The sequence below is a fragment of the Shewanella sp. SP2S2-4 genome (assembly GCF_031932025.1).
Lineage (GTDB): Bacteria > Pseudomonadota > Gammaproteobacteria > Enterobacterales > Shewanellaceae > Shewanella > Shewanella baltica.
On the sequence record NZ_JAUOER010000008.1, the window covers coordinates 1 to 171,759 of the forward strand.

The 171,759-nt window shown below is 45.3% G+C and carries 140 protein-coding genes, 9 tRNA genes and 2 pseudogenes; 61 read left to right on the plus strand and 90 right to left on the minus strand.

Going from position 1 to position 171,759, the window contains the following annotated elements; all coding sequences use genetic code 11:
- Positions 1–244, minus strand: a pseudogene (locus tag Q4Q54_RS08200) (hypothetical protein); the annotation flags it as partial.
- A 193-nt stretch (positions 245–437) separates the two neighbouring features.
- On the opposite strand from Q4Q54_RS08200, the gene Q4Q54_RS08205 reads away from it, so the two are divergent.
- The gene (locus tag Q4Q54_RS08205; protein ID WP_259540976.1) at positions 438–1,301 is read left to right on the plus strand and encodes a helix-turn-helix transcriptional regulator; all 864 of its coding nucleotides are present in this window, start codon (positions 438–440) and stop codon (positions 1,299–1,301) included.
- Between the two features lie 298 nt (positions 1,302–1,599).
- Entirely contained in the window at positions 1,600–2,073 is a 474-nt protein-coding gene (locus Q4Q54_RS08210) for an NYN domain-containing protein (protein WP_006082658.1), read from the plus strand.
- Positions 2,074–2,152: 79 nt separating this feature from the next.
- Here the strand turns inward: Q4Q54_RS08210 and Q4Q54_RS08215 are convergent, their stop codons facing one another.
- The 6 genes from Q4Q54_RS08215 to Q4Q54_RS08240 all read right to left on the minus strand — a co-directional run bounded on the left by Q4Q54_RS08215 (position 2,153) and on the right by Q4Q54_RS08240 (position 11,547).
- The gene (locus Q4Q54_RS08215) at positions 2,153–2,629 is read right to left on the minus strand and encodes a group 1 truncated hemoglobin (protein ID WP_311988181.1); all 477 of its coding nucleotides are present in this window, start codon (positions 2,627–2,629) and stop codon (positions 2,153–2,155) included.
- Positions 2,626–3,495 carry a DUF3034 family protein gene (locus Q4Q54_RS08220; protein ID WP_226059654.1) on the minus strand — a complete coding sequence of 290 codons (870 nt, stop codon included), beginning with the start codon at positions 3,493–3,495 and terminating at the stop codon, positions 2,626–2,628. The genes Q4Q54_RS08215 and Q4Q54_RS08220 overlap by 4 nt, the downstream gene beginning before the upstream one ends.
- Before the next feature lie 85 nt (positions 3,496–3,580).
- Positions 3,581–5,887 (minus strand): EAL domain-containing protein, encoded by a 2,307-nt coding sequence (locus Q4Q54_RS08225; RefSeq protein ID WP_311988182.1) that lies wholly within the window; start codon positions 5,885–5,887, stop codon positions 3,581–3,583.
- Complete coding sequence (locus Q4Q54_RS08230) at positions 5,877–6,554, minus strand: methylamine utilization protein (RefSeq protein WP_311988183.1); 678 nt, start codon at positions 6,552–6,554, stop codon at positions 5,877–5,879. Before Q4Q54_RS08230 ends, Q4Q54_RS08225 begins: the two co-directional genes overlap by 11 nt.
- Before the next feature lie 582 nt (positions 6,555–7,136).
- Complete coding sequence (locus tag Q4Q54_RS08235; protein WP_311988185.1) at positions 7,137–10,295, minus strand: multidrug efflux RND transporter permease subunit; 3,159 nt, start codon at positions 10,293–10,295, stop codon at positions 7,137–7,139.
- Between the two features lie 13 nt (positions 10,296–10,308).
- Positions 10,309–11,547, minus strand: coding sequence for an efflux RND transporter periplasmic adaptor subunit (locus Q4Q54_RS08240; RefSeq protein WP_106651265.1), 1,239 nt, complete (start codon positions 11,545–11,547; stop codon positions 10,309–10,311).
- A 413-nt stretch (positions 11,548–11,960) separates the two neighbouring features.
- On the opposite strand from Q4Q54_RS08240, the gene Q4Q54_RS08245 reads away from it, so the two are divergent.
- Positions 11,961–12,584, plus strand: a complete 624-nt coding sequence (locus Q4Q54_RS08245; RefSeq protein WP_259526967.1) for a TetR/AcrR family transcriptional regulator — start codon at positions 11,961–11,963, stop codon at positions 12,582–12,584.
- A 107-nt stretch (positions 12,585–12,691) separates the two neighbouring features.
- Here Q4Q54_RS08245 and Q4Q54_RS08250 read toward each other — a convergent pair whose 3' ends face one another.
- Positions 12,692–13,579, minus strand: coding sequence for a LysR family transcriptional regulator (locus tag Q4Q54_RS08250; RefSeq protein ID WP_311988186.1), 888 nt, complete (start codon positions 13,577–13,579; stop codon positions 12,692–12,694).
- Positions 13,580–13,669: 90 nt separating this feature from the next.
- Between Q4Q54_RS08250 and Q4Q54_RS08255 the strand changes: the two genes are divergently transcribed.
- Together Q4Q54_RS08255 and Q4Q54_RS08260 are read left to right on the plus strand one after the other, a co-directional pair.
- Positions 13,670–14,104 carry a PACE efflux transporter gene (locus Q4Q54_RS08255; RefSeq protein ID WP_220590881.1) on the plus strand — a complete coding sequence of 145 codons (435 nt, stop codon included), beginning with the start codon at positions 13,670–13,672 and terminating at the stop codon, positions 14,102–14,104.
- A 303-nt stretch (positions 14,105–14,407) separates the two neighbouring features.
- A complete protein-coding gene (locus tag Q4Q54_RS08260; RefSeq protein WP_311988187.1) occupies positions 14,408–15,232 on the plus strand; it encodes a transporter substrate-binding domain-containing protein in 825 nt (274 codons plus the stop codon).
- Positions 15,233–15,235: 3 nt separating this feature from the next.
- Here Q4Q54_RS08260 and Q4Q54_RS08265 read toward each other — a convergent pair whose 3' ends face one another.
- Positions 15,236–16,126 carry a LysR family transcriptional regulator gene (locus Q4Q54_RS08265; RefSeq protein WP_220777574.1) on the minus strand — a complete coding sequence of 297 codons (891 nt, stop codon included), beginning with the start codon at positions 16,124–16,126 and terminating at the stop codon, positions 15,236–15,238.
- Positions 16,127–16,266: 140 nt separating this feature from the next.
- Here Q4Q54_RS08265 and Q4Q54_RS08270 point away from each other — a divergent pair, with 140 nt between their 5' ends.
- Entirely contained in the window at positions 16,267–17,523 is a 1,257-nt protein-coding gene (locus tag Q4Q54_RS08270; RefSeq protein WP_106651270.1) for an adenylosuccinate synthase, read from the plus strand.
- 165 nt (positions 17,524–17,688) lie between these two features.
- On the opposite strand, the gene Q4Q54_RS08275 is transcribed toward Q4Q54_RS08270, so the two are convergent.
- Positions 17,689–18,669 carry a chemotaxis protein gene (locus Q4Q54_RS08275; RefSeq protein WP_311988188.1) on the minus strand — a complete coding sequence of 327 codons (981 nt, stop codon included), beginning with the start codon at positions 18,667–18,669 and terminating at the stop codon, positions 17,689–17,691.
- A gap of 222 nt (positions 18,670–18,891) precedes the next feature.
- Between Q4Q54_RS08275 and Q4Q54_RS08280 the strand changes: the two genes are divergently transcribed.
- Positions 18,892–19,323 (plus strand): thioesterase family protein, encoded by a 432-nt coding sequence (locus tag Q4Q54_RS08280; protein WP_106651272.1) that lies wholly within the window; start codon positions 18,892–18,894, stop codon positions 19,321–19,323.
- Positions 19,324–19,489: 166 nt separating this feature from the next.
- Here the strand turns inward: Q4Q54_RS08280 and Q4Q54_RS08285 are convergent, their stop codons facing one another.
- Both Q4Q54_RS08285 and Q4Q54_RS08290 read right to left on the minus strand, forming a co-directional pair.
- Positions 19,490–20,980 (minus strand): bifunctional diguanylate cyclase/phosphodiesterase, encoded by a 1,491-nt coding sequence (locus Q4Q54_RS08285; protein ID WP_311898014.1) that lies wholly within the window; start codon positions 20,978–20,980, stop codon positions 19,490–19,492.
- 93 nt (positions 20,981–21,073) lie between these two features.
- The gene (locus Q4Q54_RS08290; protein WP_006082674.1) at positions 21,074–21,916 is read right to left on the minus strand and encodes an HDOD domain-containing protein; all 843 of its coding nucleotides are present in this window, start codon (positions 21,914–21,916) and stop codon (positions 21,074–21,076) included.
- 340 nt (positions 21,917–22,256) lie between these two features.
- Here Q4Q54_RS08290 and yegQ point away from each other — a divergent pair, with 340 nt between their 5' ends.
- The 3 genes from yegQ (at position 22,257) to Q4Q54_RS08305 (ending at position 26,267) form a co-directional block, all read left to right on the plus strand.
- Positions 22,257–23,624: a tRNA 5-hydroxyuridine modification protein YegQ gene (gene yegQ / locus Q4Q54_RS08295; protein WP_311988189.1), complete on the plus strand. Its 1,368-nt coding sequence runs from the start codon at positions 22,257–22,259 to the stop codon at positions 23,622–23,624.
- 3 nt (positions 23,625–23,627) lie between these two features.
- Entirely contained in the window at positions 23,628–23,879 is a 252-nt protein-coding gene (locus tag Q4Q54_RS08300) for a YfhL family 4Fe-4S dicluster ferredoxin (RefSeq protein WP_006082676.1), read from the plus strand.
- A gap of 498 nt (positions 23,880–24,377) precedes the next feature.
- Positions 24,378–26,267, plus strand: a complete 1,890-nt coding sequence (locus Q4Q54_RS08305) for a S8 family peptidase (RefSeq protein WP_311988190.1) — start codon at positions 24,378–24,380, stop codon at positions 26,265–26,267.
- A 118-nt stretch (positions 26,268–26,385) separates the two neighbouring features.
- Here the strand turns inward: Q4Q54_RS08305 and Q4Q54_RS08310 are convergent, their stop codons facing one another.
- Positions 26,386–26,919, minus strand: coding sequence for an SCP2 sterol-binding domain-containing protein (locus tag Q4Q54_RS08310; RefSeq protein WP_311988191.1), 534 nt, complete (start codon positions 26,917–26,919; stop codon positions 26,386–26,388).
- Positions 26,920–27,056: 137 nt separating this feature from the next.
- Here Q4Q54_RS08310 and Q4Q54_RS08315 point away from each other — a divergent pair, with 137 nt between their 5' ends.
- Both Q4Q54_RS08315 and Q4Q54_RS08320 read left to right on the plus strand, forming a co-directional pair.
- The gene (locus Q4Q54_RS08315; protein WP_311988192.1) at positions 27,057–28,067 is read left to right on the plus strand and encodes a peptidase U32 family protein; all 1,011 of its coding nucleotides are present in this window, start codon (positions 27,057–27,059) and stop codon (positions 28,065–28,067) included.
- Positions 28,068–28,107: 40 nt separating this feature from the next.
- Positions 28,108–29,001, plus strand: coding sequence for a U32 family peptidase (locus Q4Q54_RS08320; RefSeq protein WP_311988193.1), 894 nt, complete (start codon positions 28,108–28,110; stop codon positions 28,999–29,001).
- A 119-nt stretch (positions 29,002–29,120) separates the two neighbouring features.
- On the opposite strand, the gene Q4Q54_RS08325 is transcribed toward Q4Q54_RS08320, so the two are convergent.
- On the minus strand, positions 29,121–29,849 hold the full coding sequence (locus Q4Q54_RS08325; protein WP_311988194.1) for a hypothetical protein: 729 nt from the start codon (positions 29,847–29,849) through the stop codon (positions 29,121–29,123).
- A gap of 694 nt (positions 29,850–30,543) precedes the next feature.
- Here Q4Q54_RS08325 and Q4Q54_RS08330 point away from each other — a divergent pair.
- From Q4Q54_RS08330 to Q4Q54_RS08340, 3 genes are all read left to right on the plus strand, one after another.
- Complete coding sequence (locus Q4Q54_RS08330; protein ID WP_311988195.1) at positions 30,544–31,902, plus strand: YjiH family protein; 1,359 nt, start codon at positions 30,544–30,546, stop codon at positions 31,900–31,902.
- 714 nt (positions 31,903–32,616) lie between these two features.
- Positions 32,617–32,754 carry a hypothetical protein gene (locus Q4Q54_RS08335; RefSeq protein ID WP_237709435.1) on the plus strand — a complete coding sequence of 46 codons (138 nt, stop codon included), beginning with the start codon at positions 32,617–32,619 and terminating at the stop codon, positions 32,752–32,754.
- A 269-nt stretch (positions 32,755–33,023) separates the two neighbouring features.
- Entirely contained in the window at positions 33,024–33,461 is a 438-nt protein-coding gene (locus tag Q4Q54_RS08340) for a hypothetical protein (RefSeq protein WP_006083674.1), read from the plus strand.
- Here the strand turns inward: Q4Q54_RS08340 and Q4Q54_RS08345 are convergent.
- The 12 genes from Q4Q54_RS08345 to Q4Q54_RS08400 form a co-directional block, all read right to left on the minus strand.
- On the minus strand, positions 33,454–34,701 hold the full coding sequence (locus Q4Q54_RS08345; protein WP_006083675.1) for a CDP-glycerol--glycerophosphate glycerophosphotransferase: 1,248 nt from the start codon (positions 34,699–34,701) through the stop codon (positions 33,454–33,456). The genes Q4Q54_RS08340 and Q4Q54_RS08345 overlap by 8 nt on opposite strands.
- 8 nt (positions 34,702–34,709) lie before the next feature.
- A complete protein-coding gene (locus Q4Q54_RS08350; protein WP_006083676.1) occupies positions 34,710–35,141 on the minus strand; it encodes an adenylyltransferase/cytidyltransferase family protein in 432 nt (143 codons plus the stop codon).
- Positions 35,142–35,143: 2 nt separating this feature from the next.
- Positions 35,144–36,589, minus strand: coding sequence for a sugar phosphate nucleotidyltransferase (locus Q4Q54_RS08355; protein WP_006083677.1), 1,446 nt, complete (start codon positions 36,587–36,589; stop codon positions 35,144–35,146).
- Positions 36,590–36,599: 10 nt separating this feature from the next.
- Complete coding sequence (locus tag Q4Q54_RS08360; protein WP_311988196.1) at positions 36,600–38,540, minus strand: WecB/TagA/CpsF family glycosyltransferase; 1,941 nt, start codon at positions 38,538–38,540, stop codon at positions 36,600–36,602.
- Positions 38,541–38,814: 274 nt separating this feature from the next.
- Positions 38,815–39,870 (minus strand): glycosyltransferase family 2 protein, encoded by a 1,056-nt coding sequence (locus tag Q4Q54_RS08365; RefSeq protein WP_063883077.1) that lies wholly within the window; start codon positions 39,868–39,870, stop codon positions 38,815–38,817.
- Positions 39,867–41,207, minus strand: coding sequence for an oligosaccharide flippase family protein (locus Q4Q54_RS08370; RefSeq protein WP_063883078.1), 1,341 nt, complete (start codon positions 41,205–41,207; stop codon positions 39,867–39,869). The genes Q4Q54_RS08365 and Q4Q54_RS08370 overlap by 4 nt, the downstream gene beginning before the upstream one ends.
- 211 nt (positions 41,208–41,418) lie before the next feature.
- Positions 41,419–42,672, minus strand: a complete 1,254-nt coding sequence (locus Q4Q54_RS08375; RefSeq protein ID WP_006083680.1) for an O-antigen ligase family protein — start codon at positions 42,670–42,672, stop codon at positions 41,419–41,421.
- Entirely contained in the window at positions 42,627–44,042 is a 1,416-nt protein-coding gene (locus Q4Q54_RS08380) for an exopolysaccharide biosynthesis protein (RefSeq protein ID WP_311988197.1), read from the minus strand. Before Q4Q54_RS08380 ends, Q4Q54_RS08375 begins: the two co-directional genes overlap by 46 nt.
- Before the next feature lie 13 nt (positions 44,043–44,055).
- Positions 44,056–45,297: a polysaccharide biosynthesis/export family protein gene (locus Q4Q54_RS08385; RefSeq protein ID WP_006083682.1), complete on the minus strand. Its 1,242-nt coding sequence runs from the start codon at positions 45,295–45,297 to the stop codon at positions 44,056–44,058.
- 23 nt (positions 45,298–45,320) lie between these two features.
- Positions 45,321–45,677, minus strand: a complete 357-nt coding sequence (locus Q4Q54_RS08390) for an STAS domain-containing protein (protein WP_006083683.1) — start codon at positions 45,675–45,677, stop codon at positions 45,321–45,323.
- Positions 45,678–45,972: 295 nt separating this feature from the next.
- Positions 45,973–46,368: an ATP-binding protein gene (locus Q4Q54_RS08395; RefSeq protein ID WP_006083684.1), complete on the minus strand. Its 396-nt coding sequence runs from the start codon at positions 46,366–46,368 to the stop codon at positions 45,973–45,975.
- Positions 46,361–47,599: a SpoIIE family protein phosphatase gene (locus tag Q4Q54_RS08400; RefSeq protein ID WP_311988198.1), complete on the minus strand. Its 1,239-nt coding sequence runs from the start codon at positions 47,597–47,599 to the stop codon at positions 46,361–46,363. The genes Q4Q54_RS08395 and Q4Q54_RS08400 overlap by 8 nt, the downstream gene beginning before the upstream one ends.
- Positions 47,600–47,920: 321 nt before the next feature.
- Here Q4Q54_RS08400 and Q4Q54_RS08405 point away from each other — a divergent pair, with 321 nt between their 5' ends.
- The 3 genes from Q4Q54_RS08405 to Q4Q54_RS08415 are packed head-to-tail and all read left to right on the plus strand — an operon-like array spanning position 47,921 to position 53,635.
- Positions 47,921–48,823 (plus strand): phosphate/phosphite/phosphonate ABC transporter substrate-binding protein, encoded by a 903-nt coding sequence (locus Q4Q54_RS08405; protein ID WP_006083686.1) that lies wholly within the window; start codon positions 47,921–47,923, stop codon positions 48,821–48,823.
- Positions 48,768–52,187 (plus strand): PAS domain S-box protein, encoded by a 3,420-nt coding sequence (locus tag Q4Q54_RS08410; RefSeq protein WP_311988199.1) that lies wholly within the window; start codon positions 48,768–48,770, stop codon positions 52,185–52,187. The genes Q4Q54_RS08405 and Q4Q54_RS08410 overlap by 56 nt, the downstream gene beginning before the upstream one ends.
- An 8-nt stretch (positions 52,188–52,195) precedes the next feature.
- Complete coding sequence (locus Q4Q54_RS08415) at positions 52,196–53,635, plus strand: sigma-54-dependent transcriptional regulator (RefSeq protein ID WP_006083689.1); 1,440 nt, start codon at positions 52,196–52,198, stop codon at positions 53,633–53,635.
- Positions 53,636–53,838: 203 nt separating this feature from the next.
- Here the strand turns inward: Q4Q54_RS08415 and Q4Q54_RS08420 are convergent.
- Positions 53,839–54,912 (minus strand): annotated as a pseudogene (locus Q4Q54_RS08420) (IS3 family transposase).
- Between the two features lie 111 nt (positions 54,913–55,023).
- On the opposite strand from Q4Q54_RS08420, the gene Q4Q54_RS08425 reads away from it, so the two are divergent.
- Together Q4Q54_RS08425 and Q4Q54_RS08430 are read left to right on the plus strand one after the other, a co-directional pair.
- Positions 55,024–59,913: a PAS domain S-box protein gene (locus Q4Q54_RS08425; protein WP_311899990.1), complete on the plus strand. Its 4,890-nt coding sequence runs from the start codon at positions 55,024–55,026 to the stop codon at positions 59,911–59,913.
- Positions 59,913–60,851: a diguanylate cyclase gene (locus Q4Q54_RS08430; protein WP_311899988.1), complete on the plus strand. Its 939-nt coding sequence runs from the start codon at positions 59,913–59,915 to the stop codon at positions 60,849–60,851. The genes Q4Q54_RS08425 and Q4Q54_RS08430 overlap by 1 nt, the downstream gene beginning before the upstream one ends.
- A gap of 288 nt (positions 60,852–61,139) precedes the next feature.
- On the opposite strand, the gene Q4Q54_RS08435 is transcribed toward Q4Q54_RS08430, so the two are convergent.
- A complete protein-coding gene (locus tag Q4Q54_RS08435; RefSeq protein ID WP_006083692.1) occupies positions 61,140–61,736 on the minus strand; it encodes a tyrosine-type recombinase/integrase in 597 nt (198 codons plus the stop codon).
- A 451-nt stretch (positions 61,737–62,187) separates the two neighbouring features.
- Between Q4Q54_RS08435 and Q4Q54_RS08440 the strand changes: the two genes are divergently transcribed.
- The 3 genes from Q4Q54_RS08440 (at position 62,188) to Q4Q54_RS08450 (ending at position 65,780) form a co-directional block, all read left to right on the plus strand.
- Positions 62,188–63,327, plus strand: coding sequence for a UDP-2,3-diacylglucosamine diphosphatase (locus Q4Q54_RS08440; protein ID WP_311988200.1), 1,140 nt, complete (start codon positions 62,188–62,190; stop codon positions 63,325–63,327).
- Between the two features lie 4 nt (positions 63,328–63,331).
- Positions 63,332–65,224: a lysophospholipid acyltransferase family protein gene (locus Q4Q54_RS08445; protein WP_311988201.1), complete on the plus strand. Its 1,893-nt coding sequence runs from the start codon at positions 63,332–63,334 to the stop codon at positions 65,222–65,224.
- Positions 65,225–65,348: 124 nt separating this feature from the next.
- Complete coding sequence (locus tag Q4Q54_RS08450) at positions 65,349–65,780, plus strand: CBS domain-containing protein (RefSeq protein WP_006082686.1); 432 nt, start codon at positions 65,349–65,351, stop codon at positions 65,778–65,780.
- Between the two features lie 62 nt (positions 65,781–65,842).
- Here the strand turns inward: Q4Q54_RS08450 and Q4Q54_RS08455 are convergent, their stop codons facing one another.
- Positions 65,843–67,195 (minus strand): NCS2 family permease, encoded by a 1,353-nt coding sequence (locus Q4Q54_RS08455; protein ID WP_012089865.1) that lies wholly within the window; start codon positions 67,193–67,195, stop codon positions 65,843–65,845.
- Between the two features lie 526 nt (positions 67,196–67,721).
- Between Q4Q54_RS08455 and torE the strand changes: the two genes are divergently transcribed.
- The 4 genes from torE to torD all read left to right on the plus strand — a co-directional run bounded on the left by torE (position 67,722) and on the right by torD (position 72,345).
- Positions 67,722–67,898, plus strand: coding sequence for a trimethylamine N-oxide reductase system protein TorE (torE, locus tag Q4Q54_RS08460; protein ID WP_012089866.1), 177 nt, complete (start codon positions 67,722–67,724; stop codon positions 67,896–67,898).
- 43 nt (positions 67,899–67,941) lie between these two features.
- On the plus strand, positions 67,942–69,120 hold the full coding sequence (gene torC / locus Q4Q54_RS08465; RefSeq protein ID WP_311988202.1) for a pentaheme c-type cytochrome TorC: 1,179 nt from the start codon (positions 67,942–67,944) through the stop codon (positions 69,118–69,120).
- A 15-nt stretch (positions 69,121–69,135) separates the two neighbouring features.
- Positions 69,136–71,625: a trimethylamine-N-oxide reductase TorA gene (torA, locus tag Q4Q54_RS08470; protein WP_311988203.1), complete on the plus strand. Its 2,490-nt coding sequence runs from the start codon at positions 69,136–69,138 to the stop codon at positions 71,623–71,625.
- Between the two features lie 90 nt (positions 71,626–71,715).
- Positions 71,716–72,345: a molecular chaperone TorD gene (gene torD, locus Q4Q54_RS08475; RefSeq protein WP_311988204.1), complete on the plus strand. Its 630-nt coding sequence runs from the start codon at positions 71,716–71,718 to the stop codon at positions 72,343–72,345.
- 61 nt (positions 72,346–72,406) lie between these two features.
- Here torD and torS read toward each other — a convergent pair whose 3' ends face one another.
- Positions 72,407–75,469: a TMAO reductase system sensor histidine kinase/response regulator TorS gene (gene torS / locus Q4Q54_RS08480; RefSeq protein WP_311988205.1), complete on the minus strand. Its 3,063-nt coding sequence runs from the start codon at positions 75,467–75,469 to the stop codon at positions 72,407–72,409.
- Positions 75,470–75,530: 61 nt separating this feature from the next.
- Between torS and torT the strand changes: the two genes are divergently transcribed.
- Positions 75,531–76,607: a TMAO reductase system periplasmic protein TorT gene (gene torT / locus Q4Q54_RS08485; RefSeq protein WP_409438285.1), complete on the plus strand. Its 1,077-nt coding sequence runs from the start codon at positions 75,531–75,533 to the stop codon at positions 76,605–76,607.
- Here torT and torR read toward each other — a convergent pair.
- Complete coding sequence (gene torR / locus Q4Q54_RS08490; protein ID WP_106651293.1) at positions 76,604–77,314, minus strand: two-component system response regulator TorR; 711 nt, start codon at positions 77,312–77,314, stop codon at positions 76,604–76,606. The two genes, torT and torR, sit on opposite strands and share 4 nt — an antisense overlap.
- Positions 77,315–77,513: 199 nt before the next feature.
- On the opposite strand from torR, the gene Q4Q54_RS08495 reads away from it, so the two are divergent.
- A complete protein-coding gene (locus Q4Q54_RS08495) occupies positions 77,514–77,885 on the plus strand; it encodes a PilZ domain-containing protein (protein ID WP_006082695.1) in 372 nt (123 codons plus the stop codon).
- A gap of 81 nt (positions 77,886–77,966) precedes the next feature.
- On the opposite strand, the gene radA is transcribed toward Q4Q54_RS08495, so the two are convergent.
- Entirely contained in the window at positions 77,967–79,331 is a 1,365-nt protein-coding gene (radA, locus tag Q4Q54_RS08500) for a DNA repair protein RadA (protein ID WP_311988207.1), read from the minus strand.
- 103 nt (positions 79,332–79,434) lie between these two features.
- Here radA and Q4Q54_RS08505 point away from each other — a divergent pair, with 103 nt between their 5' ends.
- Positions 79,435–81,816 carry a PilZ domain-containing protein gene (locus Q4Q54_RS08505; protein ID WP_311988208.1) on the plus strand — a complete coding sequence of 794 codons (2,382 nt, stop codon included), beginning with the start codon at positions 79,435–79,437 and terminating at the stop codon, positions 81,814–81,816.
- Here the strand turns inward: Q4Q54_RS08505 and Q4Q54_RS08510 are convergent.
- Together Q4Q54_RS08510 and serB are read right to left on the minus strand one after the other, a co-directional pair.
- On the minus strand, positions 81,813–82,808 hold the full coding sequence (locus tag Q4Q54_RS08510) for an alpha/beta fold hydrolase (RefSeq protein WP_283627973.1): 996 nt from the start codon (positions 82,806–82,808) through the stop codon (positions 81,813–81,815). The genes Q4Q54_RS08505 and Q4Q54_RS08510 overlap by 4 nt on opposite strands.
- Before the next feature lie 128 nt (positions 82,809–82,936).
- Positions 82,937–83,917: a phosphoserine phosphatase SerB gene (gene serB / locus Q4Q54_RS08515; RefSeq protein WP_283627972.1), complete on the minus strand. Its 981-nt coding sequence runs from the start codon at positions 83,915–83,917 to the stop codon at positions 82,937–82,939.
- Positions 83,918–83,996: 79 nt separating this feature from the next.
- Between serB and Q4Q54_RS08520 the strand changes: the two genes are divergently transcribed.
- Positions 83,997–85,031, plus strand: a complete 1,035-nt coding sequence (locus Q4Q54_RS08520; RefSeq protein ID WP_409438286.1) for a YtjB family periplasmic protein — start codon at positions 83,997–83,999, stop codon at positions 85,029–85,031.
- A 187-nt stretch (positions 85,032–85,218) separates the two neighbouring features.
- Here Q4Q54_RS08520 and deoD read toward each other — a convergent pair whose 3' ends face one another.
- The 11 genes from deoD to pnp form a co-directional block, all read right to left on the minus strand.
- Positions 85,219–85,929, minus strand: a complete 711-nt coding sequence (gene deoD / locus Q4Q54_RS08525) for a purine-nucleoside phosphorylase (protein ID WP_006086929.1) — start codon at positions 85,927–85,929, stop codon at positions 85,219–85,221.
- A 91-nt stretch (positions 85,930–86,020) separates the two neighbouring features.
- On the minus strand, positions 86,021–87,235 hold the full coding sequence (locus Q4Q54_RS08530; RefSeq protein ID WP_311988209.1) for a phosphopentomutase: 1,215 nt from the start codon (positions 87,233–87,235) through the stop codon (positions 86,021–86,023).
- 9 nt (positions 87,236–87,244) lie between these two features.
- A complete protein-coding gene (gene deoA, locus Q4Q54_RS08535) occupies positions 87,245–88,576 on the minus strand; it encodes a thymidine phosphorylase (RefSeq protein WP_107948717.1) in 1,332 nt (443 codons plus the stop codon).
- A gap of 184 nt (positions 88,577–88,760) precedes the next feature.
- Positions 88,761–89,531 carry a deoxyribose-phosphate aldolase gene (deoC, locus tag Q4Q54_RS08540; RefSeq protein ID WP_311891582.1) on the minus strand — a complete coding sequence of 257 codons (771 nt, stop codon included), beginning with the start codon at positions 89,529–89,531 and terminating at the stop codon, positions 88,761–88,763.
- A 420-nt stretch (positions 89,532–89,951) separates the two neighbouring features.
- Complete coding sequence (locus Q4Q54_RS08545) at positions 89,952–90,860, minus strand: outer membrane protein OmpK (protein WP_311891581.1); 909 nt, start codon at positions 90,858–90,860, stop codon at positions 89,952–89,954.
- A gap of 361 nt (positions 90,861–91,221) precedes the next feature.
- Positions 91,222–92,481, minus strand: coding sequence for a NupC/NupG family nucleoside CNT transporter (locus tag Q4Q54_RS08550; RefSeq protein ID WP_220590910.1), 1,260 nt, complete (start codon positions 92,479–92,481; stop codon positions 91,222–91,224).
- Between the two features lie 176 nt (positions 92,482–92,657).
- Positions 92,658–93,422 carry a TatD family hydrolase gene (locus Q4Q54_RS08555; protein ID WP_311899852.1) on the minus strand — a complete coding sequence of 255 codons (765 nt, stop codon included), beginning with the start codon at positions 93,420–93,422 and terminating at the stop codon, positions 92,658–92,660.
- 10 nt (positions 93,423–93,432) lie between these two features.
- Positions 93,433–93,636: a hypothetical protein gene (locus Q4Q54_RS08560; RefSeq protein WP_311988210.1), complete on the minus strand. Its 204-nt coding sequence runs from the start codon at positions 93,634–93,636 to the stop codon at positions 93,433–93,435.
- A gap of 90 nt (positions 93,637–93,726) precedes the next feature.
- Positions 93,727–95,307 carry a peptide chain release factor 3 gene (prfC, locus tag Q4Q54_RS08565; RefSeq protein ID WP_311988212.1) on the minus strand — a complete coding sequence of 527 codons (1,581 nt, stop codon included), beginning with the start codon at positions 95,305–95,307 and terminating at the stop codon, positions 93,727–93,729.
- A 99-nt stretch (positions 95,308–95,406) separates the two neighbouring features.
- Positions 95,407–96,309 carry a lipoprotein NlpI gene (gene nlpI / locus Q4Q54_RS08570; protein ID WP_006086937.1) on the minus strand — a complete coding sequence of 301 codons (903 nt, stop codon included), beginning with the start codon at positions 96,307–96,309 and terminating at the stop codon, positions 95,407–95,409.
- Positions 96,310–96,501: 192 nt separating this feature from the next.
- Entirely contained in the window at positions 96,502–98,604 is a 2,103-nt protein-coding gene (pnp, locus tag Q4Q54_RS08575; RefSeq protein WP_300482598.1) for a polyribonucleotide nucleotidyltransferase, read from the minus strand.
- A gap of 195 nt (positions 98,605–98,799) precedes the next feature.
- Between pnp and Q4Q54_RS08580 the strand changes: the two genes are divergently transcribed.
- Positions 98,800–100,854, plus strand: coding sequence for an EAL domain-containing protein (locus tag Q4Q54_RS08580; RefSeq protein WP_311988213.1), 2,055 nt, complete (start codon positions 98,800–98,802; stop codon positions 100,852–100,854).
- A gap of 167 nt (positions 100,855–101,021) precedes the next feature.
- On the opposite strand, the gene rpsO is transcribed toward Q4Q54_RS08580, so the two are convergent.
- The 14 genes from rpsO to rlmE form a co-directional block, all read right to left on the minus strand.
- Complete coding sequence (gene rpsO / locus Q4Q54_RS08585) at positions 101,022–101,291, minus strand: 30S ribosomal protein S15 (RefSeq protein WP_106651344.1); 270 nt, start codon at positions 101,289–101,291, stop codon at positions 101,022–101,024.
- A gap of 149 nt (positions 101,292–101,440) precedes the next feature.
- Entirely contained in the window at positions 101,441–102,406 is a 966-nt protein-coding gene (truB, locus tag Q4Q54_RS08590) for a tRNA pseudouridine(55) synthase TruB (protein ID WP_311988214.1), read from the minus strand.
- Positions 102,406–102,864 carry a 30S ribosome-binding factor RbfA gene (gene rbfA / locus Q4Q54_RS08595; RefSeq protein ID WP_105251700.1) on the minus strand — a complete coding sequence of 153 codons (459 nt, stop codon included), beginning with the start codon at positions 102,862–102,864 and terminating at the stop codon, positions 102,406–102,408. The genes truB and rbfA overlap by 1 nt, the downstream gene beginning before the upstream one ends.
- A gap of 57 nt (positions 102,865–102,921) precedes the next feature.
- A complete protein-coding gene (gene infB, locus Q4Q54_RS08600) occupies positions 102,922–105,561 on the minus strand; it encodes a translation initiation factor IF-2 (RefSeq protein WP_311906393.1) in 2,640 nt (879 codons plus the stop codon).
- A gap of 25 nt (positions 105,562–105,586) precedes the next feature.
- Positions 105,587–107,086, minus strand: coding sequence for a transcription termination factor NusA (gene nusA / locus Q4Q54_RS08605; RefSeq protein WP_220590918.1), 1,500 nt, complete (start codon positions 107,084–107,086; stop codon positions 105,587–105,589).
- A 29-nt stretch (positions 107,087–107,115) separates the two neighbouring features.
- Complete coding sequence (gene rimP, locus Q4Q54_RS08610) at positions 107,116–107,571, minus strand: ribosome maturation factor RimP (RefSeq protein ID WP_006082718.1); 456 nt, start codon at positions 107,569–107,571, stop codon at positions 107,116–107,118.
- A gap of 173 nt (positions 107,572–107,744) precedes the next feature.
- A tRNA-Met gene (locus Q4Q54_RS08615) sits at positions 107,745–107,821 on the minus strand.
- An 82-nt stretch (positions 107,822–107,903) separates the two neighbouring features.
- Positions 107,904–107,990 (minus strand) — tRNA-Leu (locus Q4Q54_RS08620).
- A gap of 11 nt (positions 107,991–108,001) precedes the next feature.
- Positions 108,002–108,337, minus strand: a complete 336-nt coding sequence (gene secG, locus Q4Q54_RS08625) for a preprotein translocase subunit SecG (protein WP_006082719.1) — start codon at positions 108,335–108,337, stop codon at positions 108,002–108,004.
- Between the two features lies 1 nt (position 108,338).
- Positions 108,339–109,121 carry a triose-phosphate isomerase gene (tpiA, locus tag Q4Q54_RS08630; protein ID WP_006082720.1) on the minus strand — a complete coding sequence of 261 codons (783 nt, stop codon included), beginning with the start codon at positions 109,119–109,121 and terminating at the stop codon, positions 108,339–108,341.
- Positions 109,122–109,315: 194 nt separating this feature from the next.
- A complete protein-coding gene (gene glmM / locus Q4Q54_RS08635) occupies positions 109,316–110,653 on the minus strand; it encodes a phosphoglucosamine mutase (protein ID WP_106651350.1) in 1,338 nt (445 codons plus the stop codon).
- 80 nt (positions 110,654–110,733) lie between these two features.
- On the minus strand, positions 110,734–111,567 hold the full coding sequence (gene folP / locus Q4Q54_RS08640; protein WP_107948736.1) for a dihydropteroate synthase: 834 nt from the start codon (positions 111,565–111,567) through the stop codon (positions 110,734–110,736).
- A gap of 209 nt (positions 111,568–111,776) precedes the next feature.
- Entirely contained in the window at positions 111,777–113,750 is a 1,974-nt protein-coding gene (ftsH, locus tag Q4Q54_RS08645; RefSeq protein ID WP_311988215.1) for an ATP-dependent zinc metalloprotease FtsH, read from the minus strand.
- A 29-nt stretch (positions 113,751–113,779) separates the two neighbouring features.
- Positions 113,780–114,409: a 23S rRNA (uridine(2552)-2'-O)-methyltransferase RlmE gene (rlmE, locus tag Q4Q54_RS08650; RefSeq protein ID WP_106651353.1), complete on the minus strand. Its 630-nt coding sequence runs from the start codon at positions 114,407–114,409 to the stop codon at positions 113,780–113,782.
- A 90-nt stretch (positions 114,410–114,499) separates the two neighbouring features.
- Between rlmE and yhbY the strand changes: the two genes are divergently transcribed.
- Positions 114,500–114,799: a ribosome assembly RNA-binding protein YhbY gene (gene yhbY, locus Q4Q54_RS08655; RefSeq protein WP_006082725.1), complete on the plus strand. Its 300-nt coding sequence runs from the start codon at positions 114,500–114,502 to the stop codon at positions 114,797–114,799.
- Between the two features lie 83 nt (positions 114,800–114,882).
- On the opposite strand, the gene secF is transcribed toward yhbY, so the two are convergent.
- The 7 genes from secF to Q4Q54_RS08690 form a co-directional block, all read right to left on the minus strand.
- Positions 114,883–115,785: a protein translocase subunit SecF gene (gene secF / locus Q4Q54_RS08660; RefSeq protein WP_311988216.1), complete on the minus strand. Its 903-nt coding sequence runs from the start codon at positions 115,783–115,785 to the stop codon at positions 114,883–114,885.
- Between the two features lie 2 nt (positions 115,786–115,787).
- Positions 115,788–117,602: a protein translocase subunit SecD gene (gene secD, locus Q4Q54_RS08665; RefSeq protein ID WP_311988217.1), complete on the minus strand. Its 1,815-nt coding sequence runs from the start codon at positions 117,600–117,602 to the stop codon at positions 115,788–115,790.
- Positions 117,603–117,828: 226 nt separating this feature from the next.
- Positions 117,829–118,437 carry a hypothetical protein gene (locus tag Q4Q54_RS08670; protein WP_311988244.1) on the minus strand — a complete coding sequence of 203 codons (609 nt, stop codon included), beginning with the start codon at positions 118,435–118,437 and terminating at the stop codon, positions 117,829–117,831.
- A gap of 455 nt (positions 118,438–118,892) precedes the next feature.
- On the minus strand, positions 118,893–119,369 hold the full coding sequence (gene greA, locus Q4Q54_RS08675; RefSeq protein WP_028761461.1) for a transcription elongation factor GreA: 477 nt from the start codon (positions 119,367–119,369) through the stop codon (positions 118,893–118,895).
- 370 nt (positions 119,370–119,739) lie between these two features.
- Positions 119,740–120,558, minus strand: coding sequence for a DUF4198 domain-containing protein (locus Q4Q54_RS08680; RefSeq protein ID WP_063883390.1), 819 nt, complete (start codon positions 120,556–120,558; stop codon positions 119,740–119,742).
- Positions 120,559–120,612: 54 nt separating this feature from the next.
- Positions 120,613–121,125: a DUF2271 domain-containing protein gene (locus Q4Q54_RS08685; protein WP_311988218.1), complete on the minus strand. Its 513-nt coding sequence runs from the start codon at positions 121,123–121,125 to the stop codon at positions 120,613–120,615.
- A 16-nt stretch (positions 121,126–121,141) separates the two neighbouring features.
- Positions 121,142–121,738: a PepSY-associated TM helix domain-containing protein gene (locus tag Q4Q54_RS08690; RefSeq protein ID WP_311988220.1), complete on the minus strand. Its 597-nt coding sequence runs from the start codon at positions 121,736–121,738 to the stop codon at positions 121,142–121,144.
- 472 nt (positions 121,739–122,210) lie between these two features.
- Here Q4Q54_RS08690 and Q4Q54_RS08695 point away from each other — a divergent pair, with 472 nt between their 5' ends.
- On the plus strand, positions 122,211–122,909 hold the full coding sequence (locus tag Q4Q54_RS08695; RefSeq protein WP_311988245.1) for a hypothetical protein: 699 nt from the start codon (positions 122,211–122,213) through the stop codon (positions 122,907–122,909).
- Between the two features lie 483 nt (positions 122,910–123,392).
- Here the strand turns inward: Q4Q54_RS08695 and Q4Q54_RS08700 are convergent.
- The 10 genes from Q4Q54_RS08700 to Q4Q54_RS08745 form a co-directional block, all read right to left on the minus strand.
- A tRNA-Gln gene (locus tag Q4Q54_RS08700) sits at positions 123,393–123,467 on the minus strand.
- A gap of 41 nt (positions 123,468–123,508) precedes the next feature.
- Positions 123,509–123,593 (minus strand) — tRNA-Leu (locus Q4Q54_RS08705).
- A gap of 75 nt (positions 123,594–123,668) precedes the next feature.
- Positions 123,669–123,745 (minus strand) — tRNA-Met (locus Q4Q54_RS08710).
- A 1-nt stretch (position 123,746) separates the two neighbouring features.
- A tRNA-Gln gene (locus Q4Q54_RS08715) sits at positions 123,747–123,821 on the minus strand.
- A 24-nt stretch (positions 123,822–123,845) separates the two neighbouring features.
- A tRNA-Gln gene (locus tag Q4Q54_RS08720) sits at positions 123,846–123,920 on the minus strand.
- Between the two features lie 45 nt (positions 123,921–123,965).
- A tRNA-Leu gene (locus Q4Q54_RS08725) sits at positions 123,966–124,050 on the minus strand.
- Positions 124,051–124,145: 95 nt separating this feature from the next.
- Positions 124,146–124,222, minus strand: a tRNA-Met gene (locus Q4Q54_RS08730).
- A gap of 208 nt (positions 124,223–124,430) precedes the next feature.
- On the minus strand, positions 124,431–125,522 hold the full coding sequence (gene ychF / locus Q4Q54_RS08735) for a redox-regulated ATPase YchF (RefSeq protein ID WP_106651360.1): 1,092 nt from the start codon (positions 125,520–125,522) through the stop codon (positions 124,431–124,433).
- Between the two features lie 129 nt (positions 125,523–125,651).
- Positions 125,652–126,239, minus strand: coding sequence for an aminoacyl-tRNA hydrolase (pth, locus tag Q4Q54_RS08740; RefSeq protein ID WP_006082736.1), 588 nt, complete (start codon positions 126,237–126,239; stop codon positions 125,652–125,654).
- Positions 126,240–126,391: 152 nt separating this feature from the next.
- Positions 126,392–127,639 (minus strand): FAD-dependent monooxygenase, encoded by a 1,248-nt coding sequence (locus tag Q4Q54_RS08745; protein WP_311988221.1) that lies wholly within the window; start codon positions 127,637–127,639, stop codon positions 126,392–126,394.
- A 407-nt stretch (positions 127,640–128,046) separates the two neighbouring features.
- Here Q4Q54_RS08745 and Q4Q54_RS08750 point away from each other — a divergent pair, with 407 nt between their 5' ends.
- The 8 genes from Q4Q54_RS08750 to Q4Q54_RS08785 all read left to right on the plus strand — a co-directional run bounded on the left by Q4Q54_RS08750 (position 128,047) and on the right by Q4Q54_RS08785 (position 135,551).
- Positions 128,047–128,472 (plus strand): hypothetical protein, encoded by a 426-nt coding sequence (locus tag Q4Q54_RS08750; RefSeq protein ID WP_311988222.1) that lies wholly within the window; start codon positions 128,047–128,049, stop codon positions 128,470–128,472.
- Between the two features lie 85 nt (positions 128,473–128,557).
- Positions 128,558–129,982, plus strand: coding sequence for a tRNA (N6-isopentenyl adenosine(37)-C2)-methylthiotransferase MiaB (gene miaB, locus Q4Q54_RS08755; protein WP_006082739.1), 1,425 nt, complete (start codon positions 128,558–128,560; stop codon positions 129,980–129,982).
- A gap of 202 nt (positions 129,983–130,184) precedes the next feature.
- Positions 130,185–131,231 (plus strand): PhoH family protein, encoded by a 1,047-nt coding sequence (locus tag Q4Q54_RS08760; protein ID WP_006082740.1) that lies wholly within the window; start codon positions 130,185–130,187, stop codon positions 131,229–131,231.
- Complete coding sequence (gene ybeY, locus Q4Q54_RS08765) at positions 131,221–131,682, plus strand: rRNA maturation RNase YbeY (protein ID WP_311988223.1); 462 nt, start codon at positions 131,221–131,223, stop codon at positions 131,680–131,682. Before Q4Q54_RS08760 ends, ybeY begins: the two co-directional genes overlap by 11 nt.
- Before the next feature lie 40 nt (positions 131,683–131,722).
- Positions 131,723–132,598: a CNNM family magnesium/cobalt transport protein CorC gene (gene corC, locus Q4Q54_RS08770; RefSeq protein ID WP_006082742.1), complete on the plus strand. Its 876-nt coding sequence runs from the start codon at positions 131,723–131,725 to the stop codon at positions 132,596–132,598.
- 6 nt (positions 132,599–132,604) lie between these two features.
- Positions 132,605–134,179: an apolipoprotein N-acyltransferase gene (gene lnt, locus Q4Q54_RS08775; protein WP_311988224.1), complete on the plus strand. Its 1,575-nt coding sequence runs from the start codon at positions 132,605–132,607 to the stop codon at positions 134,177–134,179.
- Positions 134,180–134,189: 10 nt separating this feature from the next.
- Positions 134,190–134,693, plus strand: a complete 504-nt coding sequence (locus Q4Q54_RS08780) for a prepilin-type N-terminal cleavage/methylation domain-containing protein (protein WP_311988225.1) — start codon at positions 134,190–134,192, stop codon at positions 134,691–134,693.
- Between the two features lie 198 nt (positions 134,694–134,891).
- On the plus strand, positions 134,892–135,551 hold the full coding sequence (locus tag Q4Q54_RS08785) for a methyltransferase domain-containing protein (protein ID WP_311988226.1): 660 nt from the start codon (positions 134,892–134,894) through the stop codon (positions 135,549–135,551).
- A gap of 99 nt (positions 135,552–135,650) precedes the next feature.
- On the opposite strand, the gene Q4Q54_RS08790 is transcribed toward Q4Q54_RS08785, so the two are convergent.
- Positions 135,651–136,151, minus strand: coding sequence for a zinc ribbon-containing protein (locus Q4Q54_RS08790; protein WP_311988227.1), 501 nt, complete (start codon positions 136,149–136,151; stop codon positions 135,651–135,653).
- A 121-nt stretch (positions 136,152–136,272) separates the two neighbouring features.
- On the opposite strand from Q4Q54_RS08790, the gene leuS reads away from it, so the two are divergent.
- The 14 genes from leuS (at position 136,273) to lipA (ending at position 150,449) form a co-directional block, all read left to right on the plus strand.
- Positions 136,273–138,852, plus strand: coding sequence for a leucine--tRNA ligase (gene leuS / locus Q4Q54_RS08795; RefSeq protein WP_311988228.1), 2,580 nt, complete (start codon positions 136,273–136,275; stop codon positions 138,850–138,852).
- Positions 138,853–138,952: 100 nt separating this feature from the next.
- Positions 138,953–139,447 (plus strand): LPS assembly lipoprotein LptE, encoded by a 495-nt coding sequence (lptE, locus tag Q4Q54_RS08800; RefSeq protein ID WP_006086960.1) that lies wholly within the window; start codon positions 138,953–138,955, stop codon positions 139,445–139,447.
- A 53-nt stretch (positions 139,448–139,500) separates the two neighbouring features.
- Positions 139,501–140,532 (plus strand): DNA polymerase III subunit delta, encoded by a 1,032-nt coding sequence (gene holA / locus Q4Q54_RS08805; RefSeq protein ID WP_311988229.1) that lies wholly within the window; start codon positions 139,501–139,503, stop codon positions 140,530–140,532.
- 24 nt (positions 140,533–140,556) lie between these two features.
- Positions 140,557–141,204, plus strand: coding sequence for a nicotinate-nucleotide adenylyltransferase (nadD, locus tag Q4Q54_RS08810; RefSeq protein WP_311988230.1), 648 nt, complete (start codon positions 140,557–140,559; stop codon positions 141,202–141,204).
- 107 nt (positions 141,205–141,311) lie between these two features.
- On the plus strand, positions 141,312–141,641 hold the full coding sequence (gene rsfS / locus Q4Q54_RS08815; RefSeq protein WP_106651371.1) for a ribosome silencing factor: 330 nt from the start codon (positions 141,312–141,314) through the stop codon (positions 141,639–141,641).
- Entirely contained in the window at positions 141,641–142,111 is a 471-nt protein-coding gene (gene rlmH / locus Q4Q54_RS08820) for a 23S rRNA (pseudouridine(1915)-N(3))-methyltransferase RlmH (protein WP_006082752.1), read from the plus strand. Before rsfS ends, rlmH begins: the two co-directional genes overlap by 1 nt.
- 61 nt (positions 142,112–142,172) lie before the next feature.
- Positions 142,173–144,029 (plus strand): penicillin-binding protein 2, encoded by a 1,857-nt coding sequence (mrdA, locus tag Q4Q54_RS08825; RefSeq protein WP_106651372.1) that lies wholly within the window; start codon positions 142,173–142,175, stop codon positions 144,027–144,029.
- Positions 144,026–145,132 (plus strand): rod shape-determining protein RodA, encoded by a 1,107-nt coding sequence (gene rodA, locus Q4Q54_RS08830; RefSeq protein ID WP_106651373.1) that lies wholly within the window; start codon positions 144,026–144,028, stop codon positions 145,130–145,132. The genes mrdA and rodA overlap by 4 nt, the downstream gene beginning before the upstream one ends.
- Before the next feature lie 16 nt (positions 145,133–145,148).
- Entirely contained in the window at positions 145,149–146,219 is a 1,071-nt protein-coding gene (mltB, locus tag Q4Q54_RS08835) for a lytic murein transglycosylase B (protein WP_311988231.1), read from the plus strand.
- Positions 146,203–147,036, plus strand: a complete 834-nt coding sequence (locus Q4Q54_RS08840) for a septal ring lytic transglycosylase RlpA family protein (protein WP_220590935.1) — start codon at positions 146,203–146,205, stop codon at positions 147,034–147,036. Before mltB ends, Q4Q54_RS08840 begins: the two co-directional genes overlap by 17 nt.
- A 141-nt stretch (positions 147,037–147,177) precedes the next feature.
- Complete coding sequence (locus Q4Q54_RS08845) at positions 147,178–148,353, plus strand: serine hydrolase (RefSeq protein ID WP_300481192.1); 1,176 nt, start codon at positions 147,178–147,180, stop codon at positions 148,351–148,353.
- A gap of 121 nt (positions 148,354–148,474) precedes the next feature.
- Positions 148,475–148,741, plus strand: coding sequence for a DUF493 family protein YbeD (gene ybeD, locus Q4Q54_RS08850; protein WP_006082758.1), 267 nt, complete (start codon positions 148,475–148,477; stop codon positions 148,739–148,741).
- Positions 148,742–148,833: 92 nt separating this feature from the next.
- A complete protein-coding gene (gene lipB, locus Q4Q54_RS08855; RefSeq protein ID WP_063883405.1) occupies positions 148,834–149,487 on the plus strand; it encodes a lipoyl(octanoyl) transferase LipB in 654 nt (217 codons plus the stop codon).
- Entirely contained in the window at positions 149,484–150,449 is a 966-nt protein-coding gene (gene lipA, locus Q4Q54_RS08860; protein WP_311988232.1) for a lipoyl synthase, read from the plus strand. The genes lipB and lipA overlap by 4 nt, the downstream gene beginning before the upstream one ends.
- A gap of 163 nt (positions 150,450–150,612) precedes the next feature.
- On the opposite strand, the gene rimI is transcribed toward lipA, so the two are convergent.
- Positions 150,613–151,161, minus strand: coding sequence for a ribosomal protein S18-alanine N-acetyltransferase (rimI, locus tag Q4Q54_RS08865; protein ID WP_371830300.1), 549 nt, complete (start codon positions 151,159–151,161; stop codon positions 150,613–150,615).
- Positions 151,162–151,209: 48 nt separating this feature from the next.
- Positions 151,210–151,575 (minus strand): hypothetical protein, encoded by a 366-nt coding sequence (locus Q4Q54_RS08870; RefSeq protein ID WP_311906380.1) that lies wholly within the window; start codon positions 151,573–151,575, stop codon positions 151,210–151,212.
- A gap of 253 nt (positions 151,576–151,828) precedes the next feature.
- Here Q4Q54_RS08870 and dpsA point away from each other — a divergent pair, with 253 nt between their 5' ends.
- Positions 151,829–152,296 carry a DNA starvation/stationary phase protection protein DpsA gene (gene dpsA, locus Q4Q54_RS08875; protein ID WP_006086968.1) on the plus strand — a complete coding sequence of 156 codons (468 nt, stop codon included), beginning with the start codon at positions 151,829–151,831 and terminating at the stop codon, positions 152,294–152,296.
- A gap of 154 nt (positions 152,297–152,450) precedes the next feature.
- On the opposite strand, the gene Q4Q54_RS08880 is transcribed toward dpsA, so the two are convergent.
- The 9 genes from Q4Q54_RS08880 to Q4Q54_RS08920 form a co-directional block, all read right to left on the minus strand.
- Positions 152,451–153,722 carry a heparan-alpha-glucosaminide N-acetyltransferase domain-containing protein gene (locus Q4Q54_RS08880; protein WP_311988233.1) on the minus strand — a complete coding sequence of 424 codons (1,272 nt, stop codon included), beginning with the start codon at positions 153,720–153,722 and terminating at the stop codon, positions 152,451–152,453.
- Entirely contained in the window at positions 153,712–155,874 is a 2,163-nt protein-coding gene (locus Q4Q54_RS08885) for a TonB-dependent siderophore receptor (protein ID WP_311988234.1), read from the minus strand. Before Q4Q54_RS08885 ends, Q4Q54_RS08880 begins: the two co-directional genes overlap by 11 nt.
- Before the next feature lie 85 nt (positions 155,875–155,959).
- Entirely contained in the window at positions 155,960–156,250 is a 291-nt protein-coding gene (locus tag Q4Q54_RS08890) for a DUF2946 domain-containing protein (RefSeq protein ID WP_311988235.1), read from the minus strand.
- Between the two features lie 464 nt (positions 156,251–156,714).
- Positions 156,715–157,701 carry a siderophore ABC transporter substrate-binding protein gene (locus tag Q4Q54_RS08895; protein ID WP_311988236.1) on the minus strand — a complete coding sequence of 329 codons (987 nt, stop codon included), beginning with the start codon at positions 157,699–157,701 and terminating at the stop codon, positions 156,715–156,717.
- 29 nt (positions 157,702–157,730) lie between these two features.
- Positions 157,731–158,513, minus strand: coding sequence for an ABC transporter ATP-binding protein (locus tag Q4Q54_RS08900; protein WP_012089961.1), 783 nt, complete (start codon positions 158,511–158,513; stop codon positions 157,731–157,733).
- Complete coding sequence (locus Q4Q54_RS08905; RefSeq protein WP_311988237.1) at positions 158,510–159,460, minus strand: iron chelate uptake ABC transporter family permease subunit; 951 nt, start codon at positions 159,458–159,460, stop codon at positions 158,510–158,512. The genes Q4Q54_RS08900 and Q4Q54_RS08905 overlap by 4 nt, the downstream gene beginning before the upstream one ends.
- A complete protein-coding gene (locus Q4Q54_RS08910; RefSeq protein ID WP_063883358.1) occupies positions 159,457–160,398 on the minus strand; it encodes an ABC transporter permease in 942 nt (313 codons plus the stop codon). The genes Q4Q54_RS08905 and Q4Q54_RS08910 overlap by 4 nt, the downstream gene beginning before the upstream one ends.
- A 71-nt stretch (positions 160,399–160,469) precedes the next feature.
- Entirely contained in the window at positions 160,470–161,180 is a 711-nt protein-coding gene (locus tag Q4Q54_RS08915; protein WP_311988238.1) for a TetR/AcrR family transcriptional regulator, read from the minus strand.
- Between the two features lie 92 nt (positions 161,181–161,272).
- On the minus strand, positions 161,273–163,390 hold the full coding sequence (locus Q4Q54_RS08920) for a TonB-dependent receptor domain-containing protein (protein WP_311988239.1): 2,118 nt from the start codon (positions 163,388–163,390) through the stop codon (positions 161,273–161,275).
- A 319-nt stretch (positions 163,391–163,709) separates the two neighbouring features.
- On the opposite strand from Q4Q54_RS08920, the gene Q4Q54_RS08925 reads away from it, so the two are divergent.
- Together Q4Q54_RS08925 and Q4Q54_RS08930 are read left to right on the plus strand one after the other, a co-directional pair.
- Positions 163,710–165,308 carry an ABC transporter ATP-binding protein gene (locus Q4Q54_RS08925; protein ID WP_311988240.1) on the plus strand — a complete coding sequence of 533 codons (1,599 nt, stop codon included), beginning with the start codon at positions 163,710–163,712 and terminating at the stop codon, positions 165,306–165,308.
- Positions 165,305–166,882, plus strand: coding sequence for an ABC transporter ATP-binding protein (locus tag Q4Q54_RS08930; protein WP_311906376.1), 1,578 nt, complete (start codon positions 165,305–165,307; stop codon positions 166,880–166,882). The genes Q4Q54_RS08925 and Q4Q54_RS08930 overlap by 4 nt, the downstream gene beginning before the upstream one ends.
- Positions 166,883–168,916: 2,034 nt before the next feature.
- Here the strand turns inward: Q4Q54_RS08930 and Q4Q54_RS08935 are convergent.
- A complete protein-coding gene (locus Q4Q54_RS08935; protein ID WP_253724266.1) occupies positions 168,917–169,501 on the minus strand; it encodes a DUF6151 family protein in 585 nt (194 codons plus the stop codon).
- Positions 169,502–169,570: 69 nt separating this feature from the next.
- Entirely contained in the window at positions 169,571–170,359 is a 789-nt protein-coding gene (locus Q4Q54_RS08940; protein WP_311988241.1) for a hypothetical protein, read from the minus strand.
- A 253-nt stretch (positions 170,360–170,612) separates the two neighbouring features.
- On the opposite strand from Q4Q54_RS08940, the gene Q4Q54_RS08945 reads away from it, so the two are divergent.
- Both Q4Q54_RS08945 and Q4Q54_RS08950 read left to right on the plus strand, forming a co-directional pair.
- Positions 170,613–171,503: a site-specific integrase gene (locus Q4Q54_RS08945; RefSeq protein ID WP_311988242.1), complete on the plus strand. Its 891-nt coding sequence runs from the start codon at positions 170,613–170,615 to the stop codon at positions 171,501–171,503.
- Positions 171,500–171,759 (plus strand): transposase zinc-binding domain-containing protein (locus Q4Q54_RS08950; RefSeq protein ID WP_311988243.1); only part of this gene is annotated, 260 nt, incomplete at its 3' end. The genes Q4Q54_RS08945 and Q4Q54_RS08950, both read left to right, overlap by 4 nt.

The following is a 171,759-nucleotide window of genomic DNA, read 5'->3' on the forward strand; positions in this document are numbered from 1 at the left end:
GCAATGAACTCTTCTCAAAATCGCTATCGAATGTCTTGCAAACCGGATGGGTCCATATATGCTGCCTAAGCTTTACCGCTTGCAGCTTGTTAAAGGCAAAGCCGATGGCGAACATCAACAGGCTCGCTATCGCGAAGCGATAAAAAATCGAGACTTCCGTCGCCACCTCACCGTGCTGCCACTTAATGGCAATCCACGAAAAACCCCATACAAAAATCATCAGCAAATACATCACAGCAGCCATAATGAGCCCCCCTCACCTTCATAAAATACTTAATTAGGCGAACTATACAGCGATGGCTTTCGTCCTTATGTCACCATCTTGTGGGTCATAACACGATATTGCGGTTTTAATCGCGAGCGAACGTTGAGCCGCATTAATAAGTGCGATAATTTGGACAGACAAAACACTTAGCCAGTGAGATAACAAGGACCCCATGGAGCCCAAATACACCAGTTTTGATAAATCTGCTAAAACCTGTCTTCGCCAACAAGTGATTACGGAGGATTTATCTTGGGCCCATTATCAAAATGCGGGCGAGCGTTTGTATTACCAAAACGATACACAACACACGCTGAGCATGTATCTGGATGGCGGCTACGAAACCCACAGAACCGATATCAAAGCCGACTATGGTGCGCCCAGCAAGTTTTGCCTTATGCCCCAAGGCTGTCAAAGCCATTGGCAACTGGGACAACCGCAGCAGTTTATGCATTTGTATTTTAGCGATGAACATCTGAAGAAACTGGCGGTGCGAGTCTTTGATAAAGATCCACGCCAAGTGCGTTTACCTGAGCTGACCTTTGTCGATAATCCGAGGTTAGAGGCGCTATTTCGGCATCAAGTTGCCGGGCTCAATTGGCAGATCAGTGATAACCATCTAATGATGGAACAGGTAACCGACACTGTGCTGGTGACGTTACTACAAAGTTCCGGCTTTAATTTGTCGGTGGGGCCAATCAAGGGCGGGTTAGCACCTAAAGTGGCGAAAGCGATCAAAGAGTTTATTTATTGCCATTCACATCGGCAGATTTACTTGTCTGAACTGGCCGAGATTGCCCAGCTTAGCGAGTACCATTTTTGCCGCATGTTTAAATGCCAATTTGCGATGACGCCGCAGGAGTATTTGCTGCAAGTGCGCATCGAAAAGGTCAAACAAAGCTTGAGCCATTCAACGCAATCCTTGACCGATATAGCCCTCAATAATGGCTTCGCTAATCAAAGCCACATGGGCCGCTACTTTAAAAAACTCAGCGGCATGTCTCCGGGCGAATATCAAAAACATCATCAAGGCCGCTAAGGTACTCAAGCGATTTCCCTGCTCGATTCGATTCAATCCTGCGTTAATCTTTGCCCACAGCCTGAGTTAAGGCACGCTGGTTAAACTCGGCATTAAAGGGATTATTTTTCAGTGGTATAAGAAGCTGCAATATAGATGAATCAAACGGTTCATTGGCATTATGAGCGTAAAATGTAAGTACAGAGAACATGCTCGCACTGGAAATGACTCAGTAAAGTTCACACTTTCGCGCCTTTCAAAACCGCCACACCAGTCTGTGTTATAGTCATCCCTTAGCCGCTACTGACGTGAGTACTCTGTGAAGAAAATCGCTTTATTTGTGGATGTACAAAACATCTATTACACCTGCCGTGAAGCCTATGGCCGCCAATTTAATTACCGTAAATTATGGCAACACTTAGGTTACGAGGGGGACATAGCGTTGGCCGTAGCTTATGCCATCCACAAGGGGGACGATGGGCAGTTAAAATTCCAGGACGCGTTAAAGCACATAGGCTTTGAAGTGAAGTTAAAACCTTTCATTCAGCGCAGCGATGGCTCGGCCAAAGGCGACTGGGATGTGGGGATCACTATCGATATTATGGAAGCGGCGAGTGAAGTGGATACTGTGATCTTATTGTCTGGTGATGGCGATTTCGATTTATTGCTGCAAAAAATCCATCAAAAATATGGCGTTGAAACCCAAGTCTATGGCGTCCCTACCCTGACGGCTAAATCCTTAAGGGATGCAGCGTCTCAATTTCACCCCATCGATGAAGCGCTCTTGCTCTAGCGCAAATAAAAAATGCTGCTATCCATCACGACAGCAGCATCTGAAGTTCACTATTTTAGCCATCAAAGTTACAACACATCTAATGATAGGTAATGTCCGAATACATAGGTGCGAGACGTTTTAGGAGGGCATTGCGGGTCGATAATGGTATGTGTTGCTCCTTCATCGATTCAATTAAATGGCCCACTAAGGCATCAAAATCCGCCTGAGTAATATTCAACCCTTGATGACTCAGTGCCATATTTTCACCGTGATACACACAACCGCCATCAGCAACCAGACAAAAATGCTCAATGGCGCGCTCACGAAATAACGCAATATCCGTCTCTTGGAAGTGATGCACTATGCGTGGATCGGTTGCTATACGGGCAAGTAAGCCATCGACAATCGCCGATAAACCAGCTTCACCACCTAGCTCTTGGTATAAGGTTTGCTGGCTGGAGGTGTTTCTATTTGAGTTAACCTGTGGCGCCGATGTTTCAGCCGTTTGCACTGCGCAGCCAGTGAAAAAAACCAAAGCGGCGACAGGTAATAGCTTCAGCAATAAACGACTCATAGTGTTCCCTCCACCGACACATACCAACCTTGCTGATCGGCAAAACCCGCAATACTGCCTAAATTCGCATAAGCCGTGACCACGGAAAGATGCTTATTGATAAACCACGCTAAAAACACATCCTGCCAATCATCTTCACGGGCAAAAGCTAACTCATTGGGTTTCTGGCGATATTCGATACCCAGCGCCACATTATCCGTCAACAATACCGCCGCAGACGCTTCGAGCACAAACTGGTAATCATTACTGGCTTGGGTACCAAAACCCAATAAACCCGTTTGATTCGCCTTGGTCGCGCGCACGGTACCATTAAGTAATAAATTGCGCCCCGCCACCGCATCGAAAAAAACTTTGCTGGCCGCAATATACACATCTACCCCCCAATCATCCCGCGCCCCAACCGCCTGAGGAATCGCAAAGTCATCGACTCTTTTATACTGGGCACCTAAGGTGATTTGCGGCATAGCCGTATAAAGTAACTCGCCAGCAAGCTTGTATTTTACCCCAAAGATATCTTGGCCTAACTCGCCGCCCATAGTATCTAAATCAAAGGTTTGCCGCGCAACGCTGAGCTCGAATCGATTATCAAAACTCAAGGAAGCGCCAATCACTTTCAGCGTAAAGTCATCGACATAAACGCCTGTCGCCATCGCCGTAGCGGACCATTCATCGCTACTGCCATAACCGTTGATCACCGCCCACGGCACTATGCCACCGCCAGCACTGCCCTCAATCGTCGTCCCGCCGCCAGTCGCAACCACGCGGCTACCTTCGGCAAACGCAGGAACTGTGCCCAATAGTAAACACAGGCAAGGCAAAGCCTTCACATAATTCCAAGCTAATGAATTCAACTTCAATGCATTCATGGCAATGTTCACTCGCTACTCCGCTTTATTCTTTCGAAGACGTCTAATTTTAACGCCTTTTGTGCGCTTTCTTGGGTAAATTAACTTATGTGTCTGCGGGATTTGCATGGTTAAACGCTTCGAACCACAGATCAAATTCAGCCGCTTTTAAGGGTTTTGAAAACACATAGCCTTGGATGATGTCGCAATTGAGGTTACGCAGGATTTCAACGCCTTCTGGTTCTTCAACCCCTTCAGCCACGACGGTAAACCCTAGGCCGTGGATCAACTGAATGCTCGTGTTTACTATCATCACATCTTGGCTATTCGTGAGCATGTCTTTGATAAAACTACGATCAATTTTCACTTCATTGACGGGCAAAATTTTCAAATAAGCTAAGGATGAATGCCCTGTGCCAAAGTCATCGATGGCGACCGACACGCCCATGTCACGGAATCGCTGCAATACGCTCACCACTGTCTGTGCATCTTTCATCACAGCGCCTTCGGTGACTTCGATGCAGAGTGCGCCGCTTGGCAGATTATTATCTTTTAATAAACTAGCAATTTGATTCGGCAAACGAGTATCGACTAAATCATGGGCCGACAGGTTAATGGCCAGTTTTAGCAGCATACCCCGCTGCTGCCATGCGACTAATTGTTTAATCGCCTGCTGCAACACCCATTGGCTGACGATATCAATGTTGCCAGAGTTTTCAGCGAGTTGAATAAACTCATCGGGCGGAATAAACCCTAAGGTCGGATGCTGCCAGCGGATCAGTGCCTCGGCACCCGTACACTGATTTAAGTGTAAATCCACCTTAGGTTGAAACACGAGATAGAGTTGGTTTTGCGCCAAACCTATAGGCAAATCACGGATAATAGTCAGCTCACGCTGATACTTTTCATCGGCGCCCTGACGATAACTGACAATACGTTGCTCTTCGAGACAGGCTTGATTGAGGGCAATTTCGGCGCGGCGTACTAACACATCGATATCGGCACCATTGCCATCGATTTCAAGTAATCCCGCCCGTACGGTAAGAGAGATATTTGAGCCTTGGATTGGAAATGGCGACTCCAACATATCCAATGATTTCAGCAAGTGCTCGGGACGAATACCTTGGCTATACAGGAGTAAAAATGAGTCGCCGTCTAATCGCGCGAGTAAATCTGGAGTGGGGGCTAATTGCTCTAAACGGCGGGCAAAAAGCACCAATAAGGTATCGGCGTTAGCAAAACCGATAATGTCGTTGATATGGCGAAAATGTTTAATATCCAGCAATACCATAGCGCCTGCTAGCTCATGTTTAAGATCCGCTAAATGCTGTTTTGCCGCAAAACGATTGAGCAATCCCGTCAAACTGTCGTGGCGGGATTGATAGACTAAATCCTTTTCCCGCGCTTCAATATCGTCGCGCATCAAGGACAAACTTTTAGCCAACACCCGCAGTTCTGCTGGCGCACCTTGAATACTGCCAGGCTGCTTACCTTGACCAATTTTACGGGCATAAGTTACCAGTTGATGCACAGGCTCAGTCAAACTGCCCGACAACCAAATCGCAATCACAATCGCCAGCGCTAAGGTCAAGGCAAAAATCAGCAACATATTATTGCGTAGATGCTGATAACTTTGCTGCCACTTGAGGTTTGACTGATGCAGTAGGGCTAATTGGCTGCCGTTATGATCATAAAGTTTGATCGCCATGGACAGATAATCCACGGGAATGTTCTCACTGGGCATTTTCAGTAGGCTGGGGAATAGGCTCGCTTGCTCTACCACACTGCGTTTTTCATCGTCGGATAAGGTTGACGCGATTTCGGTACGACCCGTGGCTTGATTGACAAAGCTCACATCGATACCGGTAATGGCTTTAGCTTGTTGGGCGACTTTCTCATCCAATAGGAACCCCATTCCGACCCAAGCAATCAAGGTCGGCGCCTTCACGGGCTGCAACACAAACTGATAGCTAGCATGATCAAAATTAAGGATAGCTAAAGCATTGTTATTGCTGGTGGTCATATCGAATAAGGATTGAATGTCATCCTGAGTGAGTCCGGGTAGACTCGAGGTCAACAGCTCTCCTTTTGGAGACAACAATACTGCAGCGTCGGCGCCGATACGAGAGCCGTGATTAGATAACACTGACTCAATGGTTTCTTGCTCGCCGGTGGCAATCGCGCGCTTAAAACCAAAATCGGCACTGAGCACGGACAAACTTTGGCTGAGCTGAATACCGCGATTAGAAAGGACTTCGAGAAACACATTGGCACCAATATCGAGGCTTTTCTGTTGCTGTAAAAAGTTGTCCCTTTCGGTCGCCGTCAATACGGAAAATGCCGTGGCAAACTGCACTAGAGTCAGCACAATAAAGAAAACTAAAATCAGCCGTGCGCGAAAACTATTTAGCATGTAATGGCTTGCCTTGAGCATCGTAGTGGCCAAATCCCGACGGAGGGGCTGACGGTTTAGCTTGGCGCTCAATGTCTAAGGACAAACTGAGTTGATTCGCGCCAGTGGTTAGCATTAGCTCAGTCGGCTCGGAGGCCGCCTTCTGCCATGGATGCCAGAGTTTGACTTTATATTGACCGGCCGCAAGATCCTTAAACAGGATCTCACCTTTTTCGTCCGTCACCGCAACAATGGGGCTATCCGCCACATAGATAAATGCCTGCATATAATCGTGAATATTGCAGCCAAGTGCGACTAAGCCGGGTTTATCGAACAGGATCGGCGCTTCGGCTTGACCCACATACAATTTAAGTTCGAAAGGTTTCGCCTCGGAAAAGGAATACACATGGTGACGAGTGCGATCTAGGTTAGGAAAATCCACCTTGGCGCCCTTAGGGACTGCCAACACAAAAGGGATAAAGGTTCGATTTTTTTGTGACATTTCATAATGTCCAACAGGCATAGCCTTATCGGGCATCACTGCTGGGATCAACTCCACGACAGTATCGGCAATCGCCTGCTGCTGTAGATCCACCAGCTTAATATTGAGCTCAGCGGCCATGACTTGAGGCGTCAGAGAGGCAGAAACACTCAGAACTAGAGCAAATAAAGCGCGATTTAAGATCATCAGTTACCTCGGGCATAGTGATGCAAGGTCAACAAGTACCTTAGCTGAGTACGGCGTAAAACAAACTATTTTTATTCGTCTAGCATTGTACATCACTAATATATCGAATATTCCATTGGAACCTATAGAAGAGCGCCAAAACAGTAATCATTCTAATCGTCCAACTGCCATTACGCACGAAAGTGACCACAAATAATGGATAAACAACATCATACACACATTTAAAGCACGGATAACCACAAGCGTTTAAATCGACTATGGCGCTTACTGAGATCAAATATCACTGCGAGCTCATTGGCTGAATAAAACAGTTGAATCTAGTCAACATAGGCCTGCCATGCATAATAAGCAATATAACTAACACACTGATCTGGCAAATGACTTTGTGTTGTTCATCGGCAATTAAAACAAGCCCATATGCTTCTGGCTCTATCCATCTTTGACTGTAACTTTGCCGGCAATCTAATCTCAACTTATCCCAACTAAAGATAGTCAGGTTTCATATTTTTCGCCGTGAACACACAAAAAAGGCCTACTTTATGTAGGCCTTTTGTACACATTTATCCATCGCGGGAAACAAGCTTAACTGACGGTTAGCTCTTTTTGCTCTTCGGCTTTTTTACTGCCTCGCTTTGCCAGTGCGTAGTAGAACAATGGCGTTAGGATAAGACCAAACACAGTCACCCCAATCATACCGGCGAATACTGCTACGCCCATGGCTTGACGCATCTCGGCGCCAGCGCCAGTGGAGAACACCATAGGCACGACTCCCATAATAAAGGCGATAGATGTCATCAAGATAGGACGTAAACGTAATCTTGCGGCCTCTAATATCGCATCCATAGGTGCCATACCGTGATCTTGTTTCTCCTTGGCGAACTCGACAATCAAGATAGCGTTCTTAGTCGCGAGTCCCACCAGCACTATCAGGCCAATTTGGGTGAAGATATTGTTGTCGCCACCGTAAATTAACACTCCACTGAGGGCTGAGAGCAAGGTCATTGGAATGATTAAGATAATCGCCAATGGCAAGCTTAAGCTCTCATACTGGGCTGCGAGCACCATGAACACCAGCAAGATCACCAGCGGGAAGACTAACAAGCCCGTATTGCCTGCTAAGATTTGCTGATAGGTCAACTCAGTCCACTCGTAGGTCATACCATTTGGCAGCGTCTCGGCGAGGATTTTCTCAATCGCTGCCTGCGCTTGGCCGGTACTCACACCTGCTGCTGGGCCACCGTTGATTTCAGCGGTCGTAAAGCCGTTATAGTGCATCACTCTGTCTGGGCCTGAGCTTTGGCTGACGTTGATGAACGACCCTAGCGGGATCATGTCACCATTCAGATTCGGCACCTTCAGCTGACTTATCTGCTGCGGGCTTTGACGGAACGCCTCATCGGCTTGCATATTCACCTGATAGGTTCGACCGAAACGATTGAAATCGTTGACATAGGTCGAGCCCATATAGGTTTGTAATGTCTGGAAGATTTGATCGAGCGACACTGCCTGCTGTTTCGCTTTAGTTCGATCAATATCCAGTTCAAGTTGAGGCACGTTCACCTGATAGCTAGAGAAAATTCCGGCTAATTGAGGATCGGCCCACGCCTTGTACATCACTTGTTGGGTCACCTGATACAAGGCCTCATAACCAAGGTTGGCTCTGTCTTGAATTTGCAGACGGAACCCTCCTATAGTGCCGAGGCCTTGCACAGGTGGCGGCGGGAAGATGGCAATAAATGCGTCTTGAATACCAGCAAACTCTTGATTCAATTGCCCAGCAATGGCATTCGCCGACAGCTCTGGACTCTTACGCAATTCAAAATCATCAAGCGCGACAAACACCACGCCTGAGTTAGGACTATTAGTAAAACCGTTGATGCTAAGGCCTGGGAAGGCAATCGAGTGCGCCACACCCGGGTGATTAAGCGCAATCTCAGACATCTTTTTGATCACGGTATCGGTGCGTTCAAGGGACGCCGCATCGGGCAACTGGGCAAAGGCCACTAAATACTGTTTATCTTGCCCCGGCACATAACCCGTTGGTGTATGAGCAAATTGCACACCCGTTAGCGCGACCATGCCTAAATACACTAGGCCGATAATGCCGCCAAAACGGATAACTTTACGCACTAAGTAACCATAGCCATCGGAGGCACGGCTAAATAAACGGTTAAAAGGCGTGAACAACCAAGCACCGAACAACTTGTCCATTAGACGAGTTAAACCATCCTTTGGCGCATCATGGCTCTTGAGTAATAACGCCGATAACGCTGGGCTCAAAGTCAGTGAGTTAATCGCCGAGATAAAGGTCGAGATTGTAATAGTTAAAGCAAACTGTTTATAAAACTGCCCAGTTAAGCCACTCATAAACGCCGTCGGAATAAACACCGCCGCCAGCACTAAGGTGGTTGCCACAATTGGGCCTGTCACTTCTTTCATCGCCTTTTGCGTTGCCGTAACAGGGTTTAAGCCAGCGGCAATATTACGCTCGACGTTTTCAACCACGACTATGGCATCATCCACCACAATGCCGATGGCGAGTACCAGCCCGAATAACGACAAGGCGTTAAGTGAGAAGCCGAGCAGATGCATAAAGGCAAAGGTACCAACTAACGATACAGGCACAGCCACCAGCGGAATAATCGAGGCGCGCCAGGTTTGCAAAAACAGCACTACCACTAACACCACCAACAACACGGCTTCGAGCAAGGTTTTGATCACAGCCTCAATCGAGCCACGCACGAAGACGGTTGGATCGTATACGATTTCGTATTCGAGTCCTTCAGGGAAAGACTGTGACAATTCCGCCATTTTGGCGCGCACATCATCGGAAATCTGAATCGCATTCGACCCCGATGCTTGGAACACTGGGATCGCCACGGCATCTTTATTATCCAGCAGTGAGCGCAGCGCATAACTGGTCGCACCTAGCTCGATACGAGCCACATCCTTCAGACGATTCACTTCACCGTTTTGGCCAACTTTGACAATGATATCTTCAAATTCAGACAGTTCAGTTAAACGGCCTTTCACGTTAATTAAGAGTTGGAAGTCAGCATTGCCACTGGGCTGAGCACCTAAACTGCCCGCTGCCGCCTGTTGGTTTTGCTCGCGCACGGCGGCAATAATGTCCGCTGGCGATAAACCCAGCGCCGAGACTTTATTCGGGTCAAGCCAAATACGCAGGCTGTATTCCCCCGCGCCAAACAAGCGTACCGCGCCCACACCCTTGATACGTGCTAACTCATCTTTTACGTTGAGCGCCGCATAGTTAGACAAATACAGCATGTCATAACGGTTATCTGGCGACAGCAAATGCACCACCATGGTTAAGTCTGGCGATGATTTCTCAGTCACAATCCCGAGGCGTTGAACCTCCTGTGGCAAACGTGGCATAGCGCGATCGACACGGCTCTGTACTTGGTTTTGCGCCCTGTCTACATCTGTGCCAATCGCAAAGGTGATGGTCAAGGTCATGCGCCCATCTGATGTCGCCTGCGATGACATATACAGCATGTCTTCGACGCCGTTAATTTCCTGCTCCAGCGGCGAGGCCACGGTTTCGGCAATCACTTTAGGATTAGCGCCTGGGTAGTTAGCGGTCACCACGACTGTGGGCGGCACAACTTCAGGGTATTCAGTGATCGGCAACTGCCAAACGGCAATCGCCCCTGTGATAAAAAACAGCAGTGAGAGTACGGCTGCAAATATTGGTCTTTTAATGAAAAACTGCGACAACATGGTGTTCTATTCCTTAACCGCGGCTAGCCGTTTCGACCGCTTGCGCCGTCAAAGTATCTTGGTTTTTATCGAGCAATAACTGGGCTTGGCGTAATGCTTCAAGCTTGTCGCTGTCAACCATTTCAACCATATGCGGATCAATTTGCATCTTAGGCCGCACACGCTGCATACCGTTGACGACAATCTTGTCTTCGGCTTCTAAACCTTGAGTGACTATACGCAGCCCTTGGACTTTCTCGCCTAAGGTCACGCCGCGATATTCGACTAAACCATCGGCACCGACGACCAACACAAACTTATTGTTCAGATCTGTGCCAACGGCTTTATCGTCAATCAAGATACCTTCATAAGCGCCGCTGCCTGCGGTGCGAAGGCGGGCAAATAAGCCAGGCAATAAGCTATTGTCTTCATTGTCAAAGGTGGCTCTCACGCGAATGGTGCCGGTTTGCTTATCCATCGCATTATCCACAAAGTCCACCATGCCGATATGCTGATAATCACGCTCATTGGCTAAGGCCATGTACACAGGATTGTCGCCTGCGCGGGGATCGTTGCGTTTCTTCTCGGCCGTTAATTTCACGTATTTAAGGTAGGTTTGCTCATCCACATCAAAATAGGCATACATGCTGGCGGTAGAGACTAAGCTGGTCAGCACACTCTGCCCTGCGGTGACATAGTTACCCGCAGTGACGTTGGCGTAGGACACGCGGCCATCAATCGGCGCTTGTACTTGGGTATAAGCTAAATCAAGCTCGGCGCGCATCAGCGCCGCTTTCACCGAAGCCACTGCTGCCGCGGTCTGACGTTTGTTCGACTCACGGGTATCGAGTAACTCGGCGGATACCGCTTTTTGGTCAAACAATTTATGGGCTCGTTCGAAGTCATTGGTGGCCAGTTGCTCAGCAGAGAGTGCGCTAGCAAGATCTGCTTTTAACCGGGCCACTTCCGCTTCAAAAACACTGGGATCGATGCGGAATAACACCTCGCCTTTTTTCACTAAGGCGCCTTCTTTAAAATTCACTGAGTCAATATATCCAGATACACGTGGGATAAGGGTGACACTTTCTGGCGCCTGTAAACGGCCGGTAAACTCGTCCCATTCGGTCACTCGCTCATGTAATACTTGGGCGACATCCACCATAGGCGCACTTGGTGCTGGTCCCTGCTGCGCTGTTTGCTCACCACAAGCTGACAGAACGAAAGCGGCCACAGCCGTTAACATCATTATTCGTAAGGGTTTATTGCTCTTCATATTACTATCCTCAAAGTGGCGGGCATGTCACGCTGTTCGAACCACACACATTTAAATACCGACTGGTAAAAAATATTATGTACTGGACGGTAATATATAGCGTAAAATGACTCTGTCAACAAATTTATGTACCGATTGGTATTAAATTAAAAGCGCGCACTGACCTTTACTTTGCAATGCGCCCTTAGGCGGAAAGCCACAAGTTTGATCTTCAAAGCATTTTTATGAATATTGAGGCGAACGCTGACTGACACGGATTGAATGCTGAACTTAGGTGACAGCTTGAATGACTAAGTAACCTGAGCTCGGGATAAGTAGACAAATCCCCTTAGTCGGTCATCAGTCAGCAAGTGTGGCTGGACATGGACTAAACCCATGTCTATCCTAGGGGCAACTGAGAATTGAGGAGCCTAATGATGTCAACCGTCACCCAGACGCCCTGTGTAGGTCGCCCACGTGCCTTCGACACTGACGATGCATTAGCCAAAGCCTTAGAAGTCTTCTGGCGCAAAGGTTTTGAAGGTACATCGTTAACCGATTTAACCCAAGCTATGGGCATTAATAAGCCAAGCCTTTATGCCGCCTTCGGCAATAAAGAGCAGTTATTTCTCAAAGCGATAGAATTATATGAACAACGCCCCTGTGCGTTTTTCTATCCCGCACTTGAGCAGAAAACCGCCTATCTGGTGGTCGAGTCGATGCTGCTCGGGGCCGCGAGCTCTTTTGTGGATAAAAGCCATCCGCAGGGATGTTTGATTGTTCAAGGGGCATTAACCTGCAGTGAAGCAGGGCAAGCGATTAAAGATACCTTGATTAATCGTCGCCGCGACGGTGAAATCGCCCTGTGCGAACGACTGCAACGCGCCAAAGATGAAGGGGATTTGCCCTATGACGCCGATCCCTTGCTGCTTGCCCGTTATGTCGGCACTGTATTGCAAGGCATGGCGGTACAAGCAACCAGTGGGATTTGTCCGGATGAATTGCGCAAAGTGGCCGAGCTAGTGCTGGCTAACTTTCCGCGCAATGATGAGTCCTGAACCATAAATCCTAATGCATAAATCCTGATGTGCACAAACAATAACCCCAGTCGAGTCCTCACTTACTGGGGTTTTATTTATGCTTTGCTTTATTTCTGCCCAGCCATTTACTTCTGCACAACCAAGAGTTCTCTAAACAGTTGTCTGAGTCGTTTCAATAATGGCAGGCTGCTTTTATCTTGATGCTGGATCACATCGACGTTTGCATACCAGCCTATCTGCTCAAATTCTATGGGGACCCGAGTTAAGTTACCCGATGAAACTGAGCTGGATGCCATATGCTCTGGCAACAGACACCAACCATGGCCCTGTAATGCGAGCTCCAATAACACATAATAGTTATCGGCATACCAAACATCAGGACTGAACGCCTGCTGAAAACTGCTGGTTTTAGTATTACGTGAGCGGATGCATAATTGTCGATACAGTCGCAATGAGTCCATGTTCGGTGCAACTGATTTCGCTAAGGGATGCGAACTCGCCACATAAAGATCGAATTTAATCACACCAATACTCTCAAAATCTATACTACTTGGCATAGATAATTCGCTAAAAATCAGTCCTGTAGATGCTCTTCCAGAATGTACCATGTCGATAATATCTATACTTGAGGCACTGAGAAACTCGAGTTCGATGTTAGGGAAATCACTTTCTAACAACTGAATAATTTCCGATATTCTCTGTATAGGAATGCCTTCATCCATCGCAAGGCACACTTCTGAAGATTGACGACTAAAAAGCGATAAGGCGGTATGTTTAAGTCTTCTATGTTGAAGAATCGTCGCTCTTGCGTAGGGCAGTAATTTACTGCCTTCGGCCGTTAATACCGGATAACGACCCGAACGGTCAAATAACTCAACTCCACAGTCAATTTCAAGATTCATCACATGCTGGCTAATCACGGACTGTGCTTTCTTAAGTTGCCTTGCGGCATTCGAAAATGAACCAGATTCTACGGTTTCCATAAAGGCTTCGAGTTGTTCGAGACTAAACATATCGCTTTTACCGATACTATCTAACTATTAGTTATCCCTATACTAGATAAAATTATGGCCATAGTCACATTGAATGAATGGGAAATAGCCATGAAAACGACAGAACGTATCTTTAACGCCTTACTCTTTGAAGCGATTGCACTCGCGATTATTATCCCGGTTTCTGCCCTCATATCAGGCAAGGGAACCAGTGAGCTTGTCATAGTCGGTATCGCTTTGAGTCTTTATACCGTGGTATGGAACTACTTCTACAACCTAGGATTCGACAGAGTATTTGGGGCAAATCGAGAGCAACGCACTTTAAAAACCCGAATACTGCATACCTTTGGATTTGAAGGGGGACTTATTTTCATTAGCATACCGACCATCGCTTGGTTTTTACAGATAGGCTGGTTGGCAGCCATGGGCTTAGAAGCGGTTTTTTTGATCTTTTTCTTCTTCTACAGCACCCTATTCCATTGGTGCTATGACAAGTATCAGCCCTATAAGACTTGGTTTACTATGCCAGCCACTAAGGTCAAATAGCATTGCTAACATCAACACACATCACCATCAAACGAACCTCACTAAGCACGTTAGCGGTTCGTTTGATGACAGTTTTGAGGTTTATCGATTTTATTTTATTCTATTCTATTTAACAGAATCCTAAGTCAATTCATTCGTTACCCAGCGCAAAATCTCACTTAAAAGCGGAGAATGGAGGTTGCTGAAATACCCTATAAACTTCACAAAAGTACTAACTATCTGTAATTAATATTCAAATCATTAGTCTAGATATAATTCTTTATGCTATAAAAGCCATATATTAAGCAGGGAGATGGAAGCAAAATGCGTGTAGGGAACAGAGTGAAGCTCAGGATGCAGCAGGCATTAAATTTGCCATCAGCATTGATACTTAGCATCGTTTTATTACTCGCATCCATGGCTTATAACATGGCATTCGCCCAAGAAAGCAATGCCGTGCCCGCAGAATCCCAACCTCAGACGATAACTTTAGCTGCAGAAGACAGTTGGCCGCCCTTTGCCAATCAGTTTGGCCAAGGTATTTCCCACCGTTTAATTCAAGCCGCCTTTAAGCAGTCGCATATTGAAGTAAATAGCTTAGTCGTGCCCTATTCTCGTGCCTTGATGATGGCAGAAAAAGGCGCAGTAGACGGGGTATTTAATGTCACCCGCGAGATCAGCACCGAGCAACGTTTTATCTTTGGCAAAACCCCACTACTTGTTGCTACCGCATCATTTTATCAAAAGAAACAAAAACCTATATTGGCTGACAACAAATGGGCACTACCAAAAGGCGCGGTTATTGGAGTAATTAAAAGCTATGAGTATGGCGATGAGTTTCCCAAATTAGTCAAACAGCAACAGCTCAATATCGTCACCGTCGCTAATCAGCAGCAATTAATTAATTTATTGTTGATTGGACGCATAGATGCCGCCTTAATGTTCGATTTAGTCGCGAAAGAAAACCTGAAAAAAATGGGCGTAGATGATGACGTCATTCCTGTATTTGCTAACCATAGCAGCGATATTTTTTTAGCCTTCTCGAAGGAAAATCCACAGGCGCAGACCTTAGCGACCCAACTCGATGCGGGCTTATCACAGCTAAAAGCCACAGGCCAATACGAAAAATTACTCTTAGTCGCTGACTAATCCCTATCGCTGCGAGCGAATGATCTCTTGATTCACCCAATATAATAGCTGCTTGATGGCCTTAGACAGGATCTGATTCTGGCGCACAATATAGCCCAAACTGGTTGTGGGGAATTGCGGCAAAGGGGTGACTTTAGTGGTCAAATTAGCCTTAGTATAAACCGAAAACTCCGGCACTATCGCCACCCCAAATCCCGCCTCGGCCCAATCGATTTGCGCGTCAACACTGCCCACCTCCATAATTCTGTAATTCGGCAAGTTCAGCGACGGCAGTGCGGGATCGAGCAATTCGCGAGTTCGCGTATCGTGACCCAGTAGAATTAACGTCGGTTGCTCGGCTAAGGGCGTATCCACAGAAGGCGTTGCCTGTTGCCATTGTTGTAAATTGTCCCCGATTGCACACCATTTAATCTGTTGTAGTTCAGTAAAATGCAGTGGCTGACTCTCCTTTTGCGCGATCACAAACCCTAAATCCGCCTCGGCATTGGTCACTAACTCAGAAGCTTGGGATGAGGTAGTATTGAGCAGCGAGAAATCAATCCCAGGGAACTCCGCCTTAAAGAGCTGAAACGGCTGGATCAACAATAACCGCGAGATAATGTCGCTGGCGGCGATGGTCAAGGTACCCTGACTAAGGTCGTTAATCGCATTGAGATCCGCCTGACAGATTTGTAGCTCCATCAAAGTCTTTTGACTCGTCTCCAACAGACGAAACCCTGCCTGCGTTAATCGAAAGGGATTACGATCAATCAACTTGACCCGAGTGCTTTGCTCTAACTGCTTAATATGCAAGCTAACATTGGGCTGCGTCATGTGCAGCGCCGTGGCCGCTTTGCCAAAATGCTTATGTTCAGCCAAAGTCACAAAAGTCTTTAACCAATTTATATCGAGCATAAAACCCCCTATTGCAGAGTATTAGCGTTAATTATCACCAATGATATATGAAATCCTTATTGAGATGATAACCATAATTAATTTCTCTTATTCAAATGACGGGTCTAGCATAGCGTCTTAATCAATGTGGAGATGATGTTATGCCGTCTATCGTGGTTGTGGGTGCAAATTGGGGTGATGAAGGCAAAGGCCGCATCGTAGATTATTTAGCCGCGGATGCCGCTGCCAGTATTCGCTTTCAAGGCGGTAACAACGCCGGACATACCGTAGTCAACGACTATGGCACCTTTAAATTACATCAATTACCGAGTGGCATTTTCAACCCTAACTGCATTGCAGTATTGGGCCCTGGCATGGTGATCAGCCCAGAAAAGCTCAGCGTTGAAATTGCTGAAGTACAAGCAACAGGTGTTGAAGTCAAATTATGCATTTCTGACCGTGCGACCCTGTGCTTACCTTTGCATGCATTAGAAGATACCTTAGAAGAACAACGTCTTGGCGATTTAGCCTATGGTTCAACCCGTCAAGGGATTGCACCTGCCTATGGTGATCGCGTGATGAAAAAAGGCATTTTAGTCGGTTGGTTAAACCAACCTGAAGTGCTGCAAGAACGTATTCAATTTATGCTCGACTGGAAAATGCCACAATTAAAGGCACTTTATCCAAGCTGTGATTTTAATCAAACTGCCGCTGAAATGACTGCATGGTTATTAGAAGTGACTGCGCCATGGCGTCCATTTATTTGCAATGTGACTGAGCCATTAAAAGCATTACAAAAACAAGATGCAAGCTTACTGTTTGAAGCGCAATTAGGTGCTGGCCGCGACTTAGTGTACGGCGAATACCCTTACACCACCTCATCAAACGTGACTGCGGCTTACGCAGGTATCGGTAGTGGTTTACCTGCGCTACGCCCAGAGCGCGTAATTGCGGTAGCGAAAGCCTTTAGCTCATCAGTAGGTACAGGCACGTTAGTGACGGCAATGGAAGAGCAAGACGCGTTCCGTGAAAACGCCAACGAGTTTGGTGCAACCACAGGCCGTCCACGTGACATGGGTTACTTTGACGCTGTTGCCACCCGTAATGGTGTTGAGCTGCAAGCGGCAACTGAAATTGCCCTGACTAAGATTGATTGCCTATCAGGCATGAAAGATCTGAAAATATGTGTTGCCTATGAAGGTGAGCACACTGAGAACCCAATTTGGCCACAAACTGCCGCGTTGAGCCCAGTGTATGAGCAAATGCCAAGCTGGAGCGAAGATATTACCGGTTGTCGCACCTTCGAGAGCCTGCCAGTGGCCGCACAACACTATGTTGAACGTATTGAAGCCCTAATGGGTGTGCGCGTTAGCATGGTTTCTGTTGGACCTGAGCGCGATCAAATGATCATCCGCTAGTCGCGAAGTTTACCCTACAAAAAAGCCATATTCGCTTCGGTGAATATGGCTTTTTACTTTTATATCGTTTGTCATTGAAGAATCTCTCAAGACCTTGGTAGCTGCGATTGGCATTTCTAGTACTAAGTATCTGATATTCAAATATCGCAGCGTAATGAAATGGCATTACTCTTCGAATACGTATTTATCTATCATACCGACCATACGGCCAATTTCGGGTTTAGTAATAGTGTCATTCGCCCCCAATGCCATCGCCTTTGTGCGGTTATCCTCGCTCATTAGGGAAGAAAACATCACAATCGGCATTTGTTGGTATGCCTTGGATTCTCTTAATCGTTTAACCAGATGCATCCCATCCATGCGAGGCATTTCAACATCCGTGATAACGGCACTGACAAAATCAGAAATAGAGGCATTATCTTGTTCAGCCAGACTCTCAAATTCCATTAGCATTTCAAGCGCATCACCACCATCTTTAGCAGTAATAATGTTATAACCTGCACTGCGGAGCGTATTTTCAATCATTTTGCGAATAAAAGCGGAGTCATCGACAACCAAAATGGTTTTCGCTTCACGTTTTGCCAGCATTTTGTCATTAATCAGCACGCTCCTGTCGAGGGTGACATCGTACTTATCCATACTCAGCTCGGGATTGATATCGGCAATAATTTTCTCAAAATCCAATATCATAATCAGCATGCCATCACGGCGAACCACGGCAACGACACAATCATTTTCACCCGCTTCTAAAAACTGACTCGGCGATTCAACTTGCTCCCACGACACCCGATGAATGCTGCGAACACTATCAATTAAGAAGCCATTAATCATCTTATTAAAATCAGTGACGATAACGACCTTATGGGTTAAATCCTCCGGTGTCGATATGCCAAGCCAACCGGCAAGATCGACTAAAGGGATCAGCTTTTCTCGCAACGAGAACACCCCCACCATATGCGGTTGTGCATTGGGATAGTCGGAGGTTTCTGGCACCCGAATCACTTCCCGCACTTTGGCGACATTGATCCCGTAATGACAGACTTTATGGCCGCCGTTAGGGAGAATCTTATGCAGATGAAACTCAATAATCTCGAGTTCATTTGTGCCACTTTCGGTCAATATTTCTGATTTTTTTATTTCGCTCATATGAAGCTCTCAACCTAGCAAATCAACATAAGAAAGGTATTCCAGCTATCAGTATAGGAAGGGATTAATGAGTTAGGCACGATAGTGCGATTTTACTGCCTGATTAGCGTGATATTTCTTGAATATGAGTTAATCACAGATTGATCACGGGCTTACTTTTGTTTAAAGAGATAAGCCGCTAAACTAATGCGCCATAATACTCCCTAGAATAACCTTAACCCCATGCCGCAATTTAGCCCGACCTTTTCCTTTCCAGTGCAAATCTACTATGAAGATACTGATTTTTCTGGCGTGGTGTATCACCCCAACTTTTTGAAATACTTCGAGCGTGCCCGTGAGCATGTAATTGGTGCGGAGCGTTTAAGTGCCTTGTGGCAACAAAACCAGCTGGGTTTCGCTGTGTATCGTAGCGATATGCTGTGCCATGAAGGGGTGGAGTTTGCCGATATTATCGATGTGCGCACTCAGTTTTACTTCGAAAGCAAGTACCGCACTGTGTGGCAGCAGGAGATTTGGCGTCCACAAGGTAAAAAGCCTGCCGTCACCGCCACAATTGAGATGGTATGTATGAATCAAGCTCGCCAATTAGCGCCTATGCCAGCGGAGTTAATCGCCGTTTTAAGCCAAGGTTTTGCCTCAAAGGTGCAAAACTAATACGGGCGATTTGACTAAAGCGATAATGAAGATCGTTAGAGCCCCATAGGAATGGGGCGAGCAACGACTCATTAAAGCTGCCCTAACGTTAATTGGTCCTAACGTTAATTGATGTCGGATTTACTGGGTCTAACATTACTCAGAGTTGGTTTAATGAATGGCTGATTTAAATGTGATGCAGCTTAGCCCAATTCATTTCAAGTTCGGCGGCACGCATAGGTTTAGCGTAATACATACCTTGTAGGGTATCGACGCCCATAGCGACCAGCCTATCTCTAATCTCAAGGGTTTCGATCCCTTCGACTGTGACTTCATAACCTAATTTTTTAGCAATATTAATACTGGCTTCGAGGATATATTCCGACGGTTTATCCTGCTCAAGATCCTTTAAAAAGGCTTTATCGATTTTGACTTCATTAACGGGTAGATGCTTCAAATAAGCCAATGAAGAATGACCGGTACCAAAATCATCAATTGCGAGCCTAACCCCTAACGCACGAATTTTATCTAAGGTTTCGACCGCCTTAGTTAAATCCGCCATTAAGGTACTTTCCGTAATTTCAATCATTAAGGATTCTGGCGGAAGTTTGTAATGCGCCAATCTCGCCGCAATTTCTTGGGGCAAGGTTTCACTGTCAAGATCCCGTGTTGATAGGTTGACTGCAACGCACAATTGTATCCCTGCAGCGCGCCATTTTGCCTGCTGCGCTAACACTTGGTCGAGTGCCCATTGGCTCACTAAATCAATCATGCCAGCATATTCGGCTAAGGGGATAAACTCGCCAGGAGAAATAACCCCAAGCTCGTCGTGCTCCCAGCGCATCAAGGCTTCAACCTGAAAACACCGTCCCGTCGCAATATCCTGTTTCGCTTGATACACCATATACACTTGATTGCGTTGTAAACCTTTGGGCAAGCTATCGATAATTCTCAGTTCTCTTAACTGTTGAATATCATCATTCTCGGCATAGTAAGCAATCGCGCTACGAGAGTGGCGGGCTTTCTTCAGCGCCAAATCGACGCGACGTAACATCTGGCTCGTGTCGGCGTGGTGTTCATGTAAATGCACACAACCGATTTGAAGTTTAACGCTGACAGGCGTGTTCTTAATGCTAAAAGGCACCTGCAAACGGCCTCTTAAATGAATGAGTTGCTCTTCAGTCAACGCTTGCTCGTAATATAGGCAGAACTCATCGCCATTGAGCCGTGCGATTAATCTTGGAGATAAACTTAAGCTGTTTAACCGTTCTGCAAATTGCTTTAGCAAGATATCGCCAAATACAAACCCAAAAAGATCATTTACATAGCGAAATCGATAAATATCAATCAGCACTAGCGTCCCTTGAGTCAGCGGCATCATAGAGGCCAGCGCACGTTTCAAGCCAACGCGATTCACCAGCCCGGTCAATTTATCCTTACCCACACTTGCGGGTAAGGCCTTCAATAACTCATCTAAGGTATGGTACAGAGGTGCAAACTCTTGGGGAACAATGCCAATGTCTAAAGCTTGGCGCTCAATCTTTTGTTGTTCTAATTGGGTACAAAGTTGTGCTAAAAACTTTTGCTGTGACCGTAGCGACCTATATTTTGCCTGCAATATATACAATGAAAATATCAATAAAATGAGCGAAGCAACGACTAACCCGATTTCGAACATACCTTGGCCTCTGCTTTACCGCGTAAGCTTATTATCAAATGGCACTGCAATTCAGTGTTCACGTGCCATTTGAGTTCCATTTAGGCCTAACGATTATTGGTAACTTTCTCTAATTGAATGGAATTTTTCCATAAACTCATCACTGGCTAAATCATCGGTTGTCACGGGTAAACCGCGGGCGACAAACACACCAAGACGTTGTTCTAACTCAGTGCCTGCACGTAATTCACCGGTATAGAAGGCCGCTGCACGGATAAAGTCGAGATAGGTGACGTGATCGGGCAGATAAGGTAAATCGGCCCAGCGCTCAACCACTTCCATCACTTCGGTAGAAAAATCCCAACTCTTTAACACAGCACGACCTAATGGCCCCTGCATTTTACGAACGAGCGCGCGTAATTGATCAATGCTCGTAAATAAATGCGGCTGCGCCTCAGCTTCGGTCAACACAGGTAAAGCGCCAATGTTATGTACGAGTCCGGCTAAGGTTAAGGTATCAAAATTTAATCGACTGGTTGAATGGCGTTTATTATACATCTGCAACATGGCACAGGCGGCTGCGGTCACATCGATTGAGGTGCGCCACACTTCATCCATCACTTCCCACACCATTTCATTGGTGGAAATGAATAATTGCTCCATCGCCACCGAAGTTGCGATGCTTTTAATTTGAATTAAACCAATGCGAGAAACCGCACTGTTAATGCTTTCAGCGGGTACGCCTCGGCTGTATAAGGCGCTATTGGCCACCTTAATGATACGGGCAGAAATCGCCGCATCTTGGCCGATCACTTCAGCCACTTGTTTAAGGCTCGCATCGGAGCGTCCGACCACTTCTTGCACCCGCATCGCCACTTCAGGCAACGTCGGTAGCACTAAAGCATCATCTTTTAGTTTTTTTAATAAACTGACTAACAGTAGATGTTCGGTAGACATCTTAGCTCCCATCAATCTGTAAACATGAACATTGGATAGTTGGAGTATATCAGCTGACCGTCATTAGATACGTAGAAAAAAGCAACGGACGTTAATAAATTGTATGATTGCGTTATCAATTTTGGCTTAATTATCGGCTTTAATCTTCTACAGTAATCATCACCAGAGCTGAAATGTTCCTCGCTGCTCGCTCACGCTAAACGCCCTATATTCGCAAAATGTGAAGTACCACTAAAGTTAGTGAAGGCAATTTGCATAACCCTACTTTCATTGTGTAAAATCCCGCCCCCGCGCACCGCGCCATTTATTCATCGATTAATTAACCAATTTGAGAGTGATTATGTTTAAACCTGAGTTGCTGTCTCCAGCTGGAACCCTGAAGAACATGCGCTACGCCTTTGCCTATGGCGCAGATGCTGTGTATGCCGGTCAGCCGAGATATAGCCTAAGGGTACGTAACAATGACTTCAAAATGGAAAACCTTGCCACAGGCATACAAGAAGCCCATGCGTTGGGTAAAAAACTCTATGTTGTGAGCAACATAGCACCCCACAATGCCAAGCTAAAAACCTATATCAAGGACATGGAACCCGTAGTGGCGATGAAGCCAGACGCGCTGATCATGTCCGATCCGGGTTTAATCATGATGGTGCGTGAAGCCTTTCCCGATCAGGTAGTGCATTTATCCGTACAGGCCAATGCCATCAACTGGGCCTCGGTCAAGTTTTGGCAAACCCAAGGGATCAAGCGCGTGATCCTGTCGCGCGAACTATCCTTAGATGAAATCGAAGAAATTCGTCAACGCTGCCCCGATATCGAACTCGAAGTCTTTGTGCATGGCGCCCTGTGTATGGCGTATTCAGGCCGTTGTTTGCTTTCGGGTTATATCAATAAACGCGATCCAAACCAAGGCACCTGCACCAATGCTTGTCGCTGGAAATACGATGTACACGAAGCGCAGCAAAACGACAGCGGCGACATCATTGCCATGCCTAATGCAGTGCAAATCGAAACGCCGACGACTTTAGGTGCAGGTGCACCTACAGATCAAATATTCCTACTGCAGGAAGCCAATCGTCCCGGCGAATACATGCCAGCCTTTGAAGATGAGCATGGTACTTATATCATGAACTCTAAGGACTTACGTGCGATTCAACACGTTGAGCGCCTAACAAAAATGGGCATAGACTCACTTAAAATTGAAGGCCGCACTAAGTCTTTTTATTATGTTGCCCGCACCGCACAGTTGTATCGCCGCGCGATTGAAGATGCTTCATTGGGTAAAGATTTCGACCGCAGCCTAATGAATCAATTAGAGGGACTCGCCCACCGTGGTTATACCGAAGGCTTTTTACGTCGCCATGTGCATGATGAATATCAAAATTATGACTATGGCTACTCAGTTAGTGACACCCAACAATTTGTAGGTGAACTGACGGGCAAACGTAATCTTGCAGGATTGGCCGAAATCGAAGTGAAGAACAAGTTTTCCGTTGGCGACAGTGTCGAGCTGATGACGCCGCAGGGTAATATCAGTCTAACGATCGAACAACTCGAGAATCGCAAGTCAGAAGCGGTTGAAGCGGGCTTAGGTTCGGGGCACACTGTGTATCTGCCCGTGCCGAAAGAGGTCGATTTGAGCCACGGTATTTTGCTGCGTAACCTGCCCCAAGGTCAGGATACGCGCAACCCACATGAACTAGGTTAAGGTATGGCATTACTGATCGACGATAGCTGCATCAACTGCGACATGTGTGAGCCTGAGTGTCCTAATCAGGCCATCACTATGGGCGAAGAGATCTATGAGATCGATCCCGACCGCTGCACCGAATGCGTGGGGCATTACGACAAACCCACTTGCGTGTCTGTCTGCCCTATTGATTGCATCGACCCAGATCCAAACCGCGTCGAATCCAACGACGAGTTGTTAGTGAAATTTGCCGTGCTAACGCAAAAAGCTTAATCACATCCCAGACCGAGTGGTAATCTAACCTCTCGGTCAAATCCGCCCTCATCCCCGCCTAAAACAATGCAACAGACATGCATATAAACAGTATGTAAAACCATTTAAGCGCATAAATCCGATCATTCATTACCTGCTTCATAAAAACACTACTTTAGACTGACACTGGTTTAGTTCTGCCTGTCAAAAAACGAACAGACGGTATTTATCCCTTCTTCACAATTTATAGTTCAAGACATAATGTCGCTTGATAAATCACCATTTTTGCAAGCTGTGTCACTTTAATGGATTGAGAGTTATTATTTTGACGCTTATTTGTTCGGCTCAATCATTATTCCTGTACAAACTCATTCACGCCTCAATTGTAAATCAAGTGTTACATTTTAATTTTATGAATGAGCTAAGCCTTAAGCATTAAACTGGGCAGGTTGAAAATACCTTCTACATTGGATTATGTCTCGAAGTCCGTGGAGACATAAAAAGAAAATGGAGTTCAACATGCATAAGAAACATTTAATAGCAGTCGCGGTCGCAACTGGACTTGCTTACTTCCCTGTTAACGCTAATGAATACCAAGCCACTATGGTCAATGTGCCGCAATCTAAAGCCATCAAAGATACTTACATCGTTGTATTCAATACCCCAAGTGTTCTTAATCTCAGTAATAACAATGCGATATCTGAGTTTGCTACTCAGCAGGCCGAGAGTTTAGTGAATCAATATGATGTCAGAGTGATGAGAAGCTTTGGCAGCGCCCTCAATGGCGTATTAGTCAATGCAAGCCCCCAACAGATTAAAGCCTTGCGTAGCGATCCTAAGGTGAAATACATAGAACAAGATCAAGTGATGTCAGTAACGCCCATGATGGAAGCCAATGCGGACCAACCGAGTCCGACCTGGGGCATAGACAGAATCGATCAACGCAACTTGCCATTGGATAGCAACTATCACACGGATTACGATGGCTCAGGTGTGACCGCCTTTGTTATCGATACTGGGGTGCTAAATACCCACAATGAGTTCGGCGGCCGCGCAAGCAGTGGCTATGACTTTATCGATAATGATTACGACGCGACTGACTGTAACGGCCATGGTACCCATGTGGCGGGGACGATTGGTGGCTCAACCTACGGTGTCGCAAAAAACGTCAATGTGGTGGGTGTCAGAGTGCTCAACTGTTCAGGTTCTGGCAGTAACTCTGGCGTGATTGCTGGGATAAACTGGGTGAAAAACAATGCTTCTGGTCCCGCCGTCGCGAACATGAGTTTAGGGGGCGGCGCCTCCCAAGCCACAGATGATGCCGTCAATGCCGCCGTAGCTGCGGGGATCACCTTCGTCGTCGCGGCCGGCAATGACAATAGTAACGCCTGTAATTATTCTCCAGCCCGCGCGGCGGATGCCATCACAGTTGGTTCAACCACCAGTAACGATTCCCGCTCGAGTTTTTCTAACTACGGGACTTGTTTAGATATTTATGCCCCCGGTTCGAGCATTACTTCCTCTTGGTATACCTCAAATTCGGCGACCAATACCATTAGTGGCACCTCAATGGCATCCCCCCATGTGGCAGGCGTCGCGGCATTATACTTAGATGAAAATCCTAACCTCTCACCCGCACAGGTGACTAACTTACTCGCGACGCGCGCCACTTCGGGCAAAGTCACAGATGCTAAGACAGGCTCACCGAATAAGTTACTGTTTTCACTTGCAAGCGATGATGGTGGCTGTAGTAGTAATTGCCCCGTTGACGAAACTCAGCTGCAAAATAATCTGGGTATCGCGATCAGTGGAGCCACAGGTTCAGCAACTTATTACTACATTGATGTCCCCGCAAATGCGGCCAGTTTAGGCATCAACCTCGCGGGGGGCTCTGGCGATGCGGATATTTATGTCAGCCAAGGACAAAAACCGACGACGACCAGCTATCAATGCCGCCCATATCAAAATGGTAACAATGAGAGCTGTAATTTCACCGCGCCAGCGGCGGGTCGTTGGTATGTGATGGTCCAAGGCTATAACAATTATGCTAACGCCCAGCTTACCGCCAGCTATAACCTTAATGGCGGCGGAAATTGTACCGATGCGAACTGCTTAACCAATGGCGTACCTGTCACGAATTTAAGCGGAGCAACGGGAACTGAAGCCCTGTATAAAATCGTCGTCCCAGCGAATAGCCAACTCAATATTACCACCAGTGGCGGGACTGGAGACGTGGATCTGTATGTCAAAGCAGGGACTGTCCCAACGACCACCAGCTATGATTGTCGTCCCTATAAAAACGGTAACAATGAAAGCTGTTCGATTACCGTCACTCAAGCGGGAACTTACCATGTGATGTTACGTGGTTATGCTAATTACTCGGGCGTTCAACTGAGTGCAAGCTACTAGCGAGTAAATCAGCTCAGTCAGTTTTGACTCACACTTAAGCCCACTAAGGTAACAACTTAGTGAGCTTTTTAGTGGTTTATTCAGAAGCCAATCTCGCGAAATGGCATTAATCACTTGATTAATAACTTGGAGACTTAGCGAGGATAACTGTTGGTTTTGCTTCGATTTGCAGACGCTCAATCACTGCGGCGAGTTTTGCAGTGCTGAGGCGAATTGGAGTCGGCATACTGGCAAATTCGATGCTGAGCAGCAGGTTTTTCACTTCGAGCCCTAATTCTGTATCGCCTTCAATACTCAACTTACGCTGGAAGAATAGCGTATCAGGATCTTCCTTTGCAGCTGCCACGAGTATGAGCTCGGCTGAATTGGCACTAAAGGTCACCTGCGCATCGGTTAATTTTCTGACTTGCCACTTGCCATTAAAACTCACCTCAAAGGCTAGGTTTAAGTCTTCCACTTGAATCGCGACCCATTTATCAGTCAAAAATCCGAGTTCATCGTCTGCCGCTTGTTCGGCGAGTAACAGCCCAAGTAATTGGCTGATGGCTTTCGCTTTGAAACTAAAAGGCATCTTAGCGAGGGGAAAGCCGATGGCTTTTGGGGTGAATTCTAAAAGTTGTTGAGCGATTTTTGCGGAAAAAACAGCGGACATGGCGGGAACCCTACAAGAATAAAACATATATCTCCCAGTTTATCGGGATTTTATGATCTTAAACCTGTTTTAAATCAATTCATCGCCATTCAATCTTACCTACACTCTGCGGCTATCATTTTATCGGGAGCATCACTATGGAGCTGTTGTGTCCAGCAGGAAATCTGGCCTCGCTAAAGTCGGCATTGCATGCCGGAGCCGACGCTGTGTATCTGGGACTAAAAGACGACACCAACGCGCGCTCGTTTGCAGGATTAAACTTCACCCCCGCAAAGTTGCAAGAAGCCACTGAGCTCACGCAAAAATACGGTAAGAAAATCTTCTTAACCTTAAATACCTTTCCAAAACCGGGCGAAGAACACCGTTGGTATCAAGCCATCGATCTCGCCGCTAAGCTGGGAATAGATGCGTTGATTGTCGCCGATCTTTCTTTGCTCAATTATGCCCATCAACATTACCCACACTTGCCGCTGCATTTGTCGGTACAGGCCAGTGCGACCAATCTGGGCGCGCTCAGCTTTTATAAAGAAACTTTTAACATCGCCCGAGTCGTGTTGCCGCGGGTATTATCGATGAAACAAGTGCGTGACCTTGCCAAGGTCAGCCCAGTGGATTTAGAAGTGTTCGCCTTCGGTAGCCTGTGCATTATGGCCGAAGGCCGTTGCCAGCTGTCATCCTATGTAACGGGACAATCGCCCAACACCGGCGGCTCTTGTTCACCGGCAAAACACGTGCGCTGGCAGGAAGAAGGTCAGAACCGATTAACGCTGCTCAATGATGTGTTGATTGATAAGTCGGCCCTCGATGAACAGATGGGTTATCCCGTGGTATGTAAAGGCCGTTACATCACGGAAGATCAAGATTCGCCGCAGTATTTGCTCGAATCACCAACCAGTTTGAATACCTTAAGTCTACTGCCAGAACTCGCCAAGGCGGGCATAGTGTCGCTAAAAATCGAAGGCCGCCAACGCAGCCCGGCCTATGTTGAGCAAGTTACGAGAGTTTGGCGCCAAGCCATAGACACCTATCGAGATAACCCCGAACTGTACTCAACAAGCCAAAACCAACCCCATTGGGAACAAGCCCTTGCAAAAGTTTCCGAGGGTCAAATCACCACACTTGGCGCCTACGAGCGTGATTGGCAATAAAGGTAAATGGACAGAGCGCCAGATTAACAAAGGATAAGTAATGCATATTTCCCTAGGCCCGCTGTTGTATTGCTGGCAAAAACAACAGGTCACAGATTTTTATCAGCAAGTCGCCGCCAGTCAAATTCCCTTAGTGTATTTAGGCGAGGCCGTTTGCAGCCGCAGACGTGAACTCAAGTGGGGCGATTATCTCGAACTGGCACAGATGCTTAAGCAGGCGGGTAAAGAAGTGGTGATTTCAACGCTGGCGTTAATCGAAGCGCCATCGGAATACACTGAGCTGAAACGCCAGGTCAATAACGGCGAATTTATGGTCGAAGCGAACGATATGGCGGCAGTCTATCTCGCCAACGAGCACAAGCTGCCCTTCGTCTGCGGCGCGAGTATCAATAACTACAATCGCGCCAGTTTAGACATTTTGCAGCGATTTGGGATGCAAAGGTTTGTGATGCCAGTGGAGCTATCAAAGGGTTGGCTTAGCCAAGTGATCCAACAAAAGCCGCCATTTGAAGTAGAGGTCCTCGGCCACGGCTATTTGCCCCTCGCCCATTCGGCGCGCTGCTTTACCGCTAGGCACAAACAGCTCACCAAAGATCATTGTGAAACAGTGTGCCGTGAATACAGCAAAGGGCTACTCGCGCAAACCCAAGAGCTGCAGCCTTTGCTCAGGCTCAATGGGATCCAAACTCAATCCGCCAGTTGTTTAGATTTACGCAGTGAAATAACGACAATGGCAAAGATGGGCGTGGATGTGTTTCGGGTATCACCCAGTAGTCTTGACTGCATCACCACAGCCAATACCTTGGTCGATGCGATTAACACGCCTGAAAATGCTCAAGATTTTGCGATAGGCAGCGACGCGAACCTAGAGACTACCCAGTGTAACGGCTATTGGTTTGGAGAAGCAGGCCTTGCTGTGCATGCCAATCCCTAGCCCGATTCAGAGCCTGAGCTTGGACCTAAACATGAGCCAGAGCTTAATCTAGCAAGGAATCTGAGCGGGAACCATAATCTGGATTTAAGCAAACGTCGACGTTAACTTAAGGAATGAGTTTAACCAGTACTATTTCGATCTTGGCTGGTTCGCTCTTGGTTGGAGTGTAACTGACTCAAAAGCAGCACAGTGGTCCAGCACAATAGACTCCCCAGCCCTATCCATTCCAGTAGGGCTGGCCACCACAAACTAGGACGCGGTAGCTGCAATACCATCTCCTGATAAAACGGCCTATCCCCTTCGGTCAAACCTAAATCCAATTGCGGCGCATACAGAAACGTCATCATGCTGCACAGCACAATGAGGGCTAACAACCCAGTCCAGCGACCAAAATGAGACTTGCCGAAAAAAACTAAAGCTAAGTAGAAAATCGCACTTAAACTTCCCAGATAGAAAAACCATTTCAGCCCTAAAACGTGCAAGTGATACACGTTCACCGGAAATAATCCCACGCTCGCTAAAGCTAAAAAAGTGCATGCCAGACTGATAAAAAAGGGATATCCCCAAAAAGATGTCACCTGTTGTAACGAAGACAAACAATAAAAGACGAGACTTAAGCTGCCAAAAAACAATCCCCCGTTGAGGATCACAGCAAAAGGTGAATGACCATAAGTCCCCAATTCGCTTAGGGTATGATTTAAAAAATTAAAGCGATGGGATTCGGCATCGTCGAATCCTAAAACAGTCATCACAATACCGATTAAAAGCCCAAAGATCCCCAGAAAACCAAACTTAATGGCCAGTGTCGAGCCGCCTTTAATCTTAACCTTCTCTACTTTTGCAGTCATGAATACTTGAGTTGGATAGGAATGATACTAACTTACATGGAAATGAGAAGATTTAAAGCGGCGGGTATCCGCTTTATGAATAATATTTTTACTTTCATCGTTATTAGCGACTTTTTAGTCAGCCTCCAAAACATCAAGATGCTGAGGAAGATCACTATTATCTCTAAGCAGATTTAACTGCTTGTCGCATAAAAATGTGCCGAGCAGCGAAATAGACTGAGCATCACAGTGGTATTCGTAAAGCGTGCTCACCCACGCCATATAGAAAGTGTTATCACGACAGTCCGCTTAAATCGCACAAAAAACCAACCAATAGGGCTATAAGGCTAAAGTTGATGATGTTTTTTCGTGCAAAAATAACATCTCAATCGTTTTAACTACATCATCACACAAGCGATTAACCCCTCAGAAACAACAATCCATAACGCCATGTTTATAATAATTTTTTATCTGAAACCATCCAGAAGTATCGACCTAATATCACCGACAACTTAAGTAAAATAACTATGCTGTTTTGCTGCTTATATCAAACTAACTAGCGAATCGTTTTACATAGACAAGCTAAGCGAGTAATCTTCCCCATTCTCGTTTTTGAGTTGAATTTAAATGCACCTTAATTGGCGTCAACAGCGCGTTATGTGCGGCTATTAATTCAAATTTACCATGTACGACTCGTACTTTAAGGTGTACAAAATTGACTACTGAAAATAAAAATCGAAACATTAAGACGATACTCACCTTTATCGTCCCTTCGCTGATCGGTCTGTTGTTATTTATGACCCCTATCAGCTACAACGATGCGATCACTATTCCTATCGCGATTATCTCTAAAGCACTGCAAGGCGCATTGAGCGGCGTGTTAACCCTCATAGTGACCATGATTATCGTGGCTACGGCGCTGGCCTCTTCGCTGTCAAAAGCATTTAAGCCTAAGTTTGTGGCCCAGAATCACTTCCTTAATGCCTTATTAAATGTCAGTCCTTTATGGTTGATCACGCGGATCATAGGTGCGGTGTTTGTCGTGCTGACCTATTTAGGCTTAGGCCCAGAGGCCATTAACTCCTCAAGCACAGGTGCATTAGTCTTAAACGACTTACTGCCCGTGTTGTTCTCCGTTTTTATCTTTGCGGGTATGTTGTTGCCGCTGCTGCTGAACTTCGGTCTACTCGAACTGTTTGGCACGCTGCTAACCAAAATCATGCGCCCCGTGTTCAATCTACCGGGTCGCAGTGCAATTGATTGTATGGCCTCATGGTTAGGTGATGGCAGTGTCGGTATTTTACTGACCAGCAAACAATACGAAGCACGTTTTTATACGCAAAGAGAAGCGGCGGTTATCGGCACCACATTCTCGGCAGTATCGATTACCTTCAGCCTAGTCGTGATCTCGCAAGTTAAGTTAGAGCACATGTTTGTGCCCTTCTATTTGACTGTGTGTCTCGCCGGTTTTGCTGCCGCTGTGATTGTGCCTAAGTTGCCACCGCTGTCGTGGAAGAAAGACAACTACATAGACGATACCCCACGCACGCCAGATGATGAGTTGATCCCTGCGGATCGCAATGCTTTCTCTTGGGGTTTTGATAAAGCCTTAGAAAAAGCTGCCAGTGCTGGTGGTATCAAAGGCGTATTGAATGAAGGCGTTAAAAACGTTGTCGATATGGTGTTTGGCATTCTCCCTGTCGTCATGGCCATTGGTACTTTGGCACTGATTATTGCCGAGCACACACCCATATTTAACTATCTGGGGATGCCGTTTATTCCATTACTCGAATTACTGCATATTCCAGAAGCCACTGAAGCCTCTAAAACAATCGTGGTCGGTTTTGCGGATATGTTTATTCCGTCAATCCTTGCCAGCTCAATTGAATCAGATATGACCCGCTTTGTAATTGCAGCCTTATCTGTGACTCAGTTGATCTATATGAGTGAAGTCGGTGCACTGCTTATCGGCAGTAAAATTCCCGTCAACTTCGTTGAGCTTTTCGTGGTGTTTATTCTACGTACCTTAGTGACTCTGCCTGTTATCGCGGGTGTAGCGCATTTATTGTTCTAACATTACGCTAGTTTGGGCCTAACGTAGGTTTTAATGTAAGTCCAACAAACGTTCTAAAAAAGGGGAGTCAGATTAACTGACTCCCCTTTTTGCACTAACTCATACACGAACTGGCTGTTTTGATTATATAGCGTGACTTAATCGTACAATCTCCACTCGACACCACACAACTCACTTTTGGACAGAAGGTGTAGGCAAATTGTACTGGGTGACCTGCTATTTCAGTCACAGGGATCTAAGTGTTGGCTGGTATTCAATCATATAGGCTTGCCATGGCATTCACTCTCCGACACGCAGCTAGTCCGTCCTTGGATGCTCGACCGCCCCATCCATGGGGCGGACGGTCGTCTCGCTAATCACCATGGCTCACCCTTTGGGCAATAGTGTAACCAGTCTGTATGAAGGAGATACCCAGCAAGCTTTGGGACAAAAACGCGTTAGTTTTTTTACTCTAATCAGTTGGTTTCGGATTAATATTTCTATGGGGTAACGCCGCGTTAAGGGGTGAATGCCGCCTAAATCAACTTTCCGCAGACGACCTTCACCATAAAACTCATCGCTTACAAAAAATGCCACGCGGCATGAATCCCTCTTAAACGCTTTGTTGAACGAAGCCGCTTTGCGGCAGGAACAAGATAAAACCATCCTTTTGCCCCTCATCCTAAATACTTGCTAGACGCGACCTGCTTCGGTCGCAAACCTAGGAGTATCATCATGGACATTCTCGAACAACAACGCTTTGATTTACTTTATGAACAACATCTTACCAACTTAACCTTGCAAGGCAAGCGGCCTGCAATCATTGATGCCTATAGCCGAGCGATACGCCGCATTGCGACTTATTTTAACTGATGCCCCTACACCCTGACTACCGATGATTTGAAGCGCTATTTTGTCGATTTGATTGCCTCCCATTCATGGAACACTGTCGAACTCGACCGCAACGGCTTGAAGTTTTTTCTACTTTCACGTCCTCAACAAATCTTGGCAATGGCTTAATATTGTTAAGCCACCACAGACTGAACCCCATATATGTCCGATGGTGTTAGACCAGAACATTATGTATTTTGTGGCTTTATCGCTTTCGGTCTATAATGTGAGTTACTATTTTCTTAAAAAAAATGGAAAAATTAGAAGAGTTTTACATAGCCGAACTAGCGAATATTCGACAAGATCCCATTATTTCCAAGTTACTTTCAAAGTTGCCGCCGGAGATAAGTGATAGCTATACGAATGAGCAACTAATGGGTATTAGAATTGCCTTAGGTGACCGTACTTGGGGTAAGCATTTTGTTGATAGTCGTGGTACTTTTTCGCTTCCATTTATTAAGTGGCGTTTTTACTATGTGTTTCTCTTAGGTAAAAATAAACGCGCTTATACTCGCCGTGAAAAGCGGTTTTCATTGCTGGCCTTCTCTACATTAGTGCTCGGTTTTATGCTACTGAGCGTACTGTTTGGACTGCTGCTCTTATATCTACTGAAATCATCCCTAGGTATTAATATTTTCCCCGAGATATCATTAGGAATTTGGGATTGGTTTAAAGACCTATTTAACTAATTTGTGTATTTAATGGAGACTTTAGTAAATTGCGGCGACAGATATAACGTTCAAGCAGCTCAAAGCAGTCTGAATGTTCATTCATTTCTTGCCAATAGAGTTTTTGTAATTGTGTATAGGCAAGATGTAACGTTTCTGTCTGTTTTTTTGATGTATTATTTTTTAATATGTTTATTAATTCTTCGAACCCATATGCAATTAGCCCAGCTTGTGGTAGACATTGACTATATTCGTAACAATTACGGCTATTTTTAATATAGCTTTCATGGTCGAAAAGGTAGAAAACTATAGGGATATTTAACGGTAATACATCAATAAATAAAGATGAATAATCCGTAAGTAACAGATCTACTTGATGTAAGATACCGTAGACATCCTCCCAACTGCTGATATCTCTTACATTAGGGTATGCACTAAAGTGTTTAGCATAATGTCTTTCATTCGGGTGTAATCTTAACAAAAACAAGCAGTCTGAATTGACTAAAAACTGGGATAACACACCCCAGTTGAAGGCTTTTTCGTAGGGGGATTGTACTGTTTCAGTATTACTTAAGTTGGCATCTCGCCAAGATGGGGCATACAGTATGACCTTTTTATAGCTTGTACCATCAGGTTTTGAATTGATACTTTGACATTTATCCGGATAGCGGCGATAAAAATCAGTTCTTGGATTACCGCAACTGAGCAATTGTTTTTTTTGTAATCTGAAGGCGCTGCAAAATAAACGGTCAACTAATGGACTTGGACTGAGCATCAACTGAGGTCGAACATATTCTTGGTGATACAGTAGGGAATGCCAAGTTTTTTGCCAATATGAATTGGATTGATACTTATGCGCTAGAGGTCCGTGGTCTATATCAAACTCAATCCTTTTCAACGGGGAACCATGCCAGAGATTGATTTTAATTGAACCACTAGCAAACCACTGATTGACGTCACCAATATAACTATTATATATGTAAAATCTTGCCGTTAGTGCATGATAAACACCTTCTAAACTCCATCGTTCATAGGCGATAAATCCTTTTTTCCTCAGCGCGTTAACTAGTGATGCATCACCACTAATCCAAATTACATGCATAAATTTATTTTTGTGCCAGTGCAGATATAAATATTTACTGTTATCCGCAAAAAGGTTTTTATAGCAACCAAATACAGCTTTATTTCCTTGCCGCGGAAAAAACCATGAAAGACCATAAATACATTTCTTTAATAATGAAGTAAATAAGTTTGTTTTCATGATGAACCTCACTTAATCAAGGCGGAGGATGGCAATCTGATGCAGTTTGAGCGAGGGACTGCCAAGTTGGTTTTGATTTCAGTGGTTGAAATAGCATCTGTTCTTTCCAAATAAATCACTTGGCAAAACTCTTTTAAATAATCAAATTTCCCCTGCCAATCAGAACCCATACCAAAGATATTCACATTGAGTTCTACAATATCTTTAGCTTTTTGCTGCCAGTGAGTTTCAGGTATCACTAAATCTACATATTTACAGGCACTTATCATCTCTATACGTTGCTGGTAATTAAAAAAAGCCACTTTTCCTTTGAGAGAATTAAACTCATCTGTTGATACACCAACAATAAGTTTATCTCCCATCGCTTTGAGTCTTTGAAATAATCTCACATGACCATAGTGGAACAGATCATAGGTACCATAAGTGATGATTGATTTCATGATTAATTCCTCTTGCTTGAGTGAGAGTCAATATGGGCTTGTATTGATTGTGTACCCAAGGCTGAATGTACAGCCCTAGAATTTTGTTTTAATAGTTGACGAACTTGATCACGTTTATTCTTTGTCTTGAAGTCTTGCTCTATAATGATTTTTTCTTCTTCTGGTATAGCATATGGTGCGAGTAATTGAACTGGGCCATAAACGCCATGCTTACTTGGTTCTTGTGCTGTATATGGTGATTGCTCTGTTTTTGCACTCAATCCCATTAGATGCAATTTTCCGAGGCACACATGGTAAAGCTGAGGTAATAATGCAAGACCTTGATATGGTATATTAAAGCGCCAACTGTTAAGCAATTTATTTTGATTACTTATTAATTGCATTTTGATAAAGCCATGCCATGAATGTATGACTCCCCAAGTAAACAGTATGGGCCAGAGTGGCAGGCTTAAACATAATAATAATAGGGAAATTAGCCGAATTAAAAAAGACTCAGTATGGGGTATCTGTTTATGACTTGTGGAAATTAATCTAGGATCATTGATTTTTATCGCGGATTTTAGCCCTACATTAATAAGTACATTCTGACTAATAATGCAGTTATCAATATTGAGACCTTCGCCAACAAAGCTATTATCTAAAATTAAGCAATCATTTAAATTACAATCTTTTTCAATCAGACACTTATTGCCAATAACAATTTTATTTTGCATGTTTACGTTAGGTGCAATCCATGTTTGTTCACCTATGGCTCCCCAAGCATGTAGTCGCGAAAGTAACCCTGTTCTTGTTTTGGCTCCTAAGTAAAAATATTTAGTCGGTTTGATACTGGCACTCGGACGTCCCGAGGCTGTCAGCCCGTAAAAGCTTGCATCTGCGATTGTCAAGTTGGCGTAAAGATAGGATTCAAAGCTATCGAGCATGGCGCATTGACCATGTAAAATTTCAGTTATAGCTTCCGCACATAATGTGGTGTTGTCTAATGGCCAATCGAGTAAATGTAAGTGATTTTGGGCCGCTGGCAGCATTAATAATCCTGGATTTAAATCAGCTAGCTTCGGGCGTACTAAGCGTAATTTTATGTTTTTGCTATAATTAACGAAGCAATTTATACAAGGAGAGCGCAATATATCGCCTCGAGCAACTAAGGTTTCCTCATTTAAATCCAGTTTCATTCGTGACATAACTTGAGTAACCGATTCCTGTACTTTAGTCAGGAAATATTCAATCTTTACACCCCAGCGGCTACCATCACCTAAATAAGCTTCTATCTTTTCAGCATGGCTTGAAATAACCAGCTTAACTTGAGTGATTCCTGCATCTGCAACATCTTCGAGCGTATACTCAATTAAGGCTCGATTTCCCACTGGTAGTAGCGCAGGGCAATATTGCTCATCCAATGGCGATAACTCATTTCCATGACGATTCGCGAAAATAATGGCTTGCATAGCATTCTCCTTAATAGGCACCGCGACTGAAGATAACTGCAGGGATTGTTTTAATTAACAAATAGATATCCTCAGTTAGAGACTGTTGATAGATGTAATCAACATCCAGCTCGACTTGCCTGTCAAAAGGAATATTTGAGCGTCCAGATACTTGCCATATACAAGTAATTCCAGGCTTTACTTGTAATCTACGGCGGTCACTGGGGCTATATTGAGCGACTTCTCTAGGTAATGCTGGGCGCGGTCCAACAAGGGACATATCGCCGAGTATGACATTCCAAAGTTGAGGTAACTCATCGATAGAGGTTTTTCGAATAAATTTACCGATGCGAGTGATTCTGGGGTCACATTTCATTTTAAAAATAACCCCACCTTGCATTTCGTTAGCCTTTTGTAGGCTTGCTAAGCGAGCCTCTGCATCCTGATACATAGATCGGAATTTCCACATAGTAAAAGTGTGATTGAACTTCCCAACCCTTTGTTGGCTAAAAAGGACCGCTCCTGGTGATTCGAGGCGAATGAATAACGCCACAAGCAGAAGTAAGGGCGCCAGTAACACCAATGCAAATGCTGCAACACTCACATCCAAACTGCGTTTGGCAATACGATTAAGTAATAAGCGCAGTTGAATACGGCCGCAGCGTTGCTGTGTGCTGGATTTACTCAAATTTGGATAGTTGATTACGTTGGTTTTTGTTTCAGATTGATGTGGTTTCTTATTATTAAGTTGGCGTACTTCTTTTCTTACTCTTAATAAAAACAAAGGATTACCAAATATGTAGCGACGCCACATGCGCCTAGGCTCTTGTATTAGGCGCCAAATCCATTCCATACCCATTTGTCTTAACCAGAGTGGTGCTCTGTTGATGCGATTAGAATAAAAGTCGAATAGACCACCTACACCAATACCAACGGCGGGGCTTAACTTAGAATGATATTTTGCAAGCCACAGTTCTTGTTTAGGTGCACCCATTGCAACAAGTAAAACTGCTGCACCTGATGAGTTAATGATTTTAAGAACCGATTTCGTGTCGGCTTCATGGAAAAAACCATGATGAGTTCCCGCAATCTTAAGCATAGGATGTGAAAGTTGTAATTGTTGCGCAGCTTGATGTGCCACTTCTGGTGCGCCGCCTAATAAAAACAGGGACAGTTCTTCTTTTATCAATTGCTCACAAAGTAGTGGGAGCATATCGGTGCCATTGAGATTAGCTTTTAATCCAACACCTAGCCAACGGCAAGCTATTCTAGCGCCGATTCCGTCGGCAAAAATCGCTTCACAGTTATTTAACTCACGATGGTACTGACTGTCTGTGTAAGCTTTATTGAGGCAGTCAGCATTAACAAAAGCAAATTGAGTTAGGCTTTTCGCCGGTGTTTTTGCTTTCGACACAATAAGATTTAGCATGCCATTCATCGTTGCATTGTGTAGTGACAACCCAAATAGTGAAATTCGCTCTGCTTGTGATGTCTTGTTAGAAGTTAATGCACTATTAATTGTGACTCTGACTAAAGCTAAAAGGTAATTCCACAGACTTGAATATGCTTTCCGTAAAGAGGGTAAACTGTCTTCAAAGTCGATGCCTATCCTGCGTTGCATCGATGAAATTGACACTAAGCCTGGACGGCAAAAAAGCACTGGTTTTGGTTCAAACGAAAAATGAACTTCATCACCCAGTAGACCTATATCACCTTTTATAATATTAATAATAACAGGTAGTTGATGAGTCCACCCTTGATAGGGGAATTGATATAAACCGACCAGATTATCGGTTCCATGAATATAAACGCGCTCTAGCTTAGTTTTATTCATGACTTTGAGATAAAGATAAATACATGAGATTAGAGGGAAGAAAAGCAGCAATGCAGCTAGTGCGATAATGCGATCTGCGAATTGTATTGACCAAAGAGTTGGTATACATGTTTTACTCAGGTTCAATGTGTTCATCATTAACTCCTAACTGACTTTATTGGTTGCTCAAGAGTTACTGCTACTTATTATTTAACTCAGAGCCTTTACCTAACAATGCACAATGTAGGCCATACTTTAAACTCATTGAAAATCATTAATTTAACTTATTTTTTAACAAAGAAAATTTCTTATTTGCAGTTTGCAATGCAAGCTGCAAATAAAAGTCGGAATAAATCAAACGAACTACAGTGATAAAGTTTAACGTTAGGGTTATTAACCCGCATGTGCATATGCGGGATAAGGTCGATAAAGATTACTTAAGATTTGATGACAATACTGAAGGCTTTACACCATCACGTTTAATCCGCATTTTTTGGCGGTATCCTATATAATACTGCCCCGCAGTTTCACAGATTTTGTAGATACTGCTGGGTAGTAACCACTGCAAATAAGCTGCAAATAGCGTTGTTAGTGTGCGACTCGTCTCTGTGATCAATATTGTCGGCGAGGTAATTAAAGCTTGATTAACTAGATTTTTTGCCATTTTCCCATCCCCAAGGCGAATAGCTTGCCGTGCTAAATAGCGAAGTTGATAGGCTCTAGCTGCATTTTCGTGAATCTTTAAGATTTTAGGCGCGAAACGGCGTGCTTTAGTTATCATTTGCTCCCAAGACGCGAGCTGCTTAGTTAAGTTTGACGATAAACCACCATGATTTAATCGGTAATAAGTTAAGGGTTCGGGAATACCTTCCATTTTCCACTGTGTGGTGGCCAAAATACGAAACCAGCATTCAATATCCTCTGACTGGCGAAAATTTTCATCAAAATAACAACTGTAGCTTTCGGTATGATTCAATGCTTGAAAACGGATTTCATTCAATGTTTCGCGGCGGATCACAGGGGCGGAACCATTACCAACTGGGTTTCTGCACAGTAGATGACCAGGATTTATGTTGGTTAATTGTGGCATTTGGAAAAAGTTAATAGGATTTCCATGGTAATCAATAAAACTAGACCGTGAAAAGCTGATCCCTACCTTTGGAGAGTTTTTCAGGTGCTCAACATGGAGCATTAATTTATCAGGATGCCAAAGGTCATCCGAGTCGATAAAAGCCACATAGCGACCAATTGCGTGGCGTATTCCAGTATTACGCGCCGCGGCCAGCCCTTTGTTAGCAGTATGGGTCACTATTCTTATGCGACTATCGGAGAAGTTCTGGCATTTAGCTAAACTGTTATCGGTTGCGCAATCATTCACTATGATGAGTTCAAAATCAGTATAACTTTGAGCTAACACGGACTGAATCGCCTTAGACACAAAGGCTTCAACATTGTAAACAGGCATAATGACTGAAACTGAAGGGATCATAATGAACCTCCTAATGAGGGAGATAGAGTGATTAAGCCAAGTTTTTTGGCCGTGGGTTTCATAACAAAATAAGCAAATAGTGGCATGTAAATCAGGTAGCAAACGAAGATATTCATGGCGACAGTTGTAAGTCCCCACAGTGATCCTAGGCTTATAGCAAGAGTGAGAAGCGCAACAAATCCAAAATTGCACAAGAGATTTAATTGATTTAGGCCGCTTGAGATGAGCAGTTGGCTTGCAGCTTCACCTAATGGGCGCGTTAAACCACTTAAGCACAGCAAAATAAATATAGGCAAAGCGCCAGCATCAAGCCAATGTTCGCCATAAACAATCGGTAAATACCAAGGTGCGAGTATGCTTTGCAAGCTAATAATGGGAAGTGTAACTAACATGATACTGAGCAGGGCGTGACGGTATTTCTGTAATGCGTTTTCACTATCGGGATGACAGAGGTGGGAGTAAAACGCGGTACCAAAACTTTGTACTAGGCCAAGGCTTACACCTAAACTGGCATTTACTGCAAAAAAATATACACCAAGTGCTTCTACGCCTAAAAAATAACCTACTAATAAATAATCGATATTCTGTCTTAATGCTAAACTAAAATCCCCAATACCTACCATAAGTCCGAAGTGCAATAAATTCCGGCATTTTTGTGCACAGGAATGTTTAATAAAATATTTCCCTTGTCTATCAAAAATTGATGTCGAACTGATGGTGAGATGATTGTGATAACGATGGATCCCTATCCAAATTAATACTACCAACACTTTGGGAATAACTATTCCCCATATTCCAAAACCACAAAGTACCAATATTGCAGTAAGAACACTATCAGCAATGGTTTGCCAAAGACTTGCTCTACCAACAACGCGCATTCTATTGTTTCTTAAGTTTGCTGTGGCATAGATCATACCAAAGGGGAGTAATAAGAAGCTTGTTGCCATGAGTATCATAGGCTTAACTATCGACATATCTTGATAGTAAATAGCGATGGGGCCACTGAGTAAGCTCAAGGCAACAAAAGACGATAAACACACAAACCAGTTAAGTCCGTTGGCACTGGCTAAATGGGATATGAAATCAGAGTCTTGCATTTTTATTAATGGTGCAGAGGTTATTCTGCGAATAAAAATACTTATAATTTCAAACGAAGTTAGAATAATTGCCACTTGGCCAAAGATATCTGGCGTGAGTAAACGCGCAAGAATAATACTGCTGCCTAAACGAACGACACGCCCTAATACCTGTGCTGAACCAAGCCAAAGCATATTAGTTGCAAGGCGTTTAGTGCCTTGTATGTGCCATATGGCACCTATCTGCGCTAACGTTTTCATCAAACAACCTATTCAACTGAGTTTGTCCTGATGAGGTAATACAGTTTCTGTGCCATAATTCAAAATTTTATTTATTTTATTAAATAACAATATCTTAGGCTTGCTTGTGATAATGAGTATAGTCGATGCTTTTGTTATAAACATTTGTTGGTTGCAAAATGCAAATCAAGATGCAAATAACACGTAAGAGGCCGGTATCGTAAAATAAGGCTTAATTGGTGGGGTATTTAGTTTGAGTATGAGCGGCGCCGAGAATAACTAATCCAGGCCAGAAAAGGTAAGCAAGGATCTCGAGATTTTCTCCAAAAGTATATAACAGTAGTATGAGTATAATTGCCATACCAACGGCAGAAAGCCGTGATTGCATAACAGAGGATAGTAGGCAGCAAACGCTTACTATCAGTGGTAATGCAAGCGCTATAGCACCGACAATACCTTTTACGAATAATAACCCATACCAAGTGTGATGTGAGCCTATTGGCATGTATTCAACCATATGGGGACCACGTTCAACTATGCCATGACCCCATATTACGGCCTCATTTGCCCAGCGTTCGACGGCAATATTCCCAAGAGCTTCGCGCACACGAGTTGAATCTGCTCTGGCAGCTTTGACGCTATGAATGCTTGATTCTATCGTGGATAGCACAGTCTCTCCGAGCACCCCGGCCAATAAAAAGACTGGGCTCAATAGCAGATAAAGCCAAGGATATTTAGCATAACGAATAAAATTGAAATAAACGATTAGTGCAAAACAGCAAAGTATCGCAAGTCTTGACTGGGAAATGAGTACCATGATTATGCTCCCAATGATCCCGTACAAACGATAGCGTTTATCCGTTTCCTGAAGAGCAAATAAAAAATACAGATTACCCACCATCCCAAGAGCAGGAGCCCATGGAGTAAATAGGCGCCAGCGTGGAATTCCGCTACCAGGGTCGATTTCATATAAGCTTACGCTGAAAAACTCAGGACCAGGACCACCAATAATACTTAACGGTGAGACATAGAGCGTACTTGGTAAACCTACTCTCCAAGCTAAAATGAATAATGGAAATAGTATTAATGTATGTTTACCGACCACACAGCTAGCCCGATAAATTAATTCTGGTCTTATTTGCATTCCGCCTATGAGTGGGAAAATAGCCAATAATGCCCAGCCCTTTGCCCAGCCGATAGAGGATTTTATCAGCTGAGCAAGACCCAACCCTTCTATTAAATGCCCAATGACTAGGGCAAATAACATGAGTAGCATCGCGCCAATCCAACTTATTACGGGAAAAGAAATACGTATACCTTCGGCATGGAAGAGTACTCGTCCAATGATCTTAAGAACTAAAATCCAACCAATTACTGGTGCTATTAAATACATAGCGCCAAGGATCCAAAAGATGTAGGTCCCAGTAATTGCTAGCCAAACTACTCGTTCGTCAGGATTCTCTGGAGTAAGGGTTTGCGTATCCATAATATACTCAATCCTGCAATTACCATGATAGAGGCGGCAATGCCACCAATGAGAGTCAAAATAAACCCTAGCTTATCGGCTTTTTCTGGACGGCTGGGCGGTGAAAATAGTTGTAATAAAGGATATGCAGAGAAAATATCAGCTTTACCTACATCTATTTTAGCAATTGCAGAGGTAAATACTGCCGTCGCCAGTTGATGATCTCGATGTAAATCTTCTAATTTAGCGGCATCATCGTTACTGTGTTTTAAGCGAGTTTCCCATAGGTCAATTTGTTCAGTTAATGATGCTAGTTCATCGCTAAACCCTGCATTTTCAGTGGCGAAATTAATTAGTTTTTGCATCAATTCGGCTCGGCCATCAATATCATCCACAGATAGGATCACCATTAATTGTGGATCGCAACGTAAAAGGAGTTTCTGGCAACGACTATTAAGTGCATTTAGCATGACTTTTTGTTCAGTTTTTGCAGTTAAAACTTGGGGATGTTGTTGAGCAAAATTACCGCTTAAACTGACTAAGAGTGAGCTGGACTCAGTATATTTGAGCAATAACTGCTGGAATAATTGATCATTCTTAAGTTTGAGTAGATCCGCAGATTGGCTGGCAGTAAGCGACAGGCTAGACTCCAATAGGTGTTGACTGGCTAGCCCGCCTTCAAGTTTGGCTCTGAGATTGACTTGGCTTTGACGAAGGCGCTCTATTGTGAGTGCCACTTCTTTAAATTGATCGAGAGAAACCAGCCCTGTTTTTGATTGGAATGCTAAAATATTTGACTGACTCTGTTTTACTTTACTGGCGAATCCTTCGAGTCCAATTCTGACCCCATTTTCCCGGATAAGGATTTCATCTGTTCTGAGCTGTGACAACATTATTTGTAAATGTTGATATAGTGCCCATGCTTTTTTCTCGGCTAGCTCTGGAGTCGCGGCATTTATAGTGAATTCCATTAAGCCGGTTTGACTGGGTAACTTCAGTTTAGGCATACCTAATGCCGAAGCCGTGATATTTAGTTCTTTAGCCGTTGTACTGAGTAAAATATGGCTCAAAGCAATAGCCTTATAGTTTTCGCGAGGATCAATTGCCGAACTTAAATAAGGTGAACTGCTTGAACTGCTTGCTTGACCAATACTATCTAAACTTACCATGGCGCCAGCACCTGCGCCGGGTAAAATTAATACCCATTTACTGGTGTAGCGCGTTGGAGTAATGAACAGTATCACGAGTACAAGTAGCCAGATCAAAGCTAAAGTTAATAGTACGGTTTTTATGTATAACTTACGGCGCGCTATTGGAGATAAATTGCTGCCATTGACGAGAGCGCGTTTTATCCACAACAGTTGATGTGTCTCATGACGTGCTTTCATCATAATGTCCTCAGTATTAGAGTAAACCCAAAATACTGGTGGGAATCAGCACATCGGTCAGGCTGCGAGCTATCTCTCGAATATTGGTTATACCTGAGTCATAACAGGCTATGCCGTCACCAGGCAGCAGCACTGGATTCATTTGGGGTTGCCAAGACTGACGGATCAAGCTATCCATTGATCGCTCAACAATATCGGTTTCATCGGATAAGGGATTTCGGGTTACTAAAAGTACATGACGGCTAGCATTAGTACTTTGAGCTCCACCTATACAATTTGCCGCTATCGCTCCTGTGAGTAAGCGTGTGCCATAGGGGAAACGCGTTGCTTCAGTGTCGAGCCCAGATTGAGAATTGCTACTGGCTGGCTGTGTTAAATTTGAAATAAAAACTCTTATACCTGGTATAGTAATTTGTGAAGGCCGTACTAGTTTGTCTTGAAAATTGTGGGAACTGGGAACGAGGATTTGATCTCCCGCACTTAATAAAAAATCGGGAACTGGTTCACCGTTCATTACGCCCGTTAAGTCAAAAGAATACTGTTTATCTCCTCGGATAACCCAGACTTGATTTATTTTTGCATCTGGGCGCACACCACCAGATGAACGCAGTGCGGCACTAATAGTTCTGTCTAGTGCTTGATCTCCGCTATGAATTTTATCGTCGTCTTTGATTTCGGTATCGGATTTTTTATTTATCAAATGTTGGCCAGGTTCAAACACGGCACCAAGTACAGTGACCTCTATAGGAGCCCAAGCGATTGGACTGATGCTGATCCTAATTTTATTAGGGTGCATTAGTTGCTCGTTTACCAAGGTTTGAGCGATCTTTGTTTTAAGCGTATTAATATTACTGCCTTTAGCTAAAATCGGCGGTAAATAAGGTAAGTAAATTTGTCCGTTTGCATCAATCTCAACGTCGGCATTGAAATCATCCCCATTAAAAATACTAATATGTAGCTTATCCCCCACAGAAAGCTGTAAGTTAAGGACGGTTTCTTGATAAAAGTCCGCACTAATCACCTGATTTTCATCAGAATTAAGTACCACGCCCTCTGTTTGACTATTGAGTAGTGCGAGATTTGCCTGTCGTTGATAAGGAACTTGTGTACCGAAGTAATGACAATATTGATCTGATTGCTGCTGGCACAGCTTATCTTGTTGTGAGTGCATAGGGGTGGTGCAGGCACTTAAGGCTAAGCAAAGCAGTGCGGAGCTGCAGTTCAGTACTAATGATTGGTTACCTTGACGGTTATTCATGAGCTTCCCCTTGATATTGATGCTTAATTAACTTGCATCGAACTATGGCTTAGATGTGCGATAGCAGCATCTTGGCATTCATAAATAGTGAAGATTTGATGTAGTCGAGTGAGCTCAATTAATGATCTAACATTATCAGATGGGGATAAGAGTAAAATCTCACCATCGTGTAACTGTGCATATTTAAGGGCTGAGATAAGCACTGATAATCCACTTGAATCAATATACTTCACCTCTTCAAGATTAATAATTAGCCGATTGGTACCATTTTCCATATGCCGCAACAAAGCTGCTCTATGAGTTGGAGTATTGGCCATTATCATTTCAGTTGGGAATGTCACTATGCTCGCATTCTGTTTTTCTATCGGGGAGAATTTCATGATGCTTTCCTCTTTAAGGCTGTTAACAATTTAGTATGCATATTGGGAAAGCATTTATTGGGCCAATACTTTAACTATTGATTTTTAATTGATTTTTAATTGATTTTTAATTGATTTTCTAAATTATCAACTCTGTTTATGGTCGGTTAGCAATTTGCATTGCAAATTGCTAACCATATAAAAGTAGTACTCAATTCTACTATGATTATTCTTGTTTGATTAACCTGTTAAATAATGGTCATCACATCACTGTAGTAAGTGTGAATAGGATTTTTTGAATAGTTTCGCCACAAAACTAATGTCGGCGGAGTAAAATTAACCTTAAATGAGTACCAAGCACAGTGGGCTGAAATCGAACTTCATCCATCCAGTTATACATAATCCATAGACCACGGCCATGTTCATTCATTTGTTCTGGGCAATGATGAGGCTCAATCTTAGGCAAAACGGTCGAGTGGTCAAGCAGGTCAACAATAATGCGATCATCATTGCAATGCATAATTAGCACTATTTGCTCTAAGCCCGCTTCAGTATGGTCGAGTATGTTATTAATAGCCTCAAGTACACAAATAATTACTTTAAATCTTTGGCGTTCATGTACATTCTGCAAAAGCATAAACTGTTCTAACTCAGGGCAAAACTGCTGAATACGCCATTGTTCTTGGGTAAGTTTGAGCTGTAAACTATTCATAATACCTCCAGTGTAGTCTTGGCATAAGTTGTGATGGATAAGTAATTAACATCATTGATATATCGTCTTGTATGTTGTTGCATTGCCACAGTTTTAATACATGACTTAGATGGTGTAGTAATTGCTCACTGCTCAGATTTTTTGCTTTTTCACATAATTGTTGTAAACGGTCTAGACCAAATATGCCAAATTTGTCATGTTTGCATTCGTAGGCGCCATCGGAAAATAGTATTAATCGTGTACCTGGTTTCATCTTAAAATTTTGATTTTTATACTGTATTGCACTGTGTATTCCTATGGGCAACTCAGTTTCGAGAACGAGAGATTCACAATCGGAGTTAGTTAACAGGAGAGGCGAAGGATGTCCGGCACTACAAATCTGCACTTCGCCGTTTGAAGTATTAATCTTGCCTAGAAGCAAAGTGACAAATCGCCCAGTATTATCTGGATCGCTTAGTTCTTGGTTCAATGCATTTACGATTTCATTTGGGGATTGTTGGTGCCAATTTGTTCTTTCCATCGATAAACGCTGCGCTAAACTCACGCTTTGCAGTGCAGCTGTAATACCGTGTCCGGCTGCATCGATGAGATAAAAACCTAGTTGATTTTCACCTAAGTCAAAACATTGAAAAGTATCCCCAGCAAGGTAATTAGCAGGTTGAAATCGATGATGTAACTGCCAATTATTTGGGAGCTCTTGCACTCGGGGTAATAGCTCGCGTTGAACCTTTGCTGCGGATATTAAATCTTTTTGTATTGTGTTCAGTAACGCGGTTTCTTTTTCAAGCCCTTGATGTAACAGTTGATTTTTTTTTGCTAAGTTTTGTTGTAACTGCATGATCCGCATAGCAGCTAGCATTCTTACTTTTAGCAATGCGGGATTGAATGGTTTACAAATAAAGTCATCTGCACCAGCTTCAATTCCTAGTACGATATCTGCTGTTTGATTATTAGCGGTTAGCAAAATGACAAAAGGTGGGAGGTTTACATTCTTCAATATTTGACACAGTTCTATCCCTGTCATACCTGGCATACGCCAATCGCTAATCACTACATGAACAGAACTATGCTTTAAATATGCTAGTGCTGCGTATGCGCTGTTACAGCTCTCGACCAGCCAACCAAATTGTCTCAGTAAGTTACAAATAAATAATCGCTCGCTCTCAGTATCTTCCACTACCAACACAGATAAGATTTCAGGCTGCTGCGTAGTTATTGAGGATAATGGCATAGTACGCCTCCTTTCATAAGGGATGCTCAAGATGAGCAAAATCTATGCCTGTATAATAAATGACTATAAATTTAAGATGATAGGCTGAGTAATTCGTTAGATTCTCAATTATGGCGAGTCAAAAGTTCAGGTTGAAATGACTCAGTTGCAAAATGCAAAACTGTCATCCATAGTAAATAATTAATGCGATATAATAATATTTAGGCCATTGTTTTTAATGTTTTTTAACTAATGGCATGTGAGTTGCTAATGCAGTATTGAGTTGGTGAAATACATCAACCATACAATTTTATGCACTTCATTGATAAAAGGATATTTAGAATGAATAGCTTTCTTGCTTTATTCCCACATGCTTGGCTAACTCGCTTAACATCTTTCTCCGTTATCGCTTTGATAATGATAGGCGTAACCAATACACCAAGAGTAATGGCGTCAGAATCTCCAGCAAGCAATAATATTAAACAGGTACTCATTTTTGGCGTTGTTCCTCAGCAATCAACTGCTCAACTCGCAAAGCTATGGCCGCCAATTTTGGCCGCCTTGTCTCAAGGCGCTAATTATGAGTTGCAATTTGCAACAGCCCCCGACATTCCAACCTTTGAGGCTAGATTAAAGGCAGGGGTTTATGATGTCGCTTACCTAAATCCTTATCACTACATAGTATTTCATGAATTCCCTGGCTACCAAGCTCTAGCGCGAGAGAAAAATAAGAAGCTCAAAGGCATCGTTGTTGTTCGGAAGGACTCGCCTATTAAGTCATTAGAACAACTTGAAGGTAAAACGTTGGCATTTCCTGCGCCAGCATCATTTGCAGCAAGTGTTTTGCCAAGGGCGTATCTAAAAAATGCGAAAATTAATGTCGACGTAAAATACGTGGGGTCACACGATTCTGTATATTTATCGGTTATACAAGGGCTTGTAGACGCTGGCGGAGGAGTACAGCGTACCTTTAATAATTTGACCGATACACAGAAGCAGCAACTTAACATACTTTGGAAAACGCCTGAATATACTCCACATGCTATTGCAACTCACCCGCGGGTATCTGAAGTACATCGACAAGCATTACTTGAACAATTTCTAAAACTATCTACAACCCCAGCAGGCCAAGTATTACTTAGTTCAGTGGATTTTTCAGCTTTTACTGCGGGTGAGGATAAAGATTGGGATGATATTCGGTCACTATCTCTCGGGTCGCTATCTAAACCGCTCGGAGAGAAATAAAGTGTCCTTTAGGCTGAAGACGATTGTTGGAATAGCACTGATTGAAGCTTTGCTGCTATTTTTGTTGGTATACACAAGTATTAATTACCTGAAACTATCTAATCAGTCTCAAATTGAGAAGCGGGCTCAGACCACGTTGACTTTGTTTTCGATTGCAGCAAAGGATGCTGTTATAAGTAATGATATAGCAACATTGCAAGCTTTAGTGGAAGAGTTGTTAACTAAAAGTGAGGTACTGTATGTCACGGTGTCTGACCCTAGTCATATTTTAGCCTATGGTGGGGCAGACAAGTATGTTCAAGTTTCACATCAACCCGATACCGAATTAGCTCAAGTACAAGATGGTATTTTCGACTTAGAATATAAGATAGAAGATAATGGTTATCGTTTTGGCACAATTAATATGGGTTTTGAGACTCGCAGTCTTGATGATTTTATTCAGTTGGTAACCATAAAAATCCTCTCAATTGCTGGGATTGAAATTTTATTGGTGGCGTTATTTTCATTACTCCTTGGCCATTACTTGACCCGAAACTTAACCATTCTTACCAATGCGTCTAAACGAATATTGGCTGGTGAGCTTGGGGTGCGAATTCCTGTTAAAGGGAACGATGAAATCGCTCAAATGGGCAAAGCATTTAACAATATGATTGATAAAGTGGACGCTAGAACTAAAGCGCTAGAAGCAGCTAATATTCGGTTAAACACCATTCTAGACTCTGCCGTTGATGGTTTCGTCATCATTAATGATAAAGGTACTATTACGGACATTAATCCCGCAATTAGTCGATTATTTGGTTATGCTCACAATGAATTGATTGGCCAGAATGTTGCTATTTTCTTACCTTTCGAAATGCGTTCTTCACATGATAGTTTTATTCATCAATATTTAGAAACGGGTGTCACTCAGATTATTGGCACAAGCCGAGAATTGATGGCACAACGTAAAGATGGACAATTATTTCCAATTGCACTATCGGTTTCGCTAATGAAAATCGATAATAAGGTAATGTTTATAGGTTTAGTCAAAGACTTATCTGATGTAAAACGTAAAGAAGTTGCAGCAGCTAAAACCGAATCAGTGCTACTTGCGACTTTAGCTGCAAGCCTAGATAGCTTGATAACCATTGATATAGATGGCCGTGTTGTTGAGTTTAACCTTGCGGCAACGCGATTATTTGGTTATTCACGACATGAAGCAATTGGACGGTACCTTGAAGAACTAATTATTCCCAAAAGCCAACATTCAAGCCATAGAGGAGGAATGGAGCGTTATCGTCAGACTGGTTCTGGCAACATAATCAATAAACGTATCGAGTTATTGGCCACTTGTAAAGCTGGTAATGAAATCCCAATAGAGCTGGAGGTTGTGCCAATCAAGTTAGGTAATGAAATCCTTTTTACCGCTTTTTTACGAGATATTTCCGAACGTAAAGCCAGCGAATTAAAGCTCCAGTTAGCTAAAGAGCAAGCAGAGCTGGGCAATAAAGTTAAATCACGGTTTCTGGCAACAATGAGTCATGAAATTCGTTCTCCACTCAATGCTATTTTAGGCGGTGTTGAATTACTGCTCCATTCTAAACTAAATAAAGAACAGCGGATCCATGCCAACATTACTAGAGAGGCTGGTAGTGCTTTACTCAATACAATCAATGATATTTTAGACTTCTCTAAGATTGAAGCTGGACAAATGGTGTTGGAGTCTAATGAATTTGAGCCAGATAAACTTGTTGCTCAAGTTCTGCAAATTTTAGAGCCAAAAGCCTATGATAAGGGACTGCAGCTCGTTAGCTTTGTAGATCGTAATGTTCCGCAGACATTGCTGGGTGATCGGCAGCGATTAAATCAAGTCATCCATAATTTAGTGGATAATGCGATTAAATTTTCAGTATCAGGAACAATCACCGTCGAAATGTGGATAGCCGATAACCAGCAGTCGTTGATGCAGCTTTTTTGTCGAGTCACGGATTCTGGTATTGGCATTTCTGAGGAAGCGCAGAGCAAATTGTTTAAAGAGTTTAGTCAAGTGCATGATACCCATAACACAAACTATAAAGGTACTGGTTTAGGGTTAGCTATCTGCCGTGAACTTATCACTATGATGGGCGGTGAAATTGAATTAGAGAGTGAACTTGACAAAGGTTGCTGTTTTACTTTCTATGTTTCGTTGCAACCACATGAAGCTAACTATTGCCATAGCTATTGCCCTCCCACCAAGTCACGGGTGATGTTAGCCCACACAGATTTATTATGGTTAAGCATAGTTTCTAAACAATATTCACAGTATGGCATTGAAACTGTTGTAGTTAATAGCTGGGGTGAGATAAAAGAAGAAAGTCTTCTACTTGGAAGGTTTGATCTTGTTCTTCTTGATGAAACTTTTTTATTTGAAGTGGATAAAAATGAAATTAATTGGCTTAAGCAAACCAACCTTAGTGATGAGGGGACCTTAGTTGCTTTAGTCTCGGCGATGAGCTCTGAAATTTCACAATCTTTATCGAATATAGGATTAGACCAAGTTGTTAATAAGCCTTTAAGTCGCTCAATGCAGTTTGCGTTGCTCAGTCAAGATGCACCTAGTAATGAATTTGAAGAAGTGTATTTGGCAGAAAGTTTATTTCAAGGTCATATTCTGCTAGCTGAAGATAGTCCTGCGAATCAAATAATTGCGGGAACAATGCTGACAAAAGCTGGCTTTGATGTCACTTATGCCTGTAACGGTGTTGAAGCTGTTAAATTAATGAATGAAAGAGCCTTTGATTTGGTTCTGATGGATATTCGTATGCCTGAAATGGATGGGCTCGAGGCTAGCCATATTATTCTGTCTACTAATCCTAATCAAATCATTCTTGCTATGACCGCGAATGTGATGAAAGAGGAAGTTGAGCAATGTTATCTCGTTGGTATGAAAGATTTTATTTCTAAGCCTGTTAATCAAAAAATGCTATTAAGCATTATCCAAAAGTGGCTACCTAATGCCAGCATAACACTGCCTATCATTTCTTCGCAGGTTAAGAGTTTTTCTCAAAATTTATTGGACGAAATAATATTGTCAGAATTATCAACTGCACTTGGAAAAGACAGTCTGTCGAATATGATGGCGGTTTTCTGTGAAGAATTATTAGAAAGGGTAGCAACTCTTACAGTATTGGACCCTACACAATTTGAGTTGATTGAAGACCAAGCCCATACTTTAAAAAGTAGTTCTGGTAGTTTTGGTGCTGCTGCCTTATTTTTATTAGCACAACAACTTGAATCTAGTGCGCGTAACAAACAGACTGAAATAATTTATACATTAATTAAACAAGTGGCAATTATAGGTAAAGAGACACATGACGCCTTCATGGAACGTTTTATTCAATAGGGATATATATGGAATATTCAGCGCTATTAGTTGAAGACAGCATGTCATTAGGGGCTTTATACACTGAGTATTTACGCGCTGAAGGTATCAATGTGACTCATGTGCATTACGGTGAAGATGCCTTACGAGAGTTGGTAAAGTGGCAACCAGATCTACTGATCCTTGATATTAAACTGCCTGACATATCAGGGCTTGATATTTTAAAACAAGTGTACGGGAAATATCCAAATATTAGCACTATCATGATCACCGCTCATGGCAGCATTGATATTGCCATTGATGCTATGCGATCAGGTGCATTTGATTTTCTGGTCAAACCTTTTGATAGCAAGCGTTTGTCAATTACAGTGCGAAATGCGCTCAAGCAGAAACATCTGCTTGAGCTAGTAACACAATACGAAAAGAGTCTACCTAAAGGGCGCTATCAAGGTTTTATTGGTGATTCATTAGTAATGCAAAGTGTTTATAAAACAATAGATTGTGTCGCAAAAAGTAAAGCTTCTGTATTTATTACGGGCGAAAGTGGTACAGGTAAAGAAGTTTGTGCGCAAGCAATACATCAAACGGGAAATCGTGCAGATAAGCCGTTTATCGCTCTTAATTGTGCTTCTATTCCCAAGGAATTAATTGAAAGTGAGATCTTTGGTCATTGCAAAGGTGCATTTACGGGGGCACACAGTAACCGTGATGGCGCTGCAACAAGGGCCGATAACGGTACTTTATTCCTCGATGAAATTTGTGAAATGGATTTAGACTTACAAAGCAAACTATTACGTTTTATTCAAACGGGTACCTTCCAACGAGTAGGCGGCACTAAGGAGGAGCATGTGGATATTCGCTTGATTAGTGCGACTAACCGCAAGCCGTGGGAGGAGGTAAAACTTGGACATTTTCGTGAGGATTTATTCTATCGTTTACATGTGATTCCAATAGAATTGCCACCATTACGAGCAAGGGGAAATGATGTTTTACTGCTGGCTAAAAAAATATTAAAAACCTACAGTAAGGAAGAAGGTAAAAATTTTACTGAATTTAGTCCTGCTGCCACGAATACACTTTTAGCCTATACTTGGCCAGGTAATGTGCGCCAACTGCAAAATGTCATTCGTCAAATTGTCGTACTCAACGAAGGGACTACAGTAGAGCATTTAATGTTTCCTCATCCATTGATACAGATTCAATCTAGTTCAGCAGAAAAACAATATAAATGCGATAATGATAGTTTGATATATGAACAGAATGACACTCGACGTGAATCAACTTTATTACTAAATGAATCCAGCAGTCATTCCATTAAACCTCTATGGCTAGTTGAAAAACAAACTATTGAAGGTGCAATTGCTATGTGTGATGGAAACATTCCCAAAGCTGCCGCATTATTGGATATTAGCCCATCAACAATTTACAGGAAACGAATGAGTTGGGAGGAGCTAGAGACTCAACAATAAATAAGTAGTATATAGGCTGTCTTTCTGGTAGCAATTAGACATGATTTTATGTTCTATACTATTATATGTTTTACAATTAGTGGCAGAGCATTACATTGAGTTGTAAGTTTTTTTAGGTAATTCTAGATGAAATTTAGTAGTGTAGAATTTTTATATTTACCATTGTAGTTGTAAAGTAAAATTGAGTAATCCCAATATAATCGTTATGACTCATTTGGCGTTAACCCTCCATTATTTTTATGGGGCTTTGATTCACTGTAATATTCTGTTATGTAGTTTGTTGTCGCTTAATCTGCTTCTGTAAAATTCCAACAACCCTTTACAGGTACCCACTCAGATTTCAAACTTTTAAAGAAATGCTCCATGGGTGAATTATCCCAACGATTCCTGCGACGACTAATACTTTGCTTAATCAGAAGACGCCATAATAATTTGTCTGAAATTTACGTTTGTGTAATTCAAGCCTTAGTCACTGTGAAACATCACATTTTCTGGTTCCCCTCTTAACTCAAACGCCTTATTCAATGCTTTACATGTCAATTCGCTATCAGGCGATAATGACAACACCCAACTAATAGGTTTACGGGGAAATAAGTCCAGAACAACGGTTAGATATTCCCAACGATTCCCCCAGTATACGTCACATCGCCACATCATGATTGTCCGGGCTATGAACAGCAAACTCTCGGTTGACCGTGTTGGGGATCGCTAAATGCTCTTGTGTTACTTTCATATAATCCTGTTTTGGCTGCTGGCAACTGATTAATCCCTTTATTCGTTACTAATTGAGCTATCAGAGCGATGACTAATACCATTTGCAGCCTTCACAGCATAAAATAGTAAAATAAGCATCAATATAACCTTTTCTGTTTAGGCAATATTTATAGCCACTTCTATGTATATTGAATGCATAACAAATAGCGGAAATAAAATGGCTCAGCTTGAGTTAGATGATTAGCGTAAATTGTTCATAGAGTCTGACATCAAGAGGTGTAGCCTTTTTTAAGATGAGATTATGTTCCTCTAGACGGTTAATTTGCTTCGTCATCTCACGAATTTCAATTTATTCAGGGATAATGGGCGAGGCTTTTAGAGGGCTACCTTGATGCTTTAGTTTTAATTACCTAACCCATTTATCCATAGTTGATTTACCCACGTTTATCGCCTTCGCGGCGCCGGTAGTATGGTTTTATCGAGACTAATTAGGCTGCTTTAAGTTTAAATTCAGCACTAAATGTTTTTGGGGTTGTCGATCTCATCTGTTCATCTAAAGTCATCTAAATATCACCTCTATTTAGGTGCCCCAAATTAGTGTGTTACTACAAGTGGAAAAAAAAATCTTCTTAGTCCAAAATCATAACTCTCTGATTATAAATTATTAGGCATTTATGCTCCTTTCTATGAATTATAAAAATGCTTCGAAATGGAGCTTATTAGTCCTGTTGATTGGATTACTGCTAAGCGCACTATTCACATGGTTGACAGGACGCATGAACGCCCAAACGATTGGCCAAGCATTGCGCGAAAACACGGAGCAAATCAGTGAGAACGTGCTTAATCGTATAACCTTATATCAATATGGTTTACGCGGTGCCCGAGGTTCGATTCTAACCGCAGGCGAGTATGGTATTAGTCGTGCTAGCTTCCATCGCTATAGTTTATCGAGGGATGTGGATCAAGAGTTCCCCGGAGCCCGTGGATTTGGCTTTATTCGCCGAGTGCCCAATTCAGATGAAGCCGCATTTTTAACAAGAGCCAAAAATGACGATTGGCCGGACTTCAATATTCGGCAACTGACCCCCCATAGCGGCGAAAAGTATGTGATTGAATACATTGAGCCGATAGACAGAAACCGTGCTGCCATTGGGTTAGATGTTGCATCAGAGGCACATCGTAAAGCAGCGGCAGATGCAGCTATGTTATCCGGTGAAGTACGTTTGTCTGCGCCAATTACTTTAGTGCAGGCTACGGGGAAACCCCTACAATCATTTTTGATACTACAACCTATTTATCGAACAATTTCTGTGCCTAAAACACCACAAGAACGACTTGCAGCAGGGTATGGTTGGAGTTATGCGCCCTTAGTGACAAATGAAGTGCTCACAGGGTTAGCATTAAATCAAAAGATGACGAAGCTACTGCTTAGCGATATCACCCAAACTGAGCGTCCCATCAGTTTTTTTGAAACACACCCTGATGATGCGTCTCCATTATCGGCATATAGCCACACACTGACGAAAGAAATTTTTGGCCGCAAATGGCAGGTCGAAGTCATTGCCTACCCGGCCTTTATTCAGTCATTACACCTTAATCAACCAAGCTTAGTATTACTGAGCGGCAGTTTATTAAGCTTATTGCTTGCGGCCTTTATCGCTATATGGTCTATCAGTCAACAGCGTAAGCAGCAAGTGCAACTTGAACAGGCAAGGCGCGCTAGCATGCTGGAGCACTCCCTCGATGCCATTATCAGCTATGACTTAACGGGCAATATTACTAGTTGGAACCAAGGTGCTGAGGAGATATTTGGCTATACACAGACAGACGTTATTGGTCATTCAAGTTGCGATTTGATTATCCCACCAAGCATTGTTTTAGAAGAGCAGGTGTTGTTTGCTGAGGTGTTTTCAGGAAAAACGGTATTAAATCAAATATCAACCCATCAACGACAGAATGGCAGCCATGTATCGACTTCGACAACGTCGCTGCCTATATATGATGAGGATAGTGCCATTGTGGGACTTAGCCAAACGATCCGCGATATTACGGCGCAGCAAGAAGCAGAACGATATATATTAAGCTTGAATGCACGTTTAGAACAAGAAGTCACCAAGCGTACCAATGCGCTCCAGCAAGCATTACTCGAAAACCAGACGTTGCTCGACACCATCAATCAACAGCTGCTCTACTCTGCCACCGACCCGAATGGCGTCATTTTAGAGGTGAATGATAATTTTTGTCACGTAAGTGGTTATTCACGCAAACAATTGTTAGGTGAAACCCATGCCATTTTGAACTCTGGTGAGCATGATGCTGCATTCTGGCGCACCATGTGGACCCAAATAAAATCGGGCCTATCTTGGCATGGTGAGATTTGTAATCGTGACCGACACCAAATGCTGAAATGGTTTGATACTGTGATTGGTCCTGTCTTTAATGAAAACGGCAATATAGAACGTTTTGTCGCATTAAGAACCGACATCACAGAGCGTAAATTGGCGCAAATTGAAAAAAATAAGTTAGGTTCGTTATTAACGAACGTACTCGATGCCGCCTCCGAAATGTCCATCATTGCAACGGACAAAAAGGGCGTGATCACGATTTTCAATCGTGGGGCTGAGCAATTACTCGGTTACGCCGCCGTGGATATGATCGGGCTATCAACACCGGCACCGCTACATTTGCCCGAGGAAGTCGCGGCAAGATCAGCTGAATTGTCCAGTGAGTATGGTGAAGATATTCAAGGCTTTGATGTGTTCGTCTATAAAGCGAGAACCCTCGGTTCTGAAACGCGCACTTGGACATATGTGCGAAAAGACACCAGTCAATGCCAAGTCTCTCTCTCTGTCACGGCCATGCTGGATAATGTCGGCGAGATTATTGGTTATTTAGGCATTGCGATTGATATTTCCCAAGTACTACAACAACAAAAAGCACTTATCACTGCGAGTAATCACTTAAGTAAGGCTGCGGAAGTCGCCAAGCTTGGGATTTGGAGCTGGGATTTACGCGATAACTCCCTCGAATGGAATGAGCGGATGTTTGCTATTTACGATCAACCCCTAAGTTTACAGGATATCGGATTAACCTATGAACATTGGCGTATGCGGATCCATTCAGATGATATTGACTTCGCCGAGGCGAAGCTAAAAGCGGCAGTAGAAGAAAAAGACCAATATGACCCCATTTTTAGAGTCGTCAGAACCGATGGCACCATTCGTTATGTGCAAGCTGGCGCCCAAATCGAACGCGATGTCACGGGGCAGGTTACAAAAGTCATCGGTATCAATTTAGATATTACCGAACAGCGGCAATTGGAAGAAACCTTGAGAGAGGCTAAACATGAGGCTGATGCAGCTAATGCGGCAAAGTCTGCATTTTTAGCCAATATGAGCCATGAAATCCGCACCCCAATGAATGCTGTCTTAGGGATGCTGCAATTAATGCAACATACCTCAATGTCTGTGCAACAACAGGATTATGTGACCAAAACCCAAACCGCGGCGAAGTCATTGCTAGGATTACTGAATGATATTCTCGATTTTTCAAAAATCGATGCAGGTAAATTAACACTCGACCTACACCCTTGTTCAATCGAACTGCTTATGCGAGATCTTGCAATAGTGCTGTCGGGCAACCATGGCAACAAAAATGTCGAGGTCATGTTTGACCTTGATCCGGCTTTACCCGCCTGGCTCTTAGCCGACCAACTGAGGCTACAACAGATTTTGGTTAATTTAGCGGGTAATGCCCTTAAATTTACACGCCACGGTCAAGTCACCGTCACCATGGAATGCTTACGTCATGAGGCCAATACCGTTACGGTGCAGATTTCAATTTCAGATACCGGTATTGGTATTAGCGAAGAGCAAATAGAGCGCATTTTTACGGGCTTTGAACAAGCCGAATCGTCAACATCAAGGCGATTTGGCGGTACAGGGCTAGGATTAGCGATAAGCAAAAAGTTAGTCGAACTCATGGGAGGCCAGTTAAACGTCACCAGCCGTGTAGGTGTGGGTAGCCGCTTCTGGTTTGATGTAACGTTCTGCGTCATGGAAGTTGAAGCCACTCAGGCCATTGACCTCAGTGGGTATCATATTTTAATTGTCGATGATAACGAACTTACTGTCGAAATTTTGCATAAGATTTTGACTGACTTTGGCTGCAGTGCAGAAACCGCCTCGGGGGGATATCAAGCGCTTGAAAAAGTAAAACAAGCCAATATAAACGCAAGACCATTCGATGTCGTACTAATGGATTGGCGTATGCCAGATCTTGATGGGCTACAAACGGCTGATTTGATATGTAACTCTCACTCAGATAGCCCTATTCCGCTCATCGTTATGCTCACCGCCTACGGCCATGAGGTGATTAGCGAAAGTCAGCATATAAAAAATGTCCCCTTCGTGAATTTTTTAACTAAACCGGTCACATCACAGATTTTAGCCGAGGCGATAATCAATGCTATCGAAGGCAAAACGATGACAGTGAATCCTACGCCACACTCGCAACGACGGTTATCTACACTCGCCATTTTAGTGGTTGAAGATAACCAACTCAACCGACAAGTGATTGATGAGCTGCTGAGTTATGAAGGAGCAAACGTGCAACTTGCCAACGGTGGCGTTGAAGGAGTGTTTCAAGTGTTAGAAAGTGGAAACGTATTCGATATCGTGATCATGGACATACAAATGCCCGATATGGACGGCCTAGCCGCAACACGGCTTATCCGCGCTGATAGCCGATTTGCGGAGCTACCCATTTTAGCGATGACTGCCAATGCATCCCAAAGCGATAAACAGGATTGCTTCGATGCAGGTATGAATGATCATGTGGGTAAGCCAATCGACATGCAAATATTACTCCCCAGCATTTTACGTTTAGTAGGACAGGAAGAAGCCCCTTCATTAGCACAACAGCATCAACCAGCGGAGTTACAAGTCCCACTCGACAATATGCCATTACTGGATGACATCCAGCTAATACTGCGTCGTTTTGGCGGTAATCAGGCTTTTTTCCAGAAAATGGCGAAAGGTTTTGCACCTGAAATGTTGAAACAACTAAATCTATTCAAGCAGTCTACTAAAGTATTTGAGTATGCCACTGCGGCGGCCGTGGGACATGGCATCAAAGGTCTTGCCAGTAATTTTGGTGCACTGCGTTTAGCCGCTTATGCTGCTTTTTTAGAGAAACAACTCAAACAAAATGACCTTGAGTTTATTGAGATAAAAGTGTGGACCGAACAATTAGAATTATTAATCAATGAAAGTACTCAGCAACTATCTACCTACATCCCTCAACCTGAATCGACTGTGTTAGCTCAAGATAAAATGACACAGGCCATCGATTCTCAAGCGTTAATGCCGAGTGCTTGGACTGAACTGAACGCCCTCATGCTCCTCTTAAAAGCGAACAATTTAGAAGCCATGACTTTCGTTGACCGATTAATCAAAAAATTACCACACCATCCACAGTGGATAACACTACAGGGACAAGTGCAAGCACTCGAATTCGATAAGGCATCAGACACTTTACGCATCATCATGTTGGAGAATAAATAATGCATCTTACGGAAATCATCCCGCAAGCCAATCGCATGAAGGGAAAAATTCTTGTCGTTGACGACCAACCCCTCAATATAAAAATATTGCATCAGCTTTTTCATGAAGATTATGAAATGTTTATGGCCACAAACGGAGAGCAAGCCATCAACGTCTGTCAGAATGAACTGCCTGATTTAGTACTTTTGGATATAGAAATGCCCGGTATGACGGGCTATGAAGTGTGTCAACGGCTCAAAGCCGATCCCGCGACAGCCAATATCTGCATTATCTTTGTTACCGCGCATTTTGATGAACAAGAAGAGGTTAAAGGCTTTCAGCTTGGCGCCGCTGATTTTATTCATAAACCCATCAATCCGATTATCACGAACGCGAGGGTGAATAATCAGTTTATCCTCAAACAACAAGCCGATTTACTCCAATCGATTGCTTTACTGGACGGGCTAACAGGGGTTGCAAATCGGCACCTGTTTGAGCAACGACTTCCCGAAATATGCAAGTACTGCTGCAGAAATAGTGCACCATTGTCAGTGGTGATGTTAGATGTCGATTCATTTAAACTTTTCAATGATCGCTATGGTCATCAGGAAGGAGATCAATGTCTACGTCTCGTTGCAAAAGCACTACGCACAGCGATACACCGCCCGAACGATTTAGTGGCGCGCTATGGTGGTGAGGAGTTTATTTGCCTATTACCAGACACTCAGCATTTAGGCGCGATGCACATCGCACAACTCATCGTTAACGCAGTGCAAGCCTTGCACATCGAGCATTTAGGCTCCAGTTTCCAAGAGGTCACGATTAGTGCTGGCGTTGCGAGCATGCAGCCCCATCGGCATCTAAAATGGCAAACACTTATTGAATCAGCAGATAAGCAATTGTACCTTGCGAAAGAACATGGCCGTAATCAAGTCAGCGGGGTTAGCCTGTTACGGTAAACAGCATTATTGAGTACAAATTGTAAATTTTGATTTTTGAAATTATAAAAACTGAAATTTAACATTCATAGTGTTCGACTGAATTCGGCTACGGCTTTATAAACCCAAAAATACATAACATTAAAGATGTTAGCGTGTGAATCAGACGAGGTAAGTCTGATTCACTAACTCATTTCTGGATAAAAATAAACACACCTTAGCAACAAAGTGAAAGCACTTTGTTTAATTTCATTTTCCTTTCAAAACAGTGCAGCTATGATGGTTTAATCATAATCACACTTGATAAATTTATACTTCAATAGCTTCTGAAATCCGCAGTGCATCTTCAATCTCGACACCTAAATAGCGTACGGTGTTATCTAACTTGACATGTCCAAGCAAGATTTGAATCGCCCGAATATCCTTGGTTCGACGATAAATCAATGTCACCTTGGTTCTACGCAACGAGTGCGTGCCATACAATTCACTATTCTGCCCTAATTGACTCGCCCAGTTTTTTACCCTCGAGCGGTAATAGCTATAACTCATCGGCTGATGAATACACCTTGGGCTAGGAAATAGATAATCCTCAGCGGTTAATCCCTTTTCGAGCAACCAAGATGTCAGGCTGTGCTGAGTTTTTGGAGTAATTTCAAACTGAACGTCACGATGGGTTTTACGCTGTGTTAATCGCACTCGCGGATTGATTATGCCAGATGAGGTAATGTCTTGGACCTTCAAGTGTAATAAGTCACAGGCTCGCAATTTTGAATCAATCGCCAGATTAAGTAACGCTAACTCAGCAATATTATGTTCTAACTCCAAACGAGTACGAATGCGCCAAATCTCTTCCAATTTAAAAGGTCGTTTTTGTCCCATTGGATGACCTTTATTCCAAGCGTCCATACAAACCTCCTCAGGTTGTAATGAATAGACACTTGAAGTATAGGAAATAGCGCTCTTAACTGAACAAATATGGATTATAAAATCTCATGCATAAATAAAATTAAAGCGGAGTCTAAAAATGAAGCGCTGAATTGCTTTGGGGCAATAGCTTCTTAGCTAAACGAACAGCAGAAGTGTTAATTAAGATTGGCATTGTTGCAACTGTGACCGTTGGCGGCATGAATGCCGTCGTCGAACCCTCGGGGACGCTTGTTGTTAAATGCAAGGACGGCGTATTACAGGGGAAACAATGACAATTCATGCTGCAAACTAACTGTCGGTTCTAATTGCATCCTGATGTGAATCTTGACAGGTTCAGTCTAGGCTAATCCACCTTTTGTCATCTGCATGTCATCTAAACTTCATCATTCAGTCAAAGCCCCTCACTAAGCTCATATTCGTTAACAGCCTAATGGGTGAATACGAGATGACAGGATTTAATTTCAAGGAATTTGAAACAACAGCGCAGGGACAGATAAATGACCCCAGCCTTTCACCTCCTATCTTTAACCGCTCGACGCAATCACCGACATCAGTACCGACAGCTTCACCAACATCCTCAAATCTTTTCAATTCAGCTTCTTTTACCCCATCCGCATTAACTTCAGATCAGACGGCTTCACCCCTTACCCCAAGCATCACAGTTCACGCCCTCTGGCTATCGGATATCCATTTAGGCTGTAAAGATTGCAAGGCCGACTACCTGCTAAGTTTGCTTGAAACCGTGCGTTGTCAGCACTTGTATCTGGTCGGTGACATAGTCGATTTATGGGCGCTGAAACGTAAGCTGCATTGGCCCGATAGCCACAATAAGGTGCTACAAAAATTCATTGAACTGGCACAAAACGGCACCCAAGTGATTTATCTGCCGGGCAACCACGACGAGCTGATCAAACCCTATGCCGAACTAAGCCTGTGGAATATCAAAATTGCCCGCCAACATATTCACCACGGGATTGGCGGCCATAAATTGTTGATGCTCCACGGGGATCAGTTTGATGCCGATGTGTGTGTCGGTCGCTTCTACGCCATATTGGGCGACCATTTATATGACTTATTGCTGTTCCTTAATCGCAATCTCCACAGTCTGCGGGAACGTTTAGGTTATCCCTATTGGTCACTGGCAAGTTACATCAAATCCAAAGTGGGTAAGGCTCAAGCCGCTATCGGACATTATCGCCAAGCGGTGCTCAACTATGCCCAGCATTTCGATGTTGACGGCGTGATCTGCGGCCATATCCATCAGCCAGAACTCTCAACTCACCCCAGAGCAGCACAATACTGCACGCCCCAAAGTACGCCTGAGCAGCGGCAGATCATCTACGCCAACGACGGTGACTGGGTCGAAAACTGTAGCTTAATCACAGAAACCCTTAACGGTGAATTACAGCTGTGTCGCTGGAATGAACAAACGCTCAATCTCGATATTCTCAGCAGCATAGCGTTAGTGCAACAGCCGCCTGAGGCGCACAAAAACAAACAACAAAAAACGGCAGCGCAGCAAATGCCAAACACAAATACCGGCGAAACTCGCCCAAGGGATGTTGCCTAACACTATGAATCAAATAAATAACATGAATCATCAATCAGATAACGCTATGGAACACAATGACCAGACGCTAAACAGCAACCTTAACCATAATAACCATGCTGTGCAGCCACCAGCGCTTAAGGCGAAGAGCATGATTTTTACCGTTGATAATATGGTTGAACAAAATCTGCCTTCTATCAACGACAAACCTTGGCTCGCTAAACCCGCCAAGGCCATGCTGCGTTACCTGCTCAATGAAAAACAATGCAACGATATCGCCAATCAATATGCCTATTTACAGGGCGTGGACTTTGTCGAGCAAGTGCTGGCGAGTTTCGACTTTAGCTTTACCGTACCCGCCAATGAGATAGCAAATATTCCCTGTGAAGGCCGAGTGGTGATCTTCGCCAACCATCCCATAGGTTCACTCGATGGCTTAGCGCTGATCAAACTCATCAGCGAAATTCGCCCTGATATCAAAGTCGTCGCCAACGAACTCTTGATGGCGCTGGAACCGCTGCACTCAATCTTACTGCCAGTGCGCAATATGACGGGCGGCACACCGAAACAGCATTTAGAAAAAATCCACCAGCACCTGCGTAACGAAGGCGCTGTGCTGATTTTCCCGTCGGGCGAAGTTTCGCGCCTTCGCCCTAACGGCGTGCGAGATACTCAGTGGCACTCTGGCTTTTTAAAAATGGCGATTTCCTGCAATGCGCCCTTACTACCGATATTTTTAGATGCCAAAAACTCTGCGACCTTCTACGGCGCATCCATGATTTACAAGCCACTTGCCACACTGCTGTTGGTGAAGGAAATGTTCAAACAGGCCAAACGCAATATGCCGATCCGCATTGGCGAGCTTATTCCCAATGAAGCCGTGCGCTCGATGGACTTTCCGCTCAAGACCAAGATAAAACTGCTTAAAAATCACTTGTATCGTATCGGCAAAGATAAAGATCCGCTGTTTATTACCCAAAGTGCTATCGCCCACCCTGAATCGCGCCGCGAACTGCAAGCGGCGCTACAGCAATGCGAACTGCTCGGGGAAACGCAAGATAACAAGTTGATTTATCTATACCAGCACCACGACAGCAATCCCATCATGCGGGAAATTGGTCGCCTGAGGGAAATCGCCTTTCGCGCCGTGGGTGAGGGGTCGGGCAAACGCCGCGATATCGACAAATACGACTCCTACTACCAGCACTTAGTGCTGTGGGATAAGGAGCAGTTTGAAATTGTCGGTGCCTACCGTTTTGCCAGTGGCGACAAAGTCTTAGAAAAATACGGTGATAACGCCCTCTACAGCCAATCGCTGTTTCAATACGCCGACAGCTTTATGCCCTTCGTGAAGCAAGGTTTAGAGCTTGGCCGCAGTTTTGTACAGCCTAAATATTGGGGCAAACGCAGCTTAGATTATCTGTGGTTTGGCATAGGCGCTTATCTCGCCAAACACCCTGAATACCGTTACCTATTTGGCCCAGTGTCTATCAGCAATCAACTGCCCGGCAGTGCCAGAGAAATGCTTGTACACTTTTACTCGCGGGAATTTGCGCCTGCGCAGCAGATGGCGGTTTCCATGTCGCCCTTTGGTTTATCAAAATCCCAAAAAGCCAAGTTAGATGATTTGTATTTCTCCGAGGATTATCAGAGTAATTTCAAACAACTCAAACAAGTGCTCGCGAGTATGGGCGCTGCAGTGCCTACCCTCTACAAGCAATATGGTGAGCTGTGTAAGGCTGATGGGGTTAAGTTTCTCGCCTTTGGTATCGACGCTGACTTTGGCGATTGTATCGATGGCTTAGTGCTGGTGGACACCCACAAACTAAAAGGCAAAAAGTATCAACGCTACATAGGCGCGCACTTGCCCGAATCGGAGCGGTTGCCAATCACAGCGGATGATGAACCAGAGGCCTAAGATCTTTGCGTTAAAACTTTGTAATGGGTGTTGGCTAAACTTGCACCACTCTGTTATAAGTAACTGTAATGCAGCGCATTAACAGAGCGCATCCTAGGATGCGCAAACTTATCAGGGGATCATCATGCCGATCATTATCGCCGATATTATGAGTACCCGAGTCGTCACGGTTGAAATGGACGACAGATTAACTGTGGCGAAGGAAATCTTCGACCAAGCGAGCTTTCATCACTTGTTGGTCGTCGATGAGTACCAACTTGAAGGCGTGTTATCGGAGCGGGATCTGCTGCGTGCCATTAGCCCGAATTTGGGCAGTAGCGCCGAAACCGCAAGAGATTTAGAAACCCTGCAAAAACGTGTGCATCAAGTGATGACCCGTAATCCGGTTACCGTTGCGCCCCACATCAATTTAGACACGGCAACCCGTATTTTGTTAGACAACGATATAGGCTGCTTGCCGGTGTTAGAAGACGGTAAATTGGTTGGGATTGTCACTTGGAAAGACTTACTGCGGGCCTATTGTGAATACCGGGCACAAAATCAAAGCGAGTGCTAATCCTAAGACTGCACTCGCTTCTGTTTACAATAACTCAGTTAAAATCACTCAGTTTGCCTAACTTAAATCGCCCAACCACCCATATAGAACACCACTAAACCTAAGGTAATGGCGAGCACGCCTACTTTCAGTTTGCGCCATTCGCCGCTACAGATACGGCCGACAACCAGAGTCACGAAGCCCAGCATAATACCAGTGACGATATTACAACTTAAGATGATAAACACAGCGCAGGTTAAGCCTGCCATGGCATCGACTTTATCGTCAAAGTCGAGCTTTGCCACGTTACTCAGCATCAACAAACCCACGTACATTAAAGCAGGTGCTGTCGCATAAGCTGGCACTAAGTAGCTTAATGGCGCTAAAAACATCATCAATAAAAACAGTACGCCCACGATAGTCGCAGTTAAACCTGTCTTACCGCCCGCCGCAGTACCCGCCGCCGACTCGATATACACAGCCGCTGGTGCGCCGCCCACTAAACCCGCCACCATGCTGCTGACTGAGTCTGAGGTTAAGGCTCTGCCGCCGCCGACAATATTGTCGTCTTTATCGAGCAAATTCGCTTGGCCCGCCACAGCACGGATGGTGCCGGTCGCATCGAAAATCGCCGTCATCACTAACGCTAATACGATAGGCAATACCACAGGATTAAAGGCGCCCATGATATCGAGCTGACCAATCAGTGAATGCTCTGAGGTTAAATCAGGCAAGGCAAACAAACCTTGGTATTTCACGCTCGGATCGAACACTAAACCAAATACCGATAACGCGATAATCACCAACAGAATACCGCCAGGTACACCACGGCGCTCTAAACCGATAGTTGCCGCTAAACCTAGAATAGTCGCGATAACAGGTAAGCTGTTAATGTCGCCCAACTTCACCGGCAAGCCTGCGCTATTGGCCACAATCAATTGCACGCTGTTAGTCGCAATCAAAAGTAAAAACAAGCCGATACCTATGCCTGTACCGTGGGCTATGCCCTTAGGTAAATTAGCCAGTACCCACTGACGAACACCGGTCACGCTCACAAGTGTAAACGTCACGCCCATTAGGAAAATCGCGCCTAAGGTAACCGGAATCGACATGCCCTGACCTAGCACTAAGCTAAAGGCGGTAAAGGCGGTGAGCGAAATCGCGCAGCCAATCGCCATAGGTAAGTTTGCCCATAAACCCATGAGCAAAGAACCAAATGATGCAATTAAACAGGTGGCGATAAACACAGCGCCGGGATCAAATCCCGCTTGGCCTAACATGTTAGGCACCACAATCACTGAGTAGACCATAGCGAGGAAAGTTGTTAATCCCGCAATCACTTCTTGGCGAACTGTGCTGCCACGTTGTTGAATAGAAAAATAACGGTCCAGAAACGAACCAGAGGGTACGGCTGTTGAACTCAATTGCTCAGACATAATGTTGTTATACCTTGTGATCTCTTAAAATGGGGTCGGTACCAATTACCCTAAAACGCAATTGGCGACGCTGGCTGCGGCAGATTAGAGCCCCAAATCCATCAGACTTGGGTGAGAGATCCACATCATTTTCCTACTGTGGGAAAAATCCATGATCTGCAAGCAGTGATGCTTCGCGATGATTAACAAGCCATTAATCATGTAGACGCAGCCGTTGTTGGCCGCGGATGATACTGGAATCTCCCAAAGATAGCTAAGACATCCCCTACACTTCGATAAAAAATTAGCGACAAAAGCCGAAATCAGTTGTTCAAAAAACCATCCAAAGCGATGACATCACGGCCTATTGAACTCACATTAATCACCGCCGAATTGTGCCAGAGCAGGGCTTAACTTACGCCCACAATAAAGTTTTCATAATCTTTCATATATTGTCAAACCCCATTCATCACAGCGAGCAAGTCCATTCACATCTCCCCTTTATAGTGCTCATATCAAAAATCGCTTTCGTTCGGAGTCGAGCCCAATGACAAAGCCACACCAACAAACACCCACATCGGATAAATCCACGCGCAAAAATGAGTTAAAAGCACTCGGGTTCATCATCTTTTTACTCTTCCCCGCGCTCACTATCGCAGGGATCAGTATTTACGGCTTCATCATTTGGATGATCCAAGCCTTCGGCGGCGTTGTCGGCCACTAATTTATATCTATTTACCATATAGTTACTTTTTGAGGACGCGATTATGAAGTGGTTAACCAACCTCTGGCGCACACTGAACAAACCCACTAAAGCGCTGACCTTAGGCGCCGTCAGTATCAGCGCTTTTATCATGGGTATCATCTTCTGGGGCGGATTTAACACTGCACTCGAAGCCACTAATACCGAAGCTTTTTGTATTAGCTGCCACAGTATGGAGAGCAAGCCTTACCAAGAGCTGCAGGAAACTGTGCATTGGTCGAATCATTCTGGCGTGCGCGCCACCTGTCCCGATTGCCACGTGCCCCATAACTGGAGCCGTAAAATCGCCCGTAAGATGGAAGCCTCCCACGATGTCTGGGGTTGGCTATTTAACACAGTCAACACCCCAGAAAAATTCGAAGCCAAACGCTTAGAAATGGCAAGTCGCGAATGGAAACGTTTCGATCGCGATAATTCACTGGCCTGTAAAAACTGTCACAACTACAACTCGATGAAATGGGAAAGCATGTCCCCGCTGGCACAAAAACAGATGAAACGCGCCGCAGAAATCGACCAAAGCTGTATCGATTGCCACAAAGGTATTGCCCATCACTTACCGGAAATGGGCACGGCCCGCGCACCAGAACTGATTGCAGAAGTCGGATCAGGTGTTAGCTCAGTTGAAACGAATCAAACTTACTATAGCGCCCTGACTAAACCCTTATTCTTCACTGATAAAGGCGATGTGGAAGCTGGCACGCTCAACGTAGCAACGAAAGTCAAAGTGCTCGAAACCCAAGGCAAACGCATCAAGATCGGCATCGATGGCTGGCGTAAAAAGATTGGTGCTGGCCGCGTGATCTACATGGACTTTGGCGTGAACATTCTGTCGGCACAGTTAACCAAAGACGCAGCCGAAACCGAAGGTGTTATCCAAACCTTTGAAGAAAAAGAAGATCCTATGACAGGCCTTAAATGGCAGCGTATCGAAGCGCAAATCTGGACCGATAAGGATTATCTGCTGACCGAGCTGCAACCACTTTGGGGTTATGCCCGCGATACCTTCCGCTCCAGCTGCAGTGTTTGCCATACCCAACCCGATGAGGCGCACTTTGACGCCAATACTTGGCCGGGAATGTTCCAAGGAATGTTGGCCTTCGTGAATATGGACCAAGACACCCAAGCGCTAGTGCAGAAATATCTGCAGGAACATTCGTCAACTTTTGTGAAAAAAGAGCACTAATTCGGGAGTAATACCATGAACAGAAGAGACTTTTTAAAGGGTATCGCCTCATCCTCTTTCCTTGTCTTAGGTGGCAGCTCAGTGTTAGCGCCCTTAAATGCCTTAGCCAAAGCGGGCATCAATGAAGACGAATGGCTAACCACAGGTTCACACTTCGGCGCCTTTAAAATGAAGCGCAAAAACGGCGTCATTGCCGAAGTGAAACCCTTCGACTTAGATAAGTATCCAACGGATATGATTAACGGCATCCGCGGCATGGTCTACAATCCATCGCGTGTACGTTACCCTATGGTGCGCTTAGATTTTTTACTCAAAGGTCATAAGAGTAATACCCATCAACGGGGTGATTTCCGCTTTGTTCGTGTAACGTGGGACAAGGCATTAACACTGTTTAAGCATTCATTAGATGAAGTCCAAACCCAATACGGTCCATCAGGTCTGCATGCGGGTCAAACCGGTTGGCGCGCCACGGGTCAACTGCATTCCAGCACTAGCCATATGCAACGTGCTGTGGGGATGCACGGCAACTATGTGAAGAAAATCGGCGACTACTCCACAGGTGCAGGCCAAACGATTCTGCCCTATGTGTTAGGTTCAACCGAAGTGTATGCCCAAGGCACTTCATGGCCGCTGATCTTAGAACACAGCGACACTATCGTGCTGTGGTCGAACGATCCGTACAAGAACCTGCAAGTGGGTTGGAATGCGGAAACCCATGAATCTTTTGCTTATCTTGCGCAGTTAAAAGAGAAAGTGAAGCAAGGCAAGATCCGCGTTATCAGTATCGACCCTGTGGTGACTAAGACCCAAGCCTATTTGGGCTGTGAGCAACTCTACGTTAACCCACAGACAGACGTGACTTTAATGCTGGCCATCGCCCACGAGATGATCAGCCAAAAACTTTACGACGATAAATTTATCCAAGGCTACAGTTTAGGTTTTGAAGAGTTTGTGCCCTATGTGATGGGTACTAAAGATGGCGTCGCCAAAACCCCAGAATGGGCCGCGCCTATCTGTGGCGTTGAAGCCCATGTTATTCGCGACTTAGCCAAAACCTTAGTCAAGGGTCGCACTCAATTCATGATGGGTTGGTGTATCCAGCGCCAACAACACGGTGAACAACCCTATTGGATGGCGGCGGTGCTGGCGACCATGATAGGCCAAATCGGGCTTCCCGGTGGTGGCATCAGCTATGGTCACCACTACTCGAGTATCGGCGTGCCTTCATCGGGTGCCGCGGCGCCAGGTGCTTTTCCCCGCAACTTGGACGAAAATCAAAAGCCGCTATTTGATAGCTCAGACTTCAAGGGCGCGAGCAGCACGATTCCCGTTGCCCGCTGGATTGATGCAATTCTCGAACCCGGCAAAACCATTGATGCTAACGGCTCGAAAGTGGTTTATCCCGATATTAAGATGATGATTTTCTCGGGTAATAATCCTTGGAACCATCACCAAGACAGAAACCGCATGAAGCAAGCCTTCCATAAGCTTGAGTGTGTGGTCACTGTCGATGTGAACTGGACGGCAACTTGCCGCTTCTCCGACATAGTGCTGCCCGCTTGTACTACCTATGAGCGCAACGATATTGACGTGTACGGCGCCTATGCTAACCGCGGTATTTTAGCCATGCAGAAAATGGTTGAGCCACTGTTTGATAGCTTGTCGGATTTTGAAATTTTCACTCGCTTTGCCGCTCTGCTCGGTAAAGAGAAGGAATACACCCGTAACATGGGCGAAATGGCGTGGTTAGAAACCCTCTATAACGAATGTAAAGCCGCCAACGCGGGCAAGTTTGAGATGCCTGACTTTGCGACTTTCTGGAAACAAGGTTATGTGCATTTTGGTGACGGTGAAGTCTGGACGCGCCATGCAGACTTTAGAAACGATCCTGAAATCAATCCACTAGGCACGCCTTCAGGTTTGATTGAAATCTTTAGCCGTAAGATTGATCAATTCGGTTACGATGACTGTAAAGGTCACCCAACTTGGATGGAGAAAACCGAGCGTAGCCATGGCGGCCCTGGCTCTGACAAGCATCCGATTTGGTTGCAGTCATGCCACCCAGACAAGCGCTTACACTCACAAATGTGTGAGTCGCGAGAATACCGCGAGACCTACGCAGTCAATGGCCGTGAGCCTGTGTATATCAGCCCTGTCGACGCAAAAGCGCGCGGCATCAAAGATGGCGATATAGTGCGAGTCTTTAACGACCGTGGCCAACTGTTGGCGGGTGCTGTGGTATCGGACAACTTCCCTACTGGTATTGTGCGGATTCACGAAGGCGCATGGTATGGGCCAGTAGGTAAAGATGGTAGCACTGAAGGTGGGGCTGAAGTCGGCGCCCTGTGCAGTTATGGCGATCCTAACACCCTCACTTTAGACATAGGCACATCTAAACTTGCCCAAGCTTGCTCAGCCTATACTTGCTTAGTCGAGTTTGAGAAATACCAAGGCAAAGTGCCTAAGGTCAGCTCCTTCGATGGCCCTATCGAAGTCGGAATCTAACCTTAGAACCGAAACACTGGATGCGCCGAACGCGGCGCGTCTCTGCATCCAATCTTAGCGCCAAAACTAGGGCGTGTTGAGGAATATACAATGAGTCAAGTCGATATCAACCACGCCAGAGCCTTGGTTTATCAGCTGTTATCATCACTGTTCGCCCGCGAAGTTGACGAGCAAAGACTTAAAGAACTCACCAGCGAAGCGGCGCAGCAATTCTGGGAACAGCTTAGCCTAGAGGCTAATTTCACTCAGTCAGTGGACAAAATTCGCAGCACGCTCAATGGGATAAAAGATGATGAGGCATTACTCGAACTCGCGGCGAATTACTGCGGCTTATTTCTCGTTGGCACTAAACATAGCGCTTCACCCTACGCTAGCCTGTATTTAAGTGGTGAGGATGAACCTCTGCTATTTGGTCAGCAACATCAGCAGATGAGTGAATTTTTACACCAGAGTAAACTGCAAGTGCAGAGTTATTTCCCTGAGCCCGCCGACCATTTGGCCGTAATGCTCGCCTATATGGCGCACTTATGTTGTCACAGTGAAGACAGTGTCCAATTAAGCTTTTTGCAAACCTGCATCGACTCTTGGTTAGCAAAATTTATTAACCAACTCACTCAATGCGACAAAAACGGTTTTTATAGTGCCGTTGCCATACTCGCCTTAGCGTGGGTGAAGCAAGATATCGCACAGCTTGAACCCGCTGAGGCGGTGATTAGCTAAACGTTCTAGAGCTACTTATCTTTAGATTAATGCTATCCAATGGGTTTATGAGCAGGCAAGTTCAGTCGTTTTGTGCAGCTAACCATTGGCTCAAGGCGGCAATCGATGCCTGCCTGCAAGACTCAAGGCGTTGAAATTCACTAAGCTCCAACGCGTTATTTGCACTGGCTTTTAGCGCCAGCTCTAACTCCTTACATAATTTAGCTAACGCTATCAGCCCCATACTGGCACTGCTGCCCTTAAGCCCGTGCAGCAATTTGGCTACATCTTCCTTGGGATTAGCTAGAGACAGTTTGGCAAGCTGCTCACGACTCGAATCACTAAAAAGATCGAGCATAGACATCATAGCTTCGCTGCCGAGTACGTCCTTATCCTGCGCTAACTGCTTGAGATCTAATAACGGCTCATCATCGACATCCGCTATTGTCGTTGTAATCTTAGCTTCCGTTGTGACTTGAGGCGGCGCAGACAACAGGTCATTCACGGTCGATGATGAAATGGATGCCGACAAGGGAGAAACCGCAACGCCAAGCCATTCTGTAAGGGTTTGTAGACTTAGAGGCTTAGCCAATACAGCATCAAATCCTACCTCGCGGTAATGCTGTAAATCCTCGCTCTGCATTTGGGCGGTAAAGGCGGCAAACTTCACATTAGGGTTGGCGATCAACATTTTTAACTGCGGCAATAAATCAATTCCAGAGCCATCACTGAGCTGAATATCCAGCATCACAGCATCGAAAACCAAACCGCTAGACTCAACAAATTCAAGCGCCTGTTGGCAACTGACAGCAAGCACTGACTTGTGACCTAAGTGCGCTAAAAATCCCTGCGCCACCATAGCATTCACTTTATTGTCTTCTACCACCATCACTTGGCGAGCTGGCACTAACACCCTCTCTTTTACCGCTTGGGTATTGGTCATATCGCATTCATTAAAGGCGAGTTCAAAACCAAACTCACTGCCTTTTCCTGGCTGACTTTTAACCCAAATCCCGCGGCCGCTAGCATCCATTAACTCAACCAATTGCTTACAAATAGCGAGCCCTAAACCCGTGCCGCGACTGCGACCTTGATTAGGTAAAGCACTGTAGGGCACAAAAAGTTTATCAAGTGCCGCAGGCACAATACCAACGCCCGTGTCCTGCACGACGAAGGACAATTGGGTGCCTTGCAGACTAACAGTTAGCGTCACGCAGCCCTCTTGCGTAAATTTAATGCCATTGCCGATTAGGTTGAACAATACTTGGCGCAACTTAGGCCCATCGATATTGATGCAGTTTGGTAGCTTAGGCTTATTAATTTTGAGGCTGAGCCCAGCCAAATTAGCACCCGCAACCATGATTGCCTGCACTTCATCGAGCAAGGTATTGATATCGGTTGGCCTTGGCTCGTGGCTGAGTTTCCCTTGTTCAAGACGCGAAAAATCCAAAATGTCGTTCAACACGGTTTGTAATAAAGTGCCGCTATATTGCGATAGCGCTAACATTTGCTGCTGCGCTGGCGGTAGATCACTGTGACCGAGCAAAGTTAATGTACCGAGTAAACCGTTGAGAGGCGTACGAATTTCGTGGCTCATGGTCGCAAGGAATTGGGATTTTGCCTGACTCGCCTCTTCAGCTATTTGCCTTGCTTTAGCATGGCCCTTGGCTTCGGCATCGAGGCGATTATTGGTATCGGCCAGCTCCTGCGTACGGGCAGCAACCGTTTGCTCCAACGCCTTTTTATGCTCGGTCAACTCATCTGCCACCTGACGTAAATCAGCCTGTAATTTAAGATTATGGGCAGTTTTACGCTTGAAGGCTTCGATAGCATTTGCCATCGCAGTCAGTTCATCATCCCCGTGGGCCTCTAAACTCACGTCCGTGTCACCTAAACTCAAGCGGGACATGACTTCGGTCGCCTGATTTAACCTAAGGGCGATACCGCGATAAATCACTCGATAGATCACAAAGCCAATCACCACAAACATCAAGGCACCTGTGCCCCAAAGCCCAAGCCTAGCAAGGGACAATTGGTGTAGATAATCACTACGTGCTAATTCAGCCTGTTGTTGCTGTTGATTTAGAGCTCTATCCACCAGCGTATTGAGTCCATAGAGTTTTTCGGCTAATTCTTGCTGCTGACGCTGTTGCTGCTGCAGTGTTTGACTTAATTCCCGCTGCAATTTAATGATTTGCGGTGTGTGCGCCAACACTGCTAATTCGGTTTTTAACGCCTGCAAACGCCCCGGATCGCGAATAATCTCGGGCACATTATCGAGCGCCATCAAATCGATATTGATGTCACTCGAAGCAGGCGCTGAATCCGTCTTATGGGCGAGCGCCCTCTCCATTGCTGTCGCTATTTCAGGCTCAGGAAGGGTAAAACTCGGGGAAGGATTCGAGTTTGCAAACGTCGCCAGTAACTTCGGCACACTTAATTGCAATTCTGACTGCAATTCGGAGGATTCAAATAACTGACTTAACAAGGCAATTTGATGAACTAACTTAAGGGCACGATTGAGCTGCTCTTGAATATCAAGTTCGCCCTCAATCACATCGTCGAGCAATCGGCCGCTGCGCTTCGCCCCTGCCATATCTGGATAGGCCTGACTCAACTTAGCCAAGATGGCAGAATTCACCACGGCGAGCTCAGATTGAAGTAATTCGGAGGCATGTCCTGCTGCAATGGACAATTCATGGGCCTTCAGCTGCAGTTCATCGCCCATGGTCAAACGCCGACCCACACTTTTGCCAAGTGAAGTTAATTGGCTGATGATTTGTTCGGCCAGCTGGTTCAGATTTTGGCCTTCGTCGACATCCAATATGGTTAAGGTTTTGATGCCATTAAACATATTGACACTTTCAAGGCTCAGTTTACGACCAATAAACTCCCGTTGTCGTTCATCTTCTACCCGCCCTAACTGCTGCACACCATCAGACAAGGCATTAGAAGCTTGCACTAGCTGCCTTGCCGCTTGGGATGCGGGGAGCGACTCTTCGTACAAGTAACTGTCGGCCTGTTTTAACCAATGCAGACTTAAGCTGCCTAAGCTAACAAGCAGCATCAACAATACGCCTAACACACTGAAGGCGAGCATTAATCGACCGGTTAAACTGGTTCGCGATAAAGATAAAGGAGCCACACATCTTCCTTAAACTGTTACAATGCCACCCAAGATTATGCTTAGCGGATAATACGGGATGATGCGAAAATATTGGCAACGATGGCTCACACTCGCCACATTTGGCCTCGTGTTTTCAGGCTATGCGACAAGTGAACCCCTCACTTGGCCATTAGAGCAGCGCACGCCATTCAATGTCAAAATCCAGCAATCCCAAACATTAAACTACTTACCACTGACAAAAGCTCAAAAGCCTTGGCGGATCTGCGCCCTAGTGCCACACCTTAAAGATGCCTACTGGATTGGCATTGATTATGGACTGATCCAACATGCCAAAGCCCTTGGCGTCTCACTCGATCTCTTCGAAGCAGGCAGTTATTACCATAAAGATAAACAACTGGCCCAGCTCCAAAGCTGTATGCAAGGCGACTATGATGCCATCTTACTGGGCTCAGTCAGCCCAGATTTACTTGCCCAATTTACCGCGCCACTGACTAAACCCGTGCTAGCCCTAGTCAATAAACTTAATAGCGACCAAGTCAAAACTCATATTGGCGTCAACTGGTATCAAATGGGGCTACTGGCGGGTAACTTCATCAAAGCCGATGCAACATCACAACATCCGCAACAAACGGCAAATTTGGCACTCTTAGCCGGACCGGAAAACCTAGGTGGCACTGATTTAGTTGAGCAAGGTATACGTCAGGCGCTTGAAGGGAGCCAAGTCAAGATTAGTGCCATTCAGCACGCCGATAATAATCGCAATTTGTATCGTGACCAGTTGCAGATGCTGCTTAAAGCTCAGCAGCCAGATTATATTCTCGGCAGCGCAGTGGCGATTGAGGCCGCCATTAGTTCTTTGAAACAAAAGAGATTAAGTAACAGAGTCAAGCTAGTAAGCAGTTACTTGTCCCCCGCCATTGTGCGTGGGCTCAAACGGGAAAAAGTCATCTACAGTAATGATGATCTAGTCGTATTACAGGGAAAACTCGCCATTGATGCTACAGTGAAACAACTCGAAGGCGCTCAGCCATTTGGCGATATAGGCCCTGCGATCATCAAGCGAACATCATCCTCTAACACTTTGTCTCAATTAGATTTCAGCCTAGCGGAGGCCGACTTTTACCCTCTGTACCAAGTGCGACCTCACTCGCATTAATCGTCCACTTTAGCGGCAAATAAATAACCTTCCCCATGAACAGTGACAAACAATTCAGTGTCGAGTTTATTGCGAAGACGGCGAATGATCACATCTATGGTTCTGTCATTGACATCCAGATTACGGTGACTGGTTTGCTGCATTAAACGCTCACGGGATAAGACTTGCTGCGGATGCAGAGCAAATGCGACCAGTAACTCAAATTCCGCTTTGGTGAGTTTGATCAACACATCGCCATGGCGTAATTTACGGCTGTTGAGTTCGAGTTGATAACCTTCGAAACTTAACACATCGTCCGGTTGGGATAATTCTTCGGCGACCGCCAGCTCGGCTTGCTTCACAAGGGAAATCCGCCATAGAAGGTTTTTAACCCTAACCAGCAACTCCCTCAGCTCGAAAGGTTTAGTCACATAATCATCGGCGCCCATTTCGAGACCAACGATTTTGTCGATAGATTCATCCCGCCCTGAGACCAGAATGATGCCCACATGGGAGCGGCTGCGTAGCTCACGGGTCAAGCTCAAACCATCGACACCGGGCAAATTGATATCTAGCATGATCAAATCGATATGTTGGCGATTAAACTCGTACCACATTTGCTCACCATCGGCCGCCTCAACGACGCGATAACCTTCCTTTTCAAAATATCCCTTTAATCGCGCACGGATAACCGCTTCATCGTCGACAACCAGCACACTGTAAGCCATTTTCAATTTCTCTTATTTTACTTAAGTGAATTATTCATACTTTTTCATATTTGCATATGAGTGAAAGGTTAAATATGCGATCTCGGTAGCTTTATTGAACAAAAAATTGCTCTGCTTTTACAGTCACATCAATATGACATATGCTTAGGGACACTGATGGGACTACACTTAGCAGACTATGAAAGAAAAAGGATTGGGTATGGACGAAAGGCGCAAGTTTTCGCGGATTCTATTTGCCACGAATGCACATCTACAACAAGGTGTCGCACAGTGGGAGACAACCATTCTCGATTTGAGTCTAAATGGTGCCCTGGTCGAAGAGCCGCAAAATTTTATTCACTCGGGTGATGCTATTACCCTCAGCTTTATCTTGCCCGAATCTGACATCGAGATCCGTATGGAAACTGAGTTGGTCCATCAAAAAAATGCCCAATTAGGCTTGAAGTGTAACTTTATCGACGTCGACAGTATCAGCCACCTAAAACGTATGGTGGAGCTTAACTTAGGCGATGCTTCCTTGCTGAATCGCGAACTTATGTTGTTTATCGAAAAACACAATATCACAGATTAAAACACTCGCTCATAAACACAAACAGCGCCTAATGGCGCTGTTTTGCTTGCTGACATTAATCTCACTCGCGAGCATTTGATGTTAAATCGCTTCTAGCGCTTCGGATAACTTAGACACACCCACGACCTCCATTCCCGCAGGAGGCTTTTTCGGCACATTGGCCTTTGGCACTATGGCGCGCTTAAAACCATGTTTAGCGGCTTCAACTAATCGCTCTTGGCCATTGGGCACAGGCCGAATTTCGCCAGATAGCCCCACTTCACCAAAGGCGACTAAATCGCTGGGCAAAATATCCCCGCGAAAACTCGATACCATAGCCAAGAGTAACGTTAAGTCGGCACTGGTTTCTGTCACTTTCACGCCGCCCACCACGTTCACAAATACATCCTGATCCGACATCTGTAAACCACCGTGGCGGTGCATCACGGCAAGCAACATAGCTAAACGGTTGGCATCCATACCCACAGCTACGCGCCGGGGGTTAGACATGGCTGAGTTATCCACCAGCACTTGCAGTTCCACCAGTAGCGGCCGCGTGCCTTCCCAAACCACCATAACAAGCGAGCCAGAAGATTCCTCTTCACCACGGGAAAGGAAAATTGCCGAAGGATTGGCGACTTCTTTTAAGCCGCGCTCTGTCATGGCAAATACGCCTAACTCATTGATGGCGCCAAACCGGTTTTTGTGGGAACGCAAGGTGCGGTAGCGGCTATCGCTATCGCCTTCGAACATCACAGAGCAGTCAATACAATGCTCCAATACCTTAGGCCCTGCCAGACTACCATCTTTAGTCACATGGCCGACCATGATCACGGCAATACCATTTTCCTTCGCAAAACGCGTTAAGTAAGAGGCGGATTCACGTACTTGCGACACACTGCCTGGGCTCGATGCCACATCGCTCATGTGCATCACTTGAATCGAATCAACCACTATGACCTTTGGTAATTCTTTGAGGGCCACTTCGCAAATTTGTTCAACGCTGGTTTCAGACAACATCCGCAGTTGATTAGTTGGTAAACCAAGACGATGGGCGCGCATCGCCACTTGCTGCAAGGATTCTTCACCTGTGACATAGAGTGCAGGCATTTGCTCGGCCAGATGACACAAGGTTTGCAATAAAAGCGTACTCTTACCCGCGCCTGGATGACCGCCAATCAAAATGGCAGAACCTGGCACGATTCCGCCACCGAGCACTCGGTCTAACTCCCCGAAATGACTCAATATTCGCGGCAGAGCATTGAGATCGATTTGATCTAATGTCTTCACTTCATTGCTGCTCGCACCAGCGTAACCGACAAACTTAGTGCTGCGCCCAGGAGAAGCCGCACCGAGCCTGACCTCAGTAATCGTATTCCATTCCTGACAAGCACTACATTGACCTTGCCAACGGGGAAAGTCTTGTCCACACTCATTACATACGTACGCTGTTTTATTCTTTGCCATAACTTATTAAAATCTGTATAAAATCAATTTAAGTAACGATGAATACTGCCGACATAAGACTAACACAGCACGGCATAAAATCAGCATTAGAAAAGAACCCTACATGAGTCTAGATAACCACAGTGCACTCATCGAACAGCTCAAGCCATTGCTCATGGAACCTAACTTCCAAGAGATTTTTCAGCAGCTGACGATAGATGAAACCAATTCGACCCGTTTTCTTGTGAAAATGGAATTGAGTCGTTTGGCTTCGCCTTGCACCCGAATTATCGATCTCAGGGATAAATCAGAGCTTCCTTGTACTGAAGTCATGTTAGGTCAACAGCGACATTTTTTAGATGAGCCTGCCAAAAGCAGTATGCATGAGGCCATGTCACTGTTTCGCAACCAATATACCTTAGGTGTGTATGAATATGTGCTCAATGCCCATCAACAGCGTCGGGTAAAATTACGCCAAGGTGTGACTCAGGTTGAAGCCGCTGAGCCAGAACCTTTTATGGTGCCAGGCGTAGTATTAGGCAGTTATTTCAACCGCGCTGAGGAGCGGATGAATTACAGTATTCGCATTGCGGCATCACAATCCGGTCGAGGTGAAGTACCTGGGATCACGGCAGATTTATCTATCGGCGGTGCCCGTATTCGCCTCGCCGCCAATCATCCCTTCGATCTCGACCAACCACTCAAAGTTAAGTTACTGGAACTCAGTGAAGAGTTTTACTATCCCGATCTCCAGCTCGGCGTGGATTATCAGATTGTCGATAGCCAAACCAATGGCGAATATATTTGGCTAAGGCTCAAACGCCTTGGTGGCAGCGAAGCCTTAAGTGAAATGCTCGGCAATTTAATCCGCGGCTATAAACTGCGTTACAAGGTAGATGTCAATGATGTGATAGTGAGTGCAACAGGACTCGGATTTGAACGCCATTATTTACCTCACCTGCCCCACTTGCCTTTGTATTTCAATACTCAAACCCAAGGTTTGAGTCACATGCTGCTCAGCCGTGACAACCAACAGATAGTGCATTACTTTCAAGATGAAAATGATATCAGCCAATTACCAGCCATGCTGACCCCAAGCCGAGTATCGGCATTGCTGAGTCATCCAGAAAATCCCGACCACGGGCTATTTTTTAGCTTTACCTATAATGCCCAAGGCTGCTTATATTTTTACTCTGCCACCTTAGCGGAGCTTAAAGCTAAGGGCATGATGCCTTTATTCCTTGGCTTTGCATCGACCAAACCTAGCTGGCGGATCTTTAAAGTTACCCAAGATAAAATTTATCATGATAAGGGCTATCGCCGCGCAACCCTGCCGGGCGATGAGGCTAAATTCAGCCCACTGGTTGAACAGCAGTTATCGCAGTTTAGTCATTTACTGCAGCTCATCGATATCAGCAATGAAGATGCCAGAGGGCATTACAAAGCCTGGCAAGACAACAGTAATGCCAATGCCCTTAAAACCTTTGGTCAACAACGATTAACCGCCAATCAAATTAAGTTAGTTTCCATGCAGTTTAGCGAGCGACGCCAAGAGGCTCGTTTCGCCTTTAAAACCTTAGTCAACGTGACGCAAGACAAGCTAAAAGCCACGGGCATTACTTTAGATATCTCTAGCCGTGGCATGCAATTAACCTTAGACAATCCGACAGAGTTCTCATCAAATAAACCGCTACTGTTAAGCTTCCCTAAACTACAAACCATTGCGGGTAAAACACAGTTAGATAATCTCCCTTACCGTTTAGTGCGAACCCGTAAGAATGGTGTAACACTGCATTTAACCGCAGTCATGGGCCATACACCCCATGTGGGGGTCGAGTTTTTAAATAAACTGATTGCCCATAATAAGGAAAAGTTAGAACAACTGACTGAGAACAATAGTGAAGCGAATGAACTTGCCGATGGTTTAAAAAATATTTTGATGCATGATTTGCATTCTGTGCCCTACTTTGTTGAAAAAACGACAAAATCGGCTCAAGTCGCGTGTTTAGGCGTAGGTACACAACAGGATGAGATCAGCGATATTTTTGCCGCTGGCACGTCAGATACTCTGCAATATAATTTAGCACCGCTGCTAAAAGACGGTTTCTTTAAGCGGGATATCCTCGAACCTATTCGCCAGATGAAACCCCAGCAAGATATGGATTTCATTGAAGTGTTTGTCCAGTTGATACGTCAATCTCGTGGCAAAATCTTTTTGAAATGCACTTCAGCCACAGAAGTCGGTGATGTGGATGCTCAGATAACCTTTATCAATCAGAGCAAAGCATTAGGCCGATTCATCGCCCTACGCATTTACCGAGGCGCGACTGAGAAGCCAGACATGAGTTATCTGCGCCGCGAGTTGGAATACATTAATATTCATGCAAACCATAAAGCCAAACAGTTAGAAGAACAACTATGGCGAGTGATTGGCGTCGGTGAACTCTTGGATATCACCCAAGAGGTTGAATTAAGATACCCAGTGCTCCACAAAAAACAGTCTTAACCATTTAACACCGCCAAATCAAAACTTAAATACCAATCACTAATTTTGGGAAAATGATCGCTGGTGGCATCTAAATGCGTCAGCATATCGGCATGACCATAGTCATGCTTAAAGCCATTCTCCATAGAAAGAAGCGTTGATTTAACTCGTTTAAAGCCGCACTCTGCGACCATATCCGCCACATCTTCGGGATGCCCCAGCACAGTATCGTTCTGCCCTGAGATAAACCAAGCCGGTGGCCAATGAGCGCGCTTTGCCGCTTTCGCATAATCAAATCCATCGTCGTGATCGATCCAATCACCCTGCACCCAATCGATACTTTGAACTAACGAGGCGCGGCTCTCATTATCCATACCGATGCGCAGCTTATCGGCAGCAAGGTAACCTTGGCCCATCGCTAAGCCTGGCGCTAGACGGTTCCAAAAGACATCGACCATCAACCACTTTTTGAAGGACTTAACCCGAATCGTCCGCTTGCTACCGAAGGTAAGCAGTGAACGAACGCTTTGTTGTAACTCAGGATAACGGGCCAGACTGCTCGCCATTAACACCCCGCCCCATGAATGGGCGCACCAATGCACCTGCGAAGGCGACACGGCTTTGCGATCATCTTGAGCCGCTTGTTCTTGACAAGCTTTTTGATGTAAATCGAGAATGGCCTGCTGCACTAAAGGTAATTGCTCACGGATCACTTCACCTTGCCCTAAGGTAAAATCGCGATCGATTTTCGGCAAGCTGAGCCCTCTGCCAGCGGTATCCAACACATACACCACAAATCCCGCCTTAGCCAAAAAACAACCTAGGCCACGGCCATTTTGGCTATAGAACACCCGACCATTAGACATGGCGCCATGGAGCATGAGAATAGGCGTTTTAGAAAAATCAGGCACCGACGGTAATAACTGCCGTAGATGCAGCTGTCCATCGCGGTACGGCAGGTAAATTGAAGACTGTGAAATGCTTGATGTTGAGCATTGGGCGAGCTGAGTCAAAATGAGTCACTGGTAGTTTTTTAATCCCCCTAAACTACCAGCTCATCGATAAAAGACAAGAGTCATTACTCTAACTCAGCCCTTACTTAGACTTTCATCTCGACTCAAATTTCAAATAAATGAATAACCTAGATTTCCAACAGATAAGGTAAAACGCGCAGGTCAAGATGGCGAATATTCGCATCCGCCGCGGCTGCCAGCTTAGGTTTGGCATGGAAAGCGATACCAAAATCCGCCGCCATCACCATAGGGATATCATTCGCGCCATCGCCGATAGCGACTCTTTGACCTTTTTGAATGTCCCACTGCTCACTGCAACGCTCAACCACATCCGCTTTAAACTGCGCATCCACGACTTTACCCGTCACTTCACCCGCGAGTTTGCCATCAGTGACGACTAACTCATTAGCAAAGGCCGCATCTAGGCTTAACAGCTGCTTTAAATGGCCCACAAAAGGGGTAAAACCGCCAGATGCCACCACTAAACGCCAGCCATGGGATTTAAGCTCCAAAAGCATGGGCTCAAGCCCTGGCATTAAAGGCAAGTTATCGCACAAAGTTGTAATAATACTGGCATCGGCGCCCTTAAGCTGTGCCACGCGCTGACGTAGACTCTGTTCAAAATCCAGCTCACCTTGCATAGCACGTTCAGTAATCGCCGCCACGCGCTCGCCAACGCCCGCCATGGCCGCTAATTCATCAATACATTCAATCTGAATCGCTGTGGAATCCATGTCCATCACTAATAAGCCGGGATGATTCAAGCGAGGCAAATCAACATGGAGCACATGCAGTTCAGCCAAAGACTGAGGGAACGCCGCTAACTGCGCCTGAGAAGGCATATTCACCAGCGCCAACTCGATGCAATGTAAGCCAACTTGGCGTTTGATATGGGCAATACCGATAACGTCAGACGAAGGCAATGCCGCAATCCAGGCCGATATCGCTGCCTGCGCTAACGTATCTTGATAGATAATCCGCAAACGCGAAACACCAGCGGGGTTTGCTGACTCTTGATAACGTTCAAACACTTGCCCTTGGCGTTCAAACCTTGGGGAATGGTCAGAGACTAACCACAAAAAAAGCGCATCTTGGTTCAAGCTTTCCATCGGACTTAAATTCTCCAACTATCGGGCTCACTCAGAATCAATTATGATTAGGCAAGCGCTCTACATTTTAAGGGTCAAAGTGTTATATCTTAAAGGGCTAAAGAAAAGCCATAAAATCAGTAGACTGATCCAAATTGCCGCCGCCTTCGCCTTGATATTCGGCTTAGTACAATTGTGGCAGACAAGCCTACTACAAGGTCAGCTGCTTCTAAAGTCCCAAACTCAAAAGATGGCCAGATTACTGGTACAGCAAACTGCTTATGGTGCAGCGCCCGCGCTACAACTGCAAAATGATGAGCAATTGCAATGGCTCGCCAGCGCTTTAGTGGAAGATCCTAAGGTGATGTCTGCGGCGATCTTCAGCGACCAAGGCATGCGGTTATCCTTCGCCCAAAGCATCACTAAGGATGTTGTAGATCCTGACTCGGAAGAAATGAATTTGCTACTAAGCAAATATCCTCCCTATGTAGAGCCTGTGATCCAAGAAGGGAAAAATCTAGGTTATGTCGAAGTCAGGCTCGATACCAAGCTGTTTTTCAACGAAATCAAAGAAGCCCACAACTTAAACATGGAACAACAGCAAATCATGCTGCTGGTTGCAGGCTTGATTGGTATGTTGCTTTCGCGCTCTTTGTCTTTCAAACGCGCCGATTTTGACCGCCGCCGCTTTCGGGTTAAATTGCGTCAATCGCCGAAAAAATCTAAGAAAGAATCCTCAGCTGAAGAGCCATCTGAAAGTGCGAGTGATGGATCAGCGCAAGTGCTAACCGAAGATCAACCGGTGTCGACCACTGATCATCCACAAGAGAAAGCGGCTAAATCCACTAAGGCGCCAAAAGCAGTAACAGAGACAAGTGTCGATAAGCTCACTCAGACCAGCGTGCAAACTAAGGCCGAAAAAACGTCAGAAAAATCATTGGAGTTACAGGATAGTACTGCAGTTGAAAACGCGACAAACGATGCGGAACAAGCGGCACCAGTAAAGGTTAAACCTAAGGTTAAAAGTGTCCGTCAGGTAAAACACGCGACTAAAGCAACAGCCGTTACGACCGAAACCTCGACGCCAAAAACACCCAGCGAGCCAAGCGATCTCGACACAGATTCAACCGGTTAATCGTTATCTCAATAGATAGGGTAAATCACTAACCTATTGATAGCTTGGCTATAAATACTAAGCCATAAACAACCAATTTCTAATAACAGTCATAAATAATAAAGTCGAATAGAAAAGCCACTAAAAATTGGCATAAAAAAAGAGTCCGCAATGCGAACCCTTTTTTCAGTAGCACACTCTTACACAGTTACAGTGTAATCGCTGCTTCTAATGTCATGATGATCATGTCATTGAATGTGGTTTGACGTTCTTCTGCAGAAGTCTTTTCACCGGTGCGGATGTGGTCAGATACAGTCACAACACACAGGGCACGTGCACCAAACTCATGGGCAACACCGTACAGACCAGCCGCTTCCATTTCTACGCCTAACACGCCCATCTTCTCCATCACGTCGAACATTTGTGGATCAGGAGTGTAGAACAGGTCCGCAGAGAAAATATTACCTACGCGAACTTTAGTGCCACGAACTTTCGCAGACTCGATAACCGCATTCATCAGCTCATAGTTAGCGATAGCGGCAAAATCTTGGCCTTTAAAACGTAAACGGTTAACCGCTGAGTCAGTACATGCACCCATACCAATGATCACGTCACGTACTTTAACGTCAGTGCTGATCGCACCACAAGTACCCACACGGATCAGGTTTTTAACGCCGTAATCACGAATTAATTCAGTTGCATAGATAGAGCATGAAGGAATACCCATGCCAGAACCCATAACTGAAATACGCTTACCTTTATAAGTACCGGTAAAACCTAGCATGTTTCGAACATCAGTCACTTGCTCAACATTTTCTAAGAATGTTTCAGCAATATATTTTGCACGTAATGGATCGCCTGGAAACAGCATTGTCTCAGCGAATGCGCCCTCTACAGCATTAATGTGTGGTGTTGCCATCGAAATAACCCCTGTTTATTTTATTAAGACTTAAGTCTTTGTTTACTGGCGGCAAATGTCAGCCGCCAAATCGAAATAAATGCTAATTTGCCTAAAGGAACGATTCGCCATAGGCCATAGGTTCAAGCTTAAAGTGGCTTGCAATAGATTGGCCGATATCGGCAAAGCTATTACGACGCCCCAGAGAACCGGCTTTCAATCCAGCGCCAAAAGCTAATACTGGCACATATTCACGGGTATGATCTGTGCCTTGCCATGTTGGGTCGCAACCGTGATCCGCGGTTAAAATCAGCAGATCATCTTCACCCAATAATGCGAGCATTTCAGGTAAACGGGCATCGAAATATTCTAACCCTTTGGCATAACCTGCCACATCACGGCGATGACCGTAGTGCGAGTCGAAATCCACGAAGTTAGTAAACACTATAGTGTTATCGCCCGCAGATTTCACTTCGGCTAAGGTCGCATCGAAAAGCGCTTCTAAACCGTTTGCCTTCACTTTTTTAGTGATACCGCAGTAAGCATAAATATCTGCAATCTTGCCCACACTCACCACTTCACCGCCCGCCTCTTTCAGCTTGTCTAATACGGTTTTTGCCGGTGGCTCTAGTGAATAATCCTTACGATTGCCGGTACGGGCAAAGTCACTTGGGCCAGTACCATCAAATGGACGGGCAATGACGCGACCTATGTTGTAAGGCTCTAACTCTTCACGGGTTATCTCGCAAAGACGATAGAGATTGTCTAAACCGAAAGTTTCTTCATGACAAGCGATTTGGAACACAGAATCGGCTGAGGTATAGAAAATAGGCATGCCAGAACGCATGTGCTCTTCGCCTAACTCTTCTAAAATAGTTGTGCCAGAAGCATGACAATTACCTAAGAAACCGTCCAGACCCGCACGAGCTAAAATCTTATCCGTCAGTTCTTTAGGGAAAGAATTTTGGTGTTCGCTGAAATAACCCCACTCGAATAGTACGGGTACGCCCGCCATCTCCCAGTGACCGCTCGGCGTATCTTTACCCGAACTTAACTCTTGCGCATGACCATAAGCACCAATCAGCTCAACATTATCGCCAAAACCTGGGGCAAAGGCGCCCGTGCTTTCCATCGCCGCATGACCCAAACCTAAGCGCGCTAAGTTAGGTAATTTCAGCGGACCTTCACGGCCAATATCGGCTTTGCCTTCGGCGCATGCTTTAGCAATATGACCAAAAGTATCGGAACCGACATCACCAAAGCTTGCTGCATCAGCAGAAGCACCGACTCCAAAGGAGTCCAACATCATAATAATGGTACGTTTCATAATTCTTCCTTAAAGATCCGCTGCACGAATATAGGCATAGATCTCAGGTGTTTTTTCTGGAGCGGTTTCACCAATGTGAATCGCTTTTTTCACCGCAATTTCCGCTTCAGCGAAAGCGGCTTCAGACTGTGCATGGATAACGGCAATCGGCGTAGATGAATCCACTTTATCGCCTAGGGCACACACTTGGGTTAAGCCAACACTATAGTCTAGTGCATCACCGGGCTTACGGCGGCCGCCACCTAAGGTCACAACCGCTAAACCTAATTCACGGGTATCCATGCTATAGGCATAACCTTGCATATCGGCAAAAACCGGGCGAATAATTTGCGATTGGGGTAGGTATTTACTGTAGTTTTCAACAAAATCGACTGGGCCACCCAGACCCGACACCATCTTGCCAAAGAGTTCTGCGGCGCGGCCATTATCGAGTACACGATTCAGTTTAGCGCGAGCGTCGGCCTCATTGCTTGCAAGACCGCCAAGAAGCAGCATCTCAGCGCAAAGACCCATAGTGACTTCATATAAACGCGGATTACGGTAAGCCCCCGTTAAAAAATCGATGGCTTCTTTCACTTCAACCGCGTTACCGGCACAAGATGCAAGCACTTGATTCATATCGGTAAGTAAAGCCGTCGTTTTAGTACCCGCGCCATTTGCAACGGCGGCGATACTGCGAGCTAATTCTTCCGATGCCTCATAGGTTGGCATAAAGGCGCCGCTACCAACTTTCACGTCCATCGCTAGCGCATCTAAATTACAGGCTAATTTCTTAGACAGAATCGATGCAGTGATAAGGGAAATGGATTCAACCGTGGCGGTATTATCGCGGATAGAATAGAAACGTTTGTCGGCAGGAACGAGATCGCCTGTTTGGCCAATAATCGCCACACCGACGTCTTTAACCACTTTACGGAACAATTCACTTGATGGCTCAGTTTGGTAACCCGGAATGGCATCAAACTTATCGAGTGTACCGCCAGTATGACCTAGGCCACGCCCAGAAATCATAGGCACATAACCACCACAAGCCGCAGCCATAGGGCCAAGCATAAGGCTAATCACATCGCCCACACCGCCAGTGCTGTGCTTGTCAATAACAGGGCCATTGAGTCCCAATGACTGCCAATTAAGTACAGTGCCAGAATCACGCATCGCTGTTGTTAAAGCGATTCTTTCATCCATATTCATGTCATTAAAATACACCGCCATGCCTAATGCGGCGATCTGACCTTCAGATACGGAGTTGGTAGTGATACCTTGAACAAAGAACTGTATTTCTTCGGAACTTAGCGCTAAACCATTACGTTTTTTACGAATAATCTCTTGAGCTAGAAACATGATACTGCCTCCAAGATAGGCACTAACAACCCTGTCGCTAGTGCTTATCTTTGCAATGAAACATCAAAACTGTAGCAATATTACAAGTTCATACTATCGAAGTTTTGAGTTTGCCAAATAGATTTAGGTCACACTTAATTAGGCTCGCTATACGCTGATAGTATTAATCAGCGATAGTTTGCAATTAATAGCCTTGAGTCGGCTTAGGCGTATCAGCTAATTCTAGTGTGTGTAACAAGCTGTTTAGTAAACTTGAAGCACCAAATCTAAAGGTACGTGGTGAAACCCAATCAGCACCTAAAATACGCTCAGCAACACCGAGGAATTCAGCTGCTTGTGCAGCATCACGCACACCACCGGCAGGCTTGAAGCCTACTTGGGTATTCTTCTCGCTGATCACAGTTAACATGATTTCAGCCGCTTCAAGTGTGGCGTTTACAGGCACTTTACCAGTAGAGGTTTTAATAAAGTCAGCACCTGCATCGATTGAAAGCTCAGATGCACGGCGGATAAGCGCAGGATCAGCTAACACGCCAGATTCGATGATGACTTTTAACAAGACTTCACCACAGGCTTCTTTACAGGCTTTAACTAATTCAAAACCAATTGTTTCATTGCCTTCCATCAGTGCGCGGTATGGGAATACCACGTCAACTTCGTCAGCACCATAGGCAACGGCAGCGCGAGTTTCTAGCACAGCAATGGCAATGTCATCATTGCCATGGGGAAAATTAGTCACAGTGGCAATTTGGATATCTTCAGCACCAATTTCATCTAACGTCTTGCGTGCAATCGGGATGAAACGTGGGTAAATGCAGATAGCGGCAGTATTGCCCGCAGCCGTTTTCGCTTTGTGGCACAGGTCGATCACTTTTTGATCTGTGTCGTCATCATTCAAAGTCGTTAAGTCCATCAACTCAATGGCGCGTTGTGCTGCTTTTTTTAAATCAGTCATAATAGCTCTCCAAAATAAAAATTAAATGAATAGAAATCAGTCGCATAAAAGCAACGCTTGAGAGGTGGCATTATTTTGATTATTTTTATATGGCCGGGCCTTCAGGCGGTGCCGAGTAATTTGCTTGTACAAACTACCTTGTTGTAGGTATTCAATCTTGCCTAAGTCATAAAGAACAATAGGCATCCTGACACTTAAAATAACTTATAAGTGACCACGACTTGAATCCTTGAAGACCGGAAGAGAGGATACGAATAAAATCTTGCACCTACTTTTCCGCGAAAAATCCATTTTAGCGCGAGAAAAACACAAACCTTTATATAAACCCACTTGTTAGCCTAATAGGCTTAGATAAAGACTCATGGTAAAACAAAGATGGAGCCGCATAATGCGGCTCCAACAAGCAATGATTACAAGAGATTAGAACTTGTAAGTTGCAGTGAAGTAGTGAGCAAAACCTTTGGTCTCTAAACCAAATGTGCCTTCATCCTTCAGCAAATAAACATCGCTATATGCTTTCAGGCCGTAACCAAGCGCATAGTTATCTGAATGCCAGTGCAGACCGAAGTATGCAGCACCACCATTAGAAGTAAATGTAGTACTTACAAATTGGCCATTAGAGTCGTATTTATTTACTTCATCAGCACCAAACTGATAATCAACATAGCCTTGGAAGGAAACAAAGCTCTTGTTGTCGAAGAAATAGAAAGGCTTGAACCAGTTCATAGAGAATTGGTAACCATTCCAATCCTTAGCATTAAAATCGTAGGTTGCATACAGGTTCATACCTGTTTTGCCTAACCATGGTACCATTACATCGGCACCAATACCCCAAAACGACATATTGACATCGCCTGGATTATTAATTTTTTGTGGACCTGGATGATCTTCAACATCAAAAGAAATGCTTTGGCCTTGGATTGCACCACCGCCCCAGTTGAACAGAGTAGAGAAGTAAACTTCTTGTACTGGGCCAAAAGATAAATCTTTACCAGTAATAGCATCTAAAGAGAAACGTGGCGCAAATTTCATAAACATCTTGCTATCGCCACCAGTTTTATCACCTGAGCTGCTGTTAGCTAAATTGAAGACGTCTACATAACCATATAAATCAACGATCCCCTTACGACCACCAAATTCCATTTCTAAGTAGTCATGGCCGCCATCATCAGCATCACCACGTGGTAATTCATTAACAGCATACATAGCATTAAACTGCATCCACTTATAATCAGTGGCATAAATATCAGAACGATCAGCGGCAAATGCGTTGCCAGAGATTGCAGCTACTGCTGTAGCAGCTAAAGCTAAAGTTTTAACGTTTTTCATCATCAACCCCATTTATCTTGTTTACTACCATCGAGGGTAGCGTTCTTTTTGTGGCGCTCGCATTCTACCTAGATTAAATAAAATCTCAATAATCTAGCGTAAAATCACAAACACAAAATTCTTAATTGTGAACAAAGTCGCGACTTCTGCATTACGATTAATTAACTTAACCGTGTTCCCGCGACATTTAAGACAGAATAACAGCTACATCTCAGTTGCATTCTGTGTCTTTCAATTGGAGAAACTATTCACTACAGGAATCACTACTGGCACTACTGGAAAATGGTTGAATTAACTTAGGTCCTGCCCTGCATGGTCAGGACCCAGTTAGTGGGGTTTCCCCCTACTGCCGTTCATTGACTTAGATAGCTAAGAACAGACCAGCAAGTGTCGCACTCATTAAGTTAGCTAAAGAGCCAGCGATAACCGCACGAATACCCATAGTAGCTAAATCATGACGACGGTTAGGAGCCATTGCACCTAAACCACCAAGCAGAATCGCGATTGAAGACAAGTTAGCGAAACCACACAGAGCAAACGAGATAATCGCTTTAGTTCTGTCTGTCATTGCTAAACCTGTTTCTGCCACAACCATACCGCCATCAGCGATGTCTTTCAGGTATGGAGCAAAGTTTAAGTAAGCAACGAATTCGTTAACAATGATCTTTTGACCAATGAAAGAACCAGCGACTAATGCTTCATTCCAAGGTACACCGATAAGGAATGCTAAAGGCATGAACACATAACCGAGGATCAGTTCAAGTGTTAACTGAGGCATGCCCACCCAACCACCGATACCACCGATGATACCGTTGATCATAGCGATCAAACCAACGAAGGCTAACAACATAGCGCCAACGTTTAACGCTAAATGCATACCAGATGAAGCACCTGCTGCAGCTGCGTCTAACACGTTAGCTGGTTTGTCAGGATCTTCTGGCAAATCGCTCATGTCATTTTTAGCAACTTCAGTTTCAGGGTGCATCAGTTTAGCCATTAATAGACCACCTGGTGCTGCCATGAATGATGCGGCAACTAAGTACTCGATAGGTACACCCATCTGCGCGTAACCAGCCAATACTGAACCCGCGATTGACGCCAAACCACCGACCATGATCGCAAACAGTTCAGACTGCGTCATAGTTGGGATGAATGGACGAACAACCAGAGGAGCTTCAGTTTGACCCACGAAGATGTTAGCTGTTGCTGACATTGATTCTGTACGGCTTGTGCCCAATGCTTTTTGTAAACCACCACCGATGATACGGATGATCCACTGCATAACGCCTAAGTAATATAGAACCGCGATCAGAGAAGAGAAGAACACGATAACGGGTAACACGTTTACTGCGAAGATGAAGCCAAGTTTGAAGTTAGCTAAATCACCAAACAGGAAACCGATACCGTTTTGTGCGTAACCAATAACGCTAGAAACCGCATCAGACATACCTTTCAGAATGTCTTTACCAACAGGAACGTACAGTACAAAACCACCGAAAGCGGCCTGAATAGCTAACGCGCCACCCACTGTACGCAAATTAATTGCTTTTTTGTTATTCGATAGGAGGAAACCTATCGCAAGTAGGGTGACCACCCCTACTAAACTCATCAATATATTCATTAACCATCACCCTATTGTTAACACTTTTTAATTATGTTGTTAATCAACCTATTTCCGAGTCAGATTATACCCGAGCCTAAGTCGAAAATCGTCGTTTTGATCATATTTTTGGAGTTTAATTTCAATCGCTTAGTGGAGAATGCTAGTGCGACCTACACCTGTTTATTTAAAAACAACTAAAGGTCAAACAGTTGCATAGCATTCGACATCAAGTGTTCTGATATTAGAACACTTGATTTTTTTTGCAAAGTAGCGATTTTGTCTATAAAAAGAACAAGGTTAGCGGGTTGGTTACGTTTTTCAGTAACATTTATCGGCGTCATTGCCGGAGAATCAGTCTCAAGTATGAGGTGTTCGAGTGGGAGTTCAGTGACTGTTTTGAGTAATTTTTTGGCATTGGGATTCATAATCAAACCACCAATTCCCAACTTAAAACCTAACTTAATATATTCCTGTGCTATCTCAACACTGCCAGAAAAAGCATGTATCACACCGCCTCTAGGCAATTGATACTTTTTTAAACAGGCCAAAACCTCGGGATGCGCTTTAACACTATGAATAATCACCGGCAGATTAACGGATTTAGCTAACGTCAATTGCGCCTCAAAAAACGCTAACTGCTGCGGCCAAGTAGCGGAATAAAGTTTATCTAAGCCACATTCACCAATAGCAACAAAACGAGGACATTCGAGCAACGCGGCAACTTTAGATGTTAATGCTAAGATCCCTGCATCAACATTCTCTGGGCAAAACCAAGGATGGATGCCAAGGGCAAAATAGGTTTGATATTGTGCGGCAACAGCGAGCTGTTTGTGCCAGTGTTGCGGGGACACGCCAGGAATAATCAGATTATTAACCCCAACACTGTGCATTCGCTGCACTACAGTATCGCGGTCAAGATCAAACTCGGCAAAATCTAGATGTGCGTGGGTATCAATCACTGCAAATACCTCACTCTGCGGTCGATTGACCGTTTGAATGCGCTTCAGGCGGCAATGCCGTTTCATCAGCTGCTGTCGTTTTAGTGCATTTTATCGCTAATGGCGGATCTTCAAGGCGTGGCATACAACAACGACGATTTTCAGGTGTCAGCCCCATGCGGTCGCACCACTGAATATAAACCTGCCATGTTTTTGTGATCCAATTCGCCATCATTCACATCCAGAACCGTTTTTAGATTTCATTAGATACAAAAATGGCGGTGAATTCACCGCCATTTCAACAACTATTCTAAACCCAACCTAATTAATGCTCGCGGGTTTTCGCAAACTCAATATCAGGATATCTTTCCATCGAAAGATTCAGGTTGACCATAGTTGGCGCAATATAGGTTAAGTTATCACCACCATCGAGTGCTAAGTTTTGGCTACACTTGCGGCGGAACTCTTCAAGCTTACGCTCATCCTTGCAATAAACCCAGCGAGCGGTCGAAACGCTGATACCTTCGTAAATGGCTTCAACGTTGTATTCGCTCTTAAGACGTCCAACAACCACTTCAAACTGCAGCACACCCACGGCGCCAACAATTAAATCGTTAGTATCGATTGGGCGGAATACTTGCACAGCACCTTCTTCAGACAACTGTACTAAGCCTTTTAACAGTTGCTTTTGCTTGAGTGGATCGCGCAGACGGATACGGCGGAACATTTCAGGCGCAAAGTTAGGCACGCCAGTGAAGCGGAACTTTTCACCTTGGGTAAAAGTATCGCCAATACGAATAGTGCCATGGTTATGCAAACCAATGATATCGCCTGGGTAAGCCTCTTCAGCACGCTCACGATCGCCCGCCATAAAGGTCAATGCATCGCTGACGTTAACATCTTTACCGATACGCACATGGTGCATTTTCATGCCCTGCTCGTAACGGCCAGAACAAACACGCATAAAGGCGACACGGTCACGGTGTTTTGGATCCATATTTGCTTGGATCTTGAACACGAAACCAGTGAATTTCTCTTCTTCAGGCATAACTACGCGTGCATCGCTTTCACGCGGTAATGGCTTAGGTGCCCACTCAACGATACCGTCAAGAATATGATCCACACCAAAGTTACCTAACGCGGTACCAAAGAACACTGGCGTCAGCTCACCTTTCAAGAAAGCCGCATGATCAAATTCATTCGACGCGCCACGCACTAATTCCATCTCATCACGTAAATCAGCGGCATAACTACCTATCGCTTTATCAAGATCAGGATTATTAATACCCTTCACCACGCGACGCTCTTGGATAGTATGCCCCATACCACTTTGATACAGCACGACTTCATCACGCAGTATGTGGTAAATACCTTTGAATTCTTTACCGCTGCTAATAGGCCAAGTAATAGGTGCGCAGGCAATATTCAGTACGTTTTCGACTTCATCCATCAAATCGATAGGATCTCGGATATCACGGTCGAGTTTGTTCATAAAGGTCACGATCGGCGTATCACGCAGACGGGTCACTTCCATCAACTTAATGGTACGGTCTTCTACACCCTTTGCAGAGTCAATGACCATCAGACAGGAGTCAACAGCCGTTAGCGTACGATAGGTATCTTCAGAGAAGTCTTCGTGACCAGGCGTGTCGAGTAGGTTAACGAGGGCGCCACCATAGGGGAACTGCATAACAGACGTAGTAATCGAAATACCACGGTCCTTCTCCATTTCCATCCAGTCAGACTTAGCATGCTGACCCGATTTTTTGCCTTTAACCGTTCCCGCTTTTTGCAAAGCGTTTCCGAATAACAGCACTTTTTCGGTAATGGTTGTTTTACCCGCGTCGGGGTGCGATATGATCGCGAAGGTGCGACGTTTATCGACCTCTACTTTATTGCCTGACATGTTAACCTATGCACTAGTATCGCTAAAAAGGCGCAAATTATAGCGCCTCAGTTCGAGCTTGGCTAGGCAAAGCCCGAGATGAGCTCGGGCTGATGAGGATTATTTTGTGGCTTCGAGCAAACCTTTGACTTTAGCGAGCTCAATCCGCGCATATCTATGTTCAACAAAATCATAAATATTGGTTGCCAATGCTAAGCGGAAATAGTTAGCAGCATCTTGATATTGCTTGTTTTCTATTGCCATTTTCGCCAAGTAAAAATAAGCCTCACATAAACGTTCGGCATATTCTTTGGGATGAGTTAAGCCAACTTTCGCAGCAGCAAACACCTCATCATGGCTCTTTGTTCCTAAATAATAATCAACGATAACGGTCGCCCAAGCATCATTGTCTAAATTCTTACGGTTTTCAGCTAACTGTTTTTTAGCTTCAACTGCATCATCTTTAAAATCAATCAAATACAGCCATAATGCCCGATAACCATCTTTATTATCACCAGCATAAAATGCCTGCATATCTTTAGTGGCTAAATCGTTACGGTCGCCATAGTACAAGGCAATACCGCGATTCAAATAGGCGTAATCGTAGTTAGGAGCGAGTTCTAATACGCCATCGAATGCTTCATAGGCGCTAGCGTATTCGCCTTCTTGGGTGTAATAAATCCCAAGAAAATTATAAGCATCAGCGAGATCGGGTTGCAGCTTCAGCGCTTGCATAAAATCGATGCGCGCGAGCAGTCTTAAGCCCACACTGTCGTAAATCACACCGCGATCGTAATGAAATCTGGCTCTTTGCTCATTGGTTAATTCGACCGTAGCCAAAATCTCGTTGAGCTTCGCTAACGTCACTTCCACTTTATAATCGGGCATGACAGGTGCGATAACCAATTTACCTTCAACATCATTATGGTTATCTAAAGGAGACTGGGTGGTAGCGCATCCGGCTAACAACAGACTGGCGCCCGCCAGCACAGCAACGACAGCGGTTCTAATTTTAAGACTCATCCATTTCTACCTTTTTAGATTCCCAACATACGCAGAAGAATCTTCATGATAGCAATCCCACCACAGGACTGCTATTGGGGAATTAAGATTAATACTGACTTTCTTAATGCCAAAAACAAAAAAGGAGATCATTTGATCTCCTTTTGATGCAATCACTTAGAAAGTGTGTGCCAATAATAAGTCAAAGACTCATTATTCAGCAGCGGCAGTTTCTTTAGTTTGTGCTTCTTTGATTGACAGACGTACGCGGCCTTGACGATCCACTTCCATTACTTTAACAGCAACTTCTTGGTTTAGTTCAAGGTGATCAGACACGTTAGCAACACGCTCATCACTGATTTGTGAAATGTGTACTAAACCGTCTTTGCCCGGCAGAATGTTCACGAATGCGCCGAAATCAACGATACGGATAACCTTACCATTGTAGATACGACCCACTTCAACTTCTGAAGTGATTTCTTCGATACGACGGATAGCTTCTTTGGTTGCTTCGCCGTTTGAAGAAGCGATCTTCACAGTACCGTCATCTTCCAGTTCAATCGTAGTGCCCGTTTCTTCAGTAAGAGCCCGGATAACTGCGCCGCCTTTACCGATAACGTCACGGATTTTTTCTGGGTTGATCTTGATAACAGTGATCCGTGGAGCGTGATCAGAAATATCATCACGGTGTGAACCAATCGCTTGATCCATCACGTTCAGGATATGTACACGTGCGCCATAGGCTTGTTGCAGTGCGATATCCATGATTTCTTTAGTGATACCTTCGATCTTGATATCCATCTGCAGTGCAGTAATACCATCACGCGTACCCGCAACTTTAAAGTCCATGTCACCTAAATGATCTTCATCACCTAAGATGTCAGAAAGAACAACGAAATCATCGCCTTCTTTCACTAGACCCATAGCGATACCCGCTACAGAAGTTTTGATAGGCACACCAGCATCCATCAGAGCTAGTGAAGTACCACATACTGACGCCATAGAGCTTGAACCGTTAGATTCAGTGATTTCAGATACAACGCGCACGCTGTATGGGAATTCAGCAGCTGAAGGCATAACAGCATTGATACCGCGCCATGCTAACTTACCATGACCGATTTCGCGGCGCTTAGGTGAACCCACCATGCCTGTTTCACCAACAGAGTATGGAGGGAAGTTATAGTGCAGCATGAAACGGTTAGTGCGCTCGCCCATGATGCTGTCAATCTTCTGTGCATCACGTTCAGTACCTAAAGTACAAGTGACTAACGCTTGAGTTTCACCACGAGTGAACAATGCGCTACCGTGAGTACGTGGCAATACGCCCGCTAACACACTTAAGGCACGGATCATGTCTGGTTCACGACCATCAATACGAGGCTCACCACGGATGATGCGACCACGAACCACTTTCTTCTCTAAGCTACCCAGTAAGTTATCAACTTCACGTAAATCAACGCTTGGATTGCTCGCTAACAAGGCTTCTTTTGTTGCTGCTTTAACAACAGAAACTTGAGCATAACGATCTTGTTTAACTTGGATTTTATACGCATCACCTAAACCCGCTTCTGCAAGCTCTTTGATTTGGGCAACTAAATCGGCATCTTGCGTTGGTGCAGTCCAATCCCAAGTTGGTTTACCAGCTTCTGCTTTAAATTCAGCAATCGCTTTGATAACCACTTGTTGTTGATCGTGACCGTAAACAACAGAACCTAACATCACTTCTTCTGGTAATGCTTGGGCTTCTGATTCCACCATTAATACTGCGCCAGCAGTACCAGCAACCACTAAGTTCAGTTGGCTGGTTGCAAGTTGCGCAACACTTGGGTTCAACACGTATTCGCCATCAATGTAACCCACACGTGCAGCACCTAAAGGACCGCTGAATGGAATACCAGAAATAGCCAGTGCCGCTGAAGTACCTATCATAGAGATGATATCTGGCTCGATTTGTGGATCGACAGAGACTACAGTAATGATAACTTGAACTTCGTTTTTGAAACCATTAGGGAAAAGAGGGCGAATTGGACGGTCAATCAGACGAGCAATTAAAGTCTCATCTTCTGAAGGACGGCCTTCACGCTTAAAGAAACCACCAGGAATTTTACCTGCTGCGTAGGTTTTTTCTTGATAGTTAACAGTCAGAGGGAAAAAGTCACGACCAGCTTCTGCTTCTTTTTTACCGACAACAGTGACCAACACAGTCGTGTCACCCATGCTCGCTAAAACGGCTGCATCTGCTTGACGCGCTATAACACCTGTTTCCAGGGTGACTGTATGTTGACCATACTCAAAACTCTTTACAATAGGATTCACGTGACCCATTCCTTAATTAATGACCTTGAATTACGCGCGTAAGTATACTGCAAATCGGATCAATAGATAAAGAGCAGATAATGATGACAAATACGTAACTTTTCACTAAAGTGGTTAAATCAACAAAGAGTTGCGGTTTACATTGATACGGAAATTCTCGCAGATGGTGAATAATTATCATAAAGGATGCGCCCGATGACAGGCCGTTTTAAGTCACTGACGTGGAAACAAACTAATCTAGTCGTATTTACCGCCCTCTTTTTTGCCATTGCAATTTTTATTGTTGAAATCGCTTTAGTCGTCGTATCAACCAAACAACAGCTCACAACTACCCAGCAAGAACTCCTTGATTCAGTTGAACAACCAGCAGCAAATGCCGTCTGGGCTTTGGATGATAATTTAGCTCGCCAAACATTAGAAGGGGCCATTAAGGTTGAACATGTCGGCTCAGCAGTGATTGAGCTCGACGATGGTTCCATGTTTGTTTCAGTCAGCAATAATAAAAAGAACAACTCGCAGACTTTTATCAGCTTAAGTAACAAATTATTTGATGATCTCAAGGAAATATCTCGCCCGCTGTACCGCCCTTTTTATTTTGAAGGCACCCAACAGCAACAACTTATTGGCACATTAACAGTTTTCTACGACACCCAAGAGCTGACAAATACCCTTTTCTCACAGTTAAGATTTAGTTTTTTCGCCACACTTGCCCGCGCTCTCTTGCTCACCTTAGTATTATCTGTCGTCTTCCATCGCTTCTTAACTCAGCCTATCGCACGCATCAGCGAGGCCATAGATAAGATTGAGCCCGACTCTCCGGACGAAAACCTCTTACCTATGTCCAATGCGCACAAGGATGATGAACTCGGTCTAGTGACCTCTAAATTCAACCAAATTCTTATCCAATTTAGCCAGACCCAATCCAAACTGCGCAAGATGGCGACCCGAGATCCGCTAACAGGCTTACCCAACCGCACGCTATTGCTTGAAACCATCGCAGTCACAATCCAACGTTCGCGAGTACACAAACGCAGCTTTGCCTTGATGTTTATCGACTTAGACCGCTTTAAGAATATCAACGATTCCCTTGGCCACGCATTAGGCGATCAATTTCTTGCCCGTATTGCCCGCATCCTTGAACGCTTCGTTGGCGATAAAGGCACAGTTTCCCGCTTAGGAGGCGATGAATTTGTTATTCTGGCTGATACAGTTCACACCCCAGACCAAGCGGCAGATTTTGTAGATAAGCTACTGATCCAGCTCAATGTCCCGATTCAATTAAATGAACATGCAATTCATCCTGCGGCATCAATTGGGATTTCTATTTATCCCGAAGACGGTAACAGTGCTGAAGATTTGATCCGTCACGCTGACATTGCCATGTACAGCGCGAAAGCTGCAGGCTCGAATCAATGGGCCTTCTTTAAACAGCAGATGACAGAGCGCGCAGCTGTGCGTTTACGCACCGAAGCATCTTTGCATGATGCGTTAAAAAACAACGAATTTTTACTGTATTTTCAGCCAAAACTCGACCTACAAACGGGCAAAGTGATCGCCTGTGAAGCCCTGATCCGCTGGCAAAAAGACGGCCGACTCATCAGTCCGGTTTCTTTTATTCCCGTCGCGGAAGAAACAGGGATCATCATTCCAATTGGACGCTGGGTAATAGAACAAAGCTGCAAGGTCTTGAGGGAGTGGCAGAAAAAATATAACTATGCCATCCCAATTGCGATTAATGTTGCCTCACAACAATTTGCCGATGCTAGTTTAGTTCCCGATATCAAGCAGATGGCATTACGCTATCAAATCCAACCCGAGTTGCTGGAAATTGAAATCACTGAAACCTCGTTGATGAACGACATTGAACTGGCTATCGCTAAACTTGAGCAACTAAAATCTGCAGGATTTGGTATTGCCGTCGATGACTTCGGCACTGGGTATTCATCACTTTCTTACCTACGCCATTTACCCATCACCACCATGAAAATTGACCGCTGTTTCGTGTCCGATTTACCAGGGGATAGTGCAATCGCATCGACCATTTTGATGTTGGGTAAGCAGCTTAATTTGACCATTGTGGCCGAAGGAATTGAAAACGAGCAGCAGTTGGATTGGTTGAAGCAGAATCAGTGCCAAGTTGGCCAAGGTTTCTATTTTAGCCAACCCTTGCCCCAAGCGGAATTTGAAGCCCTGTATATAGCGACACAGACAGCAACGATAAGCACTTTAGATGGACTACGTGGTGCTTAGAGTTCTTTAATCAGACCAATGATTTATGCGGCGTTAAGGCCAGCGTAAAGACATAATATCGACATGCTCTGGCCTAAATCCTACACAGCTTGATTTAATCATCTACTGAATTTTAGGCAATAAAAAAGGAGGCTTAAGCCTCCTTTTTCACGTTAGTCAACGCGAGATTAACGACGTAGACCTAACTTTTGGATCAGTGCAGTGTAACGTGCTAAATCAGTACGTTTCAGGTAAGCAGTTAACTTACGACGTGAGCTAACCATACGTAACAGACCACGACGTGAGTGGTGATCGTGTATGTGCTCTTTGAAGTGATCTTGCAAATGGTTGATTTGCGCAGTTAACAAAGCAACTTGAACTTCAGTTGAACCAGTGTCGTTTTCGCCACGGCCAAATTCAGCCAAAATTTTTGCTTTTGCTTCAGTACTTAGTGACATGTATATCTCCAAATAAATAATTATGAATCTCTAGCCGATCACTAACTCAGCCAGAGGGCGCGCTATTCTACCCAGAAACCCACCCTAGCGCAATAAAAGGTGGAGACTAATCCATGAACAAATTAATTAATTTGTTCATGGATAGCAGACTAATGCGATTCTACAGGCTCGTCATGGATTACTATGAGTCGTTTCGGCGCAAGTAAGCCGTCTTCGTTCATAGTACCAATCCCCACAAATCGGCGGATGTCACCTAAAGTGATACGCACCAGTTCATCGGTTTTCAAGTCTGCATTAACGGGCACCCGAACAGCCTGACCTTGCATTAAATAAGGGGCGATTGCATCTGGCACATTCACCTCAGGAAAATCGGCCACGGCCGTGTCCATAGGTAACAACAGCGGATCAAGTAAAACACTCGGATCTATCTGTTGTTCATGTGCTTGGGCAACAAGCGCTTCAAGTTGTTCTAAGGTAACCATTCTTGCATAGGGATATTGTGCAACTTGAGTGCGACGCAACATGATCACATGGGCGCCACATCCGAGCATTTCGCCGAGATCGTCTATGATAGTGCGAATATAAGTGCCCTTAGAACAATGAATATCTAAGGTCAGCTCATCGCATTCAAGACCGATGAAATTAAGCTCAAATACCGTAATAGGGCGAGATTCGCGCGGCACTTCAATGCCTTCACGGGCATATTTATACAGGGGCTGGCCCTGATATTTTAGCGCGGAATACATAGAAGGCACTTGCTGAGTCTCGCCGCGGAAGAAATCAAGCGCGGTTAATAACTGCGCCTCAGTAAAATCAATGGCGCGGGTTTGCACCACTTCGCCATCGGAATCACTGGTATCCGTACGCTCACCCAGTTTTGCGGTAACTAAATAACGTTTATCAGCATCTAACAGATGCTGGGAAAACTTAGTCCCTTCGCCTAAGCACACAGGTAACATACCTGTTGCTAACGGATCGAGTGCGCCCGTATGCCCTGCTTTGTTCGCATTAAAAAAGCGCTTTACTCTTTGCAATGCAAAGTTAGAACTCATGCCCGTGGATTTATCCAGCAGCACTATTCCATCAATAAAACGACCTTTTGGACGACGAGCCATTAATCTTTACCTTCCGTTTCATCTGCATCATCGGCAATATCATCACCTAAGACTTCATCTTCAACCGATGCGTCTTCGCTGCCAAATTGCTGCTGCTTCGCTTTGTCTTGGTTGATCACTTGGCTAACTAAGTTAGACATGCGCATACCTTCAACCAGCGAGCTATCATAGATAAAACGCAGTTCAGGCATCACACGCAGCTTCATACGGCCAGCCACTAAAGTGCGGATATAAGGAGCGGCGCTGATCAAAGCATTTAGCTTTTCTTGAACAACGGCTTTGTCTTCTTCAAAGAAAGTCACGAAGACTTTTGCATAACTAAGGTCGCGTGAGACATCGACGTCATTCACGGTTACAAAGCCAATACGAGGATCTTTCATGTCGCGCTGTAGCACTTGAGCCAGTTCTTGCTGAAGCTGCTGAGCGATTCGACGAGTACGACTGAATTCTTTTGCCATAATATTTCTTACCATAGCTTAAATTGATAAGGGCGGCTAAAGCCGCCCTTATTATCGTTACAGAGTACGAGCAATCTCGACGGTTTCGAATACTTCGATTTGGTCGCCTACGCGAACATCGTTGTAGTTCTTAACGCCAATACCACATTCCATACCATTGCGAACTTCAGCAACGTCGTCTTTAAAGCGACGTAGAGATTCAAGTTCACCTTCGTAGATAACCACGTTATCACGTAGTACGCGAATTGGTGCGCTACGCTTGATGGTACCTTCGGTAACCATACAGCCAGCAATTGCGCCCAGCTTAGGTGATTTGAACACGTCACGCACTTCAGCCAGACCAATAATTTGTTGTTTGAATTCAGGAGACAGCATACCTGTCATCGCTGCACGAACTTCATCAATCAAATTATAGATTACGCTGTAGTAACGTAAATCAACACTTTCGCTGTCGATTGTCTTACGCGCTTGTGCATCGGCACGCACGTTAAAGCCAACCAGGATAGCGTTAGAAGCTGCCGCTAAGGTTGCATCCGTTTCAGTCAGTGCACCCACACCGCGAGCGATGATGTTCACTTTCACTTCGTCGGTAGACAGACCTGTTAACGAGTCAGTAATCGCTTCGAGTGAACCTTGTACGTCTGCTTTAAGAACGATGTTCAGTTCTTTCACTTCGCCGTCTGTCATGTTCGCGAACATGTTTTCTAGCTTAGATTTTTGCTGGCGTGCCAGTTTCACATCACGGAACTTACCTTGACGATACAGGGCAACTTCACGCGCTTTACGCTCGTCACGTACTACTGTTGCTTCATCACCTGCAGACGGAACGCCTGACAGACCCAGAATTTCAACAGGAATAGATGGACCCGCTTCAGTAATTGAACGACCGTTCTCGTCTTTCATTGCACGGATTTTACCGTACTCAAGACCACACAGAACGATATCACCTTGGCGCAAAGTACCTTCTTGAACCAGAATCGTTGCCACTGGGCCGCGACCTTTGTCCAATTGTGATTCAATGACCACACCGGCAGCCATACCATCACGTACCGCTTTCAGTTCGAGAACTTCAGCTTGCAACAAAATGCCTTCTAACAGTTCATCAACGCCTTCACCTGTCTTAGCTGAAACGAAGGCAAACATGTTGTCTCCACCCCAATCTTCAGACATGACGCCGTGTTGTGACAATTCGCTCTTAACGCGATCGATATCCGCTTCCGGCTTATCCATCTTGTTCACAGCCACGATTAATGGCACGTTACCGGCTTTAGCATGTTGAATAGCTTCGATAGTTTGCGGCATTACACCGTCATCGGCAGCAACAACTAATACAACGATATCCGTTGCCTTGGCACCACGGGCACGCATTGCAGTAAACGCGGCGTGACCAGGAGTATCAAGGAAAGTGATCATGCCGTTTTCAGTTTCAACATGGTAGGCACCGATATGCTGAGTAATACCACCGGCTTCGCCAGCAGCCACTTTAGCGCGGCGAATATAGTCGAGTAGTGACGTCTTACCGTGGTCAACGTGACCCATGATAGTCACAACTGGTGCACGAGATTCTAGCTTGATGCCATCTTCATCGTCACGGTCTTGCATCACTTGGTGCTCAAGTTCGTTTTCACGGATAAGCACAACTTTGTGGCCCATTTCTTCAGCAACTAACTGGGCGGTCTCTTGATCTAACACTTGGTTGATCGTAACCATAGAACCCATTTTCATCATTTGCTTGATGATTTCAGTCGCTTTCACTGCCATTAAATGCGCAAGTTCAGAAACAGTCACAGTTTCACCGATACGCACATCACGGCTTACCGCTGCAACTGGCTTATTAAAGCCGTGCGCCATAGACTCAGGTGCAGTACTGCGGTTACGCATGTGTTTTTCACGGCCGTCACGGGCATCTTTGCCACCACGTTTTTTGGCGTTACTCTTGTTACGAGCACGACGTCCGCGTTTTTCTTCATCCAGATCAGAGGTATCTTCAGCAGCACGCGCTACTTTAGAGGTGGTGATGTGGTGATCGCCGTTTTTCTCAGCTTCTAAACGTTGACGTTCTTCTTCAGCCCAACGCTTAGAGTTTTCTTCTGCAAGTAAACGCGCTTTTTCAGCGGCTTTTGCAGCTTCTTCATCTTGCTTACGCTTAGTTGCCGCTTCTTGTGCCGCTTTTAAACGCTCAGCTTCTAAACGTGCCGCTTCAGCTTCTGGTGAAGTATCTTTGGTCACTTTCACTTCGGCTGCTGCTTTGGCTTTCGCCTTGGCTTCTGCATCAGCTTTTGCCTTCGCATCAGCTTCTGCTTTCGCTTTTGCCGCAGCAGCATCTGCTTCAGCCTTTGCTTTTACCAAAGCTTCTGCTTCGGCCTTCGCTTCTTCTTCAGCCTTCAGAGTAGCCTCATTAGCATCACGCTTGACGAAAGTTCGTGTTTTACGAACTTCAACTTTAACATCTTTAGATTGACCACCATTACCAGCCACACTCAGGGTCGATACGGTTTTACGCTGCAACGTCATTTTCGTTGGCGCATTTTCGCCACCGTGCTGCTTTTTCAGATAATCCAGTAACTGCTGCTTTTCAGCTTCAGTCACGTTATCAGCTTGGCCTTTCTTAATTCCAGCCTGAGAGAATTGCTCAATCAGACGTTCAACACTTTTACCCACTTCCGTGGCCAATTTCTCTACGGTAGTATCTGCCATCAGTTAAATCCCCCTGTTGATCGACTTATGCTTCTTCGCCAAACCAACAGATATTGCGGGCTGCCATGATGAGCTCACCTGCTTTTTCTTCTGTCAATTCTTCAATTTCGATCAAATCATCAATGCCTTGTTCAGCCAAGTCTTCTAGAGTCACAATACCTTTGCTAGCGAAAACATAGGCTAAGTGTCTGTCAACACCTTCAAGTGCTAGCAACTCTTCACTTGGCTCCACACCATCCAGTGCTTCTTCAGTAGCGAGAGCTCGAGTTGAGATCGCCGCTTTTGCACGTTCACGTAAGGCTTCAACGAGATCTTCGTCAAAACCGTCAATCGCCAATAGTTCAGACACAGGCACATAGGCAACTTCTTCGAGCGACGTAAAGCCCTCGTCCGCCAGTACTTGTGCAAAATCTTCATCGACATCCAGTGAGTTAACGAATAAATCAACCACCTTGGCACTTTCTGCCTGGTGTTTCTTATTCATATCGTCCACTGTCATAACGTTCAGAACCCAACCTGTCAGCTGTGTTGCTAAACGTACGTTCTGGCCATTACGTCCAATGGCTTGTGCCAAACTATCTGCTTCAACAGCGATATCCATTGAATGGTTATCTTCGTCAACTATGATAGAGGCCACATCGGCTGGCGCCATGGCATTGATCACGTATTGTGCTGGATTATCATCCCACAACACGATATCAACACGTTCGCCACCCAGTTCATTCGACACAGCTTGTACACGTGCACCACGCATACCCACACACGCACCGATAGGATCGATACGACGGTCATTTGACTTAACGGCGATTTTAGCGCGCGCGCCTGGATCACGGGCTGCGCCCATAATCTCAATCAGTTCATCAGCAATTTCAGGTACTTCTACACGGAAAAGCTCGATTAGCATTTCAGGTTTAGTACGGCTTAAAAATAACTGTGCGCCGCGAGCTTCTGGACGTACTGAGTACAGTAATGCACGTACGCGGTCGCCTGGGCGGAAAGATTCACGTGAAATTAAATCTTCACGGAACAACACGCCATCAGCGTTATTACCTAAGTCAACCACTACGCTTTCACGAGTTGCTTTTTTGACTATACCAGTGATTAACTCACCTTCTTGGTCTTGGAACTGTTCAACCACTTGAGCACGTTCAGCTTCACGTACTTTCTGTACGATCACTTGCTTAGCAGTTTGAGTGGTAATACGGTCAAACACCACTGACTCGATATCGTCTTCGATAAACTCGCCAGGTTGGATATCTGGATTTTCGTATCGTGCCGCTTCTAACGTGATTTCGCGGTAAGGATTTTCTAACGCGGCACCGTTGTCATCAACCACCATCCAACGACGGAAAGTATCATAACCACCGGTTTTACGGTCGATAGCAACACGAACGTCAATATCACCTTCGTATTTTTTCTTGGTTGCTGTGGCCAGAGCAATCTCTAGCGCTTCAAAAATTTTCTCGCGTGGAACGGCCTTTTCATTTGAAACCGCCTCAGCGACTAGCAGAATCTCTTTATTCATCTCGTCTTGCCTCGTTCACCTTGAAACCATCAAAACTTAGCGATTAAGTTGCCTTTGCGGATATTATCCAATGCGACAACTAACTCTTTACCATTCACTTTCAGCGAGAGCATTTGCCCGTCGACCGCAGTGATGGCGCCTTTTAAATTACGACTGCCGTCAACCGGCATAGTCAATTGAAGCTTTACATCCTCGCCCACATAGCCCGCATACTGCTCGGCAGTAAATAAGGGTCTATCAACACCTGGCGAAGAAACCTCTAGGGTATATTCTGTAGAAATAGGATCTTCAACATCGAGTACAGCACTGACTTGGCGACTTGCATTGGCACAATCTTCAATATTGATACCATTCTCACCATCAATGAACACTCGCAGTGTGGAATGCTTACCCGCTTGAACATATTCAATGCCCCATAGCTGAAAGCCTAATGCTTCCACAGGTACTTTGAGCATTTCTGCCAGTCTGAATTCTAACGTTGCCAAGATTGACCCCCGAAAAAACAAAAAAGGGCTTAATAGCCCTAGTACAACGCCACATACGAAGCATGCGACAAATTTAAAAGTCCCAGATAACAAAAAACCCCGTAATCACGAGGTCATTAATTTCAAGAACCTGTAAACCATAACGAATTCAAAGACTATTCGTTACTAGGAGCTGGTTGCGGGGGCCGGATTTGAACCGACGACCTTCGGGTTATGAGCCCGACGAGCTACCATGCTGCTCCACCCCGCGTCAACTGTGTGCAAGTATATTGACTATCGTCATTTCTTGCAATAACTAAGAGAGAACTTATCTCGTCTATCTTAGTTATATTTGGTGCCGAGAGCGGGACTTGAACCCGCACGACCGTTAGGTCACAGCCACCTCAAGGCTGCGCGTCTACCAATTTCGCCACCTCGGCGACACCTTTTACTAGTCAGGAATTTTCGTTTCTGACTTTTGGGTTCCTTGCTCAACAGGTTGTGTGACCTGTTCAGTGTCTGAACCTAAATTTTTCCATGAATCTTCATTTTTTGCGTGGTTTGCACTTAAGTTGCCAATTAGCAGACTCAAAGTAAAAAACGCAATGGCAAGAATTGCCGTAGTGCGTGTCAGGAAGTTACCTGAACCGCTTGAACCAAACAGAGTACCTGATGCACCGGCGCCAAAAGAGGCCCCCATGTCAGCTCCCTTACCTTGCTGAATTAATACTAGGCCGATCAGACCTAATGCAACCAACAAGTAAATAACTACTAGAACTTCATACATATTATGCGCTCATCGCTATGGTACACAGACTTAAAAACTCGCTAGAGTTTAAGCTAGCACCGCCAATCAGTCCACCATCAACATCAGGTTGGGCAAATAAATCTGCAGCATTACTCGGCGTTACACTACCACCGTAGAGAATCCTGATATTTTCTCCGATAAACGGAGAGACTTCAGAGAGGCGTTTGCGAATAAACGCATGAACTTCTTGTGCCTGCTCTGGTGTAGCGCTTTTACCTGTCCCTACAGCCCAAAGTGGCTCGTAGGCGATAATGGCGTTATCAAAAGCCATAGTGCCATTCTTCTGGATCACTATGTCCAACTCTTCAGCAATCACCTCAAAGGTACGTCTTGCTTCACGCGCTGGACCCGACTCACCCACACATAAAATGGGAGTTAAGCCATGCTTTTGTGCAGCGGCGAATTTCTCCGCTACGATATTACTCGTCTCTCCGTACATACGGCGACGTTCTGAATGCCCGATAATCACATATCGACATCCTGAATCTTTGAGCATCTGACCTGAAACTTCTCCGGTATAAGCGCCAAAGTCATGTTGACTCAGGTTTTGTGCGCCCATCCTAACAAGTGAACCGTCTAACGCTTCCTTGTTTGCTTCTAGCAGTTGCCTGACGCTCTCTAGATAGATAGAAGGCGGGCATAAAACCACTTCAGCTGAATCATTTTGGAGCTTAGAGGCAAATTTCTTGAACAACTCTTGGGCTAATGCCGCACTGCCGTTCATCTTCCAATTGCCAGCTACCATAGGACGTCTGAGTGCCATCACTGTCTCCTCTGAAAGCGGCGTGAATAATAGCGAACCACTTATTAAGTTACAATAGCAAAATTCGAATTTTTTCAGATATCAGGTTGGAGTGCTTGTTTTTTAGACTCAAAAGCTGATTTCTGTTCATTTGTGCAGCTAACACCTTAATTTTAAATTGGTATCAGCCGCACTCATTATTAAATATGCAAAGATTAGCTTGCCGATTTTACCGCATCCGCAATCAAATTTGCGTGCGCCAATACTGTACTATGATCGTCACCTTCTACCATGACACGGATCAAAGGTTCAGTACCTGACTTACGTAATAGCACTCGACCACGAACACCAAGCTCTGACTCAACCTGTGCCTGTGCCGCTTTTACTTTATCTGATTGAAGCGGGTCATGCTCGCCCTCAAAGCGCACATTGACTAATACCTGTGGCAACATTTCCATCGCAGAAGTCAGTTGTTCTAGCGTGGCATTTTGGCGGCGCATGGCCGCTAACACTAAAATCCCAGCGACAATACCATCACCGGTTGTGCCGTGGTCAAGATTAAGGATATGCCCAGAGTTTTCACCGCCGATGCGCCAATCGAGTTCCTTCAGCAATTCCATCACATAGCGGTCACCCACTTTTGAACGCGCAAAGGGAATATCTAAGGCTTGCAAAGCTAAATCAAGCCCAAGATTTGACATTAACGTACCAACTACACCACCGCGTAATACGCCGCGGGATTTCGCATCACAGGCCAAAATATATAAAATCTGGTCGCCGTCAATGACTTCGCCTTTACTATTGACCATCATAATACGATCGCCATCGCCGTCGAGCGCAATACCTAAATCGGCACTTTCGGCGAGCACAGTTTCACAAATCTTACCCATGGACGTAGCGCCCACTTTGTCATTGATGTTAACCCCATTAGGTTTATCACCAATGGCAATCACCTCGGCACCTAACTCACGAAATACTGCGGGGGCTATGTGATAGGTTGCACCATGGGCACAATCGACCACAATTTTTAACCCAGTTAACGTGTGTTCTGCGGGGAAATTACCTTTGCAATACTCGATATAACGACCACGAGCATCTTCAATGCGCGACACTTTGCCAAGCAGATGTGATTCAACGCAAACGAGGGGCTTTTCAAGTTCGGCTTCGATTTCTAGCTCTAAGTTATCGTCTAACTTACTGCCGTCGGTCGAGAAAAATTTAATGCCGTTATCGTAATAAGGATTGTGTGATGCGCTGATCACCACCCCAGCTTCTGCGCGAAACGTACGCGTTAAATAGGCGACTGCGGGCGTGGGCATGGGTCCCATTAACATCACATTAAGACCAGCAGCAGAAAGACCCGCTTCTAATGCCGATTCGAACATATAACCTGAAATACGGGTATCTTTACCTATGATCACCTTTTTGGTACCACTGCGGGACAATACACGACCCGCTGCCCAACCTAATTTTAGCGCAAGCTCAGGTGTCATTTGACCTGAACCGACCTTTCCCCGAATACCGTCAGTTCCAAAAAATTTACGTTCTTTCATATCGCCCCACAAACTCAAATGTGTCCCAATAATTTGGGATCATAATATTAATTAAATGCTTAACGAGAGCATAACGATGCTTAAAAATACGCTTGTGTCGCTTGTAACACCTTGAGCATATCCACAGTTTCAGCAACATCATGCACGCGAATGATATGAGCCCCCTTTTGGGCCGCTATCATTGCGCCAGCAAGGCTTCCAGCAAGACGATCTGAGGTCGGTTTTGCTAAGAGGTTCCCTATCATGCTCTTACGGGACAATCCTATCAATAAGGGCAAATCAAACTTGGCAAAAGAATCGAGTTTTGCCAGTAATTCATAGTTATGTTCTAAGCTTTTGCCAAAACCAAAGCCAGGATCGAGTATAAGTAATTCACGGGGGATCCCAGCTTGTAAGCAAGCGTTAACCCGCTCGGTCAAAAAAGTAGACACTTCTTCAATAACATCATAATACGTCGGCGAAGACTGCATATTCTTCGGCTCGCCCTGCATATGCATTAAACAGATAGGAACGTGCAACTCCACGGCGGCTTGGAGCGCACCGGGTTCCATCAAAGCACGGACATCATTAATTAGGTGTGCACCCGCGGCAACGGCTTGACGCATCACTTCAGCTTTACTGGTATCGACCGAAATCCACACATCATGGTGCGTCGCCACATATTTTACTAACGGGATCACCCGCGCAAGTTCATCGGCTAGGCTCACCTCGGCGGCGCCGGGCCTTGTCGACTCTCCACCAATATCAATCATCCCTGCGCCTTGAGCCACCATGTCATCGGCATGCTGACAGGCAAGTTCATAGGAAGAATATTGACCACCGTCGGAAAAGGAATCGGGAGTGACATTCAGAATGCCCATCACTATGGGCGAAGATAACGCGAGGCGTTTAGTGCCAGCAATCAGTTCAAACACGCATTTACTCCAGTAATACGAACACTTACGATTTTACCTATAGGCATAACTTGCGTCATCAGTTTTAGCCTTCACTTTCTATCCAAGGTAATGATGTCAGAGGATAAATATCAGTAACGGCAAAGTGGATAAATGACAGCGCAGTCAAATTACTTACAAGGTAAAACAAGAAAACCCCTTTACGGGGTTTTCTTTTGTTTCACAACAAATTACTTAGCAGGTGATTCATCAGGCTCTTTCAAGTCCGGTTCATCAGATGCATTAGTCACAGTATCAGCAGCTTTCTCAGCTGGCTCACCATGACCGCTACCTTTGTCGTTAGAACCATGGTCATCCACTTGCCAATCGGCCGGTTGACGTACTTCACGACGCTTCATTAAATCATCAATTTGAAGTGAATCAATAGTTTCGTATTTCATTAAAGCTTCTTTCATCGAGTGCAGAATATCGAGGTTATCCGTCAATATCTGCCTCGCTCTCGCGTAGTTCTTGTCGATAAAGACTTTCACTTCAGCGTCGATGATAGTTGCAGTTTCATCGGACATGGCTTTGGCTTTACCCATACTGCGACCTAAGAACACTTCACCGTCTTCTTCGGCATACAATAATGGACCTAGCTTGTCCGAGAAGCCCCACTGAGTCACCATGTTACGCGCAATAGAGGTCGCGTATTTGATGTCCTGTGATGCACCAGTCGACACTTTTTCAGTACCGTAGATAAGCTCTTCTGCTAAACGACCGCCGTATGCGACTGAAATTTGGCTTTCTAACTTACGACGGCTCTGACTCACTGAGTCAGCTTCGGGTAAGAAGAAAGTGACACCCAGCGCACGGCCGCGAGGAATGATAGTGACCTTGTGCACAGGATCGTGCTCTGGTACTAAACAACCTACAATTGCATGGCCCGCTTCGTGGTATGCAGTCATTTCTTTTTCAGCTTCAGACATCACCATAGAACGGCGCTCAGCACCCATCATGATTTTATCTTTAGCACGCTCAAATTCTTCCATGCCCACAACTCGGCGATTTCCACGAGCCGCAAACAGGGCCGCTTCGTTCACTAAGTTAGCTAAGTCAGCACCAGAGAAACCTGGTGTACCACGGGCAATTACACTCGCCTTCACATCTTCAGAAAGCGGTACTTTACGCATATGCACTTTCAAAATCTGCTCACGACCACGAACGTCCGGTAAGCCAACGACCACTTGACGGTCAAAACGACCTGGACGCAGCAGTGCAGAATCGAGTACGTCTGGACGGTTAGTTGCCGCGATAACGATAACGCCTTCATTACCTTCGAAGCCGTCCATCTCAACCAGCATTTGGTTCAGTGTTTGCTCACGTTCATCATGACCACCACCTAAACCCGCGCCGCGCTGACGACCGACCGCATCGATTTCATCGATAAAGATGATACAAGGTGCAGACTTTTTCGCCTGTTCGAACATGTCACGCACACGGGATGCACCAACACCAACGAACATTTCAACGAAATCAGAACCCGAGATAGTGAAGAAAGGTACTTTAGATTCACCCGCAATGGCTTTCGCCAGCAAGGTTTTACCAGTACCTGGAGGACCCACCATCAGCACGCCCGTTGGAATACGGCCGCCCAATTTTTGGAATTTAGTTGGGTCACGCAGATAATCAACTAACTCTTTGACTTCTTCTTTTGCTTCGTCACAACCAGCAACATCGGCAAACGTGGTTTTAATCTGATCTTCGCTCATCAGCTTGGCTTTGCTCTTACCAAAGGACATAGCGCCTTTGCCACCGCCGCCTTGCATCTGGCGCATGAAGAAAATCCATACCCCGATAAGCAATAACATAGGGAACCAAGAGATGAAAATTTGGGTTAGGAACCCAGATTCTTCGGCTTCTTGGCCCTTCATGGTGATGCCTTTACGATCAAGATCATTAATTAAATCTTGGTCATATAACGGCATGATAGTCGTGAACTTTTCACCCGTTCGTTTAGCACCCTCGATAGTACGTTGATCGCTTTTAACTTCAACAGTTGCGACCTGCCCATCACGGACATTATCTAAGAAGGTAGAATAATCCATCTTCTGCGATGACGAAGAAGAGGGGGAGTAACCCTGAAACACTGACATCAGCACAACGGCGATGACAACCCAGAGTATTAGATTTTTTGCCATGTCACTCAAATTACTAGACCTCATTAAGTCTTGCGATTATTAACGCTAGGTTACTACAACTTGTACCCAGTCGCCACAAGATAGACTTCACGGGAACGCGCCCGCGAAGAGTCCGGTTTACGTGTTTTAACTACTTTGAACGCCTCTTTTACCGCTTTCATGTACTCGTCAAAGCCCTCCCCCTGAAAGACTTTTACCGCAAAACAACCGTTAGGTGCCAAAACTTGATGACACATATCTAACGCCAATTCCACTAAATACATGGCGCGCGGCTGGTCTACACCATCTGAACCACTCATGTTGGGCGCCATGTCAGACAACACAACGTCAACCTTAGCGTCACCGACTCGGGTAAGCAATGCTTGAAGGACTTTATCTTCACGAAAATCCCCTTGCAAAAAGTCTACCCCGACGATGGGATCCATAGGCAAAATGTCACAGGCGATGACCTTACCTTTTTCTCCGGCTAATTTAACCGCCACTTGAGACCAGCCTCCCGGCGCGGCCCCTAAGTCAACCACAGTCATGCCTGAGCGGATAAGTTGATCCTTTTGCTGGATCTCCTCAAGCTTAAACGCAGCGCGAGATCGCAATCCCATTTTTTGTGCGAGTTTGACATAATGATCATCAAAGTGTTCTAGCATCCATCGATTGGAACTGGCCGTACGTTTTTTACCTGACATTTAAAATCCGCAACAATTGAGAGTTACACAAAGGCTATATAAGGGTAGAATAGCCGTTTTTCAACAGTAACTCAGCAAAAGTTGGTAGAAATGAACTTAACAACCAAACAAAAACAGCATTTAAAAGGTCTAGCGCATCCGCTAAAGCCAGTGGTGCTGCTTGGTGCCAATGGATTGACTGAAGGTGTACTCGCTGAAATTGAAAGCGCACTCGCTTATCATGAATTGATTAAAGTGAAAGTAGCCTCTGCCGACAGAGAGCTAAAAAATGCCATCGTTGATGCCATAGTACGTGAAACTCAATCCGCAAAAGTGCAACTTATTGGTCATATTCTGGTGATTTATCGTCAATCACCAGAAATGAAAATTGCTTTGCCAAAGGCAAAATAATTTTTCTTGATTTTTATTGTGTTAACAAAGAGGCCACTCAATTGAGTGGCCTCTTTGTTTTTGCTACGAATGAAAATAAAGCACTAAGGCGTATCAGAAATCACTTGTTCCTTATAATGCTCAGGCGTTAAACCTAAAAACTCAGGCAGTGAGGTGCCAACAGAAATCGATGAGAATGTACCGGTTAAAATACCGATAAACATAGCAATCGAGAATCCTTCCAACGGCCCACCACCCATGATCCACAGCGCACCAACCGTCATTAAAGTTGTCCCTGAGGTCACCATAGTGCGGGAAAACGTCGCCACAATTGCTTGGTTATTAATCTCTTGAATCGAAAGCTTAGGTTTTGCAATCAATAACTCACGAATGCGGTCAGCAATAATGATCGAATCATTTAACGAATAACCTAAAATCGCCAGCACAGCCGCCAGTACCGTTAAATTAAACTCCATCTGCGTCAGCGCGAAAAAAGCCAGTACGAATACAACATCGTGTATCAGCGCAAACAAAGCGCCCGATGCGAGTCGCCACTCAAAGCGATAACTTAAATAGCCTAAAATACACAGCATAGCGACTAACAACGCTAACCCGCCCTGCTCCGCCAGTTCTTGACCAATCTGCGGCCCTACAACGCTACTATTAAGGACTTGTACTTCAGAGTTAAGTGGCGCTAATGCCTGCTGAATGTCGACATTGCTTTGCTCCGTATCAGCACTCTTTATATCACCATAGCGCAGTACCCAACGCCCCGGCTCACTGGCCGAGATCACAGAGACTTCCTGCTGATAGGCAGCATTAAGCAAAGGTTGTAACTCACTGCTGGTGATTTTTCTATCGAGCTGAACTTCAGTCACCACACCACCGGTAAAGTCTAATCCCCAGTTAAACCCTTTTACACCTATAATCGCTAATGACGTTATCATCAAAAAAATTGAGATAGCACTGGAGACATAACGCCATTTTGTTAGATTGATATTTTTCATGCTTATACCCTCACATGACGACTAGCATCACGTCCGTAAACTAAGTTAATCAAGGCTCTTGAAGCAAAGATACCGGTAAACATGCTGGTCAGAAGACCTAGACCTAAGGTCAAGGCGAAACCTTGAATTGGACCATTACCTATGGAGTAAAGCACCACTGCAGTGATCATAGTGGTGAAGTTGGCGTCAAAAATAGTAGAAAACGCGCTATCAAACCCGGTATCAATTGCCAGCGCAAAACTGCGCCCCTCCTTTAACTTGTCTTTTATTCGCTCAAAAATCAGCACGTTGGTATCGACAGCCATACCGACTGTTAACACCAAGCCAGCAATACCGGGTAAGGTCAACACAGCACCAGGAATAAGCGCCAGTAGGCCGAACAAGATCACCATGTTAGAAATCAGCGCAATATTCGCCACCCAACCGAGACGGCGATACCAAAGCGCCATAAACAACAAGGTAATGCCCATACCTAGACCAAGCGCTGCAAAACCGTTTTCAATGTTTTCAGCACCTAGCGTTGGGCCAATGGTGCGCTCTTCCACAATCGTTACTGGCGCCGTCATAGAGCCAGCTCGCAGTAACAAGGCTAATTGCTGCGCTTCTTGATAGGTGCCAGCACCTGTGATGCGAAAGCGGTCTCCAAGCTGGGATTGAATGGTCGCGACGCTGATAATCTCTTGAGTTTGCTTGGCCTTACCTTGTTCATCACGACTGTACTCGCTGTAAGACGTCGCCATAGGTTTGCCAATATTGGATCGGGAAAACTCAGACATTTTCTGCCCGCCGACACGGTCGAGATTAATATTCACCTCGGCCATGCCCATCTCCCCTAAACTCGCTCTGGCATCGACAATGTGATCGCCACCCAGCACTGGCGAGCGGCTCACATAAATAGGCTTGCCAGATTTATCCTTCAGCACTTGCGCATTCACAGAACCTGACTCTTTCACCTCGAAAAAAGCCAGACTCGCTGTAGCACCAATGACGTTTTTCGCGGCTGCAGGATCTTGCACGCCAGGCAACTCAATCCGAATTCGATGCTCGCCTTGGCGCTGCACTAAGGCTTCAGTGATGCCGAGTTCTTCAATACGACTGCGCATAACTTGCAGGTTTTGCTGCACGGTCAAATTACGCAGCTTTGTTTGTTCCTCTTGGCTCAACTTAATCTGTAAACCCGCGCCATCGGCATTAGATAATTGCCAATTGGGATAAGACTGTTTCATCATCTGACGCACGACGGCGCGAGCGTCATTATCGGGCAAGGTCAGGTTTAACTGGCTAGCATGGTCTAAATAGACGCTGGCACCACGGATCTTCTGCTCACGGATAAATTGACGTAGCGAATCAACCAGCGCCTCTGCCTGAGTTTGATACACAGGCTCAACATCCACATCGAGTAAAAACTGCACACCACCACGTAAATCGAGCCCCAGTTTAATCGGCTGAAAACCTAAGTTTTGCAACCAACTTGGCGCCGCACTGGCAAGGGATAAGGTCAACTCCTTGGGCTCTTTGACCATAGACGAAACCAAGGTTTTAACTAAGGTTTGTTGGTTATCCTCATTGAGGACAATTAAGGTTTCACCATTCTTTTGGTCGATACGTTTTACCGTCACGCCTTCAGCTTGTAGCTTATCTCGAAGGGCTACGGGCGTGAGTGTTAACCCAGCCTTAGCGCCTACTTGCACCGCGGCATCCTCACCATAAAATGTCGGCAAGGCACTGAATAACATCACTATGATGGTGACGATAAGCACTAAGTATTTCCAAGCTGAATAGTGATTTAGCAGCCGTTTATTGGGTTTTCTTTCCATGGGATTAACTCGCTATTTATCACCTAACTTTTGAGTCAAAGCTAAGCGAACATATTGATATCAGTCCGAAACCTATCATTGAGCACCAGCAAATTTAGCCAGTTAAACTCAAGTCATCACAGCGAATATAACCGCGATAGAGATGGTTTCGGTGAGAACAAAAGTGCAATGGCATGCACGTTCAACGGGAGCGAACTCCAGTCGATAGCACACCTAAATAGATGGGTTAAGCGGCTTGCTGACTAAATCGATATTGAAGATTTGAGACTTTCCACCCGGAAATTCGGGCTGGGGAAGATACAGCTGAAAGCGTCCAGTCGGATGTGATATCCAGAACGGTAGGTTCAACGACATCGGGTGTCGGTTCGGCAGTAAAGTCTACTGCGAGTACATAGACCGGCTTCACCTCACGCACATCGTGTTGGGCAAGACTAATAAAGCGCGGCGAATTGATTGGGGCAAAATTTAAGTCGTCCGAATGACTCACGTAATCTGAGCTTGGACAAGGTGTTGGCTGGGATGCTGAGTCTGAGCTGGCACCATGGACATCATGGCTACTCAACGAGCCGCAGCTTTCAACGGTTTGAGCATCAGAATGTGAATTCGATTGAGCAATAGCATCGGGCAAACTTTGAGATTCAGCGCTTGGCTCTGCATCGGGAGTTGAACTATCAGGACTTACAGTGTGCATCTGGGCCGTTTGTTTTAGAGCCGCTTTCTTAAGATTTGTATGTGTCTGAATATAATGATGACTTGTATTACTGCGTTGTACTGAGGTTTTTGGCGTATAGCTAGCCGAGTGCGCAATCAGCATGATCGCCACGCAAACTAACATCAATCCCGTACGCCAGTGTTTTACCAAAGCGTGCCCTCTTATTAAAACGAAAAATAACCCCATTCATGCTTAGCATTTGCTATTTAACGTTAGGGTCTAAAATAAAACTCGTGCTAAATCAATTACACAATACCGAGTTAATTCTGATAAAACTTTCTGATTAAGCTCTAGAGTTGCAGCTTAAGTAAAAGTGCAGCAAGAGACAAATTAATCTTTATCCATCTTTCGAGTTCAACCCTGAAGCGCGTTCTCAATCCATAGCTAAATCTTAAATTCATAGCTAAATCTTAAATCCATAGCTACATCTTAAATTCACATGCAAAACTCAATCTCTAAACATGCATGCCAACTGGATTTACAGATAACAAAAAACCGCCCGAGGGCGGTTTTAGAACGAGCACAAATCATACTCTCGGCACGACTTAGCAGACTCTATAGCTAAATCGATTCGCTGATTATAAATACTGTACTGAGATGATTTCGTAATCTGTCATGCCACCTGGCGTGGTAATCGACACTTCATCACCTTCATTTTTACCCACTAAGCCACGGGCTATCGGTGAGTTAACAGAAATCAGGTTTTCTTTAATATTCGCTTCATCATCGCCGACTATGCGATAAGTCACTTCAACGTCAGTATCGAGATTCAAAATAGTTACAGTGGCGCCAAAAATGATACGACCGTTGTTCACCATCTTAGTGACATCGATAATTTGCGCGTTAGATAACTTACCCTCAATATCACGGATACGTGCTTCACAAATACCTTGTTCCTCACGAGCCGCATGGTATTCCGCGTTTTCTTTCAGGTCGCCTAACTCTCTCGCTGAAGCAATGGCTTCAGTGATCTTAGGGCGACGGTCAAACTTGAGAATATCTAACTCTTTACGCAGCTGCTCTGCACCGACAACTGTCATAGGAACCTTAGTCATAACTTCTTTCGTCTCCTTTAAAACAAAAGCAACCCGTGCCAACGCTAAGGTCAACACAGTCAAATGAGGGTGGAATTGCGCTATTCTAATCGTTATGCGCCTTTGATGCATCAAGAACAATGCATTGACGCAGCTTACCCAACCTTAAGCGGAGTTACCAGCAATGAAATCTAAATCCGCGAGCCAGATAGGATCATTGTGGTGACATTGATAAAAAGCCGTATCGATAAAGGGAGGCTGAATACAAAAATGCCCACTCAACGTTGCGGCTGTGGGCATTTAACGATAAAGGCTAACTCGTTAATAACACTCAATCATTCATCACACTCAGTCATCTATAACGTTTAGTCACTTAAGCGGAAAATGAATCCTATTCGAGCCCAGCTTCAAACGTAAGGAAAATCTCACTAACGGTTTTATCGGCAAGGGAAGTGTCTGAGTTTGGACGTTCAATCGATGCATGTAAAAGATAACGTCCCGCCGCTGGCAAAGTCATGGCTACTTTACCGTCTTTATCTGAGGTTAAGGCGATTTCTTCAGGCTTGTTTCGGTATAAACTGCCGTCTTTCATAATCGCAACACTGACGCCTGCCACGGGTTTACCATCATAAACAAACTGCAATGTGGCGGGTTCATTTTCAACGATATCGGCAGGATGGGTCACAGGGACTAATTCCAAATACTCACCCTTAGGAGCCAAAACCTTATCTGTCGGCTTATTTCGAGTCACGTAGGTTTCCACTCGCGATACATTTAAAGAACCTTCTAATTCAGAAGCACCTTTAGGCATGACTGCGGCGGTTGCATTTTTATCTAAACGACTACGAACAAAACCTTCTTTGCCTTTTACTTTATAGCGGGAGAAGTAGCGCGGCGTGACTTCTTTCTCGAACTTATAGGTGCCATCTTGCAGCAATTGCACGTCAAATACCGACTTACGGCCGCCGGTATAACTTGAGCTTGGAGAGCTTGACTCACCATTGGGCAATAACACACGTACATCACTGGCACTGAAAGGTTTATCCATCATAAACACTTGATTGCTGGCAGACACATCTGAAGTGATCCACACGGCCTCTTGGCTTTCGGCCGAAACGTTAAAGTGGCTAGGTAAGATCCATCTGTCGTGGCTGCTTGCCAACGGGCTAATACAAAGTGTGCTAAGTAATGCAATAAGACGTAATTTCATGCCTTTTCCTTAAGTTTAACGAGTAATGTACGGGCAATATGTTCATTTGAAGGCTCAGCGAGCCATGCCGCTTAAGCGTATGTCGATAACGCCAGTTTCAGTAGTGGCGGGTAACTGCACAGAGAAGTCCCCCGTGGTTAAATCGATATTTTGTCGCACGAGATCGCGACCACCATGCTCACGCACCACTTCAATAAACACAGTATAACGAGCGGGCTCAAGTGCTTTACCCGCCTCATCTTTTAAATCCCAATCGATTTTGTAATGACCCGCAGGGCGTGTGGCAGATGCAATTCCATCAACAAAACTCATATCGTCACGACCTGCTTTACGCCACCAACGGCGGATGTCTTTAAGCCATTTATGACCTTCATCCCAAACCCAAAGGCTTAAGGTTTTTACCGGTTGTCCTTGGGCATCCTCAACCCATACCGCCACATAAGGTCTGTGATATTGGCCTTCGGTAATTTCCGGCAAGGTTAAATCGACAGTCATTTGTGGCGCAGCAAACGCAGCTGAACTCACAAACAAAGCACTCACCGCAACAGTACGAATAAGATGACGCATACTCGGTCTACACTCCTTAGGGAACGAAATAAACATACACAAGTCCGCAACTACCGCTGACGAGTACCATGTATAACAATGACTTTTTGAGGCGCTTAGTTTGAGGCAATAATAAGTAAGCCCCCGTGAGCGAAAATAAAATAATCAGTACGGCGCTAAGGTCGAGTATCCAAGCCCAAGCAGTGCCTGTGTTGCGGCCCTTATGCAAATCATTCACTACGGCTACGACACCATAATCTAAGGTTTCGACATAGGCTTGGCCGTCGAGTAAGTCCAACGTCAGGCTACGGTAAGTTCCGGGCCCTTTGCTGACTATGCTAATTTCGTCTTCATCTATGTCGGCAGTGGCCATATCCATAGCCCATTCACTTTTCAGCCAATGGCCCGTTGCCAAACGCCACTGCGCATTTTGAGTATCGACGGGTAATAAATAGGCAGGAATGGGCACTTGCTCCCGTTTAGGTTCTTGATCTGTTTGAGAAAACCAATTGGGGTGATTTAACGTTATGCCTGTCACCGCAAAAAACAGCATCAGCAGCAACAACGCCATAGACACATAAACATGAATAATTCGAGCAAAGGACAAAGACGACTTACTGACTCTTAATTTCAATGGTGCACTCTCAAAAGCAACCCGAAGAGAAATGCCTCCAGAATCGGCTTTCCCTATGCAGCCTAAAACTGAAATGAGCTGCATTAAACTAATTTAATGTGCGAGATTAAATGAGATCGATTATCAAATAGAACAAAGTTTACAAACTTTACATATTCAATACTGAAAAAGAAGCTGAAATATAGGATTGAAGAATAAAACTGAAAAAATAAACCGCTTACAGGCAAATCTGCATTTAACACTCAAAAGCCATTATCTTTGATTAAATTAGCAGCAAGTTATTTACGGTATCATCTGTAAATATTCATTAGATTCATATAGATAAAATCCAACATTCACGCTAACTTTTTGGCATAAAATTTACTTTACGCCCCCACTCGTTTACCTCATGCCAATCGGCTACAATCCGCCGCCGGCGACTTGCTGGTACTCCCAAGGAAATATTATCTTGAGTACATCTCTGCTCAAAAAAATGCGCTGCCTGCATATTCTGTGGCTCGCGTTAATGCTCAACGCCTGTGTTGCTCCACTCTTATTAATGTCACCCCAAGGTCAACTGATGTGGGCCCTGCTCAAACCCCTGGTCGGTTTAGATCCAAATGATGTCGGCTTATTCGAACAGCCACTCATCAAAAACCGTATGCAGGAATTGCTGGGTAAAAATTACGATACTACCCTGTCGCTGCTAAAAACGGCCGACAAGATCCAGCAGGAAGGTCCACTCATCTATTTAGTGTCAACTTATACTCCTGTACCTGAAATGGCAGAAAAAGTCGGTCTGGTTTGGAACTCTGACACCAACCAAATGGCAGTCATGCTAATGAAAGGCGGCGCGCCCTCAGTGTTTTCTGAGCAATTTAGTAATCAAGCGCAAAAGCTGGTCCCAAGTTGGCCGAAGGAATTAGCCGACTATACCGATCCGCAGAAGTTACAACAAAAAGCCTTAGAAGCGGGCGCGAACCAAGTGCAGCAACAGTTACCTAATCCCATTAAAGCAGTCGCCACGGGTGAAGTTAACGCGGTTCAAAGTGCTGTCACTGAGCATGCTGTATTGCCAGCAACGCTCACTGAAGCGGCAGCAAAAGTGACCACACCAGCAGTTCCAGCAGTTCCAGCAGTTCCAGCGGAAATAAAATCGCTGCCTGTCGTGCCAGAAGTCAAAAAGCAATAACACAGCTCACCACAGTGCCTAATCCACTGGCACTGTGGTATTCACTGTCGTCTTATAAAGTGCCAATTCCCCAGCTCGACATTCTGATCCAAGCCCAGCTTCTTATGCCTGCCGTTACGCTGGTTTTATGTTGGCGCTTATGCTCACTCAAAGATTAGTTGTGCTTGCTAACTCTAAGCTTCACTCCACTCTCTGAATCCCAGAACTAAACAGATAAGGCTTATTCAGCTTGCTGACGACTTAAAATCCAATACATCATTATTGAGTTACCCAACCTATAAACGGCTTGATAAAAACAAACGACAGAAATTCAAACCAGCTATAGCAAGGACATTGATAGAAAAGGGAAATGCTAAACGAAGAAAGCGAAAGAAACCAAACTGCGAATAATGCGAAAGCAGATAGAGAGTGAAATCGAATAGTAAGGATATAGTGAAAAGCCTGAAAGCAAAAAGCCTGTCCGAAGACAGGCTTTTTAACTTTTGGCTGGGGTACAAGGATTCGAACCTTGGAATGCCGAGATCAAAACCCGGTGCCTTACCACTTGGCGATACCCCAATAAACTGTGTTTAATCTTCTTTCTGAAGATTGCATTTTGATGGTACGGGAAGAGAGACTTGAACTCTCACACCTCGCGGCACCAGAACCTAAATCTGGCGTGTCTACCAATTTCACCATTCCCGCATCAAAATGTACCAAAATTGTTTGTTCAACAGCTTTGGATTTTTCTCTGATAAATCACTTTAACAGAGTTAAATATGGTAGCAATGGCGGGACTTGAACCTGCGACCCCAGCATTATGAGTGCTGTGCTCTAACCAGCTGAGCTACATTGCCATGGCTGGGGTACAAGGATTCGAACCTTGGAATGCCGAGATCAAAACCCGGTGCCTTACCACTTGGCGATACCCCAATCAACTTGGAAACTGAGAAAAAATGGCTGGGGTACAAGGATTCGAACCTTGGAATGCCGAGATCAAAACCCGGTGCCTTACCACTTGGCGATACCCCAACTAACTCTGTTTCAAACATCCGCTATCGCCGATGTTTCTAAAAATGGTACGGGAAGAGAGACTTGAACTCTCACACCTTGCGGCACCAGAACCTAAATCTGGCGTGTCTACCAATTTCACCATTCCCGCACAGCTTCGTGTTTACATCTTGAAGAGATGCTAGCAATCAATGCTAGAGTAAAATCGCCGTCTATTTTATATAAGAATATGCTTCTTAAATAAAATGGTAGCAATGGCGGGACTTGAACCTGCGACCCCAGCATTATGAGTGCTGTGCTCTAACCAGCTGAGCTACATTGCCACTTCGATATTACGCGCCCCTCTCAGCGAGGAACGGGGCGTATTATGCTTATTCGAGGTATCGAGGTCAACAGCTTTTTTTCGCTATTTCCCTTAGGTTAAGCTGTTCGGCTATTACTTCACCAAACTGAGCAACAGATGTGCTAAATAACACACTGTTACTCGTACTTAGCTTAATTTATCAAGGTTTAGGGCTTGTCTAATCCTAGTTATACGTTAAACAAGAAATGCATCACATCGCCATCTTTAACGATATAGGTTTTGCCTTCCACACGTAACTTACCGGCTTCTTTCGCGCCCGCTTCACCTTTGTGAGCGATAAAGTCATCAAATGCCATCACTTGAGCACGGATAAAACCACGTTCAAAATCGGTGTGAATCACGCCTGCCGCTTGCGGGGCACTCGCACCGACTGGCACAGTCCAAGCACGCACTTCTTTCACGCCTGCGGTGAAATAGGTTTGCAAATTCAGTAATTGATAACCAGCACGGATAACTCGATCTAAACCAGGCTCTTCGATACCCAGATCAGCCATAAACTCATCGCGATCTGAGATGTCCATTTCAGCTAATTCAGATTCAATCGCGGCGCACACAGCAACAACGATAGCGTTTTCTGTGGCAGCAATAGCGCGAACAGCGTCTAAGTGTGGGTTATTCTCAAAACCATCTTCCGCCACGTTAGCAATATACATGGTCGGCTTTAAGGTTAAAAAGTTAAGGTAAGCAACGGCTTCCAGTTCTTCTTTAGATAATTCCATTGAACGCAGCATTTTCGCTTCGTCTAAAATTGGACGCATTTTTTCTAATACTTCCACTTCAAACTTAGCGTCTTTATCACCGCCTTTAGCACGTTTTTGCTGGCGTTGAACCGCGCGCTCTAAGCTGTCTAAGTCAGCTAAGGCTAATTCAGTGTTAATCACTTCGATATCGCCAGCGGGATCAACCTTGTTAGCAACGTGAACAATATTGTCATCATCGAAACAGCGTACTACGTGACCAATGGCATCGGTTTCACGGATGTTAGCAAGGAACTTGTTACCTAAACCTTCGCCTTTAGATGCACCAGCCACAAGACCCGCGATATCCACGAATTCCATAGTGGTCGGTAATATACGTTGTGGATTCACAATCGCAGCTAACGCATCCAGACGTGGATCCGGCACAGGTACAACACCCGTGTTAGGTTCAATGGTACAAAACGGGAAGTTAGCCGCTTCGATGCCAGCCTTAGTTAACGCATTAAAAAGCGTTGATTTACCAACGTTAGGAAGACCAACAATGCCGCATTTAAAACCCATATGCTTACCTTTCTCTCGATTATTGGCTAACGAGTCACACTCATCAGCGAGGTTTAGTCGTCCTGCCCTATGGCAGCACATTACTGAATAATTAAATCACTTTATACTTGGGTCTCGCCAAAGCAAAACCTACTCCGCTTTAAAGGAGTGTAATCTGTTCATGGCTTTCACCATGTCTTGCTTAAACAAAATCTCGGTAGAACGCACGGCTTCATCTATCGCCGCATCGATAAGCTCTTGCTCTTTAGCTGGCGCTTTTCCCAGTACGTAACCACTCACTTGGTTTTTATCACCGGGATGACCGATACCTAAGCGTAAACGGTAGAAATTTTTATCGTTAGCCAGTTTAGCAATAATATCTTTCAAACCATTGTGGCCGCCATGGCCCCCACCGAGCTTGAACTTAGCCACGCCTGGCGGCAAATCGAGTTCATCGTGAGCGACCAGAATCTCTTCCGGTGTGATACGAAAAAAGTTCGCCAAAGCACCCACGGCTTTACCACTTAAATTCATATAAGTCGTCGGGATCAATAAGCGGACATCTTTTCCGTGCAATACGGCTCTGGCGGTCAAACCAAAATACTTACTGTCGGCCACTAAAGTTACGCCGCAAATTCGAGCCAACTCTAATACGTACCAAGCCCCCGCATTATGGCGAGTGTGCGCATATTCAGCACCAGGGTTAGCCAGACCAACTATTAATTTTATTTCGCTCATGACACTCAATATCGTTATTTCGTCGATGGCAGCCGCGCAAAGCGCCGACTGAACTGACCATAGCTGCTAAAAACGCGGCATTTTAGCACTCAAAGCCCAAGTCAACAAATGCCACGTCATCGCACTGAGTCAGAACGCAGAACAACTCAGGATTAATTAAGCCCCATTGCATATTTAAGAACGGTCTTTTTGATTGGAGAATCGATGTTTGCCAACTTTAACGCGCCATTACGCAGCAGCTTAAGCGGCAAGATATCGTTGCTAAAACCGGCGTAAAACACATCCATCGCCGTCATCATCAGCTGGTTATCGCGATAACGTTTGTGCTGATATTGGGCCAGCACTTCATTCGACCACCAGGTATTATCTTGGGTTAATGCATCCTTGATGACCGCCAAAAATGCTTCGACATCCTTAAACCCAAGGTTCACCCCTTGACCGGCGAGCGGATTGATAGTGTGGGCGGCATCCCCTAAAATCACCACGTTCTGACTATAGTAGCGCTGCGCATGGCGACGAGTCAGACCAAAACTGCCTTTATTCTCAACGGTAAAATCGGCATCTAGGCGCGCAGGGAAATGCAAACGTATCTGCTCTGCGAGCTGTTTATTATTCAGCTGCATTAACTGTTTTATTCGATTGGCATCGTCGTACCACACCAGCGAAGCATTGTTGCCGGGCAGAGGTAATAAGGAACGCGGTCCTTTTGGCGTAAACTGCTGCCAAGTGACATCTTGCTGGCCCTGTGCGGTGTTGATATTGATCAGCATCGCCGATTGAGCATAATCCCACCCTGAAATACCAATCCCAGCCCATTGGCGTACCTGCGAGTGTGCACCATCGGCACCGACCAATAACTTAGCGTTGAGTTTACTATTCGATTGTAAGTGCACACTGACGCCATCACTATCACGGGCAAATGCCACCACTTTATCGGGGCAATATAAAGTAATGCCCGCCAATTGCGTCATTTGTTGCCACAGGGCAAGTTGGATTAAACGGTTTTCAACGATATGGCCTAAATGACTAGCGCCAATTTGCGAGCTGTGGAATTGGGTGATGCAGCCATCAAGCTCCCAAGTTTCTAAGCCAAGATAAGGCACATTGCGCATTTTCAGCAGTGAGTCCAAGGCGCCAAGACGTTCAAGCAGCGTTTCAGAGGCCACACTAATGGCCGAGACTCGCACATCTAACGGCTGTTCGGCTTGATAAGCCTCTGGCGCAAATGATTCAATCACCGCCACTTGCAAGCCCTGCTGGGCTAATCCAATTGCCGTCGCCGCACCGACCATACCGCCGCCGACGAGAATGACATCAAATCGAGTGACGTCTGAACCAGTCACGTCAGAATGAGTTGTATCAGATGTCATCTGTGCACTTGCTTCATCAATTTGGCTCATCTTACTTACCACCTTAGTTACCACCTTTATTGCCATGTTTATTGCTGCCCAAGCGACGTCTTTACACTATCTATGCGCCAGCTATTTTACCCAGACAGCATTGACCAAACCTGATGCAGGAGAAAGCCACGAACTTTGTATCAAAAGTATGTCTCTTAGTACTCAAACGTGAGCAAATGTTGCTATCACCCCGTCTGCTCACAGTTGCTTACAAAGACAAGATTTACCCGTTTCAACACTGACTAAACTCAAGTGGCACGGGCATCATAGCCAAAATCACTTAATCGCGATTTTGTGATTTGGCTGGCGTTATCCGTGCTGAACACTCTCACTTAACTAGCACCTAGCCCTAAGCCGTATTGGACGAGTTAACAAGTGAATCCACCGTATAGATTAGCGAGGATGTCATGAAAACACTGACTCTTTTACCCATAGCCAGTCGCCTATCAATTAGCAGCACTCTTAGAATGAGCACTCCGCTTAGATTAGGCACTGCACTTACGCTAGGCACAGCACTCATATTAGGCATTGCACCGCTAGGCCAAGCCATCGCGGCTAGCTCAGCAACTAACTCAGTCGCGAGCCCAAAGATTGAAACCATCACAGTGACCTATCGCGTCCCGCTCGATTATGCCTTATATCAACATACCACGGAAATGTTGAGCGCATTTCGACTCGAAATTCGTGAAGACATAGGCATTCAAGCACACAATAGCTTGATGGAAATGGCCAAAGCTCAGCATGTTAACCGTCTTAACCTCGCCCAAGTACAAGCCAGTAATAAAAACCTAGCATTTGTATGGGTATCGCCCTCAGCAAAAGCCAATCGGTAAAAGTGTGGACAAAGCTGGTCAGCAGCCATAACAGCAGGTAAAATGTCGCGCTATTTTTATTGGTCATCTTAGGGCGACACAACTGATGAGTAAGAAACTCCATATCAAGACTTGGGGCTGTCAAATGAATGAGTATGACTCATCCAAGATGGCTGATCTGTTAGGCGAATACCAAGGTTATACCTTGACTGAAGAAGCGTCTGAGGCAGACATTCTCCTGCTGAATACTTGTTCAATTCGTGAAAAAGCACAGGAAAAAGTGTTCCATCAGCTAGGACGCTGGAAGACGCTTAAAGATAAAAATCCCAATTTGATTATTGGCGTGGGCGGCTGCGTTGCTTCACAAGAAGGCAAAGCGATTAAAGACAGAGCCCAATGTGTCGACATTATTTTTGGCCCACAAACGTTACACCGTCTGCCCGAGATGATCGAGCAAGTGCGCCGTGGTGACAAAGCGGTTATCGATATCAGCTTCCCTGAAATCGAAAAATTCGACCGTCTGCCAGAGCCCCGCGCCGAAGGTCCAACCGCGTTTGTATCTATCATGGAAGGTTGCAGCAAGTACTGCTCGTTCTGTGTGGTACCTTATACTCGCGGTGAAGAAGTCAGCCGTCCATCGGACGACATCATCCTTGAAATCGCCCAATTGGCGGAGCAAGGTGTGCGCGAAGTGAACCTGCTAGGTCAAAACGTGAATGCCTATCGCGGCGCAACTCACGATGGCGCTATCTGTACCTTTGCTGAGTTACTGCGTTTCGTGGCAGCCATCGACGGTATTGACCGTATTCGCTTTACGACCAGTCACCCGATTGAATTTACACAAGATATTATCGACGTTTACGAAGATACCCCAGAGCTAGTGAGCTTCTTACACTTGCCAGTACAATCGGGATCTGACCGTATTCTCACGGCGATGAAACGTGGCCACATGGCGATTGAATATAAGTCAATCATCCGCCGCCTGCGTAAAGCCCGTGAAGGCATTCAAATCAGCTCAGACTTTATCATTGGCTTCCCAGGCGAAACCAAAGAAGACTTTGCTGATACCATGAAGTTGATTGAAGACATAGGTTTCGACCACAGCTTCAGCTTTATCTATAGCGCACGTCCGGGCACGCCAGCGGCGGATTTACCCGATAACGTCGATATGGAAGAGAAAAAGCAACGTCTGGCGATTCTGCAAGACCGCATCACCCAGCAAGCCATGCGCTACAGCCGCCACATGATGGGCACAGTGCAACGTATTCTGGTTGAAGGTCCATCGGTGAAAAATCCAATGGAACTGCGCGGCCGTACTGAGAACAACCGAGTGGTGAACTTCGAAGGTCAGCCAAAACACATTGGTACTTTCGTAGATGTCGAAATCGTCGACGTATACACTAACTCACTGCGCGGTGTCTTTATCCGCGGCGAAGATGAAATGGATCTACGTCGTAGCCTGCGTCCGGCTGAAATTCTGGCCAAGCGCAAGCAAGATGATGAACTGGGTGTGACTCAATTTAAGCCATAAGCTTTAAATCGGCTTAAACAGTACCTATATAGAAAAGGGCGACTTAGTCGCCCTTTTGCTTTCACGCACTTTTGTTTAAGTCTACCGAGGCAATTGCTATTTTCCGTTAGCAATTATCGGCCATGGCTCGTAAACTAAAATTATCTTGCGATGGTTAACCAACCTCGTACCTTGCTTTCTTATTCGCTATTGGGAGTGCTATTTGTCCAGTAAATTAACTACCATGAATCTGTATCTCGAACCCGCAGAAACACGCCGTCTGGCTTCACTGTGCGGTCCATTCGATGACAATATCAAGCAGATAGAACGTCGCGTTGGCGTTGAAATCGTCCGTAAGAACAATCATTTTCAGATAACCGGACTGCCACGCAATTGTTTAAGCGCCAACAACTTACTCAAAGAACTCTACATCGAGACCCAAACGGTCAAAGGCAGCACGCCCGATCTTGAGCCTGAACAAGTCCATATCGCCATTCAAGAAGCCATCGCCCTAGAGCAAGAAGACGCGAGCGACGATAGCAGCATTAATATCAAAACCCGCCGCGGCGTCATTAAGCCACGCAATCCAAACCAGAGCTTATATGTGGCCAATATTGTTCGCCACGACATTACCTTTGGTATCGGCCCTGCGGGAACCGGCAAAACCTACCTTGCGGTAGCAGCGGCAGTAGATGCGTTAGAACGCCAAGAAGTACGCCGAATTTTGCTGACTCGCCCAGCGGTAGAAGCGGGTGAAAAACTTGGTTTCTTACCCGGTGATTTGAGTCAAAAGGTCGATCCTTATTTACGTCCACTTTATGACGCACTATTCGAAATGCTCGGCTTTGAAAAAGTGGAACGCTTAATTGAGAAAAACGTCATCGAAGTGGCACCGCTTGCCTATATGCGCGGTCGTACCTTGAACGATGCCTTTATTATTCTCGATGAAAGCCAAAACACCACAATCGAGCAAATGAAGATGTTCCTTACCCGTATCGGCTTTAATTCCCGCGCGGTGATCACAGGCGACATCACCCAAACCGACTTGCCTAAACATCAAAAGTCCGGCCTACGCCACGCGATTGAAGTGTTAAGCCAAGTAGAAGAAATCAGCTTTAACTTTTTCGTCTCCCAAGACGTCGTGCGCCATCCTGTGGTTGCTCGTATCGTCGAAGCCTATGAGGCCTTTGATTTAAAAGAGCAAACCTTAAAGGCCAAGAAAGAAAGCCAATACCAGAAACAACAGGAAGCCGCAGCACATGAGTCTTGATTTAGCCTTAGATATTCAACATGCCACCGCCTGCGATGGGTTGCCAACGGACGAGCAATTCGCCCTTTGGGTCACAACCGCGATTGGCAATAGCATGGATAAAGCTGAATTAACCATACGTATCGTCGACAGCCGCGAGAGTCAGATGCTCAATAGCACCTACCGCGGCAAAGACAAACCGACCAATGTGTTGTCATTTCCCTTTGAGGCACCGCCAGAAATTGAACTTCCTTTACTAGGAGATCTTGTCATTTGCGCGGCAGTCGTTGAAAATGAAGCCCGTGAGCAACAAAAAACCTTAGAAGCGCACTGGGCACACATGGTTGTACATGGTTGCTTGCATCTGCTAGGGTATGATCACATCGAAGATGAAGAAGCTGAAGAGATGGAGTCGTTAGAGACCCAACTCATTGAAGGCTTAGGCTTTACTGACCCATATAAGGAACAATAGTTAGCTAAGATAATCCCTATCAAAAGCTAATGAGAAAACTATGAGTGACGATATCCCCCCGAGTACGAACGCCCACAAGAAAGGTTGGTTTGATAGAGTAAGTCAGCTATTTCAGGGCGAACCTCAAAATCGCGAAGATTTAGTCGATGTGATTGATGGTGCAGAACAGCGCGATCTGATCACTCAAGACACCCGCGAGATGATAAAAGGTGTATTAGACGTTTCTGATATGCGTGTTCGGGATATCATGATCCCAAGAGCTCAAATTGTCGCCCTCCAGATAGACAACTCGGTCGAAGAATTACTCGCCACTGTGATTGGTTCAGGTCACTCGCGCTTCCCCGTCGTTAACGAAGATAAAGACCATATCGAAGGCATTTTGCTTGCTAAAGATTTGATCCCTTACGGTTTCTCCAACAGTGATGAGCCCTTCTCACTGGATCGCGTGATCCGTCCTGCTGTGGTTGTACCCGAAAGCAAACGCGTCGATGTATTGCTAAAAGAATTCCGCTCACAGCGCTACCATATGGCGATTGTGGTCGATGAATACGGCGGCGTGTCAGGTCTAGTGACTATCGAAGATATTTTGGAAGAAATTGTCGGTGAGATTGAAGACGAATTCGACCACGATAGCACGGAAGAAACCGAGATCCGCAAAGTCGGCAACACGGTTTATATGGTTAAGGCCTTGACGCCAATCGAAGATTTCAACGAAGAATTCAATACTGAATTCAGCGATGAAGAGTTTGATACCGTCGGTGGCTTAGTCTCACACGCCTTTGGCCATCTGCCAGAACGCAACGAGAGCATCATCATTGAAGGCATTGAATTTAAAGTGATCAATGCTGACACAAGGCGTTTAATCCAACTCAGAGTTAAACTCCCCGATCCTAATACTGGCGAAGACGTAGAATAATCACTCGTGCTAAAACAAATCCGGGCTTTTGCCCAACAAAAGTCCAGACCTAGTGCTTTGAGACTCGTACTGGCATTTGCCCTTGGCGCCAGTACGGCGCTTTCATTTGCGCCCTATTCCATTTGGATAATCTATCCGTTTGCCATGGCGATTGCCCTCTGGCATAGCCGAGCGCTTGGCGCTAAGGCAAGCTTTTACTATTGGTTAAGCTTTGGATTTGGCTGTTTTGCCGTAGGGATCAGCTGGGTACATGTGAGTATGGATACCTTTGGTGGTATGCCGCTCATCGCCTCTGTTGGCTTGATGGCCTTGTTGGCTTTGTACTTAGCTTTATATCCGGCACTAACAGGTTTAGCGCTGGCTTGGTTAACTAAAACGCGCAGTAAAAATGGCGAAACCACGTTTAGCCTTTGGCGTAATCTCGCCCTGTTCCCCGCCCTGTGGACCTTGACCGAATGGGCTCGTGGCTGGGTGATGACAGGTTTCCCCTGGTTATGGGCCGGTTACTCGCAAACCCAAGGGCCGCTTAAACCCCTTGCCAGTATCATAGGCGCACTCGGGTTAAGCTTTGTGCTGGCCATGCTCGCTGGTGCATTAGCCCTTTGTTTTACTAAGCGTTATAAGAGTTTACTGCTTTTATTGCCACTCAGTATTCTGGCTGTTTGGGCTGCACCTAAGGTTTCCGACATTCATCCTACGGGTGAAAATGTTAAAGTGGCACTGGTGCAAGGCAATATTCCCCAAAGTATGAAGTGGGAACCCGACGCCCTGTGGCCAACTCTATTAAAATACATGGATTTATCACGCGAACATTTTGATGCCGATATCATTATTTGGCCAGAAGCGGCTATTCCGGCGCCAGAATCTATGGTGCAGGACTTTTTAGATAACGCCAATAAAGTCGCCAATCTAAACCATACCTCAATCATCACTGGCATTATTAGCCATCAAAATAATGAGTTTTATAATTCATTGATTGTGCTTGGTAATCATAATCAGAAACAACAAACTGGCCCTGACTATGAGGGCGATGGCAGCAATCAATTTAAGAAACATCATCTGTTGCCGATTGGCGAGTTTGTGCCCTTTGAAGCGCTGCTGCGCCCGATTGCGCCTTTCTTTAATTTGCCTATGTCCTCCTTTGCCAGAGGCGAATATCAACAGCCAAATCTAAGTGCCCTAGGCCATAAAATCGCGCCCGCGATTTGTTATGAAATTGCCTTCCCAGAGCAATTACGCGACAGCGTTAATCAAGGGACAGATATACTGTTAACTGTCTCTAACGATGCTTGGTTTGGTAGTTCAAACGGCCCATTACAACATATGGAAATCGCCCAAATGCGCGCAGTTGAATTGGGGCGCCCTTTATTGCGGGCAACCAACAATGGGGTGACAGCGGTAGTCGATGAACATGGCAATATCACCGCATCCTTACCCCAGTTTGAAACAGGCGTGCTAAGCGCAACTATTCCCTTGGTCACAGGCCAAACTTGGTTCGCAAAATTAGGTCAAACACCCCTGCTACTGCTCTGTGGTTTACTGGTATTACTCGGCTTTGGCCGACGTGTAAAAGCGCAATAGGATCGAGACCATGCATTACCCAATCAATAAACAAGATGCGGCTGGCTTTACCTTGATTGAACTGGTCGTGGTGATTATTGTACTTGGGAGCTTGGCAGTGATTGCCGCGCCTAAATTTATCGGTTTGAGTAAAGAGGCTCGGGTACAAACCCTGAGCCAATTACAGGCCAGCGTAAAAACCGCCAACACACTGGCCTACTCAAAAACACAAATGCCCAGCCTGCGAAGCCAAGCCGTTGCAGGCCGCGACGATATTATTGATATCGACCTCAATGGTGATGGCACGCCCGATACCAGATTGAAATGGGGTTACCTCGATAATACCGATGTGGAAAACTGGATAACCTCAGATGATAAGCTCATCATTCAATATCAAGGCGTTGATATCACTTACATAGGTTACGATCTTAACAACAATACCTTAGTAGATGACGATCAATGCTATTTCCGCTACACCCAAGCCAGCGATGCCAACACCCCGCCGCTATATGATATCAACGCCCAAGGTTGTTAGGCTGACACTCAGTTAACCTGTGTTATCCCGCAATTGTCTGCGAATAGATTAGGCTGATTGCGCGTTCCACGTTAAGGTGAACGATTAGACGTGGCCTTATACCAATCATAGTTACTGTTGCTGTTACTGTGTCTGCATAGCCAATAGATTGGTACCATTACCTCGTTCCTTAACCAAGGTACACATCAAGGCAACTCTATGGCACTGCTTCGCGTGCGCTACCAAACCCACGAGTTTGGCGATCTCGATATTCATGTCAGAACCCTAAGAGACAATCAGGAATTTGAAGACATCGATGGCGAAGCTGAAAAGCTCGGTATTTCATCCGCAACTTGGCCATTATTTGGCATAATCTGGCCATCGAGCCAAGTGCTGTCGCACCACATGGCAGACTACAAGATTGACAATAAGCGGATTCTTGAGGTGGGCTGCGGTATTGGGCTCGCGAGTCTAGTGCTTAACCATAGGCACGCCGATATCACAGCAACCGACTATCACCCAGAATCAGGGAATTTCCTTAAGCAAAATGTCGATTTAAATCATGGTCGGGCGATCCCGTTTGTGCGCACTGGCTGGGCAGATGCAGAAACTAATTTAGGCTTATTTGATCTGATCATTGGTAGCGATCTCTTGTACGAACAAGAACATGCCGATCTGTTGTCACAATTTATTGAGCAGCATGCTAAACCGGTTTGCGATGTGGTCTTGGTTGATCCCGGTCGTGGTAATCATGCCAAATTCAGTAAACGTATGGTCACCTTAGGTTACGAACACACACAACATAAACCCATTCACACTGAATTCTTATTGGCGCCTTTCGGTGGCCAAATCCTCAGTTACTGTCGTACGAACAGCTGATATTGTCTGATTAACTAAGATAGCGGTGATTTCGGTTTAATTGATCAAAAAAAAACGACGCAGATGCGTCGTTTTAACGAAATAAGATCGTAAACGCGACTAAGGCGTTAGCGGCTCGCGGGTAAATTCTTCGTGATCACACTCTGGGCAGTCGGGTATAGGCCCCGGAAATTCAATACTCATTTCATTGCCACAGTTAGTGCATACCATGATGCCCTGATTCACTATGTCACCACTTTGATAGTACCCATGATGCTTAAAATCTTGCGCTAGCTCATGCCATTCAACTTGGCTGCGGTCGGTGATTTCACTCAGCCAATGCCAAAGTGTATTCTCCAAAGTAATCACTGTGGGGCTATGACTCAGACTATCTGCATTTTGTTCACGCAGAAAACTCGCTATATCACGCTTTAGGAATTGTTCGACTAAAGCGAGTTCATCTTCTCCTGCCTGTTGTTTAAGGCGTAAAAACTCCTTTCCTTGAGTGACAGATTTAAATAAATTCTTTGCAGTCAGCGTGTTATCTTCTGAAAATTGAGATTTAACTTCGGTAATTAAGGCTTGATACAGTCCTAGTAACACGTTACTTCTATCATTCATAATCAATACTCCTTCATACGAACCTTTTTAATGCATCGCTTCTAGTTTATTCTATGCAGATCTTACTCGCGCTGATATGGCGTTAGATCAAATAATAGGCGGCACTGCCGGAAATAGAGTGATGCAAGAGCAATATAATCCCTCAGAAATTGAAGCCTTAGTGCAAAAGCACTGGCATGACAACAAAACCTTCGAAGTCACTGAAGACGCAAACAAAGAAAAGTTTTATTGCCTTTCGATGTTTCCGTACCCTTCTGGCAGACTCCACATGGGACACGTACGCAACTATACCATAGGTGACGTAGTTGCACGCTTTCAACGTCTTCAAGGCAAAAACGTGCTCCAGCCTATCGGTTGGGACTCATTTGGCCTGCCCGCAGAAAATGCCGCGATTAACAACAAGACAGCGCCTGCGCCATGGACCTATGAAAACATAGAATACATGAAGAACCAGCTGAAATTGCTGGGTTTTGGTTACGATTGGAGCCGTGAAATTGCCACTTGTACCCCTGAATATTATCGCTGGGAACAATGGTTCTTCACTAAGTTGTACGAGAAAGGCCTAGTCTATAAAAAGACAGCTTCAGTCAACTGGTGTCCAAACGATGAAACCGTACTGGCGAACGAGCAAGTTCAAGACGGTTGCTGCTGGCGCTGTGATACCCCTGTGGAACAAAAAGAAATTCCACAGTGGTTTATTAAGATCACTGCCTATGCAGAAGAATTGTTAAACGATATCGATACCTTAGATGGCTGGCCTGAACAGGTTAAGACCATGCAGCGCAACTGGATTGGTCGCAGCGAAGGCATAGAAATGACCTTCGGTGTCGCAGGCCACGATAAAAGCTTCGATATCTATACCACGCGTCCAGATACCTTAATGGGCGTGACTTATGTGGCGATTGCCGCAGGTCATCCATTGGCTGAAATCGCCGCGCACACCAATCCTGAACTTGCCGCCTTTATCGATGAGTGCAAAAACAGCACAACATCAGAAGCCGAACTCGCGACTATGGAAAAACGCGGTGTCGCTACAGGGCTTTTCGCCATTCATCCTATCACTGGTAAGCAAGTCCCAATTTGGGCAGCTAACTTTGTGTTGATGAACTATGGTACCGGCGCTGTGATGTCAGTTCCAGGCCACGATCAACGTGACTTCGAATTTGCGAAAAAATACGGTCTGGCGATTGAAGCTGTGATCAAGCCAGTTGATGGCGACGTTGATATCAGCGAAGCCGCTTATACCGAAAAAGGCGTACTGTTTAACTCAGGAGAGTTTGACGGTTTAGACTTTGAAGCGGGCTTTAATGCCATCGCCAACAAGTTAGTCGCCGAAGGTAAAGGCAAGCGCCAAGTCAACTATCGCCTGCGCGATTGGGGTGTTTCACGTCAGCGTTACTGGGGCGCACCAATCCCTATGGTGACCTTAGCCGACGGCACTGTGATCCCAACGCCAGCAGATCAACTGCCAGTATTACTGCCAGAAGATGTGGTGATGGACGGGATTCAAAGCCCAATCAAGGCCGATAAAGAATGGGCGAAAACCCAAGTCAACGGTCAAGATGCGCTGCGCGAAACCGATACCTTCGATACCTTTATGGAATCGTCTTGGTATTACGCCCGTTACTGCAGCCCGCATGCAGACGAAATGTTAGATCCAGCTAAAGCCAACTACTGGCTACCTGTGGATCAATACATTGGCGGTATCGAACACGCGTGTATGCATTTGTTATATTTCCGCTTCTTCCATAAGTTACTGCGTGATGCAGGTCTGGTTAACTCTAACGAGCCAGCCAAACAACTGCTGACCCAAGGCATGGTGCTGGCTGATGCCTTCTACTACATCAACGAAAAAGGCGCTCGTGTTTGGGTTTCTCCTTTAGATGTAGCGACCACAGAAAAAGACGACAAGGGCCGCATTACTAAGGCTATCGACAAAGACGGCAACGAGCTGGTTTATACCGGCATGAGCAAGATGTCTAAGTCGAAAAACAACGGTATCGATCCTCAAGTCATGGTTGAAAAATACGGCGCCGATACCGTTCGCCTATTTATGATGTTCGCCTCACCACCAGAATTAACTCTGGAATGGCAAGAGTCTGGCGTTGAAGGCGCACACCGCTTCATTAAACGTCTGTGGAAATTGGCAAACGAGCATGTGAACCAAGCTAACAGCGAAGCCTTAGATGTCAGCACGTTAACAAGCGACCAAAAAGCGCTGCGCCGTGAAGTCCACAAGACGATTGCTAAAGTGACCGACGATATCGGCCGCCGTCAGATGTTCAACACTGCGGTTGCCGCCGTGATGGAACTGATGAACCATCTGCAAAAAGCGCCACAAACCACAGGTCAAGACAGAGCCATTATCGGCGAAGCCTTATCGGCCATAGTGCGTTTGCTGTACCCTATCATTCCGCATGTGAGCTTTAACCTGTGGAACGAGTTAGGCAATGCAAGCAACATCGAAGACAGCCAATGGCCAGACGTTGATGAAGCGGCGCTCGTTGAAGACAGCAAGCTCATCGTTGTGCAAGTTAACGGTAAAGTTCGCGCAAAAATCACAGTGGCCGCCGATGCTGATAAAGAATCAGTAGAAGCATTAGGTATGAGTGATGAGCACGTGATCAAATACCTAGACGGCCTGACGGTGCGTAAAGTGATCTATGTGCCGGGCAAACTGCTTAGCATAGTGGCTAACTAACGGCTGCTAATAACTCGCTATACTCAAAGCTATTGAAGTTGCAGCATAGCTGCAACTTCAAGTCCGCAGGGTATACCACGAATAGGAAACCGCGAAATCTATGCTAATCAAACGCATATGCTTCGCAATCATGGCACTAGTGATTATGACTAGCGCCGGTTGCGGTTTTAAGCTTCAACGCAGTTATCAAATCCCCGATGTCCTCAATCATTTGAGTTTGAGCAGCGCGGATGAATACAGCGAACTCACCCGTTTAGTACGTGAACGCCTGCGCTTGAATAATATCCAAGTTGTCGACGCCGCCGATGACGTTCCAGTATTAAGGTTAATCACCGACTCCCTAGAACGCTCGACCTTATCTTTATACCCCACAGGTAACGTCGCCGAGTATGAGCTGATTTATTTAGTCGAATTTGCTGTGGCATTGCCGGGCAAAGAAGCGCAACCTTTCAAGGTTGAAATTCGCCGCGACTACTTAGACGATCCCCGTACCGCATTGGCAAAGAGTCGTGAAATGGAATTGCTGACGAAGGAAATGCGTATCCAAGCTGCGGATCGTATTCTGCAAGCGATGGCCAGTACTGAGGTGAATTAATGCGGGTCATCAATTAAATGCGGATAATCTACTAAATGCGGATAATCAACTAAATGAGAGTCTATCCCGATCAACTCTCCCGCCACCTTAACCAATTATTTCCTTGTTATCTGATTTTTGGTGATGATCCTTGGTTGATTGAAACCACCAAAGATCAGATCCGCCAATTCGCCAAGCGTCAGGGTTTCGATGAAAAAGTCCAACTCATTCAAGAGACGGGCTTTAATTGGAACGACTTGACTCAGGAATGGCAGGCCATGAGCCTGTTTTCCAGTAAGCGTCTGATTGAGTTAACCCTTCCACAATCTAAGCCCGGTGCCGAAGGCTCAAGCACACTGCAAGCCTTATTGCAGACGCCCAATCCCGATATGCTGTTGATTATCGAAGGGCCAAAGCTCGCCAACGAGCAAACCAACAGCAAATGGTTTAAGACCTTAGATGCCCATGGCATGTATCTGCCCTGCGCCACGCCAGAGGGCGATCAGTTTATGCGCTGGCTTGATGGCCGCATCAAGCACTTTAAGCTCAATCTGCAGCCGGATGCCCGCGCTATGTTGCATTCGCTTTATGAAGGCAATTTACTGGCTGCCGATCAAGCCATGCAGTTGCTGCAACTCCTGAGTCCAACAAATCCCGTCAGTGCCGATGAACTGAGCCACTATTTTGAAGATCAGTCGCGCTTCACTGTATTTCAACTCACGGATGCTTTACTGAATAATAAACAGGACAGCGCGCAGCACATGCTGGCCCAGCTCAATGGCGAAGGCACAGCCTTACCTATCCTGCTGTGGGCCTTGTTTAAAGAGCTCGGCTTGTTATTCAATTTAAAATCCGAGCAAGCCCAAGGCGTTGCGCTGAGTGCACTCTGGGGTAAGCATCGTATTTGGGATAAGCGTAAGCCACTGTATCAAGCGGCGCTGCAACGACTTAGCCTTGAACAACTCGAACATATGCTCGCCCTCGCTTCGAAGCTTGAGCTCAATTTAAAGCAGCAGGGTAAAGAGGATTGGACTGGGCTGAGCCACCTGTGTCTGTTATTTGATCCTAGAGCCCATCGGCATCTGGCACATATAGCCATAGACTAATCATAAGTTAACCAAAGAGTTGATATGCGCATTGGTATTTTAGGCGGCACTTTCGACCCGATACACTATGGTCATATCCGTCCGGCGATGGAAGTGAAACACGCATTAGCCTTGGATAAAATCCTGCTGATGCCGAACCATATTCCGCCCCATAAACAGCAGCCTAACTTAACCACAGCGCAGCGCCTCAAGATGGTTGCCGATGTCTGCTCGCAGCTTGATGGCTTTGAGCTGTGCGATATCGAGGCAAAGCGCGACACGCCTTCCTACACAGTTATCACCCTTGAGCAACTGAAAGCCTTACATCCTAAAGACGAACTGTTTTTTATCATGGGGATGGACTCTTTCATCCAATTACAAAGCTGGCATGAGTGGCAACGCTTGTTCGACTTTGCCCACCTCGTTGTCTGCCAGCGTCCGGGCTGGCAGCTCGATGCCGAGCATCCTATGCAGCAAATATTAACGGCCCGCAGTCAAGCCCAAGCACTCGCAGAGCATGCTGCTAACCCCGCCCATAGAAATGGTGGGCAGATTTTCCCTGTGACAATTACGCCACAGGATATTTCCTCGACGCACATTCGTGAGCAACTGGCAAAAGGCGAAATCCCCGCCGATTTACTCATGCCCGTCACGCTAGATTACATCCAAAATCAACGACTTTACTTACCTTAGCTCGAAACGTAAGCAGATATCGCCCACTCAACTGCCAATGGCAATGTATTCCGGCAAGCAACACTGGTATACTACCGCGCTATTTAAAATTAATGAGGTACGCCAGCGTGCAGAGCGCGGAATTAAAACAGTTTGTTGTCGACAAGATCGACGACTTAAAAGCCAGAGACGTTGTTGTTCTGGATGTCAGCAAGCAATCTAACATCACTGACTACATGGTCATATGTTCAGGTACATCAAAGACTCACGTTAAAGCTATCGCTGAAAACCTTGTGGTTGAAGCGAAGCAAGCCGGTATTCCACCTTTAGGTGTTGAAGGCCGCGAAAGCAGCGAATGGGTTCTTGTGGACATGGGCGATGTGATCCTGCACGTTATGCAAGATCAAACCCGTGATTTCTACCAGCTTGAAAAGCTCTGGTCAGAAAAGCAAGACTGATGAAGTTACAGCTCATCGCAGTAGGAACACGGATGCCCGATTGGGTTACCCGTGGTTTCGAAGAATACCAGCGCCGTTTTCCCCGTGATATGGCGCTGGAGCTTATCGAAATACCCGCTGGAAAGCGGGGGAAAAATGCCGACATTGTCCGGATCCTTCAAAAAGAAGGCGAACAAATGTTGGCGGCCATTCCCAAAGGCAATCATATTGTTAGCTTAGATCTCCCCGGAAAAAACTGGACGACCCCCGAGCTTGCAACCGCGTTGACTAAATGGCAACTCGATGGTCGCGACGTCAGTTTACTGATCGGCGGACCTGAAGGATTAGCGCCAGCTTGCAAAGAAGCGGCAAACCAAAGTTGGTGCCTATCGGCATTAACCTTACCTCATCCCTTAGTTAGGGTTGTAGTCGCCGAAAGTTTGTACCGCGCGTGGAGCGTGAACACGAATCACCCCTACCATAGAGAATAGCGGGATCTTGATGTTAACGAGTGTCAACCACCCGTCATGGGATCAGCCGGAGATAGCATAAGTGTCGCCAAAAAAGCGGATAACAATGCATGATCACGCCGCCGAGGCGTCTCTTTTTAAGCGCCGAGCGCTATTCACTTTTTTTTGCGTTTTCGCCCTATTAAGCGTATTAGTCACCAACCTTTATCATTTACAGGTTGAATCCTATAAGGATTATGCAACTCGCTCGAATGATAATCGCATTCGTGTTGTTCCCATTGCTCCTAGTCGCGGCCTCATTTACGATCGTAACGGCGTGCTGTTAGCCGAAAACTTACCCTTCTATTCCCTCGATCTGGTTCCTGAAAAAATCAGTAACATGTCAGAGACCTTAGATGAGCTCGGCAAGTTAATTGAGATCAGTGAAGATGAACGCGAAACCTTTACCGAAGCGCTGAAATTTCATCGCCGCTTCAAACCACTGACGCTCAAAAACCAGCTCACCGAAGAGCAAGTGGCGATTTTCAGTGTTAACCAACATAAATTTCCAGGCATTTCCGTCGAAGCGGGTCTGAAGCGTAATTATCCCTACGGCGCGCAAATCACCCATGTGCTGGGTTATGTTGGCAAAATTAACACCCGAGACAGAGCCCAGTTAGAGCGCAGCGATCTGTGGAAAAACTATGCGGCCACCAAGGACATTGGTAAGCAAGGCATTGAAAAGTTTTATGAGTCCCTACTGCATGGCAAACCGGGTCACTTAGAAGAAGAAGTGAACAACCGCGGCCGCGCAATTCGTACCTTAAAAATAGTACCGCCAGAGCCGGGACAAGATATTTACCTGACCTTAGATCTCAAGCTGCAACAAAAAGCGGTTGAGCTACTCACAGGTTTGCGTGGTTCTATTGTCGCAATCGATCCCCGTGATGGTGGGGTTTTAGCTATGGTCTCGAGTCCAAGCTATGATCCAAACCAATTTGTGCAAGGGATTAATAACAAAGATTACAGCGCCTTGCTCAATGATAAATCACGACCTTTGATCAACCGTGCAACCCAAGGCCAATATGCGCCAGCATCAACCATCAAGCCACATCTTGGACTTTTAGGGCTTGATGAAAAAGTCATTACCGAGAGCACCCGCGTATGGGACCCAGGTTTTTGGCAGATTCCTGGTGTTGAACGTAAGTACCGCGACTGGAAACGCTGGGGACACGGCTGGGTTAACGTCTACAGTGCCATTACTGAATCCTGTGATACCTTCTTCTACGAACTCGCCTATAAAGTCGGTGTCGACCATATTGCTCGCTTTATGGAACAATTTGGTTTTGGTCAAAATACTGGTATCGATATCTTTGAAGAATCAGCTGGCAACATGCCATCCAAAGAATGGAAACGCTTGAAATACAATCAAGCTTGGTACATAGGTGACACCATTTCCGTCGGCATCGGCCAAGGCTATTGGACGGCAACCCCATTACAATTGGCGAATGCAGTAGGCATTATGGCGAATAAGGGCCGTCGTTTCCCGCCGCATCTGCTGAGATCGATTAAAGACAATACTGCCAAAATTGACTCTCCGATTAATGAGTTACCACCAATCGAACTTAAAAATCCCCGTAACTGGAATATCATTAACGAAGCGATGCGCCAGACGGCACATAAGTCACGTTTCACTGATGCCACTTACACAGCCGCAATGAAAACCGGCACGGCGCAGGTCATTGGCGTGGCCGAAAATACCAAATATGATGCAAATAAAATTGCCGAACATTTCCGCGATAATGCCTTAGTTGTGGCCTATGCGCCCTTCGAAGATCCTAAAATCGTCCTCGCCGTCGTGATGGAAAACGCAGGATGGGGTGGCGCAAATGCTGGCCCAGTCGCCCGCGCCATGCTCGATGAATATATGCTTAGAGATACTTGGAAACCGCAGCCATGAGTAGCCATAGCCAATATCAAAACATCTGGCAACGCTTGCACATAGACTTGCCATTATTGCTCGGCCTATTGGCTGTCATGGGCTTTGGCCTGTTCGTCATCTATTCTGCCAGCGGCGAAGATTTAGAGATGATGGAGCGGCAGCTATTCCGTATGGTGTTGTCGCTCGGCATTATGTTCACTATGGCTCAGATCAATCCTGAGGCACTTAAACGCTGGGCCCTACCCATTTATCTGGCGGGGATTGTCTTGCTGCTCGGGGTACATTTTTTCGGTGAAATTAACAAAGGCGCACAACGCTGGTTGAACTTAGGCTTTATGGAGTTTCAACCCTCAGAACTGATTAAGCTTGCCTTCCCCATCACAATGGCTTGGTATATCAGTAAGTTCCCTCTGCCGCCGAAGAAACGCTATCTTGCGGGTGCTGCAGTAATCTTACTGGTGCCGACTCTGCTTATCGCGAAACAACCCGACCTCGGTACCTCGATTCTGGTGGCCGCATCGGGGATTTTCGTGTTGTTTTTATCGGGCATGAGTTGGATCATTGTCGGCGGTTTTATCGCGGCAGTACTCGCCTTCCTGCCCATTCTTTGGTATTTCTTGATGCACGATTACCAAAGAACGCGGGTATTAACCTTACTCGATCCTGAGCAAGATCCATTGGGGGCGGGTTATCACATTATTCAGTCGAAAATCGCGATTGGCTCCGGCGGACTTTGGGGCAAAGGCTGGCTCGACGGTACTCAATCGCAACTTGAATTTATCCCCGAGCGCCATACCGATTTTATCTTTGCGGTGATCGGTGAAGAATTTGGCTTAATTGGCAGTATCTTACTGTTAATTATGTACCTTTATATTATTGGCCGCGGCTTAGTCATAGCCTCTCGGGCGCAAACCAGTTTCGCTCGACTACTCGCAGGTAGTATCACGCTGACCTTTTTCGTTTATGTTTTTGTGAATATTGGCATGGTTTCAGGTATCCTGCCCGTGGTCGGTGTACCACTGCCCCTTGTCAGTTACGGTGGAACCTCCATGCTGACATTGATGACAGGGTTTGGCATTCTTATGAGCATTCATACCCATAGACGTTTTGTAGATAGATAATTTTTAGGGACTTTTCATGCCTACTCTCCGAGCTTTTTTAGCTCCACTCGGCTTACTGTGTTTAAGCTCATGTTTAGTCGCCTGTACCACGGCGAACGAACCGACACCCGCGCAGGCACCCGCTCCAAGCACGCCAGTGGCGCCGGCCGCTGAAATCGCGCCCACAATTCCCGCTGAACTTAAAGAAGAGTTTATCCAAGCTCAAGTAAAACAAGGTTTTACTCGGGCAGAAGTGCTCGCTTTTCTCGATAAAGCAACATACAACCAAGGGGTTATCGATGCGATGACCCGTCCATGGGAAGCAAAACCTTGGCATGTGTATTATCCCATCTTCTTAACCGAGAAACGCCTCGACGCTGGTCTCGCCTTTTGGAAAAAACACGAGAAAACCATCGCAAAAGCGGCGGCCAAGTACCAAGTTGATCCACAGATTATTGTCGCCATCATCGGCATTGAAACCTTCTACGGCCAATACACGGGCAATTATCCTGTGATTGATGCCCTCTATACCTTAGGTTTTCACTATCCGCCGCGCGCCACCTTTTTCCGTAAGGAATTTGGCGAGCTGATGAAATTAGTGAAAGAAGAACATTTAGATATCGATACCCTCAAGGGCTCCTACGCGGGCGCTATGGGTTATGGGCAGTTTATTCCCTCTAGTTACCGCCATTACGCGGTTGATTTCGATGGCAGCGGCAATCGCGATCTATTACAAAGTCCAGAGGATGCTATCGGCAGTGTGGCCAATTATTTCCATGAACACGGTTGGCAAGCCAATGCGCCGGTCGCTTTACCGTTAGTCAATAACAGCAAAGCAGCACCTAAAGCGAAAGTGTGGGCAGGTGAAAAGCTGAACTATAAAGTTGCAGATATTTTAACGCCGACCTTAGCCCTCGCCGATGCGCGGGACTTAGATGTTTCGCAAAAAGCCTTACTGATTGAGCTTGAACAAGCCGATCACAGTGACTACTGGCTTGGCTTAAATAACTTTTACGTGATCACTCGCTATAATCGTAGCCCTTTGTATTCAATGGCCGTTTATCAATTTAGCCAGCAATTAAAAGAACAGCATGCCTCTAAAAAATAATCTTTTACAGCTTGCCGCCTTAGTTATGTGCTTCGCCCTTGCGGCGTGTTCTTCGAGCCCAAACAACGCCAGCAAGAAAAATATGGACCCGAACAAGGGCCGTTATTCGCTGAAAAATGACAAGCTGCCACTGAATCCACCGAATGTGGATAATGTGCCGAACGCGACGCCTAAGTACGAGCCCTATAGCCGCCGTGGCAACAAGCCCTATACGGTTTACGGTGAGTCATATACTGTGATGAACACAGGCCAAGGCTTTAGTGAAACTGGCCGCGCCTCTTGGTATGGTGAAAAATTCCATGGCTACGAGACCTCTAATGGCGAGCCCTATGACATGTATTCTATGTCTGGCGCCCATAAGACACTGCCACTGCCGAGTTACGCTCGGATCACTAACTTAGAGAACAATAAGCAAGTGATCATTCGCATCAACGATCGTGGGCCATTCCACTCAGATCGCATTCTCGATGTCTCCTACGCCGCCGCCTATAAACTCGGCATGCTCGGCAAAGGTACGGCGCGGATCAAACTGGATGTGGTTTATATTGGCAGTGTTGCGGCCACTAATTCGGCCGTAGCCAGCGCTCAAGATACGGGTAATCATTACATTCAGTTAGTGGCCTCCAAAGATAAAGCCAAACTCAATGCCATGGCGAAGAATCTTGAACAGAAATATCAGGTCAAGACCCGTGTACAAGCGGCAAACAATATGTTTAGACTACAGCTCGGCCCCATAGGTCAGCCTGAGTTAGCCGACAAGCTGCTCAATAACGTCAAGCAAAATGGGTTTCCTGAGGGCTATATCGTCCATGAATAATGACCGTTTGCTCTGAACAGAATTGATTTAAAAATAGAGATGAAGGAACCTTCACTAAAACTCACTGTCCGAAAGTGGTACACTGTTGAAGATCTTCTCGAATCCTTTCCATTTAATACAACTAAAAGACGTGCCAAGTTAATGATGAATTTTGTAAAAAGTCCCATTAAAACATTGCTGCTAATTTCCAGTGTCTCTCTCCCCGTTTATGCTGCGCAGCCTATTATTACACCTGATGCACCTTCAGTAGCCGCCAAAGCGTTCGTATTGATGGATTATAATTCGGGCCAGATTATCGCTGAAAGTAACGCTTACGAAAGCCTTAACCCAGCCAGTCTAACTAAGATGATGACCAGTTACGTGATCGGTCAAGAAATCAAAGCGGGCAATGTCTCCGTTGATGATGATGTGACTATCAGTAAAAATGCTTGGTCTAAAAACTTCTCTGACTCTTCTAAGATGTTCATTGAAGTCGGCACTACGGTTAAAGTAGGCGATCTAAACCGCGGTATCATTATTCAATCGGGTAACGATGCATGTGTGGCCATGGCCGAACACATAGCCGGTACTGAAGGCGCCTTCGTTGACATGATGAACTCATGGGCCAAACAACTGGGAATGCGTGATAGCTACTTCGAAAACTCCCACGGTTTGGATGCAGAAAATCACAAATCTACCGCCTATGATATGGCATTACTGGGCGCCGCGTTAATTCGCGACGTACCAGAAGAATACCGCGTCTACAGCGAGAAATTCTATACATTCAATGGTATCAAACAATACAACCGTAATGGTTTATTGTGGGATAACAGCATGAACGTGGACGGTATCAAAACCGGTCACACCTCAGGTGCGGGCTACAACTTAGTGGCATCGGCAACCAAAGACGGCATGCGTTTAATTTCAGTGGTGATGGGCACTCAAAGTGAATCTGCCCGTAAAGCTGAAAGTAAGAAATTACTGACCTATGGCTTCCGTTTCTTCGAAACCGTAACACCATACAAGGCGGGTGATAGCTTTATCACTCAGCAAATTTGGTACGGTGACAAGAGCACGGTTGATTTAGGCGTGGCAACTGACACACCTATCACCATCAGCCGTGGCCGTGGTAAAGACTTGAAAGCTAACTTCGAGCTGACTAAACCATTAGATGCACCTTTAAAGAAAGGTGAAACTGTTGGCCGTCTATTCTTCCAACTTGATGGTAAAGACATCGCCCAGTTCCCACTGGTGACGTTGCAAGAAGTCAACGAAGGCAGCTGGTTTAGTAAATTAGTAGATTACTTTAAGCAGATGTTTTCTGGATGGTTTAGCTAAGCTAAGTCACATAAATAAAGCCACCTTCGGGTGGCTTTATTTTTTTGGGGAGTGCATCGCCCTTGAATCGGGTATAATCGTCACCATATATATCCCAATATAGCCGCTAAGAGTACTGAGTATGTTAGACACTAAATTTGATGAACTGATGGATTTCCCCTGCGCATTTCCTTTTAAGGTCGTCGGTGAAGCCCATGAAACGTTAACTGACAAAGTTGTGGCTGTGGTACAGAAACATGCACCAGGTGATTACTCACCGTCGACCAAAACGTCGAGCAAAGGCAGCTATCACTCCATCACGATTCGCGTGACAGTGACCAGTAAAGACCATATCGAGATTTTGTACACTGAACTTGCCGCCATCGAAGGTGTACGCCGCGTACTATAAATATTCCTCAAGGCCATGAAATGTGATCTGTCTTACATTTATGGCCAATAAGCGTATAATAGCCCACTCATTTCTAAGGGGAGAGGTTGCCCTTGCAAGACACGACTTTGCACATTCGACATCTTGGAAAACAAGATTACGAATCAGTGTGGCATGCGATGCAGCATTACACTGATACGCGCGACAGCGAAAGCCATGATGAACTGTGGATTGTCGAGCATCCGCCCGTGTTTACCCAAGGCCAAGCCGGCAAAAGCGAGCATATTTTAAATGCTGGCGATATTCCGGTTATCCAAGTGGACCGCGGCGGTCAAGTCACTTACCACGGCCCAGGCCAACTAGTGGTATATCCTCTTCTCGATATAAAACGTAGTAAAGTCGGCGTACGTCAACTCGTCACCCATATAGAGCAAAGCATTGTCGATATGCTCGCCAAGTACGGCATTAACGCTTATGCCAAGGCCGATGCGCCGGGCGTATATGTGGATGAACGCAAAATCGCCTCCCTAGGATTACGCATTCGTAAAGGCTGTTCATTCCATGGATTAGCCCTCAATGTCGACATGGATCTGGCGCCATTTCGCCGCATCAACCCTTGTGGTTATGCCGGTCTTGAAATGGTGCAATGCAAAGCGCTTGGCGGACCACAAACCGTGATTGAAGCAGGCGAGCAACTCACCATTACTTTTAGCCAATTACTGGGCTATCAACACCTAGTTCATCATCAAGGATTAGCAGCGTCATGAATAGGCCTGAACGTTTACAACCCGGAGTAAAATTAAGAGATGCCGATAAAGTGTCTCGTATTCCGGTCAAAATCGTCCCCTCAGAGCGCGACACTATGTTGCGTAAACCCGATTGGTTACGGGTTAAACTGCCGGCATCGAATCAACGCATTTTAGATATCAAGCAAGCACTGCGTAAAAATGGCCTGCACTCGGTCTGTGAAGAGGCTTCTTGCCCTAACCTCGCCGAATGCTTTAACCACGGCACAGCGACCTTTATGATTTTGGGTGCGATTTGTACCCGTCGTTGCCCATTCTGCGACGTAGCCCATGGTCGTCCGCTTAAGCCTGACGCTGAAGAGCCGGTTAAATTGGCGCAAACGATCCGCGATATGAAGCTGAAATACGTGGTTATCACTTCGGTAGATCGTGACGATTTACGTGATGGTGGCGCCCAGCATTTTGCCGATTGTATCCGCGAAATTCGTAAACTGAATCCAGATATCAAGATCGAAACCTTAGTGCCTGATTTCCGTGGTCGTATCGATGCCGCCTTAGATATTTTATCGACTGAGCCGCCTGATGTGTTCAACCACAACTTAGAAACAGCGCCAATGCATTATCGTAAAGCGCGCCCAGGTGCAAATTACCAATGGTCGCTCGATCTGCTCAAACGCTTTAAAGAACGTCATCCAAATGTGCCGACTAAATCTGGCCTGATGATGGGACTGGGTGAGACCAACGAAGAAATCGCTCAAGTATTACGTGACTTGCGCGCACACAAGGTTGAAATGCTGACCTTAGGCCAATACCTACAGCCGTCTAAGTTCCACTTGCCGGTTGAACGTTATGTGCCACCAGCCGAGTTTGATGAGCTTAAAGCCTTAGCCGATGAGTTAGGTTTTACCCATGCAGCCTGTGGCCCATTAGTGCGATCAAGCTACCATGCGGACCTGCAAGCCCAAGGTAAAGAAGTGAAATAACCTTCTTGCTTAGATGTAGAGCTCAAGTGATGTAGAGTTCAGGGTTAATAAAATATAAAAACAGCGCTTAAGCGCTGTTTTTTTTATGAAATGTTTTATAGCTGTTGTTTATAACCACTACTCAACTAGCCATCGTTTTACAACATGAATGCTAATGCTCAACTTATTCTTGGGTTATCGCTAAATCCATCAAGATAGCATCTTCTTTACCGCCAGCTATTGGGTAGTAACCTTTGCGACGTCCCGATTCAATAAAGCCAGCCTTTTGATATAAAGCACGGGCGGCAAGATTGGATTCTCGCACTTCTAGCATAAGCACCACGGCGTCCGAAGCCTTGGCCGAAGCTACCACAGCCTTAAGTAATAACTTGCCGTAACCTTTGCCCTGCTGGCTTGGTAATAGGCAAATATCCAACAAAGTCACTTCATCAACAATTTGCTGCACTATCGCAAAGCCTAAAAGACCATCGACCGAATCCGAAACTGAAGCTGCGTTAGGTTTCGCCTGCTTTAAACCTAGAACTCGGTATAAATGCCCGAAACAATCAGCAAGATTGCCCTCACTCATGGGGTGGCTATGGGCCATAGATTCAAGCTGCGCCATTTGAGGAACATCTTTAAGCGTGAGTGCCACAAGCTCAACAGGCAAACCTGCTGTCAATTGTGCTGCGAAGGGTGTTGTGAATAGACTATCTTCTGGTGGGATGTTCAACGCTGGTATTCCAAAGTATTGGTTATTAATGATATTTACGAGTAAAGATCAAGACTTGCTTGGAGCTTGGCCACTCACTTGCTCGCGCCATTGGTAAATTTGCTGCCAGAGCGCGCTTTTAGCCTGCCAACCCACTAATAAATCGGCTAAGGGTTCAGATACTAACCATGCGGTGCGTGGCCTGACTTTATGGCGTCGCAAATCCCAGACAATCTGTTTACCCGTATGGGGCTCACAATCAAAATCACACTCTTCGCGTTTGACGTCGATAAGCTTTAGCACAGCGTCGATAAGCGGTTCAGCCTCGGGTAACTCACCGTTTTCATCCCAAATCACTAAATAAGGTTTCACCTTAGTGTCGCGCACTCGCCAAGTTGTCACATTCATGGCGGTTAAATAGGCTGATTTATTCATTAGGGTCAGTTTTATTCAATTCAAGTATCGACTCACAATATGCCGCTAGGATAGCAGTTCTGCCTAGGCATTGTTACTGCCACGCGGCTAATGGAGCTGATATCAAGCCGATTAATGACAGCACCATTACGGCGTTTAACGCAGGAAAGTTCAATCGGATTTATAGATGTATAAAATCTAATTTACTCATTTTACATTTAATATCAGAAGATTAGACTGAACACACTCAGTAAGACAATAGCAGGAGAACGCCATGATAAACATAGGTATCAATCAAGCCAACAGAGAAGAAATCGCCGCTGGCCTCAACCAACTCTTGGCCGACAGCTACAGCCTGTATCTTAAAACCCACAGCTTTCACTGGAATGTTACCGGCCCCATGTTCACTAGCCTGCATTTGCTATTTGAACAGCAGTATACCGAGCTTGCCCTTGCGGTTGACCTTATCGCAGAGCGGGTGCGTGCACTAGGCGCCAGAGCGCTAGGGTCCTATTCGGCCTATGCCGCGCTGACTGAAATTAAAGAAGATCAGGGCGTCACCAAAGCCGAAACCATGATCCGCGAACTGTTAAACGATCAAGAGTTAGTGATCCGTAACGCCAGAGCCCTATATCCACTGGTGAATCAAGCCAATGACGAAGCGACTGCGGATCTGCTTACCCAACGTATCCAGCTGCATGAAAAAAATGCCTGGATGCTACGCAGCTTATTAACGGAATAATTGACTAACCCTATTGCGGCACAAGCCAAACAAAAAGTCGCCAAGCATAACCGCTTGGCGACTTTTTCTTTAAAGCGACATGACTCAGGTTTAAAAGTACTTAGGTTTAGAAGCGCTTAAATTTAGAAGCTCTTTAATTTAGAAGCTTTTTAATTTAGAGGTACTTTATCCAAGCCTGAGTGCAGTGCTTTTTATATTCGCTAAACCACTTAACGGGATAATACAGCGCGATAACTAACACGCCCGTTATGAACCAAATCCATCCCATACTATTCACCCCAAAGTACTCACCATGGTTTGCGCCAAAGATGAATTTCGCTAAGCGATAAAGCAGTAACAGAACGTACAAATGTAAGATATAGAAGAACATAGGGACTGAGCCAAACACAGACAACCCGTGGCCGACTCGCGCTAATCTCCCTCCAACTTTGCCACTTGATGCAAAATACCGCTCAAACGCCACTAAGCTAAAAAACATGCCGCCTAAGGTCACCAGTAAAAAGCTTAATGATGGTGGGTATTTGGTTAAGTTGAATACCGACATTAAGGTTTCACCCAAATGTGCCCCCGCCTGCCAAGGCAAGGTTTCGCCATAGAGGTTAAACCCGCGTAGCACAGCAAAAAGTACCCAACAGCTTATCCCTAACTGCAACAGTGTTTGCTGGCGCTGCGAGGCTTCAAGCAGATTACTATTCAGTTTCTGACTGAAAATGGGTCCAGCCACATAACCCAGTAAAATCACCCCCATCCAAGGCAGCGCAGGATAACTCACTTTGATCTTAAGCGCCCCTTCACTGACAAGATATCCGCGGTCGTGCAATAGGGTCCACAGGCTATAAGCCCATTCACTCGGATGAAAACCAATTGGCGTCAACAGATTATGGCCAAAAACAATCGCAAAGCCTAAAAGTGCCATCCAAGCTCTAGGCAGATTTATCAGCGCCGCCAGCGTTAACATGCTCAGGCCGATCACCCAAATGACCTGCAACCAAAGCGTGTGGTAGTTCCCCATCCAAGAGATGTTAATCACTACAATTTCGAGCGCGATTAAAAACAAACCACGTTTAATCAAAAACGCCCGCGCTGAACGCGGCTCGCCATGACTGCGATTGGCATAAAGCCATGCTGAAACACCCGTTAGAAACACAAACACTGGCGCACAAAAATGCGCGGCAAAACGGCTTAGAAACAGTCCCCAAGAGGTCGAACTCAAATCCATAGGATCGCTCACCTGCATGTGCAGGTAAAACCGTTCCCGCACATGGTCGAGCAGCATGATGAGCATCACCAGGCCGCGCATCATATCGATACTATTAATACGGCTTCGGCCAAGTGCCCGATTTGATGATTGTTCCGATGCGTTGGCTGATGCTTGTTCCGAAAAATGGGCTGACAGCGCAGAATTCGAACTGAGATTAGAACTCATAGCTAACACTCACTTTAATGCTACGTGGCTCACCCGGCACAGCCCAGAGCGCTGAATAACTGCTGGCGATGTAATCTTCATCCAATAAGTTGTCCAGATTGACGCCAAGGATGAAGTTATCGCTAAGGTGAGTATTCATAAACAGTCCAACTAACTGATAAGAAGGCAATTGAAAGCTAGGATCGGCAGAATCACCGAGGCGCAAATCCACATATCGCCAGCTAAGCCCTAGATGACCATCAATAGAAAGCCTATTCAAATCCTGTTTCAGCATCACACTCGCAGTATGTTTTGGCACATTCACCAGTGGACTTCCCGCAGGAATAAGCACGCCCCAGTCGGGATTCAAGCTGTCGTTGGCTGTGCGGGTATTCAAATAGGCGTAGGATAATTTGGCCTGCAAATCCTCCGTCAGCTCGGCAACTAAATCGAGTTCAACGCCGCTACTTTTTGCTTTACCTAAGGTGGCGGAAAATCCGACATTGACTGGATCTGAGGTCAAAATATTGCTTTTTTGCGCATCAAACACCGCCAAGCTGCCACTGACTGCTATGCCGTTCTCAGCTAAGCCATTAAACCAATTGCCATTAAACTTCATCCCTAGTTCAACTGACTTGCTCTCTTCGGCTTCGAAGGGTTGACCTGCAAAGTCGGTTCCAGAAAGCGGTAAAAAGCCTTCAGAATAAGAACTATAGAAACTTAAGGCATCGGACCATAAATACACCAGACCCACTTTAGGGCTAACCCTACTATCGGTTTGCTCTGATAGGGTATTTTTCGCGACTTCACTGATATCTTGCTGATAACTATCGAACCTTAACCCAAGATGCAGCTTCCACTTTTCAGTGAGATCCATTTGATCTTGCAGGTATGTGCCCCACGCCTTTTGGGTTTCGTTATTCTCATACAACAAACTCACCTCTGGCTGAGGCCCACCATATTGCGGTTCATAAATATCAATGGCATATTCGCCCTTTTTGCCGCGATAGCGATACAAGCCTGTCTTTAAACTGTAGTGATAGGCATCGGCGCCGAGCAGCAAATTGTGACGAATGAACCCCGTATCCACATGGCCACTTAACTCTAGACGCAGTGAATTATCCTCGGAGGCATAATCGCGGTATCTGTGCTGCCGGGTGAGCGTGCGACCATCATCAAATAGTGATTGGCGCCCCCGAGCTAACTCAGCATCGGACGAATAGCCCTTTAAGCTAGAATAGCGATAGTTATAGCCCGCGGTTAATGACCAATCATCATTTAATTCATAGTCATAGGTCAGCTGGTGCCCAGTGGCATTGACCACAGTTGCGCCATCATTAGGCTCACCTAAATAACGCGACCGTGGCACAGTATTGATATCGTTGTTGAGCACAATAATGCCGCGATCGAATAACTGTTCTTGCTTGAGGTATTCCATTTCATAGAGTAGCGAGGCTTTATCGGAAATCTGCCAACGCGCTGACGGCGTGACGATTTTTTTATCGCTGAACACATAATCGCGAAAACTATCGTGTTCCTGCCACGCGCCGTTAATTCGAAATGCCACATTGTCGGTCAAGCCGGAAGTCACATCCCCCTCTAATCGATATTGATCGAAACTCCCTGCCGATGCCTTTAAATAACCACTAGTTTGATACTGAGGTTTCTTAGTCACAATATTGACTGTACCGCCGGGCTCTGAGCGACCATAAAGCGCCGAACCAGGACCTTTTAAGATCTCAACATAGGCGACATTCGATAAATCTCTATGGCCACTAAAACCTCGACCACCATTAAAGCCATTGATTAAATAGCCCGATGGCATGTTTTCGTTGCCCGGAAAGCCGCGCAGGGAAAAGCTATCCCACAAACCGCCGCCATTGTTTTGCCGCGCAACACTGGCGGAATAATCCAGTACATCTTGAAACCGCGTTAGCCCCGTATCTTTTATCAATTGCTCGTCTAACACACTGATTGCTTGCGGAAGTTCAGTTGCAGACACATTGCCACGGTAAGCTTGGCGATAGTGGATACTTAAACGTTCAATGTCAGTCTCTAAAATAGTACTACCAGATTGAGCATCCTCCGCAGCCAACAGCATTGAAATAGGATTGAGTACAAACAAGGCGCCCAGCAACAGCGCAGCGCGCTTGGGAATATAAAAAGAGGTCATTTTCACTCCGAAAATAAACAGCATAGGCGCCTTAGCTAAGCCAAGGCGCTCAAAGTTAATTAAGATAAATTGAATAAACAGTAACTTATGCTGTTAAGGGCGGAGCACGACTATTGAAGAAACGACTAAAAGGTCGTTTAAAGGAAATGGCTTGGAACTCAACCGAAATATAACTCTGCTGAACCAATTGAAAATGAAAGGGCGTACTGGTTATCGCATGTTGCAACTGGTGCTGATGTAAGCACAGCGAACAATGGGACTTAGGGTCTTCGTTAGCATGGGAAATACTGTGAACAGCAATGGCCACAGACAATAGCACCAACATGGCAGTAAGCCATATCGCTAGGGTGCGTCTTGTTTGCATCACACTATTCAAACCCTACTTCCTCACATAATTTGGCAGGCGATTGTATGTTAAGCACAACTAAAGTTGCAAACCGATTTACCTAAGCCGCAGGGCTTAAATGTTACAAGAGGTATACGACAGTTTTGTGAGAAACAGTATTTGTGAGAAATGGCGATAACCGCGAATGAATAGAGAGGGCGCTGAATATATTGAGGCTAAATGGCAGACAAAATAAAACGGCTCGCATATTTCTATGCAAGCCGTTGTTTTATTTGGCAGGGGTGGCAGGACTCGAACCCGCAACCATCGGTTTTGGAGTCCAGACGTAAACAATCGAATATCAAGTCTTTATCGTGTTACTTAGAAAAAGACACTGAGTGAAAAATAAAATAACCCTATGATTTAATTAATTTAAAAATTTACTTTTCTAACAAGTTTATTCACTATTTTGACTAAATAACGCATTTATCTAGTGAATCATTAGCTGGTGTAAGTCAACGACTTACAGCCAGCGGCTCCTTTACATAGCCCTTTAATACATCATCAATAATGATGTTAAGGGATGTTATTCCGGCCCCTGTGATATACCAAGCCTCAGGATCTACAAAAATGATGTTCCCCGTCTTCCAAGCATTCGTCTCACGCAAGAGAGGGTTATCTATGGACTGTTTATCCAATACAGGGCTTCGCTCCATTACTGCGGTTCTGTCTACCACGTAAATGATGTCAGGATTGTTTTCAAGAATGAACTCGCTTGACACGGGTTGGCCATGCAATCCCATCTGCTCTGATAAACTAGCGGGTTTAACCCCTAGCCCACTGTAAATGAACCCATACCGAGAACGAATACCTAAGAATCGAAAAGCACCATTATTATGTAACACCACGAGTGCTTTCTCAGGCCTATCCTGAATAACCATTCTGGCGGCTTCGATCTTACTTTCCAGTTCATCCACTTTATGTTTTGCCAAGGTTTGCTTATCAAATACTTTCCCCAGCACCAACAAGTGTTGTTTGACTATATCAAAGTAATCGCTGTTGCTGTCTTGATAATCAATATCCAAATGAATGGTCGGAGCCAAATTCGAAAGCGCCTGATAATGAGTTGCTTGAATAGATGACATCAGCACCAAATCGGGTTTAAGTGCATAAATACGTTCCATATTGGGCTGAACTATGGCGCCTAAATCAACGATATCATTGTTGTTGCTATAGTCCTGCAGGTAGTAAGGAACAAAATCCTTTGGCATGCCGATAATGGGAATATCAAGCTGTTCGAGATAATCGACTTCATTCATATCGAGGGCTGCAACGCGTACCGGCCGTTTTGTAATAACTGTAGTGCCCAACTTATGGGTTATTTCAACAGGTGTAAAATTTGACTCGCTAGTATCAGACGTTGCAAGAATCGTCTGCTGTACTGGCTCGCTTTTATTGTCGCAGGCCAGCAAAACAGCCGAGCTAAATAACAGAATCGCCATCACTTTAGTACCGCTTTTACATTTCGACGTCACTTGTATTCTCCTTGTAAGTTGAAGTTGAAATAGTTACAAACTGTTCCTTGGCTCGTTTTCAGCACTTCAAGATCCAGTTCGTACAGTGCTTTTAACCTTTGTGCTGTAACAACCTCTTCAACGGGTCCTTCGCAATGCACAGCGCCTTGCTTCATGCCGACAATATAGTCGGAGTAATTAGCCGCAAAATTGATATCGTGAACCACTAACACTACCGTTCGCTTGAAGTCGTCACACAGATGGCGAAGCGCCCGCATTATGCTAACGGCATGTTTCATATCCAGATTATTGAGTGGTTCATCTAACAATAAATAATCTGTTTGCTGTGCAATCGCCATTGCCAGAAAGGCCATTTGGCGTTGTCCGCCGCTAAGCTCATCGATAAATGCATTAGCTAATGACTGTAAGTCTAAAAACGACAGAGCTTCATCAATGGCACAATGATCTGCCTTTGTGAGTGTGCCTCGACTATAGGGAAAGCGACCAAATGCCACTAACTCCCTGACCGTCAGGCGTAAATTGAGGCTGTTAAACTGACGCATGGTTGCCACTTGCTTGGCGTAATCCTTCAGGGGAATGTTGTGGATAGCAGTACCTTTGAGTAATACCTCGCCCTGCTGGATATTCAGTAACCGACCAATCGACATCAATAAGGTACTTTTGCCAGCGCCGTTGGGACCAATGAGTGATGTAATCTGATGTTCGGGAAATTGCGTGGTAACATTTTTAAGCACAGGTTTCGCGCCATAAGAATGATGTAAGTTATTGACGGTAATCACACTGCGCTCCGAGGTTTAAGAATTAATACAAAGAAATAGGCACCACAAAATAAGTTAATTAACAGCCCAACACTGGTTTGATAATTAAACAGGTGCTCAACAAGTATTTGTGCGATAAGAAAAACTGAGATAGCAACGGCGCATCCTGTTATCAAGGTAAATGAGTGCGACGGATGCCTTGCCAGTGTATAGGCCATATTCGCGACAAATATCCCCATAAAGGCCGTAGGCCCTACTAAGCTGGTTGATATTGCGACCAATACCGCGATAAGGCCTAATAACAGGCGGACCACTTTTTGATAATCAATACCGAGAGAAATTGCCGGCTCTCGTCCCATCAGTAATACATCGAGCACAGCTCGCGATCTCCAAGCGACAATACACACGGCACCGACAAGCACTAAAGAAATAAGTAATTGCTCTGGTTGAGCGCGGTTGAACGACGCTAGGCTATAGCTATGGAAAATTGAAAATTCACCAGGACTGATAGAATATTGGATTAACTGAGTAAAACTGCCTAACACCACAGTAAGTACTAAGCCAACAAGCAGTAGGAAGAATACATCATGTCGATCTCCGCTAAATAGCCAACGATGAATCGCCATTGAGTAAAGCAACATCACTACGACTGAAACAAAGAAATTACTGTTAGCGGTGATCAAAATACTGCTGCCCGTCCCTAAGATAAGGATCAGCAGTGCCTGCAAAATCAAGTAAACCCCTTCATACCCCATGATAGATGGCGTTAAAATGCGATTTCCAGCTAAGGTCTGAAACAGTATCGAGGAAAACGCAATACAGACACCACCAAGGCAAATTGTACCCAAACGCACCAATCGATTAGGTATGACATAGTCAAAATCAAAACCTGAGCCCATCAATAAAAATGTGACTGCTAATATTACAAGCAGCCCCCAGCTCAAAAAATGCCATGCACTGTTTTTCATTTGATTTTCCAAACGATAACTAAAAAGATGAGCCCACCTAAACAGCTTGCCGTTAGACCTATAGGAATTTCAAACGGATATAAAATAAGCCGACCAAGTAGGTCACAGATAATCAATAGCGTTGCGCCAGCAAAGGCGATAATAGGCAAAGTGCGTTTTAAATTATCGCCGTAACGCATAGCGACAAGGTTAGGAATAATTAAACCAATAAATGGAATACTCCCGACTGTGATAACTGTGGTGGCTATGGTTAGGGAAACCAGTACTAACCCTAAGATAACTAGACTGAAATAACTCAGTCCTAGTGTGGTAGCCAAGCCTTCGCCCATTCCTACAATGGTAAAGCGCTGTGCATAAAGGTAGGTCAGCATGACTATGGGAAGGATCAGATAGATGATTTCGTAGTTACCTTGCACGATTTTTGAAAAATCACCCAGCATCCATCCCTGCATACTCTGCATCATATTGTTTTGATAGGCATAGAGTTCCGCTATCGCACTGAGTACACTGCCAAACATAATCCCAATAATTGGAATGAGCACCGGACTCTTATACCGAATACCACGAATAATCAGAATAAAGGCTAAGCTCGCAAGCAGGCAAAAAACCAAAGCGCCTAACATTCTGGCGGTGACACCCATACTTGGAGCATGAATGATTGAAATTAATATGCCTAGTTTGGCGGCATCAAGCCCGCCACAAGTAGCAGGTTCAACAAACTTGTTTTGCACAATCTGCTGCAAAATCACACCACAGACAGCGAGCCCGGCACCTGAGCAAATCAAGGCAAAAAGCCGCGGTAGACGACTCGCAGATAACACCAACCAGACATCATCCGAGAACGTCAGCATCTGCGTCACAGAGGCATACTTTGCACCTAGCAGCAATGAGGCAAAACAAAGCACAAAAAAGCACGTCAGTGCATAAACCACCTTCACAAGCTGATACTTCCTATACGCAATAAATCTTGTACTAATCTGCAGCCGCTATGAGGTTTCATATCGACGCGCTATATTTGAGCCTTATCAGATCCCCCTGCCTTTTGGGCATGGGTTACGGCAATACCTGCTAACACTAAGTCACGTTTTCGCTCCCACCATTTGCGGGCGCCAACCTTCATGATGTCTACCATCGCATTTATCTGCTCAGCTTTATCAGGGAGCTTGGTGGCTTCATCTTCCCAAATTGCGATAATTCGCTCTTTACGCGTTCGGCCATCGGCTTCTGGTTTAGTGGTTGACCACCATCCCAAAAAACACTCCCCCACCATGTCAACCAAGATATCAACGGCAAGCACTGCCTCATCGAGGGAGAAGCCTTTTTGTTGTAGCTTTTCGACCGACTCAGCAAAAGAACGTATACCCGATGACGGGGTAACACTGGCCTGATGAATAGATTCAGCGAGGCCAGGATGACGCTCATAGAGTGTCCAAATGGCATCGGTCAATATGATCAATTCACTCCGCCAATCGGTGGCTGCTGGCGCTCGCCAGTCCAGCTCATTAATTGCAAGCTCAGCGGCAATGGAGATAACGTCATTTCGACCTGCTACGTGATGGTAGAGGGAAGAATGATCGACCTTTAAATGCGCCGCTATAGCTGGGATAGTCGCTTGATCAACCCCAATCTCCAACGCAGCTCTGGCGATAGCCTCACGGGAAATACGGCTAGGTCTGCCTCGCTGGCGTTTTTGAGTCGGTTGATCCGGTACTTGTGTCATATCGATAAGGTTTCCAAGGCAAAAATGCCATTCTAACCGCTCTTGCTACCCGCTGCATGGCAATACCCAATACAGCGGGTAGAAGCTAGCCGCTAAAACTTCGCCCTAACGCCCACGCCTATTTCTCGTGGTTCAAGTAAATATGCATCCACGCCTCCGGTACTTCTGTCAGCCATTTTTGCCACAGGAGCACGTTCATCCAGTAAATTGCGCGCATAAACAAAGGCTTCAAAATATTGGTTGATTTGATAGGAAGAATTCAGGTTTACCGTTGTGTAAGACCCCACTCTTAACTCAGGCTCATTGGTATCCGTTGAAAAGTATCCATCCGTATGACGCACATCACCGCTCACTTTAAAGGCGTCGGTAATCGCATAGTCAAACCCAAGATTGAACATATATCCTGGCGCTTTACTAAACTCGTTGCCGACAAACTCCTCGCCACGGTAGTCATTAAATTCACTTATCTCAGTTTCAAGTAAACCCAGCCCTCCATATAAGCTAAAACTATCGGCAACTTTAAAGTTCCAATCTAATTCAATGCCATAGCTCTGCGCTTCATCGGCATTAATAATGACAGAACCAAAGGGTCGTCCATCTAGGTAGTCAGTAACTGAACGTTGTGAATCTTTAAAGCGGGTGTAAAAGAGATTGCTATTTATGATCAAGCGTTGTTCAAGCAGATCGATACGGGTAAAAAGTTCATAGTTCCATGCCGACTCGGCATCGAATGTATAATATTCGCCACCGCGGAAGTTAATGCCTGTACCACCAGGAATATTGCCTTCACTGATCATAGCGCCGATTAGGACGTTATCAGTCAGATCATAGGACAGGGCAACCTTAGGTAATAACGCCGTAAACGTCTCTTCATATTGATGGCGCACACCTGGGATGTAGCTGGCAATACCATCGTGGCTAATTTCATCAGACTGATAACGAAGTGCGCTGGTGAATGCCCACTTAGGCGAGAAGCGCCATATGACTTCACCGTAGGGGGCAAAACTGGTATGCCTCAGATCGGCGTCGGCATTACCAAATACGTTGTTCAACTTGTTATTCGTTTTATCGTCCCAGTAGAAGACACCGGCAACCCCACTAAACTCTGAACTCTTGTCACCAAAGTTCAGCCTTATATCATTCGAAAAGTTTTCATTATCTCGTTTTGCGATCCCTTGATAAGGTGCTGCAAATCGATAATCAAACTGCCCTTCTGAGTACTGCAGTTGGTTATGTAACTTCATCCCATTGTCGAACACATATTCAAGATCAAAAATCCCGACATGATTACTGACTTCTTGATTGTCCTGAAAAATTGAACGATTTTCTAAGTCATCATAGGGTTCTGATACCACCTCATTTCTGGGACGTTTAGCCTCAGTGGAGGAATAAGTCAGCATGGCGGAAAAGTTACTGTATTTTTCTGGTTCCCATAGCAACTTCGCCCGTAGATTTTGGTTTTTAAACTCAAAATCCAAATCATGGGCTGTAAATTCTGGGTTAACGTAATCAACAAAAGTATCTCTAGCGCTGTAATCTGCGCTAATTCTTGCGGCAAAGTCATTACTTAGCGCACCGGACGCCATGACCGAAAAGCGCTTCTTATTCCGACTGCCATAAAGTGCTTGCGCTGCAAATTCTGGCGTATAAGTGGGATTATGGGTATGGATCACTACGGCGCCAGCAATACTGTTGGCTCCTTGACTGGTGGTTTGCGGACCACGGTAAACTTCAATAGACGACACATCCCACACGCCTGCGGCGCCTAAATCCAGTTCTGCGGGGCTCAGATATTTACCATCAACACTGATAGTTGCACCCGGCACAGGCTTAGATAAGTAGGCATTACCCGCTGCAACAGGCCCTTTGGTATCCGTACCGCGGATAATGGGCGCATCGGTATTTCCGGCATAAATTAAATTTGGTGTACCGCCGAGAATTTCTGAAATCGTTGATTGGTCGGCATTTTTCCTCAACTGTTCTTCAGTGATGACCGTCACTGAACTCGCAGTTTCTTTCAACGTTCGCTCGATTTTCTGACCGTAAACGGTAATGACTTCAATGTTTCCCGCTGCATCTTGTTGCTTGGATTGCTTATCTGGAGCAGTTCCACTGTCAGCAATAGTTGAGCCTGAAATAGCGCTAAGCCCCAGCGCAAGAGAACCGATAACCCACTTTGATTGTGGGTAAAACTTACCAAATCGGGGCATGTTTAATAACTCCTTATACGAAAGATTTGTTGCCAATGAGAATAGTTATCAATTATATTATCGCCGTTCAAAACATTTATCAACACCATGTTGATAAATAAAAATGACCGCTTAATATGGTCGCCATCTCATGGCGGTTCAATTTTTATGAAACAAGGAATTTGGCTCGTGGATGTTCATTTGCCCATAAAATCTGGCACTCAGACTATTTTTTACTCCGCAATATCAAGACTTCATTACTTAATTTGGCTTGTGCTAAGCACGCATTCCAGACAGAAGCCCGGCCTGATCCACTTCGATTTTTTAGGTGAACATTAAAATGCAGTTACTTTTCAGCCCCCATTCAAAACTAGCTTTGGCCTTACGTCCGGCGATTCCCGCACTCACTATCGGAACATTACTAGCGGCTGGTACCGGCGTGATGGCACTAAGCGCACTCTGGTGCGTAATACAGCTTATTGCTGGGTATCATTCATTTTGGTTAGCGGGTGCGCTCATATTTTGGATATTGTCGGCACTGCTTTCTGGTAGCGCCTCTTGGATTAATCACAATGCTGAGGCGCAATTTTCTGGAAGATTAAAGCGTGATATTGCAGCGCATCTTGTTAGGCTGCCACCAAGTACTTTGGCAAAATATAAGGGCGAAAAGTTAAAGCGATTAATGGTCGATGACATAGCGTCATTGCATCATATGATCGCGCATTTACCCTCAGAATTAGCGACCTTTATCATTGTCCCTGCCATTACTATCGGTTTGCTGATCTTAAGCACGGGCCTAGTATCATTACTTGCCCTTATCCCAGGCCTCGTCGCCGCGCTTTTCTATTTGGTGGTAGTCCCAAGGCTTGCTGCAAAACAGGGTGAAGCACGAGTTAATGTGATGGGAAATATCACAGCTGCAGTGGATGATTACTCGCGTGGTGCACCAGTATTTAGAATTTATGGCGATCAAACTGGCGCAATAGCCGACTACCAAAAGGCAACTAAGCATTTTATTGAGGAGATCATTGAGCGGGTAAGCAAGGTATCCACTTCAGTCGCAGTGGCCACATCACTACTACAGGCTGTTTGCACTTTTGCGATTGTCTATGCCATCGGGTATGAATGGCCCCCAGAAAAGCTTGCTGCAGCCTTGTTCTTCAGTCTGGCCATTGTCACGCCAGCCCTAAAGCTCGGGCATGGGCTTGATTATCTTGCCACGGGCCGCGCTGCAGCTAAGCGACTAACAGATTTTCTTGAGCAGTCGAGAGTCCCTGTTGGTAGCGGTAATATTGAGCTTAATACACCTATGCCGCTCACTCTCACCGATGTCGTGCCTTCACTGTCTACAAGCAGTAAAACAGTGCCCATTAACTATCAATTTAGATCTGGCAGAATCACGGCAGTGACAGGGATCAGTGGTGTTGGCAAATCCACATTACTGCGCTTATTAGCTGGCATGGAGCCACTACATGCCGGAGATATTCGACTCGCTGGTATTGCACTCAATAAGTTGGATGAAGCCTCAATTAATCGCGCGATCATGCTATTACCGCAAAGTGCGGGACTACTGGCAACCTCCATCGCCGGCAATCTCGCGCTCACCGCACCTGATGCCACGGATGAAGATTACTTAGTGGCATTACACTGCACACAATTGGATAAATCCTTAACTACTCATGCAAGCACCTTGTCTGGTGGCGAAATACAACGGGTTAATCTTGCCCGTGTGTTTCTTACTCCCGCTCGCGTGATATTGCTTGATGAACCCACATCGGCCCTAGACAGCGAAACGGCATTTAACGTGTTCAAAGCGCTAAGCCATCACGCAAAAACAAACCACAAAACGATCGTGATGATTACCCATGACTTAACGCTTTCTGAGCTGGCGGATGACAAGCTCGCACTAAAGCATCACAGGGAAGGAGAAGGCCAATGATAAATCGTCCCCAAGATTACGCCGCCATAAAACACTTAATACCTGTTGCCTGCGGTTGGGCTGTGGCGGCCATATTGGAAGCGGCATGCTACATTCAACTGGCTTTAGCCATTATTGAGCAGCAATCACCACAAATAGTGCTATTCATTGCCGCGATAACCATACTCACCACAATACTGGCTTCGCGTTCTGGTTTTTGGGCTGGCGCAAGGCTAGCTAATGCGCTCTACAGTGCCCTAGGCGCGACTATGCAACAAGCTAAGCTCTCTTGGTTTACAGCCAGTGTCAGGACACTACTCATAGAAACCGTCTCTCGGAGTATTCCTGGCTTTATGAGTATTCCGGCACATCAATTTCAGGTCTTTATTCATGCACCGCTTATTCCGCTCTGCATTACTTTCGGCATCGGATTGATCGGTGGCATACCACTGGTAATGATGTTGGCTAGCTTGTTGCTCATATCATTTGTGATTCAGAGTATGGCGCAACGGGCCCTTGCCCGCGCAGATATGGACCGAAACAACGCTGAACTGGCAACGAATCAATCCACTCTTGAACTTATAGATCACGTAGAATTACTCCGTACAGCAGCGGGATACAATCGTGCGACCGAGCGTTTAGAGCAAAACTGGCAGGCGCAAGAAATCGCACTGGGTCGAACTAATCGCGCCGCCGCTATAGCAACATTACTGTCGGCTATCGCCAGCTTTTTACCTATTGCCGGCATGGCTCTCTATCTCGTGTTATCAGGCGTAAACAATACGACAATGCTGCTCGCTGTCTTGATGTTGACCATGCGCGCATCAGCGCCACTTGAGACTCTCGCCGTGGCGGCAATAGGCATTAATGATCAGTTAGCGGCTATTAAACACTATCGACAAGCGACTAATGCGCCAACGCTCAAAGAGCCAAGCCAAGCGCAACAAAAGACACCGCACAATCATACAATCGAACTGAATAACGTAACATTTCCCCCTGCGGTGCAAAATATCAATGCCATTATCGAACCAGGTGAACGCGTACTGATTTGTGGCCCTAGCGGTTCTGGAAAAACAACCCTACTTAAGCTATTAATGCGCTTTGATGATCCCACCCTAGGCCTGATCAATTTGGGCAAGGTACCACTCACGTCAATCCCTGCTGCTGAACTTGCCCGCTTTTTCGCCTATGTGCCGCAGGATCCACTCATCTTTACAGGCACCATTGCCAGTAATATTCGCATTGGTAACCCTGATGCCGACGATCAAGCCGTAGATAAAGCGGCACGCCAAGTGGCACTGGATGAAGTATTAGACAGATCAGAACTGGGCATTTACCAAGAAGTCGGCTTACAAGGTGCGGGGTTATCGGGAGGGGAACGCCAAAGGCTTGCCTTAGCACGCGCGCTTATCAAAAATGCATCGATTCTGATAATGGATGAGGCCACCTCGGCATTGGATGAGGAGACGGAAAAGCGCGTTGCCAAAGCTATTTGCGAACAAAGCTGCACACTGGTTGTCGTTTCGCACCGAAACCAATCAGTTTGGCAGCCAACTCACATTATAGAATTTGCTCAATCGCTTGCCTTAAAGTAAGAATTGCTTGTGCATTAGAAATTCTGAATTAAAGATGTACAACCTATTATTTTTCTTTACCCAAGCTTCTAATGAAGAATGTATTACAGCCGAGATGACGAAAGTCATTTCGGTACTGCACTAGCTGAAAGTACAAAATATCATGAGCATCGTAATAGAACTAACCAAGAGTTCATCGCATATCTCACTCTGATATCGGCCTCATTCAACAAAGATCAAAGGATCACAAAATCGATCTGTTGAAGTTGGTATATCCGAGCACACCTATTTTTTGAACTACTGAAAAAATTAGAATAATAAGCAAATAAAATCAATGCTATAGATAGCGTTCAAAATTATGAACGCCCCCTAAAAGCCCGTTAATAAAACAACAACCAAGCTCTCTAAAATCCTCATATGTAGTGAAGCACTGCGTGTCGCCGCCCCCGCAATCAACCGCGCCAGAAGGACCCGTGATGATAATGGTTCGCATCTATACCGAGTTGAGAGTGATTCTCATCATCATAAAGTGTCGCGTTCAGTTTCAACCAAACCGTGAGCATCGGCGAGACACAAAATCCGACCATCTGAAAATCTAAATTCATCATAATTGCACATGATCATCGCTCCATTCCTATCCATGCAGGATGACTAATATAGGTAAACTAGCACTCGGCTAAAGTATGCCTAGGCCTAGACAGCTGCTGTTCACCTAAAACCGTCTAAAACCTTAGCTTTTACCCTCTTCAGCCTATCGCCAATATTTAACACTAGAACAACAAATGCACGCCGTTGCATCCTCCACTAGGGTTGATGCAATGACTCGCCTGTAGCCTTACTGCTGCATGGGCTAGAGTGCTCCCAACTTTTTGAGGCTATCTAGGGATTATCTAGGCCGCATCGAAAAACGGTTGAACCATATTGGTGCAACACACTGAACAACACCCATTGAATAGAAACATATCAATAACAATTAAGGTTAAGGCCGCATGAGCCTAAAAACGCGTTCAATCACCCAGAAACAGTGTGCAGATCATCCCAGTTCGCCTGCTTTCGATGACTAAAAACGGGGAGCGGATAACGCCTTCGCAGGATGAGGCCGCGACCGAATCAGTGAGCCGAATAGAAGGATCCATTTGGGCGCCATCAATTCACCCATAACTGCCAAAAACCTCACCTTTTGCCCTACCCTTTACACCCCTCAAACGTTAACACAAAAGCAACAAAAGCGAGTCATTGCATCCTCCTGTAGGGTTGATGCAATGACTCGCCTGTAGCCCTACTGCTACATGGGTTTGAGTGCTCCCAATTTTTTGAGGCTATCTAGGGATTATCTAGGCCGTATCGAAGCTCTGTTGCTCTCTAATGCTGTAATATCTCTATCTCCATATAACATATAAGCAACAACCAAGACCAAGGAAACGTGCGGTATTCTCACTCGTCATCGTCGCTCAACACATCTATATCAGCCCTATTTATGCCGGCTTGACCCACAGACATTAGCGAATGCCTGAACGACTAATACATCTGCTGGTAAAGCCGCTGACAAAGACGTAAACATGCACCTTGATGCTAGGTATCAGCCCTATCCATCCCCTTCAATTAGCCAGCGTAAGATTAGCGGACACACCTACAGGCAAACACAACAGGCTCATAGGACCAAGCGGAACTACACGCTTAGGTACAGGCATCATAGATCATCGGCATTTCAGCGCTCATGATGCGCATTGGGATTGGGTAAAGCCGACATGAAGCGTAACGTGACCGGTAAAACGTCTGCAGGTGAAGATAGTGGCCTAAGAACAGGTCAAACTGAACGCACGATTGCATTGGTTTAGTCTGAACTTAACCTGTCAATTTTCAAATCACGATGGAATTAGATCTGACTGGTTGCTTTAACTCACTTCTGAATAAAGCGAGCTAGTTCGTTAGCTATAACAGGTGTATTTCTGATAAAAACGTCGATGTGTTAACACTGCCAACAGCGGCCGAGCTTAGCGAAGTCCAGCCCCGTTGGAGCAACACTGTTTGTGACCGGAAAAATTAAGCAACTTGTTACACGGCACTCTTCCATTTATCCAATTCGTCAGTGTTCAGTATTTTTGGGGTTACTCGAGGCAAACCGGAAGAATTAAAAAGAGGAGAGTTTTTGTATCTTCCATTGATGCGGTTCATGACCACGATCCATATGAAGCGAACTAAAACCCTCATAAGTCCACGTTGCTTTGGCTTCGCTTGGCCTAATGCAGTGTCAGTGTTTAAAATTGCAACGTCTGCTCCAAAGTCTTTATCCATTTGCTGGCGGTCAAGGCAGCTGTGAATAAGGCCGATGAATGATGCTTTCCGGCTTGCCATAGTATTGCCAATAGGCGTTCCGCAACATGCGGCATACCAGCGGATCATACCGTTTTTACTGAGGCGTACTGCCGATATGAGATGTTCCCCTTGGTAGAAAAACAGGTGTTGTTGAGCCACTTGAACGATCTCAGTTCCGCCTTGTTCGTCTAGCACAAAAGGAGCTTTACCAAGAAAATGTGCGAACGCTCGGCAATCCGTGCAATAGCAGATGAGACGATTGCTAGTACCAATTTTTTTGAGTTGTCCTTTAACAGCACCGCACTTACATTGAATTGGATGCATAGGTATCACCATTCCTTAGTCAGGTTACGAGCAAAGCTCTGCTGTATAACGCCGCCAGCAGAGGCGCAGCTATGCTGCGTCCTGATGACTTGCCTTGTTAGCCATCGTTTGCTCAATCATTTTGTTTCGTTTCACCCAAAATGTTATTGCGCCGATAGGTATTGTAAAAGTAAATATTAACGGAGCGAATTCGCTTGCAGCACTAGCACCAACACCTAGGAGTTTTATTGTTGCTATTTTTGTAGCTATCTCGCCAGTAGTCCAATTCATTGCAACCGCACCGATTCCAACAAACGATAATAAGTACCAGCGCCATTTTTTCTCTATGGGGGTTCGATAAACAAAAAAGCAAGTTATGATCATGAATATTGGAGTGATTATTGTTAGTGCCAACATCAAGATCTTAGGCACACTTGATTCTGCGTTACCAAAAGAATTTAATACCTTTTGCGATTCATTAGTTCGATAGACATTAATTCCTGTCACCAAAAGTTTTCCATCTTGCTTCGTCATGGAAACGCTTGATATTGACCAATCTACTTTGAATTTAGATTCAAAGGAAAAATTCGCTGACCAAACATCATTGAACGTGCGAACATTAGAACCCATTAATTCAGTCTTTAACGGCTCACCTTCTGGAAAAAATCCAGATAATTTATCCAGTTCTTCAACTGTTACCTTGGCTAGAAGCTCTGGATGCATTTGAGTTTTTATGTACTCAAAATTTTTTAATCGAAGTTGATCTAAATAGTCCTTGGCAAAAGATGATTCTTCTTTGGGAACTATCGATTCCTTAATGTCTTCGTATGAACACCCCACCACAAATAATGAAAAAAGGATGGTTAATATATACTTCATTTAGATGATCTCTCCATGAGATGGCTAACGCCGCGTTAAGGGGTGCAGGCACGCAATACAAAAGCTTCTGCAAAGCACCTTAAACACTAAACTCAACGCATGTTAAAAATGCCACGCGTGCCAAATCCCTCTTAAACGCTTTGTTGAACGAAGCCGCTTTGCGGCAGGAACAAGATAAAACCATCCTTTTGCCCCTCATCCTAAATACTTGCTAGACGCGACCTGCTTCGGTCGCAAACCTAGGAGTATCATCATGGACATTCACGAACAACAACGCTTTGATTTACTTTATGAACAACATCTTACCAACTTAACCTTACAAGGCAAGCGGCCTGCAACCATTGATGCCTATAGCCGAGCTATACGCCGTATTGCGGCATATTTTGACTGCTGCCCCGATACCCTGACCACCGATTATTTAAAGCGCTATTTTGCCGACTTAATTGCCTCACATTCATGGAGCACCGTCAAACTCGACCGCAACGGCTTGCAGTTTTTCTACTTTCACGTCCTCAATAAATCTTGGCAGTGGCTTAATATTGTTAAGCCTCCACAGGTGAAACACCTGCCCGATATCCTCACGCCCTGCGAGGTCGCGATAGTTATCAGCCTCACGCGCCAGCTGCGTTATCAGGTCTGTTTCTTAACCCTGTACAGCATGGGATTGCGCCTTGGTGAAGCGATTTCATTACAGGTCGGGGATATTGATGCAGGACTCATGCAGGTGCATATCCGTGATGCTAAAGGTGGCAAGGATAGACTGGTGCCTTTACCTCAACGCACCTTGTTAGCCTTACGCTATTATTGGCGCACCCACCGTCATCCTCGTTGGCTATTTCCGGGTAAAGATAATCAACCTGATTCACTCATGGACAGAGGCGGGCTCCAAAAAGCCATGAAGCAAGTCATTGCCGAGTGCAACATTCATAAAGCCATCAGCCCGCACAGTCTACGCCACAGTTATGCCACCCATTTACTGGAGCAAGGACTCGATTTGCGCTCAGTGCAAACACTGCTTGGCCATCACAGCCTGAATACCACCGCCCGTTACACGCGGCTCACTGATATCACCCGTAAAAATACCTGTGAGGCAATTAACCAACTGACCAACGACTTAGCTTTGAGGTGGGAGTGTGGGTTATGAGCCAGTTTATCGATATTGTACGCCAACATCTGGCGGATTTTCGGCGGCGTTATGCCCATCAAATCACCCCAGAAATACATGCTGCTATCCATGCCATGCTCAGCTGTCGTTGCAACACGGCGAGGGTGAGTTGCTGGGATTGTCAAACCTGCGAGCAACAGCTCGAGTTTCCGCTCTCTTGCGGTCATCGCAGTTGCCCACAGTGCCAACATGGCACAACATGTGACTGGCTGAGTAAACAACAAGCTAAGTTATT

Bases quoted from the DNA above. Each gene is read 5' to 3' on its own strand.
- Q4Q54_RS08205 (WP_259540976.1), top strand. From the start codon at position 438: ATGGAGCCCAAATACACCAGTTTTGATAAATCTGCTAAAACCTGTCTT.
- Q4Q54_RS08215 (WP_311988181.1), bottom strand. From the start codon at position 2,629: ATGAGTCGTTTATTGCTGAAGCTATTACCTGTCGCCGCTTTGGTTTTT.
- Q4Q54_RS08220 (WP_226059654.1), bottom strand. From the start codon at position 3,495: ATGAATGCATTGAAGTTGAATTCATTAGCTTGGAATTATGTGAAGGCT.
- Q4Q54_RS08225 (WP_311988182.1), bottom strand. From the start codon at position 5,887: ATGCTAAATAGTTTTCGCGCACGGCTGATTTTAGTTTTCTTTATTGTG.
- Q4Q54_RS08230 (WP_311988183.1), bottom strand. From the start codon at position 6,554: ATGATCTTAAATCGCGCTTTATTTGCTCTAGTTCTGAGTGTTTCTGCC.
- Q4Q54_RS08235 (WP_311988185.1), bottom strand. From the start codon at position 10,295: ATGTTGTCGCAGTTTTTCATTAAAAGACCAATATTTGCAGCCGTACTC.
- Q4Q54_RS08240 (WP_106651265.1), bottom strand. From the start codon at position 11,547: ATGAAGAGCAATAAACCCTTACGAATAATGATGTTAACGGCTGTGGCC.
- Q4Q54_RS08245 (WP_259526967.1), top strand. From the start codon at position 11,961: ATGATGTCAACCGTCACCCAGACGCCCTGTGTAGGTCGCCCACGTGCC.
- Q4Q54_RS08250 (WP_311988186.1), bottom strand. From the start codon at position 13,579: ATGTTTAGTCTCGAACAACTCGAAGCCTTTATGGAAACCGTAGAATCT.
- Q4Q54_RS08255 (WP_220590881.1), top strand. From the start codon at position 13,670: ATGAAAACGACAGAACGTATCTTTAACGCCTTACTCTTTGAAGCGATT.
- Q4Q54_RS08260 (WP_311988187.1), top strand. From the start codon at position 14,408: ATGCGTGTAGGGAACAGAGTGAAGCTCAGGATGCAGCAGGCATTAAAT.
- Q4Q54_RS08265 (WP_220777574.1), bottom strand. From the start codon at position 16,126: ATGCTCGATATAAATTGGTTAAAGACTTTTGTGACTTTGGCTGAACAT.
- Q4Q54_RS08270 (WP_106651270.1), top strand. From the start codon at position 16,267: ATGCCGTCTATCGTGGTTGTGGGTGCAAATTGGGGTGATGAAGGCAAA.
- Q4Q54_RS08275 (WP_311988188.1), bottom strand. From the start codon at position 18,669: ATGAGCGAAATAAAAAAATCAGAAATATTGACCGAAAGTGGCACAAAT.
- Q4Q54_RS08280 (WP_106651272.1), top strand. From the start codon at position 18,892: ATGCCGCAATTTAGCCCGACCTTTTCCTTTCCAGTGCAAATCTACTAT.
- Q4Q54_RS08285 (WP_311898014.1), bottom strand. From the start codon at position 20,980: ATGTTCGAAATCGGGTTAGTCGTTGCTTCGCTCATTTTATTGATATTT.
- Q4Q54_RS08290 (WP_006082674.1), bottom strand. From the start codon at position 21,916: ATGTCTACCGAACATCTACTGTTAGTCAGTTTATTAAAAAAACTAAAA.
- yegQ (WP_311988189.1), top strand. From the start codon at position 22,257: ATGTTTAAACCTGAGTTGCTGTCTCCAGCTGGAACCCTGAAGAACATG.
- Q4Q54_RS08300 (WP_006082676.1), top strand. From the start codon at position 23,628: ATGGCATTACTGATCGACGATAGCTGCATCAACTGCGACATGTGTGAG.
- Q4Q54_RS08305 (WP_311988190.1), top strand. From the start codon at position 24,378: ATGCATAAGAAACATTTAATAGCAGTCGCGGTCGCAACTGGACTTGCT.
- Q4Q54_RS08310 (WP_311988191.1), bottom strand. From the start codon at position 26,919: ATGTCCGCTGTTTTTTCCGCAAAAATCGCTCAACAACTTTTAGAATTC.
- Q4Q54_RS08315 (WP_311988192.1), top strand. From the start codon at position 27,057: ATGGAGCTGTTGTGTCCAGCAGGAAATCTGGCCTCGCTAAAGTCGGCA.
- Q4Q54_RS08320 (WP_311988193.1), top strand. From the start codon at position 28,108: ATGCATATTTCCCTAGGCCCGCTGTTGTATTGCTGGCAAAAACAACAG.
- Q4Q54_RS08325 (WP_311988194.1), bottom strand. From the start codon at position 29,849: ATGACTGCAAAAGTAGAGAAGGTTAAGATTAAAGGCGGCTCGACACTG.
- Q4Q54_RS08335 (WP_237709435.1), top strand. From the start codon at position 32,617: ATGGACATTCTCGAACAACAACGCTTTGATTTACTTTATGAACAACAT.
- Q4Q54_RS08340 (WP_006083674.1), top strand. From the start codon at position 33,024: ATGGAAAAATTAGAAGAGTTTTACATAGCCGAACTAGCGAATATTCGA.
- Q4Q54_RS08345 (WP_006083675.1), bottom strand. From the start codon at position 34,701: ATGAAAACAAACTTATTTACTTCATTATTAAAGAAATGTATTTATGGT.
- Q4Q54_RS08350 (WP_006083676.1), bottom strand. From the start codon at position 35,141: ATGAAATCAATCATCACTTATGGTACCTATGATCTGTTCCACTATGGT.
- Q4Q54_RS08355 (WP_006083677.1), bottom strand. From the start codon at position 36,589: ATGCAAGCCATTATTTTCGCGAATCGTCATGGAAATGAGTTATCGCCA.
- Q4Q54_RS08360 (WP_311988196.1), bottom strand. From the start codon at position 38,540: ATGATGAACACATTGAACCTGAGTAAAACATGTATACCAACTCTTTGG.
- Q4Q54_RS08365 (WP_063883077.1), bottom strand. From the start codon at position 39,870: ATGATCCCTTCAGTTTCAGTCATTATGCCTGTTTACAATGTTGAAGCC.
- Q4Q54_RS08370 (WP_063883078.1), bottom strand. From the start codon at position 41,207: ATGAAAACGTTAGCGCAGATAGGTGCCATATGGCACATACAAGGCACT.
- Q4Q54_RS08375 (WP_006083680.1), bottom strand. From the start codon at position 42,672: ATGGATACGCAAACCCTTACTCCAGAGAATCCTGACGAACGAGTAGTT.
- Q4Q54_RS08380 (WP_311988197.1), bottom strand. From the start codon at position 44,042: ATGATGAAAGCACGTCATGAGACACATCAACTGTTGTGGATAAAACGC.
- Q4Q54_RS08385 (WP_006083682.1), bottom strand. From the start codon at position 45,297: ATGAATAACCGTCAAGGTAACCAATCATTAGTACTGAACTGCAGCTCC.
- Q4Q54_RS08390 (WP_006083683.1), bottom strand. From the start codon at position 45,677: ATGAAATTCTCCCCGATAGAAAAACAGAATGCGAGCATAGTGACATTC.
- Q4Q54_RS08395 (WP_006083684.1), bottom strand. From the start codon at position 46,368: ATGAATAGTTTACAGCTCAAACTTACCCAAGAACAATGGCGTATTCAG.
- Q4Q54_RS08400 (WP_311988198.1), bottom strand. From the start codon at position 47,599: ATGCCATTATCCTCAATAACTACGCAGCAGCCTGAAATCTTATCTGTG.
- Q4Q54_RS08405 (WP_006083686.1), top strand. From the start codon at position 47,921: ATGAATAGCTTTCTTGCTTTATTCCCACATGCTTGGCTAACTCGCTTA.
- Q4Q54_RS08410 (WP_311988199.1), top strand. From the start codon at position 48,768: ATGATATTCGGTCACTATCTCTCGGGTCGCTATCTAAACCGCTCGGAG.
- Q4Q54_RS08415 (WP_006083689.1), top strand. From the start codon at position 52,196: ATGGAATATTCAGCGCTATTAGTTGAAGACAGCATGTCATTAGGGGCT.
- Q4Q54_RS08425 (WP_311899990.1), top strand. From the start codon at position 55,024: ATGCTCCTTTCTATGAATTATAAAAATGCTTCGAAATGGAGCTTATTA.
- Q4Q54_RS08430 (WP_311899988.1), top strand. From the start codon at position 59,913: ATGCATCTTACGGAAATCATCCCGCAAGCCAATCGCATGAAGGGAAAA.
- Q4Q54_RS08435 (WP_006083692.1), bottom strand. From the start codon at position 61,736: ATGGACGCTTGGAATAAAGGTCATCCAATGGGACAAAAACGACCTTTT.
- Q4Q54_RS08440 (WP_311988200.1), top strand. From the start codon at position 62,188: ATGGGTGAATACGAGATGACAGGATTTAATTTCAAGGAATTTGAAACA.
- Q4Q54_RS08445 (WP_311988201.1), top strand. From the start codon at position 63,332: ATGAATCAAATAAATAACATGAATCATCAATCAGATAACGCTATGGAA.
- Q4Q54_RS08450 (WP_006082686.1), top strand. From the start codon at position 65,349: ATGCCGATCATTATCGCCGATATTATGAGTACCCGAGTCGTCACGGTT.
- Q4Q54_RS08455 (WP_012089865.1), bottom strand. From the start codon at position 67,195: ATGTCTGAGCAATTGAGTTCAACAGCCGTACCCTCTGGTTCGTTTCTG.
- torE (WP_012089866.1), top strand. From the start codon at position 67,722: ATGACAAAGCCACACCAACAAACACCCACATCGGATAAATCCACGCGC.
- torC (WP_311988202.1), top strand. From the start codon at position 67,942: ATGAAGTGGTTAACCAACCTCTGGCGCACACTGAACAAACCCACTAAA.
- torA (WP_311988203.1), top strand. From the start codon at position 69,136: ATGAACAGAAGAGACTTTTTAAAGGGTATCGCCTCATCCTCTTTCCTT.
- torD (WP_311988204.1), top strand. From the start codon at position 71,716: ATGAGTCAAGTCGATATCAACCACGCCAGAGCCTTGGTTTATCAGCTG.
- torT (WP_409438285.1), top strand. From the start codon at position 75,531: ATGCGAAAATATTGGCAACGATGGCTCACACTCGCCACATTTGGCCTC.
- torR (WP_106651293.1), bottom strand. From the start codon at position 77,314: ATGGCTTACAGTGTGCTGGTTGTCGACGATGAAGCGGTTATCCGTGCG.
- Q4Q54_RS08495 (WP_006082695.1), top strand. From the start codon at position 77,514: ATGGACGAAAGGCGCAAGTTTTCGCGGATTCTATTTGCCACGAATGCA.
- radA (WP_311988207.1), bottom strand. From the start codon at position 79,331: ATGGCAAAGAATAAAACAGCGTACGTATGTAATGAGTGTGGACAAGAC.
- Q4Q54_RS08505 (WP_311988208.1), top strand. From the start codon at position 79,435: ATGAGTCTAGATAACCACAGTGCACTCATCGAACAGCTCAAGCCATTG.
- serB (WP_283627972.1), bottom strand. From the start codon at position 83,917: ATGGAAAGCTTGAACCAAGATGCGCTTTTTTTGTGGTTAGTCTCTGAC.
- deoD (WP_006086929.1), bottom strand. From the start codon at position 85,929: ATGGCAACACCACACATTAATGCTGTAGAGGGCGCATTCGCTGAGACA.
- Q4Q54_RS08530 (WP_311988209.1), bottom strand. From the start codon at position 87,235: ATGAAACGTACCATTATTATGATGTTGGACTCCTTTGGAGTCGGTGCT.
- deoA (WP_107948717.1), bottom strand. From the start codon at position 88,576: ATGTTTCTAGCTCAAGAGATTATTCGTAAAAAACGTAATGGTTTAGCG.
- deoC (WP_311891582.1), bottom strand. From the start codon at position 89,531: ATGACTGATTTAAAAAAAGCAGCACAACGCGCCATTGAGTTGATGGAC.
- Q4Q54_RS08545 (WP_311891581.1), bottom strand. From the start codon at position 90,860: ATGAAAAACGTTAAAACTTTAGCTTTAGCTGCTACAGCAGTAGCTGCA.
- Q4Q54_RS08550 (WP_220590910.1), bottom strand. From the start codon at position 92,481: ATGAATATATTGATGAGTTTAGTAGGGGTGGTCACCCTACTTGCGATA.
- Q4Q54_RS08560 (WP_311988210.1), bottom strand. From the start codon at position 93,636: ATGATGGCGAATTGGATCACAAAAACATGGCAGGTTTATATTCAGTGG.
- prfC (WP_311988212.1), bottom strand. From the start codon at position 95,307: ATGTCAGGCAATAAAGTAGAGGTCGATAAACGTCGCACCTTCGCGATC.
- nlpI (WP_006086937.1), bottom strand. From the start codon at position 96,309: ATGAGTCTTAAAATTAGAACCGCTGTCGTTGCTGTGCTGGCGGGCGCC.
- Q4Q54_RS08580 (WP_311988213.1), top strand. From the start codon at position 98,800: ATGACAGGCCGTTTTAAGTCACTGACGTGGAAACAAACTAATCTAGTC.
- rpsO (WP_106651344.1), bottom strand. From the start codon at position 101,291: ATGTCACTAAGTACTGAAGCAAAAGCAAAAATTTTGGCTGAATTTGGC.
- truB (WP_311988214.1), bottom strand. From the start codon at position 102,406: ATGGCTCGTCGTCCAAAAGGTCGTTTTATTGATGGAATAGTGCTGCTG.
- rbfA (WP_105251700.1), bottom strand. From the start codon at position 102,864: ATGGCAAAAGAATTCAGTCGTACTCGTCGAATCGCTCAGCAGCTTCAG.
- infB (WP_311906393.1), bottom strand. From the start codon at position 105,561: ATGGCAGATACTACCGTAGAGAAATTGGCCACGGAAGTGGGTAAAAGT.
- nusA (WP_220590918.1), bottom strand. From the start codon at position 107,086: ATGAATAAAGAGATTCTGCTAGTCGCTGAGGCGGTTTCAAATGAAAAG.
- secG (WP_006082719.1), bottom strand. From the start codon at position 108,337: ATGTATGAAGTTCTAGTAGTTATTTACTTGTTGGTTGCATTAGGTCTG.
- tpiA (WP_006082720.1), bottom strand. From the start codon at position 109,121: ATGGCACTCAGACGTCCTATGGTAGCTGGCAATTGGAAGATGAACGGC.
- glmM (WP_106651350.1), bottom strand. From the start codon at position 110,653: ATGAAAGAACGTAAATTTTTTGGAACTGACGGTATTCGGGGAAAGGTC.
- ftsH (WP_311988215.1), bottom strand. From the start codon at position 113,750: ATGAGGTCTAGTAATTTGAGTGACATGGCAAAAAATCTAATACTCTGG.
- rlmE (WP_106651353.1), bottom strand. From the start codon at position 114,409: ATGTCAGGTAAAAAACGTACGGCCAGTTCCAATCGATGGATGCTAGAA.
- yhbY (WP_006082725.1), top strand. From the start codon at position 114,500: ATGAACTTAACAACCAAACAAAAACAGCATTTAAAAGGTCTAGCGCAT.
- secF (WP_311988216.1), bottom strand. From the start codon at position 115,785: ATGAAAAATATCAATCTAACAAAATGGCGTTATGTCTCCAGTGCTATC.
- secD (WP_311988217.1), bottom strand. From the start codon at position 117,602: ATGGAAAGAAAACCCAATAAACGGCTGCTAAATCACTATTCAGCTTGG.
- Q4Q54_RS08670 (WP_311988244.1), bottom strand. From the start codon at position 118,437: ATGTTAGTTTGCGTGGCGATCATGCTGATTGCGCACTCGGCTAGCTAT.
- greA (WP_028761461.1), bottom strand. From the start codon at position 119,369: ATGACTAAGGTTCCTATGACAGTTGTCGGTGCAGAGCAGCTGCGTAAA.
- Q4Q54_RS08680 (WP_063883390.1), bottom strand. From the start codon at position 120,558: ATGAAATTACGTCTTATTGCATTACTTAGCACACTTTGTATTAGCCCG.
- Q4Q54_RS08685 (WP_311988218.1), bottom strand. From the start codon at position 121,125: ATGCGTCATCTTATTCGTACTGTTGCGGTGAGTGCTTTGTTTGTGAGT.
- Q4Q54_RS08695 (WP_311988245.1), top strand. From the start codon at position 122,211: ATGCGCTGCCTGCATATTCTGTGGCTCGCGTTAATGCTCAACGCCTGT.
- ychF (WP_106651360.1), bottom strand. From the start codon at position 125,522: ATGGGTTTTAAATGCGGCATTGTTGGTCTTCCTAACGTTGGTAAATCA.
- pth (WP_006082736.1), bottom strand. From the start codon at position 126,239: ATGAGCGAAATAAAATTAATAGTTGGTCTGGCTAACCCTGGTGCTGAA.
- Q4Q54_RS08745 (WP_311988221.1), bottom strand. From the start codon at position 127,639: ATGAGCCAAATTGATGAAGCAAGTGCACAGATGACATCTGATACAACT.
- Q4Q54_RS08750 (WP_311988222.1), top strand. From the start codon at position 128,047: ATGAAAACACTGACTCTTTTACCCATAGCCAGTCGCCTATCAATTAGC.
- miaB (WP_006082739.1), top strand. From the start codon at position 128,558: ATGAGTAAGAAACTCCATATCAAGACTTGGGGCTGTCAAATGAATGAG.
- ybeY (WP_311988223.1), top strand. From the start codon at position 131,221: ATGAGTCTTGATTTAGCCTTAGATATTCAACATGCCACCGCCTGCGAT.
- corC (WP_006082742.1), top strand. From the start codon at position 131,723: ATGAGTGACGATATCCCCCCGAGTACGAACGCCCACAAGAAAGGTTGG.
- Q4Q54_RS08780 (WP_311988225.1), top strand. From the start codon at position 134,190: ATGCATTACCCAATCAATAAACAAGATGCGGCTGGCTTTACCTTGATT.
- Q4Q54_RS08785 (WP_311988226.1), top strand. From the start codon at position 134,892: ATGGCACTGCTTCGCGTGCGCTACCAAACCCACGAGTTTGGCGATCTC.
- Q4Q54_RS08790 (WP_311988227.1), bottom strand. From the start codon at position 136,151: ATGAATGATAGAAGTAACGTGTTACTAGGACTGTATCAAGCCTTAATT.
- leuS (WP_311988228.1), top strand. From the start codon at position 136,273: ATGCAAGAGCAATATAATCCCTCAGAAATTGAAGCCTTAGTGCAAAAG.
- lptE (WP_006086960.1), top strand. From the start codon at position 138,953: ATGCTAATCAAACGCATATGCTTCGCAATCATGGCACTAGTGATTATG.
- holA (WP_311988229.1), top strand. From the start codon at position 139,501: ATGAGAGTCTATCCCGATCAACTCTCCCGCCACCTTAACCAATTATTT.
- nadD (WP_311988230.1), top strand. From the start codon at position 140,557: ATGCGCATTGGTATTTTAGGCGGCACTTTCGACCCGATACACTATGGT.
- rlmH (WP_006082752.1), top strand. From the start codon at position 141,641: ATGAAGTTACAGCTCATCGCAGTAGGAACACGGATGCCCGATTGGGTT.
- rodA (WP_106651373.1), top strand. From the start codon at position 144,026: ATGAGTAGCCATAGCCAATATCAAAACATCTGGCAACGCTTGCACATA.
- mltB (WP_311988231.1), top strand. From the start codon at position 145,149: ATGCCTACTCTCCGAGCTTTTTTAGCTCCACTCGGCTTACTGTGTTTA.
- Q4Q54_RS08840 (WP_220590935.1), top strand. From the start codon at position 146,203: ATGCCTCTAAAAAATAATCTTTTACAGCTTGCCGCCTTAGTTATGTGC.
- Q4Q54_RS08845 (WP_300481192.1), top strand. From the start codon at position 147,178: ATGATGAATTTTGTAAAAAGTCCCATTAAAACATTGCTGCTAATTTCC.
- ybeD (WP_006082758.1), top strand. From the start codon at position 148,475: ATGTTAGACACTAAATTTGATGAACTGATGGATTTCCCCTGCGCATTT.
- lipA (WP_311988232.1), top strand. From the start codon at position 149,484: ATGAATAGGCCTGAACGTTTACAACCCGGAGTAAAATTAAGAGATGCC.
- Q4Q54_RS08870 (WP_311906380.1), bottom strand. From the start codon at position 151,575: ATGAATAAATCAGCCTATTTAACCGCCATGAATGTGACAACTTGGCGA.
- dpsA (WP_006086968.1), top strand. From the start codon at position 151,829: ATGATAAACATAGGTATCAATCAAGCCAACAGAGAAGAAATCGCCGCT.
- Q4Q54_RS08880 (WP_311988233.1), bottom strand. From the start codon at position 153,722: ATGAGTTCTAATCTCAGTTCGAATTCTGCGCTGTCAGCCCATTTTTCG.
- Q4Q54_RS08885 (WP_311988234.1), bottom strand. From the start codon at position 155,874: ATGACCTCTTTTTATATTCCCAAGCGCGCTGCGCTGTTGCTGGGCGCC.
- Q4Q54_RS08895 (WP_311988236.1), bottom strand. From the start codon at position 157,701: ATGGCGATTCTGTTATTTAGCTCGGCTGTTTTGCTGGCCTGCGACAAT.
- Q4Q54_RS08905 (WP_311988237.1), bottom strand. From the start codon at position 159,460: ATGAAAAACAGTGCATGGCATTTTTTGAGCTGGGGGCTGCTTGTAATA.
- Q4Q54_RS08915 (WP_311988238.1), bottom strand. From the start codon at position 161,180: ATGACACAAGTACCGGATCAACCGACTCAAAAACGCCAGCGAGGCAGA.
- Q4Q54_RS08920 (WP_311988239.1), bottom strand. From the start codon at position 163,390: ATGCCCCGATTTGGTAAGTTTTACCCACAATCAAAGTGGGTTATCGGT.
- Q4Q54_RS08925 (WP_311988240.1), top strand. From the start codon at position 163,710: ATGCAGTTACTTTTCAGCCCCCATTCAAAACTAGCTTTGGCCTTACGT.
- Q4Q54_RS08930 (WP_311906376.1), top strand. From the start codon at position 165,305: ATGATAAATCGTCCCCAAGATTACGCCGCCATAAAACACTTAATACCT.
- Q4Q54_RS08935 (WP_253724266.1), bottom strand. From the start codon at position 169,501: ATGCATCCAATTCAATGTAAGTGCGGTGCTGTTAAAGGACAACTCAAA.
- Q4Q54_RS08940 (WP_311988241.1), bottom strand. From the start codon at position 170,359: ATGAAGTATATATTAACCATCCTTTTTTCATTATTTGTGGTGGGGTGT.
- Q4Q54_RS08945 (WP_311988242.1), top strand. From the start codon at position 170,613: ATGGACATTCACGAACAACAACGCTTTGATTTACTTTATGAACAACAT.